General features: G+C 73.0%; 204 protein-coding genes, 1 tRNA gene and 2 pseudogenes (2 of these 207 running past the window's edge). 84 read left to right on the forward strand and 123 right to left on the reverse strand.

Annotated features, from left to right (window positions below):
• Both efeO and efeU read right to left on the reverse strand, forming a co-directional pair.
• Positions 1–403 carry the 5' end (the start) of an iron uptake system protein EfeO gene (efeO, locus tag ACTMTB_RS17900; RefSeq protein ID WP_441147022.1) on the reverse strand. 731 nt of this gene lie to the left of the window's left edge, so only the first 403 of its 1,134 coding nucleotides appear in the window; it begins with the start codon at positions 401–403; its stop codon lies off the left edge, out of view.
• Positions 404–432: 29 nt separating this feature from the next.
• A complete protein-coding gene (gene efeU / locus ACTMTB_RS17905; RefSeq protein WP_441147024.1) occupies positions 433–1,308 on the reverse strand; it encodes an iron uptake transporter permease EfeU in 876 nt (291 codons plus the stop codon).
• A gap of 346 nt (positions 1,309–1,654) precedes the next feature.
• On the opposite strand from efeU, the gene ACTMTB_RS17910 reads away from it, so the two are divergent.
• A complete protein-coding gene (locus ACTMTB_RS17910; RefSeq protein WP_441147026.1) occupies positions 1,655–1,807 on the forward strand; it encodes a hypothetical protein in 153 nt (50 codons plus the stop codon).
• Between the two features lie 200 nt (positions 1,808–2,007).
• Here the strand turns inward: ACTMTB_RS17910 and ahcY are convergent, their stop codons facing one another.
• The 15 genes from ahcY to ACTMTB_RS17985 all read right to left on the reverse strand — a co-directional run bounded on the left by ahcY (position 2,008) and on the right by ACTMTB_RS17985 (position 18,104).
• Entirely contained in the window at positions 2,008–3,495 is a 1,488-nt protein-coding gene (gene ahcY / locus ACTMTB_RS17915) for an adenosylhomocysteinase (RefSeq protein ID WP_441147028.1), read from the reverse strand.
• A 298-nt stretch (positions 3,496–3,793) separates the two neighbouring features.
• The gene (gene manA / locus ACTMTB_RS17920; protein WP_441147030.1) at positions 3,794–4,957 is read right to left on the reverse strand and encodes a mannose-6-phosphate isomerase, class I; all 1,164 of its coding nucleotides are present in this window, start codon (positions 4,955–4,957) and stop codon (positions 3,794–3,796) included.
• 2 nt (positions 4,958–4,959) lie between these two features.
• Positions 4,960–5,967 carry a cation diffusion facilitator family transporter gene (locus ACTMTB_RS17925; RefSeq protein ID WP_441147032.1) on the reverse strand — a complete coding sequence of 336 codons (1,008 nt, stop codon included), beginning with the start codon at positions 5,965–5,967 and terminating at the stop codon, positions 4,960–4,962.
• A 73-nt stretch (positions 5,968–6,040) separates the two neighbouring features.
• Positions 6,041–7,237, reverse strand: a complete 1,197-nt coding sequence (locus ACTMTB_RS17930) for an SIS domain-containing protein (RefSeq protein ID WP_334569485.1) — start codon at positions 7,235–7,237, stop codon at positions 6,041–6,043.
• The gene (locus ACTMTB_RS17935; RefSeq protein ID WP_088963849.1) at positions 7,234–7,419 is read right to left on the reverse strand and encodes a Trm112 family protein; all 186 of its coding nucleotides are present in this window, start codon (positions 7,417–7,419) and stop codon (positions 7,234–7,236) included. The genes ACTMTB_RS17930 and ACTMTB_RS17935 overlap by 4 nt, the downstream gene beginning before the upstream one ends.
• A 62-nt stretch (positions 7,420–7,481) precedes the next feature.
• Positions 7,482–8,864: a phosphomannomutase/phosphoglucomutase gene (locus ACTMTB_RS17940; RefSeq protein ID WP_441147034.1), complete on the reverse strand. Its 1,383-nt coding sequence runs from the start codon at positions 8,862–8,864 to the stop codon at positions 7,482–7,484.
• A 69-nt stretch (positions 8,865–8,933) separates the two neighbouring features.
• Entirely contained in the window at positions 8,934–10,034 is a 1,101-nt protein-coding gene (locus ACTMTB_RS17945) for a hypothetical protein (protein WP_441147036.1), read from the reverse strand.
• A 203-nt stretch (positions 10,035–10,237) separates the two neighbouring features.
• Complete coding sequence (gene nfi, locus ACTMTB_RS17950; protein WP_441147038.1) at positions 10,238–10,909, reverse strand: deoxyribonuclease V; 672 nt, start codon at positions 10,907–10,909, stop codon at positions 10,238–10,240.
• Between the two features lie 291 nt (positions 10,910–11,200).
• Entirely contained in the window at positions 11,201–11,398 is a 198-nt protein-coding gene (locus tag ACTMTB_RS17955; RefSeq protein ID WP_441147040.1) for a hypothetical protein, read from the reverse strand.
• Between the two features lie 73 nt (positions 11,399–11,471).
• On the reverse strand, positions 11,472–12,056 hold the full coding sequence (locus ACTMTB_RS17960; RefSeq protein ID WP_441147042.1) for a DinB family protein: 585 nt from the start codon (positions 12,054–12,056) through the stop codon (positions 11,472–11,474).
• Positions 12,057–12,117: 61 nt separating this feature from the next.
• A complete protein-coding gene (locus tag ACTMTB_RS17965) occupies positions 12,118–12,444 on the reverse strand; it encodes a hypothetical protein (protein WP_441147044.1) in 327 nt (108 codons plus the stop codon).
• Positions 12,445–12,449: 5 nt separating this feature from the next.
• The gene (locus tag ACTMTB_RS17970) at positions 12,450–12,884 is read right to left on the reverse strand and encodes a hypothetical protein (RefSeq protein WP_441147046.1); all 435 of its coding nucleotides are present in this window, start codon (positions 12,882–12,884) and stop codon (positions 12,450–12,452) included.
• Positions 12,881–17,317 (reverse strand): toxin glutamine deamidase domain-containing protein, encoded by a 4,437-nt coding sequence (locus ACTMTB_RS17975; RefSeq protein WP_441147048.1) that lies wholly within the window; start codon positions 17,315–17,317, stop codon positions 12,881–12,883. The genes ACTMTB_RS17970 and ACTMTB_RS17975 overlap by 4 nt, the downstream gene beginning before the upstream one ends.
• 18 nt (positions 17,318–17,335) lie before the next feature.
• On the reverse strand, positions 17,336–17,680 hold the full coding sequence (locus ACTMTB_RS17980; protein WP_441147050.1) for a hypothetical protein: 345 nt from the start codon (positions 17,678–17,680) through the stop codon (positions 17,336–17,338).
• Positions 17,673–18,104 carry a YbaB/EbfC family nucleoid-associated protein gene (locus tag ACTMTB_RS17985; RefSeq protein ID WP_441147051.1) on the reverse strand — a complete coding sequence of 144 codons (432 nt, stop codon included), beginning with the start codon at positions 18,102–18,104 and terminating at the stop codon, positions 17,673–17,675. The genes ACTMTB_RS17980 and ACTMTB_RS17985 overlap by 8 nt, the downstream gene beginning before the upstream one ends.
• Positions 18,105–18,180: 76 nt before the next feature.
• Between ACTMTB_RS17985 and ACTMTB_RS17990 the strand changes: the two genes are divergently transcribed.
• Positions 18,181–19,413, forward strand: a complete 1,233-nt coding sequence (locus ACTMTB_RS17990; protein WP_441147053.1) for an SUKH-3 domain-containing protein — start codon at positions 18,181–18,183, stop codon at positions 19,411–19,413.
• Between the two features lie 142 nt (positions 19,414–19,555).
• Here the strand turns inward: ACTMTB_RS17990 and ACTMTB_RS17995 are convergent, their stop codons facing one another.
• A complete protein-coding gene (locus tag ACTMTB_RS17995; protein WP_441147055.1) occupies positions 19,556–20,995 on the reverse strand; it encodes an aldehyde dehydrogenase family protein in 1,440 nt (479 codons plus the stop codon).
• 140 nt (positions 20,996–21,135) lie between these two features.
• Here ACTMTB_RS17995 and ACTMTB_RS18000 point away from each other — a divergent pair, with 140 nt between their 5' ends.
• The 5 genes from ACTMTB_RS18000 (at position 21,136) to ACTMTB_RS18020 (ending at position 26,280) form a co-directional block, all read left to right on the forward strand.
• Complete coding sequence (locus ACTMTB_RS18000; RefSeq protein ID WP_441147057.1) at positions 21,136–22,572, forward strand: gamma-aminobutyraldehyde dehydrogenase; 1,437 nt, start codon at positions 21,136–21,138, stop codon at positions 22,570–22,572.
• 3 nt (positions 22,573–22,575) lie between these two features.
• Positions 22,576–23,847 (forward strand): 4-aminobutyrate--2-oxoglutarate transaminase, encoded by a 1,272-nt coding sequence (gene gabT / locus ACTMTB_RS18005; RefSeq protein WP_441147059.1) that lies wholly within the window; start codon positions 22,576–22,578, stop codon positions 23,845–23,847.
• 128 nt (positions 23,848–23,975) lie between these two features.
• Positions 23,976–24,392 (forward strand): GntR family transcriptional regulator, encoded by a 417-nt coding sequence (locus ACTMTB_RS18010; protein WP_441147061.1) that lies wholly within the window; start codon positions 23,976–23,978, stop codon positions 24,390–24,392.
• A gap of 11 nt (positions 24,393–24,403) precedes the next feature.
• Positions 24,404–25,294 carry an ABC transporter ATP-binding protein gene (locus ACTMTB_RS18015; RefSeq protein ID WP_441147063.1) on the forward strand — a complete coding sequence of 297 codons (891 nt, stop codon included), beginning with the start codon at positions 24,404–24,406 and terminating at the stop codon, positions 25,292–25,294.
• Entirely contained in the window at positions 25,291–26,280 is a 990-nt protein-coding gene (locus tag ACTMTB_RS18020; protein WP_441147065.1) for a transporter, read from the forward strand. The genes ACTMTB_RS18015 and ACTMTB_RS18020 overlap by 4 nt, the downstream gene beginning before the upstream one ends.
• 104 nt (positions 26,281–26,384) lie before the next feature.
• On the opposite strand, the gene ACTMTB_RS18025 is transcribed toward ACTMTB_RS18020, so the two are convergent.
• Together ACTMTB_RS18025 and ACTMTB_RS18030 are read right to left on the reverse strand one after the other, a co-directional pair.
• Positions 26,385–27,065: a hypothetical protein gene (locus ACTMTB_RS18025; protein WP_441147067.1), complete on the reverse strand. Its 681-nt coding sequence runs from the start codon at positions 27,063–27,065 to the stop codon at positions 26,385–26,387.
• 158 nt (positions 27,066–27,223) lie between these two features.
• Positions 27,224–27,463: a hypothetical protein gene (locus tag ACTMTB_RS18030; protein WP_441147069.1), complete on the reverse strand. Its 240-nt coding sequence runs from the start codon at positions 27,461–27,463 to the stop codon at positions 27,224–27,226.
• A gap of 118 nt (positions 27,464–27,581) precedes the next feature.
• Here ACTMTB_RS18030 and ACTMTB_RS18035 point away from each other — a divergent pair, with 118 nt between their 5' ends.
• From ACTMTB_RS18035 to ACTMTB_RS18045, 3 genes are read left to right on the forward strand one after another with little or no spacing between them, the layout of a single operon-like run.
• Complete coding sequence (locus ACTMTB_RS18035) at positions 27,582–28,868, forward strand: GAF domain-containing protein (RefSeq protein WP_441147071.1); 1,287 nt, start codon at positions 27,582–27,584, stop codon at positions 28,866–28,868.
• A gap of 38 nt (positions 28,869–28,906) precedes the next feature.
• Positions 28,907–30,412 carry an aldehyde dehydrogenase gene (gene adh / locus ACTMTB_RS18040; protein ID WP_441147073.1) on the forward strand — a complete coding sequence of 502 codons (1,506 nt, stop codon included), beginning with the start codon at positions 28,907–28,909 and terminating at the stop codon, positions 30,410–30,412.
• A gap of 23 nt (positions 30,413–30,435) precedes the next feature.
• Positions 30,436–30,804 carry a DUF779 domain-containing protein gene (locus ACTMTB_RS18045; protein WP_441147075.1) on the forward strand — a complete coding sequence of 123 codons (369 nt, stop codon included), beginning with the start codon at positions 30,436–30,438 and terminating at the stop codon, positions 30,802–30,804.
• A gap of 92 nt (positions 30,805–30,896) precedes the next feature.
• Here ACTMTB_RS18045 and ACTMTB_RS18050 read toward each other — a convergent pair whose 3' ends face one another.
• From ACTMTB_RS18050 to ACTMTB_RS18085, 8 genes are all read right to left on the reverse strand, one after another.
• On the reverse strand, positions 30,897–31,760 hold the full coding sequence (locus ACTMTB_RS18050; protein WP_441147077.1) for a DUF559 domain-containing protein: 864 nt from the start codon (positions 31,758–31,760) through the stop codon (positions 30,897–30,899).
• 241 nt (positions 31,761–32,001) lie between these two features.
• The gene (speB, locus tag ACTMTB_RS18055; protein ID WP_357610647.1) at positions 32,002–33,015 is read right to left on the reverse strand and encodes an agmatinase; all 1,014 of its coding nucleotides are present in this window, start codon (positions 33,013–33,015) and stop codon (positions 32,002–32,004) included.
• Positions 33,012–34,214: a saccharopine dehydrogenase family protein gene (locus ACTMTB_RS18060; RefSeq protein ID WP_441147079.1), complete on the reverse strand. Its 1,203-nt coding sequence runs from the start codon at positions 34,212–34,214 to the stop codon at positions 33,012–33,014. The genes speB and ACTMTB_RS18060 overlap by 4 nt, the downstream gene beginning before the upstream one ends.
• Positions 34,214–35,635: an NAD(P)/FAD-dependent oxidoreductase gene (locus ACTMTB_RS18065; protein WP_441147081.1), complete on the reverse strand. Its 1,422-nt coding sequence runs from the start codon at positions 35,633–35,635 to the stop codon at positions 34,214–34,216. Before ACTMTB_RS18065 ends, ACTMTB_RS18060 begins: the two co-directional genes overlap by 1 nt.
• A complete protein-coding gene (locus ACTMTB_RS18070) occupies positions 35,632–36,474 on the reverse strand; it encodes an ABC transporter permease (protein WP_441147083.1) in 843 nt (280 codons plus the stop codon). The genes ACTMTB_RS18065 and ACTMTB_RS18070 overlap by 4 nt, the downstream gene beginning before the upstream one ends.
• A 58-nt stretch (positions 36,475–36,532) precedes the next feature.
• Positions 36,533–37,447: an ABC transporter permease gene (locus ACTMTB_RS18075; protein ID WP_441147085.1), complete on the reverse strand. Its 915-nt coding sequence runs from the start codon at positions 37,445–37,447 to the stop codon at positions 36,533–36,535.
• Complete coding sequence (locus ACTMTB_RS18080) at positions 37,444–38,595, reverse strand: ABC transporter ATP-binding protein (RefSeq protein WP_441147087.1); 1,152 nt, start codon at positions 38,593–38,595, stop codon at positions 37,444–37,446. Before ACTMTB_RS18080 ends, ACTMTB_RS18075 begins: the two co-directional genes overlap by 4 nt.
• 5 nt (positions 38,596–38,600) lie before the next feature.
• Positions 38,601–39,785, reverse strand: coding sequence for a polyamine ABC transporter substrate-binding protein (locus ACTMTB_RS18085; RefSeq protein ID WP_441147089.1), 1,185 nt, complete (start codon positions 39,783–39,785; stop codon positions 38,601–38,603).
• Positions 39,786–39,994: 209 nt separating this feature from the next.
• Between ACTMTB_RS18085 and ACTMTB_RS18090 the strand changes: the two genes are divergently transcribed.
• The 4 genes from ACTMTB_RS18090 (at position 39,995) to ACTMTB_RS18105 (ending at position 44,347) form a co-directional block, all read left to right on the forward strand.
• The gene (locus tag ACTMTB_RS18090; RefSeq protein WP_441147091.1) at positions 39,995–40,507 is read left to right on the forward strand and encodes an Lrp/AsnC family transcriptional regulator; all 513 of its coding nucleotides are present in this window, start codon (positions 39,995–39,997) and stop codon (positions 40,505–40,507) included.
• Between the two features lie 299 nt (positions 40,508–40,806).
• Positions 40,807–42,153, forward strand: coding sequence for an aspartate aminotransferase family protein (locus ACTMTB_RS18095; RefSeq protein ID WP_357917712.1), 1,347 nt, complete (start codon positions 40,807–40,809; stop codon positions 42,151–42,153).
• Complete coding sequence (locus tag ACTMTB_RS18100; RefSeq protein WP_441147093.1) at positions 42,138–42,971, forward strand: pyridoxamine 5'-phosphate oxidase family protein; 834 nt, start codon at positions 42,138–42,140, stop codon at positions 42,969–42,971. Before ACTMTB_RS18095 ends, ACTMTB_RS18100 begins: the two co-directional genes overlap by 16 nt.
• Positions 42,971–44,347, forward strand: coding sequence for an NAD(P)/FAD-dependent oxidoreductase (locus ACTMTB_RS18105; protein ID WP_441147094.1), 1,377 nt, complete (start codon positions 42,971–42,973; stop codon positions 44,345–44,347). The genes ACTMTB_RS18100 and ACTMTB_RS18105 overlap by 1 nt, the downstream gene beginning before the upstream one ends.
• A 149-nt stretch (positions 44,348–44,496) precedes the next feature.
• On the opposite strand, the gene ACTMTB_RS18110 is transcribed toward ACTMTB_RS18105, so the two are convergent.
• Positions 44,497–44,865, reverse strand: coding sequence for a DUF3499 domain-containing protein (locus tag ACTMTB_RS18110; protein WP_179803193.1), 369 nt, complete (start codon positions 44,863–44,865; stop codon positions 44,497–44,499).
• A 154-nt stretch (positions 44,866–45,019) separates the two neighbouring features.
• Here ACTMTB_RS18110 and ACTMTB_RS18115 point away from each other — a divergent pair, with 154 nt between their 5' ends.
• Positions 45,020–45,469 (forward strand): metallopeptidase family protein, encoded by a 450-nt coding sequence (locus tag ACTMTB_RS18115; protein WP_088963879.1) that lies wholly within the window; start codon positions 45,020–45,022, stop codon positions 45,467–45,469.
• 82 nt (positions 45,470–45,551) lie between these two features.
• Here ACTMTB_RS18115 and ACTMTB_RS18120 read toward each other — a convergent pair whose 3' ends face one another.
• The 6 genes from ACTMTB_RS18120 to ACTMTB_RS18145 form a co-directional block, all read right to left on the reverse strand.
• The gene (locus ACTMTB_RS18120) at positions 45,552–45,809 is read right to left on the reverse strand and encodes a WhiB family transcriptional regulator (RefSeq protein WP_088980572.1); all 258 of its coding nucleotides are present in this window, start codon (positions 45,807–45,809) and stop codon (positions 45,552–45,554) included.
• Positions 45,810–46,279: 470 nt separating this feature from the next.
• A complete protein-coding gene (locus ACTMTB_RS18125) occupies positions 46,280–46,624 on the reverse strand; it encodes a phospholipase (protein WP_441147097.1) in 345 nt (114 codons plus the stop codon).
• A 16-nt stretch (positions 46,625–46,640) separates the two neighbouring features.
• Positions 46,641–48,038 (reverse strand): DUF4331 domain-containing protein, encoded by a 1,398-nt coding sequence (locus ACTMTB_RS18130; RefSeq protein WP_441147099.1) that lies wholly within the window; start codon positions 48,036–48,038, stop codon positions 46,641–46,643.
• Positions 48,039–48,143: 105 nt separating this feature from the next.
• Positions 48,144–48,425, reverse strand: coding sequence for a hypothetical protein (locus ACTMTB_RS18135; RefSeq protein ID WP_088963882.1), 282 nt, complete (start codon positions 48,423–48,425; stop codon positions 48,144–48,146).
• Between the two features lie 126 nt (positions 48,426–48,551).
• Positions 48,552–51,059: a bifunctional FO biosynthesis protein CofGH gene (locus ACTMTB_RS18140; protein WP_441147101.1), complete on the reverse strand. Its 2,508-nt coding sequence runs from the start codon at positions 51,057–51,059 to the stop codon at positions 48,552–48,554.
• A 220-nt stretch (positions 51,060–51,279) separates the two neighbouring features.
• Positions 51,280–52,242: a hypothetical protein gene (locus tag ACTMTB_RS18145; RefSeq protein ID WP_441147103.1), complete on the reverse strand. Its 963-nt coding sequence runs from the start codon at positions 52,240–52,242 to the stop codon at positions 51,280–51,282.
• Positions 52,243–52,339: 97 nt separating this feature from the next.
• On the opposite strand from ACTMTB_RS18145, the gene cofD reads away from it, so the two are divergent.
• Positions 52,340–53,287, forward strand: coding sequence for a 2-phospho-L-lactate transferase (cofD, locus tag ACTMTB_RS18150; RefSeq protein WP_441147105.1), 948 nt, complete (start codon positions 52,340–52,342; stop codon positions 53,285–53,287).
• A complete protein-coding gene (locus tag ACTMTB_RS18155; RefSeq protein WP_441147107.1) occupies positions 53,284–54,372 on the forward strand; it encodes a coenzyme F420-0:L-glutamate ligase in 1,089 nt (362 codons plus the stop codon). The genes cofD and ACTMTB_RS18155 overlap by 4 nt, the downstream gene beginning before the upstream one ends.
• 12 nt (positions 54,373–54,384) lie before the next feature.
• Here the strand turns inward: ACTMTB_RS18155 and ACTMTB_RS18160 are convergent, their stop codons facing one another.
• Positions 54,385–55,389 carry an ArsR/SmtB family transcription factor gene (locus ACTMTB_RS18160; protein ID WP_441147109.1) on the reverse strand — a complete coding sequence of 335 codons (1,005 nt, stop codon included), beginning with the start codon at positions 55,387–55,389 and terminating at the stop codon, positions 54,385–54,387.
• Between the two features lie 277 nt (positions 55,390–55,666).
• Entirely contained in the window at positions 55,667–56,707 is a 1,041-nt protein-coding gene (locus tag ACTMTB_RS18165) for a hypothetical protein (RefSeq protein ID WP_441147111.1), read from the reverse strand.
• A gap of 39 nt (positions 56,708–56,746) precedes the next feature.
• Between ACTMTB_RS18165 and ACTMTB_RS18170 the strand changes: the two genes are divergently transcribed.
• On the forward strand, positions 56,747–57,352 hold the full coding sequence (locus ACTMTB_RS18170) for an NUDIX hydrolase (RefSeq protein ID WP_441147113.1): 606 nt from the start codon (positions 56,747–56,749) through the stop codon (positions 57,350–57,352).
• 24 nt (positions 57,353–57,376) lie between these two features.
• On the opposite strand, the gene ACTMTB_RS18175 is transcribed toward ACTMTB_RS18170, so the two are convergent.
• The gene (locus ACTMTB_RS18175) at positions 57,377–58,468 is read right to left on the reverse strand and encodes a mannose-1-phosphate guanylyltransferase (protein ID WP_441147115.1); all 1,092 of its coding nucleotides are present in this window, start codon (positions 58,466–58,468) and stop codon (positions 57,377–57,379) included.
• A 63-nt stretch (positions 58,469–58,531) separates the two neighbouring features.
• Positions 58,532–59,677 (reverse strand): glycosyltransferase family 4 protein, encoded by a 1,146-nt coding sequence (locus ACTMTB_RS18180; protein WP_441147117.1) that lies wholly within the window; start codon positions 59,675–59,677, stop codon positions 58,532–58,534.
• A 151-nt stretch (positions 59,678–59,828) separates the two neighbouring features.
• Between ACTMTB_RS18180 and ACTMTB_RS18185 the strand changes: the two genes are divergently transcribed.
• Entirely contained in the window at positions 59,829–60,518 is a 690-nt protein-coding gene (locus ACTMTB_RS18185) for a TIGR03089 family protein (RefSeq protein ID WP_441147119.1), read from the forward strand.
• A gap of 40 nt (positions 60,519–60,558) precedes the next feature.
• Here ACTMTB_RS18185 and ACTMTB_RS18190 read toward each other — a convergent pair whose 3' ends face one another.
• Both ACTMTB_RS18190 and ACTMTB_RS18195 read right to left on the reverse strand, forming a co-directional pair.
• Positions 60,559–62,550: an acetoacetate--CoA ligase gene (locus ACTMTB_RS18190; RefSeq protein WP_441147121.1), complete on the reverse strand. Its 1,992-nt coding sequence runs from the start codon at positions 62,548–62,550 to the stop codon at positions 60,559–60,561.
• Between the two features lie 172 nt (positions 62,551–62,722).
• Positions 62,723–63,241 carry an acyl-CoA thioesterase gene (locus ACTMTB_RS18195; protein ID WP_441147123.1) on the reverse strand — a complete coding sequence of 173 codons (519 nt, stop codon included), beginning with the start codon at positions 63,239–63,241 and terminating at the stop codon, positions 62,723–62,725.
• A 23-nt stretch (positions 63,242–63,264) separates the two neighbouring features.
• Here ACTMTB_RS18195 and ACTMTB_RS18200 point away from each other — a divergent pair, with 23 nt between their 5' ends.
• Positions 63,265–63,930: a hypothetical protein gene (locus ACTMTB_RS18200; RefSeq protein WP_441147125.1), complete on the forward strand. Its 666-nt coding sequence runs from the start codon at positions 63,265–63,267 to the stop codon at positions 63,928–63,930.
• A 316-nt stretch (positions 63,931–64,246) separates the two neighbouring features.
• Here the strand turns inward: ACTMTB_RS18200 and ACTMTB_RS18205 are convergent, their stop codons facing one another.
• Positions 64,247–64,693, reverse strand: a complete 447-nt coding sequence (locus tag ACTMTB_RS18205; protein WP_441147127.1) for an HIT family protein — start codon at positions 64,691–64,693, stop codon at positions 64,247–64,249.
• 130 nt (positions 64,694–64,823) lie between these two features.
• Positions 64,824–65,987 carry an acyl-CoA dehydrogenase family protein gene (locus tag ACTMTB_RS18210; protein WP_334569540.1) on the reverse strand — a complete coding sequence of 388 codons (1,164 nt, stop codon included), beginning with the start codon at positions 65,985–65,987 and terminating at the stop codon, positions 64,824–64,826.
• Between the two features lie 249 nt (positions 65,988–66,236).
• Between ACTMTB_RS18210 and ACTMTB_RS18215 the strand changes: the two genes are divergently transcribed.
• Positions 66,237–67,664 carry a UDP-glucose dehydrogenase family protein gene (locus ACTMTB_RS18215; RefSeq protein WP_441147130.1) on the forward strand — a complete coding sequence of 476 codons (1,428 nt, stop codon included), beginning with the start codon at positions 66,237–66,239 and terminating at the stop codon, positions 67,662–67,664.
• Between the two features lie 157 nt (positions 67,665–67,821).
• Positions 67,822–72,735: an SCO7613 C-terminal domain-containing membrane protein gene (locus ACTMTB_RS18220; protein WP_441147132.1), complete on the forward strand. Its 4,914-nt coding sequence runs from the start codon at positions 67,822–67,824 to the stop codon at positions 72,733–72,735.
• Between the two features lie 446 nt (positions 72,736–73,181).
• On the opposite strand, the gene purE is transcribed toward ACTMTB_RS18220, so the two are convergent.
• From purE to ACTMTB_RS18235, 3 genes are all read right to left on the reverse strand, one after another.
• Positions 73,182–73,673 carry a 5-(carboxyamino)imidazole ribonucleotide mutase gene (purE, locus tag ACTMTB_RS18225; RefSeq protein WP_088963898.1) on the reverse strand — a complete coding sequence of 164 codons (492 nt, stop codon included), beginning with the start codon at positions 73,671–73,673 and terminating at the stop codon, positions 73,182–73,184.
• Between the two features lie 53 nt (positions 73,674–73,726).
• Positions 73,727–74,884 (reverse strand): 5-(carboxyamino)imidazole ribonucleotide synthase, encoded by a 1,158-nt coding sequence (locus tag ACTMTB_RS18230; protein WP_441147134.1) that lies wholly within the window; start codon positions 74,882–74,884, stop codon positions 73,727–73,729.
• 108 nt (positions 74,885–74,992) lie between these two features.
• On the reverse strand, positions 74,993–77,029 hold the full coding sequence (locus tag ACTMTB_RS18235) for a thioredoxin domain-containing protein (protein ID WP_441147136.1): 2,037 nt from the start codon (positions 77,027–77,029) through the stop codon (positions 74,993–74,995).
• 134 nt (positions 77,030–77,163) lie between these two features.
• Here ACTMTB_RS18235 and ACTMTB_RS18240 point away from each other — a divergent pair, with 134 nt between their 5' ends.
• Positions 77,164–78,195 carry a phosphatidylinositol-specific phospholipase C domain-containing protein gene (locus ACTMTB_RS18240; RefSeq protein ID WP_441147138.1) on the forward strand — a complete coding sequence of 344 codons (1,032 nt, stop codon included), beginning with the start codon at positions 77,164–77,166 and terminating at the stop codon, positions 78,193–78,195.
• A gap of 107 nt (positions 78,196–78,302) precedes the next feature.
• On the opposite strand, the gene ACTMTB_RS18245 is transcribed toward ACTMTB_RS18240, so the two are convergent.
• From ACTMTB_RS18245 to mca, 3 genes are all read right to left on the reverse strand, one after another.
• Positions 78,303–80,765: a putative bifunctional diguanylate cyclase/phosphodiesterase gene (locus tag ACTMTB_RS18245; protein ID WP_441147619.1), complete on the reverse strand. Its 2,463-nt coding sequence runs from the start codon at positions 80,763–80,765 to the stop codon at positions 78,303–78,305.
• A gap of 248 nt (positions 80,766–81,013) precedes the next feature.
• Positions 81,014–81,289 (reverse strand): hypothetical protein, encoded by a 276-nt coding sequence (locus ACTMTB_RS18250; protein ID WP_435820024.1) that lies wholly within the window; start codon positions 81,287–81,289, stop codon positions 81,014–81,016.
• Between the two features lie 51 nt (positions 81,290–81,340).
• Positions 81,341–82,222, reverse strand: coding sequence for a mycothiol conjugate amidase Mca (mca, locus tag ACTMTB_RS18255; protein ID WP_154939417.1), 882 nt, complete (start codon positions 82,220–82,222; stop codon positions 81,341–81,343).
• A 190-nt stretch (positions 82,223–82,412) separates the two neighbouring features.
• Between mca and ACTMTB_RS18260 the strand changes: the two genes are divergently transcribed.
• Together ACTMTB_RS18260 and greA are read left to right on the forward strand one after the other, a co-directional pair.
• Positions 82,413–82,847 (forward strand): DUF4307 domain-containing protein, encoded by a 435-nt coding sequence (locus ACTMTB_RS18260; RefSeq protein ID WP_441147141.1) that lies wholly within the window; start codon positions 82,413–82,415, stop codon positions 82,845–82,847.
• Between the two features lie 139 nt (positions 82,848–82,986).
• Positions 82,987–83,487 (forward strand): transcription elongation factor GreA, encoded by a 501-nt coding sequence (gene greA, locus ACTMTB_RS18265; RefSeq protein ID WP_154939421.1) that lies wholly within the window; start codon positions 82,987–82,989, stop codon positions 83,485–83,487.
• 75 nt (positions 83,488–83,562) lie between these two features.
• Here the strand turns inward: greA and ilvA are convergent, their stop codons facing one another.
• The 4 genes from ilvA to ACTMTB_RS18285 are packed head-to-tail and all read right to left on the reverse strand — an operon-like array spanning position 83,563 to position 88,346.
• Complete coding sequence (ilvA, locus tag ACTMTB_RS18270) at positions 83,563–84,783, reverse strand: threonine ammonia-lyase (RefSeq protein WP_280837780.1); 1,221 nt, start codon at positions 84,781–84,783, stop codon at positions 83,563–83,565.
• Complete coding sequence (locus ACTMTB_RS18275; RefSeq protein WP_441147143.1) at positions 84,780–85,769, reverse strand: DUF4328 domain-containing protein; 990 nt, start codon at positions 85,767–85,769, stop codon at positions 84,780–84,782. Before ACTMTB_RS18275 ends, ilvA begins: the two co-directional genes overlap by 4 nt.
• An 11-nt stretch (positions 85,770–85,780) precedes the next feature.
• Positions 85,781–87,190, reverse strand: coding sequence for an amidase (locus tag ACTMTB_RS18280; protein ID WP_441147145.1), 1,410 nt, complete (start codon positions 87,188–87,190; stop codon positions 85,781–85,783).
• Positions 87,191–87,206: 16 nt separating this feature from the next.
• Positions 87,207–88,346 carry a cystathionine gamma-synthase gene (locus tag ACTMTB_RS18285; RefSeq protein ID WP_280837777.1) on the reverse strand — a complete coding sequence of 380 codons (1,140 nt, stop codon included), beginning with the start codon at positions 88,344–88,346 and terminating at the stop codon, positions 87,207–87,209.
• A 446-nt stretch (positions 88,347–88,792) separates the two neighbouring features.
• Here ACTMTB_RS18285 and ACTMTB_RS18290 point away from each other — a divergent pair, with 446 nt between their 5' ends.
• Together ACTMTB_RS18290 and msrA are read left to right on the forward strand one after the other, a co-directional pair.
• Positions 88,793–89,218, forward strand: coding sequence for an HIT family protein (locus ACTMTB_RS18290; RefSeq protein WP_441147148.1), 426 nt, complete (start codon positions 88,793–88,795; stop codon positions 89,216–89,218).
• 74 nt (positions 89,219–89,292) lie between these two features.
• Positions 89,293–89,952, forward strand: coding sequence for a peptide-methionine (S)-S-oxide reductase MsrA (msrA, locus tag ACTMTB_RS18295; RefSeq protein ID WP_441147150.1), 660 nt, complete (start codon positions 89,293–89,295; stop codon positions 89,950–89,952).
• Positions 89,953–90,117: 165 nt separating this feature from the next.
• Here msrA and ACTMTB_RS18300 read toward each other — a convergent pair whose 3' ends face one another.
• A complete protein-coding gene (locus tag ACTMTB_RS18300; protein WP_441147152.1) occupies positions 90,118–90,378 on the reverse strand; it encodes a hypothetical protein in 261 nt (86 codons plus the stop codon).
• 13 nt (positions 90,379–90,391) lie between these two features.
• Entirely contained in the window at positions 90,392–96,676 is a 6,285-nt protein-coding gene (locus ACTMTB_RS18305; protein ID WP_441147153.1) for a DNRLRE domain-containing protein, read from the reverse strand.
• Positions 96,677–97,140: 464 nt separating this feature from the next.
• Between ACTMTB_RS18305 and ACTMTB_RS18310 the strand changes: the two genes are divergently transcribed.
• The 6 genes from ACTMTB_RS18310 (at position 97,141) to ACTMTB_RS18335 (ending at position 104,763) form a co-directional block, all read left to right on the forward strand.
• A complete protein-coding gene (locus ACTMTB_RS18310) occupies positions 97,141–98,925 on the forward strand; it encodes an N-acetylglutaminylglutamine amidotransferase (RefSeq protein WP_441147155.1) in 1,785 nt (594 codons plus the stop codon).
• Between the two features lie 2 nt (positions 98,926–98,927).
• Entirely contained in the window at positions 98,928–100,745 is a 1,818-nt protein-coding gene (gene ngg, locus ACTMTB_RS18315) for an N-acetylglutaminylglutamine synthetase (RefSeq protein ID WP_441147157.1), read from the forward strand.
• Entirely contained in the window at positions 100,742–101,926 is a 1,185-nt protein-coding gene (locus ACTMTB_RS18320; protein WP_441147159.1) for an osmoprotectant NAGGN system M42 family peptidase, read from the forward strand. The genes ngg and ACTMTB_RS18320 overlap by 4 nt, the downstream gene beginning before the upstream one ends.
• Before the next feature lie 387 nt (positions 101,927–102,313).
• Entirely contained in the window at positions 102,314–103,243 is a 930-nt protein-coding gene (locus ACTMTB_RS18325; RefSeq protein ID WP_441147160.1) for a ribonuclease Z, read from the forward strand.
• The gene (locus ACTMTB_RS18330) at positions 103,240–103,749 is read left to right on the forward strand and encodes a GNAT family N-acetyltransferase (protein WP_154939446.1); all 510 of its coding nucleotides are present in this window, start codon (positions 103,240–103,242) and stop codon (positions 103,747–103,749) included. The genes ACTMTB_RS18325 and ACTMTB_RS18330 overlap by 4 nt, the downstream gene beginning before the upstream one ends.
• Before the next feature lie 63 nt (positions 103,750–103,812).
• On the forward strand, positions 103,813–104,763 hold the full coding sequence (locus ACTMTB_RS18335) for a S1C family serine protease (protein ID WP_441147162.1): 951 nt from the start codon (positions 103,813–103,815) through the stop codon (positions 104,761–104,763).
• Positions 104,764–104,886: 123 nt separating this feature from the next.
• Here the strand turns inward: ACTMTB_RS18335 and ACTMTB_RS18340 are convergent, their stop codons facing one another.
• Together ACTMTB_RS18340 and ACTMTB_RS18345 are read right to left on the reverse strand one after the other, a co-directional pair.
• Positions 104,887–106,257, reverse strand: coding sequence for a cystathionine beta-synthase (locus ACTMTB_RS18340; protein ID WP_441147164.1), 1,371 nt, complete (start codon positions 106,255–106,257; stop codon positions 104,887–104,889).
• A 76-nt stretch (positions 106,258–106,333) separates the two neighbouring features.
• Positions 106,334–106,690, reverse strand: coding sequence for a YkvA family protein (locus tag ACTMTB_RS18345; protein WP_441147166.1), 357 nt, complete (start codon positions 106,688–106,690; stop codon positions 106,334–106,336).
• 183 nt (positions 106,691–106,873) lie between these two features.
• Between ACTMTB_RS18345 and ACTMTB_RS18350 the strand changes: the two genes are divergently transcribed.
• The 4 genes from ACTMTB_RS18350 (at position 106,874) to ACTMTB_RS18365 (ending at position 111,699) form a co-directional block, all read left to right on the forward strand.
• Complete coding sequence (locus ACTMTB_RS18350) at positions 106,874–107,923, forward strand: SGNH/GDSL hydrolase family protein (protein ID WP_441147168.1); 1,050 nt, start codon at positions 106,874–106,876, stop codon at positions 107,921–107,923.
• 97 nt (positions 107,924–108,020) lie between these two features.
• On the forward strand, positions 108,021–108,824 hold the full coding sequence (locus ACTMTB_RS18355; RefSeq protein WP_280837763.1) for an SGNH/GDSL hydrolase family protein: 804 nt from the start codon (positions 108,021–108,023) through the stop codon (positions 108,822–108,824).
• Positions 108,825–108,914: 90 nt separating this feature from the next.
• Complete coding sequence (locus tag ACTMTB_RS18360; protein ID WP_441147170.1) at positions 108,915–110,177, forward strand: acetyl-CoA C-acetyltransferase; 1,263 nt, start codon at positions 108,915–108,917, stop codon at positions 110,175–110,177.
• A 40-nt stretch (positions 110,178–110,217) separates the two neighbouring features.
• Positions 110,218–111,699 (forward strand): CYTH and CHAD domain-containing protein, encoded by a 1,482-nt coding sequence (locus ACTMTB_RS18365; protein WP_441147172.1) that lies wholly within the window; start codon positions 110,218–110,220, stop codon positions 111,697–111,699.
• A gap of 4 nt (positions 111,700–111,703) precedes the next feature.
• Here the strand turns inward: ACTMTB_RS18365 and ACTMTB_RS18370 are convergent, their stop codons facing one another.
• The 4 genes from ACTMTB_RS18370 to ACTMTB_RS18385 form a co-directional block, all read right to left on the reverse strand.
• Positions 111,704–112,024 carry a hypothetical protein gene (locus tag ACTMTB_RS18370; RefSeq protein ID WP_441147174.1) on the reverse strand — a complete coding sequence of 107 codons (321 nt, stop codon included), beginning with the start codon at positions 112,022–112,024 and terminating at the stop codon, positions 111,704–111,706.
• Between the two features lie 38 nt (positions 112,025–112,062).
• A complete protein-coding gene (locus ACTMTB_RS18375; protein ID WP_441147176.1) occupies positions 112,063–112,659 on the reverse strand; it encodes a Bax inhibitor-1/YccA family protein in 597 nt (198 codons plus the stop codon).
• A 318-nt stretch (positions 112,660–112,977) separates the two neighbouring features.
• Positions 112,978–113,799: a Bax inhibitor-1/YccA family protein gene (locus tag ACTMTB_RS18380; protein ID WP_441147178.1), complete on the reverse strand. Its 822-nt coding sequence runs from the start codon at positions 113,797–113,799 to the stop codon at positions 112,978–112,980.
• A 106-nt stretch (positions 113,800–113,905) separates the two neighbouring features.
• Positions 113,906–113,986: transfer RNA gene (locus ACTMTB_RS18385), tRNA-Leu, on the reverse strand.
• A gap of 101 nt (positions 113,987–114,087) precedes the next feature.
• On the opposite strand from ACTMTB_RS18385, the gene ACTMTB_RS18390 reads away from it, so the two are divergent.
• Positions 114,088–115,923: a hypothetical protein gene (locus ACTMTB_RS18390; protein ID WP_441147180.1), complete on the forward strand. Its 1,836-nt coding sequence runs from the start codon at positions 114,088–114,090 to the stop codon at positions 115,921–115,923.
• A gap of 68 nt (positions 115,924–115,991) precedes the next feature.
• Here ACTMTB_RS18390 and ACTMTB_RS18395 read toward each other — a convergent pair whose 3' ends face one another.
• The 10 genes and pseudogenes from ACTMTB_RS18395 to ACTMTB_RS18440 all read right to left on the reverse strand — a co-directional run.
• Positions 115,992–117,326, reverse strand: a complete 1,335-nt coding sequence (locus tag ACTMTB_RS18395; protein ID WP_441147182.1) for an NAD(P)/FAD-dependent oxidoreductase — start codon at positions 117,324–117,326, stop codon at positions 115,992–115,994.
• Positions 117,327–117,429: 103 nt separating this feature from the next.
• Entirely contained in the window at positions 117,430–117,990 is a 561-nt protein-coding gene (locus ACTMTB_RS18400) for a hypothetical protein (protein ID WP_441147183.1), read from the reverse strand.
• Between the two features lie 55 nt (positions 117,991–118,045).
• Positions 118,046–119,425, reverse strand: coding sequence for a DUF58 domain-containing protein (locus tag ACTMTB_RS18405; protein WP_441147621.1), 1,380 nt, complete (start codon positions 119,423–119,425; stop codon positions 118,046–118,048).
• Positions 119,422–120,432 (reverse strand): AAA family ATPase, encoded by a 1,011-nt coding sequence (locus tag ACTMTB_RS18410; protein WP_280837755.1) that lies wholly within the window; start codon positions 120,430–120,432, stop codon positions 119,422–119,424. The genes ACTMTB_RS18405 and ACTMTB_RS18410 overlap by 4 nt, the downstream gene beginning before the upstream one ends.
• Entirely contained in the window at positions 120,432–121,019 is a 588-nt protein-coding gene (locus tag ACTMTB_RS18415; protein ID WP_441147185.1) for a hypothetical protein, read from the reverse strand. The genes ACTMTB_RS18410 and ACTMTB_RS18415 overlap by 1 nt, the downstream gene beginning before the upstream one ends.
• A 34-nt stretch (positions 121,020–121,053) precedes the next feature.
• A complete protein-coding gene (locus tag ACTMTB_RS18420; protein ID WP_280837950.1) occupies positions 121,054–121,797 on the reverse strand; it encodes a DUF4129 domain-containing protein in 744 nt (247 codons plus the stop codon).
• A gap of 20 nt (positions 121,798–121,817) precedes the next feature.
• Complete coding sequence (locus tag ACTMTB_RS18425) at positions 121,818–122,531, reverse strand: uracil-DNA glycosylase (RefSeq protein WP_210776789.1); 714 nt, start codon at positions 122,529–122,531, stop codon at positions 121,818–121,820.
• 19 nt (positions 122,532–122,550) lie between these two features.
• The gene (locus tag ACTMTB_RS18430; protein WP_441147187.1) at positions 122,551–123,237 is read right to left on the reverse strand and encodes a dienelactone hydrolase family protein; all 687 of its coding nucleotides are present in this window, start codon (positions 123,235–123,237) and stop codon (positions 122,551–122,553) included.
• A 305-nt stretch (positions 123,238–123,542) separates the two neighbouring features.
• Positions 123,543–123,869 carry a zinc ribbon domain-containing protein gene (locus ACTMTB_RS18435; RefSeq protein WP_441147623.1) on the reverse strand — a complete coding sequence of 109 codons (327 nt, stop codon included), beginning with the start codon at positions 123,867–123,869 and terminating at the stop codon, positions 123,543–123,545.
• A 139-nt stretch (positions 123,870–124,008) separates the two neighbouring features.
• Positions 124,009–124,995, reverse strand: a pseudogene (locus ACTMTB_RS18440) (RNA-guided endonuclease InsQ/TnpB family protein); the annotation flags it as partial.
• Between ACTMTB_RS18440 and tnpA the strand changes: the two are divergent.
• Positions 124,888–125,214 (forward strand): IS200/IS605 family transposase, encoded by a 327-nt coding sequence (tnpA, locus tag ACTMTB_RS18445; protein ID WP_441147189.1) that lies wholly within the window; start codon positions 124,888–124,890, stop codon positions 125,212–125,214. The pseudogene ACTMTB_RS18440 and the gene tnpA sit on opposite strands and share 108 nt — an antisense overlap.
• A 141-nt stretch (positions 125,215–125,355) precedes the next feature.
• On the opposite strand, the gene ACTMTB_RS18450 is transcribed toward tnpA, so the two are convergent.
• On the reverse strand, positions 125,356–126,420 hold the full coding sequence (locus ACTMTB_RS18450; protein ID WP_441147191.1) for an HAAS signaling domain-containing protein: 1,065 nt from the start codon (positions 126,418–126,420) through the stop codon (positions 125,356–125,358).
• Positions 126,417–126,749: a PadR family transcriptional regulator gene (locus ACTMTB_RS18455; RefSeq protein WP_441147193.1), complete on the reverse strand. Its 333-nt coding sequence runs from the start codon at positions 126,747–126,749 to the stop codon at positions 126,417–126,419. The genes ACTMTB_RS18450 and ACTMTB_RS18455 overlap by 4 nt, the downstream gene beginning before the upstream one ends.
• 121 nt (positions 126,750–126,870) lie before the next feature.
• Here ACTMTB_RS18455 and ACTMTB_RS18460 point away from each other — a divergent pair, with 121 nt between their 5' ends.
• A complete protein-coding gene (locus ACTMTB_RS18460) occupies positions 126,871–127,542 on the forward strand; it encodes a hypothetical protein (RefSeq protein ID WP_441147195.1) in 672 nt (223 codons plus the stop codon).
• Between the two features lies 1 nt (position 127,543).
• On the opposite strand, the gene ACTMTB_RS18465 is transcribed toward ACTMTB_RS18460, so the two are convergent.
• The 5 genes from ACTMTB_RS18465 to eno all read right to left on the reverse strand — a co-directional run bounded on the left by ACTMTB_RS18465 (position 127,544) and on the right by eno (position 131,714).
• Positions 127,544–128,491, reverse strand: coding sequence for a Ppx/GppA phosphatase family protein (locus tag ACTMTB_RS18465; protein WP_441147625.1), 948 nt, complete (start codon positions 128,489–128,491; stop codon positions 127,544–127,546).
• Positions 128,492–128,673: 182 nt separating this feature from the next.
• Positions 128,674–129,186, reverse strand: a complete 513-nt coding sequence (locus tag ACTMTB_RS18470) for an amino-acid N-acetyltransferase (protein WP_154939489.1) — start codon at positions 129,184–129,186, stop codon at positions 128,674–128,676.
• A 1-nt stretch (position 129,187) separates the two neighbouring features.
• Positions 129,188–129,742 (reverse strand): DUF501 domain-containing protein, encoded by a 555-nt coding sequence (locus ACTMTB_RS18475; protein WP_441147197.1) that lies wholly within the window; start codon positions 129,740–129,742, stop codon positions 129,188–129,190.
• Positions 129,743–129,776: 34 nt separating this feature from the next.
• Positions 129,777–130,400 (reverse strand): FtsB family cell division protein, encoded by a 624-nt coding sequence (locus ACTMTB_RS18480; RefSeq protein ID WP_441147199.1) that lies wholly within the window; start codon positions 130,398–130,400, stop codon positions 129,777–129,779.
• A 30-nt stretch (positions 130,401–130,430) separates the two neighbouring features.
• Entirely contained in the window at positions 130,431–131,714 is a 1,284-nt protein-coding gene (gene eno, locus ACTMTB_RS18485) for a phosphopyruvate hydratase (protein WP_441147201.1), read from the reverse strand.
• Between the two features lie 233 nt (positions 131,715–131,947).
• Here eno and ACTMTB_RS18490 point away from each other — a divergent pair, with 233 nt between their 5' ends.
• Entirely contained in the window at positions 131,948–132,640 is a 693-nt protein-coding gene (locus tag ACTMTB_RS18490) for a hypothetical protein (RefSeq protein ID WP_441147203.1), read from the forward strand.
• Positions 132,637–133,602 (forward strand): NAD(+) diphosphatase, encoded by a 966-nt coding sequence (gene nudC, locus ACTMTB_RS18495; RefSeq protein WP_441147205.1) that lies wholly within the window; start codon positions 132,637–132,639, stop codon positions 133,600–133,602. Before ACTMTB_RS18490 ends, nudC begins: the two co-directional genes overlap by 4 nt.
• A 6-nt stretch (positions 133,603–133,608) precedes the next feature.
• Here the strand turns inward: nudC and ACTMTB_RS18500 are convergent, their stop codons facing one another.
• From ACTMTB_RS18500 to mfd, 4 genes are all read right to left on the reverse strand, one after another.
• A complete protein-coding gene (locus tag ACTMTB_RS18500; RefSeq protein WP_441147207.1) occupies positions 133,609–135,228 on the reverse strand; it encodes a DUF885 domain-containing protein in 1,620 nt (539 codons plus the stop codon).
• A 202-nt stretch (positions 135,229–135,430) separates the two neighbouring features.
• Entirely contained in the window at positions 135,431–136,411 is a 981-nt protein-coding gene (locus tag ACTMTB_RS18505; RefSeq protein ID WP_441147209.1) for a nucleoside triphosphate pyrophosphohydrolase, read from the reverse strand.
• A 2-nt stretch (positions 136,412–136,413) separates the two neighbouring features.
• Positions 136,414–137,199, reverse strand: coding sequence for a hypothetical protein (locus ACTMTB_RS18510; RefSeq protein ID WP_441147211.1), 786 nt, complete (start codon positions 137,197–137,199; stop codon positions 136,414–136,416).
• A 100-nt stretch (positions 137,200–137,299) separates the two neighbouring features.
• The gene (mfd, locus tag ACTMTB_RS18515; RefSeq protein ID WP_441147213.1) at positions 137,300–140,959 is read right to left on the reverse strand and encodes a transcription-repair coupling factor; all 3,660 of its coding nucleotides are present in this window, start codon (positions 140,957–140,959) and stop codon (positions 137,300–137,302) included.
• Positions 140,960–141,282: 323 nt separating this feature from the next.
• Between mfd and ACTMTB_RS18520 the strand changes: the two genes are divergently transcribed.
• A complete protein-coding gene (locus tag ACTMTB_RS18520) occupies positions 141,283–142,194 on the forward strand; it encodes a cyclase family protein (RefSeq protein ID WP_441147215.1) in 912 nt (303 codons plus the stop codon).
• 71 nt (positions 142,195–142,265) lie between these two features.
• Here the strand turns inward: ACTMTB_RS18520 and ACTMTB_RS18525 are convergent, their stop codons facing one another.
• Entirely contained in the window at positions 142,266–143,306 is a 1,041-nt protein-coding gene (locus ACTMTB_RS18525; protein ID WP_441147217.1) for a S66 family peptidase, read from the reverse strand.
• A 132-nt stretch (positions 143,307–143,438) separates the two neighbouring features.
• Between ACTMTB_RS18525 and ACTMTB_RS18530 the strand changes: the two genes are divergently transcribed.
• Both ACTMTB_RS18530 and ppc read left to right on the forward strand, forming a co-directional pair.
• Complete coding sequence (locus ACTMTB_RS18530) at positions 143,439–144,476, forward strand: hypothetical protein (protein WP_441147219.1); 1,038 nt, start codon at positions 143,439–143,441, stop codon at positions 144,474–144,476.
• Positions 144,477–144,596: 120 nt separating this feature from the next.
• Positions 144,597–147,383, forward strand: coding sequence for a phosphoenolpyruvate carboxylase (gene ppc / locus ACTMTB_RS18535; RefSeq protein WP_441147221.1), 2,787 nt, complete (start codon positions 144,597–144,599; stop codon positions 147,381–147,383).
• 63 nt (positions 147,384–147,446) lie between these two features.
• Here ppc and ACTMTB_RS18540 read toward each other — a convergent pair whose 3' ends face one another.
• Positions 147,447–148,253, reverse strand: a complete 807-nt coding sequence (locus tag ACTMTB_RS18540) for a hypothetical protein (protein WP_441147223.1) — start codon at positions 148,251–148,253, stop codon at positions 147,447–147,449.
• Positions 148,254–148,307: 54 nt separating this feature from the next.
• Here ACTMTB_RS18540 and ACTMTB_RS18545 point away from each other — a divergent pair, with 54 nt between their 5' ends.
• Both ACTMTB_RS18545 and ACTMTB_RS18550 read left to right on the forward strand, forming a co-directional pair.
• Positions 148,308–149,471: a DNA recombination protein RmuC gene (locus tag ACTMTB_RS18545; RefSeq protein ID WP_441147225.1), complete on the forward strand. Its 1,164-nt coding sequence runs from the start codon at positions 148,308–148,310 to the stop codon at positions 149,469–149,471.
• A 148-nt stretch (positions 149,472–149,619) separates the two neighbouring features.
• Entirely contained in the window at positions 149,620–152,937 is a 3,318-nt protein-coding gene (locus tag ACTMTB_RS18550) for a S8 family serine peptidase (RefSeq protein WP_441147227.1), read from the forward strand.
• A 196-nt stretch (positions 152,938–153,133) separates the two neighbouring features.
• Here the strand turns inward: ACTMTB_RS18550 and ACTMTB_RS18555 are convergent, their stop codons facing one another.
• Together ACTMTB_RS18555 and ACTMTB_RS18560 are read right to left on the reverse strand one after the other, a co-directional pair.
• The gene (locus tag ACTMTB_RS18555; protein WP_441147229.1) at positions 153,134–153,586 is read right to left on the reverse strand and encodes a hypothetical protein; all 453 of its coding nucleotides are present in this window, start codon (positions 153,584–153,586) and stop codon (positions 153,134–153,136) included.
• A gap of 38 nt (positions 153,587–153,624) precedes the next feature.
• Entirely contained in the window at positions 153,625–154,611 is a 987-nt protein-coding gene (locus ACTMTB_RS18560) for a 4-hydroxy-3-methylbut-2-enyl diphosphate reductase (RefSeq protein ID WP_441147230.1), read from the reverse strand.
• A gap of 151 nt (positions 154,612–154,762) precedes the next feature.
• On the opposite strand from ACTMTB_RS18560, the gene ACTMTB_RS18565 reads away from it, so the two are divergent.
• The 3 genes from ACTMTB_RS18565 to ACTMTB_RS18575 are packed head-to-tail and all read left to right on the forward strand — an operon-like array spanning position 154,763 to position 156,433.
• A complete protein-coding gene (locus ACTMTB_RS18565) occupies positions 154,763–154,987 on the forward strand; it encodes a hypothetical protein (RefSeq protein ID WP_441147232.1) in 225 nt (74 codons plus the stop codon).
• The gene (gene xseA / locus ACTMTB_RS18570) at positions 154,984–156,198 is read left to right on the forward strand and encodes an exodeoxyribonuclease VII large subunit (RefSeq protein WP_210776597.1); all 1,215 of its coding nucleotides are present in this window, start codon (positions 154,984–154,986) and stop codon (positions 156,196–156,198) included. Before ACTMTB_RS18565 ends, xseA begins: the two co-directional genes overlap by 4 nt.
• A 22-nt stretch (positions 156,199–156,220) precedes the next feature.
• Positions 156,221–156,433, forward strand: a complete 213-nt coding sequence (locus ACTMTB_RS18575; protein ID WP_088964870.1) for an exodeoxyribonuclease VII small subunit — start codon at positions 156,221–156,223, stop codon at positions 156,431–156,433.
• Positions 156,434–156,502: 69 nt separating this feature from the next.
• Here the strand turns inward: ACTMTB_RS18575 and ACTMTB_RS18580 are convergent, their stop codons facing one another.
• Both ACTMTB_RS18580 and ACTMTB_RS18585 read right to left on the reverse strand, forming a co-directional pair.
• Entirely contained in the window at positions 156,503–157,348 is an 846-nt protein-coding gene (locus ACTMTB_RS18580) for a hypothetical protein (protein ID WP_357917503.1), read from the reverse strand.
• 319 nt (positions 157,349–157,667) lie between these two features.
• Positions 157,668–158,480, reverse strand: a complete 813-nt coding sequence (locus ACTMTB_RS18585) for a DUF4245 domain-containing protein (protein ID WP_441147235.1) — start codon at positions 158,478–158,480, stop codon at positions 157,668–157,670.
• 158 nt (positions 158,481–158,638) lie between these two features.
• Here ACTMTB_RS18585 and glpX point away from each other — a divergent pair, with 158 nt between their 5' ends.
• Positions 158,639–159,673, forward strand: coding sequence for a class II fructose-bisphosphatase (gene glpX, locus ACTMTB_RS18590; protein ID WP_088963962.1), 1,035 nt, complete (start codon positions 158,639–158,641; stop codon positions 159,671–159,673).
• Positions 159,670–160,641: a DMT family transporter gene (locus tag ACTMTB_RS18595; RefSeq protein ID WP_441147237.1), complete on the forward strand. Its 972-nt coding sequence runs from the start codon at positions 159,670–159,672 to the stop codon at positions 160,639–160,641. The genes glpX and ACTMTB_RS18595 overlap by 4 nt, the downstream gene beginning before the upstream one ends.
• A gap of 33 nt (positions 160,642–160,674) precedes the next feature.
• Here ACTMTB_RS18595 and ACTMTB_RS18600 read toward each other — a convergent pair.
• Positions 160,675–161,591 (reverse strand): annotated as a pseudogene (locus tag ACTMTB_RS18600) (NAD-dependent epimerase/dehydratase family protein).
• A gap of 141 nt (positions 161,592–161,732) precedes the next feature.
• Between ACTMTB_RS18600 and ACTMTB_RS18605 the strand changes: the two are divergent.
• On the forward strand, positions 161,733–162,422 hold the full coding sequence (locus ACTMTB_RS18605) for a TetR/AcrR family transcriptional regulator (protein ID WP_441147239.1): 690 nt from the start codon (positions 161,733–161,735) through the stop codon (positions 162,420–162,422).
• An 8-nt stretch (positions 162,423–162,430) separates the two neighbouring features.
• Here ACTMTB_RS18605 and ACTMTB_RS18610 read toward each other — a convergent pair whose 3' ends face one another.
• The 6 genes from ACTMTB_RS18610 to ACTMTB_RS18635 all read right to left on the reverse strand — a co-directional run bounded on the left by ACTMTB_RS18610 (position 162,431) and on the right by ACTMTB_RS18635 (position 167,756).
• Positions 162,431–163,399: an NAD(P)/FAD-dependent oxidoreductase gene (locus tag ACTMTB_RS18610; RefSeq protein WP_441147241.1), complete on the reverse strand. Its 969-nt coding sequence runs from the start codon at positions 163,397–163,399 to the stop codon at positions 162,431–162,433.
• Positions 163,400–163,517: 118 nt separating this feature from the next.
• The gene (locus ACTMTB_RS18615; RefSeq protein ID WP_441147243.1) at positions 163,518–164,171 is read right to left on the reverse strand and encodes a rhomboid family intramembrane serine protease; all 654 of its coding nucleotides are present in this window, start codon (positions 164,169–164,171) and stop codon (positions 163,518–163,520) included.
• 115 nt (positions 164,172–164,286) lie between these two features.
• Positions 164,287–164,976: a lytic transglycosylase domain-containing protein gene (locus ACTMTB_RS18620; protein WP_441147245.1), complete on the reverse strand. Its 690-nt coding sequence runs from the start codon at positions 164,974–164,976 to the stop codon at positions 164,287–164,289.
• Positions 164,977–165,262: 286 nt separating this feature from the next.
• A complete protein-coding gene (locus ACTMTB_RS18625; RefSeq protein WP_441147247.1) occupies positions 165,263–166,678 on the reverse strand; it encodes a PhoH family protein in 1,416 nt (471 codons plus the stop codon).
• A gap of 348 nt (positions 166,679–167,026) precedes the next feature.
• A complete protein-coding gene (locus tag ACTMTB_RS18630; RefSeq protein WP_280840415.1) occupies positions 167,027–167,380 on the reverse strand; it encodes a hypothetical protein in 354 nt (117 codons plus the stop codon).
• Between the two features lie 31 nt (positions 167,381–167,411).
• A complete protein-coding gene (locus ACTMTB_RS18635) occupies positions 167,412–167,756 on the reverse strand; it encodes a hypothetical protein (protein ID WP_441147249.1) in 345 nt (114 codons plus the stop codon).
• A gap of 264 nt (positions 167,757–168,020) precedes the next feature.
• On the opposite strand from ACTMTB_RS18635, the gene ACTMTB_RS18640 reads away from it, so the two are divergent.
• The 3 genes from ACTMTB_RS18640 (at position 168,021) to otsB (ending at position 169,895) form a co-directional block, all read left to right on the forward strand.
• Positions 168,021–168,461 (forward strand): helix-turn-helix domain-containing protein, encoded by a 441-nt coding sequence (locus ACTMTB_RS18640; protein WP_210776574.1) that lies wholly within the window; start codon positions 168,021–168,023, stop codon positions 168,459–168,461.
• Positions 168,462–168,623: 162 nt separating this feature from the next.
• Positions 168,624–168,977 (forward strand): hypothetical protein, encoded by a 354-nt coding sequence (locus ACTMTB_RS18645; RefSeq protein WP_441147252.1) that lies wholly within the window; start codon positions 168,624–168,626, stop codon positions 168,975–168,977.
• Between the two features lie 93 nt (positions 168,978–169,070).
• Entirely contained in the window at positions 169,071–169,895 is an 825-nt protein-coding gene (gene otsB, locus ACTMTB_RS18650; protein ID WP_210776572.1) for a trehalose-phosphatase, read from the forward strand.
• A gap of 34 nt (positions 169,896–169,929) precedes the next feature.
• Here the strand turns inward: otsB and ACTMTB_RS18655 are convergent, their stop codons facing one another.
• From ACTMTB_RS18655 to ACTMTB_RS18670, 4 genes are all read right to left on the reverse strand, one after another.
• Entirely contained in the window at positions 169,930–170,700 is a 771-nt protein-coding gene (locus ACTMTB_RS18655) for an isoprenyl transferase (protein ID WP_154939557.1), read from the reverse strand.
• A gap of 46 nt (positions 170,701–170,746) precedes the next feature.
• Complete coding sequence (locus tag ACTMTB_RS18660) at positions 170,747–171,874, reverse strand: geranylgeranyl reductase family protein (RefSeq protein ID WP_441147254.1); 1,128 nt, start codon at positions 171,872–171,874, stop codon at positions 170,747–170,749.
• Between the two features lie 99 nt (positions 171,875–171,973).
• Positions 171,974–172,837, reverse strand: a complete 864-nt coding sequence (locus ACTMTB_RS18665; RefSeq protein WP_441147256.1) for a hypothetical protein — start codon at positions 172,835–172,837, stop codon at positions 171,974–171,976.
• A gap of 37 nt (positions 172,838–172,874) precedes the next feature.
• Positions 172,875–174,719, reverse strand: coding sequence for a phosphoenolpyruvate carboxykinase (GTP) (locus tag ACTMTB_RS18670; protein ID WP_441147258.1), 1,845 nt, complete (start codon positions 174,717–174,719; stop codon positions 172,875–172,877).
• A gap of 461 nt (positions 174,720–175,180) precedes the next feature.
• Here ACTMTB_RS18670 and ACTMTB_RS18675 point away from each other — a divergent pair, with 461 nt between their 5' ends.
• The gene (locus tag ACTMTB_RS18675) at positions 175,181–175,717 is read left to right on the forward strand and encodes a GtrA family protein (protein ID WP_441147627.1); all 537 of its coding nucleotides are present in this window, start codon (positions 175,181–175,183) and stop codon (positions 175,715–175,717) included.
• 63 nt (positions 175,718–175,780) lie between these two features.
• The gene (locus tag ACTMTB_RS18680) at positions 175,781–176,497 is read left to right on the forward strand and encodes a GtrA family protein (RefSeq protein ID WP_441147260.1); all 717 of its coding nucleotides are present in this window, start codon (positions 175,781–175,783) and stop codon (positions 176,495–176,497) included.
• Between the two features lie 110 nt (positions 176,498–176,607).
• Here ACTMTB_RS18680 and ACTMTB_RS18685 read toward each other — a convergent pair whose 3' ends face one another.
• Together ACTMTB_RS18685 and ACTMTB_RS18690 are read right to left on the reverse strand one after the other, a co-directional pair.
• A complete protein-coding gene (locus ACTMTB_RS18685; RefSeq protein WP_357917446.1) occupies positions 176,608–177,180 on the reverse strand; it encodes a PH domain-containing protein in 573 nt (190 codons plus the stop codon).
• A gap of 119 nt (positions 177,181–177,299) precedes the next feature.
• Positions 177,300–178,175: a biotin--[acetyl-CoA-carboxylase] ligase gene (locus tag ACTMTB_RS18690; RefSeq protein ID WP_441147263.1), complete on the reverse strand. Its 876-nt coding sequence runs from the start codon at positions 178,173–178,175 to the stop codon at positions 177,300–177,302.
• A gap of 85 nt (positions 178,176–178,260) precedes the next feature.
• Between ACTMTB_RS18690 and ACTMTB_RS18695 the strand changes: the two genes are divergently transcribed.
• Positions 178,261–179,844, forward strand: a complete 1,584-nt coding sequence (locus ACTMTB_RS18695) for an acyl-CoA carboxylase subunit beta (RefSeq protein WP_210775798.1) — start codon at positions 178,261–178,263, stop codon at positions 179,842–179,844.
• 53 nt (positions 179,845–179,897) lie between these two features.
• Here the strand turns inward: ACTMTB_RS18695 and ACTMTB_RS18700 are convergent, their stop codons facing one another.
• The 4 genes from ACTMTB_RS18700 to ACTMTB_RS18715 form a co-directional block, all read right to left on the reverse strand.
• Positions 179,898–180,794 (reverse strand): hypothetical protein, encoded by an 897-nt coding sequence (locus tag ACTMTB_RS18700; protein ID WP_441147265.1) that lies wholly within the window; start codon positions 180,792–180,794, stop codon positions 179,898–179,900.
• Positions 180,794–181,285 carry a SigE family RNA polymerase sigma factor gene (locus ACTMTB_RS18705; RefSeq protein WP_377604524.1) on the reverse strand — a complete coding sequence of 164 codons (492 nt, stop codon included), beginning with the start codon at positions 181,283–181,285 and terminating at the stop codon, positions 180,794–180,796. Before ACTMTB_RS18705 ends, ACTMTB_RS18700 begins: the two co-directional genes overlap by 1 nt.
• A gap of 61 nt (positions 181,286–181,346) precedes the next feature.
• Entirely contained in the window at positions 181,347–181,898 is a 552-nt protein-coding gene (locus ACTMTB_RS18710) for a ketopantoate reductase family protein (RefSeq protein ID WP_441147268.1), read from the reverse strand.
• A gap of 25 nt (positions 181,899–181,923) precedes the next feature.
• Complete coding sequence (locus ACTMTB_RS18715; protein WP_441147270.1) at positions 181,924–182,667, reverse strand: M50 family metallopeptidase; 744 nt, start codon at positions 182,665–182,667, stop codon at positions 181,924–181,926.
• Positions 182,668–182,768: 101 nt separating this feature from the next.
• On the opposite strand from ACTMTB_RS18715, the gene ACTMTB_RS18720 reads away from it, so the two are divergent.
• Together ACTMTB_RS18720 and ACTMTB_RS18725 are read left to right on the forward strand one after the other, a co-directional pair.
• A complete protein-coding gene (locus ACTMTB_RS18720) occupies positions 182,769–183,320 on the forward strand; it encodes a Uma2 family endonuclease (protein WP_441147272.1) in 552 nt (183 codons plus the stop codon).
• Between the two features lie 124 nt (positions 183,321–183,444).
• Positions 183,445–184,197 (forward strand): GH25 family lysozyme, encoded by a 753-nt coding sequence (locus tag ACTMTB_RS18725; RefSeq protein ID WP_441147274.1) that lies wholly within the window; start codon positions 183,445–183,447, stop codon positions 184,195–184,197.
• 87 nt (positions 184,198–184,284) lie between these two features.
• Here ACTMTB_RS18725 and ACTMTB_RS18730 read toward each other — a convergent pair whose 3' ends face one another.
• Together ACTMTB_RS18730 and ACTMTB_RS18735 are read right to left on the reverse strand one after the other, a co-directional pair.
• On the reverse strand, positions 184,285–184,515 hold the full coding sequence (locus ACTMTB_RS18730) for a hypothetical protein (RefSeq protein WP_441147276.1): 231 nt from the start codon (positions 184,513–184,515) through the stop codon (positions 184,285–184,287).
• An 89-nt stretch (positions 184,516–184,604) separates the two neighbouring features.
• Positions 184,605–186,536 carry a protein kinase domain-containing protein gene (locus ACTMTB_RS18735; RefSeq protein WP_441147278.1) on the reverse strand — a complete coding sequence of 644 codons (1,932 nt, stop codon included), beginning with the start codon at positions 186,534–186,536 and terminating at the stop codon, positions 184,605–184,607.
• 91 nt (positions 186,537–186,627) lie between these two features.
• Between ACTMTB_RS18735 and ACTMTB_RS18740 the strand changes: the two genes are divergently transcribed.
• Both ACTMTB_RS18740 and ACTMTB_RS18745 read left to right on the forward strand, forming a co-directional pair.
• A complete protein-coding gene (locus tag ACTMTB_RS18740) occupies positions 186,628–186,840 on the forward strand; it encodes an acyl-CoA carboxylase subunit epsilon (RefSeq protein ID WP_280840434.1) in 213 nt (70 codons plus the stop codon).
• A 127-nt stretch (positions 186,841–186,967) separates the two neighbouring features.
• Entirely contained in the window at positions 186,968–187,420 is a 453-nt protein-coding gene (locus ACTMTB_RS18745; RefSeq protein ID WP_154939588.1) for a hypothetical protein, read from the forward strand.
• A 355-nt stretch (positions 187,421–187,775) separates the two neighbouring features.
• Here the strand turns inward: ACTMTB_RS18745 and ACTMTB_RS18750 are convergent, their stop codons facing one another.
• Complete coding sequence (locus tag ACTMTB_RS18750) at positions 187,776–187,910, reverse strand: hypothetical protein (protein WP_441147280.1); 135 nt, start codon at positions 187,908–187,910, stop codon at positions 187,776–187,778.
• Between the two features lie 876 nt (positions 187,911–188,786).
• Here ACTMTB_RS18750 and mycP point away from each other — a divergent pair.
• Genes mycP through ACTMTB_RS18770 form a run of 4 tightly spaced genes read left to right on the forward strand, consistent with a single transcriptional unit; the run spans position 188,787 to position 191,595 of the window.
• The gene (gene mycP, locus ACTMTB_RS18755) at positions 188,787–189,947 is read left to right on the forward strand and encodes a type VII secretion-associated serine protease mycosin (protein ID WP_441147282.1); all 1,161 of its coding nucleotides are present in this window, start codon (positions 188,787–188,789) and stop codon (positions 189,945–189,947) included.
• On the forward strand, positions 189,944–190,222 hold the full coding sequence (locus tag ACTMTB_RS18760) for a hypothetical protein (protein WP_441147284.1): 279 nt from the start codon (positions 189,944–189,946) through the stop codon (positions 190,220–190,222). Before mycP ends, ACTMTB_RS18760 begins: the two co-directional genes overlap by 4 nt.
• A 53-nt stretch (positions 190,223–190,275) precedes the next feature.
• Positions 190,276–190,932: a Maf family protein gene (locus tag ACTMTB_RS18765; RefSeq protein WP_441147286.1), complete on the forward strand. Its 657-nt coding sequence runs from the start codon at positions 190,276–190,278 to the stop codon at positions 190,930–190,932.
• Between the two features lie 9 nt (positions 190,933–190,941).
• On the forward strand, positions 190,942–191,595 hold the full coding sequence (locus tag ACTMTB_RS18770; protein ID WP_441147288.1) for an O-methyltransferase: 654 nt from the start codon (positions 190,942–190,944) through the stop codon (positions 191,593–191,595).
• A gap of 112 nt (positions 191,596–191,707) precedes the next feature.
• Here the strand turns inward: ACTMTB_RS18770 and ACTMTB_RS18775 are convergent, their stop codons facing one another.
• The 4 genes from ACTMTB_RS18775 to ACTMTB_RS18790 all read right to left on the reverse strand — a co-directional run bounded on the left by ACTMTB_RS18775 (position 191,708) and on the right by ACTMTB_RS18790 (position 195,537).
• The gene (locus ACTMTB_RS18775; protein WP_441147290.1) at positions 191,708–193,006 is read right to left on the reverse strand and encodes an MFS transporter; all 1,299 of its coding nucleotides are present in this window, start codon (positions 193,004–193,006) and stop codon (positions 191,708–191,710) included.
• Between the two features lie 58 nt (positions 193,007–193,064).
• Positions 193,065–193,820 carry an ABC transporter permease gene (locus ACTMTB_RS18780; protein WP_280840440.1) on the reverse strand — a complete coding sequence of 252 codons (756 nt, stop codon included), beginning with the start codon at positions 193,818–193,820 and terminating at the stop codon, positions 193,065–193,067.
• A gap of 23 nt (positions 193,821–193,843) precedes the next feature.
• Positions 193,844–194,803 carry an ATP-binding cassette domain-containing protein gene (locus ACTMTB_RS18785; protein WP_350799153.1) on the reverse strand — a complete coding sequence of 320 codons (960 nt, stop codon included), beginning with the start codon at positions 194,801–194,803 and terminating at the stop codon, positions 193,844–193,846.
• Between the two features lie 122 nt (positions 194,804–194,925).
• Positions 194,926–195,537: a PadR family transcriptional regulator gene (locus ACTMTB_RS18790; protein WP_441147629.1), complete on the reverse strand. Its 612-nt coding sequence runs from the start codon at positions 195,535–195,537 to the stop codon at positions 194,926–194,928.
• Between the two features lie 148 nt (positions 195,538–195,685).
• Here ACTMTB_RS18790 and ACTMTB_RS18795 point away from each other — a divergent pair, with 148 nt between their 5' ends.
• A complete protein-coding gene (locus tag ACTMTB_RS18795) occupies positions 195,686–197,437 on the forward strand; it encodes an acetyl/propionyl/methylcrotonyl-CoA carboxylase subunit alpha (RefSeq protein WP_357996537.1) in 1,752 nt (583 codons plus the stop codon).
• Positions 197,438–197,648: 211 nt separating this feature from the next.
• Entirely contained in the window at positions 197,649–199,088 is a 1,440-nt protein-coding gene (locus ACTMTB_RS18800; protein WP_377604555.1) for a GuaB1 family IMP dehydrogenase-related protein, read from the forward strand.
• Positions 199,089–199,202: 114 nt separating this feature from the next.
• On the opposite strand, the gene ACTMTB_RS18805 is transcribed toward ACTMTB_RS18800, so the two are convergent.
• Positions 199,203–199,748, reverse strand: coding sequence for a TetR/AcrR family transcriptional regulator (locus tag ACTMTB_RS18805; protein WP_441147294.1), 546 nt, complete (start codon positions 199,746–199,748; stop codon positions 199,203–199,205).
• A gap of 91 nt (positions 199,749–199,839) precedes the next feature.
• Here ACTMTB_RS18805 and ACTMTB_RS18810 point away from each other — a divergent pair, with 91 nt between their 5' ends.
• The 3 genes from ACTMTB_RS18810 (at position 199,840) to ACTMTB_RS18820 (ending at position 204,157) form a co-directional block, all read left to right on the forward strand.
• Entirely contained in the window at positions 199,840–200,361 is a 522-nt protein-coding gene (locus ACTMTB_RS18810; protein ID WP_441147631.1) for a MarR family winged helix-turn-helix transcriptional regulator, read from the forward strand.
• A complete protein-coding gene (locus ACTMTB_RS18815; protein WP_441147296.1) occupies positions 200,355–202,088 on the forward strand; it encodes an ABC transporter ATP-binding protein in 1,734 nt (577 codons plus the stop codon). Before ACTMTB_RS18810 ends, ACTMTB_RS18815 begins: the two co-directional genes overlap by 7 nt.
• A gap of 125 nt (positions 202,089–202,213) precedes the next feature.
• Positions 202,214–204,157 carry an ABC transporter ATP-binding protein gene (locus tag ACTMTB_RS18820; protein WP_441147632.1) on the forward strand — a complete coding sequence of 648 codons (1,944 nt, stop codon included), beginning with the start codon at positions 202,214–202,216 and terminating at the stop codon, positions 204,155–204,157.
• Between the two features lie 5 nt (positions 204,158–204,162).
• Here the strand turns inward: ACTMTB_RS18820 and thrS are convergent, their stop codons facing one another.
• A complete protein-coding gene (thrS, locus tag ACTMTB_RS18825) occupies positions 204,163–205,404 on the reverse strand; it encodes a threonine--tRNA ligase (protein WP_441147298.1) in 1,242 nt (413 codons plus the stop codon).
• Between the two features lie 526 nt (positions 205,405–205,930).
• On the opposite strand from thrS, the gene ACTMTB_RS18830 reads away from it, so the two are divergent.
• The gene (locus tag ACTMTB_RS18830; RefSeq protein WP_441147300.1) at positions 205,931–206,536 is read left to right on the forward strand and encodes a DedA family protein; all 606 of its coding nucleotides are present in this window, start codon (positions 205,931–205,933) and stop codon (positions 206,534–206,536) included.
• 349 nt (positions 206,537–206,885) lie between these two features.
• Positions 206,886–207,539 carry a DUF998 domain-containing protein gene (locus tag ACTMTB_RS18835; protein ID WP_441147302.1) on the forward strand — a complete coding sequence of 218 codons (654 nt, stop codon included), beginning with the start codon at positions 206,886–206,888 and terminating at the stop codon, positions 207,537–207,539.
• Here the strand turns inward: ACTMTB_RS18835 and ACTMTB_RS18840 are convergent.
• On the reverse strand, positions 207,517–208,920 hold the full coding sequence (locus ACTMTB_RS18840; RefSeq protein ID WP_350796437.1) for an NAD(P)H-quinone dehydrogenase: 1,404 nt from the start codon (positions 208,918–208,920) through the stop codon (positions 207,517–207,519). The two genes, ACTMTB_RS18835 and ACTMTB_RS18840, sit on opposite strands and share 23 nt — an antisense overlap.
• 106 nt (positions 208,921–209,026) lie before the next feature.
• On the opposite strand from ACTMTB_RS18840, the gene ACTMTB_RS18845 reads away from it, so the two are divergent.
• Positions 209,027–209,482: a gamma-glutamylcyclotransferase gene (locus ACTMTB_RS18845; protein ID WP_441147304.1), complete on the forward strand. Its 456-nt coding sequence runs from the start codon at positions 209,027–209,029 to the stop codon at positions 209,480–209,482.
• Between the two features lie 72 nt (positions 209,483–209,554).
• Here ACTMTB_RS18845 and ACTMTB_RS18850 read toward each other — a convergent pair whose 3' ends face one another.
• From ACTMTB_RS18850 to ACTMTB_RS18865, 4 genes are all read right to left on the reverse strand, one after another.
• Positions 209,555–210,517: a GNAT family N-acetyltransferase gene (locus ACTMTB_RS18850; RefSeq protein WP_441147305.1), complete on the reverse strand. Its 963-nt coding sequence runs from the start codon at positions 210,515–210,517 to the stop codon at positions 209,555–209,557.
• Positions 210,518–210,697: 180 nt separating this feature from the next.
• Entirely contained in the window at positions 210,698–211,447 is a 750-nt protein-coding gene (locus ACTMTB_RS18855; protein ID WP_441147634.1) for an SCO6745 family protein, read from the reverse strand.
• A 31-nt stretch (positions 211,448–211,478) separates the two neighbouring features.
• Entirely contained in the window at positions 211,479–212,420 is a 942-nt protein-coding gene (locus ACTMTB_RS18860; RefSeq protein ID WP_441147307.1) for a hypothetical protein, read from the reverse strand.
• Positions 212,421–212,425: 5 nt separating this feature from the next.
• Complete coding sequence (locus tag ACTMTB_RS18865; protein WP_441147308.1) at positions 212,426–213,055, reverse strand: MBL fold metallo-hydrolase; 630 nt, start codon at positions 213,053–213,055, stop codon at positions 212,426–212,428.
• Between the two features lie 120 nt (positions 213,056–213,175).
• Here ACTMTB_RS18865 and ACTMTB_RS18870 point away from each other — a divergent pair, with 120 nt between their 5' ends.
• Complete coding sequence (locus ACTMTB_RS18870; RefSeq protein WP_441147310.1) at positions 213,176–214,138, forward strand: DUF4349 domain-containing protein; 963 nt, start codon at positions 213,176–213,178, stop codon at positions 214,136–214,138.
• Here the strand turns inward: ACTMTB_RS18870 and ACTMTB_RS18875 are convergent.
• Together ACTMTB_RS18875 and ACTMTB_RS18880 are read right to left on the reverse strand one after the other, a co-directional pair.
• Positions 214,095–215,354, reverse strand: coding sequence for an amidohydrolase (locus ACTMTB_RS18875; RefSeq protein WP_441147312.1), 1,260 nt, complete (start codon positions 215,352–215,354; stop codon positions 214,095–214,097). The genes ACTMTB_RS18870 and ACTMTB_RS18875 overlap by 44 nt on opposite strands.
• Positions 215,355–215,968: 614 nt before the next feature.
• Positions 215,969–217,552 (reverse strand): acyl-CoA mutase large subunit family protein, encoded by a 1,584-nt coding sequence (locus tag ACTMTB_RS18880; RefSeq protein ID WP_441147313.1) that lies wholly within the window; start codon positions 217,550–217,552, stop codon positions 215,969–215,971.
• A 195-nt stretch (positions 217,553–217,747) separates the two neighbouring features.
• Here ACTMTB_RS18880 and ACTMTB_RS18885 point away from each other — a divergent pair, with 195 nt between their 5' ends.
• Together ACTMTB_RS18885 and ACTMTB_RS18890 are read left to right on the forward strand one after the other, a co-directional pair.
• Positions 217,748–219,817: a protein kinase domain-containing protein gene (locus ACTMTB_RS18885; protein WP_441147314.1), complete on the forward strand. Its 2,070-nt coding sequence runs from the start codon at positions 217,748–217,750 to the stop codon at positions 219,815–219,817.
• 49 nt (positions 219,818–219,866) lie between these two features.
• A complete protein-coding gene (locus tag ACTMTB_RS18890; RefSeq protein WP_441147316.1) occupies positions 219,867–221,534 on the forward strand; it encodes a phospho-sugar mutase in 1,668 nt (555 codons plus the stop codon).
• A gap of 96 nt (positions 221,535–221,630) precedes the next feature.
• Here ACTMTB_RS18890 and ACTMTB_RS18895 read toward each other — a convergent pair whose 3' ends face one another.
• Both ACTMTB_RS18895 and upp read right to left on the reverse strand, forming a co-directional pair.
• Positions 221,631–222,308 (reverse strand): GOLPH3/VPS74 family protein, encoded by a 678-nt coding sequence (locus ACTMTB_RS18895; RefSeq protein WP_441147318.1) that lies wholly within the window; start codon positions 222,306–222,308, stop codon positions 221,631–221,633.
• 74 nt (positions 222,309–222,382) lie between these two features.
• The gene (gene upp / locus ACTMTB_RS18900; protein ID WP_441147320.1) at positions 222,383–223,015 is read right to left on the reverse strand and encodes a uracil phosphoribosyltransferase; all 633 of its coding nucleotides are present in this window, start codon (positions 223,013–223,015) and stop codon (positions 222,383–222,385) included.
• 136 nt (positions 223,016–223,151) lie between these two features.
• Here upp and deoC point away from each other — a divergent pair, with 136 nt between their 5' ends.
• The 6 genes from deoC to ACTMTB_RS18930 form a co-directional block, all read left to right on the forward strand.
• Positions 223,152–224,111, forward strand: a complete 960-nt coding sequence (gene deoC, locus ACTMTB_RS18905; protein ID WP_441147322.1) for a deoxyribose-phosphate aldolase — start codon at positions 223,152–223,154, stop codon at positions 224,109–224,111.
• Between the two features lie 5 nt (positions 224,112–224,116).
• On the forward strand, positions 224,117–225,547 hold the full coding sequence (locus ACTMTB_RS18910; RefSeq protein ID WP_441147324.1) for an aldehyde dehydrogenase family protein: 1,431 nt from the start codon (positions 224,117–224,119) through the stop codon (positions 225,545–225,547).
• Complete coding sequence (locus ACTMTB_RS18915; RefSeq protein WP_441147326.1) at positions 225,540–226,364, forward strand: aldehyde dehydrogenase family protein; 825 nt, start codon at positions 225,540–225,542, stop codon at positions 226,362–226,364. Before ACTMTB_RS18910 ends, ACTMTB_RS18915 begins: the two co-directional genes overlap by 8 nt.
• Positions 226,365–226,536: 172 nt before the next feature.
• A complete protein-coding gene (locus ACTMTB_RS18920; RefSeq protein ID WP_441147328.1) occupies positions 226,537–226,968 on the forward strand; it encodes a BlaI/MecI/CopY family transcriptional regulator in 432 nt (143 codons plus the stop codon).
• 11 nt (positions 226,969–226,979) lie between these two features.
• Positions 226,980–227,885, forward strand: coding sequence for a M56 family metallopeptidase (locus ACTMTB_RS18925; protein WP_441147330.1), 906 nt, complete (start codon positions 226,980–226,982; stop codon positions 227,883–227,885).
• 226 nt (positions 227,886–228,111) lie between these two features.
• A protein-coding gene (locus tag ACTMTB_RS18930; RefSeq protein WP_441147332.1) for a cytochrome ubiquinol oxidase subunit I crosses the window boundary here: on the forward strand, positions 228,112–228,737 show its 5' portion. Its footprint extends 625 nt past the window's final position; only the first 626 of its 1,251 coding nucleotides appear in the window; its start codon is at positions 228,112–228,114; the stop codon falls past the right edge of the window.

The raw sequence follows: 228,737 nt of genomic DNA on the forward strand, positions 1-228,737 counted from the left end.
CCGGCGCGACGGTCGCGGCGGTGCCGCTGACCTTCAGCGCGCCCCGGATGCCCCGGCCGCTCATCCCGGGCTTGCACGCGGTCTCGTACGTCCCGGCGGGCAGCTCGACGCGCAGCTCGCGGCTGAGCCCCGGGGCGATGTTCTCCACCTCGCCCATCACCCGGTCACCGGCGGCGTACACGTAGAACTCGTTGACCTTGCTCCCGGAGTTGGTGATGGTGAAGGTCGCCTGGCCGGCGTCGAGGGCGGTGACGTCGACCTCGCAGGTGGTGTCGCTGGCCTTGACCTTCACCGCGTTGGCGCCCTTCGCGCCGTCCTGCTCCTTGCCGTCACTACAGGCGGTCACACCGGTGACGGCCAGCACGCCGGCGGCGGCGAGCACCAGGAAGCGGGTGGTACGCATCAGTTTCTGTCTCCTCGGAGCAGGTGGGTTCAGGCGCGCTGCGGCGCGGAGGCCGGGCGGTCGATGTCGGACCCGGCGGGCTCACCGGCCGGGGCGGCGTCTGTGTCCGGGGCGGCTTCGCCGGCCGGGGCGGTCGTGGGCGGGGTCGGCGTCGCGGCCGGGGCGGTCGGCTTGCCGGCGGGCGACGGCTTGCGGAGGAAGAGGAACAGCACCGGCACGGCGTAGGCGACCCAGGCGACCATCTCCAGCACGCTCGGGGTGGCGGTGATGTTGAACATCCCGGCGAGCAGGGCGGCGTACCAGGTGTTCGGGTCGAGCACCGAGGTGATGTCGAAGGCCAGGTCGTTCAGGCCGGGCAGGACACCGGCCTCCTGGAAGTCGTGCACGCCGTACTTGAGGATGCCGGCGGCGACGAGGATGAGCAGCGCGCCGGTCCAGGTGAAGAACTTCGACAGGTTGATCCGCAGCGCGCTGGCGTAGAGCAGGACGCCGATCACCACGGCGGTGACGATGCCGCCGATCAGCGCCAGCAGCGGACCGCTGTCCCCCGCCGCGCCCTGGGCGGCGGAGTAGAAGATCAGGGCGGTCTCCAGCCCCTCCCGGATCACCACGAGGAAGCTCATGCCGGCGACCGCGAGCGAGCCGACCGCCAGCGCCTCGGTGAGCCTGCCCCGCAGCTCGCCGGCGATCGTCCGGGCGGCCCTGCGCATCCAGAAGATCATCCAGGTCACGAAGACCACGGCCGCGACGGAGGTCACCGCCTCGAACAGCTCGCGGTCCTCGGAGCGGGCGAGCAGCGAGCTGGAGGTGTACTCGATCAGCCAGCCGAAGAGCACCGACAGCACCACGGCCAGACCGACGCCGGCCCACACCTGGGGCAGCCGGTCCCGGCGCTGCGACTTCACCAGGGATGCTGACCACCAGGGTCGCTTCCAGGCCCTCACGCAGGCCGATCAGGTACGTGGCGAACATCGTGCTCCGGGTTGATGAGGATTGCCTCACTTAACTTAGGGCAGACTTACCTTCCTCCTGCTCCCACGGCGCCGTCAAGTCGGTCGCCACGAGTTCACCTGTCCGTCCCGTGACAGGATCGGCCCGACGTTCACGGACGGGACGAGGCCCCTTGATCACTTCCACCAGCACGCCGGCCGACCCGCCGCCGCCAGGGATTTCCGCCCGTGCGGAGGCAGTCGTCGACCCCGCACACCGGCGGTCCACCACCGACCAGCCCCACGCCACCGGACGCCGACCGTGAGGGGCCTACTGCCCTGGCTGGCGGTGCTGGCGCTGGTCATGGTGCTCAGCGAGCTGCGGCTGCGCCCCCTGGCCGCCGCCGTGTCACTGGCCTGGCTCGCCTGGTGCGTCTGGACCTGGATCCGCCCCACCCGCCACACCCCACGCTGACCCCCGTCACGCCCGGGGCGGCACGACGTCCCGTCCCGCCCGAGATGCGGCGTGTCGCGGTATCCCCACGCCCGGACACCGCGACACACCGCAAACGGGGGCAGGGGGCGGGCCGGAGGGGCGGGGGACTTGACCGTGGGCGTACGCGAAAAGGACCGGGCCGGCCGCGCGGCGGCCGACCCGGTCCTTTTAGGCGGAACTCAGTAGCGGTAGTGCTCCGGCTTGAACGGGCCCTCGATGGCGACACCGAGGTAGGAGGCCTGCTCCTTGGTGAGCTGGGTCAGCTTGGCGCCCAGCGCGCCCAGGTGCAGCCGGGCGACCTTCTCGTCCAGGTGCTTCGGCAGCACGTACACGCCGACCGGGTACTCGTCGGTCTTGGTGAACAGCTCGATCTGGGCGATCGTCTGGTTGGCGAACGAGTTCGACATCACGAAGCTCGGGTGGCCGGTGGCGTTGCCCAGGTTCAGCAGGCGGCCCTCGGAGAGCACGATGATGGCGTGGCCGTCGTCGAACTTCCAGAGGTCGACCTGCGGCTTGATGTTCTCCCGGGTGACGTCCGAGCGCTTGGCCAGGCCGGCCATGTCGATCTCGTTGTCGAAGTGGCCGATGTTGCCGACGATGGCCTGGTGCTTCATCCGGGCCATGTGCTCGTTGGTGATGACGTCGAAGCAGCCGGTCGCGGTGATGAAGATGTCGGCCTGCTCGACCACGTCGTCCAGGGTGGCGACCTGGTAGCCGTCCATCGCCGCCTGGAGCGCGCAGATCGGGTCGACCTCGGTCACCACGACCCGGGCGCCCTGGCCGCGCAGCGACTCGGCGCAGCCCTTGCCCACGTCGCCGTAGCCCATGACGACCGCCATCTTGCCGCCGATGAGCACGTCGGTGGCCCGGTTGATGCCGTCGATGAGCGAGTGGCGGCAGCCGTACTTGTTGTCGAACTTGCTCTTGGTCACCGAGTCGTTGACGTTGATGGCCGGGAAGAGCAGGGTGCCGGCGCGGTGCATCTCGTAGAGCCGGTGCACGCCGGTGGTGGTCTCCTCGGTCACGCCCTTGATGGCGGAGGCGATCCGGGTCCAGCGCTGGCCGTCCTCGGCGAGCGAGCGGTGCAGCAGCCCGAGGATGACCGCGTACTCCTCGGAGTCGGCGGACTCGACCGGCGGGACGACCCCGGCCTTCTCGAACTCGACGCCCTTGTGCACGAGCAGGGTGGCGTCACCACCGTCGTCGAGGATCATGTTGGGGCCGGCGCCGTCGGGCCAGGCGAGCACCTGCTCGGTGCACCACCAGTACTCCTCCAGGCTCTCGCCCTTCCAGGCGTACACGGGTACGCCGGCCGGAGCCTCGGGGGTGCCGTTCGGGCCGACGACGATCGCGGCGGCGGCGTGGTCCTGGGTGGAGAAGATGTTGCAGGACGCCCAGCGGACCTGCGCGCCGAGCGCGACCAGGGTCTCGATCAGGACGGCCGTCTGGATGGTCATGTGCAGCGAGCCGGTGATCCGGGCGCCGGCGAGCGGCTGGGCGTCGGCGAACTCGCGGCGGATCGCCATCAGGCCGGGCATCTCGTGCTCAGCGAGCCGGATCTCCTTGCGCCCGAACTCGGCGAGCGACAGATCCGCCACCTTGTAGTCGCCCTCGGCGAGGGTGCTCGGCCGCGCGCCACTGGTGGACGCCGGGAGGGTGCTGGTCATGGAAGCTCCTGTCGAACGGTGTGCTGCACGACCTTCCACCTTACGCGCATGGTCCAGCCCCGCACGGGCGCCCGCCGGAGACAGCGCACGGGGCGGTCGGTGATGGACAGACTTTCCGTCCACGAGCCGGCCGCCCCGTGCATCCCCCCGGTTTGGTTCCCCGCGCGCTACCGGACCTTCGTCGCGACAACGCTGCGTACCCATAGAGTCACACTGCGCCAGAGGCGAGTCAAGCTATTTCGGAAAAGTCGGACTCGTGTCGCGGGCGCGAAGGCCCCGGAGTCAGCTCGAGAAGCCGTCAGCGGAGGCCGGCGGTGGCGACGAACGCCTCACCGGCGCCGGTGAAGACCAGCGGGCCCGCGGCGGCCGGCCCGACGGCGGCCTGGCCGGGAGCGAGGGTGACCGGACCGGTCCCGTCGTCCACCGAGACCCGGCCGGCCCGGCAGAGCACCACCCGGGGCCCCGGCAGCGGCAGCCGCACCTCGGGCGTGGCCGCGTCCACCGTCACCCGGTGCAGCGCGAAGTCCTCGACCGGCACCGGCCAGCAGACCACGCCCGGCGCCACCGGCCGCGCCATGACCACCGGCTCGGTCAGCACCTCGAAGCGGAGTACCCGCAGCAGCTCGTCGACGTCCACGTGCTTCGGCGTGAGCCCACCGCGCAGCACGTTGTCGCTGGCCGCCATGATCTCCACCCCGGTGCCGCGCAGGTAGGCGTGCAGGTTGCCGGCCGGCATCCAGATCGCCTCCCCCGGCGCCAGCCGCACGTGGTTGAGCAGCAACGCCACCAGCACTCCCGGGTCGCCCGGGTAGTCGGCCGCCAGCGACCGGGCCAGTTCGGCATCCGGGCCGGCGACGCGCGCCGCCACCACCGCGTCGACCAGCCCGGCGCGCTGCGCCGCCGGCCAGGTCAACAGCAGACGCACGGCGTCCCGCAGACCCGTCGGTCCGGTGCGCAGCGCGGCCACCACCGGGTCCAGCGCGGGTACGCCGAACGCGGCGAGCACGTCCGCCGAGTCCGCCGGGTCGCGGAACCCGCAGAGCGCCTCCATCGGCGCGATCGCGACCAGCAGCTCCGGCTTGTGGTACGGGTCGACGTAGTTGCGCCGCCCCTGGACGCGCGCGCCGTCGGCGATGTACCCGGCGCGGGCCTGCTCCGGGTCCGGGTGGGCCTGGAGACTCAGCGGGGCGTCGGCGGCGAGCACCTTCAGCAGGAACGGCAGCCGGGTGCCGAACCGGTCGACCACCTGCTCGCCGAGCCAGTGGCCCGGTTCGGCGGCGACCAGGTCGACCAGGCTCGCCCGGTCGCCGCCGCGGTCGACCGTGGCCGGGGCGCCCGGGTGGGCGCCCAGCCACAGCTCCGCCTCCGGCCCGTCGCTGGGCACCGGACGCCCCTGCAACTCGGCGATGGCCGAGCGGGACCCCCAGGCGTAGTCGCGGATCGGGCCGTGCAGCAGCTCCACGCTCAGCCTCCGGCCCGCCCGGCGACGTCGCCCGGCTCGGTCTCCGACCCCGGTACGGCCGTGTGCGAGGCCGCACCGGTGCCGGCGCGCTCGGCGGCGGCGCTGTAGACGTCCGGCTCCAGGTAGATCACCCGGGCGGTCGGCACGGCGGCGCGGATGCGGGCCTCGACGGTGTTGATGCCACGGGCCAGTTCCTCGGCGCTGTGGCGGGCCGACACGCCGATCTTCGCGGCGACCATCAGCTCCTCGGGGCCGAGGTAGAGCGTCTTCATGTGGATGATCCGCTCGACCTCGGGGCCTTCGGTGACCGCCTTCTCGATGGCGGCGAGGTCGTGCGTCTCCGCGCCCTCGCCGAGCAGCAGGCTCTTGGTCTCGATGGCGAGGATGATCGCGATGACCACCAGCAGCACACCGATCATCGCGGTGCCGAGGGCGTCCCACACCCCGTCACCGGTGATCAGCGTCATGCTGACACCGAAGAGCGCGAAGACCAGACCGACCAGCGCGCCGAGGTCCTCCAGCAGCACCACCGGCAGCTCGGGCGCCTTGGCCCGGCGGACGAACCTCACCCAGGACTGGTTGCCCCGGACGTGGTTCGACTCCTTGATCGCGGTTCGGAAGGAGAACGACTCCATGATGATCGCAACCACCAGCACGACGACCGGCACCGCCTTGTACTCCTCGATGCCACCCCCCTCGTGCCACTTGTGGTACGCCTCGTAGAGCGCGAAGAGACCACCGACGCTGAACAGCACGATCGACACGATGAACGCGTAGATGTAGCGCTCCCGGCCGTACCCGAAGGGGTGCTGCGGGGTGGCCTCGCGCTTGGCCCGCTTGCCGCCGAGCAGCAGCAGGCCCTGGTTGCCGGAGTCGGCGACGGAGTGGATCGACTCCGCCAGCATCGACGAGGAACCCGTCAGGAGGAACGCGATGAACTTGGTGACGGCGATGCCCACGTTGGCCAGCAGGGCGGCGACGATCGCCTTCGTCCCGCCGTTCGCGCTCACGCTCCCGCTCCGTTCCGCCGCGCGACACCGGTCGCCACGCCGCTGAGCAGGACCGTTCGCCCCTTGCGTTCGCTCACTGGTTCGACAGCTCCTTCATCTCGGTGATCGCCGGGACCGCCATCGGGTCCAGGCCGTGGGCCAGGGCCAGGTAGACCGAGGCGAAGTCGGGTACGGCCACGAGCGAGGCGAGCCGTTCCAGCGCGGAGCCGCCCTCGGCGGTCACCACGTCGCAGCGCACCCCGCGCCGCTCGGCGAGGGTCTGCACGGCCTCGGCGCGGCGCTCCTCGACGGCGAGCGGCTCGTCGGTGTCGTCCTCGGCGTTGAGCCCGCCGTCGCGCAGCAGCACCAGCCGCAGCCGGGTCGGGTCGCCCTCGGCCTCGTCCCGGTCGGCGAAGATGTCCCGTGCCGACTCGACCAGGCCGCCGAAGACGCCGTCGAGCAGGCCGACGCGCCCGCGGCCGGCCTCGCCGAGCGCCCCGGTGACCACCGGGTAGCGGGCGTTGGCCGACAGCGTGTCGCCGAAGCGCCGGGCCGCGACGGTGGCCAGCGGGGACGACCCCCAGACGATCGGGATCGACCCGGCCAGCCCGAGGGCCAGCGACTTCGCCGGGTTGACGAAGGACTCGGCGGTGGGGCGGCACCGGTCGGCGTCGGCGTCCAGCCGGGCCGCGGTCTCCGCCAGATCCGCCTCGTTGACCTTCACGAGGCCGAGCGTACGGGCGGCGAGCAGAACCGGCACGGTGAGCGCCCAGAGACTCGCCCGGGCCGGGGCGCGCCGGGGCACCGGGATGAACGGGGCACGGGCCCGCTCGGCGACCGACTGGAGCTGCGAGTCGGGCGCCCCGACGGCGACCAGGCGGGCACCCCGGCGGTGCGCCGCCTCGGCGGCGCCGAGCGCCTCGGGACTGCGACCGGAGGCGCTGACCGCGATCACCACGTCGGCCGCGCCGACCCAGCCGGGCACGCCGGCGCTGCGGTGCGGGATGACCGGCACCGGGCAGCGCGGCCCGGCGACCGTGGCGAGCACGTCACCGGTACGCCCGGCGGTGCCGATGCCGGCGATGACGACCGCCCGCGGGCGAAGGTCGTCCTCCAGCAGCGACAGGTTGGCCTCGGCGGCCAGGGCGGCCGACTCGCGCACCTGGGCGCCGGCCGAGGCGGTGAACCGCAGCATGCCGCCCGGGTCCTGCTCGCTGAAGGTGTCCGGGTTGTCCAGCACCGACTCGTCGGCCACCCGCCGGCCGCTGACCCCGGCCGTACCGTCCATCACCGCTGCGCCTCGGGGCCGCCGCGCGCCTCGTCCAGCAGCAGCACCGGCACGTCGTCGCGTACCTCGAAGACGCGACCGCACTCGGTGCAGGTGAGGGTCTGCGCCTGCGCGTCGTAGTCCAGCGGGGCGTGGTGTGTGTCCGGGCAGGCGAGGATCTCGAGCAACTGCGGGTCCAGGGCCACGGTGCGGCTCCTTCCACGTGTGCGGTCTCGCCGGTCGGCGGTGCCGACCGGCGCAGGCGATCTTATCGGCGAACGCGCTCCAGCACCTCGTCGCGCAGCGAGATCATCCGCTCCTCGGTCGGGCCCTCCACGTTGAGCCGCAGCAGCGGCTCGGTGTTGGAGGGGCGCAGGTTGAACCAGGCCCCGTCCGGGAAGCGCAGGGTGAGGCCGTCCAGCTCGTCGACCTCCGCCTCCGGGTACGCGGCGCGCACCTCGGCGACCTTCGCCGCCTGGTCGGCCACCGTGGAGTTGATCTCGCCGGAGGCGGCGTACCGCTCGTAGATGCTGGCCAGGATCGACAGCGGCTGGGACTGCTCGCCGAGGGCGGCCAGGGTGTGCATGGCGGCGAGCATGCCGGTGTCGGCGAACCAGAAGTCCCGGAAGTAGTAGTGCGCGGAGTGCTCGCCGCCGAAGACGGCGTTGGTGCGGGCCATCTCGGCCTTGATGAACGAGTGACCGACCCGGGCCACCACCGGCTGGCCGCCGTGCTCGCGGATGATCTCCGGCACCGCGCGGGAGGTGATCAGGTTGTGGATCACCGTGGAGCCGGGGTGCTTGGCCAGCTCCCGGGCCGCCACCAGGGCGGTGATCGCGGACGGGGAGACCGGCTCGCCGCGCTCGTCGATCACGAAGCAGCGGTCGGCGTCGCCGTCGAAGGCGAGCCCGATGTCGGCGCTGTGCGCCACCACCGCGCGCTGGAGGTCGACCAGGTTCTTCGGGTCGAGCGGGTTGGCCTCGTGGTTGGGGAAGGTGCCGTCCAGCTCGAAGTAGAGCGGCACGATCTCCAGCGGCAGGGCCGGCAGGGCGGTCTCACCGAGCACGGTGGGCACGGTGTAGCCGCCCATCCCGTTGCCCGCGTCGACGACCACCTTCAGCGGCCGGATGCTCGACAGGTCGACCAGCTTGCGCAGGTGCGCGGCGTAGTCCGGCAGCAGGTCCCGCCGCCGGGCCGGGGCGGGCGGCTCGCCGGCCACGCGCTCACCGGCGGCGAGCAGCGCCTGCGCCCGGTCCCGGATGTCGGCCAGGCCGCTGTCCTGCCCGATCGGGCGGGCGCCGGAGCGGCACATCTTGATGCCGTTGTACTGCGCCGGGTTGTGGCTGGCGGTGAACATCGCGCCCGGCAGGCCCAGCGCGCCGGAGGCGTAGTAGAGCATGTCGGTGGAGGCCAACCCCAGCTCGATCACCGTACGGCCCTCGGCGCGCACGCCGGTGGCGAAGGCGCTCGCCAGGGCGGGACCGGTGGCCCGCATGTCGTGCGCGATCAGCACGGCGTCGCCCGGCTCGCCGGCATCGTTGAGCACCTGCGTGAAGGCCGCCCCGAGCGCCTCGGCGGTGCGCTCGTCCCACTGGTCCGGCACCGTCCCCCGGACGTCGTACGCCTTCACGATCTGGGACAGGTCAGACACCGGGTTCACTCCTCGACAGCAGGTCGTCAACGAACCTGAGCCTAACGGAGCGGCCGGGTCCGCCCCGCCCTAGCCGGGGAGGCGGGGCATGAAGGTGGTCGCCTCACCGTCGGGCGGGGCGGCCGGCGGCGTGGCGGGTCGCTGCGGCGCGGGCGGCGTGGCGGCGGGCGGGGCCGGGGGCGTGGCGGCCGGCGGGGCCGAGGTCGGCGCGCCGTACACCCCGGACGGGCGGGGGGCGGGCGGGATGGTCGGGTACGCGCCGGCGCCGCCGTACAGGCCGCTGGGGCGCGCGGGGCCGGGCTGCTGGCCGTACACCTGGGGGGTCGGCGCGGGGGTCGCGCCCGGCACCCCGCCGCCGGAGCGGTAGGTGGTCGGACCGGGGTTGCGCGGCAGCGGGACGACCGGGTACGCCTGCTCGCCAGCGGGCCCGCGGTCCTTGCGGTTGTTGCGGATGAGCAGAGCGATCAACCCGGCGCCGATGGCTACCAGGGCGATGCCGAACCACATGATCATGGATCCTCCGGAGGACTCTTCGGCAGCGGCGATGGCCTGGCCGGTGGTCGGGGCGGCGAGGACGGCCTGGTTCGGCTCGTCCGTGACGGCGGCCGGGGTCCCGGTCGCGCTCGGGGTGGGCGTCGGGGTGGGCTTGCTGCTCGGGGTCGCGCTCGCGGCGAGGCGCCCACCGACCCGGGAGGTGTCGGCGCCCCGGCCGATCAACCGGCCGACGGCGGTCGTCGCCTCGCCGACCACCTCCAACCTGCCCGCCGGTGCGCCCGCGACGAACGCGACCCGGTAGCGAACGGTGATGCTCTTCCCCTTGCACAACGTGGCATTCGCCGGCGAGGTACGGCCGGTGGCGACGCTGCCACCGCCGCCGGAAACCGGTACCGGGAACCAGCGGCCGCCGATGTTCACCTGTACCCGCACCTGGTCCGGATTCAACCCGGTGAGCCGCAACCCGAGCGAACTGCGCAGCAGCACGCAGCCCTCCGTGCGCTTGCGCACCTCCATCGAGACGCCGCCCGGGGAACCGCCCGCGCTGAAGCTGCTCGCCGCGCGGGCCCCGACCCGGTCGGAGTCGGCGTACGCGGGGGCGACGCCGACGACGAGCAGGCCGCCGAGCAGCGCAGCAGCCGTCACCAGCCGTACGACCTGCCGACGCACGGACATCTCCACCTCACCGTCTCTCCCCCGCTGGAGTCCGGCGGTCAGGCTACTACCGGGCCGGGGGGTCCTCTCCCCATTGAGCGCTCCAGATGTGTGCCGCATTACCCTGCCGGCCGTGTCCTGGATCACGCCGGCCGCCCTCTCTGTGGGGGTGCGGGTGGGGCGATCGCGGTGCCGGCGGGGAGCCCGCAGGTTGTCGCGCAGAGTCAGGTGCGGGCGGCGGCCAGGGCATCGCGACAGAGCCGGTCGGCGGTGCGGGTGGTCTCCGGCAACCGGTAGCGCGGGGTGAGCGCAAGCACCTGCTCGACGGCGTTGTCCAGGCTCATCCGGTGTCCGACGCTGACGAAGACCGGCTTGACGCCGTCCCGGGTCCGCAACACCCGCCCGACGGTCTCGCCCCCGTCGACCAGCGGCGTGCTGTCACCGCGCCGCGGCCCCGGCTCCGCCGACTCGCCGACCAGCCGCGTCTTGCCCACCCCGATCGCCGGCAGCCCGGTCACCACCCCCAGGTGACAGGCCAGCCCGAACCGGCGCGGGTGGGCCAGCCCGTGCCCGTCGCAGACCAGCAGCTCCGGCTGCACCGTCAGCCCGTCGAGGGCGGCCAGCAACGCCGGCAGTTCCCGGAAGGCGAACAGCCCCGGCACGTAGTCGAACGCCGGCCGCCCCACGCTCACCGCCCGGTCCACCACCGTCAGCGTCGCGGCGTCCAGCACCGTGACGGCCGCCGCGAGCAGGTCACCGCTCTCCGCGTACGCGACGTCGAGGCCGGCCACCGTCGCGGGCCGGCGCGGACCGGGCCCGACCAGGTCCGCGAGCGGCCGCAACCGATCCTGTACGGCCACCGCCTCGGCGACCGTCCTCGGCGTGTGCACCTGCACCGGCGCCCCTCTCCGTTCCCGCTGGGCGTCTCTGTTCCCGGCCGCGCCGGGTTCTAGGACCGGTCGTCGCCGCCGGCCGGCCCTGCCGTCTCCCGCTCTCGGCCTGGTCGGCTCCGTGTCGCTTCGACCCGCCGCCAGCTGTCTCCGACGCGTCCGGTCCAGTCATGGTGGGGCTTGATCGACTCCATTTACGCGATGTTGCGGTATTCGCCAGCTACGGACACCGCAACTTGGCGCACATGGTGTGGATCATCGAGGCTCCCGCCGCGTGGCGGGAGCTGGCACCCCGCTCTATTCGCCGCTGCCCGCCTTGTCCGGCCGCTCATCCGTGCGGGTGCCACCGAAGGCGACCGCGAAGGCCACGCCGATCGCCACGCCGAAGGCCACCCCGCCAGTGTCCCGGAAGATGGCCAGGCCGATGACGAGGCCCAGCAGAAGGCCGCTCGCCCATGCCGTCGACTGCCGCTTGGATATGCCGGAGTTCGTCATGACCCGAGCCTATGTGGATCTCACAACCCGCGGCCGTGCCTGCCCGGCGGGCCGCCCGTACCGCTCGTCCAGGTCACTGGCCGACGCGACCGTCGATGCGCTCGCGGAGGAAGTCGGCGTGACCGTTGTGGCGGGCGTACTCCTCGATCATGTGCACCAGCAGCTCGCGCAGCGAGATGGTCAGGTCTCCCCGGTGCCCCTTGACGCCCAGGTCGGCAGCCTCGTCGACGAACCGCTCGGCGTACGCGACCTCCGCACGCCACGCCGCCCACGCCTCCTCGACCACCTCCACGTCGGCGACCGCGCCGTCGAAGTCGGCGTCGGGCTCCTCCTCGGTGCACCAGATCCGCGGCGCGTCCTCGCCCGCCATGGTGCGGCGGAACCAGCCCCGCTCCACCTCGGCCATGTGCCGGACCAGGCCGAGCAGCGACATCGTCGACGGCGGCACGCTACGCCGGGCCAGCGCCTCGGCGTCGAGGTCGGCGCACTTGAGTTCCAGGGTCAGCCGGTGGTCACGCAGGTAGCCGACCAGGAGGCTCCGCTCGTCCTCGAAGCCACCGGTGGAGCGGGGATCGTCCTCCGGTTTGAGGAACATGTCCGACCAGCCGAAGGAGCGGGTGGGGAGGTCAGCGGGGATGTCGGCGTGAGGGTCCGTCATGTCGCGACCCTGACCCAGCCAGCGACCGACCGCAACGGATTTCCACCGACGAAGCGGGCCTTCATGGGCAGCCCGCTGCGCCCGCCGAGAACATCTGGTTGATTTCCTCGTCTGGAGGAATAAGAACGCCTTTGGTCACCTCAACTGCAATCCGCTCAAGGGCAGACCTGTCGACCGGCTCATATCGATCGTCATTGCGATAGTCACCGAGAAAGCGGAACGCGAGGTCGGGGTTGTACGACCATGACCGCTGTCGATGATCCCAAATCACCGCATGACCACCGGCCATGTCGACCACGAGGATCCCGGAAGGCTTCACCCTCTCGCCGTTACGGTAGAGGACGAAATAGGCCAACCTTGGCGCGCCGCTAATACCGGCGCTACTCACCGTCGTCAGCTTCTAAGACCGGGATCGGCAGCCTCATCACCGGCCGCCAACAGTTGCTCCTCGAACATGACGAAGGTGCGGCGTCGGATACCAGCCACGAGTGCTCGCTCCTCAACCGTCAAAGGTCGCCTCTCCCGCCTTGCGGAGTCGACGATCGCGTTCACGGTCTCGTAGAGAGCGAAGATCGGGCCCTGCCCAGACAGGTTCTCGGCGCGATAGCGCTCGACGTCCTGCACGAATTCGGCCGCAGAGCGCTTGAACACCTCACCACCCACCGCGAAGACAATCTCCTTGAAAAGGTCGCTCTCGTCGCGCCAACCACCCTCCGCCGAGATTCGCCACACACGCACTCTCCCGTCAGGGGAAACCACAATCTTGACCGGGGAATCGTAGTACGAGTAATAGGCCGGCAAGACCAACCCGGAAACCTGACCAGTCACGGCATCTCCTCGTATGTCGAGAGCAACGCGCGCCAGAAAAACTGCTGCTCCCGTCGCAAGATGCTATCGGCAATCGCCTTTTCGGTGTCGGAGAGCCCCCGCGCTCCCTCCCGTGCCAGGCTGGCCAGGTCACGGCGGACCTCGAACAAGGCGTGCTCCCAGACGGCCACCTCGTCCAGCGCCGCCAGGTGCAGCCGGAACTCGGCGAGATGACCGTTCGGCATCTCGAGTACAAGCTGGACATCGCGATAACCACTGTCCTGGGGGGTCAGGAACCTGTCTTCGTACTGCACGATGCGAACGTCCGGGCGGTCTCGCAGCCGCGCAAGCGCCGCATAGAGGTCATCGAGACAGCGGAACTCCACCTTCGCTGCGGCCAGGTCCCGCAGCTTTGAGGCATTGCCCCGGTACTTCTCAATCTTGTCCAACGCTCGGCGCCGGTCCTTTGGTTTTGGCCGCCAGCCGGGATGACCGACTGCCTCGCCGTCGACGTACGCCAACTCATTCGCAACTCTGTTGAGATCTATCTGAGCCACGGCCGCGGCTTCGTAAAGTTCGTCGAGATAGGCCTTTCGGTAAGCAGGATCGTCGGACCGGCTGCGGTCGAAGCCCGGTTGCGCCACGCTCTCTCCGTCGACGCGAACGCTGGCGCTGATCTGCCGGTTTGCGTCGGAGAGGGGCGTCGCGACAGGGTCGGGAGGATCAACTGCTGCGATTGTGTGCGCACCCCGCTCGGCAATGTCGTCGAGCACTGATCCCAGGACGTCGATGGCCCGCTGATGGGCCGCGAGGTGAAGCAGCGTCAGCGGACGCGCCGTCAGCGAGTTCGCGAGTGCCGGCGTGGCCAGGATCATCCGTGCCAGACCCGGATGCTGCGTCAACTGTCTGACCAACGTCTCGGCGAGCATCGGCTCGCCGTACGGGGGCGTCTGCCACGTTTCGTCGAGCATGCGAGCAACCCGCGGATCGGCGAGCAACCGCGCCACGTCGTGGGCCGCCGCCTCGTCGAGGTGCGGGGCGAGCCGCCGGAGCGTCGGACCGTCGAGCTGGGCGGCCACCTCGGCAGGGGTGACGCCCGCTTCGAACACCGCGTCGAGATCGGCGCTCGCCGCGACGACCTCACGAGCCGGCAGCCCGGCAGCCTGGCGCTCCCGGTACGCCAGTTGACGTGCTCGCCGCAGTTCTTCCGCGTCCCCGGGCGGCTCATCGGCCTCCCGCGGCAGGTCGGGCGCCGCAGGTGGCACGCCGTTCGCCGTAGGACCGTTTCCAGGAGAAGCGATGCCCGGGCCGTCGAGCAGGTGGAGGCGGTTCAGGTACGGGTCGCCGTACCCGGCCTCGTCCTCCGGCGAGGACGGATAGTCGGGCAGATCGGGGAGGACGCTGAATCGTCCCCGGGCCAGCCCACCCAGCGGCATCGGCCGGCCGTCACCGCCGAGCACGAGGGCGTCGACGCTGATGAGGTTGTCCGGGTCGGCGACACCTCGGTGACGGTAGAGGGGCTGGTCGTGGACCGCGCCGCTCTGCGGGTCGAGGTAGAGGATGGTGCCGTTCTGGTTGAGGGCGACCCAGGCGTGCGACCCGCCGTTCTCCCACTCGGTGATGAGGAACGCGTAGCTGCCGTGGCCGCCGATCTTCAGCTGGACGCGCAGGTTTTCGAAGCCACGGTCGACCGCGTCGCGCAGGGTCGAACTGTCCGTCGCCGCTTCCCGACTGCCCACCAGCTTCTGGAAACGCCCGCCGGTGACCTGCTCCACCCGCCGCGGGCCGTTCTTCTCGCCCATGATCGGACACCGGATGTCACCCGCGGAGTAGCCGTCGAAGGTACGCGGCGCGGAGACCCGCGGCCGGCCGTGTACCCAGGTCTCGAAGAGCGACAGCGTGCAGTCGAGGCAGTTGATGCCGCGCGTGGGGTCGGCCTGCGGCCCGCCGTCGTTGGCGAGCGCGAACCACCCGCCCTGCCGGGGATCGGCGGTCCGCACGACGCTGCCGTCGGGGTGGCGAGGCATCTGCCGTTCGAGGTCGGTCTGGTGCAGAGCCAGCGGCGGGCGTAGCCCACCCCGCTGCCCGTACCGGCGGGAACGGTCGATCGGCGGCGGGTCGTCGTCGGCGCCGGTCAGCGCCGACCGGTCGCTCGTCTCGACCGCACCGAGGGCCAGATCGGCGACGTCGTCGTTGATCCGCTGGAAGTCGGCCGGGTTGTCGATGAACACCTCGTCCGGCACGACCCTGCCGGCCAGGACCGCCTCGGCGCTGTCGCTGAACTCGTACGAGTCATGTTCGGCGACCTCACTCGCCTTGAACATGTGCTCGGCCCGCAAGGTGCGCCCGGCCTGGACGAACTCACGTGCCTGTCTCTTCAACCAACGGGCTCGGTCAAGGTAGCCGCTGGCGGACCGGCGCAGACGGGCAGCGAAATCCTCGCGCCGTCGCTCCTCGTACCAGGCGCGTTGCGACTCGAAGTAGCCCTGGTAGCGGCGTCGCTCAAGGGCTTCCCGCTCGGCCGCCCACTTCGCGGCGTACCACTCGGGCGTCCTCGGACGCGGCAGTTCGGTGGCCGGTCCCGGTGGGACGAGCGAGGGTTGCGCGTCGGGAAGTGGTGAGGTGGTCGGGGCCAGCGCCTCCAGCGACGGGAACCGGTTCCGGGTGGCGGCGTCACCGTCCTGCTCCGGTGTCCCGGGACCCTGCCGAGGCGGCGGTTCCGCACCCACCGGGGTGGGCCGCTGCACGGGCGGCGGGGTGACGGCCGGAGGGCTGCCGTGCGCGGCGGCCACTGGCTGCTGTGCAGACGCAGACCCGTTCGCATTGGCCGGAGGGACGCTGGTCGCCGCGCTGCCGACCGCCCCGGTGCTGGACGACGTGACGGTGGCCTGCGACGTCGCGGTGGCGGAAGTCGTCACGGTGCCGGGCGACGTGAGCGCGGTGGGCGTCGCCGTTGTGGCGGAGCTCGTCACGGGGCCGGTGGTCACAGCGGCGGAGGTCACCGGGTTGGCTGCCGTCGGCGTGGTGGTGGATTGAGCCGCAGTGGCAGGCACCTCGCCAACCTGTGGCGAGGGCGGGCGTTCGGCGGTGACCGACGAGAGCGTGGGGCTGCCCGACGACGGCCCGTGCCCCGCCTGGGTCGATGCGGCGGCGTCCACGGTGACGGCCGCTGACGCCCCGCGATCCGATGCCGATCCGACCTCCACAGCCGGGACTGTGTCCCCCTTGCCGACCGCCGCTGGCCCCCGGTCCGGCTGCGGTGCGGGCGGAGCGGCATCCGCGAGCGGGGCGGCAAGCGCCGCGCCCGTTCCGGAGCCGCCGGACAACGCCGAAGCGCCCGCCTCGGGAGACGACCCGTCCCGGGGAGAGGGGAGGTCGCCCGCAGCCACCGTCTGCGACACGAGGGGCAGCTCCATGGGCGGGCGCGGCGCGGCGAGCGAACTCAGCTGCCCGTCGACGCGGGCGCGTACCGCCGCGTCGACCTGACCGGTGGCCGAACCGGTGGCGCCGGAGACGGCCGCCCGCGCAGCGTCCTCCAGTGACATGACGCCCTGGCCGGTGGCCAGGCCCGCCGCGCCCTCGGCGAGGGTCTCGCCGGTCATCTCCCGGCCGAAGTGTTCGACGATCCGGGCCCCGCGACCGTGGGCGTGCCGGCCGAGCCCCGCCAGCGGCGCCACCGCGCCACCGGCGAGCCCACCGACCGCCGACGCGCCGAGGTCGGCCAGGTCCAGGCCGTCGCGACGCCCGGTGGAGTTCTGATACGCCTGCGTGGCGAGGCTGATCCCGGACTCCTCCGCCGCCTCCTCCAGCCCGCCCCTGGCGGCGCGCTTGCCCAGGCCGCGCATGCCGCCCCGGGCCACCTCCTTGGCGGCCCGCTCCCCGGCCTCCTTGAGGCCCTGCTTCAGTTCCTTCTTCGCGAGTTGGGCCAGCAGTCGCTTGAAGATCTGCTGGACCACCAGCCGGCTGGCGGTGGTCGCCGCCCCCACGGCGGGTGACGCGGCACCGGCGGTCACCACGCTGGCCACGGCGATCGCCAGCAACTCGACGACGAGGATGCCCAGCTCGATCCAGACCTCGAGCTTGGCGCCCTCGATGTCGCAGCCGCACTCCTCGACCAGCCGGCCGAGGTCGTTGCTGACCGCGAGCAGGACGAGCAGGGGCGCCTCGTCGCCTTCGGCAACCCGCCGCCAGGCGGTGTCGAACGCCTCGGCCACCAGGCCGATGCCGCCGTACCCGCTGCGCACCTCGGCCGCGGCGGCAATCGCGTCGTCGCGCGGCCCGGCGAGCGCCGCGGCGACGCCGTACCACTGGTCGGCGAGGTCCCAGACGGCGCGTTCGTCCCCCTCGGGCCATTCCACCCCGATGACCCAGTCGAGTGCCTCGTAGACCCAGCCCGGCAGGTCCCAGGGGCTGTAGTCGAGCGGGTGCGGGATCGGGCTGGGCAGCAAGCTCACGGCTCGGTCCTCCGCAGGTCAGCGCCGGTAATCGTGCTGGCCGGACACTCCGTCGAGTCGCCGGCCGCTTGCGGCGTCGGTCTCCACTGTGGCCTCGACGGACGACACGACGTCGGCACCGAGCCCGGCCAGTGCCCGCCCGACTCCCTCCCAGGCGCGCAGCAGCGTCTGCTCGTAGCTGCGGTAGCTCTTCTCGAAGGCGGTGCCGATGTCGTCGCGACCCCACGGACGCTGCGCGCTCGCCGCCGCGATGCGACCGCCGACCTGCTCACGTCGGGCGCCGACCGCCTCGCCGGCGAGGTGGAGGTCAGTACCGCCGCGCCGGGCCCGGTCCGGGTCGAGCCAGAGCTGCCCCTCAGCCACGGCGTTCCCCTTCGCCCCGAAGGGCCGCGTCGGCCCGGCCGAGCAGCGCGCCGAAGTCGCCGCTGCGGAGGAAGTCCACCGAGCCGGAGCCCGCCGGCAGGTAGCCGGCAACCAGCTCCTGGGTGGCGGCGACGGCGGCAGCGGTGGCCCGGTGGACCGTCGTGGTGATCTTCCGGCTCAGGGCTCTCGCGTCCCGGGTCTGGTAGACGGCCCGACTGAGCTCCACGGCGATCAACTCGCCCCGGGCTCCCACGGTGGCGGTCACCTGGCCGTCGTCGGAGCGTTCGGTGATCCGCAGCTCCGTCAGTTTGGTCTGCAGTTCGTCCAAACCGGACCGGAGCTGCCGGTACTGCCCGTACACCTCGTCGAACCGCGCCCGGAGCGCGCGATTGGCCTCCCGGTCGACACTTTCGGCCAACGCCACCCTCCCCCGGTCACGTTCAGTCAGGCGAACCATACCGGGTGCCACGAAGTCGTGGGGGTCCGGTAGTTTTCAGCTCGTGATCGATCGCCAGCAGGCCGAGCAGCTCGCCACGGTGTGGGCCCGCCGCGACTCACAGCGCCTGGGCTACGAGTGCCGTCCGAGGATCGACGAGTTCGACCTGGGGTACGTGATCCGCTCCGTCGTTTCCCCCGACGTCGACACCGTGCCGGGTGACCTGCCGACGACGGTGGTGGACAAGGAGACCGGCGAGGTCTCGACCTGGCCGCGGGTGCCGGTCGCCGCCGTCGAGCAGATGTACCGCCGCAGTCGCCCCGCCGGCGGCCCGGCGCCGCGTACGGTCGACCCGGCCAGCCAGCTGCTCCGCGAGATCCGGCGGCTGCCGACGCCGGCTACGGTCGCCCACCTCACCGTCGAGGGCCGCACGTACCTCGGCCACGGTGCCAAGGGCGACGTCGAGCTGCACCACCACCCGCTGGTCCGCGCGTACCTGGACGACCTGCCGGCCGGGCACCTGGTGCGGGGCGGCGACCGCCACGCCGAGCTGATCGTAGTCTCCGACGTCCTCCACGAGTACGACCACCTCCGCGCCGCCGCAGGCGAGAGCCCGCTGACCCGCGGCGAGGCAAAGGCGTTTCTCGCGAACAGCCAACTGCAGATCTTTCAGGTACGGGAACCGGGCGACCCCAACGGCGGTGAAGTCCGGGATCTCTGCGAGTCATGCACAAAGGCTCTGGTGGAGCTCGGTGTGCTGCCCTGGGGCGAACTGGGCGCGATCACCGAGCCCCCGGCGATCACCCGGCCGGTGCCGGTCGCCGACCGGTTTCCACCCGAGGTGGCCCAGGCTCTGGCCGACGCCGGCTGGGACCAGGATCCGCTCAACTGGGCGCTGGCGCAGGGCGCCATCGCCGAAACCTGCGAGGTGGCGGGCCGAACCCATCGCCATGAGTCATTCCCAGCGGCGGAGCGCGTCTTCTTGGACTTCCCGGCGATCGTCACCTTCCGGCGGCGGCCGGGCGTCGACGTGTGGGTCCGCCAGTTCGACACCAATCCGACGTGGGCGGCGCACACCGCCGACACCCTCGCCGACTTCGGTGCCGTCCTCGGCGTGCGACTGTTCCCGATCGGCTCCGAACGGCAGGACAGCATCCTCGCGGTGGACGAGCACGGCCGGATCTTCGCCCTGGACCAGGCCGGTGAGTGGTTCCTCGGCGACGACATCGACGCCGCGCTCACCACGCTCCTGCTCGGCCTGGCCCCGGCCCGGGTCCGCGACGACGGCACCTGGTGAGCGGCGGTCGTATGCCGCCTGAGCGATACCTGAGAGGCATAAATATGCCTGACAGGCATACCGCTCAACGAGGTGACCGCCCCCGACGCCGACCCGCCCGGCCAGCACCGCGCCACGCCGACTGACACCGGCCTGGCACCGGCTACAGCGCCATCCCGGTCAGCACCATCACCCGCGGCTCGGTGTAGTCCTCCATCGCGCTGCGCAGCCCCTCGCGCCCCACGCCACTCCCCTTGACGCCCCCGTAGGGCATCTGGTCCGCGCGATACGACGGCACGTCCCCGACGATCACCCCGCCGACCTCCAGCACCCGCGCCGCCTCGAACGCCACGTCCAGGCGGTGGGTGAACACGCCGGCCTGCAACCCGTACGCGGAATCGTTGACGGCGGCGAACGCGGCGCGGTCGTCGGTGACCCGCGCGACCACCAGCACCGGTCCGAAGACCTCCTCCGTGCAGACCTTCGCAGAAGACGGCACGCCGGAGAGCACGGTCGGCGGGTAGGTGGCACCGTCGCGCCGGCCGCCCACCTCGATGGTGGCCCCGGCGATGACCGCCTCGTCCACCCACGCCTCCACCCGCTGCGCTGCCTCCTCCGACACCAGCGGCCCGACGTCGGTCAACCCGGAGGCAGGGTCGCCCACCCGCAGCTCCTGCACCGACGCGACCAGCCGGGGCAAGAAACCGTCATACAGCCACTCGTGCACGAAGACCCGCTGCACGGCGATGCACGACTGCCCGGCCTGGTAGTTGGAGAACATCGCGATCCGGTGCGCGGCGAAGGTCAGGTCCTCGTCGGCGGCCCAGTCCTCGCAGATCACCGCCGCCGCGTTGCCGCCCAGCTCCAGCGTCACGTGCTTCTCCGGCACCTGCCGACGGATCGCCGCGCCCACCGGGCCGGAGCCGGTGAACGACACCACCGGCAGGCGCGGGTCGGTGACCAGCTCGGCGGCCCGCTCGTTGGGCAGCGGCAGCACCGAGAACATGCCCTCGGGCAGCTCGGTCTCGGCCAGGATCTCCCCCAGCAGCAGCGCCGACAGCGGCGTCGCCGGGGCCGGCTTCACGATGATCGGCGCGCCCACCGCGATCGCCGGGGCGACCTTGTGCGCCACCAGGTTCAGCGGGAAGTTGAACGGCGCGATCCCCAGCACGGGGCCACGCGGCACCCGGCGCACCAGGGCGATCCGCCCGGTCGCCGCCGGGTCGGTGTCCAGGCGCTGCAACTCGCCGGAGAAGCGCCGCGCCTCCTCCGCCGCCCAGCGGAACGTCGACACCGCGCGCCCCACCTCGGCCCGCGCCCACTTGACCGGCTTGCCGTTCTCGGCGGTGATCAGCGCCGCGACCTCCTCGGCCCGCTCCGCCAGCCGCCGGGAAACGTGGTCCAGGGCCGCCGCCCGTACGTGCGCGGGCAGGGCCGCGGCCTGCACCGCCACGCCGGCCGCCGCCGCGACGGCGGCCTCGACCTGGTCGGCCGTGGCGAGCGTGGTACGCCCCACCGTCCGGCCGTCGTACGGGTGGGTGACGGTCAGCTCGCCCTCACCGTGAACGGGGCGACCGGCGACATAGAAGACTCTCGGCTCCACGTCGGCAGCGTAGACGACGACCGGCCGCACGGAAACAGTCGCCACGGGCCTTGTCTGCCGCGAATTCAGTAGCGAAGATGGCAACGAGATTCCGATTACCTCCGCGACAGACTCCCGGCCACCCCTGGAGAGACATCCTCATGAGCGACCAGCAGCAGCTGCGCAACTTCGTCAACGGCCAGTACGTCGAACCGGCGGACGGCGGCTACGCCGACCTGATCGACCCGTGCACCGGTGAGGTCTTCGCCCAGGCCCCCGTCTCCGGCGCGGCGGACGTGGACGCGGCGATGAAGGCCGCCGCCACCGCCTTCGAGACCTGGCGGGACACCACCCCCGGCGAGCGGCAGAAGGCGATGCTCAAGCTCGCCGACGCCGTCGAGGCCCGCGCCGCCGAGCTGGTCGACGCCGAGGTGCGCAACACCGGCAAGCCGCGCCAGCTCACCACCGACGAGGAGCTGCCGCCAGCGGTGGACCAGTTCCGCTTCTTCGCCGGCGCCGCCCGCCTGCTCGAAGGCCGCTCGGCCGGCGAGTACATGGCCGGGCACACCTCGTACGTGCGGCGTGAGCCGATCGGCGTCTGCGCCCAGGTGACGCCCTGGAACTACCCGCTGATGATGGCGGTCTGGAAGATCGCCCCGGCGCTCGCCGCCGGCAACACGGTGGTGCTCAAGCCCTCCGACACCACGCCGGTGTCGACGCTGCTGCTGGCCGAGATCGCCGCGGAGTTCTTCCCGCCGGGCGTGTTCAACGTGGTCTGCGGCGACCGGGACACCGGTCGTACCCTCGTCTCGCACCCGACCCCGCAGCTGGTGTCGATCACCGGCTCGACCCGCGCGGGCATGGAGGTCGCCTCCGCCGCCGCGCCGGACCTCAAGCGGACCCACCTGGAGCTGGGCGGCAAGGCCCCGGTGGTGCTCTTCGACGACGCGGACGTCGCGGCGGCGGCCGAGGCGATCGCGGTCGGCGGTTACTTCAACGCCGGCCAGGACTGCACCGCCGCCACCCGGGTGCTCGCCGGCCCCCGCGTGTACGACGACTTCGTCGCGGCGCTGGCCGAGCAGGCCCGCAACACGAAGACCGGCGCGCCGGACGACGAGGACGTGCTCTACGGCCCGCTGAACAACGCCAACCAGCTGGCCCGGGTCAGCGGCTTCGTCGACCGGCTGCCGGACCACGCCAGCGTGGAGACCGGCGGCTCCCGGCTCGGCGAGCGCGGCTACTTCTACGCCCCGACGGTCGTCTCCGGGGTACGGCAGGCTGACGAGATCATCCAGGACGAGGTGTTCGGCCCGGTCATCACCGTGCAGCGCTTCTCGGACGAGGACGAGGCGGTGCGCTGGGCCAACGGCGTCGACTACGGCCTGTCCGCCTCGGTCTGGACCAAGGACCACGGCCGGGCGATGCGGATGACCCGCCGGCTCGACTTCGGCTGCGTCTGGGTGAACACCCACATCCCGTTCGTCTCCGAGATGCCACACGGCGGCTTCAAGCACTCCGGGCACGGCAAGGACCTCTCGGTCTACAGCCTGGAGGACTACACCCGGATCAAGCACGTCATGCACAACATCGAGGGCTGACCGATGACGTCGTCCGAGGAACTGCACAAGCGGCGCGGCGCGGCGGTGGCCCGGGGCGTCGGTAGCACCATCTCGTCCTACGTGGACCACGCCGGCGGCGGCACCATCACCGACGTCGAGGGCCGGCAGTGGATCGACTTCGCGGCGGGCATCGCGGTCGCCAACGTGGGCAACTCCGCGCCCCGCGTGGTCGAGGCGGTGAAGGCGCAGGTCGAACGCTTCACCCACACCTGCTTCATGGTCGCCCCGTACGAGTCGTACGTGGCGGTCTGCGAGCAGCTCAACGCGATCACCCCGGGGGACTTCGAGAAGCGTTCGGCGCTGTTCAACTCCGGCGCCGAGGCGGTGGAGAACGCCGTGAAGATCGCCCGGCACGCGACCGGGCGGCCGGCGGTGGTGGTCTTCGACCACGCATACCACGGTCGGACCAACCTGACCATGGCGCTGACCGCGAAGAACATGCCGTACAAGCACCGGTTCGGGCCGTTCGCCGGGGAGATCTACCGGGTGCCGATGTCGTACCCGCTGCGCGACGGGGGCCTCTCCGGCGCCGAGGCGGCGGCCCGGGCCATCGAGCTGGTGGAGAAGCAGGTCGGCGCGGAGAACGTCGCCGCGCTGCTGATCGAGCCGATCCAGGGCGAGGGCGGTTTCGTCGTACCCGCGGCGGGGTTCCTGCCGGCGCTGCGCGAGTGGGCGACGGCGGCCGGGGTGGTCTTCGTCGCCGACGAGATCCAGACCGGGTTCTGCCGGACGGGGCAGTGGTTCGCCTGCGAGCACGAGGAGGTCGTGCCGGATCTGATCACCCTGGCCAAGGCCATCGCCGGCGGGCTGCCGTTGGCGGCGGTGACCGGCCGGGCGGAGCTGATGGACGCGGTGCACGTGGGTGGCCTCGGCGGCACCTACGGCGGCAACCCGATCGCCTGCGCGGCGGCGCTGGCCAGCATCGAGACCATGCGGGAGCTGGACCTGACCTGCGCGGCGCAGCGGATCGAGACGGTGCTGGCCGCGCGGCTGCGCACCATCGCCGAGCGTGACCCGCGCATCGCCGAGGTACGCGGCCGGGGCGCGATGCTCGCCGTGGAGCTGGTGCAGCCGGGCACCCTGGTCCCGGACCCGGCCGCCACGGCGGCGATCTCGGCGGCCTGCCACGCCGCCGGCCTGCTCACCCTGACCTGCGGCACGTACGGCAACGTGCTGCGCTTCCTGCCGCCGCTGGTCATCTCCAACGACGAGCTGGCCCGGGGTCTGGACATCCTGGACGCCGCCTTCGGCTGAGCCCCCGTCTGGCAGAGAGCGCCACGGGTGTCGATGACACCCGTGGCGCTTTTTCGTGTCACGGGTCCACCGGACGCCCAATCCTGTCCTATAGTCCTACTGTCGTAGGACAATGGAAGGGCGACTGGGTGATCGAGTTCGTGCTGGACGGCAGGTCCAAGGTGAACACGTACGTGCAGCTGGTCCAGCAGGTCAAACAGTCCCTGCGGGTGGGCCTGCTGACGCCCGGTGACCAGCTGCCGAAGGTCCGCGACGTCGCCCAGTCCCTGGCCATCAACCCGAACACGGTGTTGAAGGCGTACCGGGAGCTGGAGATCGAGGGGCTGGTCGAGGGTCGCCCGGGGGTGGGCACCTTCGTCCGGCGCACGCTCGCCGGCACGTCCCTGCCCAACCAGGCCGAGCTGCGCGAGGAGTTGGTGGCGTGGCTGCACCGCGCCCACGCGGCCGGACTGACCCCCGAGGACGTCACCGCCCTCGTCGAGACCACCATGCGGGCCGCCCTCACCGCTGACACCGAAGGCACGAAGACCGCCCCGGCACGATGAGAGGACACCAGATGGAGATCGCCCTGGAGGCCCAGGGGCTGGGCAAACGCTACGGGAAGACCTGGGCGCTGCGGGACTGCTCGCTGCACCTGCCGGCCGGGCGGATCGCCGCCCTCGTCGGGCCCAACGGCGCCGGCAAGAGCACCCTGCTGCACCTGGCGGTGGGTCTGCTCCGACCCGACGCCGGCGCCGTACGGATCTTCGGCGCGTCGCCGTACGACAACCCGGAGCTGCTGCCCGAGATCGGGTTCGTCGCCCAGGACACCCCGCTCTACCGCGACTTCACCGCCGCCGAGCTGGTCGACCTCGGCGGCCGGTTGAACCGGCGCTGGGACGCCGCGCTGGCCCGCAACCGGCTGGCCCAGCTCGGCATCCCGCCCAACCTGCGGGTCGGCAAGCTCTCCGGCGGGCAACGCGCGCAGGTCGCACTGGCCCTCGCCCTGGCGAAGCGGCCCCGGCTGCTGCTGCTCGACGAGCCGGTCGCCAGCCTCGACCCGCTGGCCCGACGCGAGTTCCTCCAGTCGCTGATGGGCAGCGTCGCCGAGTCGGAGACCACCGTGCTGCTCTCCTCCCACCTGCTGGCCGACCTCGAACGGATCTGTGACTACCTGGTGGTGCTGAACGCCGCCCAGGTGCAGCTCGCCGGTTCGGTCGACGACCTGGTGGCCGCGCACCGGCAACTGGTCGGCCCACGGCACGACGACGGCCCGATCGGCGGCGTCGCCGAGGTGGTCCGGGCCAGTCACACCGACCGGCAGTCCACGCTGCTGGTCCGCACCGACGGTCCGGTCATCGATCCCGCCTGGACGGTACGCGAGGTCGGCCTGGAGGACGTCGTCCTGGCCTACCTCGCCGACGGCGTCTCGCAGACCAGTCACAGCGAGTGGGGGGTGCCGGCATGATCTGGCTGACCTGGCGGCAACACCGCAAGCAGGCGTTCTTCACCCTGCTGGGGTTCGCGGCGCTCGCCGCCCTGATGGTGCCGATCGGCCTGTCGATGCGGCACACCTTCGCCGACCTCGGGCTGACGGACTGCGTACGCCAGCTCGCCGACACCGACGTGGCGGCGGCGACCCGGGACACCTGCGACGCGGGCTTCCGCCGCTTCACCAACCGGTACGGCAGCCTGAACCTGGTGGCCGTGCTGCTGCTCACCCTGCCCGTGCTGGTCGGCCTGTTCTGGGGCGCCCCGCTGGTCGCCCGCGAGGTGGAGCACGGCACGCACCGGTTCGTCTGGACCCAGGGCGTCGGCCGGACCCGCTGGGCGCTGGTGAAGTTCGGGCTGGTCGGCGCGGCCGTGGTGGTCCTCGCGGTCTGCTACGGGCTGGGCATGTCGTGGTGGGTCGAACCGCTCACCCAGGCCGCGCACGAGGGCCGGCTCGGCGTGATCGTGTTCGACCTGCAGGGCATCGTCCCGATCGGATACACCCTCTTCGCCGTGGCGCTGGGCATCTTCGCCGGCACCGTGTGGAAACGGATGCTGCCCGCCATGGGCATCACGCTGGCCGGGTTCATCGGCGTACGGGCGGCGGTCGCGGTCCTGGCCCGCCCGCACTACCAGCCCGCCCGCACCCTCACCTTCCCGATCGAGGGGGTCACGGAGGCCGCCATGCGCCGCGGCGACTGGATCCTCAGCGAGGGCATCCGCAACCCCGACGGGACGATGATGGCGGAGGACACCCGGATCATGTGCCCGCCCGGCGGTAAGGGGCCGGAGGGTAGGGCCTGCGGTGAGGAGCTGGGCCTCCAGCCAGGCGCGTACAACTGGCAGCTCTACCAGCCGGCGGACCGGTTCTGGCTGTTCCAGGGCATCGAGACCGGCATCTTCGTCGCCCTCGCCGCGCTCCTGCTCTACCTCGCGGTACGCCGCCTCCGCCGCATCGCCTGACCGCCGCCCGGGCTCCCGGTGGAACACCATGGGTGTCACACCCTCCGCGTGACACCCATGGTGTTCCACTCATCCGGCCCGCTTCGCACCAGCGGGCCGGCGGGTCAACGGAGCAGTTCGACGGTGTTGCGGCGGACCAGGTTCTTGCCGGGCTCCCGGATCGCGTCCATCGCGGCGGCGTTGAGCAGCACGCAACTGCCCGACGGGCCGGTCACCGTCACCGTCACCACCTTGCTGTTGTCCAGGTTGGTCACCCGCAGCCGGGTACCGACCGGGAACTGGCCGCTGGTCGCGGCGGGCGCCCCGCCCTCGGCCGAGAAGGTGATCGCACCGGCGCAGACACTCGCCGCGGGCGCGCCACCCGGCTGCGCCGGGGGCTGGGCGCTACCCGGCCGGGTCTGACCGCCGGGCTGGGCCGCTCCCCCGGGCTGCGCGGCGGCCCCGTCCAGGCGCTCCACCAGGTTGCGCCGGATCACGTTCTTGCCCGGTTCCCGGACCAGCTCCATCGCGGCGGCGTTGAGCAGGACACAACTTCCGGACGGGCCGGTCACCGTCACGGTCACCGCCCGGTTGTTGTCCAGGTTGGTCACCCGCAGCCGGGTGCCCACCGGGAACTGCCCGCTGGTCGCGGCGGGTGCTCCGCCCTCGGCCGAGAACGTCACCGAGCCCTGGCAGGCGCTCTGCCCGGCGGGGGTGGTGTCGGCGAAGCCGAACCCGGTCCCGACCGCCACCACCGCCGCGGCGACCACCGCCACCCCTGCCGCCAACACGTGCTTGCGCTGCACCTTGTGTCTCCCGTCGTCCGGTGATCTACGTACGCCGCCTGGTACGGCGTGGGAGCGCTGCGCGGTTCAGCGGTTCTGGCAGGAGAGTTTCCGGAAGGCCGATTCGGTGACGCGGTGACACCGGCGCCGACACCGACGGTCACGAAGCCGGCGGAAGGTCAGATGTCGTTGTGCCAGCCGCGGTGGATCTCGCCGGCCGGACGCGGCTCGCCCTTGGCGACCACCCGCCAGAACCGGTCCGGCTCGGCGTGGTCGCGCAGCGACAGCTCCACGCCGACGCGTACCCGGCGGTCGTCGCGTACCCAGGCCACCAGGTGGCGGTCGTCGCTGACCAGCTGGAGCTGCACCAGCATCCGTTCCCTCGTCCCGACCATCACGACCGCCCCTTCTCCACTCACGACGCCGCGACCTGGCGGCGACGACCGAGGCACCAGGATGACCGGCGTCGATCGGCGCGGCAACCGGTATTGGCGATCAGGGGTGGGCTGCGTCACGATGGGCGCGAGGAGGTCGCCGATGGCCGACCCATGGCTCGCCCTGGAATTCGGTGCCGATCCGGCCGAGCGGATCGCGCAGGTCGGTGCCGCCCACGAAGCGTTCCTCACCGCCGGTGACCTGCCATCCCGGGTCCGCGACGTGGTGGCCGAGTCCTGGCGGCGGTCGGCCGGCGCACTGCTCGACCCGGAGGCCACCGCCCCGGTCGACCTCACCGACGACGCGCTGGAGAGCTACCGCGCTGGCCATCCCCTCGCCCGGGTGCTGCCGCTCTTCCGCGACCTGCTCGGCGGCATCGCCGACGACGGCGCGCACCTGATGGCGGTCTGCGACGCGGGCGGGCGGCTGCTCTGGGTGGAGGGGCATCCGGGGGTGCTCCGGCACGCCGAACGGATGAACTTCGTCCCCGGCGCCCGTTGGGACGAGGCGCACGCGGGCACCAACGCCCCCGGCACCGCCCTCGCCGTCGACCACAGCGTGCAGATCTTCGCCACCGAGCACTTCGTCCGCCCGGTGCAGCGCTGGACCTGCGCCGCGGCACCCATCCACGACCCCACCGGCCGGCTGCTCGGCGCCATCGACATCACCGGTGGCGACCACCTCGCCACCCCACAGAGCCTCGCCCTGGTCCGGGCCACCGCGCGGGCCGCCGAGGCGTTCCTGGCCAGCGCCGCCCCGGCCGACCCCGACGTCATCTCGGTGGCCGCCCTCGGCCGCGACGAGGCCGAGCTGCGCGTCGGCGGGCGGCGCGTCCGGCTCGGCCGCCGGCACAGCGAACTGCTGGTGCTGCTGCTCGACCACCCCGAAGGGCGCACCGGCGAACAGCTCGGCCTCGACCTCTACGGCGACGACCGGCTGCACCCGGTCACCCTGCGCGCCGAGCTGTCCCGGCTGCGCCGCGCGCTCGGCCCCGAACTGCTCGACTCCCGCCCGTACCGGCTGCGCGGCACCGTGCGCGCCGACTTCCGTACCGTCGGCGAGCTGCTGGAACGCGGCGACGCGGCGGGCGCGCTCCGGGCGTACCCGGGGCCGTTGCTGCCCGCCTCGGACGCGCCGGGGGTGGCCCGGCTGCGCCGGCTGGTCGACGGGCAGCTGCGCGCGGCCGTGCTGGCCGCCGGCGACCCGGCGCTGCTCGCGGCCTGGACCGCGACGCCCGCCGGCGCCGACGACCTCACCGCCTGGCAGGCCCTGGCGCGGGCATTGCCGCCGGGCGCGCCGCGCCGGCCGCTCGCCCTGGCCCGCATCGGCCAGCTCTGCGCCGAGTACGACCTGGAGCGCGCAACGTCGCTGCAACGTCGCGGAAACTAGCGTCCCGCCATCACCCCTGACGGACGGCGGAGGTACCCATGACGCGCTACGACGCCCCCACCCACTGGCAGTCCCGCTACGACCACTTCATCGGCGGCGAGTACGTCAAGCCGCACGGCGGGCAGTACTTCGAGAACCCCACCCCGGTCACCGGTCAGACCTTCTGTGAGGTGGCCCGGGGCACCGCCGAGGACGTCGAGAAGGCGCTCGACGCCGCGCACGGCGCCGCCGACGCCTGGGGACGCACGTCGGTCGCCGAACGGTCGCTGATCCTCAACCGGATCGCCGACCGGATGCAGGAGAACCTGGAATCCCTCGCCATCGCCGAGACCTGGGAGAACGGCAAGCCGGTACGGGAGACGCTGGCCGCCGACATCCCGCTGGCGATCGACCACTTCCGGTACTTCGCCGGGGCGATCCGGGCCCAGGAGGGCACCCTCGGCGAGATCGACGACGACACCGTGGCGTACCACTTCCACGAGCCGCTCGGCGTGGTCGGGCAGATCATCCCGTGGAACTTCCCGATCCTGATGGCGACCTGGAAGCTCGCCCCGGCGCTGGCCGCCGGCAACGCGGTGGTGCTCAAGCCCGCCGAGCAGACCCCGGCGTCGATCCACTACTGGCTCTCGCTGGTCGCCGACCTGCTCCCGCCCGGCGTGCTGAACATCGTCAACGGCTTCGGCGTCGAGGCGGGCAAGCCGCTGGCGTCCTCGCCCCGGGTGGCGAAGGTGGCGTTCACCGGCGAGACCACCACCGGGCGGCTGATCATGCAGTACGCCAGCGAGAACATCAAACCCGTCACCCTGGAGCTGGGCGGCAAGAGCCCGAACATCTTCTTCGACGACGTGAGCGCCGCCCACGACGACTTCCACGACAAGGCGCTCGAAGGCTTCACCATGTTCGCCCTCAACCAGGGCGAGGTCTGCACCTGCCCGTCCCGGGCGCTGATCCAGCAGGGCCACTACTCGGACTTCCTGGCCGCGGCGGTGGAGCGGACCGGCCGGATCGTGCAGGGCCACCCGCTGGACACCGACACGATGGTCGGCGCGCAGGCGTCCAACGACCAGCTGGAGAAGATCCTGTCCTACCTGGACATCGGCCGCCAGGAGGGGGCGAAGGTGCTCACCGGCGGAGCCCGGGCGGAGCTGGGCGGCGAGTTGTCGGGCGGGTACTACGTTGAACCAACCATCTTCGAGGGCGACAACTCGATGCGGATCTTCCAGGAGGAGATCTTCGGCCCGGTGGTCTCGGTGACCTCCTTCGCCGACCTGGACGACGCCGTGAAGATCGCCAACGACACCCTGTACGGGCTGGGCGCGGGCGTCTGGACCCGGGACATGAACACCGCGTACCGGGCCGGGCGGTCGATCCAGGCCGGGCGGGTCTGGACGAACTGCTACCACGCGTACCCGGCGCACGCCGCGTTCGGCGGGTACAAGCAGTCCGGCATCGGGCGGGAGAACCACAAGATGATGCTGGAGCACTACCAGCAGACCAAGAACCTGCTGGTCAGCTACTCCACCAAGAAGCTCGGCTTCTTCTGATGGCTGCCCGTGGAGACGCTGTGGTGCCCGGTCCCCCGGGCGCCACGGCGCCGCCCGTTACCGTCACTCCCGCGGCGGCCGAGCTGATCCGGTCGCTGCGAGAGCGGCACGGGCCCCTGATGTTCCACCAGTCCGGCGGCTGCTGCGACGGCAGCGCCCCGATGTGCTACCCGGCCGGCGAGTTCCGTACCGGATCGTCGGACGTCCTGCTGGCGTCGCTCGCCGTCGACGGGGTGCCCGAGCCGGTCGAGTTCTGGATGTCGACGTCCCAGTGGGAGCTGTGGAAACACACCCGGTTGACGGTCGACGTGGTGCCCGGCCGGGGCAGCGGGTTCTCCCTGGAGGCGCCGGACGGCGTCCGCTTCCTCATCCGCTCCCGGCTCGCCGCCTGACACAGCAGCCGCGATCTTGCACTTTGCGCCCCGGCATCCCGGACATAAAAGACAGCCTGTGGGCACAAAGTGCAAGATCGCGCAGAGGCGGATCACGAGAGGGCGGCGCGGATGGTGGCGACTATGTGGGCGGGGCGGCGGTAGAGGTCGCGGTCGGTGAAGTAGCGCATGCGCCAGCCGTTGGCGTCGAGCCAATTGAGGCGGTCGCGGTCGTACCGCATCCGGTCGCGGTCCAGGTGGGACAGTCCGTCGTATTCGATGCCCACGCGGCGCTGGCGGTAGCCCAGATCCAGTCGGTACCGAGGGATGCCGTCCCGGTCCAACACCCACAGCTGAGGTTCGGGCGCCGGCAGCCGGCTGTCGATCAGCACCAATCGTAGTTGGCTCTCCTGCCGACACTCCGGCCGACCGTCGGCGAGCGGCACCAACTCCCGGGCCTGGCGGACACCGCGCAGGGCCCGATGAGCCGTAACCTCGGCCAACAGCTCGTCCCGGGTCACCGTTCCGGAGCGAACGGCAGCGTCTAGCACCGGCAGGGCGTCCATCCGGCGGACGGTGCGCGCGAGGTCCACGGCACATCGGACCGGCGGGACGCACGGCAGATCACCGACGAGAACGGGCTCGACCGGAAGTACCGAGTGGTGCACGACCAGCCCCGGGAGTCGCGGTTTGGGCACCGCGGCGGGAAGCTGGACGTGAACCTGATCTTCTCGCAGCACTCCGAACCCGTGCCGCCGCGCCGCGGTCTGCCGCGCCAGCATGGCCTCCTCGGGCAGGCACAGCATGAGCGCCCGCAGCTCGTCCTCGTCATCGCACGGCTGGTCGGCGTAGACGCCTCGCCGCACCCGGCGCAGTTCCTCCCTGCCGACCCGCGTCCGAAGCCGCTTGACGGTGATCTGACGAGTCAACGACTCCACGCGCCACAGTTGAACCCCCATGCGGGCAGAATCCCCCAACCCCACCCCTCCCCGCCCACCCCAAACCCCACCCTGTGGACAACCAACCCCCTGTGGAAAACCCCTCCCCTCCTCTCCCGCCCTCGCCCCGCCCCCACCCCTCCCGCGATCTTGCACTTATGGCCCTCGATATGCGCCTTATGCCCGAAAAGTCAGGGCAGAAAGTGCAAGATCGCGGGAGGGGCGGGGCGGGGCGGGGCGGGGCGGGGCGGGGTGGGGTGGGGTGGGGCGGGGGCGCGGGTCAGCGGCCGTCCAGCAGCGGCTGTCGCGGATCCCACGGCGGCCCGCCGGCCGCGTCCCGGCGCCGCCGGGCGATGGCCGACAACGCCTCCAGGACCACCCGGTTGCCCAGGTACGCGGTGATGTCGGCGTGGTCGTACGGCGGGGCGACCTCGACCACGTCCACCCCGACCACGGGCAGTTCGTAGCAGACCCGGCGGACCGCGTCGAGCAACTGCCGGGAGGTCAGGCCGCCCGGCTCCGGCGTGCCGGTGCCCGGTGCCATGCCCGGGTCGACCACGTCCACGTCGACGGAGAGGAAGACCCCCTCGCACTCGTCGGTCGCGATCGTGAAGGCCTCCGACAGGCAGGTGTCGAGGCCGCGCGACACCAGCTCGGTCATCTCGTAGGAGCGCATCCGCTGGGCGGCCATCCACGCCAGGGTGGGCGGGTCGGGCCAGTAGCCGCGCAGGCCGATCTGGAGGAACCGGTCGCCGCGTACCGCGCCGGACTCGATGAGCCGGCGCATCGGCTGGCCGTGCCCGTGCAATGAGCCGAACTCGATGTGTCCGGTGTCCGCGTGCGCGTCGAAGTGCACCAGCGACACCCGGCCGAGCCCGTGCTGCCGGGCGACCCCGGTGGCGTCGGGCAGGGCGATGGAGTGGTCCCCACCGAGGACGATCGGGATCGCGCCGGCGGCGGCGACGGCGTACACGGCGGCCTCCAGCGACGCCAGCGACCGCTCGATGTCGCCGGAGAACATCTCCACGTCACCGGCGTCGTAGACCCGCAGGTCGCGCAGCCCGTCGACGCGCATCGCCAGGGACGGGCGGGAGCCGTCGTGCGGCAGGTAGCAGGCCTGTCGGATGGCGGACGGGCCGAAGCGGGTGCCGGGCCGGTGCGAGGTACCGCCGTCGAAGGGCGCACCGACGATGACGACGTCGGCGTCCGCGTACGACGCGGGGTCGTCCAGGGTGCAGCGGTCCACCCCGAGGAAGGTGACGTCGGGGCCGTACATCGGGCCGTAGCGGTTCATCGCTCCTGGATCCCCCACGGCGAGCCGTACCCGGTGAGCAGGTCGAGGAAGGGGCGGGGCGGCAGCGCCTCGGGGCCGATCACCCCGGTCCCCGACCACGCGCCGGTGGCGAGCAGTTCCAGGGCCACCACCGGGTTCACCGCGGTCTGCCAGACGACGGCCTGGTGGCCGTACTCCCGCATGGACCACTCGTTGTCGACCACGTGGTAGAGGTAGACCTCACGCGGCTGCCCGTCCTTGCCGGTGCCGGTGACCCAGGTGCCGGCGCAGGTCTTGCCGCGCATCCGGTCGCCCAGGGTGGCCGGGTCGGGCAGGCTGGCGGCCACCACGTCCCGGGGCGACACCTCGACGCCCCGGACGGAGACCGGAGCGGTCGAGTCGAGGCCGACCTTGTGCAGGGCCTTCAGCACCTCGATGAACTCGTCGCCCAGGCCGTACTTGAAGGTGACCCGCTTCGCCTTCACCCAGCGCGGGATGAGCAGCACCTCCTCGTGCTCGACGTTGACGCACTCGACCGGGCCGATCCCCTCCGGGAAGTCGAAGACCTCCGGCTCGCTGAACGGCTCGGTGGTGTACCAGCCCCGGCCGGCCTCCCAGATCACCGGCGGGTTCAGGCACTCCTCGATGGTGGTCCAGATGGAGAACGACGGCGCGAAGTCGTAGCCGTCGACGGTGAGGTTGGCGCCGTCGCGGACGCCGATCTCGTCGATCTCGTCGAACAGCTCGTCGGCGGCGTACCGGGCGAAGACGTCCGACAGGCCCGGCTCGATGCCGATGCCGCAGAGCGCCAGCCGGCCGCCCGCCGCCCACCGGTCGGTGACGGCGAACTGGTCGTCGCCGAGCTTCACCCCGGTCTCGGCGTAGGGGCGGGACGGGTGCGGGTGGGACAGCGACATGGCCATGTCGAGGTAGTCGGCCCCGGCGGCGAAGGCGCCGTCGAAGATCGGCATGACGAAGCGCGGGTCGACCGCGTTGAGCACGTGGGTGATCCGGTGCTCCCGGCAGAGCGCGGCGACCGCGTCGGCGGCGGAGGCGTCCACCTTGGCGGCGACGAACTGGTCACCGTGCCCGGCCACGGCACGCTCGGCGCGGCCGAGGTCGTAGTCGGCGACGACCATGGTCTCGAAGAAGGAACGGCGGGCGGCGATGGCGACAGCGGCGGAGCCGACGCCACCGGCGCCGACGAGCAGGATGCGCATCAGGAATCAAACCCCAAACCAAGGCGATCGAGAGTACGGAGCCAGACGTTGCGCCGGCCCTCGCGCGCGTCGGCGCGGGCGAGCGACCAGCGGGTGAGGTTGATGCCGGCGGCCCGGACGGGCTCCGGCGGGAACGGCAGCGGCGTGCTGCGGACCAGGTCGAGCCGGGTCAGCGGGGTTTCCTCGCCGCTGAGCAGGTCGAGCATCACCCGCGCGCCGAACCGGGTGGCGCCGACGCCGAGCCCGGTGTAGCCGGCCGCGTACGCCAGCCGGCCGTCGTAGGCGGTGCCGAAGAACGGGCAGAACCGGGTGCAGGTGTCGATCACCCCGCCCCAGCGGTGGCTGAAGCGCAAGTCCTCCAGCTGGGGGAACGTGGTGAAGAAGTGGTCGGCGAGGGCGGTGAAGGTGGCCGGTCGCTGCTCGAGTTCGGGGGCTATGCGGTTGCCGTAGTGGTAGACCGCGTCGTAGCCGCCGAAGAGGATCCGCTGATCGCCGGTGATCCGGTAGTAGTGGAACTGGTTGCCGGTGTCCGCCAGCCCCTGCCGGTTACGCCAGCCGATCGCGTCCCGCTGCGCCGGGGTCAGCGGCTCGGTCATCAGGGCGTAGTCGTAGACCGGCACGAGCCAGGCGCGCAGCCGGCGCAGCAGCGGCGGGAAGGCGTTGGTGGCGAGCACCACCTGCCGGGCCCGTACCGCCCCCGGCGCCGCGTCCGGCCCGCCGGCGGTCGCCGCCCGCAGCGCCGCGCCGTCGCGGCGCAGCCCGGTCACCCGGGTGTGCTCGTGGATCCGCACCCCCTCGTCGAGGCAGGCCCGGCGCAGGCCCCAGGCCAGCTTCGCCGGGTCCAGCATGGCCACCCGGTCGGCGTCCCACAGCCCACCGAGGTACGTCGGCGAGTCCACCTCGGCGCGCACCTCGTCGCGGTCGAGCAGCCGCACGTCGTGGCCGTACCGGCGGGCCAGCTCGGTCTCCTCGGCCAGCCCGGCGAGCTGGTACGGCTCGACCGCCACCGCCAGCTCGCCGGTGCGCTCGAACTCGCAGTCGATCCCATACGCCTCGACGGTCGCCGCGATCGCGGCCAGGTTCTCCCGGCCGAGCCGCTCCAGCTCGTCGATCTCGCCGGGGAAGCGGTCCACGCCGTTGGCCAGCCCGTGGGTCAGCGAGGCGGCGCAGAACCCGCCGTTGCGCCCGGACGCCGCCCAGCCGCAGGTGCCCGCCTCGACCAGCAGCACGTCCCGCGCGGGATCGTCGCGTTTGGCGAGCAGCGCCGCCCACAGGCCGCTGTAGCCGCCGCCGACGACCAGCAGGTCGGCGGTGTGCGTACCGTGCAGCGGCGGCAGCGGGTCGGGTCGTTCCGGGCGGTCGAGCCAGTAGGGCACGGGCGCCGCCTCGGCGAGCGCCCGGCCGGTATGCGGGAGGATCATGACGGGCTCTTCGCCCGCCGACCGGCCGCCGGGGCGACCGCGAGGTGGCTGCGGCGGGCCTTTCGTCCGCGCAGCGAGCTGGCCCCGACCAGCAGCAGCGCGATCACGAACATCGCCGTGCCGATCACGTTGACCTGCGGCGGAATGCCCCGCTGGGCGGCGCCCCAGACGTACATCGGGAAGGTGACCGTGGTGCCGGCGTTGAAGTTCGTGATGATGAAGTCGTCGAAGCTGAGCGAGAAGGCGAGCAGCGCGGCGGCCACGATGCCGGGCAGCACCAGCGGCAGGGTGATCCGCCGGAACGTCTGCCACTCGCTGGCGTAGAGGTCCATCGCGGCCTCCTCCAGCCGCCGGTCCATCCCGGCCAGCCGCGCCTTGACCGTCACCACCACGAACGACACGCAGAACATGACGTGCGCGATGACGATGGTCCAGAAGCCCTGCGGCACGCCGGCGGAGACGAAGAGGGCGAGCAGCGAGGTGCCCATCACCAGCTCCGGGGTGGCCATCGGCAGGAAGATCAGCAGGTTGATCCCGGTACGGCCGCGGAACCGGTGCCGGACCAGGGCGAACGCCATCAGGGTGCCGATCACGGTGGCGACGACGGTGGCGATGAAGCCGATCTGCACGCTGCGGACCACCGCATCGCACATCTCGGAGGTGGCGCAGGGCTGCCGCCAGTTGTCCAGGGTGAACTCGTGGAAGTCGTACGACAGCCGGCTGGACGGGCGGTTGAAGGAGAGGCCGGCCACCACCAGGATCGGCAGGGAGAGGTAGCCGAGCACCAGCAGGGCCACGGCCATCACCCAGCGGTCGGCCAGCCATCGGGACAGCCTCATCAGAGCCCACCTTCATTCGCGACTGCGGGGCTCCGCTCCGCTGCACTCCTCGCGCTCATCAGACCACCTCATCGGTGCCGGCGCGGCGCAGGTAGACGAAGACCACCGCGAGGATCGCCGCCATCAGCAGGAACGACAGCGCCGCGCCCTGCGGGTAGTCCAGTCGGACCAGGAACGCCGAGTCGATGACGTTGCCGATCATGTATTCGTTCGGGGTGCCGAGCAGTTCCGCGTTGATGTAGTCACCGGTGGCCGGGATGAAGAAGAGCAGCGTGCCGGCGATCAGGCCGGGCATGGACAGCGGCAGGGTGACCCGGCGGAACGCCTGCACCGGGCTGGCGTACAGGTCGCTCGCCGCCTCCAGCAGCCGGTAGTCCAGCCGCTCCAGGCTCGCGTACAGCGGCAGCACCAGGAACGGCAGGAAGTTGTAGGTCAGGCCGAGGATCACCGCGACCGGGGTGGCGAGCAGCCGGCCGTCGGGCGCGAGCAGGTGCAGGTCGCGCAGCAGGCCGACCAGCGCGCCGTTGTCCGACAGGATGGTCTTCCAGGCCAGGGTGCGCACCAGGAAACTGGTGAACATCGGGGCGACCACGCAGACCAGCAGCAGGTTCTTCCACCGGCCGGCCTTCTGCGCGATCGCGTAGGCCAGCGGGTAGCCCATCAGCAAGGCCAGCACCAGCGCGATCCCGGCGTAGCCGAAGGAGCGGGCGAACTGCGGCCAGTACGCCTGCAACGCGTCCGGGTAGTTGCCGAACGCCCAGGTCAGCGCGTACCCGGTGGAGAGCGAGCCGCTGGGGTCGTAGAGGCTGGCCGCGGCCAGTTGCAGCAGCGGCAGGCCGAAGAAGACGAACAGCCAGGCCGCGCCGGGCAGCAACAGCAGGTACGGCAGCAGCCGGTGCCGGCCCCGCCGGGGCGGTGGCGGCGCGGCGGCCACCTGCCCCGACGGGGTCGGTACGTGGGACAGCGCGGTCATGAGGCCGCACCCACCGGCTCGTCGAGCAGCGGGGTGGTGCGGTCGTCCTGGCCCGGCTCACGGGGCAGCAGGAAGGCGTGCCGGGGGTGCCAGTGCGCCACCACCCGGGTGCCGACCGGCAACTGGCCGCCCGCGCCGCTGTTAGCCGCGAACGCGGAGAGCTCGCTCCCCCAGCCGGTGCGGACCAGGTACTGGGTGCTGACGCCCACGTAGGAGGCGTCGGTGACCACACCCTCGATGTGCTGGTGCCCGTCGGGCACCTGGTCGGCGGAGCCGACCAGGTGCAGCTTCTCCGGGCGTACCCCCAGGTAGACCGCGCCCCGGTCGGCGCGGGCGCGATCGGCGGGCACTGAGAAGCGGGCGCCGTGGGCGGTGACCGGCACCGCGGTGCCGGCGGTGCCCGCGGCCTCGGCGGCCAGCAGGTTGGACTGGCCGAGGAAGTTCGCCACGAACGCGGTGGCCGGGAACTCGTAGATGTCGGCCGGTGCGCCGAGCTGCTCGATCCGGCCGGCGTTCATCACCGCGACCGTGTCGGCCATGGTCATGGCCTCCTCCTGGTCGTGGGTGACGTGCACGAAGGTGATCCCGACCTCGGTCTGGATCCGCTTCAGCTCGATCTGCATCTGCCGCCGCAGCTTCAGGTCGAGCGCGCCCAGCGGCTCGTCGAGCAGCAGCACCTGCGGGCGGTTGATCAGCGCGCGGGCCAGGGCGACCCGCTGCTGCTGCCCACCGGAGAGCTGCGCGGGGCGCCGGCTGCCGTAGTCGTCGAGCTGCACCAGCGACAGCATCCGCATGACCTCGTCGTCGACCGAGCGGATGCCGCGCCGGCGCAGCCCGAACGCCACGTTCTCGAAGATGTTCAGGTGCGGGAAGAGCGCGTAGCTCTGGAACACGGTGTTCACCGGCCGCTTGTACGGCCGCAACCGGGCGATGTCCCGGTCGCCGAGCAGCACCTGCCCGCTGGTCGGTTCCTCCAGTCCGGCGATCATCCGCAGCGTGGTGGTCTTGCCGCAGCCGGACGCCCCGAGCAGGGCGAAGAACGAGCCCTGCGGGATGGTCAGGCTGAGGTCGTCCACCGCGGTGAAGACGCCGAACCGCTTGGTGAGGTTGGCCAGCCTCAGGTCGCCGGCCGGTGACTCGTGTCCCATCGTCCTCACGCCCCGATGACCTGCTGGAACTTCGTTTCGTACTCCTTCTCCTGCTTCTCGTCCAAGGCCATGAAGACCTTGGACTTCGACAGGAGGGCCTCGTCCGGGAAGATCAGCGGGTTGGCCGCCAGCTCCGGGTCGATCTTCTCCATCTCGGCCTGCGCGCCCTTGACCGGGCAGATGTAGTTGACGTACGCGGCGAGCTGCGCCGCGACCGCCGGCTCGTAGTAGTAGTTGATCAGCGCTTCGGCGTTGCCCTTGTGGGTGGCCTTGTTCGGCACCATCATGTTGTCGCTGAACAGCATCACGCCCGACTCGGGCGAGACGAACTTGATCTTCTCGTCCTCGCCGGTGAGCTGGATGACGTCGCCGGACCAGCCGATGCAGGCGGCGATGTCGCCCTTGGCGAGGTCCGGGGCGTAGTCGTTGCCGGTGAACTTGCGGATCTGCCCGGAGTCGACGGCCTTCTTGAGCTTGTTGAGCGCGTCGTCGAACTGGGCCCCGGTGAAGTTGGCCGGGTCGTGCCCGTTGGACTGCAGCAGCAGACCCATGGTGTCCCGCATCTCGGACAGCGCGGTCACCTTGCCCTTCAGGTCGGGGCGGGTCAGCAGCTCGTCGACGGTGCGAAGCTCCTTGGTGACGTTGCCGTTGTAGGCCAGGCCGGCCAGGCCGGACTGCCACGGGATGGCGATCCGGTTGTCCGGGTCGAAGGACCGGTTGATCAGCGACGGCAGCAGGTTGGCCGCCACGTTCGGGATCTTCGCCGGGTCGAGCTTCTGGATCCAGCCGAGCCGGATCATCCGGGCGGCCATCCAGTCGGTGAGGACGATGATGTCCCGGTCAGTGCTCTGGCAGCTGGCCAGCTGGTTCTGCACCTTGCCGAAGAACTCGTTGTTGTCGTTGATGTCCTCGGTGTAGGTGACCTGGATGCCGGTCTTCTGGACGAACGCGTCGAGGCTGGGCCGCTTCGACTCGTCCTTCTCGTCCACGTCCATGTACTGCGGCCAGTTGGCGAAGGCCAGCTTCTTCTCCGTCGCGGAGAGGTCCTCGCTCTTGCAGCCCTCCTCGGTCTGGGTCGCGGCCTTGGTGCCGCAGCCGGCGAGCGCGCCGCCCGCGGCGAGCAGGGCGGCCGAGGAGAGGGTGCCGGTGAGCAGTCCACGCCTGGTGAAGGGCTTCAGGGGAGTTCGCATGTGACGACTCCTAGGGGGTCGTCCGTCGGCGGCGGGGACGGGGGTGACGCGCCGGCGGGAGGTGTCAGGTGCCTGGGACGACTGATCCTGACATGAGGTGACCGACCCCACAAGGGATTCCGTTGCGGGAATAGCAATGGACGACGAAATACGCCACACTGCCCGATGGCACTAGGCTCACCCGGGCGAACGGACATGGGGAGTGGTCGATGACGAACCGGCAGCAGGACAACGGCAACGGCGGGCGGCGGGTGGCTGTCCGCGAGGGCGCCAGCCACGCCCTGCTCGACGACGTGGCGAAGCAGATCATCGAGCAGCTCCAGGAGGACGGCCGCCGGCCGTACGCGACCATCGGCAAGGCCGTCGGGCTCTCCGAGGCGGCGGTGCGGCAGCGGGTGCAGCGGCTGCTCGACGCCGGGGTGATGCAGATCGTCGCCGTCACCGACCCGCTCCAGCTCGGGTTCCCCCGCCAGGCCATGATCGGCCTGCGTACCGACGGCGACCTGGAGGCCGTGGCCGACCGGCTCGCCGAGTTCGAGGAGATCGACTACGTGGTGATCACCGCCGGCTCGTTCGACCTGCTGGCCGAGGTGGTCTGCCGCAACGACGCCCACCTGCTGGAGATCCTGCAGAAGCTGCGCGCCGTCCCCGGGGTGCTGGCGACCGAGGCGTTCGTCTACCTCAAGCTGCGCAAGCAGACCTACAGCTGGGGTACGGCCTGATCAACGCCGCTTTTTGGTCCACCCCGTTTGCGGCGTGTCGCGGTATCCCACCGCCCGGATGCCGCGACACGCCGCAAACGGAGTGGACCTTGAGGCTGCCCGTCCTTGCGCGGGGCCGACCCGGCCCGGTCTGGCTGTACGGAATCCGTAGCGCCAGCCACGGACGGTCGCAGATTTCGTTGCTTCCACGACGATTGACTGCCGATCCCACTTGCCTCGGGCCGTCGGACTGTGCGATAACCGTGGGCAGAGCGGCCGGCGTCACCCCTTGGACCGGCCCGAGACGCTATGGGGCTGACATGGCCAACGCCACCGACCACCTCTGGATGCACTTCACCCGGATGGCCAGCTACTCCGCCGGCGAGGTGCCGACCATCGTCCGCGGCGAGGGCGCGTACGTCTGGGACTCCCAGGGCCGCCGGTACCTGGACGGACTCGCCGGGCTCTTCGTCGTCAACGCCGGTCACGGGCGTACCGAGCTGGCCGAGGCGGCCGCCAAGCAGGCCGGCGAGCTGGCCTACTTCCCGCTCTGGTCGTACGCCCACCCGAAGGCCGTCGAGCTGGCGGAGAAGATCGCCTCGCTCACCCCGGGCGACCTGAACCGGGTCTTCTTCACCACCGGCGGCTCCGAGGCCGTCGAGGCGGCGTGGAAGCTGGCCCGGGCGTACTTCAAGCGCACCGGCCAGCCGAACAAGCACAAGGTGGTCAGCCGGTACATCGCCTACCACGGCACCTCGATGGGCGCGCTGTCGATCACCGGCCTGCCCGGCATCAAGAGCGACTTCGAGCCGCTGGTGCCCGGCGGCATCAAGGTGCCGAACACCAACTTCTACCGCGCCCCGGAGCACGGCGACTCGCCCGAGGCGTTCGGCCGCTGGGCCGCCGAGGAGATCCGCCGCGCCATCGAGCGCGAGGGGCCGGACACTGTCGCCGCGGTCTTCCTGGAGCCGGTGCAGAACTCCGGCGGCTGTTTCCCGCCGCCGCCCGGCTACTTCGAGCGGGTCCGGGAGATCTGCGACGCGTACGACGTGCTGCTCGTCTCCGACGAGGTGATCTGCTCGTGGGGCCGGCTCGGCGAGTACTTCGGCGCCGTCCGCTACGGCTACCAGCCCGACATCATCACCACCGCCAAGGGCATCACCTCCGGGTACGCCCCGCTCGGCGCGATGATCGCCAGCGAGCGGCTGATGGAGCCGTTCCTCACCGAGACCGGCATGTTCGCCCACGGGGTGACCTTCGGCGGCCACCCGGTCTCCTGCGCGGTGGCCCTGGCCAACCTGGAGGTCTTCGCCCGCGAGGACCTCATCGGCCACGTCCGGGCCAACGAGGGCGCCTTCCGGTCCACCCTGGAGAAGCTCAACGACCTGCCCATCGTCGGCGACGTCCGGGGCGACGGCTACTTCTACGGCATCGAGCTGGTCAAGGACAAGGCGACCCGGGAGACCTTCGACGAGGCCGAGTCCGAGCGGCTGCTGCGCGGCTTCCTCTCCACCGCGCTCTTCCAGGCCGGGCTCTACTGCCGCGCCGACGACCGGGGCGACCCCGTGGTGCAGCTCGCCCCGCCGCTGATCGCCGATCAGCAGCAGTTCGACGAGATCGAGCAGATCCTGCGCGCCGTGCTGACCGAGGCATGGAACCGCCTCTGAGCGGCGGGCCCGGGCTGGACGGGGCCGGCTCCCGGGACACCGGGAGCCGGCCCCGCACCGCACCGGCCACCGCCGACACCGGGAGCCGGACCGCGAGCACCCAGGCGGCCGCACCGGCCACCGCCGACACCGGGAGCCGGACCGCGAGCACCCAGGCGGCCGCACCGGCCGGCGGCGGGACCGGGGGCGGCGCGGCCGTCGGCGGCACCGACCGCACCCGGGTACGCCGGCTGCCCGAGCTCGCCGTCCACGACCGGGCCACCCTGCACGCCGTCCTCGACGCCGGCCGGGTCGGTCACCTGGCCATCACCGACGGGCGTCAGCCGTACGCGCTGCCGGTGGCCTACGCCCGCGACGGCGAGCGGGTGCTGCTGCACGGCTCGACCGGCAGCCGACTGTTCCGGCACCTCGCGGCGGGCGCGCCGGCCTGCCTGACGGTGACCCTGCTCGACGGTCTCGTGCTGGCCCGCAGCGCCTTCGCCTCCTCGATGAACTACCGGTGCGCGATGGTGCTCGGCGAGCTGAGCGTGGTCGACGGCGACGACCGGCTGGCCGCCCTGGAACGCATCTCCGAGCAGCTGCTGCCCGGCCGCTGGGCGGCGATCCGGCCGCCGTCGGCGAAGGAGCTGGCCGCCACGCTGGTGCTCGCCCTGCGGCTGGACGAGTGCTCGGTGAAGGTCAGCGCCGGCCCGCCCGACGACCCCGACGACGACCTCGACCGGCCGGTCTGGGCCGGGGTGGTGCCGGTGGTGGAGACGCTCGGCAGCCCGCAGCCCGACCCACGGCTGCGCCACGACCTGCCCCCACCGGAGTGGTGATGCGTTACCAGGAGCTGTCCCACTGGCTGTCCACCGTGGACGAGCCGCTGGACCCGCGCCCGTCGCTGCCCGGCGACGCCGACGCCGACGTGGTGATCGTCGGCGCCGGCTACACCGGGCTGTGGACGGCGTACCACCTCGCGACCGCCGACCCGTCGCTGCGGATCACCGTGCTGGAGGCCGAGATCGCCGGGTACGGCGCCTCGGGGCGCAACGGCGGCTGGTGCTCCGCACTGTTCCCCACCTCGCTGCCCGCGCTGGCCCGCCGGCACGGCCGGGACCGGGCGCTGGCCATGCAGCGGGCCATGCAGCAGACCGTGCGCGAGGTCGGCCGGGTGGTCGCCGCCGAGGGCATCGACTGCGACTGGCACCAGGGCGGGACGGTGGTGCTGGCCCGGTCGCAGGCCCAGCTCGGCCGGGCCCGGGCCGAGGTGGCCACGGCCCGCGCGCACGGTCTCGATCCCGACGACCTGGTGCTGCTCGACGCCACCGAGGCGTCCGCCCGGTGCGCCGCCGAGGGGGTGCTCGGCGCGACGTACACCCCGCACTGCGCGGTGGTGCACCCGGCGAAGCTGGTCCGTGGGCTGGCCCGGGCGGTCGAGCGCCACGGGGTACGCCTGCACGAACGCACCCCGGTCACCGCGATCCGGGCCGGCGCCGCGGTCACCCCGTACGGCACGGTCCGGGCGCCCGTGGTGGTGCGGGCCACCGAGGGGTACACGCCGGGGCTGCCCGGGCAGCGGCGCGCCATCGCCCCGGTCTACTCGCTGATGGTGGCCACCGAGCCGCTGTCCGCGCAGACCTGGGACCGGATCGGGCTGGCCGAGCGGGAGACGTTCTCCGACCACCGGCACGTCATCATCTACGGCCAGCGCACCGCCGACGGCCGGTTGGCCTTCGGCGGGCGGGGCGCGCCCTACCACTTCGGCTCCCGGGTCTCCCCCGCGTACGACCGGGAGCCGGCGGTCTTCCGCACGCTGCGCCGGGTGCTGGGCGAACTCTTCCCCGTGCTCGGCCCCGAGGTGCCGGTCACCCACACCTGGGGCGGCCCGCTCGGGGTCGCCCGGGACTGGTCCGCCTCGGTGGGGCTGGACCGCGCGACGGGTCTCGGCTGGGCGGGCGGCTACGTCGGCGACGGGGTCGGCACCAGCAACCTGGCCGGCCGTACCCTCGCCGACCTGATCCGCGGCGTGAACAGCGACCTGACGACGCTCCCCTGGGTCAACCACCGCTCACCGAAGTGGGAACCGGAGCCCCTGCGCTGGCTGGCCGTCAACGCCGGCCTACGCCTGATGTTCTCCGCCGACCGCGCCGAGCACCGCAAGGGCCGCCCCTCCCGCCGCGCCGCCGCCTTCTCCCGCCTCCTCGGCCACTGACCCACCCGCTCCCACCCCACCCCCCACCCCACCCCGCTACATCCCGTTGATCATGAGGTTATTGCCGCCCGCCTCGGCGTGTCGTGGCAACAACTTCATGATCAACGGAGGATGAGGGCCCGGGGCCGGGGTGGGCAGGGGGGGGTGGGTTAGTGGTTGGGGGGGATTACGCGGAGGTGGCCTCGGCGGCCGGTGTGGGGGGAGGGGTGGGCGGTCTGGTCGTCCTCGGGGGGGCGGGGGGTCACGGGGCGGGCGGCCTCGCGGACGGCCTCGGCCAGGGCCACCAGGTCGTCGGTGGTGGGCGGCGGCGGCTCGAACTCGCCCTCGTGCCGGACCACGTCCCAGCCCCGGGGAGCGGTCAGGCTCCGGGCGTGCGGCTCACAGAGGTCGTACGTGTGCGGCTCGGCGAAGGCCGCCAACGGGCCCACCACCGCGGTCGACTCGTTGTAGACATAGGTCAATGTGGCGACCGCTTGCCGGGGGCAGCCGTTACGGGAGCAGCGCCGTGGTGACCTCACGGCGGCAGGGTATCCCCATTACCGGGTCCGGCGCACCGGTTCGCGTTGCGACACGCCCGTCACGGTGATCACAATTCGCGCCCGCCCGACCCCGCCGCGCCAGGAGTGCGGCGCTGCCGCAGGCCAGGCCGGCCCGGGAGCTACCCTGTGCCTCATGACGAGCCCGGAACACCGCCGCCCCGGCTCCGGCCGGCGCACCCACCGCGACCGCCACGGTCGTGGCCTGCGGGGGCGGCTGGTGCCGGCGACCGTCCCGCTGGCCCGCACCAAGGCCGAGGTCTTCGACGACCTGGTGCTGGACACCGTCGAGACGCTGGAGCGCCGCTTCGCCAAGGAGCTGGCCGGCGTCGAGTTCGCCGTCGAGGACGTCCCGCCGGACCTGAACGTCTACGACTCGGACGTGCTCGAGGACGGCGAGGTGCCGCTGGCCCGGCTGCTGCCGGGGCGCCCCGGCCGGCAGGAGGTGCCGCCCCGCATCGTGCTCTACCGCCGGCCGCTGGAGTTCCGCGCGATGGACCGCGAGGACCTGGCCGACCTGGTGCACGACGTGATCATCGAGCAGGTGGCGAACCTGCTCGGGGTCGACCCGGACGAGCTGGCCTGACCCCCCTCGGTCGGGCCGCCCCCGCGGCACCGACCCGGGCGTGAGCCGGGCGGCCCCCACCGCCCCGGCCCCACACGTCAGCTCAGGCGACCCGCCGCTTGAGCTTGCGCCGCTCCCGCTCGGAGAGCCCGCCCCAGATCCCGAACCGCTCGTCGTGACCGAGAGCGTATTCGAGGCATTCCGTCTTGACCTCGCACCGCGAGCAGATCCGCTTCGCCTCGCGGGTCGAGCCGCCCTTCTCGGGAAAGAACGCTTCCGGATCGGTCTGCGAGCAGAGCGCCCGCTCCTGCCACTCCGGCGCGTTTCCGAGCAGGTCGGCCACCTCAAGCTGGCCGTCCATCAGATGCCTCCTTGTCGCGCACCGGCGTCATCGCCGCTGCAACCCCCCACGCGAAAGGCGTGCTTGTCCGTACGGTCCCCATTTGTTGCGTTCCGTGCGAACAACCCCATTCAAATTACACGCGTGTAATGCGTGCGCCGTCAAGCTGAACTTGATAATGGAGTCGCCCTCCCGACACCGTTCGAGCGACCACTTCGGTCGCCCGCCTCGCAACCTGCCCTATCGATTCAGACCCCGGCCGAGTAACGCCCTCTCCGGCGAGTTGCCCGAGATTTCTGCCGTGGCGTGCCCATCGTGGACGCCGCCGGGGTACGCCGGCGAAGGCTCCGGTGGACCAGCCATCAAGATCGAGTTCTTGGTGGGGCACAGGTTAACGCGGTTCGGCCACGGCCGCCCGTCGAGCCGGAAATGCCGACAGCGCCCCGTCCACGATATGGACGGGGCGCGACGGTTCGGACGCGGAGCGGTGATCAGCTCACCCCCGGCGGAGCGCTGCTCGGCCAGACGAACTCGGCGACGGCGCCGCCGGTGACGGAGATCGCGCCGGCGGGTGTCCGCTCGTCCCACCAGACGGTATAGAGACCGGCCGGCAGGTCGGGGTACACGGCACTGTGGAACACCCCGTCCCGGACGACCCGCTCCCGCACGGCCGAATGGGTACGCGGCCCGTCGGGCCGGTCGGCCCGGCTGATCTCGATTTCCCGCCCGTGCAGCCGACGGCCGGTGTGGACGATCAGCGCGCCGGTGTCCGCGCCCAGGTCGAGCAGGACGGTGCCGCTCTCCGTCGGCCCGTACCGGTGGTCGTGCCCGTGCATGACGTCCTCCCTCCGCTCAGGACTTCGCCACCGGCGGGTTGTTGAACCCGTCGTACGGCGTGCCGAGGAAGGGGAAGCCGGCCAGGAAGGGCGCGGTCACGTCGGCGGCGCTCAGCCCCGGGGTGACCGCGCCGGCCGCCGCGTCGGGGGTGAAGGCCTTGTCCACCAGCGGCACGGTGACCCCGGCGATGGCCCTCAGCGCGATGCTCACCACGTCGTCGCCGACCCGCCGGCCGTTGGGGAAGCCGGCCAGGTCACCACCGAGCACGCCGAACCGGTCCGGCTTGGCGGTCGGCTTGATCGCGGTGTTCAGCCGCAGCATGTCGGCCTGCACGTCGCCGGTGTTGTTGGTGAAGCCGTCGATCAGCCCGGCCGGGATGCCGGTGAGCAGGATCGCCGCCAGGTCCGCCCGGGGCTTCTTGGCCTTGTTCAGCGCGTCCAGCTTCGGGAAGACGCCGGGATAGAGGGCCGGCAGCAGGGCGGCCAGCTCCGGCTGCTCGACGAAGCGGGCGAACCGCTTGTCCTCCGATGGCGGCAGGGTGTTCCACAGGTCCTTCTTGGACATCGGCACGATGACTTCGTTGAACAATGGGTTGCCCAGCCGTGACACCTGGGTCCACGGGCCGGTGGCGGTGTCCGCGGCGGCCCGATCACCGAGCACCCGCACCTGCTGCCGCGCGGCCGACGTCCACACGCCGATCACCGAGGCGCGGTCGGCCTGGCCGTACCGGTTGGCCTTGCGGCGCACCTTGCTCAGCGGCACCTGCACCGCGATGCTGTGCACGTTCATCCGGTCCACGGCGTTGACCGGCTCGCCCTCGGCCTTGAAGAGCTTCTTGCCGGCGACGTGCAACTGCTGGAACGGCCGCAGCGTACCCAGGTCGAAGATGGCGCCGAGGTCGACGAAGAAGCCGTCCGCGCGCTGCCCGGCGAAGACCCGCTCCCCGGTGGAGAGGCTGTAGGTCGCCTGGCGGGCCAGCTGGGCGTAGTTCGGGGTGGAGAGCGGCCCGACGTTGCACGGCGGGCAGGGCAACTTGTTTGCGAGCACGTGCTCCCGGCCGTCGGCCACCCGGGTCAGCTTGTAGAACTGGCGCCGATTCCAGTTCTCGCTGTCCAGCGACTCGATCGGGCCGGTGTTGTAGAGAAAGCTGTTCGGATTCGTGATCTCGGTGCTGAATTCGAACCGGTAGGTCACGTCGGGACGGCCGTCACCGTCGTTGTCGATGTGAATCTCGTACCGCACGTCGTCGCCGAACTCGAAGAAGTTCGGTCCGCCGGAGGGGAGCTGCAACGGCACGTAGTTGGCGATCAGCGTGACCGAGTCGGGCCGGTCGGGGCTGACGAACGCGTACAGGTCGGAGCTGTCGGCGACCGGATCCTTGCTTATCTCCGGTGCTTCGCGATGGGAGGACATGGCGGACCAACCTTTGCGGGATCAGGAGTGAGGTGAGGGTGGCCGGGCGCCGAGAGCCCGCGCCGGGCCGTGCGGGGAGGGCGGGGCGCGCGGTACGCCCGCGGGTCAGCGCCGCCCGGCGGCGCGCCGCAACCGGTCCGCCAGCCCGCGGTCGCGTACCTCGATCCGGGACGTGCCGACGAAGACGTCCATCGTCCCGGTGGCGGCGTCGCGCAGGTGGACCACGATCGGGTCGTCCTTCGCGCCAGCGGCCGACGGGGCGTTCTGCGCGGCCGACAGGCCCGGCACGGTGAGGGCGGCGGCGCCCAGGGTGGCGCTCGCCGCGGCGGTCAACGTCTGCCGGCGGGTCAGTCGCGGCCAGGGCCGCTTCCGCTCGTCACTCGTCATGGGGAACCTTTCCTCCGGCGGCGCGTACGCGCCCGCGATGGCTCGCGAGGGGCTGCCGACGGCGGCCCTCGCCTCAACCGCCGCCGGCGACCAGTGGTACGGCCGGTGCCGGGGAAAGGTTCGACGCTACGCGGGATGGTGACCGTACGCGGTCGTCCGCTTGCGCGCCGGTCGACCGGCGGCCGCCGCGATGGCCCGCAACTGCTCCTCGGTACGCGCCGAACCGTTGCCGGAGCCGGCCATCCGGGAGATCGTCTCCTCCATCAGCGTGCCGCCCAGGTCGTTGCAGCCGCCCTGGAGCATCGCCACCGTGCCGGCGTCGCCCAGCTTCACCCAGGAGCACTGGATGTTGTCGATCCGGCCGTGCAGCAGCAGCCGGGCCATCGCGTGCACCGCCCGGTTCTCCCGCCAGGTGGGCCCCGGCCGGGCGATGCCGGCGAGGTAGATCGGCGCGTTGGTGTGCACGAACGGCAGCGCCACGAACTCGGTGAACCCGCCGGTGCGGTCCTGCACCCCGGCCAGCACCCGGAAGTGCGCCAACCACTGCCCGGGGTGGTCCACGTGGCCGTACATCATCGTGGAGCTGGACCGGATGCCCAGCTCGTGGGCCGTGCTGACCACGTCGACCCAGGCGGCGGCCGGCAGCTTGCCCTTGGTGAGCACCCAGCGCACGTCGTCGTCGAGGATCTCCGCGGCGGTGCCCGGGATGGTGTCCAGCCCGGCCTCGCGCAGCCGGGTCAGCCACTCCCGCACCGGCACGCCGGCCTTGGCGGCGGCGGTGACGATCTCCATCGGGGAGAAGGCGTGCACGTGCATCCCCGGCACCCGTGCCTTGATCGCCCGGACCAGGTCGGCGTAGCCGGTCACCGGCATCTTCGGGTCGATCCCGCCCTGGAGGCAGACCTCGGTGGCCCCGGCCGCCCAGGCCTCCTCGGCCCGGTCGGCGACCTGCTCCACCGAGAGCCGGAACGCGTCGGCGTCCCGTTCCCGCTGGGCGAAGGCGCAGAACCGGCAGCCCACGTAGCAGACGTTGCTGAAGTTGATGTTGCGGTTGACCACGTAGGTGACATCGTCGCCGACGGTGTCGCGCCGGACGTCGTCGGCGAGCCGGGACAGCTCGTCCAGCGCCGGGCCGTCCGCGCCGAAGAGGGCCAGCGCCGCATCGGCGTGCCGGGGATCCAGCAGCGCCGCCGGATCGTCGGCGGCCAGCCGCAGCCCCGCCCGTACGTCGGCGTCACCGCCGGGGGCAGCCCCCGTGGTCACCTTGCCGGCGACCTCCGACCAGTCGCCGTAGACGCTGTCGAAGTCGCCCCGCCGGTCCCCGGTACGCCCGGTGGTGTCGATGGTGACGTGCAGGTCGGTCCGCCCGCCGTACGTCTCGTCGGGCTCCTGCCACGGCCGGCCGACCGGCCGGACGGACTCGACGGCGAGGCCCGTCTCCGGGTCGGCCAACGCGCCGACGTGCGGCAGCAGCCGGTGGTCGAGCCAGGGGTCACCGGCCCGGACGTACTCGGGGTAGATGGTCAGCCGCTCGCGCAGGGTGAAGCCGGACTTCTCGGTGTGCCGGGCCAGTTCGTCGAGCTGCGGCCAGGGCCGCTCCGGGTTGACGTGGTCAGGGGTCAGCGGCGACACCCCGCCCCAGTCGTCGATGCCGGCGCGCAGCAGCAGGTCGTACTCGCCCTCGATCAGGTTGGGCGGGGCCTGGATCCGGGCCCTGGGGCCGAGCAGCAGCCGGGCCACCGCCACCGTGGCGGCCAGGTCGTGCAGCTCGGCGTCGGGCATGCCGCGCATCGCCGTGTCCGGCTTGGCGCGGAAGTTCTGCACGATCACCTCCTGGAGGTGGCCGTACTCCCGCATGGCGCGGCGGATCGCGAAGATGGCGTCGACCCGCTCGGCCGGGGTCTCGCCGATGCCGATCAGGATGCCGGTGGTGAACGGCACCCCGACCCGGCCGGCGTCGTCGAGCACCCGCAGCCGCACCGCGGGTTCCTTGTCGGGCGAGCCGAAGTGCGGACCACCCGGCTCGGACCAGAGCCGGGTCGCGGTGGTCTCCAGCATCATCCCCATGCTCGGCGCGACCGGCTTGAGCCGTTGCAGCTCCGACCAGGACAGCACGCCCGGGTTGAGGTGGGGCAGCAGGCCGGTCTCCTCCAGCACCGCCACCGCGCAGGCGCGCAGGTAGTCCAGGGTGGAGTCGTAGCCGCGCTCGTCCAACCACTCGCGGGCCGCCGGCCAGCGCTCCTCCGGCCGGTCACCGAGGGTGAACAGGGCCTCCTTGCAACCCAGCGCCGCGCCCTGCCGGGCGATCGCCAGCACCTCGTCCTGCTCCAGGAAGGCGGCCGGCAGCCGGTGCGGCACCGTGGCGAAGGTGCAGTAGTGGCAGCGGTCCCGGCAGAGCCGGGTCAGCGGGATGAAAACCTTCTTCGAGTACGTCACCACGCCCGGCCGGCCGGCGTCGCGCAGCCCGGCGTCGCGGATCTCCCCGGCGACGCGGAGCAGTTCGTCCAGTTCGGCCCCCCGGGCCGCCAGCAGCGCGGTCGCCTCCGCGACGTCCAGCGCGCGGCCGGTGGCCGCCCGGCGCAGCGCGCGCTGCACGCTCGCCTCGGTCGGGACGGGATCGGTGCGGTCAGCCATCCGCTCAGCCTATGCGCTGGCTCGGACGGCCGGACGGGCACGGAAGACGGTGTGAGATCAACCCGTGCCGCGCCGGTCGGTTGCCGGCGGATGCGTCCCGGGCGCAGCACGTCGAGCGTGATACCTCAGAGTCATCTTGATGCCGCTGAGGTATCACGCTCATCGCGGTGGTGCTTCGCTGAGCCGACCCGCCCCGACGACAGCGGACGGGCGGCTCGACTCAACGTGGGGAGTTCGGGTCGTCCCGGTGGAAACGCTGGGTCCGGTCGACGTCCTCGCCACCGGGCGGCACGGCCGGCCCGCCCACCTCGCCGGGCTGGCGCGGGATGGTCTGGGTGGGGTCGGCCGACGGCGGCTGGCCGAACGGCGGAGCGGTGTTCGGGCCGGCGAACGGCGGCGCCGACTGCGGCGTGCCGAACGGCGGCGCCGACTGCGGAGCGGCGCCGAACGGCGGGGCCGAGGACGGGCCCGGCTGGCCGTACTGGCCGTACTGGCCGGCGGCCGGGTAACCGGCGGACGGGTAACCGGCGGACGGGTAACCGGCGGACGGCTGACCGGCGGGCGGGAAGCCGGTGCCGGGGTGGCCGCCGGGCTGGCCCGGGGGCGGGTAACCGGCGGAGGGGTAGCCGCCCTGGCCGGACTGCTGCGGCCAACCGGGCTGCGGCTGGCCGTACACGCCGGGCTGCGGCTTGGGGCGCGGGACGTGGTAGAACGCCCGCCAGACCCGGTACACAGCGAACGCGGCGAGGGCGAAGAGCGCGAACCAGGCGGCCCGGGTCAGCAGGCCGAGCAGGGCGTCCAGCACCTCCGCGTCGGCCAGCCGGTTGACCAGCCAGATCAGGAAGGTCAGCGTGCCGAAGAGCGCGCCGAAGGCGTACTCGCCGACCGCGACCTGGGTGATCTGCTTCGCCCGCGGCAGGACCGGCGAGACGTGCGTGGCGAGCAGGACGGCCAGCAGCGGCAGGACGGTCGCCTCGATGCCGACGAACGAGAAGAAGGTGCTGTCCGCCCGGCTCGAGAAGGTGCTGTACTCCGAGGCCGGCGCGAGCAGCCGGATCAGTCCGACGAAGAGCAGCACGGCGTTCGCGCCGAGCAGCACGAGCGCGGCGAGTTCGCGCAGTGGACCGGTGAGCTGGCGGGCCTGCGTCGCGTCTTTCGGCGCCGGCTCGGCGGGGCTGGTCACGAGTTCTCCCTCGGGCGAAACGGACAGATGCCGACGTGAGCCTAGTCTCCCGGGCCACCGACGGACCGCAGGCGTCGCGTACGCCAGGATGGACGTCATGCGCATTGTGGTTCTGACCGGCGGGATCGGGGGCGCTCGGTTCCTGCTCGGCGTCCGGGCGTACGCCCGCGAGGTGGGCGCCGAGGTGACCGCCGTGGTCAACGTCGGCGACGACCTGCTCCTGCACGGGCTCAAGGTCTGCCCCGACCTGGACAGCGTCATGTACACCCTGGGCGGTGGGGCCGACCCGGAACGCGGCTGGGGACGGGTCGGCGAGACCTGGACGGTCAAGGCGGAGCTGGCCGCGTACGGCGCGGAGCCGACCTGGTTCGGGCTCGGCGACAAGGACATCGCCACCCACCTGGTGCGGACCACCATGCTCAACGCCGGATACCCGCTCTCCGCGGTGACCGAGGCACTGGCCAGCCGCTGGCAGCCCGGCGTACGCCTGCTGCCGGCGACCGACGACCGGCTGGAGACCCACGTGGTGGTCGACGGCGAGGAGGGGCAGCGGGCGATCCACTTCCAGGAGTGGTGGGTGCGCTACCGGGCGGACATCCCCACCCACCGGTTCGTCTTCGTCGGCGCGGAGAGCGCCAAGCCGGCGCCCGGGGTGCTGGAGGCGATCGCCGGCGCGGACGCCGTGCTGGTCGCGCCGAGCAACCCGGTGGTGAGCGTCGCCCCGGTGCTCGCCGTGCCGGGGCTGCGCGACGCGGTCGCCCAGGGTCCGGCCCGGGTGGTCGGGGTCTCCCCGATCATCGGCGGCGCTCCGGTGCGCGGGATGGCCGACCGGTGCCTGTCGGTGCTGGGTGTGGAGTGCAGCGCCGCCGGGGTGGGCCGGCTCTACGGCGGGCGGAGCGAGGGCGGCCTGCTCGACGGCTGGCTGGTCGCGCCGGAGGACGAGGGCACCTCGGTGCCGGGGGTGGCGGTCCGGTCCGCGCCGCTGCGGATGACCGACGAGGCGGCGACCGCGCAGATGGTGCGGGCCGCGTTGGAGCTGGTGTGAGACTGGAGATCCTGCCGGTGCTGGGCATCGGCGACGTGACCGAGGGCGACGACCTGGCCGCGCTGATCGCGACCGCCGCGCCGTGGCTGCGCGACGGGGACGTGCTGGTGGTCACCAGCAAGATCGTCTCGAAGGCGGAGGGTCGGCTGGTCGACGTGCCGGCGGACGGGCCGGAACGGCTCGCCGCGCGCGACGAGGTGCTGGCCGCCGAGACCGCCCGGGTCGTGGCGACCCGTGGCGCGACCCGGATCGTCCAGACGCACCACGGCTTCGTGATGGCCTCCGCCGGGATCGACGCCTCCAACGTCGACAAGACCCGGCTGGTGCTGCTGCCCAAGGACCCGGACGCCTCGGCCCGGGCGCTGCGCGCCGCCCTGGCCGAGCGGTACGGCGTCGACGTGGCGGTGATCGTCAGTGACACCATGGGTCGGCCCTGGCGCAACGGGCTCACCGACGTGGCGCTCGGGGTGGCCGGCATGTCCGCCATCCGCGACCACCGGGGCGAGGTCGACCCGTACGGCAACGAGTTGCAGCTGACCCAGATGGCCGTGGTGGACGAGCTGGCCGGCGCCGGCGAATTGATCAAGGGAAAGTGCGACCAGGTTCCGGTCGCGGTGGTGCGCGGCTACCTGGGCGGCGGCCGCACCGACGACGGCGCGGGCGCGAGCGTCCTGGTCCGGGACTCGACGATGGACCTCTTCTCCCTCGGCACCGCCGAGGCGCGGGCGGCCGGCCTCCGGTCCGCCGCGACCCTCGCCGACGGCACCGGTCCGACGCCGGCCGACCCGGAGGCGGTCCGGCGGGCCGTCGCCGCGGTCGCCGACGTGGTCGCGCCCGGCACCGCCTTCACCCACGTCACCGACGAGGAGGTACGCGCCGGCCTGGTCGCCACCGTCCCGGGCTGGCCGGCGGGGGCCACCGGGCTGATCCTCAGCGCGGCACCCACCCCGGTCGACCGGCCGGACCTGGTGCGCTTCGGCGCGGACCTGCAACGGCTGCGCACCGCGCTGGCCGCCGAGGGGGTGCCCTCGGCGCTGCTGCCGCCCCCGGCGGGCAGCACGGCCAGCGCCTGCCTGGCGATCTGACGCCGGGCCGGGTCAGGCCTCCAGCATGGCCCGGCCCAGCGGGGTCAGGGTGTGCAGCACCGTGTTGCGGTCCCGCTGGCTGACCAGCAGCCCGGCGTTGCGCAGCACGGTGGTGTGCTGGCTGGCGGCGGCCGGCGAGATGTGCAGCCGCCGGGCCACCTCGCCGGTGGTGCAGCCGTCGTCGCTGACCTCCAGCACCGCGGCCCGGGTCCGGCCGAGCAGCGCGGCGAGCGCCTCCCGCCCGGGCCCCTCGCGGTTCGGGCCGGCGCCCTCGCCGGGCGCCGGGACCAGACCGCCCAGCCGGTCCACCGGATAGACGAGCACCGGGGGCAGCGCCGGGTCGAGCAGGGCCACCGGGGTACGCGCGCAGAAGAACGAGGGCACCAGCAGCAGCCCGCGCCCGTCCAGGTGCAGCTCCCGGCTGTCCGGGTAGTCCAGCACCTCCAACCGCCCGGAGTCCCAGCGCATGGTGGGGCGCAGGCTGGCCAGCAGCCCCTCCGCCCCGCCGTCGAGCAGGGCACGGGCGCGCCGGTTACGGTCGGCCTCCACCGCCGCCTGGATCCGCCCCCAGTACGGCTCGAGCGCCACCGACCGGTACTGCGTCATCGAGTCGGTGAGCAGTTGCAGCACCTCCGGCTCGCCGCGCGCCAGCGCGGCGGCGGAGGAGGGCAGCGAGTTCGCCCCCGCCAGCACGGTCAGGTCCCGGTTCAGCAGGTCGATCGGGGTGGCCCGGACCGCGTCCAGCCCTGCCTCGAACCCCGCCACGCTCTGGTACGGGGTGAGGAAGTCGGGGAAGTAGCCGCGCGGCGGGTTCAGCGCGAAGAGCAACCGGAGCTGGTGGGAGGTGACGTCGCGGCGCAGCTCGCGGGCGACGCCCCGGCGCCAGTGCGCCATCAGCGGGTCCCGGGTACGGCCCTGCAGCAGGTGCAGACTCAGCACCAGCTCCCAGATCGGGTCGGCCGCGGGGGCCACCCTGGTCCGGAGAATGTCCTCCTGAGAGAAGTGGATCGTCAGCATGGAAGCGCTCCTGAGGGCGGACAGGGGGATTGCCCACCGACCCTCTGCACTCTACCCGCCCGGCACTTACCTCCACTTTTAAGCGTGAGCTGAAAAACCTCGACGCCCCCGACCGCCGGTTGGCATGCTCCTACTGCCCGGTCCGGCGTGCGAAGGGGTCCACCAGCCACCCGACCGGGACGCCTGGGGGCGGTGGGCGCGTCCGGGAGACACCACGAGGGTCTGCGGCCCTGGTCCGCAGAGGTGTCCCCCGGGCGCTCCGCGCCGAGCGGGCCGGTCAGCCGATCCAGAGCGCGACCCGGTGGTCCTCGTCGGTGACGTAGAAGCAGCTCCCGTCCAGCTCGGCCAGACCCTCCACGTGGTGGAAGGGCGCCAGGTCGGCCACCAGCTCCCCGGCGACCAGATGCTCCTCGGCCCCCGGCCGCCACCGGAAGCGGACGTGCCGCGAGGTCACCCCACCCCCCATCGGATGGTCGTCCAGCAGCACCGAGCCCTTGCCCAGCGCGTCGATCGAGCCGACCACCGCCGCGTAGCCGCCGTCGGCGGTCGGGGCGATCGCGCGGAAGCCGACCAGCGCGCCCGGCGGCGTCACCCCGGTCAGCGCGTACGCCCGGCCGGCCACCGGCCAGTCGCCGTCCCCGGCGAACATTTCCGGCACCCCGGCCAGCTCGACCAGGATCGGCTCACCGGCGGCGGTCACCGGGAACCGGAGGCCGAGCAGCACGGTGCCGTCCGGGGTGAACGTCGCGGCCTCCACGTTCAGCGGCAGGTCGTCCTCGGCGAGCCGGCTCACCCAGCTCTTCGCCCGGGCCGTGCCCCGGGCCAGCGTCTCGACGATGAACCGGCGGCGGACCCGGTCGCCGGGCGGCAGCGGGGTGAAGGGCGCCTTCGCCAACGCGTCGTTGACCACCCGGTGCACCCGGAACCGGTTGCGCACCACCCGCACCGGCAGGGTCCCCGCCGCCGCGTCGTCCTCGCGGAACCGGGCCACGAACGCCCGGCGCGGGCGCAGCGGTCCGGCCTTCGAGCCGAAGTGCGAGCCGAAGACGTACACCCAGCCGTCGTGGTGGGCCAGCGCCTCGCCGTCCTCGGTGCGCCCGTTCTCGACGCCGGCGTCGGCGGGCACGTGCCGGGCGACCCACTCGCCGTCGGAGCGTTCCAGCAGCAGGGCCAGGCAGCGCTCCACCGGGCCCTCGTCCAGCACCGTCCAGAACCCGCGCCGGGCGCCGTGCGCGCGCAGCAACGCCGGGGAACGGACCGGCAGCAGGTCACTGGCCTCGTTGCCGGCCACGACGAACTCGACGAGTCGCAGGGTCACCGGGCCAGGGTACGGAGCCGACGCTCGTAGAGTGTCGGGATGCCCGACGTCTCCACCCCGACCGACCCCGCCCGCCCCCCATCCCCGTCCGCCGGCGAGGCGGCGCTGCACGCCGACGCGGTGGCGCTGCTGAGCGGGTGGACGGCGACCAGCCCCGCCGCCGCCGAGGCGCGGGACCGCACCCTGGAGCTGCTGACCGCCGGGCCGGTGGCGCTGGGCCGCAGCCACCGACCCGGACACGTCACCGCCAGCGCGCTGGTGCTGGACGCCACCGGCGACCGGGTGCTGCTCTGCCTGCACGGCAAGTTCCGCCGGTGGGTGCAGCTCGGCGGGCACTGCGAGCCGGCCGACCGCACCCTCGCCGCGGCCGCGCTGCGCGAGGCGACCGAGGAGTCGGGGATCGGCGGCCTGACCGTCGACCCGGTGCCGATCGACGTGGACATCCACCCGGTCGCATGCCAGGGCGGCTCGCTGCACCACGACGTACGCTTCGCGGTCTTCGCCCCGCCCGGCGCGGTGGAACGGGTCAGCGACGAGTCCGAGGCGCTGGGCTGGTTCCCGCCGGACCGGCTGCCCGAGCCGCTGGCCGGCGGGACGATCCAGCTCGTCGCGCCGGCCCTGGCCGCGCTGCGCCGCCGCGCCTGAGGAGGCGACCGGCGGCGAGGCGGGTCAGATCAGGCCCTCCTCGCCCCGCTCCTTGAGCGCGTCGACCAGCACCTTGACGTCCTGGGCGCGGTCGCGCGGGCAGACCAGCACCGCGTCCGGGGTGTCCACCACGATCAGGTCCCGTACCCCGAGCGCGGCGACGAGCCGGCCGGACTGCGGCACCACCACCAGGTCGGCGCAGTCGTGCAGCAGCACGCCCGGCTTGGCGTCGGTGCCCAGCACCACGTTGCCCGCCGGGTCGGCGGGGAGCACGTCACCGAGGGTGTGGAAGTCGCCGACGTCGTTCCAGCCGAAGTCGCCGGGCACCGTCGCGACCCGACCGGCGGTCGCCGCGCCCTCCATCACCGCGTAGTCGACGGAGATCTTCGGCAGCGTCGGCCAGACGGTGCCCAGGATGTCGTCCTGCTCAGGGGTGCCCCAGGCGGCGGCGATGGCGCTCACCCCGGCGTGCAGGGCCGGCTGCTGGCGAGCCAGTTCGGCGAGGAAGACGTCCACCCGCCAGACGAACATGCTGGCGTTCCAGAGGTGCCGCCCCGAACGCAGGTACGCCTCGGCGACCGGCGCGGCCGGCTTCTCCTTGAACTCGGTGACCGGGCGCAGTGGATCGTCGCCGGTCGGCTCGCCGGTCTCCAGGTAGCCGTACCCGGTCTCGGCACGGGTCGGGGTGATACCCACCGTCATCAGCAGACCCCGCTCCGCGCCGCGTACCGCCGCGCGCACCGTCTCCACCCAGGCGTCGGCGTCCCGGATCAGGTGGTCGGCCGCGAAGGAGCCCATCACCGCCTCCGGGTCCCGCTGCGCGATCACCGCGGCGGCCAGCGCGATCGCCGCGCAGGAGTCCCGCGGCGAGGGCTCCACCAGGATGTTCTCCTCGGGCACTCCGGTGAGCTGCCGGGCAACCGCCGCCGCGTGCGCCGCGCCGGTGACGACCAGGATGTGCTCCGGTGTGGTCAGCGGCGCCAGCCGGTTGACGGTCGCCTGGAGCAGCGAGGCGCTGGTGCCGGTGAGCGGGTGGAGGAACTTGGGGTGCCCCGCGCGGGACAGCGGCCACAGTCTCGTGCCGCTGCCTCCCGCCGGGATGACGGCGTAGAGCATCAGCACATCATGCCCGAACCGTTTCGGGGCGGACGCGGGGTCGTTCGCCGGGTCGTCGCACGCTCAGGCCCGGGCCCGGCTCCACGCCGCGATGTGCACCTCGGCGCTGGACCCCCAGGTGAACTCCTTGGCCCGGTCGAAACCGGCCTTGGCCAGGGAGAGCCGCCGCTGCTCGTCGTCGAGGAGGGCGGCCAGGTCGGTGGCGATCTGGTCCGGGTCCTCGCTGGTGTAGGCGACCGCGTCGCCACCCACCTCGGGCAGGGAGAGGCGCGGGGTGGTGAGCACCGGGGCCGCGCACGCCATCGCCTCCAGGATCGGCAGCCCGAACCCCTCGCCGTACGACGGGTAGGCGGCCACCAGCGCGCCGCCGAGGAAGCCGGGCAGGTCGGCGTAGCGCAGGTAGCCCGGGCGCAGCAGGCGCAGGTGCGACGGCACCTCGGCCACGGCGCGGTCGATGTCGTCGTCGTGCCCCTGGCCGCCGGCCACCACCAGGGCCGGCGGGTTGTCCCGGTCGCCCACCGCGCGGGCCCAGCCGCGGATCAGGTTGGGGACGTTCTTGCGCGGCTCCTTGGCGCCGAGGAAGGCGACGTAGCTGCTGTTGCCCAGCCCCAGCCGGGCCCGGACCCGGGCCTTCTCCTCCTCGCTGGGCGCGTGGAAGGCCGCGTGGTCGACGCCGTGGTAGGCGACGTCGATCCGGGTGGGATCGGCGTCGAGCAGCCGGATCAGCTCGTCCCGGGTGGCCTTGCTCGGCACGATCACCCGGTCGGCGCGGCGCAGCGAGGTCTTGATCGCGCTGCGGAAGAACGTCCGCCGGGACTTGTCGTAATGCTCCGGCTCGGTGAAGAAGGTCGCGTCGTGCACGGTCACGGTGACCGGACAACCGGCCCGCAGCGGGCAGGTGTAGAAGGGCGAGTGCAGCACCTCCGCGCCGACCTGCTGGGCGAGCAGCGGCAGGCCGGTCTGCTCCCAGGCGAGGCGGGCGGGCCGGTGCGCGACGGCCGCCGGGGCTCCGATGACCTCGGCGCCCGGCAGCATCCGGGTGTAGCGCTCCAGGTCGGTGCGGAGGCTGACCACGACCAGGTCCACCCCCGAACCGCACACGGTGCCGAGGGCGCCGAGGAGGCCGTCGACGTATCTACCGACGCCGCCACGGTCGGCGGGGACACTCGTGGCGTCGATGAGCACGCGGGGCGGGCGACCGGCGGTCACGGGGCGACTCCTTGAACTGGCGGGTCTGTGGGGAACAACACTCCGGGCAAGCCTACGCCGGAGCCCGGTCCGCACGCTGACTGCGACCCGACGGTACGCCGACTTGTCATCGTCATCGAGTACGGGTCTCGGCGGCGTATCGTTCGCGCCGATGGCCGAGAACATTGCCCGGGTCTTCGCCGACGCGATCGCGACCGACCCCGCCCGCCCCCTGCTGACCTGGTACGACGACGCCACCGGCGAACGCACCGAACTGTCCGGCGCGACCCTGGCGAACTGGGTGGCCAAGACCGCCAACCTGCTCGTCGACGAGCTCGCCCTCTCCCCCGGCGATGCCGCCGCGGTGCTGCTCCCGCCGCACTGGCAGACCGCCGCGGTGCTGCTGGGCTGCTGGTCGGCGGGGGTGACGGTGGCCGACACGCCGGGCGACGTGGACGTGCTCTTCGCCGCCGCCGACCGGGTCACCGAGGCGGCCGCCTGGTCGGCCGGGGACCGGTACGCCCTGGCGCTCGCCCCGTTCGCCGCCCCGCTGCGCGAGGTGCCGGCCGGTTTCGCCGACTACGTGGTCGAGGTACGCACCCACGGCGACCACTTCACGCCGTACTCCCAGGGTGGCCCGGGCGACGCGGCGCTGCTGGCCCCGGCGGCCGACCGCGCGACGGAGCTGTGCATCGCCCCCGGCGACCGCCTCCTGGTGGACGCCGCCCAGCACCCCGACCCGGTCGACTGGCTGCTCGCCCCGCTGGTGCGGGGCGCCAGCGTCGTCCTCTGCGGCAACCTCGACGCCACCCGGCTCGACGGCCGGGTGGCGTCCGAAAAGGTGACCCGGATCCTCGCCTGAGCCGAGCCCCGCGAACCCGCGCCGACGGGGGCGGGGCGGGTCAGGCGGGGGTGGGGGTGTCGTGGTCGCTGGCGCGGCGCTGGGCGAAGGTGGCGAAGGCGGTCAGCGACTCGGGGTTGGCCAGGGCGCCCTTGGCGGCGGCCGAGTCCACCGGGGTGCCGGTGAGGATCTTCTTGACCGGCACCTCCAGCTTCTTGGCCGACAGCGTGCGCGGCACGGCGCGGACCTGGTGGATCTCGTCCGGGACGTGCCGGGGAGACAGCGCGGTGCGCAGCTCCCGGCAGATCTTCCGGCGCAGCGCGTCGTCCAGCTCCAGCCCTTCGGCGAGGACCACGAAGAGCAGCAGCTCGCCCGCGCCGCCCTCGTCGTCCTCCAGGTGCACGACCACCGAGTCGACGACCTCGTCCAGCCCCTCGACCACCGAGTAGAATTCGGCGGTGCCGAGCCGGACGCCGCCCCGGTTCAGGGTGGCGTCCGAGCGACCGGTGATGACGCAGCCGCCCCGGTCGTTGATCGTGATCCAGTCGCCGTGCCGCCACACCCCGGGGTAGACCTCGAAGTACGCCTCCCGGTAGCGGCGGCCGTCCGGGTCGTTCCAGAAGCCCACCGGCATGCTCGGCATCGGCGCGGTGATCACCAGTTCGCCCAGCTCGCCGATGACCGGGGTGCCGTCGGCGGAGCGGGCCTCCACCCGCGCGCCGAGTGCCCGGCAGGTGATCTCACCGGCGTGCACCGGCAGCAGCGGCACCCCGCCGACGAACCCGGTGCAGACGTCCGTGCCGCCGGAGAGGGACTGGAGCTGGAGGCTCTCCCCGACCGTCTCGTACACCCAGGTGAAGCCCTCGGCGGGCAGCGGCGCGCCGGTCGAGCCGACCCCGCGCAGCGCGGCGAGGTCGGCGATCTCCCTGGGCACCAGGCCGGCCTTGCGGCAGGCCAGCAGGAACGGCGCCGAGGTGCCGAGGTACGTCGTCTGAGTCTCCTCGGCCAGCCGCCAGAGCGCACCGAGGTCGGGGTGGCCCGGGTTGCCGTCGAAGAGCACGATCGTCGCGCCCACCGCCGGGGCGGAGACCAGGAAGTTCCACATCATCCAGCCGGTGGTGGTGAACCAGAAGAACCGGTCGGCCGGGCCCAGGTCGTGGTGCAGGGCGAGCATCTTCAGGTGCTCCAGCAGGATGCCCCCGTGCCCGTGCACGATCGGCTTGGGCAGGCCGGTGGTGCCGGAGGAGTAGAGCACGTAGAGCGGGTGGTCGAACGGCACCGGGGTGAAGGTCAGCGGCTCGTCGGTCGCGGCGGCCAGCTCATCCCAGCCCAGCATGCCCTCCGACGGCGTGCCTGCCGGGTCGAGGTACGCGATGCCGACGGTGTGCTCCAGCGAGGGCAGGGCGGCCCGGATGGCGGCCACCTCGCCGCGCCGGTCGACCGGCTTGTCGCCGTACCGGTAGCCGTCCACGGCCACCAGCACCTTCGGCTCGATCTGCTGCCAGCGGTCGGTGACGCTGCGGGTGCCGAACTCGGGCGCGCAGGAGGAGAAGATCGCGCCGAGGCTGCTGGTGGCCAGCAGCAGCACGTACGTCTCCGGGATGTTCGGGGCGTACGCGGCCACCCGGTCCCCGGCGACCACGCCGAGCCGGCGCAGCCCGGCCGCCACCCGGCGGACCTGCTCGCGCAGCTGCGCGGCGGTCAGCGTGACCGGCGCGCGGGTCTGGCCGTGCGCGATCACCACCGGGTCGTCGTCCGCGCGGCCCGGCATCCGCAGCACGTTCTCGGCGTAGTTGAGCGTGGCTCCGGGGAACCAGCGGGTGCCCGGCATCGTCGGGTCGGTCAGGGTCGCCGTCGGCGGGGTGTGCGCGACGACCTCGAAGTGGTCCCAGACCGAGCTCCAGAACGCGGCCAGGTCCTCCACCGACCAGCGCCACAGCGAGTCGTAGTCGGCGAAGTCCAGCCCGCGGTGCTCACGCAGCCAGCGCAGGTAGTTCCCGATCCGCGACCGCTGGAGTACGTCCGCCGGCGGCGTCCACAGCACGTCACCCACTGCTCCACCCTCCCTCGGGCCCCGCACCACACTGTGAATGGGCCGTGGCGCCATCTTGCCTTACCTCGAAGCGTCATTCTCCGCACCCGGCCCCGGTGAGGGGGCGTGGCCGGCCCACACGCCCGACCGGCCACCTGTGTGGGTCGCACCGCGACGGGCCGGGCGGGACGCCTCAGCCGGCCCGGTGCGCCTGGATGGCCCGGCGCCTGGCCAGCCGGTGCGCCCGGCGGATCTCCGCCTCCCGGAACCGGCGCTCGTCCTCCAGGGTCTCCGGCAGCACCGGCCGGACCGCCCGGGGCGCGCCACCCACGTCGACACCGACGAAGACCAGGTACGCGGTGGCCACCCGGACCGGCTCGTCCTCGGCCGAGTCCCAGCGCTCGGCGACCACCCGGACGCCCACCTCCATCGAGGTCTGCCCGGTCCAGTTCACCTGGGCGTGCGCGTGCACCAGGTCGCCCACCCGGACCGCCTCGGAGAAGACGATCTCGTCGATGGCCGCGGTGACGGCGGTGCCCCCGCTGTGCCGCGCCGCGGCGGCCCCGGCCACGTCGTCGACGAACTTCATCAGCACCCCGCCGTGCACCGTCCCGTAGAGGTTGACGTCGACGGCGGTCATGATGCGGCTCAGCGTGACCCGGGAGTACGAGGTGGGCTTGCCCGCCGGGGCGGCGGAGGGGTGCTCGGTCATGGCGGAAACGGTACGGTGCGCGGATGCGACATCTCTGGAGCTTCCTCGCCGGGTTGGTGGTGGCGCCCATCACCTGGGTGCTGATCACTCTCGGGCAGGACGGGTCGGGTCGGACCGTGAACCGCTGGGTGGAGATCGGTACGTACAGCACGCCCAACCTGATCGAGCCGGCCGTCTACCTCGGCGTCGCCGGCATCCTGCTCGGTCTGCTCGGCACCCTGCGCATCTCGCCGCTCGGCCCCCTCGTCGCCGGGCTGCTGCTGGTCATCCCGTACGTCGGGATGTTCATCGCCCCGTTCACCGTGCTCGACAAGATTCCGGACAACTGGAAGGTGCTCGGGGACCCGCTGCCGCTGGACCAGCCGGTGCGGAACGGCACCCTGTTCCTGATCGGCCTGCTGCTGCTGATGGCGACCTTCAGCCTGCAGCGGTGGCGACAGTGGCCGGCGGCGCCCTCGACCGGGGCGGAGCTGACCCCGGCCGACGACACACCGCCGGAGAACACCTTCACGCTCGGCGACTGGCCGCCGTCCGGGGCGCGGAGCGAGCAGGACACCGCCCCGCTCACCCTCGGCTACCCGGACGTGGGCACCCCCACCGACCCGCTGCCCCGGCGCAGCGGCACGGAGTCGCCGTGGACCGCGCCGCCCCGCTACGGGTCCGCGAGCGACAGCACCGACAACCGTTGACGGCTGCGGGCGGGCCGGAGAACCGGCCCGCCCGCCCGACGGATCGTCGTCAGCCCTTGAGGAGCTGACGGGCCATCACGATGCGCTGCACCTGGTTGGTGCCCTCGTAGATCTGGGTGAACAACGAGCGCACAGCCGCTGAGCTGGGAAAACTCGCTGAACTGCCCCACAGAAATCGGGTCACGGCGAGTGAGGGCGCGTCGCAGCAACGACTAGCAGCGTCCAATGCTGCGCGATGGAACGTCGAATGGCCTCATCGGCTGCCACCGGAAGACCGGGTAGGGCATACGGGGGTGGTGCCTGCGCCGATGACTGATCACTTACGGACTCGGGCCGAAGCTCGTCTGGCGAAGTGCTGGCCGAACTTCGCCGTGAGCTGCAAACGTTCACTCAGAGGCACCTCGGTGGACTTGGCACTGTTGAAGTCATCGCCGACGTACCGCGGAACGATGTGCCAGTGCAGGTGGAAGATGTCATGAGCGGGAGGCCCAAGGTTAAGCCGCACCGTCGTCCCGCTCGCGCCGAACGCCGCCTTCACCGCCTGTGTCGTCACCTGGAGCGCGGCCAGCATGGGGACCGCCTTCTCGGGAGGCACGTCAGCGATGCCGCCGAAGTGACCGGCCGGAACGAGCAGCATGTGACCTCGGTTGTTCGGCCGCTGGTGAAGTGCGGGGAAGACAACGAACTCGTTGTTGACGGCAAGGCAGACGCCGGGATCGGTAACGCCGGCCGTCACCGAGCAAAACACGCACGACAGATTCAAGATCGCATCTCCCGGATTCGAGCCCCACGCTTCATGGCCCATCCTCCCCGATGGCGGGTGCGACCTACGCTGCGTGGCCGGGCCGGTCGGCCCGGCCACACCTGCTCTGAGCTGCGAAAACAGCCCCGAATCAGCCCTTCAGAAGCTGCCGGGCCATGACGATGCGCTGCACCTGGTTCGTTCCTTCATAAATCTGGGTGATCTTGGCGTCCCGCATCATCCGCTCGACCGGGTAGTCGCGGGTGTAGCCGTAGCCGCCGAGCAGCTGCACCGCGTCGGTGGTGATCTCCATGGCGGCGTCGGAGGCGAAGCACTTGGCTGCCGCGCCGAAGTAGGTCAGGTCGGCGTCGCCGCGCTCGGACTTGCCGGCGGCGGCGTACGTCAGCTGCCGGGCCGCCTCCAGCTTCATGCCCATGTCGGCGAGCATGAACTGGATGCCCTGGAACTCCGCGATCGCCTTGCCGAACTGCTTACGCTCGGCCACGTACCCCTTGGCGTAGTCGAGCGCGCCCTGGGCGATGCCGACGGCCTGCGCGGCGATGGTGACCCGGGTGTGGTCCAGGGTCTGCATCGCGGTGGCGAAGCCGGTGCCCTCGGCGCCGATCATGCGGTCGGCCGGGATCCGGACGTTGTCCAGGTAGACCTCGCGGGTCGGGGAGCCCTTGATGCCGAGCTTCTTCTCCGGCGCGCCGAAGCTGACCCCGGCGTCGGCCTTCTCGACCACGAAGGCGGAGATGCCCCGGGAGCGGGCTGTGGGATCGGTCACAGCGAAGACGGTGTAGTACTCCGACACGCCCGCGTTGGTGATCCACCGCTTCACGCCGTTGAGCACCCAGTGGTCGCCGTCGCGTACCGCCCGGGTGGTCATCGACGCGGCGTCGCTGCCCGCCTCCGGCTCGGAGAGGCAGTACGAGAACATCGCGTCGCCCGAGGCGACCCGGGTCAGGTACTTCTGCTTCAGCTCCTCGGAGCCGGCCAGGATCAGCGGCATGGTGCCGAGCTTGTTCACCGCCGGGATCAGCGAGGACGAGCCGCAGGCCCGCGCCACCTCCTCGATCACGATGGCCGTGGCCAGCGCGTCCGCGCCGGCGCCGCCGTACTCGACGGGGATGTGCGGGGCGTGGAAGTCCGCGGCCCGCAGCGCGTCGTAGGACGCCTTGGGGAACTCACCGGTCTCGTCCGCCTCGGCGGCGTTGGGGGCCACCTTCGCGGCACAGACCTCACGGACCGCCTCCCGGATCGCCTCGTGCTCCTCCGGCAACCGGTAGACGTCGAACGACTGCTCTGCGGCCATGTCGGCCCTCCCCTTTCACCGCTATCATGCGCAGTCTGTGGCGTTTTGCAGGTCCGCCGACTGCCGCAGACTGAAGGATAGCCACCAGGTCCGGCCGGACCTTACCGGCGGGTAGGCTCGCGCACGACCAGCGTCGACTCGGCACAACTATCCTCACACCAGACGACAAAGTTCCCTCGGCGCCGGCCATGGCGCCCCAGCCGAACGCGACGCAGCGACGCGCCGCCAGTGCGAGCGGAGAAGACAGGCGTGACGATCCCGTACCCGAACATCCAGCCGGTGCCGGCCATCACCCCGGTGACGCCGCCCTCGGGTGCCCCGCGACCGCGGGTGACCTTCCTCGGGACCGGTTACCTCGGCGCGACGTACGCCATCTGCTACGCCGAGCTGGGTTACGAGGTCCTCGGCTTCGACGTCGACGCGGACAAGATCGCCAAGCTGAACGCGGGCGAGGTCCCGATCCACGAGCCGGGCCTGGACGAGCTGCTCCGGCGCAACCTCGCCGCCGGTCGGCTGCGGTTCAGCACCGACATCGGCGAGGTCGCCGACTTCGGCGACGTGCACTTCATCTGCGTGGGCACCCCGCAGCGCGCCGACGGGATGGGCGCCGACCTGTCGTACGTCGAGGCGTCGGTGACCAGCCTGGCCCAGCACCTGACCCGCAAGGCGCTGATCGTCGGCAAGTCCACCGTCCCGGTCGGCACCGCCGAGTGGGTGGAGCAGCTCGTCGGCAAGCACACCCCCAACGACCTGGGCGTCGAGGTGGCCTGGAGCCCCGAGTTCCTCCAGGAGGGCTTCGCCGTCGACGACGTGCTGCGCCCCAACCGGATCGTGGTCGGCGTCAAGACCGAGTGGGCGAACGGCATGCTCTACGCCGCCCACAAGGGCGTCTTCGACCTGGCCGCCACCGAGGACCGCGAGGTGCCCCTGGTGGTCACCGACTTCGCCACCGCCGAGCTGGTCAAGGTCGCCGCGAACGCCTTCCTGGCCACCAAGATCTCCTTCATCAACGCGATGGCCGAGGTCTGCGAGGCGTCCGGCGGCGACGTCACCCAGCTGGCCCGGGCGATCGGGTACGACCCGCGCATCGGCAACCGGTTCCTCCAGGCCGGGCTCGGCTTCGGCGGGGCCTGCCTGCCCAAGGACATCCGCGCCTTCCAGGCCCGGGCGCAGGAGCTGGGCGCCGGCGAGGCGCTGCGCTTCCTGCACGAGGTGGACCTGATCAACCTCCGCCGCCGTACCCGGGTCCTCCAGCTCGCCGCCGACCTGCTCGGCCGCCGCTCCGGCCCGGCCGGCCCGGACTTCTCCGGCACCCGGATCGCCGTGCTGGGCGCCACCTTCAAGCCCAACACCGACGACGTCCGCGACGCCCCGGCGCTCGCCGTCGCCGCCCTGCTGGCCAAGTCCGGCGCGGACGTGCACGTGTACGACCCGCAGGGCACCGAGAACGCCCGCCGGGTGGCCCCCGAGCTGACCTACGAGGCCAGCATGAACGACGCGGTGACCGGCGCCGACCTGGTCTGCGTGCTCACCGAGTGGGCCGACTTCCGCAACGCCGACCCGGTCGTCCTCGGCGAGCTGGCCGCCGGGCGCAAGGTGGTCGACGGACGCAACTGCCTCGACTCCACACTGTGGACCCAGGCCGGCTGGGAATACCGCGGCATGGGCCGCCCCTGACGGGTACGCGCCGACGCGCCGGCCGGGAAGCACCGCTTCCCGGCCGGCGCTCCTCGTTGTGCCGAATCGCCAACGCCAGGTGTCGAAATCCGCGCCGGGGCAGGGCATGCTCGACACTGGAGGTCCACAGTGCGGGCCGGCCGGGTGGAGGGGTGTCGTGGAGAGCTTTCAGTGCTCCTCGTGCGGGCGGCAGATTCAGCCGGCCGCCCGTTGCCCGCACTGCGGCGCCGAGCAGCCGCAGTGGCGGGAACACCTGGCCGAGATCGAGCGGTCCATCGCGGAGATGAAGGCGCGCGAGGCGGCCATCCTCGCCGAGCAGCGGCAGATCGCCGCCAAGATGCAGGCCGCCCTCTTCCAGCGCGACATCCTCGCCCACGCCGGTGAGGAGCGGACCAGGCAGGCCACCCGCCCGCGCCGGGTGCTGCGCCGCAAGCCCGGCCGCCGACCCCCGACCGCCGCCACCGGCGCCCCGCCCCGGGTGCCCCGGCAGGGCGCCGCGCCGCCCGGGTCCGACGACGGCCCGCCGCCGCCACCGCGCGCCACCGCCACCTGGCTGGACGCCGACGATCCGGAGCACCCGCCGGAGGCGTCCTCCCGCGAGGTGCAGAACATCCCGCTCGGACTCGGCGCGCTGCTGCTGGCCGTGGCCGCGGTGGTCTTCGCCGCCGTCGCCACCAGCTCGATGGACGCCCTCGCCCGGCTGGGCATCCTGCTGGTCGCCACCGTGCTGCTGCTGCTCGCCCCGCCCGTGCTCGCCCGGCGCGGGCTCACCTCGACCGCCGAGACGATCGCCGCGGTCGGCCTGCTGCTGGTGCCGCTGGCCGGGTACGCGCTGTGGGCGGTGGACCGGATCGGCGCCGGCGGTGCCTCCGGCGCAGTCTTCTCCGGGGTGATCTTCGCGGTCACCGCCGCCGTCGCCCTCGGGTACGCCCGGGGCACCGGCCTGCGCGCGCCCCGCTTCGCCGCCGTGCTCGCCGCCCAACCGGTGGTGCCGCTGCTGACGTACGACCGGATCACCGGCCCCGGCGGGTGGGCGTTCGCGCTGACCGTCGTCGCCGTGCTCGACCTCTGGCTGGCCCGCTCGTCGCTGCTGCTGGAACGCCCGGTCCGCCGCGACCTGCCGGTCGACCCGCCGGCCGCGCCGACCGCGCCCCGGCAGCGCACCGCCACCGAGGGCCGGCCCGAGGCGGCGCCCGAGGAGGCCGGCGAGGTGCTCGGCGCGACGGCGGCCCCGGCACCGGGCGAGGTCGTCCGGCCGGTGCCCTGGCTGCCCCAGGTGACCTGGCTGCTGCACGGAGCGGCGGTGGCGCTCGCCCTGGCGTACGCGGTCACCGCGCTGCTGCGGGCGGCCACCGTACCGGCGGCCACGGTGGCCGGCGCGGCGCTGCTGCTGGCCGCGGCGGTGGCCCTGGCCGGCGCGCTGGTGCTGCGGCGACCGCCGCTGCCCGACGTGGCCGCAGGCATCATGACGCTGGCCGTCATCGGGGCGCTGGGCCGGATCGCCTCGGTCGCCTACCCCGGTCGGGCGCTGCTGCTGATCGCCGCCGTCATCACGCTCACCGGGCTGGCCGTGCGGGCCGTACCGGAGGCGGCCCGACGCGGGCCGCAGTTCGCCGCCGCGGCGGCGCTCACGGTCAGCGGGGTGGTCGTCGCCGGCGGCGCCCTGCGCGCCGGCATGGCCCCGGCCCGCGCGGCCCTGCCGGCCTGGAACGCCGACCTGACCCGGTTCCCCGGCGAGCTGGCGGCGGCGGTCGGCCCGGCCGCCTGGCAGTTGGCCGCCAGCGCCCTGCTGCTGACCGTGGCCGCGGTGCTCGCCCTGCCTCCCGAGATCCGCCGCGAGTTCGCCGTGGTCGGCGCGGGGCTGACCGCGCTCGCCGTACCGGCCTCCCTCGCCCTCGGCTGGGCGGCCGCGCCGTGGCCGATGGTGCTGGCCGCGGTCGGCATCGGGGTGCTCGGCCTCTCCGCGGCCACCACCCGCGCCGCGCTGGTGCACGCCGTCACCGCCACGGTGGTGGGCGTGATCGGCGCCGGGGCCGCACTGAGCCGGCCCGCGCTGACCGCGGCGGCGCTGGTCACCCTCGTCGTGGCGGGGGTGCTGGTCGCGCTCGCACCCCGGGTGCGGATCACCCCGGCGGCGGCCGACACGCTCTCCGGCTGGGCGGCCGGCGGGGCGTCGTTCGCGCTGCCCGGCGCGGTGGCCGCCTTCGTCGCCGCCACCGAACCGGCCGTCCCGACGCCCACCCCGGCGGTGCTGCGCGAGCTGACCGTCCCGATCCTGGCCGCCGCCTTCCTCGCCGTCTGCGTCACGCTGGGCTACGCGGCCATGGTGCAGGTCTCCCAGCGACACATCGCGCTGCCGCACGCGGCGGGCACGGCGCTCGGCGCGCTCGCGGTCGTCGCCGCCGCCTTCGGCGCCCCCGGCACCACCGCCGCCGACGCCTGGGTGGGCGGGCTGCTGCTGGTCGCCACCGTGCTGCTCCTGCTCGCCCCGCGGATCGACGCGGGCCGCCGGTCCGACCTCGCCCTCGACGGCTCCGACCTGGCCGCCGCGGCGGTCACCGCCGCGCTGATCGCCACGCTGGCCCGGATCGCGGCGGTGATCTCCGCCGGCGGGCAGCTCGCGGTGGCCGCCGCGCTGGTGCTGCTGGTCGCCGTCGCGGCCCGGGCGATGCCGGAGGAGTGGCGCCGCGGGCCGGTGCTCGGGATCGCCGTCGGCGGCACCCTGATCGGCCTGCTGGCCGGCTGGTCGGCCCTGCGCGGCGGGGTCGGCGTGCTCGCCACGCCCGGCCCGATCTGGGCCGGTGACCTCACCGGCTGGCCGGCCGCGCCCACCGGCGGCGCCACCTGGCAGGCCCCGGTGGCACTGGCGATGCTCGGCACGGCGGCCGGGATCCTGCTTCCGCCGCCCTGGAAGTACGACATCGCTGGCGCGGCGGTCGTGCTCGCCACCATCGGGGCGCCCGCCGCGTTCGACCTGCCCTGGTGGTCGCCGGTGCTGGTCGGGACGATGGTCGCCACCGTCCTCGGGATGGCGGCGGTGGCCTCGGCCGACCCGCGCGCGGGGCTCTCCCGGGCGGTCGCGGCCGGTGCGGTGGCGCTGCACGCCGCAGCGGCCGGGCTGGTCCGGCCGTGGACCACCGCGCTGGCGCTGGGCGCCATCGCGCTGATCGGGCTGGTCGTCGCGGCGCTGGCCCGGGGGCTCGCGCCGTCGCTGACGGAGGACGTGGAGACCGAGGGGATGCCACCGCACCTGGTGCGGATCGGCGGCGCGGCGGCCGGGGCGGCCCTGCTGGCGCTGCCGGGCGCGGTCGCCGCGCTGGCCGCCGAGTTCGGTCACTCGGCCCAGGTGGTGCTGACCGGCGCGCTGGCGGCGTCCAGCATCGGGCTGGCCGGGGTCGCCGCGGTCCGCCGCCAGGTGCCGCAGTACCTGCCGTACGCGAGCGCGGCGATCGTCGGCGGCGCGACGGTCAGCGCGCTGGCCGCGATCTTCGCCCACCTCCCCTCCGGCGTGTACGCCGCCGCGGCGGCGCTGCTCGGGGTGCTCGCCGAGCTGGTCCGGGCGGCCACCGTCCCGCCGGTCGGCTCGGCCCAGCCGGTACGCCGGTGGGCCGTGCTGCTGGACGGCGCGCTGCGCCGGCTGCCGGACGACGGCACCCGACGCCGCTGGCGCATCAGCCCGGCCGTCGGGGCCTTCGCCGCGGCGGCGCTGCCGACGGCGCTGGCCCTGGCCTCGCTCGCGCCGCTGCTCTACATCGCCCTGGTGGAGCCGCACCGGATGCTCTCCCGGGTCTGGCAGGGGCCGCCACCGGAGCTGCTCACCCCGCCTCCGGAGGCGGTCGACCCGACCCACGTGCTGACCGCGCTGCTGCTCACCGCGACCGCGGCGCTGGCGGCCACCGGGCTCAGCGGCGGGCGGCGCGCGCGGGCCGTGCCGGTGGTCCTGCCGGGGCTGGCGGTGACCCTGCTGATCACCCCGGTGGCGCTCGGCCACGCCTGGCCGGAGAGCGCCCTGGCGGCACTGGCGGTCTTCACCATCTCGATGCTCGGGCTCGCGCTGACCCCGCCGCCGCCGCTGGCCGAGCCGGCCCGGTCGCTGCGGGTGACCCGGGTGCTGGTCTTCGCGATCGGGCTGGCCGGCGGCGGCGCCGGGCTGGCCGGCAGCCTCGGCACCCAGGGCCTGACCCTGTTCACGCTGGGCGGGGCGGTGGGTGTCGGCAGCGTCGCGGCGCTCTACGGCACCACCCAGCGGGCGCGCATCCTCGGCTGGCTCTTCGCCTCGCTGATGGCGCAGCTCTTCGTGCTCACCGCCGGGCTGGTCGCCGGGCTCGCCGCCGTCTGGTCGGCGTTCGGGGTGCTGGCGGTCGGCGCGGCGTTGCAGGTGTTCGCGGCGACCCTGCCGAGGCTGCGCCGCCCCGAGGCGCAGCCCGAGGCGGCCACCGTGGAGTGGACCGGGTACGCGGCCGCGCTGATCGCCCTGGCGCTGGCGTACGACTCGCCCCGGCACATCGCCGCCCTGCTGGCCGCCTGGGGTGCCGTGCTCGGGATCGCCGCGAGCCGGCCGGGGCGCCGCCCGCTGGAACGGCAGATCCTGTTCTGGGCGGTGGTCGCCTGCGAGATCACCGCCTGGTGGATCCTGATGCGGGTCGCCGCCGTGGCGCTGCCGGAGGCGTACACGCTGCCGTTCGCGGCGCTCGCCCTGCTGGTGGGGGTGCTGGAGCTGCGGCACCGGCCGGACCTGTCGAGCTGGGTGGCGTACGGGCCGGCGCTGGTCACCGCGTTCGTGCCGACCCTGGCGATCGTGCTGGCGACCGAGTCCAGCATGCTGCGGCAGGTGCTGCTGCTGCTCGGCGCGGTGGCGGTGCTGATCTTCGGCACCACGAGCCGGCAGCAGGCACCGGTGATCGTCGGCGCCACGGTGACCGCGATCGCCGCGGTGCACGCGCTGTTCAGCCTCGGCCCGTGGCTGGTGCTGATCCCGGTCGGCGTGGTGCTGCTGGTGCTGGGCGCGAGCAACGAGCGCCGCCGCCGCGCCCAGGAGCGGTTGCAGACCGCGCTACGCGGCATGAGATAAATCGGAGGGTCCCTGTGGCGTGACTGCCGTGTTGCGCAGGGCGTGCCGGGTGATCGCGGGCCACGAACTGGTTGCTGAGCCGGATGCGGGGGGCCTCGTCGCGGCCGGGATCATGCCGGGGTCGCTCGCCGGTCGTTGCCGGGCGGCCCGGTCGATCCCCGACGTGATCAGGAGTTGCGGCTACCAGCGGTGACGGGCAGCTCCGCCCAAGCCCCACCCCGCGGCGCCTTTGCTCTGCTGCCCTCCACGCAACACTCACGTCGAGTGACGACCCGTCGAGCGGCCGGTCCCCGGGTGTATCGCGTTCCGGCTGTTCAAGGCGGTGTTGCCTAAGGGGTAGCAGAGCAAAGGGAGCGAACCTGGGACCCGGGGGGCGACACAGCCGACACGTTGCGTGACGCCGCCTGGGATCACTGACGGTGAGTGCCGTGGGTCGTGTGGAGCGGTCAGGCGAGGGAGGCGCGGAGGGCGGCGTCCTTCTCGGCCACCATCTCCTCCAGGCTGGCCTGGAAGGCGGTCATCCGCTTCAGCAGCGCCGGGTCCGAGGCGGCCAGGATGCGGACGGCGAGCAGCCCGGCGTTGCGGGCGTTGCCGATCGACACGGTGGCCACCGGCACCCCCGCCGGCATCTGCACGATGGAGAGCAGGGAGTCCATCCCGTCGAGGTGCTTGAGCGGCACCGGCACGCCGATCACCGGCAGCGGGGTCACCGAGGCGACCATGCCGGGCAGGTGAGCGGCGCCGCCCGCCCCGGCGATGATCACCTTGACGCCGCGGTCGGCGGCGGAGCGGCCGTACTCGATCATCTTCACCGGGGTGCGGTGGGCGGAGACGACGCCCACCTCGTAGGGCACCCCGAACTCGTCCAGCGCCTCGGCGGCGGCCTTCATGACCGGCCAGTCCGAGTCGCTGCCCATGATCAGCCCGACGGTGCTCACACGCGGCTTCCCTTCGTTCGCGACTGCGGGGCTCGCAAGCTCACTCCTCGCGCTCACTGTCCCTCGCGCAGCCAGGACGCGGCCCGCGCGGCCCGCGCCCGTACGTCGTCCAGGTCGTTGCCGAGCACCGTGACGTGCCCGATCTTGCGGCCGGGCCGCACCTGCTTGCCGTACAGGTGGACCTTGGCGCCCGGCTCGGCGGCGAAGAGGTGGTGCAGCCGCTCGTCGATGGAGATGCCGCCTGGCTCGCCGCCGAGCACGTTCGCCATCACCACCACCGGGGCGGTCAGCGAGGTGTCCCCCATCGGGTAGTCGAGCACGGCCCGCAGGTGCTGCTCGAACTGCGAGGTGCGGGCGCCCTCGATGGTCCAGTGCCCCGAGTTGTGCGGCCGCATGGCCAGCTCGTTGACGACCAGGCCGGCGTCGGTCAGGAACAGCTCCACCGCCAGCAGGCCGACCACGTCGAGCGCGGTGGCCAGGTCGATGGCGAGCTGCTGGGCGGCGAGCGCGAGCTCCTCCGGCAGGTCGGGCGCGGGGGCGAGCACCTCGACGCAGATCCCGTCCCGCTGCACGGTCTCCACCACCGGGTACGCGGCGACCTGCCCGAACGGCGAGCGAGCCACCTGCACGGCCAGCTCCCGACGCAGCGCCACCCGCTCCTCGACGATCAGCGAGGTACCGCCGGCGAGCAGCGTCGCGGCCAGCTCGGCGGCCCGGGTCGGGTCGTCGACCATCCAGACGCCCCGACCGTCGTAGCCGCCGCGGGCGGCCTTCAGCACCACCGGCCAGCCGTTCTCCTCGCCGAAGGCGACCAGGTCGACGGGCTCGGCGACCGGCCGCCAGGCCGGGTTCGGAGCGCCCAGCGCACCGAGGCGCTCCCGCATGATCCGCTTGTCCTGCGCGTGCAGCAGCGCGTCGGCGGCCGGGAAGAGCTTCACGCCCTCGGCGGCGAGGGCGCGGATGTGCTCGGTGGGCACGTGCTCGTGGTCGAAGGTGACCACGTCGCAGCCCTTGGCGAAGGTGCGCAGCGCGGAGAGGTCGGTGTGGTCGCCGTACTGGACGTCGGAGGCGACCAGGGCGGCGCCGTCGTCCGGGGCGAGCGCCAGCACGCGCAGTGACTGGCCGAGGGCGATGGCAGCCTGGTGGGTCATCCGGGCCAACTGGCCTCCGCCCACCATGCCGACGACGGGCAGACCGGTACGGGAATCCATAGCGCCGCCAGCCTATCCGGGCGGCCGGCGATCACCGCCGCGAGGGGCACCGGGCGGCCGGCGATCACCGCCGCGAGGGGCACCGGCCCGCCAGCTCAACTCCGGGCGTCAGCCGAGCTGGGCGACCAGGTCGTCGACCGAGGTCACCGGCCGCTGGCAGACGAAACCCCGGCAGACGTACGCGGTGGGCCGCCCGTCGACCAGCGGCCGGTCCGCGAGCAGCGGCACCCCCGGCTGGTCTGGTCGGCCGGCCACCACGACCGCGCCCGGCGGGGCGTGCCGCACGGCGGCGGCCACCAGGGGATCACCCACCGCGTCGTCGGTGGCCACCGCGATCTCGTACGGCCCGGAGAGCAGCGCCTCCCCCACCGTCGCCGCGTAGCCGGTGAAGCGGGCGTGCCGCCCGACGATCGGCGCGACGGTGGCCAGCGCCGCCTCGGCGGCCTCCCGGTAGCGGTTCTCCCCGGTCAGCGCCGCGTACGCCACCAGCGCCGCCACGATCGCCGAGCGCCCTGACGGGGTGGCGTTGTCGGTCGGGTCGGCCGGCCGGGCGACCAGCTGCTCGGCGTCGTCGGCGGTGTCGTAGAAGCCGCCGCCCGGGGCGGCGAACCGGGCCAGGGCCACGTCGAGCAGCCCGCCGGCCAGCTCCAGCCAGCGCCCCTCGCCGGTGAGCTGGTGCATCGCGCAGAACGCCTCGGCCACGCAGCCGTAGTCCTCCAGCACGCCGGCCGGCTCGCCGACCACCTTGTCGCGGGACGCCCGGCGCAGCCGCCCGTCCACGACGTGCACGGCGGCCAGGTGCTCGGCGGCGTCGCGCATCGCGCCGTCCGCGACGATGGTGACGCCCTCCATCAGGTTGGCGTCCTCGTCGTCGGGCGAGGCGTAGAGGGCGGCGACCCGGAGGAACTCGGCGAGCGCGGTGATCGCCAGGCCGTTCCAGGCGGCCACCACCTTGTCGTCGCGGGCGGGTTGCGGGCGGGTGTCCCGGGCGACGAGCAGCCGGCCGACGACGTCCCGCCAGCGGGCCTTGATCTCCGGGTCGGCGTCGTCGACGTCCCGGGCCAGCCGCAGCACGCTCGTGCCGTGCTCGAAGGTGCCCTCCTCGGTGACCTCGAAGAGGTCGGCGGCCCAGCGGCCGTCCTCCTCGCCGAGCGCCGCCACGAGCTGGGCCGGGGTCCAGGCGTAGGTGAGCCCCTCGACGCCCTCGGTGTCGGCGTCCAGCGCGGAGGCGAAGCCCTCCCCCGCCCGGTGCAGCTCGTCGGCGAGGAACCGGGCGGTGTCCCGGGCCACCCGCCGGGCCATCCGGTCGCCGGTGAGCCGCCAGAGCTGGGCGTAGAACCGCAGCAGCAGGGCGTTGTCGTAGAGCATCTTCTCGAAGTGCGGCACGGTCCAGTGCGCGTCCACCGAATAGCGGGCGAAGCCGCCGGCGAGCTGGTCGTGGATGCCGCCCCGGGCCATCGCCTCGGCGGTGTGCCGGGCGATCTCCAGGCTGCGCGCCGAGCCGGTGCGCTGGTGGTGCCGGAGCAGGAAGAGCAGGTTCATGTGCGGCGGGAACTTCGGCGCCCCGCCGAAGCCGCCGTTCGTCGCGTCGTACTCGCGGGAGAGCTGGTCGGCGGCGGAGTCCAGCAGCTCGGCGGTGAGCGGGGCGGTCGGGCCGCCGACGGCCTGGGCGCCGCCGATCGCCTCGACCACGGCGGCGCCCTGGCGCAGCACCGCCTCACGCTGGTCGCGCCACGCCGCGGCGACCGACTCCAGCAGCCGGACGAAGTTCGCCCGGGGGAAGTACGTGCCGCAGAAGAACGGGGTGCCGTCGGGGGTGGCGAAGACCGTCATCGGCCAGCCGCCCTGCCCGGTCATCGCCTGGGTGGCGGTCATGTAGACCGCGTCGACGTCCGGCCGCTCCTCCCGGTCCACCTTGATCGCCACGAAGTCGTCGTTGACCAGCGCGCCGACCTGCTCGTTCTCGAACGACTCGTGGGCCATCACGTGACACCAGTGGCAGGCGGCGTAGCCGACCGAGATCAGCACCGGCACGTCCCGCCGCTTCGCCTCCGCGAAAGCCTCGGCGCTCCAGGGCCACCAGTCGACCGGGTTGTCGGCGTGCTGGAGCAGGTACGGCGAGGTCGCATCGGCGAGTCGGTTCACCTGACGACCATATCCAGCCGGACGGGCCCGCGCCCGTCGGTCCGACGGCAATCGCAGGGGCTTCCGCAGTTCACTTTCATCTATTTATATCTGTGCATGCCGGCGATCGTCGCCGGCCTCGCGAGGAGGCACGCATGCGCGGATCCCGTCGTCTGTCCGTACTCACCTCGGTCGCGGTGCTCGCGGTCGTCCTCACCGGACACCCCGCCGCCGCGGCCGTGGACCCCGCCACCCGGATCTCCGGGACCACGGCCGTCGGCACCCACAACGCGTACGAGCGCGGCACCTACACCTACCTGGCGCAGGCGCTCGACGCCCGGCCAGGGATGATCGAGCTGGACGTCTGGCCGGACGTGATCACGCGCCAGTGGCGGGTCAGCCACTCCAACCCGCTCGGCAACGACAACAACTGCGTCGCCGCCACCAGCGCCGCGCAGCTCTACACCGGCACCCGCAACAAGAACCTCGAACACTGCCTGGACGACATCCGGCTCTGGCTGGGCGCCCACCCCGACGCCGGGCCGGTGCAGCTCAAGCTGGAGCTGAAGACCGGCTTCAGCGCCCGTACCGGGCAGGGGCCGGTCCAGCTCGACGCGCTGCTCGCCGCCCGGCTCGGCGACCGGGTCTTCCGCCCGGTCGACCTGCGCGGCGGGTACGCCTCGCTGGACGCCGCCGCCCGGGCCGACGCCTGGCCGACCCGCCAGCAGCTCGCCGGCAAGGTGCTCGTGGAGCTGATCCCGGGCACCGTGGAGGAGGGCAATCCCACCGACACGCTCCGCACCGACGTCGAGTACGCCCGTCACCTCGCCGGCCTGGCGTCGGCGGGCACCCTCGCCCGGGCCCAGGCGTTCCCCGCCGTGCACAACGCCCAGGCCGGCGACCCGCGCACCCGCTACACCGAGGTGAGCCTGCGGCCGTGGTTCGTCGTCTTCGACGGCGACGCGAGCGCGTACGTCGGCGGCGGCATCGACACCTCCTGGTACGCCACCAACCACTACCTGCTGGTGATGACCGACGCGCAGAACGTGCCGCCGAAGGTGGGGAACACCGACCCGGACGCCGCCCGGGCCCGGGTCGCCCAACTGGCGGCGGCGCACGCCAGCATCGTCTCCGCCGACTGGGCGGCCCTGCCGACCGTCGTCGGCGAGGTCCTCCCCCGCGCCTGACCCGCGGCCGGGCCGCTGCCCGCGGCCCTGGCCCCGGTTTGCGGCGTGTCGGGGTGTCCCGCCGCCCGGACACCCCGACACGCCGCATCTCGCGAACGGGCGGTGGGTCAGGATGCGCCGTCGGCGCGCAGCGGGAAGACGTTCGACTCGGCCGACTCGCGCAGCGTGCCGAGTACCGCGCCGATCTTGTCGGCCGGCATCGGCTTGAAGAAGTGGTAGCCCTGGGCGGCGGTGCAGCCCAGCTCGGCCAGGGCGAGCCGCTGCTCGGCGGTCTCCACCCCCTCCGCCACCACCCGCAGCCCCAGCTCGTGCGCGAGCCCGACGGTGGTCCGGACGATCGCCGCGGCCTCCGGCGACTCGGCCATCCGGATCACGAACGAGCGGTCCACCTTGAGCTCGTCGACCGCGATCCGGGTCAGGAAGGTCAGCGACGAGAAGCCGGTGCCGAAGTCGTCGACGGCGAGCTGCACGCCCATCGCGCGGACCGTGGCCAGCACCTCGTCGATCACCTCCAGCTCGCTCATCACCACCGTCTCGGTGATCTCCAGGACCAACCGGTGCGGGGGCACCTGGTGGCGGCGCAGCGCGTCGGCGATCTCGGCCGGCAGCCGGGGGTCGAGCAGGCTACGGGCCGAGAGGTTCACCGAGATCGGCACGTCCAAGCCCTCCCGGGCCCAGTCGGCCGCCACCGCGAGCGCCTTGTCCAGCACGTACCGGGTGAAGGCGCCGAGCTGCTCGCTGTTCTCCACCGGGCGGATGAAGTCGACCGGGCCGAGCCAGCCGCGGCGCGGGTGCCGCCAGCGGATCAGCGCCTCCACCCCGGTCGGGGCGCCGGTGGCCAGGTCGACCGCCGGTTGCAGGGCCAGCACCAACTGGTCGTCGGCCTGCAACGCCTCCCGCAGCTCCGCCAGCAGCGCCAGCTGGTCGGTGCTCGCGGCGTCGCGGGCGCTGTCGTACGCGGCGACGCTGCCGCCGCCCTCCTTGGCCTGGTACATGGCGATGTCGGCCCGGCGCAGCAACTCGGTCAGGTCGGCGGTGCCCGCCCCGGCCACCACCACCCCCACCGACACCTCGACGGACATCCGCACCCCGGCCACCTCGGTCGGCGCGGCCAGCCGCTCGGCGATCTCCCGGGCCTGGCGCAGCGCGTACGCCATCGGGGCGGACCGGTCGCCGATCACCGGGACCGACGTCAGCAGCAGGGCGAACTCGTCCCCGCCGAGGCGCCCCAGCAGGTCGCCCGGGCGGGCGAGGGTGCCGAGCCGGTTGGCGGTGAGCCGCAGCAGCTGGTCGCCGGCCGCGTGCCCGAGGGTGTCGTTGACCTCTTTGAACTGGTTGATGTCCAGCAGCAGCAGCGCCACCGGGTGATCGTGGGCGAGCTGCCGCAGCGCCTGGTCGCCCTTGCTGAGCATGGCCGCCCGGTTCACCAGCCCGGTCAGCGCGTCGTGCACCGCCTCGTACGACGACCGCGCGCTGACCAGCCGCAGCTCCCGGTGGGTGGCCGCGTCGTGCAGCGCGGCGGCGAGGGCGTCGGAGAAGGCGGCCACGGCGTCCCGCTCGCGGGCACTCGGTGGCGCGGTGGCGGGGAAGCGGACCCGCAGCTCGCCGACCTCGGCCTCGCCGACGGTCAGCGGGCGGGCCAGCTCGTGCTCCGCGGTGGACGGCCGGGCGGGCGGCCCGATCTCGCGGTCGCGCACCTGGCCGGAGGCGTCCCCCCGGTACCGGCGCCAGCGGCCGTCGCCCCGGGCCACGTCGACGTCGACCAGCTCCGCGCCGAAGAGGGTCAGCGCGCCGGTCACCGCGGCGGTGGCCACCCCGCGCTCGTCGAGCTGGTTGAGCGCGGCGGTCGCCTCCGCGAAGGCCCGCCAGTCCCGTCGTTCCTGGTCGGCCCGGAGCCGGTGCCGGTAGGTCTGCTGGAGCAGCCAGAACAGGGGCGGGAGCAGCAGCAGCCAGCGGGCGTCGATCTCCACCAGGGCGACCACGACCAGGCCGACCGCGACGTTGCCGACGAACATCAGCAGCTTGCCCCGGAGCGCGGCGAGCACCGGTGGGCCGACGGCGACGCCGTGCCGCAGCGCCAGGGTGGCGCCGCCGAGGCAGGCGGTGGCGAGCAGGTAGGTCACCGAGGCGGCGATCAGGGCGAGGGCGAGCCCGGGGGTGGGTGCGGCCAGCAGCGGCGCGCCGAGCGCGGTGGCGACCGCGACGGCGAGCGCGGTGGCGGCGGTCAGCGAAGCGGCGATCCGCAGTACCTCGAGCGGGGGCCGGCGGTCGACGGCCAGGGACATTCCCGTCCAGGCCAGCCCGGTGCCGAGCAGCGCCGCGGCCGGCAGCCACCCGGCCGGTACGAGGTAGAGGCAGACGATCAGTGCGGCCTCGCCCCAGGTGATGCTGACCATGCCGGTGGCGGTGCGGAACCTCAGCCGGGCCAGTTGGGCGACCGCGAACGCGGCGAGGGCGATGCCGAACCGCGCGAGGGCGGGAAGTGCATCGTCCGGCGGCAGCGTGACGGGGACGGTCAGGCCGATCAGGACCGCCGTGAAGGCGGTCAGCGTGACGGCGGTGATCAGCAGGAGCACCCGTGGCGGTGTGCCGCCGGGATCGGGCCGGTCGACGTGGTCGCCGGCCCGGCCGGACGTCACCGGCCCGCTCCGTCCGCCGGCACACGGGGGATGCCCGGGACGGACGCTGCTGCGACGGTCATGGCGCCCCCTCCCGCGCACGGCTCAGGGACTTTTCGGTCCCCCCGGCGGAAGGCTAAGCCAATCCGGGTGGTCGCAACAGGGGCTGACGACCCGGATCGGCGTGAATCACGCTCCGACTAGCCGTTTCGGTGCTGCTGGTGGCCGTTGGGCGTGTCGGTGCGTGATTCCTGCGTCGAGGTCCCGTCCGCCGGATCGGTGGCCGACGTGTCGGCCTGCCCCTGGGTGGGGAACCGGTCGGGCAGCCGGCGCAGCCGGGCGTTCATGTTGCGGATCAGCAGGATGGTGGCGGCGGCCAGGAGGAGGATGAGGAAGAGGCCCATCGGCCCGGCCAGACCACCCGTGCGGGTGTCACCGAAGTTGTTCTCCGCGAGCACCTGGGCAGCGGCGGTCAGCATGGTGTTTCTCCGATGTGCGGTGGGCTTTCAGCGTAGCCCCCCGCCCGGTCAGCGGGCATGGGCCGTCTCGCGCACCCCGGCGAAGAGGTCCGACTCGGGCAGCGGGCTGTCGACCAGCGAGCGGACCAGCTGGAAGTCCTCCGTGGGCCAGGCGTGCCGCTGCAGCTCCATCGGGACGTGGAACCAGAAGCCGTCCGGGTCGATCTGGGTGGCGTGGGCGCGCAGCGCGTCGTCGCGGACCGGGAAGTAGTCGGCGCACTCCACCCGGGTGGTGATCCGCGGGCCCTTGTCGGGGCGGTCGTCCCAGCGCTTGAGCCACTCCTCGTACGGCGAGGCCAGGCCGGCGGCGAGCATGCCCTCGTGCAGCGCCATGATCTTGCCCTTGGAGAAGCCGATGTCGTAGTAGAGCTTCAGCGGCTGCCAGGGCTCGCCGAGCTCCGGGTAGCGCTCCGGGTCGCCGGCCGCCTCGAAGGCGGCCACGCTCACCTTGTGGGTCATGATGTGGTCGGGGTGCGGGTAGCCGCCCTCCTCGTCGTACGTGGTGACGACGTGCGGACGGAACTCGCGCATCAGCCGCACCAGCGGACCCGCGGCGACCTCGACGTCCTCCAGGGCGAAGCAGCCTTCGGGCAGCGGCGGCAGCGGGTCGCCCTCGGGCAGCCCCGAGTCGACGAAGCCGAGCCAGGCCTGCTCGACGCCGAGGATCGCCCGGGCGGCGTCCATCTCGGCGCGGCGGATCTCGCCGATGTTGGCCCAGACGTCGGGCCGGTCCATCTTCGGGTTGAGCACGCTGCCGCGCTCGCCGCCGGTGCACGTCACGACCAGGACGTCGACACCCTCCGCGACGTACTTCGCCATGGTCGCGGCGCCCTTGCTCGACTCGTCGTCGGGGTGCGCGTGCACCGCCATGAGACGCAGTTGCTCTGCCACTGTGGGCGCTCCTCGTCTGTGCCGGCCGACGGCCCACCCCGGGCCGCCCGGCTGACCTGCCGGAATCCTCCCCCGTGCCGGACCCTGCCGGCGCCGACCTGTCATCCTTGACGACAGGACGGGCTTGGGAGCGTGGAACTCTCCCATTCTTGCCGATGCTTCCGACAACAACGCCAGGAGATACCCGCCGGTGACCGAGACGCACGCCACAATCACCCCGGGCGCGCCCGCGTTCCCGCCCGGGCGGTACGGCCGCCGCCGCGAGCCGGGCCGCCGCCGGCCGCTGCTGGTCGGGTTGCTGGCGGCCGCCCTGGTCGCCGGGCTGGCCCTGGTCGCGACGCAGCTCTACGCCCGGTACGGCGACCCGACGTACGACGCCGAGGTGATCACCTACACCGACGTCACCGACACCGGGGTGCGGGTCGACTTCCGGGTCACCCTGCCCGAGGGCGGCTCCGCGGTGTGCCTGCTGCGGGCCCGCTCCCACGACGGCGCCGAGGTGGGTCGGGACGAGGTCGCGGTGAGCGCGCGCCCCGGCGCGCGGCAGGCCACCGCCCAGCACCGGATCGCCACCACCGCGCGGCCCTTCATCGGCGAGGTCGTCCGCTGCCGACCCGCCGGCTGACCGGCCGGCCGGCGCGGACGCCCCGGGACCAGGGTCGGGTACCGGCGCCGGGGGTGATCGACGACACCCGCGGGTGTGCCGCACTGGTAACTTGGTAACTCACCTGTCAGCCAGTTCCGCACGATCGAGGAGTACGCCTGTGTCCACCAATGACAACGAGGCGCCCGCCACCTGGCTGTCCCAGGACGCGTACGACCGCCTGAAGGCCGAGCTCGACCAGCACATCGCCAACCGGCCGGTCATCGCCGCCGAGATCAACGCCCGGCGCGAGGAAGGCGACCTGCGGGAGAACGGTGGCTACCACGCCGCCCGCGAGGAGCAGGGCAAGGCCGAGGGGCGCATCCTCTACCTCAAGGAGCTGCTGCGCACCGCCAAGGTCGGCGAGGCGCCGACCGCCGACTCGGTGTCGCCCGGCATGGTCGTGACGATCTACTTCGACGACGACCAGGACGACACCGAGACGTTCCTGCTCGGCTCGCGGGAGATCGCCTCCACCACCGACCTGACGGTCTACAGCCCGGAGTCGGCGCTCGGCAAGGCGATCCTGGGCGGTCGCCCCGGCCAGACCTGCACCTACACGGCGCCGAGCGGCGCCGACATCAAGGTGACCGTGGTCAGCTTCGAGCCGTTCTCCGGCTGAGTCCGGCCCCGCCGGGTCCGCGGACCCGGCGGTTCCCCATCGCGTACGCCCCGAGGCGTGGCACCGTCGCCGGTGTCACGCCTCGGCCGCGAAGACCACCTGGTAGCCGCTGGCCCGTAGGGCGCTGATCAGCGTGTCGGAGTGCTCGACGCCCCGGGTCTCCACCGACAGCGCCACCTCGACCTCGCCGAGGCGCAGGTGCGGGTTGGCCCGCTGGTGCTCCACGTCGACCACGTTCGCCCGGTGCTCGGCGATCTCGGTGAGCAGCGAGGCGAGCTGACCGGGCCGGTCCGAACAGCGCACCGTCACCCGCAGGTAGCGCCCGGCCGCGGCCAGCCCGTGCTCGATCACCCGCAGCATCAGCAGCGGGTCGATGTTGCCGCCGGAGAGCACCGCGACCACCGGCGCCTCCACCTCGACGACCCCGGCCAGCAGCGCGGCCACGCCCACCGCGCCGGCCGGCTCGACCACCTGCTTGCCGCGCTCCAGCAGCATCAGCAGCGCCCGGGAGATGTCCTCCTCGGAGACCGTGACGATCTCGTCGACCAGCTTGCGGACGTGGGTGAAGGTGATCTCCCCCGGCCGGCCGACCGCGATCCCGTCGGCGATGGTGGCGAAGGACGGCAGGCGTACCGGCTCTCCGGCGATCAGCGAGGGCGGGAAGGCCGCCGCGCTGGCCGCCTGGACCCCGACCACCCGTACGTCGGGGCGCAGCGCCTTGGCCGCCACCGCCATGCCCGAGATCAGGCCACCGCCGCCGACCCCGGTGATGATCGTCTTCACGTCGGGGCACTGTTCGAGGATCTCCAGCGCCACGGTGCCCTGACCGGCGATCACGTCGGGGTGGTCGAACGGGTGGATCAGCACCGCGCCGGTCCGCTCGGCGTAGGTCTGCGCCGCCACCAGGGACTCGTCGACGGTGTTGCCGACCAGTTCGATCTGCGCGCCGTACCCCTTGGTGGCGGCCACCTTCGGCAGCGGCGCGTTCACCGGCATGAACACGGTGGCGTGGGCGCCCACCAGGCCGGCGGCGAGGGCGACGCCCTGGGCGTGGTTGCCGGCGCTGGCCGCGACCACGCCCCGGGCGCGCTCCTCCTCGCTGAGCCGGGAGATCCGCACGTACGCGCCGCGCACCTTGTACGACCCGGCGCGCTGCACGTTCTCGCACTTCAGCCACGCCGGGCCGCCCAGCTTGGCGCTCAGCGGCCGGGAGGGCTCCAGCGGGGTGGTGCGGGTGACGCCGGCGAGCAGTTCCCGCGCGGCCCGTACGTCGGCGAGACCGACCAGTTCCGTCATGCCCCGATCGTGCCACCCGCCACCGGGGGAACCTGCGGCGACGCCGGGGGCGTGTCGGCCGAGGCCGGCGGCGCGGGCGCGGCCACCGGCTGCGGCTGCGGCTGCGGCTGCGGCGGGGCGAACGTGCCGGGCGCGCCGGGGGCGAACCCGCCGGGCACCGGGGTCCCCGGGGCGTACGGCCACGCCGGGGTGGCGCGGGCGATCCGGTCCTGCTGGGCGGCGGAGATCTTCCGGATCAACACGATGAACGACGCGGCGGCCACCACGCAGGCGATCGCCGGAATCGCGTTGCGGCCGAGGGCGCCCTGGTAGTAGTCCACGTACGCCTGGAAGTCCGCGGGGTCGACGGCCGTCTCGGGGAGCTGGAGGTACTCGAGGTCGTTCTTGCGGCTGAACAGCCGCTCGCCGACGCTGAAGACCAGCCACGCCGCCCACCAGCCGACGACCAGCCACGGGGTGCTCCGGCGCCAGAGGCTGTCCCGGGCGATGTTGGCCACCACCCGGACGGGCACCACGAAGTTCGCGAACGGCACCAGCCAGCCGGCGATCGCCCAACCCTGACCGAGGACGGGCAGCGCGCCGGGGAAGGCGTCGATGTTCTTGCGCGCCCGCCAGGTCCAGATGATGACCAGGACAGCGGCGGTCAGGTAGGCCACCACGAACGGCAGGCTCACCGCGACCTCGAACAGCATGGCCCCGAAGAGCACGTCGCTGTCGCCGTCGCGCTCGGCCTGCCGCGCCAGCACGATCCCGGCCACCGGGGCGAGCGCGGACAGCAGGTAGAACGCAGCGGTCACGCCGACCGCGATCGAGGCGGCCAGGCCGATGCCGCGCACGGCGTAAGTCTCCAGCCCCGGCGTGACGGCCGGCTGCCCGAGGGGCGTGTAGCAGTTCTGGCACTCGTTGAAGCTCGGGGACGTGGCGTCCCCGCAGGTCTGGCAGAGCATGGGGACCGTCCAGGGGGTGCGGCGAGGGGGTGCGCGCACACGCTAGACGATCATGCGGCGGCCGGTGACCCCGTTCCGACCCGGGGATAGCCGGGGGCGTGCCGGGTCCACGGCGCCTGCATCTCGAACTGCCCGGCGACGGAGAGCAGCAGCAGCTCCGAGCCGGGCGGGCCGATCAGCTGCGCGGCGACGGGCAGGCCGTCCGGGCGCCGGCCGACCGGCACCACGATGGCCGGCAGGCCGGCGATGTTCCAGGGCGCCGCGTACGGGGCGTACCGGATGTTGGCCTTCATGTTGGCGACCCACGACCGGGTGGACCAGGCGGCGGCCTCCGGCGGCGGACCGGCCAGCGCCGGGGTGAGCAGCAGGTCCACCGAGTGGTCGGTGAAGAAGTTGATCGAGCGTTCGCGCCAGGCGGCCCGGTCGGCCTCCCGGACGTACCCCCGCCGCTGCGCCCACTCGCCGAGCGCGACGTGCCGGCGGCTGCGCCGCTGAAGGTCACGTCGGGCGATCCCGGCGGCACGCACGTCGGCGGCGGCCGCGGCGAACCAGGTCGCGATGCCCTGCAGGCCGAGCGCGGTCGGGTAGACCGGGTCGGCGGGAACGGTGTCGTGGCCGGCGGCGGCGAGCAGCCGGCCGGCGGCGGCCACCGCGTCCCGGTTGGGGGCGTCCGGCGAGACGCCGCGCACCGGGGAGCGCAGCGAGACACCGACCCGCAGCCGCGGCGGCGGGACCAGCTTGTCGGCCCGGCGCCCGGCGAGCACCTGGAAGCCGACCGCGGCGTCCGCCACCGTGGTGGTGAGCATCCCGTGCTCGGTGAGGCCGAACCAGTCCTCCGCGCCGAGCTGGGTGGGGATCACGCCCCGGCCCGGCTTCAGGCCGACCAGGCCGCAGCAGGCCGCCGGGATCCGGATCGAGCCGAGCCCGTCGTTGCCGTGCGCGATCGGCACCAGGCCGGCGGCCACCGCGGCGGCGGCGCCGCCGGAGGAGCCGCCGGGGGTGCGGCGGGTGTCCCACGGGTTGCGGGTGATCCCGGACTCGTCGTCGGTGAGGGCCCAGAGGCCCAGTTCCGGCATCCGGGTCAGCCCGAGGATCACCGCGCCGGCGCCGCGCAGCCGCCGGACCACCTCGTGGTCGGCCTCGGCGACCGGGGTGCGGCAGGCGGCCGAGCCGTTCCAGGTGGCTACGCCGGCGACGGCGGTGTTCTCCTTGACCGCCACCGGCACCCCGGCCAGCGGAAGGTTGGCCAGGTCCTCCTGCTCGTCGACCTTCTCCGCCTCGGTGATCGCCTCCCCGCCGCGTACCGTGCGGAACGCGGCGAGGTCGGCGTCGACCCGGGCGATGTGGTCCAGGTGGTCGGCGACGACCTGGGTGGCCGAGACATCGCCCCGGCGTACGCCCCGGGCGATCTGCTTGGCGGTCGCTCCGACCCAGGTCGGCATGATGTCCTGCACGGCCACCCTCCCCAGCCAGCGGTCAGCCCAGCGCCTGCTCCAGATCGGCGAGCAGGTCGTCGACCGTCTCGATGCCGACAGACAGTCGCACGAGATCGCCGGGAACTTCAAGCGGCGAGCCGGCAGCACTTGCGTGTGTCATCCGGCCCGGGTGCTCGATCAGGGACTCGACGCCGCCGAGCGACTCGGCGAGCACGAAGAGCTTGGCCCGGTTGCAGATCTCCACGGCGTGCTCCTCGCCACCGGTGGCGCGGAAGGAGATCATGCCGCCGAACCGGCGCATCTGCTTGGCGGCCACCTCGTGACCGGCGTGCGAGGGCAGGCCCGGGTAGATCACCTCAGCGACCTTGGCGTGCCCGTCCAGGTACGCGGCGATCCGCTCGGCGTTGTCGCAGTGCCGGTCCATGCGTACCCCGAGGGTCTTGATGCCGCGCAGGGTCAGCCAGGCGTCGAAGGGCCCGTTGATCGCGCCCATCGCGTTCTGGTGGTAGCGCAGCTCGTCGCCGAGGCCGGCGTCGGCGGCGATCAGCGCGCCACCCACCACGTCGGAGTGTCCGCCGATGTACTTGGTGGTCGAGTGGACCACCACGTCCGCGCCGTGCGCGATCGGCTGCTGCAGGTACGGCGAGGCGAAGGTGTTGTCGACCGCCAGCAGCGCCCCGGCGTCGTGCGCGACGGCGGCCAGGGTGGCGATGTCGGCGATGCCGAGCAGCGGGTTGGTCGGCGTCTCCACCCAGACGATCTTCGTGGTGGCGCGCATGGCGGCCCGCACGGCGTCGGTGTCGGAGACCTTGGCCGGGGTGTAGTCCAGCCCCCAGCGCTCGGCGACGCGGGCGAAGAGCCGGTAGGTGCCGCCGTACGCGTCGTCCGGGATCACCACGTGGTCGCCCGGCTTGCAGACGGTGCGCAGCAGGGTGTCCTCGGCGGCCAGGCCGCTGGCGAAGGCGAGCGCCACGGGGCCGCCCTCCAGGGCGGCGAGGCACTCCTGGAGCGCGTCCCGGGTGGGGTTGCCGGAGCGGCTGTACTCGTAGCCGTGCCGAGGCGCGCCGACGGCGTCCTGGGCGTAGGTGCTGGTCTGGTAGATCGGTGGGATCACCGCGCCGGTGCGGGCCTCGGGGTCCTGGCCGGCGTGGATGGCGAGCGTCTCGAAGCCGTGACTCATTCCCGAGACGTTAGTCCGCCGGTCCACCGGGACGGGCGGAACCCGGCCGCGGGTCGCCCCGCTTCCCCCGTCGGGCGCGGTCCGGGTGTGCCCGACGCTCCCTGTGGACCTGATGACGTAGACGATTCACGGCCCGCATCGGCCACCCCGAGGCGACGCACCCGCACCCGCACCCGGTGAAGCCGGTCACCGCCGCCGCCGTCTCCTTTGGGCGCGTCTCTTGGCGCTGGGACGACGACAGATGCACCCGCGGTACGTCTCCCCGGATCTGCCGCTCACTGGGAGACGACCGGCGGGTGCCGGGGGTGGGTGAATCGTCTACGACGTCAGCTCCACAGGGAGCGTGGGGCACACCCGGACTCCGCCCCGCCAGCCGCCGCGGCGTACGCCCATCGACCCGTGTCGCGGGGGCGGGCGCCCCCCCGTTCCGGCATTACGCTGCCCGGGTGAGCGGGTGCGTGTTCTGCGGGATCGTGGCGGGCGAGGTGCCGGCGTTCCGGGTGGCGGACGAGCCGGACGGGGTTGCCTTCCTGGACACCCGGCCGGTGTTCAAGGGCCACGTGCTGGTGGTGCCCCGCACCCACCTGATCACCCTGACCGACCTGCCGGCCCCGGCGCTGCCCGGCTACTTCGGCCTGGTCCAGCGGCTCGCGGTGGCGGTGGAGTCCGGTCTGGGGGCCGGTGGGACGTTCGTGGCGATGAACAACAGGGTGTCCCAGTCGGTCCCGCACCTGCACACCCACGTGGTGCCCCGGACGAAGGGCGACGGCCTGCGCGGCTTCTTCTGGCCGCGCACCCGCTACTCCGACGACGCCGAGGCGCAGGGGTACGCCGACCGGGTCGCCGCCGCCATCTCGCCCGCCGCTGCCTGATTCCGGCAGGCCCGGGTAAGGAACCGGGGCCCGGCGGTGTTGCAGGCGGGGAGAGGTACGAGAGGAGATCCACCGTGTTCCTGCGCCGCATGAAGGCCGAACTGCCCACCCCCGACCAGGCCCTGCCGGGTCGCCCGATCGCGATGCCGATCGGTGACCGGCACGAGGTGCTGCCGTCGACCCTGAAGGGTCCGTTCCCGGAGGGTTCCCAGGTCGCCGTCTTCGGCATGGGCTGTTTCTGGGGTGCCGAGCGGCTGTTCTGGACCCTGCCCGGGGTGATCACCACCTCCGCCGGCTACGCGGGCGGCACCACGCCGAACCCGACGTACGAGGAGGTCTGCTCGGGGATGACCGGGCACGCCGAGGCGGTCCAGGTGGTCTACGACCCCGCGAAGATCAGCTACGAGGACCTGCTCAAGGTCTTCTGGGAGAACCACGACCCGACCCAGGGCATGCGCCAGGGCAACGACGTGGGCACCCAGTACCGCTCGGCGATCTACACCACCACGGACGAGCAGCGGGCGACCGCGGAGGCGTCCCGGGACGCGTTCGCGCCGATCGTGGCGCGGGCCGGCAAGGGCGAGATCACCACGGAGATCGCGCCGCTGGGTAAGTACTACTTCGCCGAGGACTACCACCAGCAGTACCTCGCCCCGACGAAGAACCCGAACGGATACTGCAACCACGGGCCGAACGGCCTGAGCTGCCCGGTCGGCGTGGCCCGTACCGCCTGACGCCCACACCAGATACAGCCAGCCGCCCTGTGACCGGGGAGACCGTCCTCAGGGCGGCTGTTCTGTGCTGCTGGCGACCCTCGTACACAGCGTCAAGGGGCCGTCGCGCTGCCCGCCTGCCCACCGGCATCAGCCGGTCGGCAGGCGGGCAACGAGTTCATCGACTCACTCTCCCGCAGGCCGGTCCTGGTAGACCGCGTCGTCACCGCTTCGGCGAAGCTTCTTCCCAAGGCACCTGCTCCGCCCCATGCGGACGAGCTGCACACCTGCGAGGAGCATCAACGCGCCACCCAGAAGCTGGTAACGCAGCTCATCGTGGCTGGCCACGAACATGGTGGCCACCACAAACCAGATCACGACGTACGCGGGGTTAACACCGGCCGGATCAAAGAAATCCGTCACCCATTTCCGGATTCTCCTGCCCATTTTCAGCTTCCTTCTACCTGCATGAACGGCTGTTCATGTACACCCTTCCTCGGGACACACCCTCGACCCACCGCTTTACACCACGAACCCCGTTACATGCGTGACGACCGATTGCATCACGGGTGCCGCCAGCGGCCCGACGGAAACCGCGCCAGTCGTTCAGAAAGTCGTGGTACCCCATCCAGGAAGCGAGTCCGGCCCCTGCGTACCTCCACCTACCCTTGGCGCGGAAGGGGCGGAAGGTCGCCTTGTAACCGTTTTTCTTGATCGACTTGTACATTCTGTACCCCGAACGCATCGCCCGGTATCCACCGCGGAACTGCGCAAAGCCACCGTAGAAGCCAAGCCCGTGTCCTACAAGACGAGTGCCGTAGAACCCCATTCGCCAGACCGAGTTGCGGCCCCATCCGCAGACCTTCCAGCACCACCTCTTGCCATCGAGGTCGAACGAGTTGACCGGATCGCCGCAGCTGTACTCGTAGGCGCTGCAACTGCCGCCAGGGACCGGGTCGGTTTGCAGGAACCGGCCGGTGATCGGGTTGTAGAGCCGGACGCCCATCAGCACGATCCCCGAAGGCACGTCGGCGGCCCGTTGCTTGGCGCCGAGCCAGCCGTACCGCTGGGTGCCGATGTCACCCGCGTTGCGCGGAGTGCCGTACTCGCTGGCCTCCGTGGTGCGGGCGAGCCCGTCACCGGCGTTGTCCAGCTCGGCGACCAGGTCCCCGTGCAGGTTGGTGAGGTGCCAGGCGACCTCGCCGCTTCCGCCGTCGTAGATGCCCGCCATGCCGGTGAGGCCGGACAGCGGCCGGGTGAAGGTGTCCGCCGTCTCCTGGGTCCACGACGGACTGTCGTCGTCTCCGTCGTAGTGGTTGACCCGCTGCTCTGCGGTGCCCGAGGCGTTGTCGGTCCAGGAGCGGATCCGCTCGCCGGTGACGTCGAGGGTGTAATCGGTGGTCCGACCGTTCTGGGTGACCGTGTCGACCAGGTCCGTCACGTGGTACGTGGCGGTCACGTTGCCACCCGCCGGGTTGCCGGTGTCGACCGCGGGGACCGTGGTGGTCCGGCCGAGGGCGTCGTAGGCGTACCCGCTGGTGTTGACCCGGTCTGCGGTGTCGTAGGTCCACGTCCGCGACGACGCCGCGGTCGTGGCCTGACACGAACCGTCGGAGGCCGGGGCGTACTCGGTGACCGAGTTCCGGTTCGACGACGCGCTCAGACCGTACGAGCGGGTGGTGCACTGCTCGCCCAGCATGTCCTTGATGCTGGTGAGCCGCCCGGCCTGGTCGTAGCTGTAGTGCTGCTCGGACAGGGACGAGACGCGCTCCCGCCACTGCCCGTGCACCGACTCCGTCACCGACTCGTGATACAGCGTGCAGTCGGCGGCGGCGCAGCCGGGCTTGACGTAGGTCAGGCCGACCTGGGTGCCCAGCTCGTCGGAGTCCGTGCTGACCTGGACGCCATTGGGCCAGGTCTCCGACGTCAGGTTGCCGTCGGCGTCGTAGCTGCCGGAGAAGACGCCCGCCTGGGTGTCGTCGACCGACGTGAGCAGGCCGCGCCGCTCGGTGCCGCCGTCATAGGTGTAGGTCCGCTGAGCCTTGCCGTCGTGACTGGTCTTCGTCCGGCCCAGCAGGTCGTAGGTCGTGGTCGAGACGTTGCCGTCGGCATCGGTGTACGAGGTGAGCCGGCCGAGCGTGTCGTACGCCCGGATCACCTGCGCGGTGACCGTGCCGCCCACGACCGACTGGGTGCGCAGGAGTTGCCCGGTGGCTGCGTCGTAGACGTTACGGGTGACCGGCACGGCGGCACCCAGACCCGTGGCTGCGGTCACCGACGTCTCGTACGCCCGGCCGGCGCCGTCGTACGTCGTGGTGGTGGTCCGCAGCGTGCCGGCGCTGGTCTTCTCGGTCACCACCCGGGACTGGTTGAACATGTCGTAGGTGGTCACGGTGGCCGGCAGTTCCGGCCCGGAGGCCGCCTGGCCGCCGGGCTGGACCCGGCAGGGCAGGTTCGACCACTCCGGCTTTAGGTCGCACTCGGCGTAGCCGGAGCCGGAGGTGGCCCGGTAGTAGACCGTCTTGCGGGTGGCCGGGGTGGTGGTGCTGGTGCCGCCCGCCGGGGCCGTGGTCGAGGTGACCAGACCGGTGATCGGGTCGTATGCCGTCCGGGTGGCCTGCGCGAGGCCGGACGGGTCGACCGTCACCACGGTCGGCTGGCGCAGCGTCCAGTCGTAGGCGGTGGTGGTGGTCCGCAGGTCGGCATCGGTCTCGATGCCGTTGGGGTACCAGCGGAGGCCGACCTTCTCGGTCGTGACCAGGTTGTAGGGCCCGCCGGTGGTCGGCGCACCCTCGTCGTAGGTTCTCAGGGTGATCTGACGGCCACGCACCACGGTGTCGTCCGGCAGCATCACGTCGTGCTCCGGAGTCCAGGTGGTGATGAGCCGCTGCCCGTCGGACGAGTAGGTGTTCAGGGTCGACAGGGCGCGCGCCCGGGCGATCTCCGTCGCCGCGTCGTCGGTGGAGCTGGCGTTCAGCGCCCGGTCCCGGTTGCCGGCGGTCAGCGTCCGTACCGTGTTGCCCCATTGGTCGTACCAGGCGGCGTCGATGTGACCGCCCGGCGTGGCGGTGTTCACCTTGCGGGCGTTGGCGTCCAGGTAGTTGACCGTGGCCCGCTCGTACGACGACGGCAGGCTGCCGCCCGAGGGACTCCCGTCGGGCACCTGGTCGGCCGGGAAGACCGCCGTGGCGTCGGTCGGCGCCTCGGTCTGGTACCACCGGCTGGTCTGTGCCGCGGACAGGTCGTAGGGTGCGCCGGTGCCGGCAACCGGCACCTTGTACACGACGCTGGTGACCGCCGTGCCGGCGGCCAGCGCCGAACGGCTCACCTTGTACAGCCGGCCGAGCCCCGGGTCACCGGGAATGGTGGTGTAGCTGAGCTGCCACGCCTCCTGGCCGACCGGGGTGAGCGAGGACAGGACGCCGTCCAGGTTGTAGTTGTAGGTGTCCCACAGGTGCCGCGTGGTCCCGGCGTCGTTCCAGTCCAGCCGCGGATCCCAGCTGGCGCGCAGCCGGCCGGCGTTGTCGTAGGCGTACCGGGCCATCGGCACGGTCCGCATGGCGGGGGTGGACAGATCCGGGTCCCACGCGGTGAAGGAGATCTCCTTCACCCGACCGGTGTAGTCGCCCCAGGTGGTGTCGGTGCCACCGGTGGCGGTGGTGGTGGTCGCGTAGGTGAAGGTCAGGGCCCGGCAGCCACGGGTGAGGGTGGTGCAGTTGACCCCGTCGGGCACCGGCGCGAGCATCCGGGTCGGGCGGACGATCTCCTTGTTGTTGATCGTCACCTTCTCCCAGCTCAGGGTCGTGGTCTGGTTGCTGCCCGGCACGGTCACCGAGGTCGGGAAGTACTTCCCGGTCGCGGTGCCGGTCACCCGGGTGAAGAGGACGGTGTTGCCGTCGTCATCGGTCAGGGTGTACTTGTCGCCGGTGCTGTCGTAGGCCAGCTTCAGCGCCTCCATCCCGATCTCCGGGTCGAAGGCGGTGGCGGTGCGCTTGCTGAAGCCGATCGTGTCGCCCTCCGGCAGCCCGACCTGCACGAGCGAGCCGTAGACGGTCAACGAGGTGTACGGCGAGTCGGCCTCGTCCACGACCGCCCCCGAGACCCAGCCGGGGCCGAACATGTTGGCCGAGTCGGAGTCGGTGGACCGCCGGGTGTTGTAGGAGCGGGCCACGGTCAGGTCGCTGCCGAACGAGTCCACCGACACGTCGGTGTCGGACAGGGTGTAGTTGCCGGTGATCAGGTTGACCGACCCGGGCCCGATCTGGTCGGACTCGGCCGATGCCTGGGTGCGGTCGAACTTGATCCGGACGGGGCTGGAGGTGCCACCAGTCCCGCCGGTGAAGGTGCCGCGCACCTGGAGCGGCCCGTCCCGCGGGATGGACTCGACGTCGGCCGCCGCCAAGGTGGCCTCGACGTCCCAGTTCAGCTTGGGGAAGGCGCCGCCGCCGCTGCTGGGCAACGGCCAGGTGACCGCTCCACCACCGGCCGCCACGGTCACGTGACCGGCCGGGATGTTCACCCAGGCATCCGCGTCGCCGCGTCGCCACTGGTAGGTCACGCCGGTCGCCGCCGCCTGGCCGACACCGGTGATCGCGGTCTTCGCCGCGGTGACGTCACCCTCCTTGGGCGCGGTGACCGCACCGGAACCCACGTTGAAGGTGTACGTCCGGATCGCGGACTGGTTGCCGGCCCGGTCCCTGGACCGGACGTAGAGGGTCTGCGGGCCGTCCGCGGCCGGCGTGATCGAGACCGTCGCGGTCCCGCCGAGCGTCGCCGCGTTGACCGTCTGGTTCGGCGGGTTGACGTTCAACCCGTACTCGTACGCCGCCACGTCGGTGACGGCGGACGCGCCGAAGGTGAAGCTGCCGGCGGTGCCGGCCGCGCCGGCCCACTGGCCGCTCGGGTACGCGGTCGACGACACCGACGGCATGGCCGACGGCGCGGTCGTGTCGATGATGAAGGCGCAGTAGCTGCTCCAGGCACCGTTGACCAGGCCGTCATTGCCTCGCACGTGCCAGGAGTAGGTGCTGCCCTCACTGAACGCGCCGGCCGGCACGGACGTCGCCAGCCAGGATCCGGAGGCGCCGGGGCCGACGATCGCGCCACCGATCCGGGTGCCGCCGCCGGTCGTCCACTCGAACTCGGCCTTGACCTGCGAACCCTCGGCATCGTTGATCTGGGCCCGCAGCTGCGGGGTCTTCGAGTTGAGGTACGGCGTGCTCGAACCGGTCGCGCACGTCGTCGACGGCACGGTGGCCCGGGCGCTGACCGTGGGCGGTGACTGGTACGTCAGCGTGACGTACGGGTCGTTCGCCCCCTCCATCGAGTTGAACTTCTTCCACGCCAGGTTGTCGGTCTCGGAGGTGGCCCGCAGACCGACGTTGACCGTGCAGCAGGTCGCACCACTGGCGTGGTCCGCGAACGCCCCGGTCACCGAGGAGTTCACCCAACCGGCCGCGCAGGCCGAGCTGTAGCCCTTGGTGGACGACGTGTAGCCGAGCTTCTTCACCCACGTGGGCTGGCTGGTCCACCGGGTGGCGGTGCCAGCGTGCAGCGTCTCCCAGGTCTCCCACTGCCGACCGGTGCAGGACCAGGAGTGGTGCTCCCACAGGTAGAGCGTCGCGGCCTGGACCTGCTTGCCCTTCAGCCAGTCCAGCCCGTCGAACCGGAGGAAGGAGCGGGCCTTGGTGGTGCCGCCGTCGTAGGTGCCGAGCTTGAGCTCGGTGGCGGCGGACTGGTCCGAGGTGTAGTCCGACTGCACGAAGGCGTCGTAGTTCGGCTTGAGGGTGACCGCCGGGTCGATGGTGACCGGGAAGACCGTCTTCGGGTCGGTCAGCCACCGCTCGTCAGGGGTGAGCGTCATCGCCAGCCGGCCGGCCTTCGCCGTACCGACCTTCTTGGCGACCTTCGCCCGGCGTACCCGCTCACCCGACTTCGGGTCGACCTGGGCGTCCCACATCTCCGGCTGGGGCGAGACGCCCACGACGGCGCCGCCCTTGTTCCGGATCTCGAAGCCGCCGCGCTTGTCGTCGGTCAGCGCCACGCCCTTGCTCCGCAGGGGCAGGGAGAGCGCACTCACCTGGGCGACGGCCGCCCGGTTCTTCACTACCAGGAACTGTTCGAAGCCGGTCCGGGTGGATTCGACCACCAGATCGACGCCGGGGCGCACCTCCGGGTACGTGGCCTTGGTGCCCTCGACAACGGGCGCCGGCAGCCGCCCCGACCATCCCAGCGAGACCGTCCCGCCGCCGGTCGACACCGTCGCCAGGTCGTGCTCTCCGGCGCCCGCCGCACCGGCGAGGCGCAGGTCGGCCGGGTGGGCTTTCGCCGCGACCGACCCGTCGGGTTGGGGCGCGAGCGAGAAGTCGACCGGCTTCCAGCCGCCGGCCTTCTCGTCCCGGATCCGCACCGGGCCCAGGTGGACCTCCGCCTCCACCCGACCGTCGGGGTACGCCCAGAAGTCGGACGTCTCCGACGTCATCCCGGTGATGTGGACCTTCTTCCCGGTCAGCCGGGCCGTCGCCAGTGCCGCCGCCTCGTCCGGGCGCTCCAGCACCTGCGGCCCGGGCGAGGTGGGCTTGGACTCCGGCTGCGGCGCTGCGGCCGCCGGGGGCGCGGTGACCCAGTCGGCCATGGTGGCCGCCAGCAGCACGGACAGCCCGGCCGCCACCGCCCGGCCGCCCCGACCACGGGACAGCTGTGGGATCCGGGACACCGGGCCCCAGATGGATCTTCTTCGCTCCACTGATCCTCCTAGTTCGAACAGGGAGTGATCAGGTAACTACACGCCTTGAAGATCCGCAGCCGCCGATGGGATGAGTCTGGCATCCACCGAGCGGCCGACCACCCGACACGCAGTGTGATCGATGCAGCTCAACGCCCATGAGGGCTTTGACCTGCGTCATCGCGGAAAAAAGATGAGATGTGTCACAGTGATCGTCGCTCGCTGCCGGTCTTACGATGAGGGCTTTCGGCCAGCGAATCGAGCGACTGCCGGAGCGGCCCGTCGACCTGACCAGTTCGCGACCGCGACAGCAGTTCTTGTCACATCGCGGCCCCCGCCGACTCGGCGCGATCACCCGACGAACGGCAGGAAAGGGACACGGCCCACAGCTCGAAACGGACTGGCCGCGCATCATAGCAATCGGCAACGGCTGTGACATCAGCTCAACAGGCGAACTGCGCCAACCTCTGGCAGCATTCCCTGGCATGTGCGGACTGGCTGGGGAGTTCCGCCGTGACGGCTCACGGGCCGACGTCGCGGCGGTGGAGCGCATGGCGGCGACGATGAGCGACCGGGGCCCGGACGACAGCGGGGTCTGGTCGCAGGGACCGGTCGCCCTCGGGCACCGGCGGCTCAAGATCATCGACTTGTCGGCGGCCAGCGGGCAGCCGCTGGTCGACCCCGACTCGGGGCTCACCGGCGTCTTCAACGGATGCGTCTACAACTACCGCGAGCTGCGCGAGGAGTTGCAGGCCAAGGGGCACCGCTTCTTCTCCTCCGGCGACAGCGAGGTCGTCGTCAAGGCGTACGCCGAGTGGGGGCTCGACTTCGTCGACCACCTGATCGGCATGTTCGCCGTGGCGATCACCGAGCGGGACACCGGCCGGCTGGTGCTGGCCCGCGACCGGCTCGGCATCAAGCCGCTCTACCTGGCCGAGACGCCGGGCGTGGTGCGCTTCGCCAGCACCCTGCCGGCGCTGCTGGCCGGCGGCGGCGTGGACACCGCCATCGACCCGGTGGCGCTCGCCCACTACCTGAGCTTCCACAGCATCGTGCCGCCGCCGCGGACCATCCTGCGCGGCGTCACCAAGCTGCCCCCGGCCACCGTCCGGGTCTACGAGCCCGACGGCCGCACCCACGAGCGGGTCTACTGGGACCCGTCCTTCACCCGGACCGCCGAGCGGGCCGACTGGTCCGAGCAGGACTGGCAGGACGCCCTGCTGGAGTCGCTGACCACCGCCGTGCGCCGCCGGATGGTCGCCGACGTGCCGGTCGGCGTGCTGCTCTCCGGCGGGCTGGACTCCAGCCTGGTGGTCGCACTGCTGGCCGGCGAGGGGCAGTCCGGGCTGTCCACCTTCTCCATCGGTTTCGACTCCGTCGGCGGCCGGGAGGGCGACGAGTTCGTCTACTCCGACCTGGTCGCGAAGACCTTCGACACCGACCACCACCAGCTCAAGGTGGCCGCCGGCGACCTGGTGCCGCCGCTGGAGGCGGCCGTCGCGGCGATGAGCGAGCCGATGGTCAGCCACGACTGCGTCGCCTTCTACCTGCTCAGCCAGGAGGTGTCGCGACACGTCAAGGTGGTCCAGTCCGGGCAGGGCGCCGACGAGATCCTGGGCGGCTACCACTGGTACCCGCCGCTGGCCGGCATCGACCGGGAGCAGGCGCTGCAGACGTACGCGAAGGCGTTCTTCGACCGGGACGCGGCCGGCCTGGCGCGGGTGCTCAACCCCGAGCGGCTGGCCGACGGCGACCCGGCGCGGGAGTTCGTGGCGGCGCACCTGGCCCGGCCGGGGGCGCAGACGGCGGTCGACGCCGGCCTGCGGATCGACACCCAGATCATGCTCACCGACGACCCGGTGAAGCGGGTGGACAACATGACCATGGCGCACGGGCTGGAGGCCCGGGTGCCCTTCCTGGACCACGAGTTCGTGGAGCTGGCCGCGAGCTGCCCGCCGGAGCTGAAGCTGGCCCAGGGCGGCAAGGGCGTGCTCAAGGAAATCGGCCGCCGGGTCCTGCCGCACGAGGTGATCGACCGGCCCAAGGGCTACTTCCCGGTGCCGGGCCTCACCCACCTGGAGGGCAAGCTGCTCGACCGGGTACGCGACGCGCTCTCCGCGCCGGCCGCCCGCCGCCGCGACCTGTTCCGCGCCGACTACGTCGACGCGCTGCTCGCCGACCCGAACGCCGAACTGACCCCGTTGAACGGAAACAAGCTGTGGCAGCTGGGACTCCTGGAAATGTGGCTCCAGAGCCACGGGATCGACTGACCATGACCGACACGGTGACGACCACCGACCGGGAACGGGTGCCGGGCCGACACCGGGAGCGGATCGGCCCCGGCGGCGACCCGGTCGCGCCCGGCACGCCGGCACCCCGCCCGCACAGCACCGACGGGGCCGGCGTGGTGCTGGACTGCGGCTGGGGGCGGCTGGTCTTCGGCCAGACCTTCACCGACCAGGCGGCGGTGGCGGACGTGCTGCGCTCCGAGGCGGCCGGCGCCCGGGACATCTGCATCTACCTGCGCGACCCGCACGTGCTGGTGTCCCGGCTCCCGGACGAGCTGTTCATCGACCCGTCGCTGACCTATCGGCTGCCGCTGGGCGAGCGGCGTCCGGCCGCCACCGACGGCGACGGCGAGATCCCCGGCCTGGTGATCCGGCCGCTGCGCGACGCCGACGACGCGGACGCGGTCAACCGGATCTACGCCCGCAACGGCATGGTCACCGCGCCGGTCGACGTGCTGGTCGACAACGCCGGCACCGACCGTTTCCTGCACCTGGTCGCCGAGGCCGCCACCGGCGAGATCGTCGGCACCATCACCGGCGTGGACCACGTGGCGGTCTTCGCCGACCCGGAGAACGGCGCCAGTCTCTGGTGCCTGACCGTCGACTTCAACACCGCGCCGCCCGGCACCGGCCAGGCGCTGCTGACCGGGCTGGCCGACCGGCTCGACGAGCGGGGGCGGGCCTTCGTCGACCTGTCCGTGCTCGCCGAGAACTCCGGCGCGATCCGGCTCTACGAGCGGCTCGGCTTCCACCGCACCGCCACGCTCTGCGTGAAGCGGAAGAACCCGATCAACGAGCGGCTCTTCCTGCCCGCCACCCCGGCCGGGTACGACGACCTCAACCCGTACGCGAAGATCGTCGCCGACGAGGCGATGCGGCGCGGCATCCGGGTGGAGGTCACCGACCCGCGCTGGGGGGAACTGCGGCTGACCAACGGCGGCCGGACCATCCACACCCGCGAGTCGCTGTCCGAACTGACCTCGGCGGTGGCGATGAGCCGCTGCGACGACAAGCGGGTCACCCGCCGGATCCTCAGCGAGGCGGGGCTCTCCGTGCCGCGCGGCCGGACCGCCACCGGCGGGCCGGACGACCTCGCCTTCCTCGCCGACGCCGGGCCGGTGGTGGTCAAGCCGGCGCGGGGCGAGCAGGGCAACGGCATCACCGTCGGCGTGCGCACCGCCGAGGCGCTGACCACGGCGGTCGAGCTGGCCCGGCGGTTCTGCCCGGACGTGCTGATCGAGGAGCTGCGCGACGGCGAGGACCTGCGGGTGATCGTGATCGACCACGAGGTGGTGGCCGCCGCCGTCCGCCGGCCGGCGCAGGTGACCGGCGACGGGGTGCACGACATCGCCGCGCTGGTCGACCGGCAGAGCCGCCGCCGGGCCGCCGCCACCGGGGGCGAGTCCCGCATCCCGGTCGACGAGATGACCCGCGAGGTGGTCGCGGAGGCCGGGTACCGGATGGACGACGTGCTGCCCGAGGGCGAGGTGCTGGCCGTCCGCCGGACGGCCAACCTGCACACCGGCGGCACCATCCACGACGTGACCGCCGAGCTGCACCCGGCGATCGCCGAGGCCTGCGTGGCGGCGAGCCGGGCGCTGGACATCCCGGTGACCGGGCTGGACCTGCTGGTGCCGGCGCCGGACCGGCCGGAACACGTCTTCATCGAGGCCAACGAGCGGCCCGGGCTGGCCAACCACGAGCCGCAGCCGACCGCTGAGCGCTTCGTCGACCTGCTCTTCCCCGGCACCCGCGCCCCGCAGCGGCTCTGGAGCCCGGCCGGACCGGGAGCCGCCGCGTGAGCCCGAAGCCATTGGAGATCGACCTGGCCTACCTGCGCCAGGTGCTGCTGGAGCTGTTGGAGATCCCCAGCCCGTCGGGGCGTACCGACCACGTGCAGCAGTACGTCGGCGAGCGGCTCTCCGCGCTGGGCATCTCCTCCACGTTGACCCGGCGCGGGGCGCTGAGCGCCTGCCTGCCCGGTCCCCGCCAGACCGGCGCCGACCGGGCGATCGTGGTGCACACCGACACCATCGGCGGCATGGTGAAGCGGCTCAAGGAGAACGGCCGGCTGGAGCTGAAGACCATCGGCACGCACAGCGCCCGGTTCGCCGAGGGCGCGCACGTCCGGGTCTTCACCGACGACCTGGACCGGGTGATCACCGGTCAGGTGCTGCCGTTGAAGGCCAGCGGGCACCGCTACAACGACGACGTCGACGTGCAGGGCGTCGGCTGGGAGCACGTCGAGGTACGGCTCGACGAGCCGGTCGACGACATCGCCGGCCTGCGGGCGCTCGGCATCGACGCGGGCGACTTCGTGGCGTTCCTGCCCAACCCGACGATCACCCCGAGCGGGTACGTCAAGTCGCGGCACCTGGACGACAAGGCCGGCGTGGCCGCCGTGCTCACCGCGTTCAAGGCGATGGTCGACGCCGGGATCACCCCGGCGGTCACCGCGCACCTGCTGGTCACCGTAACCGAGGAGATCGGCCACGGCGCGAGCCACGGCCTCGACCCGGACGTCGCCGAGATCGTCTCGGTGGACGCGGCGGTGGTCGCCCCCGGCCAGCAGTCCCGGGAGGACGCCGCCACCCTGGCGATGGGCGACGGGGTGGGCCCGTTCGACTACCACCTGACCCGCAACCTCGCCTCGATCGCCCGAGAGCACGGCGTCGACCTGGTCCGGGACGTCTTCGACTACTACCGCTCGGACGTGGCGGCGGCGGTCGAGGCCGGCGCGCACGCCCGAGTGGCGCTGCTCGGCTTCGGCGTGGACGCCACCCACGGCCACGAGCGCACCCACCTGGACGGGCTGCGCCACCTCACCCAGCTCCTCTGCCTCTACCTCCAGAGCGACCTGGTCTTCCCGGAGTGGGACGCCGAGCCGGCGGGAGACCTGGCCGACTTCCCGTCGCTGGCGGTGCAGCCGGCCAGCGAGGAGGGGCCCCGCGAGGGTCCGATTGGCATCGCCGACGCCTCCTGATCCCGCCGGCGACCGCTGCCCGTCGGCGGGCGGGGCGGGCCCGACGTATTTCCGTCCGGGCTGTGATCGAAATCCGTTGCCGGTGCGCCGCGGGACTGGATAGCGTGGCCGTACACGGGAAAGGAGGTGGTCCAGACTTGTATAGCAATCGGACTCGTGAGGTGGCTGTCCGCTAGCCGCTGTCCTCGACAGTGACACCCGTCCGCCGCGAGGCGGGCACTTGCACCATCGTCGAGACCGTGTGGCAGCGGTGCGGCGAAACCACGACAGCCACCCGACCCCCGGGGTGCCGGCCCAGTCCAGCCGGCCCGCGCGCGAGCGCGGAAGCCCCGGGGGTCGCTTCATGTCCGGCCCGGCCGGACCGGTCAGTTCAGCGGGGAGGCCGCCTTGTCCATGCGCGAGCTGGTGGTGCTCGGGACGGCCAGCCAGGCCCCCACCCGGCAGCGCAACCACAACGGGTACGTGCTGCGCTGGGACGACGAGGTGATCCTCCTCGACCCGGGCGAGGGCATCCAGCGGCAGTTGCTGCACACCGGGGTCACCGCCACCGACCTGACCCGGATCTGCGTCACCCACTTCCACGGCGACCACTGCCTCGGTCTGCCCGGCATCATCCAGCGGCTCTCTCTGGACCGGGTGCAACATCCGGTGGCGGTGCACTTCCCGGCCGGCGGCGCCGAGTACTTCGCCCGGCTGCGGCACGCGACCTCCTTCCACGAGACCGCCGAGTTGGTCGTCGAGCCGATCGAGGCGGACGGGCAGCGGATCACCGTGCGCGGGGGCACGCTGGAGGCCCGCCGGCTGCGGCACTCCATCGAGACGTACGGCTACCGGCTGGTGGAGCCGGACGGCTGCCGGATGCTGCCGGAGCGGCTGTCCGCGTACGGGATCGCCGGGCCGGCGGTCGGGGAGCTGCTCCGCGTCGGCCACCTCGACCTGGACGGGCGGCGCGTCACCCGGGACGAGGTGAGCGTGAACCGACCGGGCCAGCGGTTCGCCTTCGTGATGGACACCGCGCTCTGCGACGCGGTGTACGCCCTCGCCGAAGACGCCGACCTGCTGGTCATCGAGTCGACCTTCCTGGAGTCGGAGACCGCCCTGGCCGCCGAGGCCGGCCACCTGACCGCGGCTCAGGCCGCGCGGGTGGCGACCGAGTCGGGGGTACGCAAGCTCGTGCTCACCCACTTCTCCCAGCGGTACAGCGACCTGCGCCGCTTCGCCGACGAGGCCCGCAGGCACTTCGCCGGGGACTTGGTCATCGCCGAGGACCTGACCACCGTGCCGGTCCCGCCCCGCCGGGTAGCCTCGGCCGGATGACCCTCACGCTGCGCCCCGCCACCGTCGACGACCTGATGGCGGTCGGGGCCCTGCACCGGCGGTCGCGGGTGGCCGCGTACTCCTCGTTCCTGCCGGCGGAGGCGCTGGCCGACCCGTCGGCCGAGGCGATGGGCCGGTACTGGGTCGAGCGGTTCGGCTGGGAGCGTGACGACCACCGGATGACCCTGGCCGAGCGGGACGGCCGGCTGGTCGGCTTCAGCTACCTGGGCCCGGACGACGAGGGCGATCCGGCCACCGGCCTGCTCAACGCCATCCACCTCGACCCCGACGAGCGGGGCCGGGGCACCGGCCGCGAGCTGATGGTCGACGCGCTGGACGCCATGCGGTCGCGCGGCTGGTCCCGGGCGGTGCTCTGGGTGCTGGCGCAGAACCTCGACGCGCGTCGCTTCTACGAGCGCGGCGGCTGGACGCCGGAGGGCACCCGGCGCGACGAGCACTTCGGCCCGATCGTCGTCCCGCAGGTCCGGTACGCCCGACCGCTCTGACCCGCCCCGTTCGCTCTGAGCTGATCGGGGCATGCCCGTCGATGCGAGGGCGTTGCCGGGTTCATGGACACCGATCACACCGAGCGGGCGGAGGACGCCGCGCTCGACGCGTACTCCCGGGTGGTCACCGGCGTGGCGGCCCGGGTGCTGCCCAGCGTGGCCGCCCTGTCGGTGCGGACCGCGCGCGGGGCCGGCGCCGGCTCCGCGATCACCGTGGGCACCGACGGCCTGCTGCTGACCAGCGCCCACGTGGTGCAGGGCGCCCGGGACGGCTCGGCCGCCTTCGGCGACGGCACCGAGGCGCGCTTCCGGGTGGTCGGGGCGGATCCCCTGTCCGACCTGGCGGTGCTGCGGGTGGACGAGGCGACCGTGCCGCCGGTGGAGCTGGGCGACGCGGACACCCTGCGGATCGGCCAGCTGGTGGTCGCGGTCGGCAACCCGATGGGGCTGGCCGGCTCGGTCACCGCCGGGGTGGTGTCCGGGCTGGGTCGGTCGCTGCCTGCCCGCGACGGCCGGGTCACCCGACTCATCGAGGACGTCATCCAGACCGACGCCGCGCTCAACCCCGGCAACTCCGGCGGCGCGCTGGCCGACTCGGCCGGCCGGGTGATCGGGGTGAACACCGCCGTCGCCGGCTACGGCCTCGGGCTGGCCGTGCCGATCAACGCCACCACCCGGCAGATCGTCGACGACCTCATCGCCAACGGGCGGGTACGCCGGGCCTGGCTGGGGGTGGCCGGCGTCCCGGTGCCGCTGCCACCGGAGGTCGCCGAGCGCACCGGCCAGCGTCGTGGCCTGCGGGTGGTCGAGGTGGTGCCGGGCAGTCCCGCCGGGCTGGCCGGGATCTACCTCGGTGACGTGATCCTCTCCGCCGGCGGGCGATCGGTCCGGGACGGCCAGGGCCTGCAACGGCTCATGCTCGGCCCGGCGATCGGCACCCGGCTGCCGGTGACCGTGCTGCGCCGGGGCGCCCTCGTCGACGTGGTCGCGGTGCCGACCGAGCTGGGCCGCTGAGCAGTCACGCCCCGTCCCGGTCGGAGTCCGCCGAGAAGACGATCACGCCGAGGTGGCCGACGCCCGATACGACGACGCGGGGCCTCCTCCCGACAGGAGGAGGCCCCGCGGTACGTCGTCGGGTCAGCGCGCGCCGAGGTGGGCGAGCAGATCCTGCCGGGTGAGCACGCCCTTGGGCTTGCCGTCGACCAGCACCAGCGCCGCGTCGGACTTCTCCAGCAGGCCGACCGCCTCGCTCACCGGCTGCCCACCGCCGATCATCGGCAGCGGCTCGGCCATGTGCCGCTCGATGGTGTCGTGCAGGTGCGCCTGCCCGGTGAAGAGCGCGTCGAGCAGGTCCTTCTCGGCGATCGAACCGGCCACCTCGCCGGTCACCACCGGCGGCTCGGCCTTGAGCACCGGCAGCTGCGAGACGCCGTACTCGCGCATGTAGTCGATCGCGTCGCGGACCGTCTCGGTGGGGTGCACGTGCACCAGCTCGGGCAGGCCGCCCGGCTTGCTGGCGAGCGCGTCGGCGACGGTCGGCTCGGTGCCCGAGTTGTCCAGGAAGCCGTACCGGGCCATCCAGTTGTCGTTGAAGATCTTCGACAGGTAGCCCTTGCCGCTGTCCGGCAGCAGCACGACGACGACGTCGTCCGGGCCGGCCTTGCGGGCCACCTCGAGGGCGGCCACCACGGCCATCCCGCAGGAGCCGCCGACCAGCATCCCCTCCTCGCGGGCCAGCCGGCGGGTCATCTCGAACGAGGCCTTGTCCGACACCTCGATGATCTCGTCGGCGACGCCCCGGTCGTACGTCTCCGGCCAGAAGTCCTCACCGACGCCCTCGACCAGGTACGGCCGGCCGGTGCCGCCGGAGTAGACCGAACCCTCCGGGTCCGCCCCGATGACCTTGACCCCGCCCTCGGAGGCCTCCTTCAGGTAGCGCCCGATGCCGGAGATGGTGCCGCCGGTGCCGACGCCGGCCACGAAGTGGGTCAGCCCGCCCTCGGTCTGCTTCCACAGCTCCGGGCCGGTCGTCTCGTAGTGCGAGCGCGGGTTGGCCGGGTTGCTGTACTGGTTGGGCTTCCAGGCGCCGGGGATCTCCCGGGCCAGCCGGTCGGAGACGTTGTAGTAGGAGCGCGGGTCCTCCGGCGCGACGGCGGTCGGGCAGACCACCACCTCGGCGCCGTACGCGCGCAGCACGTCCTGCTTGTCCTGGCTGACCTTGTCCGGGCAGACGAAGACGCACTTGTAGCCCTTGAGCTGCGCCACCAGGGCCAGCCCGACGCCGGTGTTGCCGCTGGTCGGCTCGACGATGGTGCCGCCCGGCTTGAGGATGCCCGCGGCCTCGGCGTCCTCCACCATCCGCAGCGCGATCCGGTCCTTCACCGAACCGCCCGGGTTGAGGTACTCCACCTTCGCCAGCACGGTGGCCTGGATGCCCTCGGTGACGTTGCGCAGCCGTACCAGCGGGGTGTTGCCGATCAACTCGACGACGTTGTCGTAGTACTGCACCTCGTTGTGCCCTTCGTTGCGGCGCCGGCGTCGGCGGCCGGGCAGACGTTTCGTTCGTCGCCCAGGGTACGTGCCGTCAGGGGATCATCTGCCCGGGGATGACGGAGCTGCGACGCGCCTCCCACTCCAGGAAGCGCTCGGTCTCCGCCAGCACGCTGCCGGCCAGCCAGGTGACCATGACCGCGTCGTCCACCAGGCCGAAGATGGTCAGGAACAGCTCCGGCACCACGTCCACCGGCGAGAGCACGTACGCCGTCGCCGCCGTCATCATGGCCAGCCGGAGGCCGCCGTCGTACTCGCCCCGGGCGGTCGCCCTGATCATCCGGGGCAGCGCCGCCAGCCGGGCGCCCAGCGAGGGCCCGCCCCGGGCGCCCGCCGTTAGTGCCCGGAACAGCGCGGTGAACGCCGCGCTCCGCTTCAACGTCCTGCTCATCTCGTCCGACCCCTCTCCGCCCGACCAGCATGACGCGGGTGCGCAAGCCCGCCGCGACCTGCTCCTCCGGCGTCCGTCGCCCGTCGCCGTCACCGGACAGGTACCCAGAAGCGGCGCTTCCCAGGCACGAACCGGCCAGCCCGAGGAGAGCGGCGTGTCGGGCCGGCGCGATAACGTGGCGGTATGGGGGTGGCTGGTTCCGTCGTACCGGGTCCGCGCTGGCACCGCGCCCGCCAGATCGCCCGGATGGCGGCGATCGGCACGGGCGCCACCGCGGCGGCGTTCGTCGCGACCGGCGGGGTGCTGCTCGGTCAGGCCCGCCAGGCCCGGCGCACCATCCCGATGGCCGAGGCACCCCCACCCCGCTGCGACGGCGTCTACGGCGCGAAGTGCCCCGGCCGCCCGCTGACCATGGTGGTGCTCGGCGACTCGTCGGCGGCCAGCTACGGCGTGCACCGGCGCCGGGAGACCCTGGGGGCGCTGCTCGCCACCGGGCTGTCCCGACGGCTGCACCGGCCGGTCCGGGTGCACCGCTTCGCCGTGGTGGGATCGCTCTCCGCCGGGCTCAGGCCGCAGGTCGAGTCGGCGCTGGAGTGCGACCCGGACGTCGCGGTGATCCTGATCGGCGGCAACGACGTCACCAACCGCACCCCGCCCGCGCTGGCGGTGCGCTATCTGGTCGAGGCGGTCCGCGCGCTGCGGGCCGCCGGTTGCGAGGTGGTCGTCGGCACCTGCCCCGACCTCGGCGCGATCCAGCCGATCCAGCCGCCGCTGCGCTGGCTGGCCCGGCGGTGGAGCCGGCAGCTGGCCGCCGCCCAGACGGTGGCGGTGGTCGAGGCGGGCGGCTGGACGGTCTCCCTCGGCGACATGCTCGGTCCCCGGTTCGTCGCCGAACCCACCCGGATGTTCGCCTGGGACCGGTTCCACCCGTCCGCGGAGGGGTACGCGGTGGCCGCCGCCGCGCTGCTGCCCACCGTCATCTCGGCGCTGGGCGCCGGCGCGGAACGCAGGCCGGTGCCGGTCCGGGGCGAGGGGGTACGGTCGCTGCCGGAGGCCGCCCAGGAGGCGGCCCGGCACGCCGGGACGGAGGTCAGCGGCGCCCAGGTCCGGGGTCGCGACCGCGGGCCGGCCGGCCGCTGGGCCCACCTGCGCCGGCGGGCCTTCTTCGGCGTCGGCGCGGTGCCGCAACCCGGTCCCGCCACCGACTCACCCACACTGGAGGGATCGGCATGAGCGAGCGAACCACCGGGCCCCGCGCGGCGGAGCCCCGTGCCGACCGCCGCCAGGAGCGCGCCTGCCGGCGCGACGTCCCGCACGGGGAGGTGTCGTCATGACCGAACGCGGCATCGGTGCGGAGCTGGCGCTCCGGCTCGGCAAGGCGGCGGCCTTCTCCCTGGTGGCGGGCACCATCGGCGGCGCCGCGGTGCTCGCCGGGCAGGCCGTCGCCGCCCGCAACCGCAGCTACGCCCAGCCGGAGCTGGGCCTGGCGCTGCGCGCCACGGTCGGCCGGGCCGGCGCGCCGCCGCTGCGGCTGGTGCTGCTGGGTGACTCCTCGGCGCTCGGCGTGGGGGTCGAACGCTTCGACGAGACCGTGGGCGGGCAACTGGCCCACCTGCTGGCCGAGGGGCCGACGGGGCGGCAGGTGCACCTGTCCAGCGTGGGGGTCTCCGGCTCCCGCTCCACCGACCTGGCCACCCAGGTGGCCCGGGCGCTGCTCGGCGAGCGCCCCGACGTGGCGGTGATCCTGATCGGCGCCAACGACGCCACCGCGATGCGCCGGCCGGGCGAGGCCGCGGCGTACCTCGGCGCGGCCGTGCGCCGGCTGCGCGACGCGCGGGTGGAGGTGGTGGTCGGCACCTGTCCGGACCTGGGCGCGGTCCGCGCCGTCGCGCAGCCGCTGCGGCAGGTGCTCGGCTGGTCGGGGCGGCGGACCGCCCGGGCACAGACGACGGCCGTGCTCGACGCCGGCGGCAGTGTGGTCGACCTGGGCGCCGAGACCGGGCCGGTGTTCCGCGCCGACGCCGGGACCTTCTGCCCCGACGGCTTCCACCCCTCCGCCGACGGTTACCGGGTCTGGGCACACGCCCTGCTGCCGGCGGTGGCCGCCGCGGCCACCAGCGCCTCCCGCCACTGAGCGGGCGGCGGGCGGGCGGGAGCCCAGGGTGACATTTCCCGTCGCCCCGGCAGCTTCCGCGCCAAGTTACCGGCGAGTTAACGTTGGCTCATGCCGATTGAGTCGTCCCGCGACGCCGTCATCGTCGCCACCGCCCGCTCCCCCATCGGTCGCGCCTTCAAGGGCTCGCTGCGCGAGGTCCGCCCCGACGACCTCGCCGCGACCATCGTCCAGGCCGCGCTGGACAAGATCCCCGGGCTCGACCCGACCGAGGTCGAGGACCTCTACCTCGGTTGCGGCCTGCCCGGCGGCGAGCAGGGCTTCAACATGGCCCGGGTGGTCGCCACGCTGATGGGCCTGGACGGCCTGCCCGGCGCCACCCTCACCCGCTACTGCGCCTCGTCCCTGCAGACCACCCGGATGGCGATGCACGCGATCCGCGCCGGTGAGGGCGACGTCTTCATCTCCGCCGGCGTCGAGACGGTCTCCCGGTACGCCCGGGGCAACTCCGACACCCTCCCGCCGGAGGCGCAGGCGCTGGTCGGCGGCGGCTGGGAGAACCCCCGCTTCGCCGAGGCGCAGGAGCGCTCCAAGGCCCGCGCGGCCGGTGGCGCCGAGGTGTGGGCCGACCCGCGCGAGGCCGGCCAGCTTCCCGACATCTACCTGACGATGGGGCAGACCGCCGAGAACCTCGCCCAGGTGTACGACGTCACCCGCGAGGACATGGACGCCTTCGGCGTCCGCAGCCAGAACCTCGCCGAGAAGGCGATCGCCGACGGCTTCTGGGCCCGCGAGATCACCCCGGTCACCACGCCGGACGGCACCGTGGTCAGCACCGACGACGGCCCGCGCGCCGGGGTCACCCTGGAGGCCGTCGCCGGGCTCAAGCCGGTCTTCCGCCCCGACGGCCGGATCACCGCCGGCAACTGCTGCCCGCTCAACGACGGCGCCGCAGCGGTGGTGGTGATGAGCGCCCAGCGCGCGAAGGACCTCGGACTCACCCCGCTGGCCCGGATCGTCTCCACCGGCGTGACCGCCCTGTCGCCGGAGATCATGGGCCTCGGCCCGGTCGAGGCGTCCCGCCAGGCCCTCAAGCGGGCCGGCATGACCGTCGACGACGTCGACCTGGTCGAGATCAACGAGGCGTTCGCCGCGCAGGTGATCCCCTCCTACCGGCAGCTCGGCATCCCGGAGGAGAAGGTCAACGTGATGGGCGGCGCGATCGCCGTCGGCCACCCGTTCGGCATGACCGGCGCCCGGATCACCGGCACGCTGCTCAACTCGCTGGAGTGGCACGACAAGACCATCGGCCTGGAGACCATGTGTGTCGGTGGCGGCCAGGGCATGGCGATGGTGCTGGAGCGGCTCAGCTGATTCCCGGTTCGCCGGTCGTGCGCGCGGGTATCGGATCCGCATGGCGACGGTGGTGGAGCGGGAACGCAAGTACTCCGCCGACGAGGGCTTCCGGCTACCGGACCTGACGGGGTGCGGTGGCGTCGCGACGATGTCGGACGCCACCGCCTTCGACCTGGACGCGGTCTACCTGGACACCCCGGACCTGCGGCTGGCGCGCAGCGGCTTCGCGTTGCGCCGGCGGACCGGCGGTCACGACGCCGGCTGGCACCTGAAGGTCGGCGCGGCCGGGGGCGCCCGGACCGAGTACCAGTTCCCGGCCGCCGCGGACGACCTCGACCCGCCGGCGGAGCTGGTCGGGCTGTTCCGGGCCGCCTCCCGCGGGCAGGCGGTCCAGCCGGCGGCCCGGATCACCACCCACCGGGTGGAACGACGGCTGCTGGACGCTGCGGGCCGGGTGCTGGCGGAGGTCGCCGAGGACACCGTCGACGGGCGGGACCTGGCCACCGGCGAGCGGCAGGCGTGGCGGGAGATCGAGGTCGAGCTGGTCGACGGCGACGACCGGCTGCTCGACGCGGTGCAGTCGCGGCTGCGCGAGGCGGGCGCCCGCCCGGTTCCCGTCTCCAAGTCCCATCGGGCCCTCGCCGGCCGGCTCGCCGCCGCCACCGACGCGGACCCGGCGGACCCGGTCGCCCGCTACGCCCTCACCCAGCGCGACGTGCTGATCGCGAACCATCCCGGGGCCCGGCACGGTGACGAGGACGCGGTGCACGACATGCGGGTCGCCGTCCGGCGACTGCGGGCCACGCTGCGCGCCTTCCGCGGCCGCTGGGACCGTCCGCGCAGTGAGGCGCTGCGCGCCGAGCTCCGCTGGCTGGGCGGCCAGCTCGGGCCGGTCCGCGACGCGCAGGTGATGGCCGCCCGGCTCACCGACGCCGTCCGTGCCGAGCCCGCCGACCTGGTCCTCGGCCCGGTCGCGGCGCGCATCTCGGAACGGTTCGCCGCCGACCTCGCCACCGCCCTCGACGAGCTGGTCCGGACGCTGGACTCCGACCGCTACACCGAGCTGCTGGTCGGACTGGACCGGCTGTTGGAGGCACCGCCCGCCCGTGCCGTCGACGCGCGGTGGGTCGCCCGCCGGGTCCGCCGGGCGGTCACCCGCGCCGACGACCGGCTGGACCGGGCTCTCGACGGGCAACGGACGCAGGAGGCGGACGTCGCGCTGCACGAGGCGCGCAAGGCGTACAAGGCCGCGCGGTACGCCGTCGAGGTGCGCGAGCCGGACGCGGGGCGGCGCGCCGCCGCCCTGGTGGAACGGCTCAAGGACCTCCAGGACCTGCTCGGCACGCACCACGACTCGGTGGTCACCCGGGAGGTGCTGCGACGCCAGGCGCTGCGCGCGTACGCCGACGGGGAGAACACCTTCACCTACGGGCTGCTGCACGCCCGGCAGGCCACGGCGGCCGATCGGGACCTGCGGGCGATCCCCGCCGCCCGGGACCGGGCCCGCCGGCGGAAGGTGCGCCGCTGGCTGAAGAAGTGAGGCGTCAGAGCGCCGAGCGGGTCGCCGCCACCTCGGCGGCGGCCCGGGCCAGCGTCGCGTCGGGCGCCCCGGCCGCGACCAGGTCGGCCGCCACCACCCGGAGCTGGTCGACCAGCGCCAGGTCGTTGTCCAGCCGGGGTACGCCCCGACGCGGCTCTCCCTCGGCGTCCGCGCCGAGGTTGGCCAGCTCCTGCACCAGTCGGTGCACCAGGTCGGCACGGGACACGTTGCCCCCCTCGGCGATCGCCGCCCACCGCGGCTGCTGCCAGTGCCCCACCTGACGGACCAGCAGCTCCACCGCCCGGTCCAACTCCGCTGTGCTCATCGCCGCCGAGTCTACGGCGGGCCCCGCCCCGCGCCCGCTCAGCGGCGCAGGTAGCTCAGCAGCCGCAGGATCTGCCAGTAGAGGAAGATCAGCCCGGCCAGCAGCCCGAACGCGCAGAGCCAGGCGTACCGGCGGGGCAGGCCGGTGTGGACCGACCGCTCCACCTGGTCGAAGTCGAGGATGAAGCTGAGCGCCCCGGCGATGATCGCCACCGCCGAGAAGACGTACGGCAGCCAGCCGACCTGGCCGGAGATGCTGTAGATCTCCACGCCCTGCCGGCCGGTGAACAGCCGGAAGACCAGGTTGACCAGGCTGACCGCGAGCAGCCCGATCAGCGTGCCGATCACCAGGCGGGCGAGCCGGGGTGTGGCCCGGACCAGCCGGGCCCGGTAGAGCACCGCCATCCCGAGGAACACCCCGAAGGTGCCCACCACCGCCTGCGCGACGATGCCCGGGTAGACCAGCTCGAACGCCCGGCTGGCCACCCCGAGCAGCACCCCCTGGAGCAGGGCGTACCCGATGATCGGGACCGGGTGGGTGATGCCGCGCAGCGAGATCACCAGGAGCAGCGCGATGCCGGCCAGGGCGGTGCCGGCCAGCGCCGCCGGGACCCACACCGCCTGCGGCACGACCACCCAGGCCACCGCCGCGGTGGCGCCGGTGAGCAGCAGCAGCCCGACGACGGACCACCACGTCGTCGACGGTCACCGCCTCCGCGCCACCCGCACCGGGCAGCCGGTGCTCCCGGCTGCTGTCGTCCAGCCGGTCCAGGACCGGGTTGGCGCTGCGCACCCGCCACCTCCTCGCCGGGGATACCCCTGGTGTCACTCTCCCCCGGACGGGCCGGCGGCGGCGGGGAAACGGCCGGGCCGAGGTGGGGCCGCGACGGGCCCCACAGACGACGGCGCCCGCCGCCGCGGGTCGCGGTGGCGGGCGCCGAGGGGCTGCGACGGTCAGTCGTCGCCCTGGAAGTAGCTGATCAGGCGGAGCAGCTCCAGGTAGAGCCAGACCAGGCTGACCACGATGCCGAACGCGGCCGTCCAGGAGTAGCGCTGGGGCAGCCCCATCCGGACGCCGTCCTCGACCTCCTTGAAGCTGAGCACGAAGCTCAGCGACGCGACCACGATGCAGACCAGGCTGAAGCCGATGGCCAACGGGCTGCCATCGCGCAGGCCGGTGTTGAAGTCGAAGAAGACCGCCAGCACGAAGTTGATCAGCATGACGGCGAAGAGGCCGGCCATCACGGCGATCATGCCCTTGACGAACTTCGGGGTCGCCCGGATGACCTTCGCCTTGTAGAGCATGGCCATCACGAAGAAGACACCGAAGGTGGCCACCACGGCCTGGAGCACGATGCCCTCGAAGGCGGTCTCGTACGCCTTGCTGACCAGGCCGACGAAGGCACCCTCGACGACGGCGTACGCGACGACCAGCGCCGGGTTCGCCATCCGGGAGAACGAGATGATCAGGCCGAGCACCAGGCCGACCATCGCGGCGCCAATCCACGCCGGGCCGAGGAGCGCGTCCGGGACCAGCACCCAGGCGGCCGCGGCGGAGACGCCGAGGATGCCCAGGAGCGCGACGGTCTTGACGACCACGTCGTCGATGGTCATGGTGCCGGCGGCGGGGGCCACCGGGTAACCGGGCTGGCCCGGGTACTGCTGGGGAATACCGGGCTGGCCGTGGCCGTACTGCCCGGGCGGGGCGTACCCGGCGGAACGCTCCCGCTCGGCCGCCTGGCCGAGCCGGGCCAGCACCGGGTTCGAGGTCTTCACTTCTCAGGCCTCCCTCAGGGGGTCGTCGCACGCACGACGTGCTCTACAAGAGTAAACGCATCCAGCGACCTGCGCGCCCGTGCGCGGGCTGAGGGAAAGCTGAGGGTGCCCGGGGCGGGGGTCGAACCCGCACGCCTTTCGGCAGCCGCTTTTAAGGCGGCCGTGTCTGCCGTTCCACCACCCGGGCGGGCGGCACCGCCGCGCCGACACGCGCGGTGCAGTGTCACCGTAACCGTTCACCGGCGACCCGGCGTACCCCGTCACGGGTGCCGCACTAGGGTCGAGCCCGTGACCAGCGCAGCCCGTACGGCGTCCGACGCCGACCCCGACCTGGCTGTCGGCCTCGCCGAGCCGGCCACGCCCGGCTCCCGCGCCACCCGCTGGCGGGCGTCCGTCGCCCGGCACCGCACCGGCCTGCTCGTCGGCCTCGCGTTCGCGCTGCTCGCCGGCTGGCTCACCCAGGGCCTCTGGCCGGACCCGACCGGCCGGGTGCTGGCGCTCAACCCGGAGGACCAGACCCTCTACGAGTGGTTCCTGGCGGTCGACTCGCGGGCCGTGCTCGGCGACTTCGGCCTGCTCACCGACCGGCTCAACAGCCCGGACGGGGTGAACCTGATGACCAACACCACGGTCATCGCGCTCGGCGTGCTCCTCGCCCCGGTCACTCTGCTCTTCGGCGCGCCGGTCACCTTCGCCCTGCTGGCCGGGGTGAACCTGGCCGGCACCGCCGTCGCCTGGTACCTGCTCTACACCCGTACGCTGCGCGCCCACCGGCTCGCCGCGGCGCTCGGCGCCGGGCTGTGCGGCTTCGGCCCGGGCATGGTGTCCCAGTCCAACAGCCACCTGCACATGACCGCCCAGTGGCTGGTGCCGGTGATCGTCTGGCTGGTCGTGCGGATGCTCCGCGCGGCCGACCCCGGCCCGGCGTCGCTGGACGGGCCGGACCGCCGGCGGCTGGTCACCTCGGCGCTGGGCCTGGCCGCCGCGGTCACCGCACAGGTCTTCATCGGCGAGGAGGTGCTCTTCCTCACCGCGGTCACCCTGCTGGTGATGGCGGTGGCGTACGCGATGACCGACCGCGAGCTGCTGCGCCGGGCGCTGCCCGGCTTCGCCGGCGGCCTGATGCTCGCCGCCGGGCTGTCCCTGCTCGTCCTCGGCTACCCGCTGTGGTTCCAGTTCGCCGGGCCGCAGGGCGTGGCCGACGGCATGTTCAGCCCGCACTACTTCTCGGCCGACCTGCGCAGCTGGTGGACCATCTCTCCGCTGTCGGTGGTCGGCAGCGACTCGTCGTCCCGGCTGACCACCGGCCCGGCCGAGTACAACACCTTCCTCGGCCTGCCGTTGCTGCTGGTCGCCGCCGGCTGCGCGCTCTGGCTGGGGCGCCGGCCGGTGGTGGTCGCGTGCGTCGCCGGCGCGCTGGCGATGGGCGCGCTGTCGCTCGGCCCCGAGGTGGTGCACGACGGCACCCGCACCGCGGTGCCCGGGCCGTACGCGCTGCTCGCCGGCCTGCCGGTGATCGACGGCGCGCTGCCGATGCGGTTCGGGCTGACCCTGCTGCCGCTGGCCGCGACGCTGCTGGTGCTCGCGGTGGACCGCGCGCTGCGGCGGCCCGGCCGGGGCCGGCGGCTGGTCCCCGCCGCGGTGGGGGCGGCCCTGCTCACCGTCTTCCCCGCTCCCCTGCCGACGACCGACCGCCCGGCGCTGCCCGAGTTCATCACCGGCGGCCACTGGCGCGAGTGCGTACGCCCCGGCGGGGTGCTGGTGCCGGTGCCGGCCGCCACCCCCAAGGAGCCCTGGCCGATGCGCTGGGCGGCGGCGGCCGACGGGGCGTTCGGCATCCCGGAGGGCTTCTTCATCGGCCCGTACGGCCGGGACGGGACCGCCGCGATGGGCACCTACAAGCAGCCCACCTCGGCGCTGCTGGCCGACGTGGCCCGGCGGGGCGACGAGCCGGTGATCGGCGACGAGCAGCGCCGGCAGGCCCGGGCGGACGCCGACTTCTGGGGCGCCTCCTGCGTGGCGGTCACCGACGACGCCCCGCACGCGGAGAGCCTGCGCCGCACCCTGGTGCAGCTCTACGGCCCGGGCACCCGGATCGCCGACGCCTGGACCTGGCGGGTCTGACCTGGCCCCCCGATACGACGACGAAGGCCCCCTCCCGTGCCGGGCGGGGGCCTTCGTCGTGAACGGGATCAGACCGGGCGGCCGGCGCCGACCGGCTGGGACGCCTCGGCGAACTCCTCGCGCGGGTCGTGCAGCTGGCCGAGGGCGACCACCTCACGCTTGAGGAAGAACGCCAGCGACCAGTCGACCACGACCCGGACCTTGCGGTTGAACGACGGGATCCGGCTCATGTGGTACGTCCGGTGCATGAACCAGGCCGGCCAGCCGGTCATCTTCACGCCGTACACCTGGGCCACGCCCTTGTGCAGACCGAGGCTGGCCACGCTGCCCGCGTGCTTGTGCTTGTAGTTGACCGGCTCGCGACCGCGGATCACGTTCGCGATGTTGTCGGCCATCCGGGCCGCCTGACGCACCGCGTGCTGGGCGCTCGGCGAGCAGTAGTTGCCCGGCTCCTTGGTCAGGTCCGGCACGGCGGCGCAGTCGCCGGCGCTCCAGGCGCCCTCGACCACCCGGTCGCCGTCGACGATCTGCAGCGTCGGCAGGCAGGTGACCCGCTTGCGCTCGTCACGCGGGAAGTCGGTCGCGTCCAGCATCGGCGACGGCTTCACGCCAGCCGTCCACACGATGGTGTCGGAGCGGAAAGTGTCGCCGTCGGAGAGCTTCACCACGCCGTCGACGCAGGACTCCAGCCGGGTGTCCAGGCGGATGTCCATGTTGCGCTTGAGCAGCTGCTGGACGGTGTAGGCGCCCATGTCCCGATCGACCTCGGGCAGCACCCGCTGGGTCGCCTCGACCAGCACCCAGCGCATGTCCTCGGGCTTGAGCTCCGGGTAGTACCGCAGCGCGTCCCGGGCCATGTCCTCCATCTCGGCGAGCGCCTCGATGCCGGCGTAACCACCGCCGACGAAGGTGAAGGTCAGCGCCGAGCGACGGACTGCCGGGTCCGGCGTGGCGGCCGCCACGTCGAGCCGGTCCAGCACGTGGTTGCGCAGGTAGATGGCCTCGCCGATGGTCTTGAACCCGATGCCGTGCTCGTGCAGGCCCGGGATCGGCAGCGTCCGGGAGACCGAGCCGGGGGCCAGCACGACATGGTCGTACTGGATCTCCCGGGTGGGTCCGCTGATCGGCTGCACCACCGCGGTCTTCCGGTCGTGGTCGATCCGCGTCACCGCACCCGCCACGACCTTGCACCGGCGCAACTCCCGCCGCAGCGGCACCACGGAGTGCCGGGGCGAGATGTTGCCGGCCGCCGCCTCCGGGAGGAACGGCTGGTAGGTCATGTGCGGCTGCGGGTCGACGACGACGACCTCGGCCTCACGGGAGCTCAGCTTCTTGGACAGGCGCAGAGCGGCGTACAGGCCGACGTGCCCGGCACCCACGACAAGGATCCGCTTCGGATTCACGTCATCTATCTTTCCCCGGGCGGCTCGGGTAATCCCGTCCGAGACCCCCTTCTGTGACGGAGCACAACCCCTGTGACCTGCGCAACGTCCCGGAGCCGTCCCGCTATCCGCGACGCAACAGCCAGCCCAGCAGCCCGCTCAACCCCACCGCCACCAGCAGTCCGGCCACCGTCGCCGCCTGAAAACCGGCACCCCCGCCGATCTCGCCCAGCCAGGCCAGGATCACCCCGACCACGGCCGTGGCGAGGATCACCACGCCGGCCCGGCTCAGCCAGCGCAGCACCAGATCCGGGTCGATCACGGCGTCGTAGGGCAGCACCGCGGCGAGCGCGCAGAGGGTGTGCGCCAGGTAGAGGGCGGCGGCCACGGCGAGCAGCCGCCAGAGCGCGATCGGCCGGTCGTACCCGGCGGAGGCGATCACCCAGCCGCCCACGGTGACCAGGGCGGCGAAGGTCGGCCACCCCCGGCGCGGGGCCACCCCCGGCAGCACCGCCACCACCGTGAGGGCGAGCAGCGCCCGCGCGGAGAACATCTCGACCGGGTACGCCAGCAGCAGGCCGACCAGCACGGTGAGGAAGATGCCGGCGCGCACCAGCAGCGGCGCCAGGCTCACCCGGTTCGCCGCCGCCCGCAACGCCCGCACCCGCTCGGTGACCGCGTTCATCTGTGCCAGCTTTCGTTCGCGACTGCGGGACTCCGCTGCGCTGCATTCCTCGCGCTCACCGGGCGCCCACCCTTGGGGCGGTGGCCAGCCGGGCCACGTCGCGCAGCACCTGGTCCAGGCTGCCCGCGCCGGCCCAGCGCACCACCGGCACGCCGTGCTCGCGCAGCTGGGCGATCATCGTGTCCCGGTCCAGCCGCCACAGCCGGAACGCCACCGGCGCCCAGCCCCGCTCGCCGGGCGGGGCGAGGTCGGTGGGCAGCGTGTCCACCGCGACCACGAACCGACCGCCCCGCGCCAGCCGGGCCAGCATCTGCGCGGACCGCTCGTCCAGCAGCGGGGTGAGCACCACCACCAGCGCGTCGGCGGAGAGCACCTGCGGCCCGAAGACCTGGTCGTACGGCTCGTGCGGGGATGCCTCGGCGCGCACGTCGAGCAGCCACTCCAGCACCGTCAGGTACTGCCGGCGGCCGGTGGCCGGGCGCAGCCGGCGGGCCGCCGGCCCGTACTCCAGCATCGCCACCCGGTCACCCCGGTGCAGGTAGTGCTCGGCGATCGCGGCGGCGGCCCGGACGGTGGTGTCCAAGACGGACGCGGTGCCCTTCACCCCGCCCGAGCGGCCCGCCTCGGCGAGCACGTCGAGCAGGACCACCACCTCGGCGTCCCGGTCCGACAGGGTGGCCGCCACGTGCAGCTGACGGGCCCGCAGGGAGACCCGCCAGTCGATGCGGCGCAGCCGGTCGCCGGGCCCGAAGACCCGGACGCCGGCCAGCTCGCCGCCCTCGCCCGGGCGGCGCGAGTGGTGCGCGCCGACCAGCCCGGCCGCCCGGGGCATCGCCTCCACCGCCTCGAACTGCTCGGTTTCCGGGTAGACCCGCATCCGCACCGGGTCGGTGATCACCGCGCGGGAGACGAGCAGCCCGTCGGCGGCGGCGACCCGCGCGCCGGCCGGGCCGATCGGGTGCCGCCCCCAGCGCAGCGCGGTGCCGGACAGCTCCAGGTCGACGGCCCGGCCGGTGGGGATCGAGGTGACGAAGGGGCGGTCCGCGCCGCCGGAGCGGCGCACGTCCACGCCGGCACCGCCGAAGCCGACCCGCTCGACCCGCAGCCACGGCGAGACGCGGGCCCGTACCACCGCCACGTCGTACGCCACGGTGTCCGGGTTGCCGACGCTGACCGTGCCGGCCATCGCGCCGCCCTCGACCAGGTGCGCGTCGTCGGCGAGGATCTCCACCTGCGGCGCGGCGGTGGGCCGGCGGCGCAGCGCGTACGCGGTGCCGAGCGCGAACGGCGCGGCGAGCACGACCAGGTCGACCCGGCCGAGCAGCACGGCGGCGATCAGCAGCACCCCGGTGAGCAGCACCGCCCGGCCCAGCGCCCAGGTGGGCGCCCAGCCCGCCGTCGGCTCCGCCGCTTCGTCGGTGGGCACGGTCGTCAGCGCCCCGGCCGGCCGGCCGCGTAGCTGGGCAGCGCGCCGCTGGCCGGGGCGGGAGTCTGCTCCAGCACCTCACCGACCACGAAGGACGGATCGACCCGCCGCAGCCACATCTCCGGCCGCAGCGTGATCCGGTGCGCGAGCGCCGGGGCGGCCACCTCCTTGACGTCCTCCGGCACCACGTAGTCGCGGCCGGCGAAGACCGCCCGGACGCGGGCCAGCAGCAGCAGCGCCAGCGAGCCGCGCGGGGAGGCGCCGACCAGCACCGACGGGTGCTCGCGGGTGGCCGCGGTCAGGTCGACGATGTACCGGCCGACGGAGTCCTCCACCACCACGTCCTCCAGCGCGGCCTGCATGGCGCGCAGCGTGGCAGCGTCCACCACCGGCTTGATCTCGGCCTCCTCGCGGCGGCGGGCCATCCGCCGGCGCAGCACGTCCCACTCCTCCTCGCGCTGCGGGTAGCCGAACGACACCCGCAGCAGGAACCGGTCGAGCTGCGCCTCGGGCAGCGGGTACGTCCCCTCGTACTCGATCGGGTTGGCGGTGGCGAGCACGTGGAACGGCTCGTCCAGCCGGTAGGTGACGCCCTCGACGGAGACCTGCTTCTCCTGCATCGCCTCCAGCAGCGCCGACTGGGTCTTCGGCGGCGTCCGGTTGATCTCGTCGGCGAGCAGCAGGTTGGTGAAGAGCGGGCCGGCCCGGAAGGAGAAGTCACCGCTGCGCTGGTCGTAGAGGAAGGAGCCGGTGACGTCGGCCGGCAGCAGGTCGGGGGTGAACTGGAGGCGGCGGAAGTCGAGGCCGAGGGCCTGCGCGAACGACCGCGCCGTCAGCGTCTTGCCCAGCCCCGGCAGGTCCTCCAGCAGCACGTGCCCACCGGCCAGGATGCCGGCGAGGACCAGCTCCAGGGACTCCCGCTTGCCGACCACGACCTGACCGACCGCGTCCAGCACCGCCCGGGCCAGGTGGCCTACCTCCGAGGCGGGGATGCTTTTGCGATCCACGTCGTTCATCAGATCTTCTCCAGTTCGGCAACGATCGCCGCGAGGTCGCGCGGCGACGGGGGGCGGCGGGAGGGGGTGTTGAGGAACGTCCACAGCGGCTCCCCGAGCAGGGTGCGGGCGCGGGCCGGGTCGGACTCGCGGGTCAGGCCGTGGCGCTGGCGCAGCCGCTCGTCGGCCAGCTCGCCCAGCCGCGGCAGGATCCGCTCGGTGAACCGCTTACGGTTGCCCGAGGACCAGTCCAGCGGTCGTTCCCACCCGTTGATGGCGGTCCGCAGGGCGTCCCGGGCGCCCCAGTCGTACGAGCCGGGTTCCTCGCCGGCCGGAGCCCGGCCGCCGGCGCGGGGCGGGGGCGGCGGGGCGAGGCCGGCGGTGACCCGGCGGACGGCGAGCACCGCCAGCACGCCGGCCACCACGATCCAGATCGAGACCTGGAGGCCGACCGCGCGCAGGACGGCGAGGACCACCGCGGTGACGGCGGCGGCGACCGCGAGGGTACGCAGCACCGCCCGGCCCCGGCCGCCGCGCTGCCGGCCGGCGCGCGGCGGCGGCTCCTCCTCGAAGGTGAGCAGATCGTCGAGGCCGGTGCGCTCGGTCATGACCGCACCGCCCGGGGCTCGACGGGTCGCGCGTTCACGCCGGCACCTCCTCGGCGGCGGTGGCGAGGGCGGTCAGTTCGCCGCGCAGCCGGCGCAGCGCCGCCCGGGCCTGGTCGCGCATCCGGGCGTCCACGGTGTGGGTGGCGTACCGGGCCTCGCGGTAGACGTGGGCGAAGGAGTCCAGCACGTCGGCGCTGGCGATGGCGGGCACCCCGGCGGCCGGGTCGCCCCGCAGCAGCCGGGTGACCAGGTCGGTCGGGGTGTCCCCGGTACGCCGCGGCACGCCGGCCTCGGTGGCGGCCTCCTCCAGGCGTACCCAGCAGGCGATCACGGCGGTACGCGGGTCGGTGTCGGCGTCGTCCAGCTCGACCAGGCCCGCGTCGAGGGCGGCGACCACCTCGCGGGCGGTGCCCTCGGCGGTACGCCGGGCGCGGGCGGCCGGGACGGCCCGGGTGGTGCGGCGCAGGGCGCCCCGGATCAGCGTCCAGGCCAGGTAGCCGAGGGCGAGCAGGATGGCCAGGCCCAGCAGGACGATCGCCGCGGTCGCGATCCACTGCGGGATGTCGGCCTGGGTGCGTTCGGCACCGGCGCGCGGCTCGATCGGGATGGAGGGGGCCGGCGCGGCGGAGGGGTAGTCCGGGACGTACGGGAGTTGCTTGGCGGCGGGCGGGATGCGGCTCGCGCCGATCGAGGAGTGCCCGGCGGCGAGCGCCGCGGCGGCCAGCAGGAGGGTCACCGCGAGGACGGGCCACCACCTGCGCAGCACGCCGAGGTCCATCGCCACCGCCCCACGCAGCCTCAGTCCACCCCGGCGAGTTGCTTCGCCCGGGCGAACACGTCGTCCAGCATCAAGGGTGTCAGCCGTCCCGTGAAGGTGTTCTGCTGGCTGACGTGGTAGCAACCGAGCAGCTCGGGGGCGGCCGTCCCGGACCAGTGTGCCCCATGACCGAAGACCGGTCGCGGGCTGGGCGGGCGGACGCCGTACACGTCGCGCAGCACCGGCCACCACGCTGCCCAGGCGAAGGCGCCCAGCGCGACCACGACGCGCAGGGTGGGCCGGATCAGCCCGACCTCGCGGTGCAGCCACGGCGCGCAGGTGTCCCGCTCGGCCGGGGTGGGCTTGTTGTCCGGCGGCGCGCACCGCACCGCGGCGAAGATCCGGGTGTCCCGCAGCGTGAGCCCGTCGTCGGCGGCCACGCTGGTCGGCTGGTTGGCCAGGCCGGCGCGGTGCAGGGCGGCGAAGAGCACGTCGCCCGACCGGTCGCCGGTGAAGATCCGACCGGTGCGGTTGCCGCCGTGCGCGGCCGGGGCCAGCCCGAGGATGCCGATCCGGGCGTCCGGCGTGCCGAAGCCGGGCACCGGGCGACCCCAGTAGTGCTGCTCGCGGAAGGCCGCCCGCTTCGTCCGGGCGACCTCCTCCCGCCAGGAGACCAGGCGCGGGCAGGCGAAGCAGTTGCTGACCGCGCCGTCGAGGTCGGCCAGGTCGGTCGCCCGCGCGGCGCGGGCGACCACCTCCACGGGGGTACGGGGCTCAGCCAAGCTTGGCCCGGAAGAGTTCCAGGGTGCGCGCCCAGGCGGTGGCGGCGGCCCGCTGGTCGAAGTTCTCCGGCCGGTCCTCGTTGAAGAACGCGTGCGCGGTGCCCGGGTAGTCGTAGGTCTGGCAGGTGCCGCCGGCCGTCTCGATGGCCCGGCGGACGGTCTGTACGCCGTCCGCGGCGGAGAGACCGTCCGCTTCGGAGCAGTGGATGACCGCCGCCTTGCCGGCGTAGTCGCTCCACTCGGAGCGCATCGCCTCCCACGGCAGCCGCGGGTAGAAGGCGGCGGTGGCGACGATCCGCTCGGACCGGCTGGCCGCCCAGAGGGCCAGGCTGGCTCCCGCGCAGAAACCCGCGCAGCCGACCTTGCCGGTGACCTCGGGACGACCGGCCAGGTAGTCCGCCGCGACGGCGATGTCCGCCGCCGCCTCGTCCATCTGCGCGCTGTTCAGCATCTGCCGGGGCTCACTCGGCTTGCTGGCCGGCTGACCGTGCCGGAAGTCCGGGGCGAGGGCGACGAAGCCCGCCTCGGCGAAGCGGTCCGCGACCGACCGGATGTGGGGCACCAGACCCCACCAGTCCTGGATGACGATGACCGCGGGGCTGGCCGCACCGCCGGAGGGTATCGCGAGATACCCCTCGCTCGTCCCACCGTTGCTGGCGTAGCTCACCATCTCGCCCATCGGCCGTCCTCCTAGCGGTCAGTCATCGTTGGCTGGTCGCCCAGTGGTCCTACGTGCCGGTAGCCTGCCACGCCGTGAGCGCGCCGGGAAGACGCGAGAACAGTGGCATATACCTCCCGTTCACCGCATGGTGAACCGGCGTACGACGACGGCGGCGCGGGGGCTTCCCGCGCCGCCGTCCGACGGTCGTGCCGAGGCCGATCCGGCCCTCGTGGTCCCGGCCGGTCAGGCCTTCCTGGTCAGGCAAAGCAGGTAGCCCTTGCCGCCCGGGGCGATGTTGTAGAAGACTTGACGATCTCTCCGCCCTAAGGGACGGAGGTTCCCTCCACGCTGCGCGTGGACCGCGCAGCGTCGGGGCGGATTCCTGCTTCTCGGCGCGGTGCCGGCAGGGGTGCCGGTCTTACCTGCGCTCCACAGGCGTTTAGGCTCTCGGCGCGTCCCGCCGCGAGTATGTTTCTGGCCGCGTTGACGTCCCGGTCGTGGACGGCCCCGCACGGGCAGGTCCACGACCGGACGGACAGCGGCTTGGGTCCGTCGATCCGGCTGCACGTCGAGCATGTCTGCGACGTGGGCAGGAACCGGTTGGTCTTTGCGAACGTCCGCCCGCGCCGGGCGGCCTTGTACTCCAACATCTGCACGAACTGCGCCCAGCCCGCGTCGTGCACCGATGTGGCCAGCCGGGTCCGGCCGAGACCGACGACGCACAGGTCCCTCGACGTACACCGCTTGGTTGTCGCGGATGATCCGTGTCGAGAGCTGGTGCTGCCAGTCCCGCCGGGTGTCGGCCACCCGAGCGTGCGCGCGGGCGACCTTGACGACGGCCTTCCTGCGGTTGTTGCTGCCCCGCTGCTTTCGGGACAGATCCCGCTGCAGCCGGCGCAGTTTGCGGGCCGCCCGACGCAAGAACTTCGGGGCGGCGACCTTCTTGCCGTTGGACAGGACCGCGAAGTGCGTCAACCCGAGGTCGATGCCCACCTCGGCGTCGACCGGAGGCAGCGGGTCGTCGGCGGCGACCACAACGAACGAGGCGAAGTACCGACCAGCCGCGTCCCGGATGACCGTGACCGAGGTTGGTGCGGCCGGCAGATGCCGGGACCAACGCACCGCAAGGTCGCCGATCTTCGGCAACCTGAGCCGGCCGTTGTCGAGCACCTTGAACCGGGCGTTCGCGGTGAACCGGATCGCCTGCCGGTTGTCCTTGCGGGACCGGAACCTCGGCGGGGCGACCTTGCGGCCCTGGCGCTTGCCACTGATCGAGGTGAAGAAGTTCCGGTACGCGACGTTAAGGTCCGCGAGGGCCTGCTGGAGTACCACCGCCGACACCTCGCCCAGCCACGCCCGCTCAGGCGTCTGCTTGGCCTGGGTGATGACCCGCTTCGACAGGTCACCATCCGACAGGTACGCCTCGCCTGCCTCACGCGCCTGCTGGCGTGCGCGCAGCCCGTCGTTGAACACCACCCGCGCGCACCCGAACGCCCGCGCCAGCGAAGCCTGCTGACCGGGCGTCGGGTAGACGCGGTAGTTGTACCGAAGCTGCACAGGGGACAGTCTGTCACTGGCCTGTGACGGAGTTCTCGAACGTTCGCACTGGCAGACACTGTCTTCACCCCTGTACGCCCATTTGGTCTTCGTGACCAGTTTCGGCACAAGGTGTTCGGTGACCGGCACCTGACCCGCCTGGAGGAAATCATGCCGGCGGCGTGCGCCGACTTCGAGACCGACCTGGTCGAGTTCAGCGGCGAGGGCGAGCACGTACACCTGCTGGTCAACTTTCCGCCCGAGGTGGCCCTGTCAAAGCTGGTCAACAGCCTTAAGGGCATGTCCTCACGGCGGATGCGACACGAGTTCCCCGACCTGGTCCGCCACTACTACCGAGCCAACAAGCTGTGGTCAGCCTCGGACTTCGCCGGCTCCCCCGGCGGCGCACCCCTGACCGTCCTGCGCCAGTACATCGAGCAGCAACAACGTCCCGGTTAGAGCACGCTCGGGCCTGAAGGCCCACCCGCGCGGGCCTTCCCCCTAAACGGCGGAGCACTGGCCCGCATCTTGGTAGCCACCAAGATCGAGATGCGCTGTCCCGTTCCCCTCATCCGTTCAGCTATTTCCCAGGATCGATCCTCAGCTCGTCGGGACGGGCGCCGGAGCGGTCGGCCCGGCCGGCGCGGTCACCGTCGGGCCCGGTGCGCCCCCGGTCGGCGCCGGTGCGCTGACGGTCGGCGTCGGTGCGCTCACGGTCGGCGTCGGTGCGGCACCGGTCGGCGTCGCGGTGGCCGAAGGTGCGGCGGACGTCGGGGCGGTGCCCGGCGGGACCGGCACCTGGGCCGGCGGGCGGGGCCGGAACGGCGCCTGCTCCGGGCAGTACGGGTAGCCGCGCTGCACCGGGTTGACGTCGGGCAGGGCCGGGTCGGCGCAGGAGGGCCAGCCGAGCCGGATCGGGGTGCCGTTCTGGTCGAAGAGCCGGGCGTTCTCCACCAGCCGCCCCTCGCTGTCGTAGACGTAGACGTCCTGCACCTCGTCGTACGGGTTGCGCACCGAGATCGGGTCGTAGCCGTAGTCGCCGTGCCAGCGGGCCCGCTCGTCCACCTGCACCAGGGCGGCCAGGGCGAACACGATGAGCACCAGGGTGCCGGCGAGCAGCAGGAGGCGCGGCCAGCGGCGCAGTTCGCCGGCCCGGCGGCCCAGCCAGATCGAGGCCAGCACGCAGCCGACCAGCAGCACCAGCCCGGCCATCGCGCTGCTGCCCACCCGAGGTACCACGGCCAGCGGCGCGCCGGTCATCGCGCCCAGCAGCGACGCCGTCAGGTAGCCGCGCAGCACCCACCATGCCGGACGGAGCAGGCGGAGGAACTCGCTCGCCGAGGCGTACCCGAGCGGGGGGCCGAGCCGGGTGTCCAGGCCGGAGAGCCGGCCGCGGACCCGGCCCGCGACGGCGCCGAATCGCTGCTCCAGGCCGAGTCGGCCGGCGGACCGCTCGCCCGCGCCGGCCGCGGCACGCAGCTCGGCCGCGTACGCCTCCGGCTCGCCCAGCCGCTCGACCAGCGAGCCGCCGTCCTCGGCGGCGACCTCGGCGAGATGCTCCGGCAGGTCCTCGGTCAGTTCCTCGCGGACCGCCGGCGGCAGGTCGGCCAGCGCGGCCCGCACCCGTTCCACGTAGTCCGTGATCTCCTGCCCAGTGACGGTCATGCCGCCATCCCCCGATCGTCGAGCAGCGTGTCCATGGTGGTGGCGAACGAGCGCCAGGTCTTGCCGGAGCGGGTGAGCTGGTCCCGGCCGGCGGCGTTCAGCGCGTAGTACTTGCGGTGCGGCCCGGACTCGCTGGGCACCACGTACGTGGTGAGCAGGCCGGCACCGAAGAGCCGGCGCAGCGTGCCGTAGACCGAGGCGTCGCCGACCTCGTCGAGACCGGCCTCGCGGAGCCGGCGCAGGATGTCGTAACCGTAGCCGTCCTCGTCCTTGAGCACGGCGAGCACGGCGAGATCGAGCACACCCTTCAGGAGCTGTGTGGTATCCACGGATTCGAGAGTAGTGCGGATTGCGTAGTACCGTCAACGCCCTCGCCGCGGTTCAATCCGTCGAATTAAGTTTCGCTTAGCTGGCCTGCTGATCCACGAGCAAGATCGGTACCTTGCCCGGATGCGACACATCCGAACCGTGATCACCGCAGCCGTCGTGGGTCCGCTGGCCTGGATCCTGTTCGCCCTCGGCCAGGATCGATCAGCACAGGCGTTCGCCAATGCACAGGATGGCGGCGCGCTGGACAGCAGTGATTTCGTGCGACCCGCCCTGGTGCTGGCGGCTGCCGGGATCCTGCTCGGGCTCATCGCCACGCTCCGGATCTCCCCGCTGGGCGCGGCGTTGACCGGGCTGGTCTACTCGGCCAGTTACCTGGGCCTACTGATCCGCCCGGCCGCGCTGATGAGCCTGCTCGACCACAAACTGACCTTGAACGGCCTCCAGGTCGACCTGGCGGCCCCGGTACGGACCGGGACGACACTGCTGGTGGGCTCGCTGTTGCTCGTCGGGGTCGTGAGCATCCGCCGCTGGCAGCGCTGGCCGCAGCCCGCCGCCGACGCACCCGCCGCGTTGGTACCGGACGAGATCATCCCGCCCGCAGCGGGACGGGACCGCCCACTCGGCGTGGACGGTCTCGGCCTGGGCACGCCACACCCGACGCCGGAGCCGGAACTGGTGGGGACCGGCGGTGCGGACCGGCCCGATCGTTCGGACCGGGCCGGCTCGCTGGCGGGCGGCTCCGGGGACGGGCGCGGGCAGTGGTCGGACTGGAGGCGCCAGCCGACGCGGTGAACTACTGACGCTGGTCCCGCGGGGCGAGGCTCCAGGCGATGCCGTCGAGGATGTCGTGTTCGGAGGCGACCACCGACGGCATGCCGGCCCGCTCCATGATCACGCGGAGCACCAGCGCGCCCGCGCCGATCACGTCGGCCCGCCCGGGGTGCATGACCGGGACGGCCAGCCGCTCGTCGCGGGTCTTCGCCAGCAGGTCGGCGGTCACGTCGGCCACCCGGTCGTACGCCACCCGGGCGTGGTGGATGCGCTCCGGGTCGTACTCGGTGAGGCCCTGGGCGATGGCGACGACGGTGGTGACCGACCCGGCGAGGCCGACCAGCGTGGCGGCCTGGCGGCCGGGGACGGCCTCGAGCGCGCGGTCCACCGCGACGGCGATGTCGGCCTGCGTGGCGGCGATCTCGTCCAGCGTGGGCGGGTCGCCGTGCAGGTGCCGCTCGGTCATCCGGACGCAGCCGATGTCCATCGAGATCGCCGCCTGCACCCCGCCCTCGCGGGTGCCGACGACGAACTCCGTCGAGCCGCCGCCGATGTCGACCACCAGGTACGGCGGCTCCGCGTCGGCGGGCAGCCCCCGGACCGCGCCGGTGAAGGAGAGCCGGGCCTCCTCGTCGCCGGTGACCACCTCGGGCGCGACACCGAGGGTCTGCTCGACCATGGCCCGGAAGTCCCCGGCGTTGGCGGCGTCCCGGGAGGCGGAGGTGGCGCACATCCGCACCCGCTCCGCGCCCAGCTTCTCGATCTCGGCGGCGTAGTCGGCCAGCGCCACCCGGGTCCGCTCGATCGCCTCCGGGGCGAGCCGCCCCGTCCGGTCGACGCCCTGGCCGAGCCGGACGATCTCCATCCGGCGGGTCAGGTCGACCAGCGGCGCCTGCGCCCCGGCGGACGGGTCGGGCAGGTCGGCGACCAGCAGGCGGATGGAGTTGGTCCCACAGTCGATGGCGGCCACACGCGTCGTCACGGCAGCAACCCTACGGCAGCCCCGCCGTCCCGACCTGTCGGTCGCCGTCGGCGGCATCACCTCGTCGAGGGTGATACCTCAGAGTCATCTTGATGCCTCTGAGGTATCACCCTCGACGGCGTGGCCGCATCCGGAGGGCGTGGCCCGGCAGCACGCCGAGGGCGCACCGACTACAGCCGCAGCAGCATCCGGGTGTTGCCGAGTGTGTTCGGCTTGACCCGCTCCAGGTCCAGGAACTCCGCGACACCCTCGTCGTACGAGCGCAGCAGCTGCTCGTAGACCGGCTGCGGCACCGGCGCGCCGTCGATCTCGGTGAAGCCGAACGCGCCGAAGAACCGGGTCTCGAAGGTGAGCACGAAGATCCGCGCGACGCCCAGCTCCCGGGCGGCGTCGATCAGCTCGCCCACGATCCGGTGACCGATCTTCCGGCCCCGGCACACCGGGTCCACCGCCACCGTCCGGATCTCGGCCAGGTCCTCCCACATCACGTGCAGCGCGCCGCAGCCGACCACGGTGCCGTCGCCGGTCACCGCGACCCGGAACTCCTGCACGTCCTCGTAGAGGGTGACAGTGGCCTTGCTCAACAGCCGCCGGTCGTCGGTGTACGTGTCGACCAGCCGCCGGATGCCCCGCACGTCACCGGTGCGCGCCCGGCGTACGACGATCTCGTCGGCGGCGCTCATCTCACTCCGCCGGCACGTCCACGCACGGCCCGGCCGCCCACCACTTCTCCACCAGCTCAAGCGTCTCGTCGCCGAACGGGTTGACCCCCGGCCCGGCGCCGAGCGCGTGCCCCAGGTGCACGTGCAGGCACTTCACCCGGCCCGGCATCCCACCGGCGGAGATGCCGGCGATCTCCGGCACCTGGCCGATCGCCTCCCGCCGGGCGAGGTAGTCCTCGTGCGCCGCGCGGTAGCGGGCGGCCAGCTCCGGGTCCTCGGCGAGCCGGTCGGCCATCTCCTTCATCAGCCCGGCCGACTCCAGCCGGCTGCACGCCGCCGTCGCGCGGGGGCAGGTCAGGTAGAACAGCGTCGGGAAGGGCGTGCCGTCGGCCAGCCGCGGCGTCGTCTCCACCACGTCGGGCAGCCCGCACGGGCACCGGTGGGCCACCGCCCGGGTGCCGCGCGGCGGGCGTCCGAGCTGCGCGGCCACCGCGGCCAGGTCGGCCTCGGTGGCCGGTTCCCGCTGCGGCAGGGGTACGGAGTCCGCCGCCGGCTCCTGCGGTGGTACGACAGTCACGGTGCCCATCTCTCGTTCGGTGCTCGGGTGGTGCTCACTTCTCGGGGCGCTCGCCGTTCGCCGCCCGCACGCTGGACCAGAGCGTGTCGTACCAGGGGTCGGGGGTCTTCGGCGGGACCGGTGGCTTGCCGGCGTTGGCGTCCCGGGCCGCGCCCTCCGGATCGTTCAGCACGATCACCGGCGTCTCGCCCGGCCGGACCATGTAGAACCGTTCCCTGGCCTTGATCTCGATGTACGCCGGGTCCTGCCACTTCGCCGCCTCGGCCGACAGCTTCGAGATCTCCTGCCGCTGGGCGGCCTGCGAGCGTTCCAACCGCTCGATGTCCACCTGCTGGTCGAGGTAGACCCGGACCGGATAGGTGTAGGCCAGGGCGAGCGCGATCAGCACCGCGAAGAGCACGGTGGCCCGCCCGGTGAAGCGTCGGGGGTGGGGTGCGGTGAGCCGCTTGATGGTGCCGCCGGCCGCCGTACGACGGGCGGCGGCGGGACGGCTCGCGGAGCGTACGCCCTCGGCGCCCCGCGCCCGGCCGGCGGCCGCCCGCGGCTCGGCGCGGACCCCGCCGTCGCGCACGGTCGGCCGGGCGCCACGGGCCCCGCCCGGCCGACCGGTCGGTCGACGGGCGGGGCGCTGACCGCCCGGTGTGCGGCGCTGCTGCATCGTCACACCCCTCCCCCGAGGCTCAGCGGGTCAGGCCGAACGGTAACGCGGGAACGCGCCCGCGCCGGCGTACCGCGCCGCGTCGGCCAGCTCCTCCTCGATCCGCAGGAGCTGGTTGTACTTGGCCACCCGGTCGGAGCGGGCCGGGGCGCCGGTCTTGATCTGGCCGCAGCCGGTGGCGACGGCCAGGTCGGCGATGGTGGTGTCCTCGGTCTCGCCGGAGCGGTGGCTCATCATGCACTTGAAGCCGGCCCGGTGGGCCAGGTCCACCGCGTCCAGGGTCTCGGTCAGCGAACCGATCTGGTTGACCTTGACCAGCACCGCGTTGGCGGCGCTCTCGGCGATGCCCCGGGCGATGCGCTGCGGGTTGGTCACGAAGAGGTCGTCGCCGACGATCTGGATCCGGTCGCCGATCGCCGCGGTCAGGGTCGCCCAGCCGCTCCAGTCGTCCTCGGACAGCGGGTCCTCGATGGAGACGATCGGGTAGTCGCCGATGAGCTTGGTGTAGTAGTTGCTCATCTCCTCGGCGGACTTCGCGCTGCCCTCGAAGGTGTAGGTGCCGTTGTCGAAGAATTCGGTGGCGGCCACGTCGAGCGCGAAGACGATGTCGGTGCCGAGCCGGTAGCCGGCCTTCTCCACCGCCTCGGCGATCAGGTCCAGCGCGGCGGCGTTGGTCGGCAGGTTCGGGGCGAAGCCGCCCTCGTCGCCGAGGCCGGTGGAGAGGTCCTTCTTCTTCAGCACCGACTTCAGCGCGTGGTAGACCTCGGTGCCGGAGCGCAGTGCCTCGCGGAAGCTGGGCGCGCCGATCGGCGCGATCATGAACTCCTGGATGTCGACGTTGGAGTCGGCGTGCGCCCCACCGTTGAGGATGTTCATCATCGGCACCGGCAGCAGGTGCGCGTTCGGGCCGCCCAGGTAGCGGAAGAGGCTCAGCTCGGCGCTGCCGGCGGCGGCCTTCGCCACCGCGAGGGAGACGCCCAGGATGGCGTTGGCGCCCAGCTCGGCCTTGTTGTCCGTGCCGTCGAGGTCGAGCATCTTCTGGTCGATCAGCCGCTGCTCGCTCGCCTCGTAGCCGATGAGCTGGTCGACGATCTTGTCCTCGATGTTGGCGACCGCGTTCTCGACGCCCTTGCCCTGGTAGCGGTCGGAGTCACCGTCGCGCAGCTCGATCGCCTCGAAGGCGCCGGTGGAGGCGCCGGAGGGCACCGCGGCGCGGGCGATCGTGCCGTCGTCGAGCCCGACCTCGACCTCGACCGTCGGGTTGCCCCGCGAGTCGAGAATCTCCCGGGCGACGATTCCCTCGATGGTTGCCACTGAGTCGCTCCTCGTTCGTGTGTGCGAATCCGGTATGGGCCGCGACGGTGCGGCTGGGGCAGGTGTTGAACGCAGCGTATCGGGCGACGGCCGGCCGCACGTCGTCGCCCGCCGTTCGTCCCGCGCCCCGAATGCCCACCGGCGTGCGGGGTGAGACGGACATTCCCGGATTCTCGGGCCTCAACCGGCAACGGGTTTGCGTCGGGTGGACCCGATCGACCACGCTGGTCGCCATGCCCGCCGTATCGACCACCCTCCGCGTGCTGGCCGTGTCGGTCGCCGCGTCGCTCACGGTGACCGGATGCCAGACCCTGGACGACGCCGGCCGGGCGCTGGGCCGGGCCGACCTGGTCAACGACCTGGCCGCCCGGCTGGACGGCGCACTGACCGGCACCTGGGCCGCGGACTACCGGTTCGCCGGCGGGCGGACGGCCTCGATCGCGCAGACGCAGGAGCCGTTGCGCTCCGCCTACACCTGGCCGGACGGCAAGATCACGGTGACCCAGGACGCGGTCACCCGGTGCGAGAACGCCGGCGGCCGGACCGCCTGCACCGTGCTGCCGCCGGAGCTGACCGCCGGCAAGCCGTCGGTGGTCGTCTACACCGAGGCGGACAAGCGGGGCCTGGTCACCCCGCCGGCCGTGATGGCGCTGCTCACCGAGGCCGCCCTCGACCCGGACGCCCAGGTCACCCAGAGCGACACCACCGTCGCCGGCCACCACGCCACCTGCGTCGACGTGCGGCGCTCGGCCGGCGACTTCACCACCTGCGTCACCACCGAGGGGCTGCTGGGCAGCTTCACCGGCGCCCTCGACGGCACGTCGACCGAGGTGGCGCTGACCCGCTACACCGAGACGGTCGACCCGGCCGCCTTCGACGTGCCGTCGGGCGCGGGCGTGGTGGACCGCCGACCGGCCACCTCGTGACCGCGCCGCCCCCCGGCCTCCCCGCCGAACGGGCGTCCGCGACCGGAGCGCCCGCCCAGACCGCTGACCCGACCGCCCCCGGGGCGTCCGCAGCCGGGGAACCGGTGCCACCCGCCGCGCCGGCGACGCCCGTTCGCGGCGGGTTCCTCCCCGGGGCGGACCGCGCCGCCCCGCCCTCGCCGGGCGACCTGGCCCTGCCGGTCTCCGGTCGCCGGGTGCTCACCCGCGCCGAGGGGCGGTTCGCCCGCGTCGGCGAGCTGCCCGCCGACACCGACTGGATACCGGTCGGCACGCTGGACGGCGTACCGGTGTGGGCGGTCGACAGCGCCGAGGCCGCGGAGTCGTGGGGGCGCTGGCGCAGCTGGCGGTCGCTCGCCGCCGAGCTGCCGGAGCCGTTCGCCACGGCGGCCGGGCGGGCGCTGGCGGTGGTCACCTGGCGACGTACCCACCGGTGGTGTGGGGCGTGCCGGGCCGAACTGGCCGACGTGCCCGGCGAGACGGCCCGGCGCTGCCCCGGCTGCGACCTGTACGTGCCGATGCGGCTCTCCGCCGCCGTGCTCACCGCGATCACCCGCCCCGGCCCGGCCGGCGGCCCCGACGAACTGCTGCTGGTGCGGCACGCGTACGGGCCGACGGAGCTGTGGGCGCTGGTCGCCGGGTTCGTCGAGGCCGGCGAGACGCTGGAGGCGGCGGTACGCCGGGAGGTCGGCGAGGAGGTCGGGCTGACCGTCGACCGGCTGGCCTACTTCGGCAGCCAGCCGTGGGCGATGTCCGGGCCGGGGACGCTGCTGACCGGATTCACCGCCACCGTTGCCGACCCGTCCGCCGAGCCGATGGTGGACGGGCGGGAACTGACCGAGGCGCGCTGGTTCCCGGTGGACGCGCTGCCGGCGGAGCTGCCGCCGGCGTACTCCATCTCGCGCTGGCTGATCGACGCGGCGGTGACCGCCGGGCGGCGCTGAGCCGGGTCAGACGCCGAGCAGGGTCCGCAGGTGGCGCGGCGGTGGGCAGTCGTGCGCGAGCATCGCGTCGTGCCACTCGCGCACCGACACCCCGTCGGGGCGCGCCGCGGCGATGTCGGCCATCTCGCTGTAGCCCACGAAGTACGTGGAGAGCTGGGTGGAGGTCAGCAGCGCGCGCCGCCACTTGCCGGCCGCCTCACCCTCCTCCTGGAAGCCGCGCCCGGTCATCAGCGCCATCGCCTCCGCCTCGGGCAGGTCCTCGCAGTGCACCAGCTGGTCCAGCAGCGCGTTGATGGTCATCCGCAGCTGCATCTTGAGCTGCTGCAACCGCACCGGCAGGCCACCGAAGCCGAGGCCGGCCATCAACTCCTCGGTGTAGACCGCCCAGCCCTCGATGAACACGCCGGACTCGGTCAGCGGGCGGACCCGGGTCGGGCCGGCGTACCGGCGGGCGTGCGCGAGCTGGAGGAAGTGGCCGGGCATCGCCTCGTGCACGGTCAGGTTGCGGATCATGTGGTCGTTGTACTCGCGGTAGAACGACTCCACCCGGTGCGCGGGCCAGTCCGCCGGGGTGGGCGAGATGCAGTAGAAGGTGGGCAGCGCCGCCGTCTCCAGCGGGCCGGGCGAGTCGCAGTAGGCGACGGCCACGCCCCGGGCGAACTCGGGCATCTCCTCAATCACGCACGGGTCGTCGACCAGGGTGACCAGGTCACGGTCCCGAACGAAGTCGACGGCCTCGTCCAGGGTGGTCGAGGCGAGGTCCACGATGGAGTGGTTGTCGGGGTGCTCGGCGGCGAGCAGGTCCAGCGCCCGGCGTACCGTCTCGTCGTCGGCCCGGCCGCCGACCAGCTCGACGGCCGCGGCGCGGATCTCCTCGGTGACCCGGTCCAGGTTGGCCCAGGCGCGGCGCTGCACCTCGGCGGCGCCCAACTCGGTGTCGAGGGTGTGCCACAGCCGCGCCTCCCAGCGCCGCCGCCCCAGCCGGGGGTCACGCCCCGGCCCGGCGTCGGCCTCAAGGCCGATGCGCAGCCACGCCACGAACTCCTCCAGCGCCGCGATCGCCGCGGTGGCGGCCGGCTCCACCCGGTCGAACAGCGCGGGTGCCTGCGCCAGCAGCAGCGGCACCTCGTCGCGGATCAGCGCCGCCGTGCCGGTGAACTGCCCGACCGCCGTCTCGGCGTGGATCCGGGGCATGTCGCGCAGCGTCGCGCGCGCGGTCGCCAGGGCATCGGGCACGGCCGACAGCCGCCCGACCAGGTGGGTCAGGCGCTCCTCGACCGGGGCGTACGGGCGGGCGAGCACCGCGTGCAGCAGCGGGCCGGGGTTGTGCCGCAGCGGGTCCCACTCGTACCCGCGGATCTCGCCCAGCTCGAACAGCTCCCGGTCGACCAGGGCGCTGAGCAGCGCGTGGTCGACCTGCTCCTCCACGTCCAGCGCGTCGGGGTCGAGTTCGGAGAGCGCGTCGGCGGCCTCCCGCAGCATCGCCTGGTCGGCCTTCACGGCCTCGGGGGAGAGATCGGGCAGCCGGTCGTCGTACCGGTGGTCACCGGCGGAGGTGGCCAGCCCGGGGCGGCTCTCCAGCAACGCCTCGACGATCCGTTCCGCCAGCGGCACGAACTGTTCCATTCCCCGACCCTACCGACCGCACCGTCCCGACACCGCCCACCGACCGCCGGCCCTGGCCCCTGGCCCCTGCACGAATTGCGGTGTGTCGCGGTGTCCGGATCGCGGGAGGCCGCGACACGCCGCAAATGGAGTCGATCACGACCCGGGACGGACGTGCGCCGGCGCGGGAAGGGCAGTGACGGGAGGAGCGCCGACGCGGGGGTCAGTCGCGGGTGGTGCGCTCGGCGGTGCGGACGGCGTCGGCGTAGGCGAGGGTGGCACGGCGCAGGGCGGCCTCGGGGTCGATGCCGGCCTGTCGGGCGGCGGCGACGGTGGCCAGCAGGCTGGCACCGAGTCGCGCCTCCGGGTCGACCTGGGTGTCGGCCAGCGGGGGCGGAACGGCGAGGCCGATCCGGCCGGCGCGGTCGAGGATCTTGGCGGCCAGGGCGAGCGCGGGCTGGCTCAGCGCGATGCCGTCCAGCACCGAGGCGCGGGCCTTCTCGGCCTGCTTGATCCGCTCCCAGCTCGCCTCGATCTCCTCCAGCGTGCCCGCCTCCGCGCCGGCGAAGACGTGCGGGTTGCGGCGGACCATCTTGTCCACCAGGCCGCCGGCCACGTCGTCGACGCTCCACCGCTCGCCCTCGGGCAGTTCCTCGGCCAGCCGGGCGTGCAGCAGCACCTGGAGCAGCACGTCGCCCAGTTCCTCGCGGAGCGAGTCGGTGTCGTCGGCGCTGATCGCGTCGTACGCCTCGTAGCACTCCTCCAGCAGGAAGCCGGCGAGGCTGCGGTGGGTCTGCGAGCGCTTCCACGGGTCACCGCCGGGCGAGGCGAGCCGGTCCATCACCTCGACCGCGTCGAGCAGCCGCGCGCCGGGCGGGTCCCACGAGCCGTACATCAGCTCCAGCTCGGCCAGCCCCGGCTGGCGGGCCAGCCGCAGGCCCAGCTCCCGGGCGAGCGCCTCGTCACCGGCGGGACCGGCGAGCCAGACCGCCGCGCCGTGCGCCGCCACCGCGTCGAGCAGCGCCTGCGTCGCGCCGGCCTCGACCACCCTGACCTCGGCGCCCGCCGCCCGGACCGCCGTGGTCAGCGCGCTCTCCCCGCCGGCCAGCACCGGCGCGGAGCGTACGACGTCCCAGGCGGCCGCGGTCAGCAGGCCGGCCGGCAGCCGGGGCGACGTGACCAGCAGAACGATCCGTGCGGACATGCTCAGGGGGCCACCGACCCGGCCTGCTCCGCCGGGGTGACGACCGGCTCGGGGGTCGAGATGTCGGTCACCGGGCCGCTGGCGTCGACGTACGGCAGGGCGTAGAAGACGAGCTCCTGGCCCTTGTTGACCCAGGACGGGACGCCGAGCGGCCGGAAGCGTGGGTTGACCGACAGGTCCACCTTGTCGGCCTCCTCCTCCAGCGCCGCGCTGAGCGCCGAGGCGGTACGGACGAAGCCGCCCTCGCCGAAGAGCTGCCGCACCTCGCCCACCGAGAGCCCGGACTGGATCCCGCCGGTCTCCTCGATCGCGTGGTAGACGGCCATCACCGAGGCGTCGCTGAGCTCGGCCGGCGGCAGCTTCTGGCTGAGCACCATGGAGATGTCGGCCCACTCGCCCCAGAGCTTGGCGAACTCGGCCTGCGGCGGCATTTGGAGCTGCTGCGCGAGCTGCTCCGGGGTGACCTGGTCCGACACCTGGATGGCCTGCTCGGCCACGACCCGCTTACCCAGGTCGATGCTGACCAGCAGGTTCACCACGTCCTGCCGGGTCACCCGGGAGCGGAGCTGCTCCGCGTCGGGGGTGACGCCGGCCTGGGTCGCGCTCTGGCGCACGGCCTCCGCGAACTTCGCCTGGGCGTCGTCGTAGATCGCGTCCACCCGGTCGACCGAGTAGGTCCGGTCACCGACGTACGCGGCCACGTCGGGCGAGGACTTCCCGCAGGCGGCGAGGGAGAGGACACCGAGAGCCGCGACGCTGGCGGCGGCGATGAGACGGCGTGCACGCATGCGGGTCACTCTCTCATGCCCGGTACGGCGGTGTGACGCCGCCCACCACGGGCGGGCCGCCTCACGCCGACGCCCCGGCCAGCGCCGCCGGTTCGCCGTGTCACCTTCCGCTCGCCACTGCGGGGCGGGCAGAACCGGCCCGCTCCTCGGGCTCGCCCAGGACATCGGAGAGGAGCTGCGCGCACCACTCCAGCAGTGCCTGGTCGCGCAGCGGTTCGCCGCCGACCCGGCGGGTGCTCGGCCGCGGCACGCTGACCTGGTCGGTGGCCTGCTTGTAGACCGAGTCCGGGTGGTAGCGCTTGAGCCGCAGCTGCTTGGAATCCGGCAGCGGCAGCGGGCCGAACCGGAGGTGCTTGCCCTGCATCGACACGTCGGTCAGGCCGTACCGGCGGGCCAGCAGGCGGAACCGGGCCACCGCGACCAGGTTCTGCACCGGGGCGGGCGGCTCGCCGTACCGGTCGGTCATCTCGGCGACCACCTCGCGCAGCCGCTCCTCGTCGCGGGCCTCGGCCAGCTTGCGGTACATCTCCAGCCGCAGCCGCTCCACCCCGACGTAGTCGTGCGGCAGGTGCGCGTCGATCGGAAGGTCGATCTTGACGTCGGCCTCCTCCTCCTGGCGCTCGCCCTTGAATGCCGACACCGCCTCGCCGACCATCCGGACGTACAGGTCGAAGCCGACGCCCTCGATGTGGCCGGACTGCTCACCGCCGAGCAGGTTGCCGGCGCCCCGGATCTCCAGGTCCTTCATCGCCACGTACATGCCGGCGCCCAGCTCGGTGTGCTGGGCGATGGTGGCCAGCCGCTCGTGGGCGTGCTCGGTCAGCGGCTTCTCCGGCGGGTAGAGGAAGTACGCGTACGCCCGCTCCCGGCCGCGACCGACCCGGCCCCGGATCTGGTGCAGCTGGGCCAGGCCGAGCAGGTCGGCCCGCTCCACGATCAGGGTGTTGGCGTTCGGGATGTCGATGCCGGACTCCACGATCGTGGTGCAGACCAGGACGTCGAACTCCTTCTCCCAGAAGCCGACCATCACCTTCTCCAGGGCGTCCTCGCCCATCTGGCCGTGCGCCACCGCGACCCGCGCCTCGGGCACCAGCTCGCGGATGCGCCGAGCCGCCTTGTCGATCGACTCGACCCGGTTGTGCAGGTAGAAGACCTGCCCGTCGCGGAGCAGCTCGCGGTGGATGGAGGCGGCCACCTGCCGGTCGTCGTACGCCCCGACGAAGGTGAGCACCGGGTGCCGCTCCTCCGGCGGGGTGGCGATGGTGGACATCTCCCGGATGCCGGTGATCGCCATCTCCAGCGTCCGCGGGATCGGGGTGGCCGACATGCTCAGCACGTCCACCGAGGCGCGCAGGCTCTTCAGGTGCTCCTTGTGCTCGACGCCGAACCGCTGCTCCTCGTCGACGATGACCAGGCCGAGCTGCTTGAACCGGGTCGCCGTCTGGAGCAGCCGGTGGGTGCCGATGACGATGTCGACAGTGCCGTCGGCGATCATCTCCAACGTCCGCTCGGACTCCTTCGGCGTCTGGAAGCGGGACAGCTGCCGGATGGTCACCGGGAACTGGCTCATCCGCTCGGCGAAGGTGTTGTAGTGCTGCTGCACCAGCAGCGTGGTGGGCACCAGCACGGCCACCTGCTTGCCGTCCTGCACCGCCTTGAAGGCGGCCCGGACGGCGATCTCGGTCTTGCCGTAGCCGACGTCGCCGCAGATCAGCCGGTCCATCGGGACGGTCTGCTCCATGTCCCGCTTGACCTCTTCGATCGCGGCGAGCTGGTCCGGCGTCTCCTGCCAGGGGAAGGCGTCCTCCAACTCCCGCTGCCACGGGGTGTCGGGTGCGAACGAGTGCCCCTTGGACGCCTTGCGCGCGGCGTAGAGCTGGATCAGCTGCGCGGCGATCTCCTTGACCGCCTTGCGGGCGCGGGCCTTGGACTTCTGCCAGTCCGAGCCGCCCATCTTGTGCAGGGTGGGCTGCTCGCCGCCGACGTAGCGGCTGAGCTGGTCGAGCTGGTCGGTGGGGACGAAGAGCCGGTCGCCGGGCTGGCCGCGCTTGCTCGGCGCGTACTCGATGACCAGGTATTCCCGGGAGGCGCCGTTGACGGTGCGCTGCACCAGCTCGACGTACCGGCCGATGCCGTGCTGCTCGTGCACCACGTGGTCGCCGGCCTTGAGCTCCAGCGGGTCGATGGTGTTGCGGCGGCGGCTCGGCATCTTGCGCATGTCGCGCGTCGAGGTGCCCCGGCCGCCGGTGACGTCGTTGCCGGTGAGCAGCACGAACCGGGACGCCTCGTCGACGAAGCCGGCGGTCAGGCAGCCACAGCTGACCAGCACCTCGCCGGGGGCGGGCGCGGCCGGCACCTCCTCGACCAGCCGGGCGCCCAGACCGGCGTCGCGGAGCACCTCGACGGCCCGCTGGGCGGGGCCGTGCCCCTCGAAGACCAGCGCGATCGACCAGCCCTCGCCGGCCCAGCGCTTGAGGTCGTCGACCACCCGGGAGGTTTCGCCGTGGTAGAGCGGGGCGGGCTGCGCCGCCAGGCTCACCGCGATCGCGTCGTCGGGCGTGACGTCGACCTCGGTGGGCTCGTCCTCCCAGGGCTGCCGGACCGGTGCGGCGGCGTCCGCCTCGACCAGGCCGAACGGGGCGAGGGTCCACCAGGGCTGGCGCAGCGTGCGGGCCGCCGCGCGTACCTCGGCCAGGGTCCGGAAGGCGGCGGCGCCGAGGTCGACCGGGGCCTGGCCGCCGACGGCGGCCGCGGCCCAACTGGCCTGGAGGAACTCGTCCGAGGTACGGACCAGGTCGTGCGCCCGGGTACGGATCCGCTCCGGGTCGCAGAGCAGTACGTGGGTGCCGGCCGGCATGCAGTCCAGCAGCAGCTCCATCGAGTCGGCGCCGATCAGCGCGGGCGCCAGCGACTCCATCCCCTCGACCGGGATGCCCTCGGCCAGCTTGTCGAGGATCTCGGCCAGCTCCGGGTGCTCCTGGGCCAGGGCGGCGGCCCGCTCCCGCACCGATCCGGTGAGCAGCAGTTCCCGGCAGGGCGGCGCCCAGAGCTGCGGAACCTGCTCGATCGTGCGCTGGTCGGCGACGGCGAAGGTGCGGATCTCCTCCACCTCGTCGCCCCAGAACTCGACCCGGGAGGGGTGCTCGTCGGTGGGCGGGAAGACGTCCAGGATGCCGCCGCGCACCGCGAACTCGCCGCGCTTGGTGACCAGGTCGACCCGCGCGTACGCCATGTCGGTGAGCCGGCGGGCCACCTCCTCCAGGTCGGCCTCGTCCCCGGCGGTGAGCTGCACCGGTTCGAGATCGCCGAGCCCCTTGAGCTGCGGTTGCAGCAGCGACCGCACCGGCGCCACGACCACCCGCAGCGGGCCGGTACGGCCGTGCGCGTCGGCCGACCGCGGGTGCGCCAGCCGGCGCAGCACGGCCAGCCGGCGGCCGACGGTGTCGGAGCGGGGTGAGAGCCGCTCGTGCGGCAGCGTCTCCCAGGACGGGAAGACCGCCACCTGCTCGGGCGGGAGCAGGCTGCCCAGCGCCGAGGCCAGGTCGTCGGCCTCGCGGGTGGTGGCGGTCACGGCGAGCACGGGCCGGCCGGCGCCGGCGTCGACCGGATCGGCCGCGACGGCGGCGACGGCGAACGGGCGCAGCGCCGCCGGGGCGGTGAGGTCGAGGCCGTCGACCTGGGCGGCACCGGAGCGCGCCAGGTCACGCGCCCGGGCCAGCCCGGGGTCGGCCAGGGCGGCGGAGAAGAGTCCGGTGAGCATCTGTGATCACTTCCAGGAAATCGACACACGGCGACGGCCCCGCGTCCAGCCGGACGGGGGGTGCACCTGTCGAGACTATCCCGCTCGGGAGACGATCCGGGCTGGAGCCGTGGCGGCCGGGCCGGTACCGGATCCGCGGCGGCCGCGGCGACGGGAGCAAAGGTGCCCCCCACCGCCCACGCGCCGCTCCAGGGCGCAGATTCACGGAAAGCGAGCCCAAGCGCGGCGGAGGCCACGAGTTCTCCGAAAGTGCGCGGATCTTGCACGGGCGGCCGGGTCGGGTGGATCTTGACTGGGGTGGGTGGGCGTGGTCGGGTGGGTGGATGGGAGAGCAGTATCGGGCGCAGTTCGACGCTGAGGTCACGTTCGCCAACGGGGGCGGGCTGCGGACCGACGGGTTCCGGCTGGACATCCCGGGGCGGGAGATCGACGACGAGGCGCTGGCCGCGCTCTTCGTCCGGCACCTCGGGCTGCTGATGGTCGCCGACGTACGGATCACCGGCCGGACGATCATCGAGGAGCCGCACAAGGGCGGCCGGGGCGTCACCGCCGATCCGGGCGACACGGGTCGACGCCTGGTCGAGCTGAGTCACGTGATCACGGACGGGATGACCACCCTGCCCGGCTGGCCGGGCCCCCGGATCAGCGAGTGGTTGACCCGCGAGGCGTCCCGGGCGAACTACGCACCGGGCACCGAGTTCCAGGTGGGCCGGATCGACATGATCGCCAACACCGGGACGTACCTGGACACCCCCGCGCACCGCTGGGCCGAGGGCGCCGACCTCACCGGCGTCCCGCTGGACCGGCTCGCCGACCTGCCCGGCCTGGTGGTCCGGGTGCCGGCCGGCACGCGCGCGGTGGACCGGCTGCTGCTGGCGCCGTACGACGTCGCCGGGCGCGCGGTGCTGCTGCACACCGGCTGGTCCGCACACTTCGGCACCGACCGGTACGGCGCGCCGGACGCCCCGTACCTCACCGGCGACGGGGCCCGCGCCCTGGTCGAGGCGGGCGCCGCGCTGGTCGGCGTAGACTCGATCAACATCGACGACATGAGCCCGGCGTCCGGGGGCGAGCGCCCGGCGCACAGCGCGCTGCTGGCCGCCGGCATCCCGATCGTGGAGCACCTGACCGGCCTGGACGCCCTGCCCCCGGACGGGTTCCGCTTCACCGCCGCCCCGCCCATGGTGGCCGGCATGGGCACCTTCCCGGTCCGCGCCTTCGCCGTCGTCGGCTGACCCGACTCCCCCAGGCGTCGGCCGGACGCAGGCACCGACGGAACAAGGTGCGGGCTGGGAAGGCCGGCTTCTCAGTACCGGACCGAGATTCGGCGCTCGACGGCGTCCACCCGGATCTCCCCGCCGTACGGGATGATCAGCTGCGGGTCGGTGTGGCCGAGGTCGACGTCGAAGACCACCACCGCGTCGGGGCGGTACGGGGCCAGCGCCCGGCTGACCGCCTCCCGCTGCGCCTCGGCCCACGCCAGCCGATCCGGGACCGACCGGGGGCTGTCGAAGTCCCACGCCTTGGGGCGGCCGACGACGACGGCGGGGAAGGCCGCGAGCAGCCCGCGCTCCCCCATGTTCCGCACGATCCGGAACACCTCCTGGGCGCTCGGCAGCTCCTCCGAGGTTTCGAGCACCAGCACCGAGCCGGTCAGTTCCGCGGCGGCGGGGACCCGGTCGGCGGCCATCAGCCAGTGCAGGATCTCCAGGTTGCCGCCCCAGGTGCGTCCCTGGACCACGGTCGACGGGCCCTGCCAGTGCCAGCCGGTGCCGGGGAACATCACCGGCTCCTGCGCCAGGGTGGCCGGGTCGCGCCAGTCGCGCGGCTCGTCGCCCCACTCCGGCGCGGGCGTGAGGTCGTACCAGCCGGAGGTGAAGAGGGCGGCGCGCAGCGAGTCTAGGGTGAGCGGGTGCGGCCGGCCGGACCGGCCGAGGTGCACCAGCACTGACCCGCCGTGGTACGCCACGATGCCCAGCCGGTAGAGGTGGTTGAGGACGTTGGTGTTGTCCGAGTAGCCGAAGTAGGGCTTCGGGTTGGCCCGCAGCACCGCGTCGTCCAGGTACGGGGTGACCGTGATCAGGTCGTCGCCGCCCACGGTGGCCAGCACGGCGGTGATCGTCGGGTCGGCGAAGGCGGCGGTGAGGTCCCGGGCCCGGTCCTTCGGGTCGGCGCCCATCGTCCGGGTCGTCGGATACTCCACCGGCTCCAGGCCGAACTCCTCGCGCAGCCGACGCAGGCCCAACTCGTACACGTGGGGGAAGAGATCCGGCAGGCCGGCGGAGGGTGAGACGACCGCGACCCGGTCGCCGGGGCGGGGCTTGCGCGGGTAGGTCGGGAAGGTCATGTCCGGACGCTACCGAGCGCGGCCAACGGGTTTTCCGGTCGTGTGGCCAACCTTGATCAGGTGGCGGGCCCCCGCCAGGCAGGGCGGGCGAAACGCCCCGAACACGGGCAAGCAGGGCCCTAGGCTGGCGAGGTGGAGGAGGAGCCGGAGCTGCGGACCCGCGAGTGGTTACCCCGCACGGCGGCCCTGCTGGTCGGCACCCTGGCCCTGGCCACGGCGTTCATCGCGGCCTACGTGGGAGCGCTGCACCAGCCGACCCCGCGCGACGTCCCGGTCGGCGTGGTCCTCGGTGACCAGCGCGCCCAGGCCGTGCTCGCCGGGGTGCGCGGCCGGACCGACACGATCAAACCCATCGAGTACGACGACCCGGCCGCGGCCGACGACGGCCTGATCGGCCGCGAGGTGTACGCGGTGCTCAGCTCGACACCCCAGGGAAAGCTCCTGCTGACCACCGCCACCGCGTCCGCGCCCGCCGCCACGGAACTCGTCACGCAGGTGCTGACCACCGCGGCCGGGCGCGCGCAGACCCCGATCGAGGTCACCGACGAGGTGCCGGTCGCCGCCGGCGACCCGCGCGGCGTGGTGCCGTTCTACCTGGCGGTCGGCCTGGTGCTGGGCGGCTACCTGGGGTCGACCGCGCTGGGCATCTCGCTCGGCACCGCCCCGCACAGTCTCCGCCGGGCCGGCCTGCGGATCGCCTCGCTGGCGGTGCACGCCGTGCTGTTGGCGGTCCTCGCCACGCTGCTGGTCGGGCCGGTGCTCGACGTCTGGGACCACGACCTGCCGACGCTCGCCGCCGTCGGCATGCTCACCACCTTCGCCGCCGCGATGGTCGCCGCCGCCGTCCAGGCCTGGCTGGGCCTGCTCGGCACCGGACTGGTGATCCTGGTGCTGGTGGTACTCGGCAACCCCGGCTCCGGCGGCATCTACGCCCCGGAGTTCCTGCCCGCGTTCCTGCGCGGCATGCACCGCTGGAACGTCCCCGGGCTGGCCACCGACCTGGTCAAGTCGGCGGTCTACTTCGACCTGCGGTCCGCCCGGTGGCCGCTGGCCGGGCTGCTGGTCTGGGTCGCGCTCGGCCTGGTCGGCCTGCTCACCGCCACCCTGGTGCGGGGCCGCCGGGCCGCTCGACGGCCGGCCCGCCAGCTGGACACCAGGCCGGACGCGTGAACCCGGCGGAGATCGTGGGGAAGGTGACATTGCGGGCCCCCTCCTTACCGGCGGGTCCCCACGGATACGATCGACGGAGTCGGACAGCGCTGTCCTTCGTACTCACGTAAGGAGCGCATGGTGACCGACCAGCACGACCACGACGGCCCCGACGCCGCCCTGCGGGCCGACATCCGCCGCCTCGGCACTCTGCTCGGCCAGACCCTGGCCCGCCAGGAGGGCCGCCCCCTGCTCGACCTGGTCGAGGAGATCCGCGCCCAGGTCCGCTCGGACGCCCCCGCCGCCGCGCAGCGGCTCGGCGGGCTGGACGTCACCACCGGCACCAAGCTGGCCCGCGCCTTCTCCACTTACTTCCACCTGGCCAACATCACCGAGCAGGTGCACCGCGCCCGGGACCTGCGCCGACGCCGGGCGGCGCACGGTGGGTGGCTGGACCAGGCGGCCAAGATGATCGCCGAGCGCGGCGTGCCGGCCGAGGAGATCGCCGCGGCGGCCCGCCGGCTCGCGGTACGCCCGGTCTTCACCGCCCACCCCACCGAGGCGGCCCGCCGCTCGATCCTGTCCAAGCTGCGCGCCATCGCCGACGAACTGGACACCGAGACCACCAACGCGATCCTCTACGGCGCCAGCGACGAGGGCCCGGCCAACCGGCGCCTGGCCGAGCTGCTGGACCTGATGTGGCAGACCGACGAGCTGCGGCTGGACCGGCCGGACCCGACCGACGAGGCCCGCAACGCCATCTACTACCTGCGCGACCTCTACGCCGAGGCCGCCCCGCAGGTGCTCGACGACCTCGCCGACACCCTGCGCACCCTCGGCGTGGAGACCTCGCCGACGGCCCGTCCGCTGACCTTCGGCACCTGGATCGGCGGCGACCGGGACGGCAACCCGTTCGTCACCCCGACCGTCACCCGCGAGGTGCTCCACATCCAGCACGAGCACGGCATCAGCGCCACCGAGAAGGCGATGGACCAGCTCATCAACGAGGTCTCGGTCTCCCGCCGGCTGCGGGCGGTGTCGCTGGACCTCTCCGCCAGCCTCGCCGCCGACCTGGACGCGCTGCCCGAGGTGGCGCCCCGGTTCCGCCGGGTCAACGCCGAGGAGCCGTACCGGCTCAAGGCGCGGTGCGTGAAGGCGAAGCTGGCCAACACCCGGGAGCGGCTGCGCCGGGGCACCCCGCACGTGCCGGGGCGGGACTACCGCGGCTCGGCCGAGCTGATCGCCGACCTGGAGCTGCTGCGCGCCTCGCTGGCGCGCAACTCCGGGCAGCTCACCGCCGTCGGCCGGCTCGCCTCCACCATCCGTACGGTCTCCGCGTTCGGCCTGCACCTGGCCACCATGGACGTGCGCGAGCACGCCGAGGCGCACCACGCGGTGCTGGCCCAGCTCTACGCGGCGGTCGGCGAGGTGTCGGACTACCCGTCGCTGACCCGGCTGGAGCGGACCAAGCTCCTCGCCGACGAGCTGGCCGGCCGCCGGCCGCTGTCGACGCTGGACACCCCGCTGACCGAGAACGCGCAGAAGACGTTCGACGTGTTCGGCGCGATCCGCGAGGCGCAGGACCGGTTCGGCGCCGAGGTGATCGAGTCGTACATCATCTCGATGACCCTCGGCGTCGACGACGTGCTCGCCGCCGTGGTGCTGGGGCGCGAGGCCGGGCTGATCGACGTGCACAGCGGCCGGGCCCGGATCGGCTTCGTGCCGCTGCTGGAGACCCCGGCTGAGCTGAACGCCGGCGGCGAACTGCTCGACGAGCTGCTGTCGCTGCCCGCGTACCGGGCGCTGGTCGCGGCCCGCGGCGACGTGCAGGAGGTGATGCTGGGCTACTCCGACTCCAACAAGGAGGCCGGCATCACCACCAGCCAGTGGTCGATCCACCGGGCGCAGCGGGCGCTGCGGGACGTGGCCGCCCGGCACGGCGTGCACCTGCGGCTCTTCCACGGCCGGGGCGGCACGGTCGGGCGTGGCGGCGGGCCGACGCACGACGCGATCCTGGCCCAGCCGTACGGCACCCTGGACGGCGCGATCAAGGTGACCGAGCAGGGCGAGGTCATCTCCGACAAGTACACGCTGCCGGCGCTGGCCCGGGAGAACCTGGAGCTGACCGTGGCGGCGGTGCTCCAGGCGACGCTGCTGCACACCGCGCCCCGCCAGCCGGCCGAGATGCTGGAGCGCTGGGACGCGGCGATGGACGTGGTCTCCGAGTCGGCGTTCCGCTCGTACCGGGGGCTGGTCGAGGACCCGGACCTGCCGGCGTACTTCTGGGCCTCCACCCCCACCGAGCTGCTCGGCGCGCTCAACATCGGCTCCCGGCCGGCGAAGCGGCCCAACACCGGGGCGGGGCTGGGCGGGCTGCGGGCCATCCCGTGGGTGTTCGGTTGGACGCAGACCCGGCAGATCGTGCCGGGCTGGTTCGGGGTCGGCTCCGGGCTGGCGGCGGCGCGGGCGGCGGGGCTGGAGGACGTGCTCGCCGAGATGAACCGCAACTGGCACTTCTTCCGCACGTTCCTGTCGAACGTCGAGATGATGCTGACCAAGACCGACCTGAGCATCGCCCGCCGCTACGTGGAGACCCTGGTCCCGAAGAAGCTGCACCCGATCTTCGACAAGATCGAGCAGGAGTACGAGCTGACCAAGCAGGAGGTGCTGGCGGTGACCGCCGCACCGGCCCTGCTGGAGAACTCGCCGGTGCTCCAGCGCACCCTCGCGGTCCGGGACACCTACCTGGAGCCGCTGCACCACCTCCAGGTGGCGCTGCTGCGGCAGTACCGGGACTCCGGGGCCGCCGGGCGCGCGATGGCGACCGCGCCGGGCGGCCGCCGCGCACCGAGCGACGGTACGGCGTTGGAGCGGGCGCTGCTCACGACGGTCAACGGCATCGCCGCCGGGATGCGCAACACCGGCTGACGAGCGACGCGAAAGGCCCCGGTCACGCCGACCGGGGCCTTTCGCGTGCCGTTCAGCCGGCGGTCACCAGTCGCCGCCACCGCCGAGGTCCCCGCCCCCGAAGTCCCCGCCGCCGAAGTCCCCTCCGCCGAAGTCGCCCGCCTGGTCGGCGCCGCCGAAGTCGCCCTGGTCACCGGCGTCCGTGCCCTGGTCGCCGGCGTCCGCGCCCTGGTCGGCGCCGTCGCCGAAGCCCTCCTGGTTGCCGGCCTCGTAGCCGTAGCCCGGGTCGGCGAAGGCCGGTGAGAAGAGCGCGTCGGCGATCAGCAGCCCGCCGAGCACCCCGGCGCCCGCGCCCAGCGCGGTCTTCCACCAGGGGGTGGAGTACCAGCCGGCCGGCACCGGCCGCCCCTGGTAGCGCCCGCCGGGGTAGTAGTAGGGGGTGTCCTGGCCCGGCTGCGGGCCGGCCTTGAACGTCTGCCCCTGCACCTGCACCTGACGTTCCTTGGTCAACTCGCCGGCGCCCTGCGCGGCGGCCAGCGGGGGCAGCTCCGGCCCCGGGTCCAGGCCGAGCGCCACCCGCGCCGCCCGGGCGTACGCCAGCCCCTCCAGCGCGGTCTCCCGGGCCAGCCGGTACTGCTGGACGGTCCCGGCCTGCTCGAGCTGGCTGCCGGCGGCGTTGTAGCGCTCCGCCGCGTCGACCAGCGCCTGGCGGACGGCCGGGGCGTCGCCGTGCAGGTTCATCACCTGGCCGCCGAGGCGTTCGTACCAGCGCTGGGCGTCGGCGCGCACGTCGGCGAGACTGCGCGCCTCGCGGGCGGCCTGTTCACGCCGCCACCAGACGAACCCGCCGACCAGGAGGGCCACGAGAATCGCCACGAGCAGAAGTTCCATGCCGCTGAACCTACCCGCAGGCGTCGGGTCGTACCCGTTTGGCAAGCTCTGGTGATGGACTTCTCGACGCTGGCCGTGGTGGTCGTCTGCCTGGCCGGGGGCGGCGCGGCGGGCTGGTACGCCGCCCGGGCCCGGTCGGCCGCCGAGATCGCCCGCCTGGAGGCCACCCTGGCGGCCACCCGCGAGGGCGAGGGGCGGCTGGAGCAGTCGATGCGGGCGCTGAGCTACGAGGCGACCGCCCAGTCGCAGGAGGCGGTGGCCCGGGCGGTGGCCCCGCTGCACGACACCCTGCGCCGCTACGAGCAGCGGGTGGGCCAGCTGGAGCGCGACCGGGTCGACGCCTACGCCGAGCTGCGCGAGCAGGTCCGCGCCATGAGCACGGTCTCCGGCGAGCTGCGCACCGAGACCAAGCAGCTGGTGGCGGCGCTGCGGGCGCCGCAGGTGCGGGGTCGCTGGGGCGAGCACCAGCTGCGCCGGATCGTCGAGGCCGCCGGCATGCTGGAGCACTGCGACTTCAACGAGCAGGTCACCGCCGCCACCGACCACCAGGGGGTCCGCCCCGACCTGGTGGTCCGGCTGCACGGCGGCCGGACGGTGGTGGTGGACGCCAAGGCGCCCTTCGACGCCTACCTGACCGCGATGGAGGCGCGCGACGAGCGGGGGCGGGACACCCACCTCGACGCCCACGCGCGGCACCTGCGGGCGCATGTCGACGCGCTGGCCGCGAAGTCGTACTGGGCGGCGTTCGACTCGACACCGGAGTTCGTGGTGCTCTTCGTGCCGGCCGACCCGTTCCTGGACGTGGCGTTGCAGCGCGACCCGACGCTGCTGGAGCACGCCTTCGCCCGCGACGTGGTGCTGGCGACCCCGGCCACCCTGGTGGCCCTGCTGCGCACGGTCGCCTACTCCTGGCGGCAGGAGGCGCTGGCCCGCAACGCGGTCGCCGTCCACTCGCTGGCCCGCGAGCTGTACGGGCGACTGTCCACCCTGGGCGACCACGTCGGCAAGCTGGGCACCTCGCTCGGTGGGGCGGTCACCGCCTACAACCGGGCGGTGGGCTCACTGGAGGCGCGGGTGCTGGTCAGCGCCCGCAAGCTGGCCGAGCTGGGCGTCTCCGACCAGGAGCTGGCCGCCCCGGCCCAGGTCGAGGTGGCGCCCCGGCAGCCGCAGGCCCCGGAGCTGTTGGATGGCACGTCCACCCTGGACCGGTCCAGCTAGCGTCCTGGATGTGACAGTGCGCACCTGCGCATGTCACGAAGTGGTCACAAGGCAGCGTTCGGTAGTGACACCGCCACAACGCAGCACAAAGGATTCGCTCACGCGTGCCCTGTCATCTCAGGGCCCTGTTCTCTGGAGGAAAGAGAACGTGAGCAAACCCCGCAACCTGAGCCGGCGTACCTCCGCCGGGCTCTTCGCCTCGGTCGTGGCCGCCGGCGCCATGGCCGGCGCGGGCGGCGCCGCCACCGCGAGCGCCGCGCCCGCCACCACCCCGGACGCCCCGGCCAACGCCGTCGAGGCGCTCGGCTCGCACGACGCCAAGCTGCTCGCCGAGGCCGAGGCGAAGCACGCGCCGACCGTGACCCTGATCGTCGCCACCGAGAAGGGTGAGGCGAAGGACGTCGCCGCCGCGATGAAGGACCTCGGCGGCACGGTCAGCCAGCGCTTCGACTCGATCGGCTACGTGCTGGCCAAGGTGCCCACCGCAAAGGTGCTGAAGGCCGCCACGCTGCCGGGCGTCGCCGCGGTCGACCTCGACGAGACCATCCAGCTCCCCGACCCGACCCCGGAGTCCGCGCCGAACGGCGCAACCGCCGCGGAGCAGGGCGAGACCCTGGCCGGGCCGGGCGCCGGCACCGGCGCGGTCAACCCGTACATGCCGACCAACGAGACCGGCGCGGAGGCCTTCAAGGCCGCCCACCCCGAGTGGGACGGGCGCGGGGTCACCATCGGCATCATGGACTCCGGTGTCGACCTCGACCAGCCGGCGTTGCAGAAGACCACCACCGGGGAGCGCAAGATCGTCGACTGGGTCACCTCGACCGACCCGCTCGAGGACGCCACCTGGCGGGCGATGATCACCGAGGTGACCGGCCCGACCTTCACCATCGGCACCACCGCCTGGACGGCCCCGGCCGGCAGCTACCGGTTCGCCACCTTCCGGGAGTCGATCACCGCTCCGGCCGGCGCGACCAGCGAGGTCGGCGGTGACGTCAACCGCGACGGTGACACCACCGACTCGTGGGGGATCCTCTACGCCACCGACACCCACGACATCCGGGTGGACGTCAACGGCAACCGCGACTTCACCGACGACGAGCTGATGCGCCCGTACAAGGAGAAGTTCCAGGTCGGCCACTTCGGCACGGACAACCCCGCCACCGCCGTCCGCGAGCAGATCCCGTTCGTCGTCGAGTACCGCGAGGACGTCGACACCAACCCGGGCGACGGGCAGCCCGGCCCGTACGCCGACTTCGTCAACGTCGGCATCGTCCAGGCCACCCACGGCACGCACGTCGCCGGCATCACCGCCGCCAACGACATGCTCGGCAACAGCGCCTTCGACGGCGCGGCCCCCGGCGCCAAGCTGGTCTCCTCCCGCGCCTGCACCTGGACGGGCGGCTGCACCGCCGCGGCCCTCACCACCGGCATGGCCGACCTGGTGATCAACCGCAAGGTCGACGTGGTGAACATGTCGATCGGCGGCCTGCCGGCGCTCAACGACGGCTCGAACGCCCGCGCCCAGCTCTACAACAGCCTGATCACCACCTACGGCGTGCAGCTGTTCCTCTCGGCCGGCAACTCCGGCCCGGGCCTGAACACCATCGGCGACCCGTCGGTGGCGTCCAACGCGGTCAGCGTCGCGGCCAGCATCAGCAAGCAGACCTGGCTGGCCAACTACGGCTCGGTGGTCCGCAAGGACAACGCGCTGTTCAACTTCTCCTCGCGCGGTCCGCGGGAGGACGGCGGCTCCAAGCCGAACATCGCGGCCCCCGGCTCGGCGATCTCCACCGCGCCGACCTGGCTGCCGGGCGTGCCGGTCGCCGAGGCCGGCTACCCGCTGCCGCCGGGCTACCAGATGCTCAACGGCACCTCGATGGCCGCCCCGCAGGCCGCCGGCGCCGCCGCGCTGCTGCTCTCCGCCGCCAAGGCGAACGACCAGGGGGTCACCCCGGCCGCGCTGCGCCGGGCCATCTACAGCTCGGCCCAGCCGATCGAGGGCGTCGCCACCTACGCCCAGGGCTACGGCATGTTCAACGTGCCGGGCGCCTGGGAGCTGCTGGACCAGGGCGTCGAGGCCCGCTCGTACACCTCGGACGCGCCGGTCTGCACCGAACTGTCGGCGAACCTGACCCGCTACGACGCCGGCACCGGCACGTTCGTGCCGAACCCCGACCGGGGCACGGGCGTCTACAACCGTTGCGCCGCCGGGCAGGGCGGCCAGAAGGTCAACCAGACGAAGACCTACAAGGTCAAGGTCACCCGTACCAGCGGACCGGCCGGCAACATCCGGCACGACGTCGAACTGCGCGGCGACGACGGCACGTTCACCGCGCCGAAGTCGGTGGTGCTGCCGCTGAACAAGGCGGTCACCGTCAACGTGGTCGCCAAGCCGCGTACCGACGGGGCGCACGGCGCGCTCCTGACCATCGACGACCCGGCCACCAACGTGGTCGACTTCGAGGTCTCCACCGTGGTGGTCGTCTCCAACGACGTGAAGAAGCCCGACTACTCGTGGTCCACCGAGGGTTCGGTCGACCGCAACAGCTTCACCTCGTACTTCGTGACCGTCCCGGCCGGCGCGGGCGCGCTCCAGGTCAACCTCTCCGGCATCGCCACCGGTTCGCAGACCCGGTTCATCGCCATCAACCCGTACGGCATCCCGGTGGAGAGCACCGCCAGCACTGCCTGCTACACCAACTTCTCCAACCCGGCGGCCTGCAAGCCGCAGGAGCGGGACTACCAGAACCCGATCCCGGGTGTCTGGGAGATCGAGGTGGAGGCCCGGCGCACCTCGCCGGCGCTGAACAACCCGTACCAGCTCCAGGCCCGGGTGCAGGGCGTCAAGGTCGAGCCGGCCGTGGTGGAACTGCCGTCGGTGACCGCCGGCACCCCGACCCAGGTCTCCTGGGGCCTGACCAACACCTTCGGCCCGGTGTCGGTGGCCGGCCAGGGTGGCGCGCTGTCCAGCGTGCACGCCGAGCGGCCGACCATCGCCCAGGGCGCGCAGCAGGAGTACACCGTGACGGTGCCGGCCGGGGCGACCAGCTTCACCGCCCGGATCGGCAACACCGCCGACCTCGGCGCCGACCTGGACCTGTCGGTCTTCCTGGGCGCCACCCGCGTGGGCCGGTCGGCCGACGGTGACTCGGAGGAGGCGGTGACCCTGACCGACCCGGCCGCCGGCACCTACCGGGTCGTGGTCGACGGGTACGCCGTCGACGGTCCGGGCACCAGCACCGCCTACGACTACCGGGACTCGTTCTCGGCGCCGTCGCTGGGCACGCTGACCGCCCCGACCACCCCGCTGCCGCTGCAGAACGGCGACACCGCCGCCCTGACCGGTACGGTGACCGCCCTGTCCGCCCCGGCCGCCGGCCGGGAGCTCTACGGCGACCTGGCCGTCACCACGACCGAGGGCGCGGTCGTCGGCCGTGGCTCGGTCGCGATCGGCGCGGTGAACTGAGCACCGCCTGACGGCGGTCTCCGGACCGCCGAGCACCACAGGAGCCCGTCCCCGGTCCCCGGGGGCGGGCTCCCCGCTTCCCCCCTTTGCTCTGCTGCGGCGGGGGCGACACTGGGAGCGCTTCGCCGTCGCCGGGAGGGCAGCAGAGCAAAGCGAGCGGGACAGGTCCCCTGCCCCCGGACGGTCGGCGCTTGCCTCAGGAGCGGCGGGCGGACTCGACGACGAAGGGGGTGCCCTGCTGGCAGGTGGTCATCATGTCCGGCTTGGGCTGGCCGGTGACGGTGACCCGGGCGCCGACGGCGAGCACGTCCCGGGGGCCGCCGATGAGCTGGTAGCCCTCGACCAGCAGGCAGTTCGGCTCCACCCCGGCCTGGACGGTGCCGGTGATGGTGGTGGCGCCCGGGCCGGGCGGCACGCTGGGGCCGACCGGCGGCCGCTTGGTCGGCGGCAGCGCGGTCGGGGGCGGAGCGGTCGGCGGGACGGCGGTCGGGTCGCCCGGCTGCGCCGGGCCGCTGCTGGGCGCGCTGGTCACCGGCAATCCTTCCGAGGGGCTGGGGGTGCCCGTCCGGTCGTCGCCGTCCTGGCCACCGCAGGCGGTCAGCGCCGCGCAGGCGACCAGTGCGGCGAGGACCATCCGAGGAGTCTTCATGCCCACTGGGACGTGACCGGCGGGCGATCCGTTCCCGGTCAGGCCCGCGCGGCGGCGGCCTTCATGTCGCGCTTGAGCTCCTGCGGCAGCGAGAAGGTCAGCCGCTCGTTGGCGGTGGTGATCTCCTCGACGTCGGTGAAGCCCCGCGCGGCGAGGTGGGTCAGCACGTCCTGCACCAGCTCGTCCGGCACGCTCGCGCCGGACGTGACGCCGACCGTGCCGGCACCGGCCAGCCAGGCGTCGTCGATCTCGTGCGCGAAGTCGACCAGGTGCCCGGCGCGGGCGCCGGCGTCCAGGGCGACCTCGACCAGGCGCACCGAGTTGGAGGAGTTGCGCGAGCCGACGACGATCACCACGTCGCACTCGGGGGCGATCTCCTTGACCACGTGCTGGCGGTTGGAGGTGGCGTAGCAGATGTCGTCGCTGGGCGGCGACTGGAGCAGCGGCAGCCGGGACTTGAGCCGGGCGACCGTCTCCAGCGTCTCGTCCACCGACAGGGTGGTCTGGGAGAGCCAGACGACCTTGTTCGGGTCCCGCACGGTGACCTTGTCGACGCCGTCGGGGCCGTCCACCAGCTGGATGTGCGCGGGGGCCTCGCCGGCGGTGCCGATGACCTCCTCGTGCCCCTCGTGGCCGATCAGCAGGATGTCGTAGTCCTCGGCGGCGAACCGCTTCGCCTCCTGGTGCACCTTGGTCACCAGCGGGCAGGTCGCGTCGATCGCCTTCAGCGAGCGCGCCTTCGCCTGCTCGTAGACCTCCGGGGCGACGCCGTGCGCGGAGAAGATGACGGTGGCGCCCTCCGGCACCTCCTCGTTCTCCTCGACGAAGATCGCGCCCTGGGCCTCCAACGTCCGCACCACGTGCTTGTTGTGCACGATCTGCTTGCGCACGTAGATCGGGGCGCCGTAGAGCTTGAGCGCCTCCTCCACGGTCTGCACCGCCCGGTCGACGCCCGCGCAGTAGCCGCGGGGCTTGGCCAGGAGCACGCGCTTGCCGGTCCGGGGGGTCGTCTCAGCCTGGGTCACCCGACCATCGTACGTGCCGGGTTTTCCGCCGGCAGCGGCTGCGACCCTCACCACAGCCGGGGCCGGGGACTGGCAGAAATGGCGGACCGGCAGCGCCCACGGCCGCCGGCCACCAGCCGAAACCCACATTTCGGGTACGAAAGGACGCGCGATGGTGATCCAGAAGACCCGCCGATGTTCGCCCTTCGGCGCGCTCGGCCTCACGGTCGCCGACGACGGCTGGACGATCAGCACGGTCGACGGCGCGACCGCCGCGCCCTGGGAAAACACCGTGGCGATCACCGAGCAGGGCCCGTGGGGCCCCGCCCCGGCGAGCGGCACGCGCTGTCAGGGCTGCCGCAGGTCGTCGGGGGCTGACCGTAGGGTGGGCGGGTGACCGACGCCCCGCGCAGCACCCCCGAGGAGCCCTGGCCGGTCCGGGTGGTCAGCCAGAAGGTCGGCGCCTGGATCGCCAAGCTCGGCTGGGTCTGGGTGGACGGCCAGGTGGCGCAGATCAGCCGGCGCCCCGGCGCCAGCACCGTCTTCCTCACCCTGCGCGACCCGTCCGCCGACCTCAGCCTGACCGTCACCACCAACCGGGACGTCCTCGACTCCGGCGCGCCGGAGCTGCGCGAGGGCGCCCGGGTGGTGCTGCACGCCAAGCCGGAGTTCTACGCGGCCCGCGGCACGCTGAGCCTGCGCGCCGACGAGATCCGCCAGGTGGGGCTCGGCGAGCTGCTGGCCCGGCTGGAGAAGCTCAAGAAGCTGCTCGCGGCGGAGGGGCTCTTCGACCGGTCCCGCAAGCGCCGCCCCCCGTTCCTGCCGCAGCGGGTCGGGCTGATCACCGGGCGCGCCTCGGCCGCGGAGCGGGACGTGCTGACCAACGCCCGGCGGCGCTGGCCGGCGGTGGAGTTCCGCACGGTCAACGTGGCGGTGCAGGGGCCGAGCGCGGTGCCGCAGATCGTCGACGCGTTGAAGGTGCTCGACGCCGATCCGAGCATCGACGTGATCATCCTGGCCCGGGGCGGCGGCGGCATCGAGGACCTGCTGCCCTTCTCCGACGAGGCGCTGTGCCGGGCGGTCTTCGCCTGCCGCACCCCGGTGGTCAGCGCGATCGGCCACGAGACGGACGCACCGCTGGTCGACTACGTCGCCGACGTCCGCGCGTCCACGCCGACCGACGCGGCCAAGCGGGTCGTGCCCGACCTCACCGAGGAGGTCCGCCTCATCGGCCAGGCCCGGTCCCGGCTGGAACGCGCGGTCCGCAACCTGGTCGACCGGGAATCGCACCGGCTCGCCCTGCTCCGTTCCCGACCGGTGCTGGCCCGCCCGCAGGTGATGGTCGACCAGCGGGCCGCCGAGGTGAGCGCGCTGCGGGACCGGACCGGCCGCTGCCTGGACCACCGGCTCGGCGCCGCCGACGACGACCTGCGGCACACCCTGGCCCGGTTGCGCGCGCTCTCCCCCGCGGCCACCCTCGACCGCGGGTACGCGATCGTGCAGCGCGCCGACGGCCACGTCGTCCGCGCCGCCGCCGAGGTGGCCAAGGGCGACCCCCTGCGGGTGCGCCTCGCCGACGGTGAGCTGACCGCGACCGTCGACGGCTGAGGAGTGTGGTGGGATGGGTGCGATGACCGACGAGACGAAGGACGAGCGGCTCAGCTACGAGCAGGCTCGCGCCGAGCTGGCCCAGGTGGTCGAGAAGCTGGAGGCCGGCGGCACCTCGCTGGAGGAGTCGCTGGCGCTGTGGGAGCGCGGCGAGAAGCTGGCCGAGGTCTGCCAGCGCTGGCTGGACGGCGCCCGGGCCCGCATCGACGCCGCCCGGCAGGCCGCCGACTCCTGACGCCTGCCCTGGGCAGCGGACAGCAGCGGCGGGGCGACCGACAGCCGCCCCGCCACCGGAGTCGACGGCTCAGTTGAACAGGTTGTAGAACTCCTTGGGCGCCTCGACCACCTGGTCGGCCGGCGGCTTCTGCGCGGCGGCGGCGTTGCCGTAGTCCGAGTAGGTGACCTTGATGTCCTGCGCGGCGTTCTGGCCGGCGGCCGGAATCTGGACCACCATCTCGCTGAGCCGGCCCTGCGGGTCGAGCTTCGCCGTGAACGGCACCGACTTGGCCTGCGGGCCGAGCGCGGTGATCACGGACTGGTCCACCGAGCCGGCCTCGGCGGCCTTCGACACGTCGAGCGTGCCGGCGTAGGTGCCCTCGCCGGTCTGCCGTACCTCGGTGATGCCCTGGGTCAGCACCTCGCTGCCGGCCGGGTCGATCTTGTCGAAGTCGAAGCCCAGCGCCTTGTTGCCCTTGATCCGGGTCTGGTCGAGGTGCTGGTACTTGCCGAGGTTGAGCTTCTGCGCGCCCGGGATGCTGCCGGCGGACTTGCCGCCCAGTTCCAGCTTCACCCAGCTGTCCGGCTTGGCGTGGATCAGGTCGAGCTTCATCGACAGGTCCGAGGACGCGTCACCGATCAGGACGCGCATCTCGGCGCTCTGGCTCGGCTCGTGCACCTGCCCCTCGGCGCTCGAACCGGCGCCGGACATGGTGAACCGGAAGTTGCCGTTCCTGATCTCGTTGGTGGAGTTGAGCAGGGCCTGCTTGGCGTCGCCGTTGACCGCGCCGGAGGCCCCCGGCGAGGCGCTGCCGGAGACCGTGGGGGACGCGGAGGCCCCCGCCTCGCCGGTCCCGGTGCTGTTGCAGGCGGCAAGCCCAGGAGTGAGCAGCGTCGCGGCGAAGACCGCCGCGCTGAAGCGCCGAATGGTCACGTGAACCTCTCAAGTGGGTCGTCCGGCCCGCGGGGGCGCCGGAGGCGTGGCGTCGAGGCCTTGCACCTGCCCCGCCGCACGAGTCCCGTCCGGCCGACGGAACGAGCCGGCGAGGTCGCATACCTTCTGTTCCCTGACGCCGCGTTCGGCAATCCCTGTCCGGTCCACCTGATGGAACGTCACTCCTCGGTGGGGCGGCGCAGCACGCCGCACCCCACCCCGGGAAGTCAGTCCTTGAACATCTCGTAGACCTGGTCGGACGCCTCGACGACCTGCTTCGCCGGGGGCTTCTGCACAAGCCCGCCCAGGCCTCGCGGCGTCAGCGCAACGAGCCGGCGAGCTGCCGCAGCTCGTTCTCCCGGGCGTCGCCGATCACCAGGATCGTGCGGTTCGGTTCGAGCAGCACCAGGGCCTGGTCGTTGCCCCGGCCGGTGTACCGCTGCCAGTTGCGCCCGCCCAGGTCGGTGGGCCCCTGGGGCTGCCCCTCGGCGGTCAGCTCGGCGGGCAGCAGCCTCTCCGGCGGCACGTTGCTCTGCACCAGCTGGACGCCCCGCCCCTCCGGAGTGAGATAGCCGACGCGCAGGTTGGCGCCACCCTCGACCGTGCGGTAGCTGGCGCTGACCGTACGCCAGCCGGAGCTCAGCCCGGCCGGCTCGCTGACCGGGAAGGCGTTCGCCGCGCGGGCCTGCTCGTAGGCGGGCGCGGCGTCGATCACGGTCGGCTGCTCGCCGCCGAGGAAACCCCGGTAGAAGGCGACCAGCAGGGCGATCGGGACGAGGAGCACCAGCAGCGAGAGCGCCATGTCCTTCGGCGACCGCTCGGAGCGGGACTTCTCCTTGCCGACGGGCCGCCCGCCGGCGGCCGGCCGCGCCGGCGGCACGTCGGCGTCCACTGCGGCGGCGTCGGGCGTCGGCTCGACCAGCGCCGGCTCGCCGCCGCCGCCAGCGCCGGCGGTCGTCTCGACCAGCGCCGCCTCGGTGCCGGCCCCGGTGGCCGAGCCGCCGCCGGCCGGTCCCTTCGACGGGCCGGACCCGGCCACCGCGTCGGTCGCCCCGGTCGGGGGCACCGGCGGCTGGCCGTCGGGCGGGGTCTGGTCGGCGGGTACGCGGTCGGCAGGCTGTGCGGGGTCCACCCGTCCATTCTCGCAGCCGCGCGGGTGACCGATCCCGCCCACCACCGCCCCGCCCCGACACCGGACCTGTCATCGTGTGAGGATCAGCGACAAAGCCGGCAGCGGCGACCGCAGCACCCTGCCGGTCCACCCCGCAACGTCGCGAGGAGGAAGCCGTCATGACGACGAACACCAGGACGCGGATCCCCCAGGATCTCGACCGCAACCTTGCCCTCGACCTGGTCCGGGTCACCGAGGCAGCGGCGATGGCCGCCGGCCGGTGGGTCGGCCGGGGCGACAAGGAGGGCGGCGACGGGGCAGCCGTCGACGCGATGCGCAAGCTGATCAACTCGATCCCGATGCGCGGGGTGGTGGTGATCGGCGAGGGCGAGAAGGACAACGCGCCGATGCTCTTCAACGGCGAAGAGGTGGGCGACGGCACCGGACCCGAGGTGGACGTCGCGGTGGACCCGGTCGACGGCACCACGCTGATGAGCAAGGGCATGCCGAACGCGCTGGCGGTGCTCGCGGTCTCCGAGCGCGGCGCGATGTTCGACCCGAGCGCGGTCTTCTACATGGAGAAGCTCGCCGTCGGTCCGATGTACGCCGACGTGGTGGACATCAACGCCGGGGTGGCCGACAACCTGCGCCGGATCGCCAAGGTCAAGGGCACCGACGTCTCCGAGGTGACGGTCTGCGTGCTGGACCGCTCCCGCCACGACGACCTGGTCAAGCAGATCCGGCGTACCGGGGCGGGCATCCGGTTCATCTCCGACGGCGACATCGCGGGCTCGATCGCGGCCGCCCGGGGCGAGTCCGACGTCGACGTGCTGATGGGCATCGGCGGCACGCCGGAGGGGATCATCTCGGCCTGCGCGCTCAAGTGCATGGGCGGGGCGATGCAGGCCAAGCTCTGGCCGCGCGACGCCGAGGAGCGGGAGAAGGCGCTGGCCGCCGGGCACGACCTGGACCGGGTGCTCAGCACCGACGACCTGGTCACCGGCGACAACTGCTTCTTCGTGGCCACCGGTGTCACCTCCGGTGACCTGCTGCGCGGCGTGCGCTACCGGGCGGGCGGGGCGTACACCCAGTCGATCGTGATGCGCTCCAAGAGCGGCACGATCCGGGTGATCGACTCGTACCACCGGCTGGAGAAGCTGGCCCTCTACTCGGCGGTCGACTTCGACGGCCGGCCGCTGGCCGAGCAGGAGTGAGTAGGGCCGGGGCGGCGGTCCGTCCGACCGTCCCGGGGTCCCGGCGGATCGTCGCGACCGGGTTGGCGACCGCCTCGGGGGTCACCGTGGCCGTGCAGTCCCGGATCAACGGCGAACTGGGCGTACGCCTGGCCGACGGGATCGCCGCCGCGGTGGTCTCGTTCGGGCTGGGCCTGCTGGTGCTGCTGGTGCTGGTCCCCGCCACCCCGGGTGGGCGGCGGGGACTGCGCGACCTGCGCGCGGCGCTGCGGGACGGCTCGCTGCGCCCGTGGCAGTGCCTGGGCGGGTTGTGCGGGGCGTTCCTGGTCGCCACCCAGGGGCTCACCATCGGCACGCTCGGGGTGGCCGTCTTCACGGTGGCGGTGGTGGCCGGCCAGTCCGCGAGCAGTCTGGCGGTGGACCGGGCCGGGGTGGGCCCGGCCGGCCGGCAGCCGGTGACGCCGAGCCGGCTGGCCGGTGCGGCGCTGACCGTGCTCGCCGTCCTGCTGGCGGTGGGCGACCGGCTGGGCGACCCGGGAGCCCTGATGCTGGCCCTGCTGCCACTGCTGGCCGGGGTCGGCATCGCCTGGCAGCAGGCGGTCAACGGTCAGGTCCGGGTCGCCTCGGGCAGCGCCCTGGCGGCCACGCTGGTCAACTTCACCGTCGGCACGGCCGCCCTGCTGGTCACCTTCGCAGTCGACGGCGCGGTCCGGGGCTGGCCGACCGGCGCCCTGCCCGCCGAGCCGTGGCTCTACCTGGGCGGGCCGATCGGCATCGTGTTCATCGCGATCGCGGCGGCGATCGTCCGCTTCACCGGGGTGCTGCTGCTCGGGCTGGCCACCATCGCGGGGCAGGTCGTCGGGGCCGTACTGCTGGACCTGGTCCTGCCGACCGCGGCCTCGCACCCGGGGCCGGCGACCCTGGCGGGTGCCGCGCTGACCCTGGTGGCGGTGCTGGTGGCCGCGCTCGGCCCGGCGCCCCGCCGCTGAGCCCGGGCCGGGCTCGCGGCGGGTGCCGGCGGGTCAGCGGCGCAGGGCCGTGACCGTCTCCTCGATCGCGCGGTCCAGCGGCGTCGCCTCGATGCCGAGGGTGGCGGTGGCGGCGGTGGAGTCCATCAGATACGGCCGGTCGAACTGGTAGGCGGTCTCGCGCAGCTCCCGCGCGAACGGGTCGGTCAGGCCGCCGAGCCAGAGCACCGGGTAGGGCATCCGGGTCAGCTTCGGCGCGGGCGCGCCGACCAGCGCCACCGCGCGGGTGGCCAGCTCGCGCATGCCGGCGGCGGGTGCGCTGGGCACGTGCCAGGCCCGGCCCCAGGCCCGCGCGTCGGCGGCGGCGACGACGAGGGTACGGGCGACGTCCGGGATGTACGTCCAGGTGTGCGGGGCGTCCCAGGCGACCGGGAGGAAGACCCGCCGTCCGTCGAGCACCCGGGGCAGCACCAGCATCGGCAGGGACGTGCCGCCGGCGCCGAGGTAGTCGGAACCGCGCACCTCGGTGACCCGGGCCCGGCCGGCCCGGTGGGCGGCGAGCGCCTCGCTCCACATCCGGTTGCGCACCCGGCCCTTGGTGCCGGTGGCGGCGAGCGGGGTCTGCTCGGTCATCGGGCCGTCGACCGGCCCGTACCCGTAGAGGTTGCCGACCGTGGCGAGCACGGCGCCGGTCCGCTCGGCGGCGGTGAGCAGCGCGCCGGCCAGCGGCGGCCAGTCGGTCGGCCACCGGTGGTACGCCGGGTTCGCGCAGTTGTACAGGGCGTCCGCGCCCTCGGTCAGCGCGGTGAGCCGGTCGGCGTCGGCGGCGTCGGCGGTGACCCGCTCGACGACGGGTGCTCCGGCCCGCTGCCCCGGCGGGTCACCACCCGGACGCGTTCACCCCGCTCGGCGAGGAGACGGGCGGTGGCCGTGCCGACCGGACCGGAGCCGACGATCACGTGCAGCGACATGGGAACGCCTTTCGAAGCGGGGATACGAACCGAGAGCACTGCTCTCACTTGCCGACACCAGCATGCCCGCCCACCCGCCGAGTCGTCAAGAGCGGTGCTCTCTTTTTTGATTGCCGCTCCAGTCCGTGGCAGAGTGGACCCATGCCCGCTTCCTCGATCCGCGCCCGGGTCCGCGCCGAGATGCTCGACGAGATCAAGGCGGTGGCCCGCCGCCATCTCGCCACCGACGGCGCCAACCTCTCGCTGCGGGCGGTCGCCCGGGACATGGGGATGGTCTCCTCCGCCATCTACCGCTACTTCCCGAGCCGCGACGACCTGCTCACCGCGCTGATCCTGGAGGCGTACGACGCGCTCGGCGACGCGGTGGAGTCGGCCGACGCCGGCGCCGACCGGCAGGACCTGCGCGGCCGCTGGCACGCGGTGTGCCGGGCGGCCCGGGACTGGGCGCTCGCCCACCCCGCCGAGTACGCCCTGCTCTACGGCAGCCCGGTGCCCGGGTACGCCGCACCCGACGACACCGTCCTGCCGGCCCAGCGCCCGCCGGTGACCCTGGTCGGCATCCTGCACGACGGGCTGGTCGACGGGCGGCTGGCCGCCCCCGACGACGAGCTGCCCGAACCGGTGCGCGCCGACCTGGCCGAGATCGCCGCCGGGCTCTTCCCCGGCCTGCCGGAGTCGCTGCTGGCCCGGGGCATGGCCGGCTGGACGCAGCTGTTCGGTCTGATCAGCTTCGAGCTGTTCGGCCGGCTCAACCGGGCGGTCCCGCACCGGGACGCGTACTTCGACCACCAGACCGGGCTGATGGCCGACCTCATCGGCCTGCCCCGCTGACGGTCGCCTCAGCCGGCGTCGGAGGAGTGGCCCGGGAACAGGTGGGCGCTCGGGTCGATGGCGACGGCGGCGTTGTTGACCGCGGTGGCCGCCTCGCCGAAGCCGGTGGCGATCAGCCGCACCTTGCCCGGGTATTCCGTGATGTCCCCGGCGGCGAAGACGCGCGGCAGGTTGGTCGCCATCGCGCTGTCCACCACGATGTGCCGGCGGTCCAGCCGCAGCCCCCACTCGGCCAGCGGTCCGAGGTCGGCGGTGAAGCCCAGCGCTGCCACCACCGTGTCGACCGGCAGGGTCTCGGCGTCGCCGCCGCGCACGGTGATCTCGGCGGCGGTCACCGTGGCGTCCCCGTGCAGCCTGGTCAGCTCGGCGTTGACGATCACCCGCACCGGCAGCGCCAGCACCCGGGAGACCGTCGACGCGTGCGCCCGGAACTTCTCCCGCCGGTGCACCAGCGTCACCGAGCGGGCCAGCGGTTGCAGGGTCAACGCCCAGTCGAAGGCCGAGTCCCCGCCGCCGACGATCAGCACGTCCCGGTCGGCCAGTGCCGTCGGCTCGGGTACGAAGTAGACGATCCCGCCGCCCACGAAGCTCTCCGCCACCGGCAGCGGGCGCGGGGTGAAACTGCCCAGCCCACCGGTGATCACCACCGCGCCGCAGCGCAGCTGGTCACCGCCGGCGAGCCCGAGCACCGGCTTGCCGTCGACGTAGGCGAGCTTCTCCGCCCGGGTACCGAGCAGGTACTCCGGGTGGAACGGCGCGGCCTGGGCCACCAGGTTCGCCACCAGGTCCCGTCCCTTGACGGCGGGGAAGCCGGCGACGTCCAGGATCAGCTTCTCCGGATACATCGCGGTGATCTGCCCGCCCGGCTCGGGCAGCGCGTCGACGACCGCCACGGACAGCCCGCGGAACCCGGCGTAGTACGCGGCGAACAGGCCGGTCGGGCCGGCCCCGATCACCGCGACATCGACCTCGCGCATGGGCGTACCGTCGCTTTCCGCTGGCGGATCAACGCGTGCTGATGCCGACGGTAGGCCCGACGCACCGGCCGGGCAAGCATGTCCCGATCTCCGGTGGCCCAGCGGCGGGTCGCCCGACTCAGGGCATGGTGAGGGTCGACTCCGAGTGGTACGGCCCGCCCGGCTCGGGCCGGCGGCGCCGGAACAGGATCGCCGCGACCACCCCGCCGAGCAGCCCGAACAGGTGCCCCTGCCAGGAGATCCGCTCGTCGGTGGGGAGGATGCCGAGCAGCTGCCAGCCGTAGAGCAAGCCGACCAGCAGCACCACCGCCAGGTTCCACCAGCTGCGCTCCACCAGGCCCCGGGTCAGCAGCATGCCGAGGTAGCCGAAGATCACCCCGCTGGCGCCGACGACCACCGAGTTGGGCGCGCCGGTGAACCAGACGCCGAGCCCGCTGACCAGCACGATGATCAGGGTGGACCAGAGGAAGCGCCGGGTGCCGGCCGCGAGCACGAAGGTGCCGAGCAGGATCAGCGGGATGCTGTTGCTGTAGAGGTGCTCGAAGCCGTGGTGCAGGAACGGCGAGAAGAAGACCCCGTCCAGGCCCTGGATGCGGTGCGGGATGATCCCCGCGGCCACGTCGAGGCCGAAGTCGAGCCCCTGGTCGAGGGCCTCGATGAGGAAGAGGAACGGCACGACCGCGCACATGGCGACGAAGGCCCGGCCGAGGGCGGCGTAGAACGCGTCGGTGCCGAACCGGGTCGGGTCGCCGCCCGCTGGGTGCAGGGTCACCCTGACAGGGGTATCAGCATTCGTGGCCGACCGCCACCTGGGCGGCGCGCCGGCCCGGACCACGACGAGGGCGGGGCGGGTGGTCGCCCACCCGCCCCGCCCTCGTTCGCGACGATCAGTACCAGCCGACGTTCTGGCTGTGCGCCCAGGCGCCGCAGGGGTTGTCGTACCGGCCCTCGATGTAGCCCAGGCCCCACTTGATCTGGGTGGCCGGGTTGGTCCGCCAGTCGTCGGCGACCGTGCCCATCTTGCTGCCCGGCAGGGCCTGCGGGATGCCGTACGCCCCGGAGGAGGGGTTGCTGGCCTTGTGGTTCCAGCCGCTCTCCTTCGTCCAGAGCTTGTCCAGGCACGGCATCTGGTCGATCTTGAAGCCGGCGTCGAGCAGCAGCGCGCAGCCGATCTCGCGGTTGCCGCTGAACTCGTTGCAGGACGCGGGGATCGGACCGGTGAACGGCTGGGTCTTGGCCTCGGCCTCCTTGGCCGCCGCCTCCCGCGCCTTCTTCCGGGACGCCGCAGCGGCCTCGGCCTCGCGGGCCCGCTCGGCGGCCTCCTTGGCGGCCGCGGCGGCCCGCAGCTTCGCCTGGTACTCGGCGGCCCGCTGCTTGGCGGAGCTGCGCTGGTGGTCGGCCTGCCGCTCGCGCTGGTAGTCGTACTCGGCCTGGTCGACCTGGAGGCCGACCTGCGCGGTCAGGCCCTGTTGCTGGGTTTCCCGGTCTTCGCCCAGATAGAAGCCGCCGGCAACGCCCACGGAGAGCAGTGCGACGGCGGCCGTACGGGCGCCGAACCGGCTCCACAGCCGACTCACGAAGTGGTCCCTTCGTCGGGGGCAAGGACGCGGCGCGGGCCGGCCGTCTCCGGACGCGGTCGTGCCGCGAGCGCCCCGACCGGAGCCGGTCGCATCCGACGCACCGACTCTCGCCGGGGCTCGTCCTGGGGTGGGACGAACGATACTCGACGATCTTGTCGGGGCGCGGGCGCTCGTTGGACACCATCGCGCACAGTGAGACTGATGGGAAACCAACAGACCCATTTGTGACCTGCGCCACAAGGTGAATGCGGACGGAAGTGGGCGCAACGGACGCCCGAGACGACTACTGCGGGATGTCCTCCAGCAGATCAGTCACCATCGCGGCGATCGGCGACCGCTCCGAACGGCTCAGCGTGACGTGCGCGAAGAGCGGGTGACCCTTCAGCGCCTCGATCACCGCCGTCACGCCGTCGTGCCGGCCCACCCGCAGGTTGTCCCGCTGGGCGACGTCGTGGGTGAGCACCACCCGGGACCCCTGACCGATCCGGGACAGCACGGTGAGCAGCACGCCCCGCTCCAGCGACTGCGCCTCGTCGACGATCACGAAGGCGTCGTGCAGGCTCCGGCCCCGGATGTGGGTCAGCGGCAGGACCTCCAGGATCCCCCGCGAGGTGACCTCCTCCAGCACGTTCTCGTGCACCACCGCGCCGAGGGTGTCGAAGACCGCCTGCGCCCAGGGCGACATCTTCTCCGACTCCGAGCCGGGCAGGTAGCCGAGTTCCTGGCCGCCGACGGCGTACAGCGGGCGGAAGACGATCACCTTCTTGTGCCGGCGGCGTTCCATCACCGCCTCCAGGCCGGCGCAGAGCGCCAGCGCGGACTTGCCGGTGCCGGCCCGCCCGCCCATCGAGACGATGCCGATCGACTCGTCCAGCAGCAGGTCCAGCGCGACGCGCTGCTCGGCCGAGCGACCGTGCAGGCCGAACGCCTCCCGGTCGCCCCGCACCAGCCGGACGGTCTTGTCGGGCAGCACCCGGCCCAGGGCCGAGCCGCGGGCCGAGTGCAGCACCAGGCCGGTGTGGCAGGGCAGGCCCGCCGCGGCGTCCAGGTCGAGGGTCTCACCGGCGTAGAGCCGGCCGATCTCCTCCTCGCCCAGCTCCAGCTCGGCCATGCCCGTCCAGGTGGGATCGCTGGCCTGGCCGTGCCGGTACTCGTCGGCCCGCAGCCCGACCGAGGCGGCCTTGACCCGCAGCGGCATGTCCTTGCTGACCAGGGTCACCTCCCGACCCTCGGCGGCCAGGTTCAACGCCACGGAGAGGATCCGGGCGTCGTTGGACTCGTTGCGGAAGCCCGGCGGCAGCACGCCGTCGTCCGAGTGGTTGAGCTCCACCCGCAGCGTGCCGCCGGCGTCGTTGGCGGGCACCGGACGGTCCAGCCGCCCGTGCCGCACCCGCAGCTCGTCCAGCATGCGCAGGGACTGCCGGGCGAACCAGCCCAGCTCGGGGTGGTGGCGCTTGCCCTCCAGTTCGGAGATGACCACCAGGGGCAGGACCACCTCGTGCTCGGCGAAGCGGTGGAACGCCGCCGGGTCGGACAGGAGCACCGAGGTGTCCAGGACGAACGCCTGGCCGGCTGGTCGGGGCTCCTCGGTGCCGGCCGGGGCGGCGGCCGGCGTACGGCGGCTCCGGGTGGCTCGGCGGGTCGTGGCAGTCGCGGCCGGGGTCTGGTCGGCACCGGCGGGCGTACGGCGAGTCGTCACAGGCCTGCTCCGACGGATGGGCACCCGCCACCCGTGTTCCGCCTCCTCCGGTGCCCGGGGACACGGGGTCGGATGCGGAACCCCGTGCGCGAGGTCGCAGTTCCGGGCGGACCGGCTGGCCCGGGAGAACCCCGTGCCATGCCTAGACGCTAGCGGCGCCGGGCCACCTCGGCTAGAGGTGGAGGTGGATCTCCCTCGACCGGGACGTGAACGTCGGCGGCGGACCGGCCGGGATGCATGCCCCCTGCGCGCATCCCGGCCGGTGGGGCCACCGTCACCGGTCTGACGTGGCCCCGACGGTGCGTGCCCGCCGCGGACGACGCACCGGGTCGGTGCCGGCGTGGGTCGTCAGCCCTGCCGCCGGACGAGGGTCCCGGTCGGGTGCCGGCCGGTGACCGGCGGGACCGGGGCGGTGAACGAGGAGCCGGTGTACGTGGTGCCCTGCCGGGCGACCGCGGTGGTGGTGACCGTCGCGGTGGTCACCACCGGTGGCCCGCTCACCGGCCCGGCCAGGGCCGAGGCGATCGCGGCCTGGGCGTCGCGGCGTCGTCGGTTCCACGCCCCCCGGTCGCCGTCGAAGTAGCCCTGCCGGTAGCCGAAGCGATAGCCGATCCGGTAGCTGAGCTGGCCGTGCAGCCGGCCCGCCGCGTAACTGGTGGCGCCGAGGACGAGGACGAGGAAGACCGCGAGGAACGGGCTCATCCGGCGGCTCCGCCGCGCCGCGCCGGCCCGGTCACCGGTCCTCCGGCTCGATCGTGGTGGGGTCGACGACCAGGAGCCGCTCCAGGTCGTCGGTGCTGACCTCCTCCACCAGCTCGACGCTGATCCGGCACCCGTCCAGGACGATCTCGGCGACCGAGGAGCGGCGGATCTCGCCGCCGGCGTCGTAGACCCGGACGCTCAGCTCCGGACAACCGAGATGGGTACGCCAGGCGTCCCACTCGTCCCGGTCCCCCACGCTCAGGGACAGGTAGCGGCACCCTCGGGCGAGGTACAGGCGCCAGGGCGCGCTCAGTCCCGCGGCCACCCCCTCCGCGATCAGGCCGAAGGCCTGGGCACGGGTCGCGAGCTCGGTCACCGCACCTCCCGCGCGCTGGGGGCGTGACGCATGTGAGCACTAATCGTCTCATGCACGTGACACACCGTAGATTGTCCCACGAGCGTGACAGTATCAGCTTTTCGTCCGGTTACCGCCGCACCTAAGTCCTCCTATTCTGCCCAGGTGACACCCCTCGGAAAGGCCCCTGGATCGTTAACACGCGCCCGGAGAGAGTCGTCCCGTTCGCGTGACACCCGTACGCACGGACTCCCCACCGCGGCCGTCCGGCCGTACCGTCACGGGGTGACCGAGACCGCCCCCGCCCGGAAGATCGCCTTCGCCAGTTTCGTCCGCCGGGCGCTCGACGACGCCCGGGCGATGCGGGCCTGGACGGGCACCGAGGTCTCCCGCCGCACCGGCGTCTCCCGGCAGACCATCAACCGGTGGGTCCGCGGCGACTGGGCCAGCGACCCGGAGGTGGAGCGGGTGGTCGCCTTCTGCGAGGGGCTCGGGCTCAACCCCGCCGCCGCCTTCGCCGCGCTGGGCTGGGACCGGGCCGCCGCGCCCCGCACCGCGGCGACGCCACCCCCGATGGACCCGGACGTGGAGGCCCTGCTGCGCCGGCTGGTCGATCCCGCCGTCTCGGAAGCGGAGAAGTTCCACATTCGAGAAACCATTCGTTACCTCGCTTATCGCCCGACTCTGCCGGCCGATGTCCGAAAGCGAGACGAACAGGCCGGCTAGTTCCTCAGATGGCGAAAGAACGCCTGGTCAGACCTCTTCGTTTCGCTACGGGCCAGGAACGGGCGCGCTAGCGTCCGTATTCGTACTGCTTGGGCTCGTCGTCGGCGGGGGGACGGGACAAGGCCGAACCCAGCCCTGCGGGACAGAAGGAGGGGTCTGTCCATGACCCTGAAATGGTGGGCAGTCGTGGTCGCGGCGGTGTCGGTGACATCGTTCGTGACCGCAAACGTCGCGATAGGCGCGGTCGAGGGCGAGCAGATGCCACTGGTCGTCAACCTCCTCGCGCTCACCACCGCCGGCACCGCGGTGGTGCTGGCCGTGGTCGCCGAGCTGCACGAGCGGCTCAACGACCGGGTCAGCGCACTGACCGAGTTCCTGGTCGCCCGGCTCAGCGAGATCGAGGCGCAGGCCGGCGACCGGAACACCGGATTCGTCGAGGGTTACCTGCTCAGCCACGGCCAGGAGGCCGACGTGGTGCCGTTCGGGCGCCCGCGCCGGGGAGCCGCCGAACGCTGACCGACCACCTGCGAAATCGCCCACCGCCGGAGGCGAGAAGGCGTCATCTCGCGGCCACGAATGAGCCGCAGCCGCCGGGGTACGCTGTCGCGCGTGCCGCCGTTGAATCTGGGCAACCAGCAGCCGAAGACTCCGTTGGACGCCGAACACGCCTGGCGGGCCACCGCCGCGCGGGCGGCCCACACGGTGCTCTTCTTCGACTTCGACGGCACCTTGGCGCCGGTCGACGACGACCCCACCGCCGTGCAGCCCGCGCCCAAGGTGCTCGCCGCGCTGGAGGCGCTCGCCCCGGTGGTGCAGCGGGTGGCGATCGTCTCCGCCCGCCCGGTCGACTTCCTCCGCGACCACCTCGGTGGCCTCGCCGGCATCGACCTGTACGGGCTGTACGGGCTGGAGCACAGCCACTCCGGGGGCGAGACGGTGACCGAGCCGGCCGCCCTGCCCTGGGTGCCGACCATGGCGGAGCTGGCCGACCTGGCCCGGGCCGAACTGCCGGCCGGCACGCTGGTCGAGTTCAAGCGGTTGAGCGTCGCCCTGCACTGGCGTACCGCGCCGGGGCTGGGGCCGCAGGTCGAGCAGTGGGGTCGCGCGCAGGCCGAGCGGCTGGGGCTGAAGGTGCAGGCCGGCCGGATGGTGCTGGAGCTCAAGCCCCCGGTCGACCGGGACAAGGGCCTGGTCATCGGCGAGATCGTTCGCGACGCCGGTGGCGCCTGGTACTTCGGCGACGACGTCTCCGACATCAAGGCCTTCGCCGCGCTGCGGGCCCGCGCCGCCGCCGACCCGGACTTCTTCGGCGTCTGCGTGGCCGTGGCCAACCCGGAGACCGGTCACGAGGTGGCCGACGCCGCCGACCTCACCCTCGACTCACCGGCCGCCCTCGGCGACTTCCTCACCAGGGCGCTGCCCCACCTGACCTGACCGGCGGCCGCCGCCGTGGGCGCGGGCGAGCCCGTCAGGCGCCGAAGCGGCGCTGGCGGTTGGCGTAGGAGCGCAGGGCGCGGAGGAAGTCGACACGACGGAAGTCGGGCCAGTTGAGTTCGCAGAAGTAGAACTCCGAATGGGCCGACTGCCAGAGCATGAAGCCGGAGAGGCGCTGCTCACCGCTGGTCCGGATGATCAGATCCGGGTCCGGCAGGCCCTTGGTGTAGAGGTGCTCGGAGATGTGGTCGACGTCCAGCGCGCCGGCCAGCTCCTCGATGGTGCCGCCGGTGGCGGCGTGCTCCAGCAGCAGGGAGCGCACCGCGTCGGCGATCTCGCGCCGGCCGCCGTACCCGACGGCGATGTTGACCTGGGCGCCACCGGCGCGGTCCCGGGTGCGCTCCTCGGCGGCCTTGAGGGCCTGCGCGTGGTGCGAAGGCAGCACGTCGAGCGCGCCGACCATCCGCAGCCGCCAGGGGTTGCCCTCCTCGGCCAGCTCGGTGGTCAGGTCCTCGATGATCTGGAGCAGCGGATCCAGTTCCTCCGCCGGCCGGGAGAGGTTGTCGGTGGAGAGCAGCCAGAGCGTGACGTGGCCCACGCCGGCGGCGTCGCACCAGCGCAGCAGCTCCTTGATCCGCTCGGCGCCCATCCGGTGCCCGTCGTTGGGGTCGACGAAGCCCATCTCCCGCGCCCACCTGCGGTTGCCGTCGCACATGACACCGACGTGCCGGGGCACCGGCTTGCCCGCGAGCGACGCCGTCAGCCGGCGCTCGTACACGGAGTAGAGGAGGTTCCGCAGAGTCATCACCTTGCAGGGTAGCGACCCGCCCGGCCGATGGTGACCTCGGAGGTTAACTACGCGCCGAGAGACCGATGCCGATCATGGCGAGGGTGCGGGCGTCCAGCCGGCCGTCACCGAGCCCCAACTCGACGACGCTGCGGTAGACCCGGTCGTCGCGGCGGGCCGCCCGGACGGCGGCGTCGACCACCCGCCGGTGCCGGGCCAGCCAGGCGGCGACCGAGCTGTGCCGCAGGTGCGTACCGAGCCGCCGGCGCAGCGCCTGGGCGTACCGGTCGGCCGCCCGGTCGGGTGCCGCCGCGGCGGCCGCGCCGGCCAGCGCCCCGGAGAGCAGCGCGTAGAAGATCCCTTCGCCGGTGAACGGGTTGATCAGGGAGAGCGCGTCGCCGGCCAGCACCACCCGACCCCGACCGGGCGACGGCCGGTGCGTCGACAGCGGCAGGTGGTGGGCACGCAGCCCGGTGACCGTGGCCGGGTCGGTCGCCGGCAGCAACGCGGCGAGCCGGTCCAGCAGGTGCGCGCGGCTCAGCGGCTCGCCCCGCAGCACCTCCCCGTACCCGACGTTCGCGCGACCGTCGCCGATCGGGAAGGACCAGGCGTACGCCGGCCAGCGCGGCCCCGAGGTGACGATGAACTGTTCGGGCGGGCCGGGCAGCGCCGGGGCGTACCCCCGGATGGCGAGCGCGAGGTGGCGGTCCGGGTTCGGCGGGTGGCCGAGCGTGCGGCGGACGATCGACCCGGCCCCGTCCGCGCCGACCACCGCCCGCGCGGCCAGTTCCCCGTCCAGCACCACCCGGTCGTCGCGCGGCTCGACCCGACGGACGGTGTGCCGGCACAGCACCGCACCGGCGGCCACCGCCGCCGCGACCAGCCGGGCGTCGAACACCTCGCGGGGCACCGTGTACGCGGGCCGGGGCAGCGCCCGGGCCACCGCCGGGCCGCCCGGGCCGACCAGCCGCAGCGCGGGCAGCGGGGCGTACCCGGCCACCGCGTCGGTCACCCCCAGCCCGGCGAGGACGTCCAGCGCGTGCGCCGCGATGCCGTCCCCGCAGGCCTTGTCCCTGGGGAAGTCGGACCGGTCCAGCAGCAGCACCCGGGCCCCGGCCCGGCGGGCGGCCAGCGCGGCGGCCGCCCCGGCCGGCCCCGCCCCGACCACGATCAGGTCGAATTCGTCGCTCACCGCGTCGCCTCCCGCCCGCAGCCGCCCACCGGCCCATCCTGCCCGCCCCACGCCCCCGAACCCCGCCGCCGCACCGACCCACCCACGCGTGGCGGGGGTTCAGGTGGAGGGTGGGGGTGCTTCGGCGCGGGTGGCGCGCCAGAGGCCGTAGAGGGCGAGGACGGCGGCGGCGACGAGCGGGCCGCCGTCCCGGACCAGGCCGTCGACGCCGAGCAGCCACCAGCAGAGCGGCAGGTCGACAGCGAGCACGCCCACGGTGATCGCCACCAGCAGGGTGCGGGCCCAGCGCCGGCCGCGCATCAGGAACGCGGTGCAGAGGAGCACCGCGTAGCTGACCGCGATGCCGGCGAGGAACCAGAACACCACCGCCGGCGCGGCGGCCAGCCGGCCGTCCAGGATCGCGCCCCCGGCCACCAGCGCCGGCACCAGCATCAACGGGCTGTACGTGAAGGCGGCGACCCGACTGGTGAGCAGCCACCCGGTGACCGGCGGCCGCTTCGGGGCGGCCTCCCGCCAGGAGATCGTGCCGCCGGAGACCACCAGGGTCCTGCGGTGCCGGACGAGGTACGCGCCGACCGCCTCGGAGCGGTAGAGCAGCGCGACCACGCTCACGCAGAGCGCGGTGAGCAGGGCGAAGCCGAGCAGCCCGGGCAGCGGCGGCACCCCCTGCCGGGGCACCACCAGCCGGCCCACCGCGAAGATCGTGGTCACCGCGAGGATCAGCCCGAACGGCCGGGCCACGGTACGACCGCGGTTGACGTGCCCGATCAGCACCAGGAAGGCGAGTGAGCGGAGCATCGCCCAGCCGGTGCGTACGGCCAGGCCGAACTCCTGCTCCGGGGCGTACCACCAGTTGAGCAGCTCGACCACGACGGTGGCCGCCGCCGTCACGGCGAGCAGCGTGGTGAGCGCCCGGACGGCGGACGGCCGCCGGACCTCGGTGGTCTCGACGGCCGTCCTCATGGGATCCGATGGTGCCCGGTACGGGCAACCGTCACACCTACTTCTGCGGCTGCTCCGCGTCGAGCCGGGCCCGCAGCGCGTCCAGCTCGGCCCAGAGGACGCCCGGCAGCTTGTCGCCGAACTTCTCGAACCACTCGGTGACCAGCGGGAGTTCGTTGCGCCACTCCTCCGGGTCCACCTTGAGGGCGATCCGGACGTCCTCCGGGGTCATGTCCAGGCCCTCGACGTCCAGCGCGTCCTGCGCCGGCACCATGCCGATCGGGGTCTCGACCGCGTCGGCGGTGCCCTCGATCCGCTCGACGACCCACTTGAGCACCCGGGAGTTCTCGCCGAAGCCCGGCCAGAGGAAGCTGCCCTCCGGGTCCTTGCGGAACCAGTTCACGTAGTAGATCTTGGGCAGCTTGGCCTCGTCGCCGTCGGCGCCCTTGCCCATCTCGATCCAGTGCCGGAAGTAGTCGCCGGCGTGGTAGCCGATGAACGGCAGCATCGCCATCGGGTCGCGGCGGACCACGCCGACCGCGCCGGACGCGGCGGCGGTGGTCTCCGAGGAGAGCGTGGCGCCCATGTAGACGCCGTGCACCCAGTCGCGGGCCTCGGTGACCAGCGGGATGGTGTCCCGGCGACGGCCGCCGAAGAGGATCGCGTCGATCGGCACGCCGTTCGGGTCGTAGTAGTCCTCGGCGAGGATCGGGCACTGGGTGATCGGGGTGCAGAACCGGCTGTTCGCGTGCGAGGAGAGGCTGTCGCTCTCCGGCGTCCAGTCGTTGCCCTTCCAGTCGATCAGGTGCGCCGGCGGCTCACCCATGCCCTCCCACCAGATGTCCCCGTCGTCCGTCAGGGCGACGTTGGTGAAGATGGAGTTGCCGCGGTCGAGCGTCCGCATGGCGTTGGCGTTGGTCTTCCAGTCGGTGCCGGGCGCGACGCCGAAGAGGCCGTACTCCGGGTTGACCGCGTAGAGCCGACCGTCCTCGCCGAAGCGCATCCAGGCGATGTCGTCGCCGATGGTCTCGACCTTCCAGCCCGGGATGGTCGGCTCCACCATGGCGAGGTTGGTCTTGCCGCAGGCTGACGGGAACGCGCCGGCGATGTGGTAGACCTTGCCCTCCGGCGAGGTGATCTTGAGGATCAGCATGTGCTCGGCGAGCCAGCCCTCGTCGCGCCCCATCACGCTGGCGATCCGCAGCGAGTAGCACTTCTTGCCGAGCAGCGAGTTGCCGCCGTAGCCGGAGCCGAAGGACCAGATCTCCCGGGTCTCCGGGAAGTGCGAGATGTACTTCGTCTCGTTGCACGGCCAGGCGACGTCCTGCTGGCCGGGGGCGAGCGGGGCGCCGATGGAGTGCAGCGCGTGCACGAAGTCGGCGTCGTCGCCCATCGCCTCGAGGACCTTGGCGCCCATCCGGGTCATGATCCGCATCGAGGCCACCACGTACGGGCTGTCGGTGATCTCGACGCCGAACATGGGGCTCTCGGCCTCCACCGGGCCCATGCAGAACGGGATGACGTACATGGTGCGCCCGCGCATGCTCCCGCGGTACAGCTCCGTCATCGTCCGCTTCATCTCGGCCGGCGCCATCCAGTTGTTGGTGGGGCCGGCGTCCGCCTCGTCGACGGAGCAGATGTAGGTGCGCTCCTCGACCCGGGCGACGTCCGTCGGGTCCGTGCGCGCGTAGAACGAGTTGGGCTTCTTCTCCGGGTTGAGCCGGATCAGGGTGCCGGACTCGACCAGCTCGTCGGTGAGGCGCCGCCACTCCTCATCGGACCCGTCCACCCAGACCACGCGGTCGGGGGTGGTCAGTTCCGCGACTTCTCTGACCCAGGCGAGCAGCTTGGGGTGGGTAGTCGGGGCCTGATCGATACCCCGAACAGTAGCCGGAGCAACCATGACACATCTCCTTGTGGTCGACGCTGACCGTTCTATGGATGCACGAGTCTGGCGGGCGCGAGCCGCGTCGCCATCGTGGAAACCTGGGATTGCGCTCAGCGTAAACCGGGCCGAGCCGTGAGTCAGTGGGACTGGTTGTGAAGAACTGCACAAGGTACGGCCCGGCTGCGGCATCACGAGCTAATACCCGCTTTCCCGCGCAGTTTCACGCAAATCCTGCGGCGAACTGTTGTCGGCCACCGGAACGGACGATGACGGACAGCGGAACCGGGCTTCCGGTGACGGCCACGTCGATTGGGCGAACCGATCGACGATCGGTCCACAAAGAGTTACGCTCTGCTCACCTGCGGCGGCAGCGGACGGGCCGGTTACGACCCGCGCCGGGAGCGATCCGGGCCGGCTCGCCGTTGCTGCGCGTCCGGCTCGCTCCCGACCGGTACGCTCGGCGGGTGGCCGCGACGATGACCGGGGACCAACCAGGGTCTCCGCCGACCCGCCCGGGTCTGGCCCGCACTCTGCTGGACCGCTTCGGTCACCTCGTCCGCGAGCTGAGCAAGTTCGCCACGGTGGGCGGGATCGCCTTCCTCATCGACTTCACGCTCTTCAACTACCTGACGACCGTGCGCGACGTCGAGCAGGTGACCGCCAAGACGATCTCCACCGTCGTCGCGGCCAGCGTCGCCTTCGTGGGCAACCGGTTCTGGACCTGGCGCCACCGCAAGCGCTCCAACCCGGCCCGCGAGTACGCGCTGTTCTTCTTCTTCAACGCAGTGGGCCTGGGCATCGCCGTGGCCTGCCTGGCGTTCAGCCGGTACGGCCTGGGCAGCATCTGGCCGGAGGTGTTCCAGACCCCGCTGGCCGACAACATCGCCAGCTTCATCGTCGGCACCGGCCTGGGGACGCTGTTCCGGTTCTGGTCGTACCGACGGTTCGTCTTCGTGGAAGCGGGAAACCCCCCGGTTCCGGAGGCGGCGCACGACCGGCCGCCGGGGGCGTGACCTGCCGCCCACCTCGTCCGGCCGGGACCTGCCGGCCCCAACCACTGCCCTAAGGTGTTCCGCATGCGTCTTGTCCGTCTGCTGCCCGAGCGCTGGCAGAAGTTCATCCACGAGGCGCTCAAATTCGGCGTCGTCGGTGGCATCAACACCGTCATCAATTACGCGGTGTTCAATGTCCTGGCACTCACCGTTTTTGTCAACGGTCAACTGAAGGCGACCGTGATCGCCACCGTGGTGGCGACGATCACGTCGTATCTGATGAATCGGCACTGGACGTACCGGGATCGACCGAAATCCGCGTTGAAGCGGGAATACGTCCTGTTCTTCCTTTTCAACGCCACCGGCCTGCTGATCGAGCTGGGCGTCCTCGCCGCCGCCAAGTACGGCCTGGGCGTGAACAGCCTGCTCGCGCTCAACGTGGCGAAGACCGGCGGCGTGCTGCTGGCCACCATGTTCCGGTTCTGGTCGTACCGGACGTTCGTGTTCCAGCCGGTGCCCGCGCACGCCGAGGAGACCTGGCACACGATCCACCGGGACGAGTGGGACACCATGGCCGAGCTGGACCCGGTGGCCGAGCTGGCCGAGTCGGTCAGCGAGCTGGAGGAGGCCCAGCAGCAGGCGGCGCAGCGGCCCGGCCGCCTGAAGGCCGAACCGGTCTTCCCGCAGCCGACCGGACGTCCCGCCCCGCTGGACGCCGGGCTGGGCAGCACGGTCGGCGCCGACCTCGACGCCGAGCTGGCCGCGGAACTGCATGCCGGCACCCGCCGCCCCCGCCGCTGACCCCGCCGCCCGGGACGACCCGGGCACCCGAATGTCGCCAGGTGGCGGTGTCCGACGGACACCGCCACAGCTGCGAACCGGGGTCGATCAGGCCGGAGTCGGGCCAGGAGTCAGCTGGTGGGGTCGCGCAGCGGCTTGCCCTCGCGCATGTCGGCCAGGATGTCGCGCATCTCCCCGTCGCCCAACGAGTGCTTGTCGTGGTGGGCCTCGACCAGCTCGTAGAGCTTGGTCTGCACCTGGCCCACGGACGGGACGTCGCGCAGCACGGACTGGCCGCGCTCGCCCGCCGACTCGATGGTGAGCGTGCCGCAGCCGAGCAGCCGCTCGACGAAACGCTGGCTCATCGCGTGGTCGTTGATCCGGGTGAGCGGGATGTCCCGCCGGTCCCGGGACAGCACGCCCTGCTGGAGCAGCACCCGCTCGTCGGTGAACAGGTAGTGCGTGGTGCGCCAGACCAGGAACGGCCAGAGGCCCAGCCAGAGCGCCAGCACCAGGGCCAGCCCGGCGATCACGTACAGCGCGATCGTGGCGCCGTCGCCGTCGGGCAGCAGGACCCAGCCCGCCACCACGGCGGCGACGCCGAGGACCAGCACCAGGATCGGCCGCAGCAGCGCCTTCCAGTGCGGGTGCAGATGCAGGACGACGTGCTCGTCCTCGGTGAGCACGTCTTCGGGAAACGCCACGGGGAACCTCCTCGGCACGGATCGGACGCGCTGACCGTAACCGGTCACCGCGAGCCGCCGGATCAGCCGCGCGGCCCCGATCGCGGCGCCGCGCCCGAACCGGGCCGCCACCCGAGCGCTCAGCGCAGGTGCAGCACGTCCCCGGCCGCCAACCGCCGCTCCCCGGCGCCCGTGTCGAGCAGCAGCTGGCCGTCGGCGTCCACGCCGGTGGCCAGGCCGGTCAGCTCGGCGCCGTCGGGCAGCAGCACCCGCACCCGCCGGCCGACGGTGGCGCAGGAGGCGACGTAGGCCTCCCGCAGCCCGCTGGCCACCGCGTCGCCGCCGGCGGTGCGCCAGCGGTCGTACCAGTCGGCCAGCGAGCGGAGCAGCGCACGCAGCAGCGGATCCCGGTCGGTGGCCGTCGCGCCGGCCAGTTGCAGCGAGGTGGCCGGCAGGCCGGTCGGGTTCTCCGGCAGCTCGTCGGCACGGAGCGTGACGTTGAGCCCGATCCCGAGCACGATCGCCGGCGGCTGCGCCGGGGACGTGCCCGGCACCGCCTCGGCCAGGATGCCGGCGCACTTGGCGTCGTCGACCAGCAGGTCGTTCGGCCACTTCAGCCGGGCATCCAGCTCCGCCAGCCGGGCCACCGCCTCGACCAGCGCGACGCCGGCGAGCAGCGGCAGCCAGCCGTACCCGGTGGCGGGGGCCGGCGGCCAGCCACGGTCGGCGACGGCCTCGCCGGGCCGGAGCAGGACGCTGGTCGCGATGCCGGCGCGGGCCGGCGACTGCCAGACCCGGCCCCGCCGGCCGCGCCCGGCGGTCTGCCGCTCGGCGACCACCACCAGGCCCTCCGGCTCGCCCGCCCGGGCGGCCGCCACCGCGTCGGCGTTGGTGGAACCGGTCTCGGCCCGCAGGTCGAGCCGGCGCCAGGGCCCGTGCGGCCCGGTCAGCGCGCGGGCCAGCCGCGCCGCCGACAGCGGCGGGCGGTCCAGATCGGTGTACGGCGAGCCCGGCATCCCGTCAGCCTACGGGCCCGGCGACGGACGGTATTGAGGCGTACTGCACAGCGGCGTCGTCCTGAACCATCGTTATATTCCCTGGGTGACTACCGAGACCGGGATCAACATCCACAGCACCGCGGGCAAGCTGGCGGACCTGGAGCGACGGGTCGACGAGGCGGTGCACGCCGGGTCGGCGCGCGCGGTCGAGAAGCAGCACGCGCGGGGTAAGAAGACCGCCCGGGAGCGGATCGAGCTGCTGCTCGACGAGGGCTCCTTCGTCGAGCTGGACGAACTGGCCCGGCACCGCTCGACGGCCTTCGGGCTGGAGAAGAACCGCCCGTACGGCGACGGCGTGGTCACCGGCTACGGCACCGTCGACGGCCGGCAGGTCTGCGTCTTCGCCCAGGACTTCACCGTCTTCGGCGGCTCCCTCGGCGAGGTCTTCGGCGAGAAGATCGTCAAGGTGATGGACCTGGCCATGAAGATCGGCTGCCCGGTGGTCGGCATCAACGACTCCGGCGGCGCCCGGATCCAGGAGGGGGTCGCCTCCCTCGGGCTCTACGGCGAGATCTTCTTCCGCAACGTCCGGGCCAGCGGCGTCATCCCGCAGATCTCGCTGATCATGGGCCCGTGCGCGGGCGGCGCGGTCTACTCCCCGGCGGTCACCGACTTCACCGTGATGGTCGACCAGACCTCGCACATGTTCATCACCGGCCCGGACGTCATCAAGACGGTCACCGGCGAGGACGTGGCGATGGAGGAGCTGGGCGGCGCCCGCACCCACAACTCGCGCAGCGGCAACGCGCACTACCTCGCCACCGACGAGGAGGACGCGATCGAGTACGTCAAGGCCCTGCTGTCGTACCTGCCGTCGAACAACCTCGACGAGCCCGTCGTGTACGAGGCCCCGGCCGACCTCGACATCTCCGCGGAGGACCGGGAGCTGGACACGCTGATCCCGGACTCGGCCAACCAGCCGTACGACATGCACCGGGTCATCGAGCACGTGCTCGACGACGGCGAGTTCCTCGAGGTGCAGCCGCTCTACGCGCAGAACCTCGTCATCGGCTACGGCCGGGTCGAGGGACGCCCGGTCGGCGTGGTGGCCAACCAGCCGATGCACTTCGCCGGCACCCTGGACATCGCCGCCAGCGAGAAGGCCGCCCGGTTCGTGCGTACCTGCGACGCGTTCAACATCCCGGTGCTGACCTTCGTGGACGTTCCCGGCTTCCTCCCCGGCACCGGGCAGGAGTGGGACGGCATCATCCGGCGCGGCGCGAAGCTGATCTACGCGTACGCCGAGGCGACCGTCCCGAAGGTCACCGTGATCACCCGCAAGGCCTACGGCGGCGCGTACGACGTGATGGGCTCCAAGCACCTCGGCGCGGATCTGAACTTCGCCTGGCCGACCGCGCAGATCGCGGTGATGGGCGCGCAGGGCGCGGTGAACATCCTCTACCGCTCGGAGCTGGCCGGCGCCGAGGACCCGGCCGCCGTCCGGGCCGAGAAGATCGCCGAGTACGAGGACACCCTGGCCAACCCGTACATCGCCGCCGAGCGTGGCTACGTCGACAGCGTGATCCCGCCGCACGAGACCCGCGCCCAGATCGTCCGCGCGCTGCGGGTGCTGCGCACCAAGCGGGAGACCCTGCCGCCGAAGAAGCACGGCAACATCCCGCTGTAGCGGGTGTACCCGGAGATCCCCGCGTCCCTCGTGGTCGCGGGGATCTTCCGGTTTCAGCAGCGCGGGTTGGCGGCGACGCAGAGCCGACCGGCGGCGGTGCGACCGAGCCCCTCCAGGTCGGCCTGACTCAGGCCCGGGCCGGGACCGGTGCCGTCGGCCTTGAGGGTGGTCGGCCCGGTGGTGATCACGGTGACCAGGTCACCGACCCGTACCACCATGGTGGCCTCGACCTTTGGCGCAAGCTTGATCGCGGTGCCGTCGGCGACGCTGGCCGGCGGCAGCGACACATGGCGCAGCAGCACGGATTCGTCGCCGGCGAACCCGCTGACCGACCGCTCCCACCGGTGCGGGGTCACGGTCGGCACCGTCCTGCCGCCCACCTGCCCCGATCCGGTGATCTCCCACTGGGCGCAGGCGTCGAGCAGCAGGGCGACGGCGCCGAAGAGCAGCCGGCTCTGCCCCGGGTCGATGCGGTAGACGTCCTGGGTGAGCAGCGGTGGCGCGACCCCGTCGACCGGCCGCAGCAGGGTCTGCGACCGCGAATAGCGCGACGTCGCCGCCGACGGCACACCGCGCTCCCGGCCGCACGCCTCCAGCACCGGATCGACCCGCACCGCCTCACCCAGGCCGGCCGCACCGATCTGCGTGCCGGTCTTCAGCCGCACGTCCCGCGCGGACAGCAGCGCCTCCCGCGGAATCTCGGCCGGCCCGGCGGTCGCCGTCGACGCGGAGACGGCCGCCACCGGCGGCGCGGGAGGCACCGTCGCCCCTGACCGGCCCGCCACCACGTACCCGGAACCGGAGAGCACCGCGAGTACGGCGGTCGCCGCCAGCGCCGCCGTACGCCGGCTGCGTCGCCGGGCCCGGGCGCGGATCTCCTCCGGCTCGGCCCAGCGGACCCCACCGAGGTCCCGGTGCAGCCGGTCGACGAAGTGCAGGTCCTCACGCATCAGGCCTCCTCCAGGTCAGAGACGGCGAGCAGCCCGGCCAGCGCGGCGCGCCCCCGGGAGAGCCGGGCCTTCACCGTGCCGACGGGGGCCTCGGTCTGCCGGGCCACCTCGGCCACGGGCATGCCGAGCAGGTAGTACAGGGCGAGCGCGGTGCGCTGCTCCTCCGGCAGGCGACGCAGCGCGGCGACCACCTCGACCGTGTCGACGCCGGGGCCGGGCACGCTCTCCTCGGCGCCGTGCCGCAGATACGCCCGGGCGCGACTGCGCAGGCTGCGCCAGCGGCTGACCGCGATGCGGGACGCCACCACCCGCACCCACGCCTCCGGGTCGTCGTACCCGCTCACCGTCGACCAGCGCTGCCAGGCCCGGATGTACGCCTCCTGGACGGCATCCTGCGCCTCGGTCACGTTGCCGGTCAGCACGTAGACGAAGCCGAGCAGGCGTTGCCGGCTGCCCCGGTAGAACTCGTCGAACCCGTCGACGTCGGGCACGCGCTCACCTCCCGTGGCGTTCGGAGGGGACACGCGCGGCGGCACCACGCCGGTTGCCGGATCAGCCGATCATCTTCGCCAGCTCCGCGGGCGGGAAGCCGCCGGCCGGGATCCGCTCCCGGGCCGCCCGGCGCACCGCGTACGCGACGGCGGCGTTGGCCGGGGTCGGCACCCCGTGCAGCCGACCGAGCAGGACGATTTCGCCGTTGAGGTGGTCGACCTCGGTGGAGCCGACACCCCGGGCGAAGAGCCGCAGCGCCGCCGGCTCGTTGGCCACCCCGTTCTGGGCGGTGAACAGCGGCAGCCGTTCCCCCGCCGTGCCGCCACCGGCGACCGGCGCGTCCGCCCAGTCGGCCAGCGCGGCCGGGGTGTCCTGCGACTTGACGGTGAGCACCAGGACGGTGTCGGCGGGCAGCGGCCGCTCCCCGGGAGCGTCGGTGGCCGGCCCGCGCCAGGTCGCCGTGCGGTCCGGGGTGCGCAGGGTCAACCCGCGCCGCCGGATCGCGTCCAGGTGCGCGCCGCGGGCCACCAGCGTCACGTCGTGGCCGGCCTCTCCCAGCCGTACGCCGATGGTGCCGCCGACCGCACCCGCCCCGATGATCACGTACCGCATGCGGCCATTCTGCTCTCCCGACCGGTTACAGGGTCAGGCCGGCGTCGGTGAGGATCGGGCCGGCGAGCAGCACCGCGCCGACGGCCAGGGCGAGCAGGTTCACCAGGGCGAACACGGTCACCCAGAACAGCGCGGGGAACGGGGTCAGCCGGGCCAACTGGTCGGCGTCGGACTGCGGCATCCGTCCCCGGCTGCGCAACCGTTGCAGCTCCACCACCGGCCGTACCCCGCCGAGGAGCAGGAACCAGACGCCGGTCCAGGCGAAGGCGGCCTGCACCTGCGGCGAGGCGTACCAGGAGACGGCCAGCACCACCCCGCCGGTGACCAGCAGCGACAGCACGCCGAAGACGTTGCGGATGAGCACCAGCATGGCCAGCAGCAGCGCCACCGCGAGCCAGAGCAGCAGGGTGATCCGGTTGCCGCCGAGCAGCCAGGCCCCGGCGAGGCCGACCAGCGACGGGGCGACGTACCCGGCCAGCAGGGTGAGGATCATGCCGGGGCCGGTGGGGCGGCCGGCGGAGAGGGTCAGGCCGGAGGTGTCCGAGTGCAGCCGGATGCCGTGCAGCCGGCGCCCGGTGAGCAGGGCGGCGAGGGCGTGGCCGCCCTCGTGCGCGATGGTCACCGCGTTGCGGGCGACCCGCCAGGGCAGCCGGGTGGCGACCACGACCAGCGCGACGACGGCGGTGACCAGGACGAGCAGCGGGGGTGGGTCGGGCTGCGCGCCGAGGAGCTTGTCCCAGAGGTCGCCCAGCCCGTTGATCGACACCATGGGCGGGGAGCCTACCGGCCCGGGCTGGTGTCGTTCGGCGGGTGCGGCCTCGTATCGTGTGAGACTGATCGGGTGGCGAGCGGAGCGGGAGGTGAACGGCGGTGAGCGCGGCTCCCCTGGAACACCACGTCGGCCTGTGGACCGAGGCCGACTACCTCGCTTTGGGCGAGACGCCTGACCGGATCGAACTGCTCGACGGGAGTCTGCTCGTGAGCCCTGCCCCGAGTCGGCGGCACCAGCGGGTGGCGCGTCGACTGGCGAACAGCATCGAGGTCGCGGCAGAGCCTCGAGGACTCTCGGTTTACGATGCGATCAATGTTCGGCTGGGTGTGGACCGGATCGTCATTCCGGATCTCGTCGTAACCGACGCCGACGACGAAGGAACCTTTCTCGACGCTGGCCAGGTGTCTCTCGTCGGTGAGATCGTGTCCCCGGGCAACGCCGCCGCCGACCGGGTGCTCAAGATGCAGCTCTACGCGATCGCGCGCATCCCGTGGTACCTGCTGGTCGAACAAGACGGCGAGACGCATGCGCTGCGGCTGTACCGGCTCGACGGCGAGCACTACGTCGAGGACCGGGTGGCCAAGGCCGGCGAGACGCTGACCATGACCGAGCCGTTCCGCTGGCAGATCGATCCCACCTCGCTCCGCTGACCGATACCGATCAGGCGGCCAGCCACATACGAGCGTCGATGAAAATTTCCTTAACCCCTCTTGCGATCTAGGGCAACTACCTCCAAGGATTGGCGTCAATCAATCGGCGTCCCTGGAGGCATCCATGACCCGTCCCACATTTTCGCTGCGCCGGCTCCTCGCCGCCGGCCTCACCGTCGTCGCCACCGCGGCGGCGGCCCTCGTCGGGACCGCCGGACCGGCGGCCGCGGCCACCACCCCCGGCATCGACGTCTCCCACTACCAGGGCTCCATCAACTGGACCAGCGTCCGCAACGCCGGCATCCAGTTCGCCTTCATCAAGGCCACCGAGGGTACGAGCTACAAGGACCCGAACTTCAACGCCAACTACACCAACTCCTACTACGCCGGGGTGATCCGTGGGGCGTACCACTTCGCCCGGCCGAACATCTCCTCCGGTGCCACCCAGGCCAATTACCTGGCCTCCAACGGTGGCGCCTGGTCGGCCGACAGCCGCACGCTCCCGGCGGCGCTGGACCTCGAGGCCAACCCGTACAGCGGCGGCTACTGCTACGGGCTGAGCACGACCGGCATGCGGAACTGGGTCCAGGACTTCCTCAACACCTACCGCTCGCGGACCGGGCGGTACGCGGTCATCTACACCACCACCAGCTTCTGGAACCAGTGCACCGGCAGTTGGACCGGCCCCTGGGCGAACCACCCGCTCTGGATCGCCCGCTGGTCCACCAGCCCCGGCACCCTGCCGGCCGGCGCCCCGTTCTGGAGCTTCTGGCAGTACACCAGCACCGGCTCCGTCTCCGGGATCAGCGGCAACGTCGACCGCAACTACTGGAACGGCGACCGGACGCGGCTGATCGCGCTGGCCAACAACACCTGACCGGCGCCGGACACAGGTCGGCGGCAGCGGGATCGGTCACCGTACGGTCGATGACTGGTCCGGCTGCCGCCGCCGTCCTACGTCAAATCAGGCCCTGCGTCGCGCGGTCACGGGCACCGGCACGGCATCCTCGCCGGCCAGTGCGCTCCGCCGGGCGAGGCGCCAGGCGGCGACTCCGGCGGCGGTGACCGTCACGACGGCGAGCAGCGCGACCAGCGCCGGCATACCGACACTGACCAGCAACAGAACGATGTCGCCCAGGGCGACGAGCATCCACAGTGCCAGCCGCGGGCGGGCGTCCTTGCGTCGGTAACCCATGTCGTGCCTCCTTCCGTCGTCACGGGAGAGATACCCCGGACGAGGGAAGGTCATGCGAATCCATTTCACACGGACGCGATTCCCGCGCGTCAGCCCTGACGGTCGGGCTTGAACCCCTTGACGATCACGTCGAAGTTGGCGAGCTGGGCCCGCCAGTCCTTCTGGGCGACCTCCCACCGGATGGCGTAGCCCCGGTCGCTCGCCGTCACGAAGCCCCGGTTGCGCACGTGGATGCGGGTGTTGTCCCGGGTCTCCAGCCACTCCCAGTCGGCGCAGGTCCGGTGCCAGTCGCAACGCTCGATGCCGAGCAGCTCGTAGTTGTTGACGAACTTGCGGCGGTCCGGCTCGATCGCCCTCCAGTCCGCCTCCGCGTCGGGCTTCGGGTTGGGGGTCCACTGCACGAGCATCTCGCCCACCCCGCCCTGCTGGAAGAACACGACCGTGTCCGAACCCGTGCGGCTGACTCGCCAGCCCGGCGGCAGGGGGATCGAGAAGGTCGGTCCCTTGTGCAGGGTCCAGCCCGCGGGCAGCGCGTTCGGGTCCGTCGAGGGGGTGGCCGAGGGCGTCGGGCTGGGCGGGGCGGCACTGGTCGGCGCGGGCGCGCCCGGAGCCGACGTCGGGGCGGCGGCCGACGAGGTCGCCGCGGCGCCGGTGGGATCGCCGGCCTGTTGCCCGCCCCGCTCCGGGTCGTCCCCGCCCCGGCCGAGCAGCGGCACGAGCACCGCGAGACCGACCAGCAGCACCAGCACCACCGCGCCAATCAGCAGGTTCCGCTTCTGCCTGCCGCGCTTCGTCCCGTCGTACACCGAACCGGGAAGGCGCTCGGCGGACGCCGGCGCGGGACTCACCGGCGCCGGCATGACCGACGTGGGGGTGCTCGGCTTCGGCGGGTCCTGCACGTTCGTCGTCGGCTCGGCGTCGGCGGCCGGACGCGGCGGGTCGACCTTGGCGGTCGGCTCGGCGTCCACGCCCGCCGGCGTCGTGCTCGTCTCGTCCTCGGCGGCAGCGGCGACCCCGGCGGCGCCGGCCGCAGCCTCGGCGGCTCGCGGCGTGGCCTCAGCTCGCGGCGCGGGGGGCTTCGGCGTCGACTCGGCGCTCGTCTCGGGCGGGCGCGGGGCCGGCACCAGCGGCTTGCGCGGCTCGCGCGGACCGTTCGGCCCCGGCCGGCGTACGCCGTCCAGCAGCGAGATCCCCTTGGCGCGCTTGCCGCCGGCCCGGCGCAGCAGGCGCTCGGCCACCTCGGCGGTGATCCGCTCGGTCGGGTCCTTGCGGAGCAGGCCCTGGAGCACCGGCTTGAGCGGCCCGGCGTTCTTCGGCGGCGGCAGCGGCTCGGTGGCCAGCGCCGCCAGGGTGGCGATCGCCGACGGCCGGGCGTACGGGGACTTGCCCTCCACGGCGGCGTAGAGCGTCGCGCCCAGCGACCACAGGTCCGCCTCCGGACCGGCCGTGCCGTCCTTGGCCCGCTCCGGCGCGATGTACGCGGGCGAGCCGAGCACCATGCCGGTGCGGGTCACGTTCGGGTCGCCGGGAATGGTGGCCAGACCGAAATCGGTCAGTACCACCCGGCCGTCGTTGCCGAGCAGGACGTTGCCGGGCTTGATGTCGCGGTGCATCACGCCGGCCTTGTGCGCCGCCTTCAGCGCGCCGAGCACACCGAGCCCGATCTCCACCGCACGTGCCGGCGACACCGGGCCGTCCTCCGCGAGAGTGTCCTGCAACGACTTCGACGCGACGTACTCCATGACGATCCACGGGTCGCCGTCGGTGCGCAGCACGTCGAAGATGCGGACCACGTTGACGTGGTTCAGCCGGGCGATCGCCCGGGCCTCCCGCAGGGAGCGTTCCCGCATCTCGCGGCGCTCGTCGTTGGTGAGACTGGGTGGCGGGACGAGCTCCTTGATGGCCACGTCCCGGTGCAGCACCTCGTCACGCGCCTTCCAGACCCGGCCCATGCCGCCCTGACCGAGCGGCGAGATGAGCCGGTACCGGTCAGCGACAAGTTGGGGAAGCGCGTCAGACATCGGAGAGACGGTACCCGGCGCCACCGATGCTCACACCGCCGGCACGCCACTGTGCGTCGAAGGTCAAGTTCGCGACGCGTACGCTGACGCCATGTCTGCCGAAGAGCCGCTGTTCCGAGTCGTCCGGGGCGTCCCGACCGCCGACGAGTTGGCCGCGCTGGTGGGTGCGATCGTCGTCCGGTCCCGACCGGCCGCCGCGCCCGCGCCGGTGACCACGTCCGCCTGGGCGCGCAGCGCCCGACCAACCGTCGCGGCGCCCTCCGCCGGACCCGGCGCGTGGCGCGCCTCCGGCCTCCCCCGCTGACCCTTCCGCCAATCCGACCGGATTGAGCTGGGGCGCAACCACCGTGATGTCCTCAGGACTGCCGAGATCGCTCCGCACCCATTAACCTCACTCTGGGAAACGGGGCCGTGACAGGTAGGGAGGATCGATGATCCCTGAGGAGGACCGGCCAGCTTCCTGGCTGCGCGACTACGGCGGCATCGAGGCCGACATCCGCCAGATGAGCGAGTTCGCCGACCGGCTCCAGGCCGAGGTCGAACGCAACTACGCGCCACACCTGTCGTACATCGCCGACGACATGAGAGCACCCGTACCCAACCCGTGCGACGCCTTCGTCGAGCTGGTGCAGTTCCTGCACGCCCACTGGGAGACCCAGCAGGCCACCGCGAACATGGTGCACGACCTGGGCGGAGCCACCGGCCACCTGGCCTCGGCGGCCGGCCGGATCGCCTCCGACTACCGGGGCGCCGACGCCTTCGCCTCGGCCAGGGTCGCCGACGTGGAGGCGGCGCTCGCCAACCCGTACTCCACGATGTCCGGTGGCCGGGCCCGGCTGCCCGACCCCACCGGCCCGAACGGCGGGCCGGTGGTGCTGCCGTGATCGACAGGGGCAGCGGCCGGACGTCCGGCCTCACCGACTGGCAACTGATGGACGTGCTCAGCATGTGGGCCTGCGTCCAGGACCACGAGACCCAGGGGCACTGGAAGCAGGTCGCCGGCTGGCGCAAGGTCTGCGACCTCGCGATGAACCACCTGCGGCGGCTGCACGAGTACCGGCGCGGCCTGGCCGAGGCATGGCCCCCGGAGACCAACGCGGCCGCGCGGGCATACCTGGCCGAACTCGACCAGCTCATCGACCGGGTCCAGCACACCCATGACGCCGCCGCCGCCAACCACGACGCGCTCGCCGCCGCCACCCGCGCCATCGACAGCGCCCGGCCCGAGTTGAAGAGGCTCTACGAGCAGTACTCGACCAAGCTCCAGCAGAAGCGGTCGTACGAGGCGACGCTGGCGGATCCGAAGGCGGCGGCGGGCAGCCGGGTGGTCGACCCGCCGGTGACGGACGTGGAGTTGGAGCAGCTGAACACCAAGGCCCGGGGGATCATGTACGGGTTGAGCGGCGAACTCCAGCAGGCCCAGGTGATGCTTCAGAAGCCGCCCCCGATACGTCCGCGTATCGACGACGCTGACCCAGCGATACAGGGCCCCGGCGCTTCGTCTGCACCCCTCATCCCGCCAATCGTTCCCGTGCCAATAGCTCCTGCAACCGCTACTAACTCCAGGTCGGCGACTCCAGCAAGTGCTGTCTCGATTCCTCAGGCCTCCAATGTTGGGCCAGTGCTTGGTGGCACCGGAGCAGGACTGGCGCAAGCACCGACGAGATCTGGTCCTATTGCCGTCCCGCCGCCCTCCCCCACTGCGCCAACGCCAAACGTCGGCCCACCCCCAGGCTTCCCGCCTCTTCCCAGCAAGGCGAGCCGGCCAGCTACGACCGGAACTCACCGCAGCCCTTTCCCGCCGCCATCTAGTGCAGTCAACCGCAATCCAATCGCGCCGAACGCTTCGCCCCGGCCCTTTCCATCGAGCGGACTCATAGGCGGCACCCCAGGGATGAACCTTCACCAGCCAGGAGGCACGCAACCTTCCCGCAGAGTCAATCCCGTCGGCGGTGTTATCGGCGGCGGTGGCGCCGGGACGGCACCTACCGGCGCAGCAGGCTCTCGTCCCGGCGGAGGGCGAGGCATGCTCTTGGGCGGCACTTACGGGATGCCCCCGCTTGGAGGCAGCCCAGGCTCAAACGCAAGCACTGGGATTACGGGTCAACCAAGACGATCCAAAATGGACGACGAATCCCGGCGTTGGGACCCAGAGCACCCTTGGGAGGTTGATGAGGGTGTTGCCCCAGTTGTACGACCGCCGGACGAAGAAGGCCCGATAGACCCGGGTCCGGCTATTGGGTTCCGCCGTTGAGGCAAGTTTTTGCAGCGTCGGGCGCCGTCGCACTACTCTTGGTGATCGCCGCACCCGGCGCTGATGTAAGCGCCGCCCCCAAACCGCCCGGCGGGGAGTGGGTGCGAAATCAGCAGTGGCACCTGGGATTCCTCGAAGTATCAGAGGCACACCGATTAACTCAGGGCAGGGGAGTCGTGGTCGCTGTCCCGGATACGGGAGTCGATCCCCACCCTGATCTAAGCGGCAATTTACTTTCTGGCACGGACACCATAGACGGCGGCCGCGGTACTGGAATCGGAGACCGAGACAGCCATGGCACGGGTATGGCCGGACTGATCGCCGCACACGGGCGACCGGGAAACCTGGGCGCCTTGGGGATTGCTCCGGAAGCCAAGATTCTGCCGATCTTGGTAACGCCGCCAAACGGAGACGGACAACCTGACGCACTTGCTAGAGGCATTGATTATGCAGTCGCACACAGAGCCCAGGTAATCAGCATCTCCAGCGGAGGCGACTCCAGCCCCGAATTGGAACGGTCCGTTCGGCGAGCCCTTGCTTCCAACATTGTGGTCGTGGCAGGCGCAGGAAATCGTCCGCGGGAGCAGTTCGTTGGTTATCCTGCCAGCGAGGCTGGGGTGTTGGCGGTGGCGGGCGTTAACCGTAGTGGCCAACACGCCGACATATCCGTTTCAGGGCCAGAAGTGGACGTCGCAGCACCAGGCGTAGACATAATCAGTACAAGCCACTCCGGAAATTACCGCAAGGGCACCGGTACCTCAGATTCCACTGCAATCGTTGCCGGAGCAGCCGCCCTTGTTCGCTCCAAGTACCCGGACCTGCCCGCTTCTGAAGTCGTGCACCGACTCACCGCCACCGCTGTCGACAAAGGCCCACCCGGCCGAGACGACGAGTACGGCTACGGCGTCATCGACCTGATGGCGGCGCTGACCGCCGACATACCCCCGCTCCCGCCCGACTGGGCGACGGCGAGCCCACCCCAAAACAACACACCAGCCACGACGGTGGCGGCCGAGCCTGCTGGCGGCGGGAGCGACGACAACTCGACCGCCCGGGGCCTGGCCACGCTGGGTGTGATCGTGGCGGCGGCAGGCGGCTACCTGCTCTGGCTGCGACGTCGCAACACTGACGACCCGCCGCCACGGATCAGCCGTTGACCACCGGCGCACGCCGTTTCCGGGTGGATGAAGTGTTCGACCTGACCGCCCGGCGCGGGCTCGTCGCGTGCGGGACCATGCTGGACGGCACACTGGTCAGCGGGCTCAGCTTCGTGGACGAGCTGACCGGCGCGCCGGTCCGAGTCATCGGCGTCGACTTTCCCACCCCGACCACACAACGCACCGGTCAGCACCTCCTCGTGGTCTCGAGGGAGGACGCCGCGCTGGCTCACACGGGTCGGGTCTGGGCAGGGCATGTCCTCCCTGAGTCCTGACGCCCGGCCGGTCGCCCGCCCGTCTCCCCAGCCCAGCCGGTAGCGTCGGAATCGTGCCGAACTCCCTGCCACTGCGCCTCGTGCTCGCCAGCCAGAGTCCTGCCCGTCGCAAGCTCCTCCAAGCCGCCGGGATCGAACCCGACGTGCTGGTGAGCGGCGTCGACGAGTCCCAGGTGGTCGCCGATCGGGCGGAGGATCTCTGCCTGGAGCTTGCCCGTCTCAAGGCGCTCGCGGTGCTCGACCGGCTGCGCGCCACCCCGGACGAGCGCACGCTGGTGCTCGGCTGCGACTCGGTGCTGGCCTTCGACGGGGAGATCCTGGGCAAGCCGGCGGACGCCGCCGACGCCACGGACCGCTGGCGACGGATGCGCGGGCGCAGCGGGGTGCTGCACACCGGGCACTGCCTGATCGACGTGACGCACGAGGCGAGAGCGGAGGCGGTCGCGTCGACGGTCGTGCACTTCGCCGACATCAGCGACGAGGAGATCGCCGCGTACGTGGCGACGGGCGAGCCGCTGGCGGTCGCCGGGGCGTTCACCATCGACGGGTTGGGCGGGGCGTTCCTCACCGGCATCGAGGGCGACCCGGGCACGGTGGTGGGGCTCTCGCTGCCGCTGCTGCGTCGACTCCTCGGCGAGTTGGAGCTGAGCATCACGGACCTGTGGACGAAGGTCGCGCCGGGGGGCCAGGAGGTCGAAAATCTCGGCTAGCGTCCGTTCATGACCACCAAGCCGTTGCCGCTGACTCCGGAACTGCACGCCTACCTCGTCGCCCACGGCTCGCCGCCGGACGAGATCATCCGCGACCTGGCAGAGGAGACGCTGGCCGCCCTCCCCGATGAGGCGATGATGCAGGTGGCGCCGGAGCAGGCCGCGTTCCTGACCTTCCTCACCCGGCTGCTCGGCGTGCGGCGGGCGGTGGAGGTGGGCACCTTCACCGGGCTCTCCTCGCTGGCGATCGCCCGGGGGCTGCCCGAGGACGGCCGGCTGACCTGCTTCGACATCTCTGAGGAGTACACCGGCATCGCCCGGCGGTACTGGGAGCGCGCGGGCGTCGCCGACCGGATCGAGCTGCGCATCGGCCCGGCCGGGGAGACGCTGCGCGAGCTGCCCCAGGAGCGGCACCTGGACTTCGCCTTCATCGACGCGGACAAGACGGGCTACCCGGTCTACTGGGACGAGCTGGTGCCCCGGATGCGTCCGGGTGCGGTCATCGCGGTGGACAACACGCTGCGCGGGGGCCGGGTGCTCGCCCCGCAGAACGCCGACGACCGGGCGATCGCCGCGTTCAACGACGAGGTGCTGGCCGACGTGCGCGTCGAGGCGGTCATGCTCCCCATCGCCGACGGCGTGACCCTCGCCCGGGTCCACTGACGCACCTTGCGGCGTGTCGCGGTATCCCGGCGACTCGACACCGCGACACACCGCAAACCGCGCCGCGCAGCCCACACAGCGCCGCGCCACGCACACGACGCCGCGCCGAGGGTCAGGCGCCGACCAGGGTCGGGGCGCGGTCGTCGTCCGTCGGGGTGGCGCGCAGGGCGCGGCCGAGTCGCACGGTCAGCAGCAGGGCGGCGGCGATGAAGCCGGGCAGCAGCAGGAAGGCCAGGTGCGGTCCGACCCCGTCGGCCACCGCGCCGAGCGCCACCGGCGCGATCCCGAAACCCACCCCCATCGAGTACGCGGACCAGCCGGCCGCCTTGTCGGCGGCCGGCCCGGCGACGGCCAGCGCGATCGAGATCGCGAGGGGGTAGTGCAGCGCGTTGCCGAGTCCCAGCACCACCAGGCCGGTGACGGCGAGCCAGCCGACGGGCGCCAGCCAGAACAGGACGAACCCGGCCAGCGAGACGGTCAGCGCGCCGAGCAGCAGCGGGGCGGGCGGCCAGCGCAGGGCGATCCGGCCGCCGGTCAGCCGGCCGAGGAACATGCCGCAGACGATCGCGGCGACGGCGGCCGAGGCGGAGGCGGCGGTCATCCCGGCGTGCGAGCGGAGCACGTCGGCGGTCCAGAGCGACAGGCAGACCTCGATCGAGCCGGTGACCGACATCAGCACCCAGGCGATCCAGTACGCCCTGGGCAGCCGCCCGGCCACGCGCTCGACTGCGCCGGCACGGCCGCTGAGGGGTACGGCGACGTCGTCGGCTCGGGCCACATCGGCGGGCGCCGCCGCCGAGGCGGTCGCCCCGGCGGGGTCGGCGGCAGCCGCGGCAGCGGGGGCGGCCTGCGGCGGGCGTACCCGGGAGCGGCGGGCGGCGAGCGCGACCAGCGCGATCAGCCCGACCTCGACGGCCATCACCGGTCGCCAGCCGAAGCCGGCGTCGACGCTGGCGCCGATGACCAGCGGGGCGAGGATGCCCATGCCGGCGCAGACGGCGTTGGCCTCGGTGAGCGCGGCGGGCGCGGCCGGGCCGTGCCGGGCGGTGAGGACGACGGCGACGCCGCTGACCACGATCATGCCGGCGGTGGCCACGGCGGCGACTGCGGCGAGGGTGGCGGGCAGCGGGCGGAGCAGGCCGAACGCGGTGACGCCGGCGGCGACCCCGGCCAGCCCGGCCCAGATCGCCCCGGCCCGGCCGATCCGGCGGGCCAGCGGGGCGAAGAGCGCCCCGCCGAGCAGCGCGCCCACGGCGATGGCGGTGCTGTGCAGGCCGGCAACGGCGGCGCTGGTGCCCTGCTCGTCGCGGAGCAGCGGTACGACGGGGCCGAACCCGTAGAGGAAGAAGCCCCAGAGCCCCAGCTGGGCGTAGGTCAGCCAGGTGGTCCTGTCACGGGTGAGGCGGGGCACCGGCCTTACGCTACAAGCGCCTGGCCGGTGCCCCGCCTTTGGTGAGAGGCAGCTCTCGTCAGCGGACGCTGCGGGCGAACTGCCGGGCGGCCCAGATGACGCCGGCGACGGCGAGCACCGCGGTGATGGTCAGCCCCTGCCACACCTTGTCGTTGCCCAGGTCCCCGGCGAAGAGCGCCCGGGTGCCGTCGACCGCCCAGGAGAACGGGTTCCAGTCGGCGATGCCCTGCAGCCAGCCGGGGGCGAAGGTGAGCGGCAGCAGGATGCCGGAGAGCAGCAGCACCGGCTGGGCGACGGTGTTCATCAGCGGGGCGAGCGCGTCCTCGCTCTTGACCTTGAGCGCGACACCGTAGGAGACGGCCGAGGTCATCAGCGCGATCAGGGCGAGCATCAGGTACGCCAGCAGCAGGTCGCCGATGAAGACGCGCAGGTCGAACAGGAGCGCGAGCAGGGTGATGATGACCGCCTGCACGAGCAGCGAGACCACGTCCCGCAGGGAGCGGCCGAGCAGCAGGGCCAGCCGGCTGACCGGGGTGACCCGGGAGCGTTCGATGACCCCGGCGCGCAGCTCGGCGATCAGGCCGAAGCCCTGGAACAGGCCGCCGAAGATGGCCAGCAGCACCAGCAGGCCGGGTACGAAGATCTTGTAGGCGGCGGCCTGGGTGGGCGCGTTCAGGGCCGGCTTGAGCAGCGGGGCGAAGAGCAGCAGGTACATCACCGGCTGGAAGATGCCGACGAAGACCCAGACCGGGTTGCGCAGCAGCAGCTGGATCTGGCGCTGGAAGATGAGCCAGGTGTCGCGGGCGAGTTTCATGACGATTCTCCTGTGGTGGATGCTCAGGACTCGCGCAGCGAGCGGCCGGTCTTGGTGAGGAAGACGTCGTCGAGGCTGGGGCGGTGCAGCTCGATCGAGGAGAGCGTCAGCCCGGCGCTGTCGAGCCGGCGGAGGATCTGCGGGATGGCGGTGGCGCCCTCGTCGACGTAGAGGCGCAGGCCGCCCTCGTCGGCGGTCTCCAGCTTCTTGACGAACTCCTCGCCGTCGAGCACCTGCGCGGCCTGCGGCGTGCTGGCCACGTCGAGGCCGACCAGCACCACGTCGCCGGAGATCTCCCGCTTCAGCTCGGCCGGGGTCCCCTCGGCGACCACCTCGCCGTGATCCATGATCGCGATCCGGTCGCAGAGCGCGTCCGCCTCGTCGAGGTAGTGCGTGGTGATGAAGACGGTCATGCCCTCGGTGCGCAGCCGGCGGATCTCGTCCCACATGTGCGCGCGGCTCTGCGGGTCGAGGCCGGTGGTCGGCTCGTCCAGGAAGACGATCTTCGGCTCGTGGATGATGCCGAGGGCGATCTCCACCCGGCGCCGCTGGCCGCCGGAGTACGTCTTGCACTTGCGGTCGGCGTACTCGGTGAGCTGGAAGGCGTCGAGGGCGCGGGCGGCGCGGCGGTGCGCCTCGGCCTTGGCGATGCCGTACATGCGGGCGTGCAGCACCAGCTCCTCGCGGGCGGTGGACTCGTCCCAGGTGCTGCCGCCCTGGGCCACGTAGCCGATCCGGCGGCGCACCTCGGCCGGGTCCTTGCGCAGGTCGGCGCCGGCGATGGTGGCCTCGCCGCCGTCGGGCTCGATGAGCGTGGCGAGCATCCGCAGGGTGGTGGTCTTGCCGGCGCCGTTGGGGCCGAGAAAGCCGAAGATCTCGCCCTCGGCGACCTGGAGGTTCACCCCCCGTACGGCGTCGACCGTCTTCGTCTCCCGACCGGCGCGGGAGCGGAACGACTTCCGCAGCCCCCTGGTCTCGATCATGTCTGCTCCTGGTCGTCCGGGCCGGACGCGCCGGCCGCCTGTCCCCCGGGGCCGCCGGACGGCGCGCTCCCCCGTGGTGCGCGAAGAGGCTAACGCGATATAGCTCTTGTGGTCAACGTTGATTATTCCGTGTTCACCTCGCGGGGCGGCGCGCCGTCGGTCCACCCCGGCCAGCCCTCCGCCCCGGCGAGTCCAGCAGGCAGGTACGACACCCCGGACTCGATCCGCTCGGCGATCCGGTCACACCAGGCCACCTCCGCCTCGGCGCGGGCCGCCCAGAGCTCGAACATCCACGCCACGTGCACCGGCTTGGTGTTGCGCATCCAGTCCGAGTCCAACGAGGCACGCATCGATTCGACACCGGCGCGCAGCAGGTTCGCCCGGTTCCGCAGCGCGGCGGCGGCCTCCTCGCGGGGCATCGCCGGCAGGAAGGAGAAGGCCGCGACGAACGGGTCCGGCGTCTCGTGCAACTGCCACCACAGGCCGCGCAGCAGCGTCTCGAACTCGTCCTCCCCCTTCGGCGTCACCTCGTACGTGGTGCGGGCCGGGCGGGCGCCGACCTGCTCGGTCGCCACCTCGCGCAGCAGCCCCTCCTCGGTCAGCTTGCGCAGGGCGTGGTAGATCGATCCGGGTTGCACGTTGGCCCACCGGTCGGCGTTCCAGCTGAGCAGCTCGCGGCGCACGTCGTAGCCGTGCACCGGTTGCATCCACCGGACCAGGCCCAGAATCATCATCCGAGTCGCAGACACCGGGCAAGCGTAATAAACAAGTTTGACTAGGGCGCGGCCGGAACAGTGCGCCATCCCACACTGAGCGATCGTTAGGGCCATCAGAGTGACCGATACACTCCCGGTCAACGACCTCCCGGGAGGAGCCCTCAAGGTGCGCAAGGTACTCATCGCCAACCGCGGCGAGATCGCCGTCCGCGTCATCCGCGCCTGCCGCGACGCCGGCCTGGGCAGCGTCGCCGTCTACGCGGACTCCGACCGGGACGCCCTGCACGCCACGCTGGCGGACGAGGCGTACGCCCTCGGCGGCGACACCGCGGCCGAGACGTACCTGCGGATCGACAAGCTGATCGACGTCGCCGGCCGGTCCGGCGCCGACGCCGTGCACCCCGGCTACGGCTTTCTCTCCGAGAACGCCGACTTCGCCCAGGCCGTCATCGACGCCGGGCTGACCTGGATCGGCCCCACCCCGCAGGCGATCCGCGACCTCGGCGACAAGGTGACCGCCCGGCACATCGCCCAGCGCGCCGGCGCGCCCCTGGTCCCCGGCACCCCGGACCCGGTCGGCAACGCCGACGAGGTGATGGCCTTCGCCGTCGACCACGGCCTGCCGGTCGCCATCAAGGCGGCCTTCGGCGGCGGCGGGCGCGGCCTCAAGGTGGCCCGCACCATGGAGGAGATCCCGCACCTGTTCGAGTCGGCCACCCGCGAGGCGGTCGCCGCCTTCGGCCGGGGCGAGTGCTTCGTCGAGCGGTACCTGGACAAGCCCCGGCACGTCGAGGCCCAGGTCCTCGCCGACCAGCACGGCAACGTGATCGTGGTCGGCACCCGCGACTGCTCGCTGCAGCGCCGGCACCAGAAGCTGGTCGAGGAGGCCCCGGCGCCGTTCCTCACCGCCGCGCAGCGCACCCAGATCCACGAGAGCGCCAAGGCGATCTGCCGGGAGGCCGGCTACCACGGCGCCGGCACCGTGGAATACCTGGTCGGCGCGGACGGCACCATCTCCTTCCTGGAGGTCAACACCCGGCTCCAGGTCGAGCACCCGGTCACCGAGGAGACCGCCGGCGTCGACCTGGTCCGCGAGCAGTTCCGGATCGCCGACGGCGAGAAGCTGCGGTTCTCCGAGGACCCGACCCCGCGCGGGCACTCCATCGAGTTCCGGATCAACGGCGAGGACCCGGGCCGCAACTTCCTGCCCGCCCCGGGCACCATCACCGCCCTGCGCCTGCCGACCGGGCCGGGCGTGCGGGTGGACACCGGCATCTCGGCCGGCGACGTGATCGGCGGCAACTTCGACTCGCTGCTCGCCAAGGTCATCATCACCGGCGAGACCCGGGCCGAGGCGATCGAGCGGGCCCGCCGGGCGCTGGACGAGATGGTCGTCGAGGGCATGGCCACCGCGCTGCCGTTCCACCGGCTGGTCGTCCGCGACGAGGCGTTCACCACCGAGCCGTTCACCGTGCACACCCGGTGGATCGAGACCGAGTTCGACAACACCGTGCCGCCGTTCACCGCCGCCGCCGGCGCCGCCGAGGCGCCCGCCGGTCGGGAGACCGTCGTGGTCGAGGTGGCGGGCAAGCGGCTGGAGGTCAGCCTCCCCGCCGGCCTCGGCGCGGGTACGACCAGCGCCGCGCCCGCCGCCCGCAAGCCGGCCCGCCGGGGCGGCGGCGCCAAGGCCGGCGCGGCGGTCAGCGGCGACGCGCTCGCCTCCCCGATGCAGGGCACCATCGTCAAGATCGCCGTGGCGGACGGGGACACCGTCGCCGAGGGCGACCTGGTGGTGGTGCTGGAGGCGATGAAGATGGAGCAGCCGCTGCACGCCCACAAGGCCGGTACGGTCAGCGGGCTGTCGGCCGAGGTCGGCGCGGTGATCACCGCCGGCGCGGCGATCTGCACCATCGCCTGACCCCGGTCGGCACGCCCCTTCGCCGGTGCGCCGGGGGCGCCACACCACTGTGAGCCATATGCCTGGGAGTCATATTTATGCCTCCCAGGCATATCGCTGACCAGTCATATGCCCGGTCGCCGCGACACGCCGACGCGACACCCACCATCGGCGGGGGTGGTTTGGGCCACCAGCGGCGGCGGATGGGACCGCGAGCAGGAATGATGGCCGGGTGCGGTTCCTTCATGGCGCGGTCCCCGCGCACGACCTGACCTACAACGACGTCTTCATGGCGCCGGCCCGCTCCGAGGTGGGCTCGCGACTCGACGTCGACCTGGCCACCGGCGACGGCACGGGCACCACCATCCCGCTGGTGGTCTCCAACATGACGGCGGTGTCCGGCCGCCGGATGGCGGAGACCGTCGCCCGGCGCGGCGCGATCGCGGTCATCCCGCAGGACATCCCGATCGAGGTGGTGGCCAACGTCGTCGCCTGGGTCAAGCAGCGGCACCTGGTGCACGACACGCCCATCACGCTCGGCCCGACCGACACCGTCGGCGACGCCATCCACCTGCTGCCGAAGCGGTCGCACGGCGCGGTGATCGTGGTCGACGAGGCGGGCCGCCCGCTCGGCGTGGTCACCGAGGCCGACACCGTCGGCGTGGACCGCTTCGCCCAGCTGCGGCACGTGATGTCGACCGAGCTGCACACCGTGCCGGCGGACGCGGACCCGCGTACCGGCTTCGACCGGCTGTCGGCCGGGCGGCGCCGGCTGGCTCCGGTGGTGGACGCCGACGGCCGGCTGATCGGCGTGCTGACCCGGCAGGGCGCGCTGCGCGCCACCCTCTACCGGCCGGCCGTGGACGACCGGGGCCGGCTGCGCGTCGCCGCCGCCGTCGGCATCAACGGCGACGTGACCGGCAAGGCGGAGGCGCTGCTGGCCGCCGGGGTGGACACCCTGGTGGTGGACACCGCGCACGGCCACCAGGAGCGGATGATCTCCGCGCTGCGGGCGGTACGCAAGCTCGATCCGGCGGTGCCGGTGGCGGCGGGCAACGTGGTCACCGCCGAGGGCGTACGCGACCTGGTGGAGGCGGGAGCCGACATCGTCAAGGTCGGCGTCGGTCCGGGTGCCATGTGCACCACCCGGATGATGACCGGCGTGGGCCGGCCGCAGTTCTCCGCGGTGCTCGACTGCGCGGCGGCGGCCCGGGCGCTCGGCCGGCACGTCTGGGCCGACGGCGGCGTGCGGCACCCCCGGGACGTGGCGCTGGCGCTCGCCGCCGGGGCGTCCAACGTGATGATCGGGTCGTGGTTCGCCGGCACCTACGAGTCCCCCGGCGACCTCTACACCGAGCCGGACGGCCGCCGGTACAAGGAGAGCTTCGGCATGGCCTCGGCGCGGGCGGTCAGCGCGCGTACCGCCGAGGACAGCGCCTTCGACCGGGCCCGCAAGGCGGTCTTCGAGGAGGGCATCTCCTCGGCCCGGATGTACCTGGACCCGACCCGGCCCGGCGTCGAGGACCTGATCGACGAGATCATCGCCGGGGTGCGCAGCGCCTTCACCTACGCGGGCGCCCGCAACCTGGACGAGTTCCACGAGCGCGCGCTGGTCGGCGTGCAGAGCACCGCCGGCTACACCGAGGGCATGCCGCTGCCCACCAGCTGGTGATCAGCCCGCCCGACGCGGGCGGTTGACCTCGGTCGCGGCGTGTCGCGGTGTCCGGGTGACGGGACACCGCGACTCGCCGCAACCGGGGTGGATCATCCCGGGCGGCGGTCGCGGTCACTCGAAGAGGCGGCGGATGACCGCGCGGGCGGTCTGCTCGGGGTCCCGGCCGGCCTCGGGCGGCAGGGCGCCGGCCAGCCAGAGGGTGGCGAACCCGTGCACGATCGACCAGGCGGCCAGGGCGTCCCGGTCGGGCTCGGCGGCGGGCAGGGCGGCCAGTCCGCCGCGCAGCACCGCGCGGGCCCGGTCCCGGGCGGTCCGCACCTCGGCGTCGTCGCCCCGGTAGAGGTCCGGCTGGAACATCACCTCGAAGTGGGCCCGGTGCTCGACGGCGAACCGGACGTAGGCCACCCCGACCTCCAGCAGGTCGTCGCCGGCCCCGCCCAGCTCGTCGGCGAGGCGGTCGTACCCCTCGACGGCGAGCGCGGTGAGCAGACCGGCCTTGTCGCCGAAGTGGTGGGCCGGGGCGGCGTGCGACACGCCGGCGCGGCGGGCCAGGTCACGCAGGCTCAGTGCGGCCGACCCGGACTCCTCGATCGCCTGGACCGCCGCGTCGAGCAGGGCCCGCCGCAGGTCGCCGTGGTGGTAGCCGCGCGTCGTCATGCCGGGCAGCATAACTTTCCAACGACAAGATGCAATGTCGGATATTAGTTTGGCCCCTGACGATCCGGGGGCTAACGTCAGCACCGTGCATATGGAACCCCTGGCCCGATTCCCGGACGCGCTGCGGAGCGTGCCGATGGGGCGGCTGGTCTCGGTCGCCGGCCACCTGGTCAACCAGCGCTGGGGTCGCTACCTGTCCGAACACCACGGCCTCACGACTGCCGGGATGCGGGTGCTGTTCACCCTGTCCCACACCGGCGAGACCACCCACCGGGACGTCGCCGAGCGCTGCTTCGTCCGGCCCGCCACCCTGACCGGGATCGTCGACACCCTGGAGCGCGACGGCTTCGTCGAGCGGCACCGAGCGGGTGCCGACCGCCGCACGGTGCAGCTCGCCCTGACCGACAAGGGACGCGAGCACGTGCAGGCCCTCTTCGACCTGATCCACAGCGACACCCCGCTGACCTCGGTCGACGCCGACCCGGCGAAGAAGGCGGTGATCCGCGAGTTCCTGACCGAGTTGATTGTGACCATGTCCGACGGGGAGGACACCAGGTTGAACCCGGCAGACCAGGAATCCGACGAGGCGAGACCGGGAGGCCGCCCGTGCTGATCCGCCTACTGCGCGATCACCTTCGCCCGTACCGCCGGCCACTGGCCGGGGTGGTGCTGCTCCAGTTCGTCGGCACGATGGCCTCGCTCTACCTGCCGAGCCTCAACGCCGACATCATCGACCAGGGCGTGGCCCGGGGCGACACCGACTACATCATGCGTACCGGCGGCTTGATGCTGCTGGTCAGCCTGGTCCAGATCGCCTGCTCGGTGGCCGCCGTCTACTTCGGCGCGCGGACCGCGATGGCCTTCGGCCGGGACGCCCGGGCCGCCATCTTCACGCAGGTCAACCGCTTCTCCGCCCGGGAGGTCGCCCGGTTCGGCGCACCCTCGCTGATCACCCGCAACACCAACGACGTGCAACAGGTGCAGATGCTCGTGCTGATGGGCTGCACCATGCTGGTCGCCGCGCCGATCATGTGCGTCGGCGGGGTGGTGATGGCGCTCCGGGAGGACCTCGCGCTCTCCTGGCTGATGCTGGTCTGCGTGCCGGTGCTGGCGATCGCGCTGGGCCTGGTCGTCCGACGGATGGTGCCGGGATTCCGGGAGATGCAGACCCGGATCGACACGGTCAACCGGGTGCTGCGCGAGCAGATCACCGGCATCCGGGTGATCCGGGCGTTCGTCCGCGAGCCGTACGAGACGGACCGGTTCGGCGTCGCCAACGCCGACCTCACCGCGACGGCGCTGCGGGTCGGCCGACTGATGGCCCTGATCTTCCCGGTGATCATGCTGGTGCTCAACGTCTCCAGCGTCGCGGTGCTCTGGTTCGGCGCGCAGCGGGTCGACGCCGACCAGATGCAGATCGGCGCGCTGACCGCGTTCCTGCAGTACCTGATGCAGATCCTGATGGCCGTCATGATGGCCACCTTCATGCTGATGATGGTGCCGCGCGCGGCTGTGTGCGCCGAGCGGATCGTCGAGGTGCTGGACACCGAGTCGTCGGTGGTGCCGCCGGCCGATCCGCTGATCGCGATGACCAGGCGCGCCGAGCTGGAGCTTCGCCGCGTCGCCTTCCAGTACCCCGGGGCGAGCGCTCCGGTGCTGCACGACATCTCGTTCCGGGCCGAGCCGGGCCGGACCACCGCCATCATCGGGTCCACCGGCGCCGGCAAGACCACCCTGCTCACACTGATCCCCCGGCTGGTCGACCCGACCGCCGGCGCGGTGCTGGTCGACGGGGTGGACGTGCGGCTGCTGGAACCGAACGAGGTGTGGCGCCGGATCGGGCTGGTGCCGCAGCGGCCGTACCTGTTCAGCGGAACGGTCGCCAGCAACCTCCGGTACGGCAACCCGGACGCCACCGACGAGGGGCTGTGGCGGGCGCTGGAGATCGCCCAGGCGCGGGACTTCGTGGCCGAGATGCCGGGCGGGCTGGACGCCCCGATCGCCCAGGGCGGCACGAACGTCTCCGGCGGTCAGCGGCAGCGGCTGGCGATCGCCCGGGCGCTGGTCCGCCAGCCGGAGATCTACCTCTTCGACGACTCGTTCTCGGCGCTGGACGTCGGCACCGACGCCCGGCTGCGGGCGGCGCTGCGGCCGGTCACCGCGGACGCCGCCGTGGTGATCGTGGCCCAGCGGGTCTCCACGATCGTCGACGCCGACCAGATCATCGTGCTCGAGGACGGCGGCGTCGTCGGCACGGGACGGCACGAGGAACTGCTGGTGAGCTGCCCGACGTACGCCGAGATCGTCGCGTCCCAGCAGACGGCGGAGGTGCCGGCGTGAGCGAGCCCGACGAGCGGACCACGCAGGCTGGTGACGGCCGGGCGCCCGTACCCGAGCAGAAGGCCCCGGAGGGACGGACGCCGAAGCGGCTGCCCCCCGGCGGCCAGCGCGGCGGTCCGCCGTGGATGGGCGCCGCGATGCCGGCCGAGAAGTCGATGAACTTCGGTCCGTCGGCCCGGCGCCTGCTCGGCCGGCTGCGGCCGCACCGGCTCCAGCTGGCCGCGGTGATCACGCTCGCCGTGGCGAGCATCGGGCTCAGCGTCATCGGGCCGAAGCTCCTCGGCCACGCCACCGACCTGATCTTCAACGGGGTGATCGGTCGGCAACTGCCCGCCGGGACCACCACGGAGCAGGCCGCGGCGGCGGCCCGGGCCGCCGGCAACGACAACTTCGCCGACATGCTCGCCCGGATGGACGTGGTGCCGGGCGCCGGGATCGACTTCACCGCCCTCGGCCGGGTGCTCGTCCTGGCCCTGGTGCTATACCTGGCCGCCAGTGTGCTGATCTGGTGGCAGGGGTGGCTGCTCAACGGGGTGGTGCAGCGGACCGTGCTGCGGCTGCGCGCCGAGGTGGAGGAGAAGCTCCACCGGCTGCCCCTGCCCTACTTCGATCGGCAGCCCCGGGGCGAACTGCTCAGCCGGGTCACCAACGACATCGACAACATCTCGCAGACCCTGTCACAGACGCTCAGCCAGCTGCTCACCTCGCTGCTGACCGTGATCGGCGTGCTGGCGATGATGTTCTGGATCTCGCCGCTGCTGGCGCTGGTCGCCCTGGTCGCGGTGCCGCTGTCGGTGATCGTCACCCAGCGGATCGCCAAGCGGTCGCAGCGCAGGTTCATCGCCCAGTGGCGGCACACCGGTGAGCTGAACGGCCAGATCGAGGAGGCGTACACCGGTCACGAGCTGGTCAAGGTCTTCGGTCGGCAGCCCGAGGTGGAAGCCGCCTTCCACGCGAAGAACGAGGAGCTGTTCCGAGCCAGCTTCGGGGCTCAGTTCATCTCCGGGATCATCATGCCGGCGATGATGTTCGTCGGGAACCTCAGCTACGTCGCGATCGCCGTGGTCGGCGGGCTGCGGGTGGCCTCCGGGACGATGAGCCTCGGCGACGTGCAGGCGTTCATCCAGTACTCGCGGCAGTTCACCCAGCCGCTCACCCAGATCGCCTCGATGGCGAACCTGCTCCAGTCCGGGGTGGCCTCCGCCGAGCGGGTCTTCGCAGTGCTCGACGCCCAGGAGCAGAGCCAGGACAGGGTTGCACCGTCCCGGGTCACCGGCAGGGTCGAGTTCGCACACGTCTCCTTCCGGTACGACCCGGAAAAGCCGCTGATCGACGACCTGTCGCTGGTCGCCGAGCCGGGTCACACCGTGGCGATCGTCGGCCCGACCGGCGCCGGCAAGACCACCCTGGTCAATCTGATCATGCGCTTCTACGAGCTGGACGCGGGCTGGATCACCCTCGACGGGGTGGACATCACCAGCATGCCCCGGGATGAGCTGCGCAGCCGGATCGGCATGGTGCTCCAGGACACCTGGCTCTTCGGCGGCACCATCCGGGACAACATCGCCTACGGCCGGCCGGACGCGACCGAGGAGGAGATCCTGGCCGCCGCCCGGGCCACCTTCGTGGACCGCTTCGTGCGCAGCCTCCCGGACGGGTACGACACCGTCATCGACGAGGAGGGCAGCAACGTCAGCGCCGGCGAGAAGCAGCTCATCACGATCGCCCGGGCGTTCCTGGCCGAGCCGTCGCTGCTGATCCTCGACGAGGCCACCAGCTCGGTGGACACCCGCACGGAGGTGCTGCTCCAGCGGGCGATGGCGGCGCTGCGCTCGGACCGGACCAGCTTCGTCATCGCGCACCGGCTCTCCACCATCCGCGACGCCGACCTGATCCTGATGATGGAGCACGGCCGGATCGTCGAGCAGGGCACCCACGAGCAGTTGCTCGCCGCGAAGGGGGCCTACCACCGGCTGTACCGGTCGCAGTTCGTCGGCGCGCTGGTGGACGACGAGGGCGACGGGGCGGCCCCCCGGACCCCGTCGGTCCAGGGGGCGCTCTCCTCATGATCGGCTCAGGCGGCCGCCGGCAGCAGGTCGGTCGAGCGGGCGGCGACCACCGCTCCGACCAGCCCCACCGCGTCCGCGACCGGCATCGGGGCCAACCCCCGGCCGTCGCGCAGGCGCAGCGAGACCGACCCGTCGGCCGCCTCCCGGGCGCCCACCACCCCGACGTACGGCACCCGGCGGTGGGCGGCGTCGCGGATCCGGGCGCCCAGCGAGCCACCGGCGTCGACCTCGGCCCGCAGCCCGGCGGCGACCGCCCGGCGGGCGAGCTCGGCCGCCGCCCCCGCCTGGCCGGCGTCCACCGGCAGCAGCACCAGCTGCACCGGGGCGTACCAGGGCGGGAAGGCGCCCTGGTGCACCTCGATCAGGTAGGCGAAGAGCCGTTCCATGCTGCCGACCAGGCTGCGGTGCACCATCACCGGCCGCCGCCGGGCGCCGGACGCGTCGGTGTACGACAGGTCGAACCGCTCCGGCTTGTCGAAGTCGAGCTGGACGGTGGAGAGGGTGGACTCCCGCCCGGCGGCGTCGACGATCTGAATATCGATCTTCGGGCCGTAGAAGGCGGCCTCGCCCGGGGCCTCGGTGAAGTCGACCCCGTCGAGCGCCGCGCGCAGCAGTTCCTCGGCCCGCGCCCACTGGGCGTCGTCGCCGACGTACTTCTCCCCGGGCCCGCGCAGCGACAGCCGGAACCCGGCCGGGCGGACGCCGAGCGCGACGTGCGCCTCGCGGATCAGCCGCAGGATCTCCCGCACCTCCTCGCCGACCTGGTCCAGTGCGCAGAAGTTGTGCGCGTCGTTGAGCGAGATGGCGCGGACCCGGGACAGGCCGCCCAGCACGCCCGACCGCTCCGCCCGGTACATCCCGCCCAGCTCGGCGATGCGCAGCGGCAACTCCCGGTAGGAGCGGCCGCGCGCCCGGTAGACCAGCGCGTGGTGCGGGCAGAGCGCCGGCCGCAGCACGAACTCGTCGTCGGCGCTGAGCCGCAGCGGCGGGAACATGTCGTCGGCGAAGTAGCCGAGGTGCCCGGAGAGCGCGAACAGCTCCCGTTTGCCCAGCGACGGCGAGTAGACGTGCTGGTAGCCCGCCCGTCGTTCCAGGTCGCGGACGTACTCCTCGACCGCGTGCCGGGCGGCGGCGCCGGCCGGCAGCCAGATCGGCAGCCCGGCGCCGGCGAGCGGGTCGGAGACGAACAGGTCCAGCTCCCGGCCGAGCCTGCGGTGGTCGATCATGTCGCTCTCCTTGCGGGTCATGACCCGGGAGCGACCTCGCCACGGACGCCGCGAAGCCCCGGGGCGGATCGCCCCGGGGCCTCGTCGACGTCGAACGTCAGTGCGGCGCGCCGGGGTTTCCCGGCGTCGTGGTCACCACCGCGCTGCGCATGCCCCGACGGTACGGTCCCGGCGCGCGGCGGTGCCAGCGCATTTCCGGCTCGCGACGCCGGCCGCCCGGACGGGCGTCGGGGTGAACTGAGAAAGGGGGCGGGTCGCCGGCACGGGACCTGCCGGCGACCCGCGGCGGCCGGCTCGTCAGGAACGGGGGGCCCGACGCGCGTGCGGCCGCGCGCCGACAACGGTACGCCGAGGAGCGGGGATCCGCCGTCCGCATCCCGCCCGGATTCGACCCGTTCCGCCCGTCACCCCCGACCGAACTGCGTCGTTGTACCCAAGTGGCCCTGTCGTGTCCACCGTCACCACCGGCCGGGCCTGTCCCCGGTGACGGCGGACACGCCGTCAGGCTCGGGGGATCTGATCGGCCTTGACCGGCGAGGTGGCAGTCGTGCTCGAACTTCTCACTGACGTCGCCTCGCCGACGTGGGCGTACGTCGCACTGCTCGGCCTGCTGATCGCCGACGCGTTCGTGCCGGTCATCCCGACCCAGGTCGTGATGATCACCAGCGGCGCGCTGACCGTCTACGGCGGGCTCAGCCTGCCGGTGACCATCGGCGTCGGGGCGCTCGGCGTCTTCGCCGGCGACCTGGCCTGCTACCTGCTGGGCCGCAGCGCCCCCGACCGGCACGCGCCCCGGCACGCCGAGCCGAGCCGGGCCCGCCGGATGGCCGGCCGGGTGACCCGGGGGCTGCGCCAGCCGGGTCCGCTGGTCATCCTGCTCTGCCGGTTCGTGCCTGGCGGCCGGATGGCGGCCTGCTTCTCCGCCGGCCGCAGCAGGTACCCCTACCGGCTCTTCCTCTTCTACGAGGGCGCCGCGGCGACCGGATGGGCGGCCTACGGCGGGTTGGTCGGCCACCTCGGCGGCACGGCGCTGACCGAGTCGGCCTGGCGGCTGGCGCTGATCGCTGCCGCGGCGGCGGCCGGGTTCGCGGCGGCGGGTTGGGCGATGACGCTGGTCAGTGCCCGCACCCGCGGCGAGGTACCCGTCGACTGACGCCCGCCCCGCTCGGTCTGGGCGCGGCGCCCCTCACTGCGCGGCAACCCTGTCACTGCGCGGCGCCCCTCACCGCGCGATGCCCCTCACCGCGGCGCCCGTTACCGCGCGGCGCCCTGTTTCGGCGGGGGTACCCCTTCGGCGCTGTGGAGCTGATGACGTCAACGGATCGCCCGGTGGGTGGCGTGAGTCGTTGGTGTCATCAGCTCCACAGCGTCGAGCGACGGGGTGACCTCCGCACCGGCGGACCGTCTCCCCCCACTGACCCGGCACTAGGGGTGGACCCCGGCCGCGATCTCGGTGGGCGTCCCCGATCCGCTTCGGGTCGCTCCGGCGACAGGCTGGCGGCATGCCCACGACCCGGAACCTTGGCCTGGTGGCCCTCGGTGCGATCGCCCTGGCGGCGTTGCTCACCGTGATCGGCCACCTGGAGGTGAACGACGACCTGAATCCCTGGTCGCTGACCGTCAGCGACTTCGCCGTGTCCGACCGGGGCGGCGTCATCGACGTGGCGATGGTCGCGCTCGCGGTCGCCGCCGCCGTGCTGGTCCCCGCCCTGCGCCGCGTCCGCCGGTCCCGGACCGTCGGCGAGCTACCGCTCGCCGCCGCGGCCGGCGGGCTGTTGCTGGCCGCGGTGGTGCCCACGAACGAGCCCGGCCTGCCCATGGACGCCGCCGCCTACCTGCACCGGTACGCCTCCGTGGTGACCTTCGTGGCGCTGCCGGTGGGTGGCTGGCTGCTCGCCCGGCGGGACGCCCTGCCCGGGACCGCGCCCTGGCTGCGCGCCCTGGCGCTGGTCAGCCTCGCGCTCGCCGGGGCCATGATCTGGTCGGCCTACCCGGGCGACCGGCTGCTGATCGGGCTCGCCGAGCGGCTGCTGATCCTGGTCGAGGTGGGGCTGCTCGCGGTCGTCGCCACCGCCCTGGTCCGCCGGGGACCGGGCAGCGCCGGGCCGGCGGGCCGGCCCGGCGACCCGGGACTCACTCCAGCTCGTGGAGCATGAGCTGGCGGGCGGCCTCGGTGATCGACCCGGACAGCGACGGGTAGATCGTGATGGTCTGGGCCAGCTCGTTGACGGTGAGGTTGTTCTCCACCGCCATGGTGATCGGCAGGATCAGCTCGCTGGCCTTGGGCGCCACCACCACGCCGCCGACCACCTGGCCGCTGGCCGGGCGGCAGAACAGCTTCACGAACCCGTCGGCCAGGTCGTCCATCTTCGCCCGGGCGTTGCCCGACAGCGGCAGCATCACCTGGCGGGCGGGCACCTTGCCGGCGTCCACCTCGTCCTGGGAGACGCCGACCGTGGCCAGCTCCGGGTCGGTGAAGACGTTCGCCGCCACGGTACGCAGCCGCAGCGGCCGGACCGCCTCGCCGAGCGCGTGCCACATCGCGATCCGGCCCTGCATCGCGGCGACGCTGGCCAGCGGCAGCACTCCGGTGCAGTCGCCGGCGGCGTAGATGCCGGGGACGTTGGTGCGCGAGACCCGGTCGACGGTGACGTAACCGCCCCGGGCCAGCTCGACGCCGTACTCCGCCAGCCCCAGGTCGGCGGTGTTGGGGATCGAGCCGACGGCGATCAGCGCGTGCGAGCCGGCCACGAGCCGACCGTCGGAGAGCTGAACCTCGACGCCGTCGTCGGTGCGGCGGACCGCGTCCGCCCGGGAGTTGTTGAGGATGGTCATGCCCCGGTTGCGGAACACCCGCTCGATGGCCATCGCCGCGTCGGCGTCCTCGTGCGGCATGACCCGGTCCCGGCTGGAGACGAGGGTGACCTGGACACCCATCGCCAGGTAGGCGCTGGCGAACTCCGCGCCGGTGACGCCGGAACCGACCACGATCAGGTGCTCGGGCAGCTCGGGCAGGTCGTACACCTGCCGCCAGGTCAGGATCCGCTCGCCGTCGGGCACGGCGGTGGGCAGCTGGCGCGGGGTGGCCCCGGTGGCGACCAGGACGGTCGACGCGGCGATCGACTGCTCGGCGCCACCGTCGGCCGGGGTGACGATCACCCGGTGGGTGTGACCGAGCGTGTCCTCGCCCAGCCGGGCGGTCCCGGCCACGAAGGTCACCCCGGCCTTGACCAGCTTGGTGTGGATGTCGTCGGACTGGGCCAGGGCGAGCCGCTTCACCCGCTCGTGGACCGCGCGGGCGTCGACGGTGACCGCCTCCAGCCCGTCGGAGTGCACCCCGAACTCCTCGGTGTCCCGGTAGCCGGTGACCACCTGTGAGCTGGCGATGAACGTCTTCGACGGGACACAGTCCGAGAGCACGCAGGCGCCGCCGGCCCCCTCGGCCTCCACCACGGTGACGTCGGCGTCCAGCTGCGCGGCGACCAGCGCCGCCTCGTAGCCGGCCGGTCCCCCGCCGATGATCACGATCCGGCTCACAGCGCACGCCCCTCGTCGATGTTCACAGTGACTTTCTTCTCCCGAACGTGTCCGACACGCACCGTCGTATTCTCCCCCACCCGCCCGCCGGGCTATCGTCATCGCCGTGCGTCACTACGCCGCCTACGGCTCAAACCTGGACCCCGCCCGGATGCGCGCCTACTGTCCGCATTCGCCGATGGTGGGCACCGGCTGGCTGGAGGGCTGGCGGCTGACCTTCGCGGGCGAGGACGTGATCGGCTGGGAGGGCTCCGTCAGCACCGTCGTCGAGTCCCCGGGCGACCGGGTCTTCGTGGCGCTGTACGACATCCACCCGTACGACGCCGCGCAGCTCGACGAGATCGAGGGCGTGACCGCCGGCACGTACCGCAAGCTGCACGTCCGCGTCTCGACCCTGGACGGCGACGTCACCGCGTGGATCTACGTCTTCGACGGGTACGAGGGCGGCCTGCCGACCTCCTGGTACCTGTCGGAGATCGCGAACGCGGCCGAGAAGGCGGGCGCGCCGGACGACTACGTCACCGAGCTGCGCTCCCGCCCCACCGGCACCGCGTCGGCGTAGCGCGTATCGCACGCCTCCAGTCTGCTCCCGACGCCACGGACCGTCACCGCCGGCCCCGGGCGGCGTCGTCCATCACACACCGGCGGCGGGGACGATCCGCTCGTACATGTCGGTCCAGCGCACCTCGACCAGCCCCACGGAGCGGTAGAGGGTCACCGGGGCGGTCGGGTTGGTCAGGTCCACCCCGAGCCCGGCGGCGGCGCGGCCCTTGGCGGCGTAGCCGGTGAAGGCCCGCCACAGCAGCGCCGCGCCCACCCCGCGCCGCCGGTACGCGGGCAGCACCGACAGCGTGCGGACCCAGCCCATGTCCTGATCCAGCGCCTGGTCGGAGGATTGCAGCGCGCCGGCCGGCTCGCCGTCGACCTCGGCCACGAACCACTCGTCCCAGACCTTGCCGGACGCCGGGATCTGCTCCCGCCAGCGGTCGAAGCCGACCGGCTCGTAGTCCGGGGTGTCCCGGAAGGCGGTGTCGAAGATCCGGTGGAACAGGCGCAGGTCCGCCTCGTCGTCGGCGCGCAGCGGGCGGACGGTCACCCCCGGCGGGGGCGGCGACTCGGCGGGGAGCCCGGCCAGCGAGCGGGTCATCCGCACGTACCGCTTGACCCGGGTGAAGCCGGCCTCGGTCAGCTCCGCCGCCCAGCGGGTCTCCGGCGGAAAGACGGTGGACCGGACGGTCAGCGCGGGCAGGTCCCGCTCGGCGGCCCGCTCGGCGACCCGGTCGAGCATCCGGGCCAGCAGCGGGGCGCGCAGGTCCGCGCCGCGCTCCGGGTCGACGTAGACCTCGACGAAGTCGCGGCCCACCCCGGTCGGGTTGTCCACCGCCGTCCAGGCGACGACCGTTCCGTCGGGGTCGGTGACCAGCCAGGAGTCGCGGGCGGGGTCGAAGAAGGGAGCGGTCAGCGCGGCCCGGACGTCCTCGGCGTCGAAGTCCGGGTAACCGACGGCGAAGGTGTCGGCGGCGTGCACCACGGCGAGGATGGCGGGAACGTCGTCGAGGGTGGGGCGGCGGGCGGTCCAACCGGCGGGAAGCGTCACGGCGCGATCCTGGCAGGGCGGGCGGGTCCGGCGCCGCCGGTTTTTCCCGCCGCGTGATCCACTCGCTTTGCGGCGTGTCGCGGTGTCCGGCCCGCACGACACCGCGACACGCCGCAAACGGGGGTCGATCACCTGGCCCCGCGGTCGACCGCCCGCCGGAGACCCGGACACCGGCGGCGGTCAGCGCGCGGGGGCGCCGGCCAGCAGGGCCCGGGTGGCGGTGAGCAGTTCCACCAGCTCCGTGCCCTCCCCCGGGCGCAACGTGCGGAAGGCGGTGGAGGTCAACCGGTCGGTCATCGCCTCGGCCCAGAGCCGCCGCCGCACCAGCGGGCCGACCGGCGGGTACGGCGGCGACCAGCCGCAGGCCGACGCGCCGGCCTCCCCCTCCGGCCCGGCGAGCACCGCCTCCAGCGGGGTCATCCCGGCCGCCCGCACCGCCAGCAGGTACGCCCCGGTGAAGTGCTCGCGGAGCAGCAGCAGCGCCACGGCGGCGCGGGCGCCGGCGGCGTGCTGCGGCACCGGCATCGCCCGCCAGGCGGCGAAGAGCGGCATCCCGGTGGCGTCCGCCGCGGCGACCACCCGCTCCAGCAGCACGGCCAGCCGGGGCACCCCGGGCAGGTCGTCCAGGTGCTGGGCGCCCCAGCGGCAGCACTCGGCGAGGTTGGCGTTGGCCACCTCCAGCGGACGGACCACCCGGGCGGCGGCGTCCCAGCCGTCGGCGACCGCGTCCGGGGCGATGAAACCGACCGCGGCGGCGACGGTCTCCGCGCGGACGTCGCCGAGCGCGCCGGCCCGCCCGGTGATGTAGAAGGCCCAGCCGGAGATGCCCAGCAGCCGTGCCCGGCGCAGCGTCCCCGGGCAGCGGCTGAACAACTCGCCCAGTTCGAGCACGGCGGGCTTGCTGGCGGCTGCCACCTGTTCCGGCGTCATCCCGACCGCCCGCTGCACGCATCCATCGCGCTCAGTGTGCCTCGCCGTCGCCGGAGGCGACATCCTCCTCTTCGGCGTCCAGCGCCTCGATCGCCGCCTCCACCTCGCCGGTGCGGCGACGCGCGGCGGTGAGCGACCGTTCGGCGGCCCGGCGGGCCAGTTTGGACCGGCTCAGCTCCTGCTCGGCGGCGGCCCGGCGACGCTCCAGTTCGGCCAGTTCGGCTTCGATCTCCTCGAGCGCGGCGCCGCCGTCCCGCTCGGCCGCCGCCGCGCCGTCGAGGTCCTTCTCCGCCCGCCCCTGTTCGGTACGCGCCGACGCCAGCTCCCGTTCCAGCGCCCGGCGCCGCTTCGCGCGCTCGGCCCGGGCGGCCCGCTCCGCCGCCCGCTCGTCGCGCGCCCGGCGCTCCCCGGCCCGCTCCGCCGCCCGGTCCGGTGCCCGTGGCGGCTCCTCCGCCCCACCGGTGACGAGCCGCAGCTGCGGCCGGGGCACCTCGCCGAAGCCGGCGTAGTGGACGGCCCGCAGCAGGGTGCCGGCACGGACCTGCTCGGCCACCTCGGCATCGGCGAGCGCCGCGTTGAGGGTGGCCTCCACCTCGCCCAGCGGGAGCTTCCCGGCGGACGGGGCGTCCCGGTTCCGGGCCGCGATCCGGCGTACCTCGGCGACCAGGGCGGCGACGACCGCGCGCCGCTGGGCGGAGAGCTCGCGCAGCTTCGGCCCCTTGAGGTCGCGCTGGGCGGTGCGCAGCGCGTCGGCGAGCTGGGCCAGGTCGGCGACCAGTTCGGGGCGTTCGAGGGCGAGCAGGTTGACCAGCCAGGCCGCCACGGTGGGGCGCTTGAGCCGGGCGATCTCGCGGGCGCCGGCGGCGTCACCGGCCCGGCGGGCCTCGGCGACGGCGGCGTCCCGGGCGGCGACGAACCGGTCCGGGGGCGTGCGGTACAGCCGCTGGACCAGGTCGGAGGGGAGCGCGGGCACGGCTTTCAGGCGTCGATCCGGCTGCCCGGTTCCAGCCGCCGGTAGTCGGTCCCGGACAGGGCCGTGTACTGCCGGTCGAGCACGGCGAGCCCGTTGTCGTTGAGGTAACCGTCGTGCAGGGCGTACGCGCGGCGCGGCGCGACCGCCCGGATGAAGTCGAGCACCTCGGAGAACTTCGACCAGGGCGCGTGGATCGGCGCGAAGAGGGTGTCCACCTGGACGTCGTCCGGCACGAACAGCGCGTCTCCCGGGTGGTAGACGACGTCGTTGAACAGGTATCCGATGTTCTCCACGACCGGGATGTCGGGGTGGATGACGGCGTGCCGGCCACCGTGGGCGCGGACCGGCACGCCGGCGGCGGTGAAGGACTCCCCGGGGTTGACCACGGTCAGCACCTCCGCGGCGTCACCCAGGACGCCGGCGAGCGAGGCCGGGCCGTGGACGGTGAACGGGCGGCGGTCCAGCGCCCGGGTCAGCGCCTCCACGTTCACGTGGTCCGGGTGCTCGTGGGTGATCAGCACCGCGTCCACCCCGTCCAACGCCGCCGGCTCGCTGACCACGCCGGGGTCGACGACGAGCACCCCGCCGTCGTGCTGCAGCCGTAGGCAGGAGTGGGAGTACTTGGTGAGCTGCATACGTGACTCCTCGATTATCGAATCGTGACGTCCTCAGCGCAGTCTGCCGGAACCGGCGCGGTGTCGCGTCGCGTCCGAGCTATCGCCCCGGGACCGGGGTAGTCAGAGGACGGAGCGGGGATGGACAGACAGACGACACGACGCCGGGGCAGGGCCCTGGCGGCGCTGGGGCTGGCGGCGTTGCTGCTGGCCGGTTGCGGAGCGGCGGACCGCTCGACCTCGACGGGTGACTCGGCGGCCGAGGCCCCGGCCGGCGGAGCGCCGGCGGGTGGGGCGGCCGAGCAGGGCAAGGCCGGCGCGGGCGCGCCGGACCTGCGGGTGGACCAGCGATCGATCATCTACACCGGAACGATGCGGGTGCAGGTGGACGACGTCGAGGGCGCCGCCCGTCGGGCGGTCGCCGCGGTGGTCGCGGCCGGCGGGTTCGTCGGCGGCGACAACCGGCGCAGCGTGGCCGCCGACGCCGAGGCGGAACTGGAGCTGCGGGTGCCGGCGGCGAAGTTCACCGCGCTCATCGACGAACTGGCGACGTACGGCAAGCAGCAGCGACGGGAGGTGAAGACGCAGGACGTCACCGAGGAGACGGTCGACCTGGACGCCCGGATCGCCACCCAGCGGGCCCGGGTGGACAGTGCCCGCAAGCTGCTGTCCCGGGCCACCTCGATCCCGGAGCTGGTGTCGCTGGAGGACGAGGTGTCCCGGCGGGAGGCCGACCTCGCCTCGCTGGAGGCGAAGAAGCGTCGGCTGGCCGACCTGACCGCGCTCTCCACGATCACGGTGACGTTCGTCGGGCTGGACGCCTCGACCGCCGAGGAGGAGACCGAGACGGGCTTCATGGTCGGGCTGCGCGGCGGCTGGAAGGTCTTCGTGGCCTCGATGACCATCCTGCTGACCGTGCTCGGGGCGGTGCTGCCCTGGCTGCTGGCGTTCGGCGTACCCCTGGTGGTGTTCCTGGCGGTGCTGCGCCGGCGGCGTCGGGGGCGGCCCGCGCCACCGGCACCGCCCACCACGCCGGTCGGCGCACCGCGTCCGCCGATGCCTACCGCACCGCCGCCAGTGCCCGCAGCGCGGTCTGGACCATGAGGCGCACCCCGGCGGGAATGGCCCGCTCGTCGACGTCGAACGACGCCCGGTGCAGGTCCACGTTGGGCCCGGACCGGCCGACGCCGAGGCGGGCCAACGCGCCGGGGACGTACTCCAGGTACCAGGAGAAGTCCTCGCCGCCCATGCTCTGCGGCGTCTCGGCGATCCCCTCGGGGCCGAGCGCTGCGGCGGTGGCGGCGGTGAGGACCCCGATGGCGCGGGCGTCGTTGCTCACCGGCGGACGGCCGCGCAGGTATTCCAGGTCGACCGTGGCGCCGGTGGGCGCGATGACGTCCCGGACCACCTGAGCGACGATCTTGGGAGCCAGCTCCCAGGTGTCGCGGTCCATCACCCGCAGGGTGCCCGAGGCGCACGCCTCGGACGGGATGACGTTGTACCGGGTGCCGGCCGAGGCGTGGCCGAACACCAGCAGCAGCCCGCTGTTGGCCGGCACCCGCCGACTGACCAGCGCCGGCACCTCGGTGACCAGCCGGCCGAGCGCGTCGACCAGGTCGACCGTCAGGTGCGGCCGGGCGGTGTGCCCGCCCGGGCCGGTGAGCCGGACGGTGACGTTGTCGGCGGCGGCGGTGATCGGGCCGACCCGCAGGCCGACCTTGCCCACCGGCAGGTTGGGGTCGCAGTGCACGGCGAAGATCTGGACCACGTCCTCCAGGCCGCCGGCCTCGATGACCTCCAGCGAACCGCAGGGCAGGATCTCCTCGGCCGGCTGGAAGATCAGCCGCACCCGGCCGTCGAGCTGGCCGGCGTCGGCGAGCTGGGCCAGCAGCATGCCGACGCCGAGCATCACCGTGGTGTGCACGTCGTGGCCGCAGGCGTGGCAGACGCCCTCCACCGTGGACTTGTACGACACGTCCTTGACGTCGGTCAGCGGCAGCGCGTCGATGTCGGCGCGCAGCGCGATGACCGGCCCGTCGGGGCGGCCGTCGATGTCGCAGATGACCCCGTTGCCCTTGGGCAGCAGCCGCGGGTGCAGGCCGGCCAGGGAGAGCTCCCGCGCGATCAGCGCCGCCGTCTCGAACTCCTCGCCGGAGAGCTCCGGGTGGGAGTGGATGTGGCGACGGGTGGCGATGAGGCCGGGTACCCGCAGGGCGAGCAGATGGTCGAGCTCGTAGGGCAGGGGCTGGGACCCGGATGGCGCCTCCGGCCAGGACGACGCCAGCTGGCTGCCGTTCGGCAGCGTCAACGCACTCGTCACGTCGAATTCTCGATCACTAGGAATGGACGGATCATCGGGGAGGACAGCAGACAGCCTAGACCTCCGACGGTGACGCTGGGCAACCTCGTTACGGTAGTGATCGGACCGCACAGCGTCACGTAAGCCCTGGTGAGAGGGCTCGAATATCTGCGGGACAGCAGGTAGATCGCGTTCGAACGCCGTCATCTGCCCCACCCCTCCTACAACGCGTAACCGATTGGGCGGTCGCGAAATCGGCATCGATCCGGGGCCGTCGTTCCGAATTGTCGCATTAGTCGCCGCAATTAACTGCCGCTCGGACAATTAACCGACGACAGCCGGCGACCAGGCGACTCCCGACGGTGACACGATCGTCCCGCGCGCGGCCGGACACGCTGTCCGTCCCGTTCACCCGTCCGGGTTACCCAGGAACCCACGCGGCACACGCCCGCCCGGAAGGCCACGCTGCCCGGGCGCCCACGGGAGCCTCGAGGAGCTCCGTGCCGCACCGGGTACCTGCACCGACGGTAGCTCCGGCGGGGCAGCCCTGACGACCCCTGTCGACCCCGACCGCATACGACAACGGCCCCCGCCGGCGCCCGGGGCACCGGCGGAGGCCGCCGTTCACGCGCTGGTCAGAAGCGGTCGCTGGGCTGGTATCTCCCCCAGACCTGGCGCAGCGTCCCGCAGACCTCGCCGACCGTGGCCCGGGCCCGCAGCGCCTCCTTCATCGGGTAGAGCACGTTCTCGGTGCCCTCGGCCGCCGCGCGCAGCTCCGCCAGGGCCCGCTCCACCGCGCCGTTGTCCCGCTCGGCGCGCAGCTTCGCCAGCCGAGACGCCTGGGCCGCCTCGATCGCCGGGTCCACCCGCAGCGGCTCGTACGGCTCCTCCTCGTCGACGGTGAAGCGGTTGAGGCCGACCACCACCCGCTCGCCCGAGTCGATCTCCTGGGCGATCCGGTACGCGGACTGCTCGATCTCGCGCTTCTGGAACCCCGCCTCGATGGCGTCCACCGCCGAGCCGTGGTCGGCCACCCGGTCCATCAGCTCCACCGCCGCCGCCTCGATCTCGGCGGTCATCGCCTCCACCACGTACGACCCGGCGAACGGGTCCACGGTGGCGGTCAGGTCCGTCTCGTACGCCAGCACCTGCTGGGTCCGCAGCGCCAGCCGGGCGGCCTTCTCGGTGGGCAGCGCGATCGCCTCGTCGAAGCTGTTGGTGTGCAGCGACTGGGTGCCGCCGAGCACCGCGCCCAGCCCCTGCACCGCGACCCGGACCAGGTTGACCTCGGGCTGCTGGGCGGTGAGCTGCACGCCGGCGGTCTGGGTGTGGAAGCGCAGCATCATCGACTTCGGGTCCTTGGCGCCGAAGTCGTCGCGCATCAGCCGGGCCCAGATCCGCCGGGCGGCGCGGAACTTCGCCACCTCCTCCAGCAGCGTCGTCCGGGCGACGAAGAAGAACGACAGCCGGGGCGCGAAGTCGTCCACGGCCAGCCCGGCCTCCAGCGCGGCGCGGACGTACTCGACGCCGTTGGCCAGGGTGAACGCGATCTCCTGCGCGGGCGTCGCGCCGGCCTCGGCCATGTGGTAGCCGGAGATGGAGATGGTGTTCCACTTCGGCACCTCCTTGCGGCAGTAGCCGAACGTGTCGGCCACCAGCCGCAGCGAGGGCTTCGGCGGAAAGATGTACGTCCCCCGGGCGATGTACTCCTTGAGGATGTCGTTCTGGATGGTGCCGTTGAGCGCGGAGCCGGCGACCCCGGCCTCCTCGGCGACGAGCTGGTAGAGCAGCAGCAGCACCGAGCCGGGCGCGTTGATGGTCATCGAGGTGGAGACCTTGTCCAGCGGGATGCCGTCGAAGAGCATCCGCATGTCCTCGATCGAGTCGATGGCCACCCCGACCTTGCCCACCTCACCGTGCGCGATCGGGTCGTCGGAGTCGTAGCCCATCTGGGTGGGCAGGTCGAAGGCGACCGACAGCCCCATCGTGCCGGCCCGCAGCAGCTGGTGGTAGCGGGCGTTGGACTCGGTGGCGGTGCCGAAGCCGGCGTACTGCCGCATGGTCCACGGGCGGGACGTGTACATGGTGGGGTAGACCCCACGGGTGTACGGATACTCCCCCGGGCCGCCCAGTCGGGTCTCCAGCTCCTCGGGGAGGTCGGCCGCCGTGTAGACGCCCTTGATGGGGAAACCGGACTCGCTGGACCGCCGTTCGCTCATCACCGGATGGTAGGACGCGCGAGCGTGTCGATGGGTGAGGGATAGCGCACACCCCGGTCGACGGCAGGTGAGCGCGCGGGCACATACGGTCCGGTAGGCAAAGGTGCGCCGCGTCGGGTTTCGCATCGGGCGTCGGAACCAGCAAGATAGGGGGGTTGTGTCCCAGCCCCCTCGATATCCCCCGGTGGCTTTTCTGTGACTCAGATCCCAACGTGGAGCGGCGGACCGGTCAGTCCTCCCAACGGACGCGCGGCACCCGGCACGATCATCGGTGGCCGCTACTCGCTGCGGTCCGCGGTGGGCAACGGCGGCATGGGCACGGTCTGGCGTGCCACCGACACGCTGCTGCGGCGCGACGTGGCGGTCAAGGAGGTCGTCCTGCCCCCGGGGCTGGCCCCCAGCGACCGTGACTCGATGTACGAGCGCACCCTGCGCGAGGCCCGCGCCGCCGCGGCCATCCAGCACCCGGCCGTGGTCCAGGTGTACGACGTGGTCACCGAGGGTGGCCGGCCGTGGATCGTGATGGAGCTGCTGGACGCGCGCAGCCTCGCCGACATGGTGATCGAGGACGGGCCGGTCGCGCCCCGCGCCGTCGCCAAGATCGGCATCGCGCTGCTCGGCGCGCTGGAGGTGGCGCACGCCAACGGTGTGCTGCACCGCGACGTGAAGCCGGCCAACGTGCTGATCTGCACCGACGGCCGCTGCGTGCTGACCGACTTCGGGGTTGCCCGGATGCCCACCGACGTCCAGCTCACCACCCCGGGGATGGTGCTCGGCTCGCCGCACTTCATCTCCCCCGAGCGGGCCATGGGCCAGGAGTTCGGCCCGCCGAGCGACCTGTTCTCCCTCGGCGTGACGCTCTACACCGCCGTGGAGGGCCGGCCGCCGTTCGACAAGGGCGACCCGATCGAGACCATGCACGCCGTGGTCGAGGACCCGCCGGCCACGCCGCAGCGCAGCGGGCCGCTGACCCGGGTCCTGATGGGCCTGCTGGAGAAGGACCCGGGCCGCCGCCTGGACGTGCACACCGCCCGGGCGATGCTCCGCGAGCTGCTCGCCGGGCCGCTGACCAGCACCGCCACCGCGGTCAACTCGGTCACCGACCCGTACGCGGTGGTCCCGGTGCAGCGCCCGTCGACGCCGCCCCCGGCGGCCGAGCCGGAGCCGAAGCCCAGCGGGCAGATCGGCGGCCGGGCCATGCTGGCTCCCGACGAGTCGCTGACCGACCGGCTGGCCGCGCTGCGCCGGGGTGAGCGGCCGAGCCCGGCCGCGTCCGCCGCCGGGCTCGACGACACCAGCGCGGACGCGCTGGCCGGCCCGCTGCACACCCCGACCGGTGCGATGCCGTCGGCGGGCCGCCCGCCGGGCACCACGTACGGCGGGGCGCCGGAGGCCACCCAGCGGTTCAGCACCGGGCACCCGGACACGACCCAGCGCATCGGCGGCCACCCGGACACGACCCAGCGGATCGGCGGTGGGCGCTCCGACGCCACCCAGCGGATCGGCGGCCACCCCGACGCGACCCAGCCGGTGTACGGCGGGGGCCAGTGGTCGGTGCCGGGCACCGGCCAGTCGTGGACCTCACCGACCACCGCGCCGGCCGGGGCCACCGGCGGTGGGGCGCTCGACAAGGTCCGGGGCACCGGCGGCAAGCTGGTCGCAACGGTGCAGGGCTGGCCCCGCAAGCTCCAGCTCGCGGCGGCCGGCAGCCTGGCGGTGGTGCTGCTGATCGGCATGATCGCGATGTTCAGCGGCGGCGACGAGGAGCCCGGTACGCCGACGCAGGTCCAGCCGAGCGCGCCCGCGGCCGGCGGCGAGCTGCCCGAGATGCAGGAGCACAACGCCAGGGGCGTGCGGGTGATGGTGCCCAAGGGCTGGAAGAAGGCGACCGGCGGCTCCTACGTCGACTACGTGGACCCGCAGGACGACGGTCGCAAGGTCCGCATCCTCGCCGAGAAGTGGAAGGGCACCCCGACCCGGTGGGCGGAGAGCGCCCAGAACTTCCTGCAGACCAGGAGCACCAGCTGCGGGGACCCCTACGAGCAGGTCGCCATGGACGAGCAGGACACCGCCGGCAAGCCGGGTGTCCAGTTCGAGTACACCTGCGGCGAGGGCGACGCCAAGCGCCACGGCGTGTGGCGGGGCGTGCTCAGCGACGGGAAGATGTACTCGTTCTACCTCTCCGCCACCGATGCCACGTTCGCCGAGAGCAAGCCGATCTTCGACGAGATGGTGAAGTCGTTCCAGCTCACGGCGGCCAGCTGAGTCGAGGCCACCGGGGCGTGGTGATCCGCCGCCGTGCTATCCATAGGCAATGGCGGCGGAAACCACTGACCTTGACGACATTCGCGACCGGGCCCGGCGTTGGCTCGACGACGATCCCGACCCGGCCAGCCGGGACGAGCTCCGGGCGGTGCTCGACCGGCTGCCGGCGAGCGCGCCGGAGCTGGCCGACCGGTTCGCCGGGCCGCTGACCTTCGGCACCGCCGGGCTGCGCGGCCCGCTGCGCGCCGGCCCCAACGGCATGAACCTCGCCGTGGTCACCCAGGCCGCGGCCGGGCTGGTCGGCTGGCTCGCCGCCCAGGGCGGCGAGGGTCCGCTGGTGATCGGGTACGACGCCCGGCACGGTTCGCGGGAGTTCGCCGAGCGCACCGCCCAGGTGGCCACCGGCGCGGGCCGGCGGGCGCTGCTGCTGCCCCGGCCGCTGCCCACCCCGGTGCTGGCGTACGCGGTCCGGCACCTCGACGCGGTCGCCGGGGTGATGGTCACCGCCAGCCACAACCCGCCGCAGGACAACGGCTACAAGGTCTACCTGGGGGCCCAGCTCGGTGGGGCGCTCGGCGCCGGGGCGCAGATCGTGCCGCCGGCCGACGCGGGGATCGAGTCGGCCATCCGGGCGGTCGGCCCGCTGGCCGAGGTGCCGCTCGGCCCGGCCGGTCAGGTGCTCGGCGACGACCTGGTGGCGTCGTACGTCCAGCGGGCCGCCGAGGTCGTCGCGCCGGACGGCCCGCGCGACCTGGCCGTGGCGTACACGCCGCTGCACGGGGTCGGCGCGGCGGTGCTGACCGCCGCCTTCGCCCGGGCCGGCTTCCCGGTGCCCGGGGTGGTGCCGGAGCAGGCCGAGCCGGACCCGGCCTTCCCGACCGTGAACTTCCCCAACCCCGAGGAGCCGGGCGCGGTGGACCGGCTGGTCGCGCTCGCCGACTCGACCCGCGCCGACATCGCGATCGCCAACGACCCGGACGCGGACCGGTGCGCGGTGGTCGTCCGCGACGGTGGGACGGGCTGGCGGATGCTGCGCGGCGACGAGGTGGGCGCCCTGCTCGCCGACCACCTGATGCGGCGCGGCGTCACCGGCCTGTACGCCACCACGATCGTCTCGTCGTCGCTGCTGCGGGCGATGTGCGCGGCGCGGGGCCTGCCGTACGACGAGACGCTGACCGGGTTCAAGTGGATCGTCCGGGCCGGTGGCGGGGCGCACCCGCTGGTCTTCGGGTACGAGGAGGCGCTGGGCTACTGCGTCGCCCCGGAGCACGTCCGTGACAAGGACGGCATCACCGCCGCGCTGACCGTCGCCGAGCTGGCCGCCGGCCTCAAGGCGCAGGGCCGGACGCTGACCGACCGGCTGGACGAGCTGGCCGCCGAGTTCGGCGTGCACCACACCGACCAGCTCTCGGTACGGGTCGACGACCTGCGGGAGATCGCCACCGCGATGGCCCGGATCCGGGCGGCCACCCCAACCACCCTGCTCGGGCAGCCGGTCAGCGAGGCGGAGGACCTGCTCCCCGCCTCCGACGTGGTGATCCTGCGCACCGACGCCGCCCGGGTCGTGATCCGCCCCTCGGGCACCGAGCCGAAGCTCAAGGCGTACCTGGAGGTGGTCGAGGCCGTCGTCGACGGCGACGTCCCCGCGGCCCGCACCCGCGCCCACACTGCGGTAACCACCCTCCGCACCGAGATCGCAACGGCCCTCAACCTCTAACCCCCGGACCAACCGTTGATCATGAAGTTGGCGGCAAGGAGAGCGTTTTCCGGCACCGCCAACTTCATGATCAACGCCGGCTGGGCGGGGCGGGGGTCAGGGGCGCTTGCCGAGGGCCTGGTCTACGGCCTGGGCGAGGGCGGCGACGACCAGGCCGACGGAGGGGCGGACGACGGAGTCGTCGAGGCTGACGTTGCCGGCGAAGCCGGCGCTACCGGCGATCTCCTCCAGCCGGCGGCGGGCGTCGACGGCGGCGTCGCCGCTCAGGCCGAGCGCCGGCTCCATCCGCAGCACCGCGACCAGGGTGGCCAGCGCGGCGGTCCGCTCGTCGGGCAGCTGCCCGCCGGCGAGCGCCTCGGCCAGCCGCCGCCGGCTGTCGTCCTCCACCGAGGCGTCCGCCACCGGGTAGCGGTGCACCACGATGAAGCCCAGCTCGGTCTCCTCGACGTCCCGGACCACGCCCCGGGCGACCAGGTCACCGAGGATCCGGTCGCGCAGGCCGTGCCGCAGCCGCTGCACCCAGGAGGACGGGCTGTGCGGGGTGTCGGCCGCCATCCGGCCGAGCACCCCGTCGATGATCGGCTCGCCGACCGGCGTCGGGTCGGTCACCGTCAGGGACCCGTCGGCGTACGCGATCCGCCCGGCCAGGGCGAGCTCGACCAGGACGGCGGCGGCCATCCCCAGGTCGAGGCTGATCCGGGGCATGGTCGCCCGGCCCGTCTCGTCGTCGTACGCCAGCAGCAGCAGCTCTTCGGCGAGCGCAACACCAGTCATGGCCCGAGACGGTAGCGGTTGCGCGCACACCCGCGCGCCGACCCGCCGAGATCCGTCCCGGGACCGTGACCGGCTCAGAACCGGGGCATGCCGCCGAACTGCCGGTCGCCGGCGTCGCCGAGCCCCGGCACGATGAACATGTTGTCGTTGAGCCCCGCGTCGATCGCCGCGGTGACCAGGCGCAACGGCAGGCCGGACTGCTCCAGCCGGGCGATGCCGACCGGCGCGGCGAGCACGCAGAGCACGGTGATGTCGGTGCAGCCCCGGTCGGCGAGCAGCCGGCAGCAGTGCTCCAGCGAGCCGCCGGTGGCCAGCATCGGGTCGAGCACCAGCACCGGCAGGCCGGTCAGGTCGCGCGGCAGCGACTCCATGTACGCGCGCGGCTCGTACGTCTGCTCGTCGCGGGCCAGGCCGACGAAGCCCATCGAGGACTCCGGCAGCAGGCCGAGCGCGGCGTCGGCCATGCCCAGACCGGCCCGCAGCACCGGCACCAGCAGCGGCGGGTTGGCCAGCCGGGTGCCCTCGGTGCCGGTGACCGGGGTCTGCACCGGGTACCTCTCGACCGGGAAGGTGCGCGCGGCCTCGTACACCAGCATGGTGGTGAGTTCGTGCAGCGCGGCCCGGAACGACGACGAGTCGGTGCGGGCGTCCCGCATGGCGGTCAGCCGGGACTGTGCGAGCGGGTGGTCAATGACGTGTACGTCCACGATCGCTCAACCTACCGGTCCGCCCGCGCCCGCACTGCGGGTGCGGGGTGACCAGCGACCCCGCTCACGTGCGGCGGCGCCGGCAGGGCCGGCGTGACCATGATCACTGCCCCCCAGGATGCGTAGTATTCGGGGCATGACGGCGACAGCGACGTCGGCCCGGTCGGACCTCTCCGAGCTGGGACGATCCGAGACCGCTCTGCGGACCTTCCTGCACGGCCTGCCCGGCGTGGACCAGGTCGGCGCGGAGCAGCGGGCGGCACAGCTCGGCACCCGCTCCATCAAGACCACCGCCAAGGCCCAGGCGATCGACCTGGCCATCCGGATGGTCGACCTGACCACCCTGGAAGGCGCGGACACCCCCGGCAAGGTGCGGGCGCTCGCGGCCAAGGCGCTGCGCCCCGACCCGGCCGACCCGACCTGCCCGCACGTCGGGGCGGTCTGCGTCTACCCGGCGATGGTCCCGCACGTGGCCGAGGTGCTGCGCGGATCCGGCGTGCACCTGGCCAGCGTGGCGACGGCCTTCCCCTCGGGTCAGGCGCCGCTGGAGATCAAGCTGGCCGACACCCGGGCGGCCGTCGAGGCCGGCGCCGACGAGATCGACATGGTGATCAACCGGGGCGCGTTCCTGGCCGGGCGCTACAAGGAGGTCTACGACGAGATCGTGGCCACCAAGGAAGCCTGCGGGGACGCCCACCTCAAGGTCATCCTGGAGACCGGCGAGCTGGCCACCTACGACAACGTGCGGCGGGCCTCCTGGCTGGCCATGCTGGCCGGCGGCGACTTCATCAAGACCTCCACCGGCAAGGTCCCGATCGCGGCCACCCTCCCGGTGACGCTGGTGATGCTGGAGGCGGTCCGCGACTTCCGCGCCGCCACCGGGCGGCAGGTCGGCGTGAAGCCGGCGGGCGGCATCAAGACCACCAAGGACGCCATCAAGTACCTGGTCATGGTCAACGAGACCGTCGGCGCGGACTGGCTCGACCCGGACTGGTTCCGCTTCGGCGCCTCCAGCCTGCTGAACGACCTGCTCATGCAGCGCACCAAGCTGACGACCGGCGTCTACTCCGGTCCCGACTACTTCACCCTGGACTGAGAGTGATGTTCGAATACGCTCCCGCCCCCGAGTCCCGCTCGGTGGTGGACCTGAAAGCCTCCTACGGGCTCTTCGTCGACGGCGAGTTCGTCGACCCGACCGACGGCGGCACCTTCAAGTCGATCAACCCGGCCTCCGAGGAGGTCCTCGCCGAGGTCGCCGAGGCCGGCGCGCAGGACGTGGACCGCGCGGTCCGCGCCGCCCGGGCCGCGTACGAGAAGGTCTGGGGCCCGATGCCGGGCCGCGACCGGGCCAAGTACCTGTACCGGATCGCCCGGATCATCCAGGAGCGCTCCCGCGAGCTGGCCGTGCTGGAGTCGCTGGACAACGGCAAGCCGATCAAGGAGTCCCGCGACGTCGACCTGCCCCTGGTCGCCGCGCACTTCTTCTACTACGCCGGCTGGGCCGACAAGCTCCCGTACGCCGGCTTCGGGCCGGACCCGAAGCCGGTCGGCGTCGCGGCGCAGGTCATTCCGTGGAACTTCCCGCTGCTGATGCTGGCCTGGAAGATCGCCCCGGCGCTGGCCGCCGGCAACACGGTGGTGCTCAAGCCGGCCGAGACCACCCCGCTGACCGCGCTGCTCTTCGCCGAGATCTGCCAGCAGGCCGAGCTGCCGGCCGGCGTGGTCAACATCGTCACCGGCGCCGGCGAGACCGGCCGGGCGCTGGTCGAGCACGCCGGCGTGGACAAGGTGGCCTTCACCGGCTCGACCGAGGTCGGCCGGGCGATCGCCCGCTCGGTCGCCGGCACCCGCAAGAAGCTCACCCTGGAGCTGGGTGGCAAGGCCGCCAACATCGTCTTCGACGACGCCCCGGTCGACCAGGCGGTCGAGGGGATCGTCAACGGCATCTTCTTCAACCAGGGGCACGTCTGCTGCGCCGGCTCCCGGCTGCTGATCCAGGAGAACGTCGCCGACCGGGTGCTGGAGTCGCTCAAGCGCCGGATGGCGCAGTTGCGCGTCGGCGACCCGCTGGACAAGAACACCGACATCGGCGCGATCAACTCCGCCGCCCAGCTGGAGCGGATCCGCGAGCTCTCCGACGCCGGGTCGGCCGAGGGTGCCGAGCGCTGGTCGCCGCCGTGCGAGCTGCCCGAGCGGGGCTTCTGGTTCGCGCCGACCATCTTCACCGGGGTCACCCAGGCGCACCGGATCGCCCGCGAGGAGATCTTCGGGCCGGTGCTGTCGGTGCTGACCTTCCGCACCCCGGCCGAGGCCGTCGAGAAGGCCAACAACACGCCGTACGGGCTGTCGGCCGGGATCTGGACCGACAAGGGTTCCCGGATCCTCTGGATGGCCGACCGGCTCCGCGCCGGCGTGGTCTGGGCCAACACGTTCAACAAGTTCGACCCCACCTCGCCGTTCGGCGGCTACAAGGAGTCGGGCTACGGTCGCGAGGGCGGCCGGCACGGGCTGGAGGGCTACCTCAATGTCTGAGCGGGTCGCGGTACGCAAGACGTACAAGCTCTTCATCGGCGGGAAGTTCCCACGCAGCGAGTCGGGGCGGTCGTATCTCGTGCAGGACGCGAACGTGTCATTGGCGTCTCGGAAGGACGCCCGGGACGCGGTGCTCGCCGCCCGCGCCGCGGTGAAGGGATGGGCCGGGGCGACCGCGTACAACCGGGGTCAGATCCTCTACCGGGTCGCCGAGATGCTGGAGGGCCGGCGCGAGCAGTTCGGCGCCTTGGGTGTCAGCGACGAGGAGGTGTACGCGGCGGTCGACCGCTGGGTCTGGTACGCCGGCTGGTCCGACAAGCTCCCCCAGGTGTACGGCGGGGCCAACCCGGTCGCCGGCCCGTACTTCAACCTGTCCGCGCCCGAGCCGACCGGCGTGGTGGCCGTGGTGGCCCCCGAGTCGCCGGCGCTGCTCGGCCTGGTCAGCGTGATCGCCCCGGCGATCGTCACCGGCAACACGGTGGTGGTGGCGACCTCGCCGACGCAGCCCCTCGCGGCGGTGACCCTGGCCGAGGTGCTGGCCACCTCCGACCTGCCCGGCGGGGTGGTCAACCTGCTCACCGGGAAGATCACCGAGACGGTGCCGACGCTGGCCGCGCACATGGACGTCAACGCCCTCGACCTGAGCGGCGTGACCGACGCCGAGCTGGCGGCGGAGCTGGAGGTCAAGGCGGCGCAGAACCTCAAGCGGGTGCTGCGTCCCGCCCCGGCGGGCCACGACTGGACCGCCGACCCGGGCATCACCCGGATGACCACGCTGCTGGAGACCAAGACGGTCTGGCACCCCAAGGGGGTGTGATCGCGGGTCCGGGTGGGGTTTTCGGGGGAGCCCCACCCGCTCCGGGCGGTCAGGCTTGATCCCTGCGCGGGTGGGGCTCCCCCGAAAACCTCGGCCTGCCGGGCCCGCGGGGAATGTTCAGCTCGCGACTCCTGCCCTGGGAGGGTTCTACTACGGGGGGTAGGATTACGGGGTGACTCGGCTGGGTGATCTCGAACGTGCGGTGATGGACGTGCTGTGGGACTCGGTCCCCGCCACGTCGGACGGAGTGACCGTGCGCGAGGTCGCCGACGCTCTCGACGGCCGTGAGCTGGCGTACACCACGGTGATGACCGTGCTGGACCGGCTCGCCGGCAAGGGCATGGTGCAGCGCGAGCGGGAGGGGCGGGCCTGGCGGTACCGGGCCGCGGCCAGCCGCGAGGCGTACATCGCCCAGCTCATGCTCGACGCGCTGGACCTCGGCGGCAGCCGGGACGCGGCGCTGGTCCGCTTCGCGCGCTCGGTCACCGGGACGGAGGCGGACGTGCTCCGCGCGGCGCTGGGCGCCGAGGCCGGGCTGACCGACCGGGTCGAGGACCCACGGGCCGGCCGGTCCAGGCTGGCCGACGAGGCCACGGACAGGTAGGGGCGACAGCCGTGGCCTTCGCCGTGCACTTCGCCGCGTCGATGCTGGCCTGCTACCTGACCGCGCAGGTCCTCGCCGGGTCCACCTGGACGTGGCGCGCCCCCCGGGTCGCGATCGTCTGCTGGCAGGCGGTCGGGCTGGCGCTCGGCCTCTCCGCGATGGGCCTGCCGATGGCGCTCGGCCTGGCCCCGTACGACCGGCCGACCGGCAGCGCCCTGCTCGCCCTGGCCACCGACCTGAGCCACGGCACGCTCCCGGCCGGGCTGGGCACCGTGCACCTCGGGCTGGTCGGCGTCGGCTTCGGCATCGGCGCCGTCCTGCTCACCACGACCGTCCGCAGCATCCACGCCAGCGTCCGCGCGCAGCGCCGCCACCGGGACCTGCTCACCCTGGTCGCCCGCCGGGATCCCACCGTGCCCGGCGCGCTGGTGCTGGACCACCCGAGCGCGGCGGCGTACTGCCTGCCCGGGGTGAAGCCCCGCGTGGTGGTCAGCGCCGGCACGTTGAGCCTGCTCGACCGGGCCGAACTGGCGGCGGTGCTCACCCACGAGCGGGCGCACGCCCAGGAGCGGCACGACCTGGTGCTGCTGCCGTTCACCGCGCTCTGCCGCGCGCTGCCCTGGTTCCGCTGGGTACGCGACGCGCACGAGCGGGTCGCCCTGCTGGTCGAGATGCGCGCCGACGACAAGGCCCGCGAACTGCACGCCGAGGCGCCGCTGGCGGGCGCGCTGCGCCGCTTCGCGGCCTGCGGGGACCGGATCACCCCGGCCGGGGCGCTGGGCATGGGCGACCGCGACCTGGATGCCCGGGTGCAGCGGCTGATGGTGGCCGACCGCCCGCCCCGCCTGATCGGGGCCGCCGCGCTGGCGGTGGCGACCACCCTGGTCGCGCTGCCGGTCTCCCTCTTCCTCAGCTGACCCGGGCCTCCCTCCCCGGCCGAGCCGGACGTTCAACCGCCAGCAGAGCCCGATCTTCGCGCGCCCACCGACCGTGATGGCGATCGAGCCACATCTTCGGGGCCAGCTCAGCAGCATATCTACTACGCACTGTCGTAGCATCTTCTACGACAGTGCGTAGTAGATATGCGTAGAGAAACTACGTGTAGGATCGCTACGACAAGCGAGCCAACCCTGGAGAGCGGTCATGGACACCCTGCTCCTCGCGCGCCTGCAGTTCGCCACCACCACCTCGATCCACTTCCTCTTCGTGGTTGTCACCCTCGGCCTGGTCACGCTGCTGGTGGGCTTGCAGACGGCCTGGTTCCTCACCGGCAACCCGGCCTGGGAGCGCCTGACCCGCTTCTGGGGTCAGCTCTACGTGATCAACTACGTGCTCGGCATCGCCACCGGCATCGTGATGGAGTTCCAGTTCGGGCTGAACTGGAGCGGCCTGTCGCGCTACGTCGGCAACGTCTTCGGGGCGCCGCTGGCGATCGAGACGCTGGTGGCGTTCTTCCTGGAGTCCACGTTCCTCGGCATGTGGATCTTCGGTTGGCACCGGCTGCGTCGCGGGGTGCACCTCGCGTTGCTCTGGGGCGTCGCGCTGACCGCGTACGCGTCCGCCTTCTGGATCATGGTGGCCAACTCCTGGTTGCAGAACCCGGTCGGCTACGAACTGCGCGACGGCGTCGCCCACCTCACCGACTTCACCGCGCTGCTGACCAACCCGTCCCTCGGCATGGCGTTCGGGCACGTGGTCGCCGCCGCGCTGCTCACCGGCGGGGTGCTGATGGCCGCGGTCAGCGCCTGGCACCTGATCCGCCGGACGCC

It is taken from the genome of Micromonospora sp. L32 (genome assembly GCF_052068055.1).
GTDB lineage: Bacteria > Actinomycetota > Actinomycetes > Mycobacteriales > Micromonosporaceae > Micromonospora > Micromonospora purpureochromogenes.

Excerpts from the sequence above, each read along its gene's own strand:
- ahcY (WP_441147028.1), bottom strand. The coding sequence starts at position 3,495 with ATGACCAGCACCCTCCCGGCGTCCACCAGTGGCGCGCGGCCGAGCACC.
- ACTMTB_RS17945 (WP_441147036.1), bottom strand. The coding sequence starts at position 10,034 with ATGTCCGTGCGTCGGCAGGTCGTACGGCTGGTGACGGCTGCTGCGCTG.
- ACTMTB_RS17955 (WP_441147040.1), bottom strand. The coding sequence starts at position 11,398 with ATGACGAACTCCGGCATATCCAAGCGGCAGTCGACGGCATGGGCGAGC.
- ACTMTB_RS17960 (WP_441147042.1), bottom strand. The coding sequence starts at position 12,056 with ATGACGGACCCTCACGCCGACATCCCCGCTGACCTCCCCACCCGCTCC.
- ACTMTB_RS18000 (WP_441147057.1), top strand. The coding sequence starts at position 21,136 with ATGAGCGACCAGCAGCAGCTGCGCAACTTCGTCAACGGCCAGTACGTC.
- gabT (WP_441147059.1), top strand. The coding sequence starts at position 22,576 with ATGACGTCGTCCGAGGAACTGCACAAGCGGCGCGGCGCGGCGGTGGCC.
- ACTMTB_RS18015 (WP_441147063.1), top strand. The coding sequence starts at position 24,404 with ATGGAGATCGCCCTGGAGGCCCAGGGGCTGGGCAAACGCTACGGGAAG.
- ACTMTB_RS18020 (WP_441147065.1), top strand. The coding sequence starts at position 25,291 with ATGATCTGGCTGACCTGGCGGCAACACCGCAAGCAGGCGTTCTTCACC.
- ACTMTB_RS18035 (WP_441147071.1), top strand. The coding sequence starts at position 27,582 with ATGGCCGACCCATGGCTCGCCCTGGAATTCGGTGCCGATCCGGCCGAG.
- adh (WP_441147073.1), top strand. The coding sequence starts at position 28,907 with ATGACGCGCTACGACGCCCCCACCCACTGGCAGTCCCGCTACGACCAC.
- speB (WP_357610647.1), bottom strand. The coding sequence starts at position 33,015 with ATGAACCGCTACGGCCCGATGTACGGCCCCGACGTCACCTTCCTCGGG.
- ACTMTB_RS18060 (WP_441147079.1), bottom strand. The coding sequence starts at position 34,214 with ATGCGCATCCTGCTCGTCGGCGCCGGTGGCGTCGGCTCCGCCGCTGTC.
- ACTMTB_RS18065 (WP_441147081.1), bottom strand. The coding sequence starts at position 35,635 with ATGATCCTCCCGCATACCGGCCGGGCGCTCGCCGAGGCGGCGCCCGTG.
- ACTMTB_RS18070 (WP_441147083.1), bottom strand. The coding sequence starts at position 36,474 with ATGAGGCTGTCCCGATGGCTGGCCGACCGCTGGGTGATGGCCGTGGCC.
- ACTMTB_RS18075 (WP_441147085.1), bottom strand. The coding sequence starts at position 37,447 with ATGACCGCGCTGTCCCACGTACCGACCCCGTCGGGGCAGGTGGCCGCC.
- ACTMTB_RS18080 (WP_441147087.1), bottom strand. The coding sequence starts at position 38,595 with ATGGGACACGAGTCACCGGCCGGCGACCTGAGGCTGGCCAACCTCACC.
- ACTMTB_RS18085 (WP_441147089.1), bottom strand. The coding sequence starts at position 39,785 with ATGCGAACTCCCCTGAAGCCCTTCACCAGGCGTGGACTGCTCACCGGC.
- ACTMTB_RS18090 (WP_441147091.1), top strand. The coding sequence starts at position 39,995 with ATGACGAACCGGCAGCAGGACAACGGCAACGGCGGGCGGCGGGTGGCT.
- ACTMTB_RS18095 (WP_357917712.1), top strand. The coding sequence starts at position 40,807 with ATGGCCAACGCCACCGACCACCTCTGGATGCACTTCACCCGGATGGCC.
- ACTMTB_RS18100 (WP_441147093.1), top strand. The coding sequence starts at position 42,138 with ATGGAACCGCCTCTGAGCGGCGGGCCCGGGCTGGACGGGGCCGGCTCC.
- ACTMTB_RS18105 (WP_441147094.1), top strand. The coding sequence starts at position 42,971 with ATGCGTTACCAGGAGCTGTCCCACTGGCTGTCCACCGTGGACGAGCCG.
- ACTMTB_RS18115 (WP_088963879.1), top strand. The coding sequence starts at position 45,020 with ATGACGAGCCCGGAACACCGCCGCCCCGGCTCCGGCCGGCGCACCCAC.
- ACTMTB_RS18120 (WP_088980572.1), bottom strand. The coding sequence starts at position 45,809 with ATGGACGGCCAGCTTGAGGTGGCCGACCTGCTCGGAAACGCGCCGGAG.
- ACTMTB_RS18125 (WP_441147097.1), bottom strand. The coding sequence starts at position 46,624 with ATGCACGGGCACGACCACCGGTACGGGCCGACGGAGAGCGGCACCGTC.
- ACTMTB_RS18130 (WP_441147099.1), bottom strand. The coding sequence starts at position 48,038 with ATGTCCTCCCATCGCGAAGCACCGGAGATAAGCAAGGATCCGGTCGCC.
- ACTMTB_RS18135 (WP_088963882.1), bottom strand. The coding sequence starts at position 48,425 with ATGACGAGTGACGAGCGGAAGCGGCCCTGGCCGCGACTGACCCGCCGG.
- ACTMTB_RS18140 (WP_441147101.1), bottom strand. The coding sequence starts at position 51,059 with ATGGCTGACCGCACCGATCCCGTCCCGACCGAGGCGAGCGTGCAGCGC.
- cofD (WP_441147105.1), top strand. The coding sequence starts at position 52,340 with ATGCGCATTGTGGTTCTGACCGGCGGGATCGGGGGCGCTCGGTTCCTG.
- ACTMTB_RS18160 (WP_441147109.1), bottom strand. The coding sequence starts at position 55,389 with ATGCTGACGATCCACTTCTCTCAGGAGGACATTCTCCGGACCAGGGTG.
- ACTMTB_RS18170 (WP_441147113.1), top strand. The coding sequence starts at position 56,747 with ATGCCCGACGTCTCCACCCCGACCGACCCCGCCCGCCCCCCATCCCCG.
- ACTMTB_RS18175 (WP_441147115.1), bottom strand. The coding sequence starts at position 58,468 with ATGCTCTACGCCGTCATCCCGGCGGGAGGCAGCGGCACGAGACTGTGG.
- ACTMTB_RS18185 (WP_441147119.1), top strand. The coding sequence starts at position 59,829 with ATGGCCGAGAACATTGCCCGGGTCTTCGCCGACGCGATCGCGACCGAC.
- ACTMTB_RS18195 (WP_441147123.1), bottom strand. The coding sequence starts at position 63,241 with ATGACCGAGCACCCCTCCGCCGCCCCGGCGGGCAAGCCCACCTCGTAC.
- ACTMTB_RS18200 (WP_441147125.1), top strand. The coding sequence starts at position 63,265 with ATGCGACATCTCTGGAGCTTCCTCGCCGGGTTGGTGGTGGCGCCCATC.
- ACTMTB_RS18210 (WP_334569540.1), bottom strand. The coding sequence starts at position 65,987 with ATGGCCGCAGAGCAGTCGTTCGACGTCTACCGGTTGCCGGAGGAGCAC.
- ACTMTB_RS18230 (WP_441147134.1), bottom strand. The coding sequence starts at position 74,884 with ATGGATTCCCGTACCGGTCTGCCCGTCGTCGGCATGGTGGGCGGAGGC.
- ACTMTB_RS18240 (WP_441147138.1), top strand. The coding sequence starts at position 77,164 with ATGCGCGGATCCCGTCGTCTGTCCGTACTCACCTCGGTCGCGGTGCTC.
- ilvA (WP_280837780.1), bottom strand. The coding sequence starts at position 84,783 with ATGACGGAACTGGTCGGTCTCGCCGACGTACGGGCCGCGCGGGAACTG.
- ACTMTB_RS18285 (WP_280837777.1), bottom strand. The coding sequence starts at position 88,346 with ATGAGTCACGGCTTCGAGACGCTCGCCATCCACGCCGGCCAGGACCCC.
- ACTMTB_RS18300 (WP_441147152.1), bottom strand. The coding sequence starts at position 90,378 with ATGGGCAGGAGAATCCGGAAATGGGTGACGGATTTCTTTGATCCGGCC.
- ACTMTB_RS18310 (WP_441147155.1), top strand. The coding sequence starts at position 97,141 with ATGTGCGGACTGGCTGGGGAGTTCCGCCGTGACGGCTCACGGGCCGAC.
- ngg (WP_441147157.1), top strand. The coding sequence starts at position 98,928 with ATGACCGACACGGTGACGACCACCGACCGGGAACGGGTGCCGGGCCGA.
- ACTMTB_RS18330 (WP_154939446.1), top strand. The coding sequence starts at position 103,240 with ATGACCCTCACGCTGCGCCCCGCCACCGTCGACGACCTGATGGCGGTC.
- ACTMTB_RS18335 (WP_441147162.1), top strand. The coding sequence starts at position 103,813 with ATGGACACCGATCACACCGAGCGGGCGGAGGACGCCGCGCTCGACGCG.
- ACTMTB_RS18345 (WP_441147166.1), bottom strand. The coding sequence starts at position 106,690 with ATGAGCAGGACGTTGAAGCGGAGCGCGGCGTTCACCGCGCTGTTCCGG.
- ACTMTB_RS18350 (WP_441147168.1), top strand. The coding sequence starts at position 106,874 with ATGGGGGTGGCTGGTTCCGTCGTACCGGGTCCGCGCTGGCACCGCGCC.
- ACTMTB_RS18355 (WP_280837763.1), top strand. The coding sequence starts at position 108,021 with ATGACCGAACGCGGCATCGGTGCGGAGCTGGCGCTCCGGCTCGGCAAG.
- ACTMTB_RS18360 (WP_441147170.1), top strand. The coding sequence starts at position 108,915 with ATGCCGATTGAGTCGTCCCGCGACGCCGTCATCGTCGCCACCGCCCGC.
- ACTMTB_RS18365 (WP_441147172.1), top strand. The coding sequence starts at position 110,218 with ATGGCGACGGTGGTGGAGCGGGAACGCAAGTACTCCGCCGACGAGGGC.
- ACTMTB_RS18370 (WP_441147174.1), bottom strand. The coding sequence starts at position 112,024 with ATGAGCACAGCGGAGTTGGACCGGGCGGTGGAGCTGCTGGTCCGTCAG.
- ACTMTB_RS18400 (WP_441147183.1), bottom strand. The coding sequence starts at position 117,990 with ATGAACGCGGTCACCGAGCGGGTGCGGGCGTTGCGGGCGGCGGCGAAC.
- ACTMTB_RS18410 (WP_280837755.1), bottom strand. The coding sequence starts at position 120,432 with ATGAACGACGTGGATCGCAAAAGCATCCCCGCCTCGGAGGTAGGCCAC.
- ACTMTB_RS18415 (WP_441147185.1), bottom strand. The coding sequence starts at position 121,019 with ATGACCGAGCGCACCGGCCTCGACGATCTGCTCACCTTCGAGGAGGAG.
- ACTMTB_RS18420 (WP_280837950.1), bottom strand. The coding sequence starts at position 121,797 with ATGGACCTCGGCGTGCTGCGCAGGTGGTGGCCCGTCCTCGCGGTGACC.
- ACTMTB_RS18430 (WP_441147187.1), bottom strand. The coding sequence starts at position 123,237 with ATGGGCGAGATGGTGAGCTACGCCAGCAACGGTGGGACGAGCGAGGGG.
- ACTMTB_RS18435 (WP_441147623.1), bottom strand. The coding sequence starts at position 123,869 with ATGTTGGAGTACAAGGCCGCCCGGCGCGGGCGGACGTTCGCAAAGACC.
- ACTMTB_RS18450 (WP_441147191.1), bottom strand. The coding sequence starts at position 126,420 with ATGACCGTCACTGGGCAGGAGATCACGGACTACGTGGAACGGGTGCGG.
- ACTMTB_RS18460 (WP_441147195.1), top strand. The coding sequence starts at position 126,871 with ATGCGACACATCCGAACCGTGATCACCGCAGCCGTCGTGGGTCCGCTG.
- ACTMTB_RS18470 (WP_154939489.1), bottom strand. The coding sequence starts at position 129,186 with ATGAGCGCCGCCGACGAGATCGTCGTACGCCGGGCGCGCACCGGTGAC.
- ACTMTB_RS18480 (WP_441147199.1), bottom strand. The coding sequence starts at position 130,400 with ATGCAGCAGCGCCGCACACCGGGCGGTCAGCGCCCCGCCCGTCGACCG.
- ACTMTB_RS18490 (WP_441147203.1), top strand. The coding sequence starts at position 131,948 with ATGCCCGCCGTATCGACCACCCTCCGCGTGCTGGCCGTGTCGGTCGCC.
- ACTMTB_RS18500 (WP_441147207.1), bottom strand. The coding sequence starts at position 135,228 with ATGGAACAGTTCGTGCCGCTGGCGGAACGGATCGTCGAGGCGTTGCTG.
- ACTMTB_RS18505 (WP_441147209.1), bottom strand. The coding sequence starts at position 136,411 with ATGTCCGCACGGATCGTTCTGCTGGTCACGTCGCCCCGGCTGCCGGCC.
- ACTMTB_RS18510 (WP_441147211.1), bottom strand. The coding sequence starts at position 137,199 with ATGCGTGCACGCCGTCTCATCGCCGCCGCCAGCGTCGCGGCTCTCGGT.
- mfd (WP_441147213.1), bottom strand. The coding sequence starts at position 140,959 with ATGCTCACCGGACTCTTCTCCGCCGCCCTGGCCGACCCCGGGCTGGCC.
- ACTMTB_RS18520 (WP_441147215.1), top strand. The coding sequence starts at position 141,283 with ATGGGAGAGCAGTATCGGGCGCAGTTCGACGCTGAGGTCACGTTCGCC.
- ACTMTB_RS18525 (WP_441147217.1), bottom strand. The coding sequence starts at position 143,306 with ATGACCTTCCCGACCTACCCGCGCAAGCCCCGCCCCGGCGACCGGGTC.
- ACTMTB_RS18540 (WP_441147223.1), bottom strand. The coding sequence starts at position 148,253 with ATGGAACTTCTGCTCGTGGCGATTCTCGTGGCCCTCCTGGTCGGCGGG.
- ACTMTB_RS18545 (WP_441147225.1), top strand. The coding sequence starts at position 148,308 with ATGGACTTCTCGACGCTGGCCGTGGTGGTCGTCTGCCTGGCCGGGGGC.
- ACTMTB_RS18555 (WP_441147229.1), bottom strand. The coding sequence starts at position 153,586 with ATGAAGACTCCTCGGATGGTCCTCGCCGCACTGGTCGCCTGCGCGGCG.
- ACTMTB_RS18565 (WP_441147232.1), top strand. The coding sequence starts at position 154,763 with ATGGTGATCCAGAAGACCCGCCGATGTTCGCCCTTCGGCGCGCTCGGC.
- ACTMTB_RS18575 (WP_088964870.1), top strand. The coding sequence starts at position 156,221 with ATGACCGACGAGACGAAGGACGAGCGGCTCAGCTACGAGCAGGCTCGC.
- glpX (WP_088963962.1), top strand. The coding sequence starts at position 158,639 with ATGACGACGAACACCAGGACGCGGATCCCCCAGGATCTCGACCGCAAC.
- ACTMTB_RS18605 (WP_441147239.1), top strand. The coding sequence starts at position 161,733 with ATGCCCGCTTCCTCGATCCGCGCCCGGGTCCGCGCCGAGATGCTCGAC.
- ACTMTB_RS18610 (WP_441147241.1), bottom strand. The coding sequence starts at position 163,399 with ATGCGCGAGGTCGATGTCGCGGTGATCGGGGCCGGCCCGACCGGCCTG.
- ACTMTB_RS18630 (WP_280840415.1), bottom strand. The coding sequence starts at position 167,380 with ATGAGCCCGTTCCTCGCGGTCTTCCTCGTCCTCGTCCTCGGCGCCACC.
- ACTMTB_RS18645 (WP_441147252.1), top strand. The coding sequence starts at position 168,624 with ATGACCCTGAAATGGTGGGCAGTCGTGGTCGCGGCGGTGTCGGTGACA.
- ACTMTB_RS18655 (WP_154939557.1), bottom strand. The coding sequence starts at position 170,700 with ATGACTCTGCGGAACCTCCTCTACTCCGTGTACGAGCGCCGGCTGACG.
- ACTMTB_RS18665 (WP_441147256.1), bottom strand. The coding sequence starts at position 172,837 with ATGAGGACGGCCGTCGAGACCACCGAGGTCCGGCGGCCGTCCGCCGTC.
- ACTMTB_RS18670 (WP_441147258.1), bottom strand. The coding sequence starts at position 174,719 with ATGGTTGCTCCGGCTACTGTTCGGGGTATCGATCAGGCCCCGACTACC.
- ACTMTB_RS18675 (WP_441147627.1), top strand. The coding sequence starts at position 175,181 with ATGACCGGGGACCAACCAGGGTCTCCGCCGACCCGCCCGGGTCTGGCC.
- ACTMTB_RS18680 (WP_441147260.1), top strand. The coding sequence starts at position 175,781 with ATGCGTCTTGTCCGTCTGCTGCCCGAGCGCTGGCAGAAGTTCATCCAC.
- ACTMTB_RS18690 (WP_441147263.1), bottom strand. The coding sequence starts at position 178,175 with ATGCCGGGCTCGCCGTACACCGATCTGGACCGCCCGCCGCTGTCGGCG.
- ACTMTB_RS18700 (WP_441147265.1), bottom strand. The coding sequence starts at position 180,794 with ATGCGTGAGGACCTGCACTTCGTCGACCGGCTGCACCGGGACCTCGGT.
- ACTMTB_RS18710 (WP_441147268.1), bottom strand. The coding sequence starts at position 181,898 with ATGCGGTACGTGATCATCGGGGCGGGTGCGGTCGGCGGCACCATCGGC.
- ACTMTB_RS18715 (WP_441147270.1), bottom strand. The coding sequence starts at position 182,667 with ATGGTGTCGATCAACGGGCTGGGCGACCTCTGGGACAAGCTCCTCGGC.
- ACTMTB_RS18725 (WP_441147274.1), top strand. The coding sequence starts at position 183,445 with ATGACCCGTCCCACATTTTCGCTGCGCCGGCTCCTCGCCGCCGGCCTC.
- ACTMTB_RS18730 (WP_441147276.1), bottom strand. The coding sequence starts at position 184,515 with ATGGGTTACCGACGCAAGGACGCCCGCCCGCGGCTGGCACTGTGGATG.
- ACTMTB_RS18735 (WP_441147278.1), bottom strand. The coding sequence starts at position 186,536 with ATGTCTGACGCGCTTCCCCAACTTGTCGCTGACCGGTACCGGCTCATC.
- ACTMTB_RS18740 (WP_280840434.1), top strand. The coding sequence starts at position 186,628 with ATGTCTGCCGAAGAGCCGCTGTTCCGAGTCGTCCGGGGCGTCCCGACC.
- ACTMTB_RS18745 (WP_154939588.1), top strand. The coding sequence starts at position 186,968 with ATGATCCCTGAGGAGGACCGGCCAGCTTCCTGGCTGCGCGACTACGGC.
- ACTMTB_RS18770 (WP_441147288.1), top strand. The coding sequence starts at position 190,942 with ATGACCACCAAGCCGTTGCCGCTGACTCCGGAACTGCACGCCTACCTC.
- ACTMTB_RS18780 (WP_280840440.1), bottom strand. The coding sequence starts at position 193,820 with ATGAAACTCGCCCGCGACACCTGGCTCATCTTCCAGCGCCAGATCCAG.
- ACTMTB_RS18785 (WP_350799153.1), bottom strand. The coding sequence starts at position 194,803 with ATGATCGAGACCAGGGGGCTGCGGAAGTCGTTCCGCTCCCGCGCCGGT.
- ACTMTB_RS18790 (WP_441147629.1), bottom strand. The coding sequence starts at position 195,537 with ATGATGATTCTGGGCCTGGTCCGGTGGATGCAACCGGTGCACGGCTAC.
- ACTMTB_RS18805 (WP_441147294.1), bottom strand. The coding sequence starts at position 199,748 with ATGACGACGCGCGGCTACCACCACGGCGACCTGCGGCGGGCCCTGCTC.
- ACTMTB_RS18810 (WP_441147631.1), top strand. The coding sequence starts at position 199,840 with ATGGAACCCCTGGCCCGATTCCCGGACGCGCTGCGGAGCGTGCCGATG.
- ACTMTB_RS18820 (WP_441147632.1), top strand. The coding sequence starts at position 202,214 with ATGGGCGCCGCGATGCCGGCCGAGAAGTCGATGAACTTCGGTCCGTCG.
- thrS (WP_441147298.1), bottom strand. The coding sequence starts at position 205,404 with ATGACCCGCAAGGAGAGCGACATGATCGACCACCGCAGGCTCGGCCGG.
- ACTMTB_RS18835 (WP_441147302.1), top strand. The coding sequence starts at position 206,886 with ATGCCCACGACCCGGAACCTTGGCCTGGTGGCCCTCGGTGCGATCGCC.
- ACTMTB_RS18855 (WP_441147634.1), bottom strand. The coding sequence starts at position 211,447 with ATGACGCCGGAACAGGTGGCAGCCGCCAGCAAGCCCGCCGTGCTCGAA.
- ACTMTB_RS18865 (WP_441147308.1), bottom strand. The coding sequence starts at position 213,055 with ATGCAGCTCACCAAGTACTCCCACTCCTGCCTACGGCTGCAGCACGAC.
- ACTMTB_RS18870 (WP_441147310.1), top strand. The coding sequence starts at position 213,176 with ATGGACAGACAGACGACACGACGCCGGGGCAGGGCCCTGGCGGCGCTG.
- ACTMTB_RS18880 (WP_441147313.1), bottom strand. The coding sequence starts at position 217,552 with ATGAGCGAACGGCGGTCCAGCGAGTCCGGTTTCCCCATCAAGGGCGTC.
- ACTMTB_RS18890 (WP_441147316.1), top strand. The coding sequence starts at position 219,867 with ATGGCGGCGGAAACCACTGACCTTGACGACATTCGCGACCGGGCCCGG.
- ACTMTB_RS18895 (WP_441147318.1), bottom strand. The coding sequence starts at position 222,308 with ATGACTGGTGTTGCGCTCGCCGAAGAGCTGCTGCTGCTGGCGTACGAC.
- deoC (WP_441147322.1), top strand. The coding sequence starts at position 223,152 with ATGACGGCGACAGCGACGTCGGCCCGGTCGGACCTCTCCGAGCTGGGA.
- ACTMTB_RS18910 (WP_441147324.1), top strand. The coding sequence starts at position 224,117 with ATGTTCGAATACGCTCCCGCCCCCGAGTCCCGCTCGGTGGTGGACCTG.
- ACTMTB_RS18915 (WP_441147326.1), top strand. The coding sequence starts at position 225,540 with ATGTCTGAGCGGGTCGCGGTACGCAAGACGTACAAGCTCTTCATCGGC.